The 221,017-nt window shown below is 69.7% G+C and carries 171 protein-coding genes and 1 riboswitch (1 of these 172 cut by a window edge); of the genes, 95 read left to right on the top strand and 76 right to left on the bottom strand.

What is annotated here, in order from left to right; genetic code table 11:
* Positions 1-19 precede the first annotated feature (19 nt).
* The 5 genes from HUA78_RS25555 to HUA78_RS25535 form a co-directional block, all read right to left on the bottom strand.
* On the bottom strand, positions 20-1,639 hold the full coding sequence (locus tag HUA78_RS25555) for an MXAN_6577-like cysteine-rich protein (RefSeq protein WP_174477349.1): 1,620 nt from the start codon (positions 1,637-1,639) through the stop codon (positions 20-22).
* Entirely contained in the window at positions 1,636-3,582 is a 1,947-nt protein-coding gene (locus HUA78_RS25550; RefSeq protein WP_254623882.1) for a TonB-dependent siderophore receptor, read from the bottom strand. The genes HUA78_RS25555 and HUA78_RS25550 overlap by 4 nt, the downstream gene beginning before the upstream one ends.
* A gap of 23 nt (positions 3,583-3,605) precedes the next feature.
* Positions 3,606-5,726 carry a carbamoyltransferase C-terminal domain-containing protein gene (locus HUA78_RS25545; RefSeq protein ID WP_174477348.1) on the bottom strand — a complete coding sequence of 707 codons (2,121 nt, stop codon included), beginning with the start codon at positions 5,724-5,726 and terminating at the stop codon, positions 3,606-3,608.
* A 9-nt stretch (positions 5,727-5,735) separates the two neighbouring features.
* Positions 5,736-7,004, bottom strand: a complete 1,269-nt coding sequence (locus tag HUA78_RS25540) for a hypothetical protein (RefSeq protein WP_174477347.1) — start codon at positions 7,002-7,004, stop codon at positions 5,736-5,738.
* Positions 7,005-7,069: 65 nt separating this feature from the next.
* Positions 7,070-8,542 carry a cobyric acid synthase gene (locus tag HUA78_RS25535; protein ID WP_174459795.1) on the bottom strand — a complete coding sequence of 491 codons (1,473 nt, stop codon included), beginning with the start codon at positions 8,540-8,542 and terminating at the stop codon, positions 7,070-7,072.
* A 62-nt stretch (positions 8,543-8,604) separates the two neighbouring features.
* Here HUA78_RS25535 and HUA78_RS25530 point away from each other — a divergent pair, with 62 nt between their 5' ends.
* The 3 genes from HUA78_RS25530 to HUA78_RS25520 are packed head-to-tail and all read left to right on the top strand — an operon-like array spanning position 8,605 to position 11,200.
* On the top strand, positions 8,605-9,471 hold the full coding sequence (locus tag HUA78_RS25530; RefSeq protein ID WP_174454469.1) for an ABC transporter substrate-binding protein: 867 nt from the start codon (positions 8,605-8,607) through the stop codon (positions 9,469-9,471).
* Positions 9,468-10,262: an ABC transporter ATP-binding protein gene (locus HUA78_RS25525; RefSeq protein ID WP_174454470.1), complete on the top strand. Its 795-nt coding sequence runs from the start codon at positions 9,468-9,470 to the stop codon at positions 10,260-10,262. Before HUA78_RS25530 ends, HUA78_RS25525 begins: the two co-directional genes overlap by 4 nt.
* Positions 10,259-11,200 (top strand): iron ABC transporter permease, encoded by a 942-nt coding sequence (locus HUA78_RS25520; protein ID WP_141643463.1) that lies wholly within the window; start codon positions 10,259-10,261, stop codon positions 11,198-11,200. Before HUA78_RS25525 ends, HUA78_RS25520 begins: the two co-directional genes overlap by 4 nt.
* Before the next feature lie 5 nt (positions 11,201-11,205).
* Here HUA78_RS25520 and HUA78_RS25515 read toward each other — a convergent pair whose 3' ends face one another.
* The 4 genes from HUA78_RS25515 to cobT form a co-directional block, all read right to left on the bottom strand.
* A complete protein-coding gene (locus tag HUA78_RS25515; protein ID WP_174477346.1) occupies positions 11,206-12,465 on the bottom strand; it encodes a cytochrome P450 in 1,260 nt (419 codons plus the stop codon).
* Positions 12,466-12,597: 132 nt separating this feature from the next.
* Positions 12,598-13,185: a histidine phosphatase family protein gene (locus tag HUA78_RS25510; protein WP_254623893.1), complete on the bottom strand. Its 588-nt coding sequence runs from the start codon at positions 13,183-13,185 to the stop codon at positions 12,598-12,600.
* Positions 13,186-13,248: 63 nt separating this feature from the next.
* Positions 13,249-13,989: an adenosylcobinamide-GDP ribazoletransferase gene (gene cobS / locus HUA78_RS25505; RefSeq protein WP_174454473.1), complete on the bottom strand. Its 741-nt coding sequence runs from the start codon at positions 13,987-13,989 to the stop codon at positions 13,249-13,251.
* Positions 13,990-14,040: 51 nt separating this feature from the next.
* Entirely contained in the window at positions 14,041-15,102 is a 1,062-nt protein-coding gene (gene cobT / locus HUA78_RS25500) for a nicotinate-nucleotide--dimethylbenzimidazole phosphoribosyltransferase (RefSeq protein ID WP_174454474.1), read from the bottom strand.
* Between the two features lie 346 nt (positions 15,103-15,448).
* On the opposite strand from cobT, the gene HUA78_RS25495 reads away from it, so the two are divergent.
* Both HUA78_RS25495 and HUA78_RS25490 read left to right on the top strand, forming a co-directional pair.
* The gene (locus HUA78_RS25495; protein ID WP_174454475.1) at positions 15,449-16,642 is read left to right on the top strand and encodes a D-Ala-D-Ala carboxypeptidase family metallohydrolase; all 1,194 of its coding nucleotides are present in this window, start codon (positions 15,449-15,451) and stop codon (positions 16,640-16,642) included.
* A gap of 12 nt (positions 16,643-16,654) precedes the next feature.
* Positions 16,655-17,749 (top strand): lipopolysaccharide assembly protein LapB, encoded by a 1,095-nt coding sequence (locus tag HUA78_RS25490; protein WP_174477345.1) that lies wholly within the window; start codon positions 16,655-16,657, stop codon positions 17,747-17,749.
* Here the strand turns inward: HUA78_RS25490 and HUA78_RS25485 are convergent.
* Together HUA78_RS25485 and HUA78_RS25480 are read right to left on the bottom strand one after the other, a co-directional pair.
* Positions 17,740-18,306 (bottom strand): metal-dependent hydrolase, encoded by a 567-nt coding sequence (locus tag HUA78_RS25485; RefSeq protein ID WP_174477344.1) that lies wholly within the window; start codon positions 18,304-18,306, stop codon positions 17,740-17,742. The two genes, HUA78_RS25490 and HUA78_RS25485, sit on opposite strands and share 10 nt — an antisense overlap.
* Before the next feature lie 38 nt (positions 18,307-18,344).
* The gene (locus HUA78_RS25480) at positions 18,345-18,578 is read right to left on the bottom strand and encodes a hypothetical protein (RefSeq protein ID WP_174454476.1); all 234 of its coding nucleotides are present in this window, start codon (positions 18,576-18,578) and stop codon (positions 18,345-18,347) included.
* A gap of 165 nt (positions 18,579-18,743) precedes the next feature.
* Between HUA78_RS25480 and HUA78_RS25475 the strand changes: the two genes are divergently transcribed.
* From HUA78_RS25475 to HUA78_RS25465, 3 genes are all read left to right on the top strand, one after another.
* The gene (locus HUA78_RS25475) at positions 18,744-19,268 is read left to right on the top strand and encodes a MarR family winged helix-turn-helix transcriptional regulator (protein ID WP_141643472.1); all 525 of its coding nucleotides are present in this window, start codon (positions 18,744-18,746) and stop codon (positions 19,266-19,268) included.
* 107 nt (positions 19,269-19,375) lie between these two features.
* The gene (locus HUA78_RS25470; protein ID WP_174459790.1) at positions 19,376-20,623 is read left to right on the top strand and encodes an HlyD family secretion protein; all 1,248 of its coding nucleotides are present in this window, start codon (positions 19,376-19,378) and stop codon (positions 20,621-20,623) included.
* Positions 20,624-20,625: 2 nt separating this feature from the next.
* Positions 20,626-22,167, top strand: a complete 1,542-nt coding sequence (locus tag HUA78_RS25465) for a DHA2 family efflux MFS transporter permease subunit (RefSeq protein WP_141643474.1) — start codon at positions 20,626-20,628, stop codon at positions 22,165-22,167.
* 114 nt (positions 22,168-22,281) lie between these two features.
* Here the strand turns inward: HUA78_RS25465 and HUA78_RS25460 are convergent, their stop codons facing one another.
* Positions 22,282-23,316, bottom strand: a complete 1,035-nt coding sequence (locus HUA78_RS25460) for a polysaccharide lyase (RefSeq protein ID WP_174477343.1) — start codon at positions 23,314-23,316, stop codon at positions 22,282-22,284.
* 489 nt (positions 23,317-23,805) lie between these two features.
* Between HUA78_RS25460 and HUA78_RS25455 the strand changes: the two genes are divergently transcribed.
* Positions 23,806-26,553 (top strand): CHAT domain-containing protein, encoded by a 2,748-nt coding sequence (locus HUA78_RS25455; protein WP_174477342.1) that lies wholly within the window; start codon positions 23,806-23,808, stop codon positions 26,551-26,553.
* A 103-nt stretch (positions 26,554-26,656) separates the two neighbouring features.
* Here the strand turns inward: HUA78_RS25455 and HUA78_RS25450 are convergent, their stop codons facing one another.
* Positions 26,657-27,667, bottom strand: coding sequence for a cupin-like domain-containing protein (locus HUA78_RS25450; protein WP_174454480.1), 1,011 nt, complete (start codon positions 27,665-27,667; stop codon positions 26,657-26,659).
* A gap of 147 nt (positions 27,668-27,814) precedes the next feature.
* On the opposite strand from HUA78_RS25450, the gene HUA78_RS25445 reads away from it, so the two are divergent.
* The 4 genes from HUA78_RS25445 (at position 27,815) to HUA78_RS25430 (ending at position 31,949) form a co-directional block, all read left to right on the top strand.
* Positions 27,815-27,991 carry a hypothetical protein gene (locus tag HUA78_RS25445; protein ID WP_174454481.1) on the top strand — a complete coding sequence of 59 codons (177 nt, stop codon included), beginning with the start codon at positions 27,815-27,817 and terminating at the stop codon, positions 27,989-27,991.
* A 171-nt stretch (positions 27,992-28,162) separates the two neighbouring features.
* Complete coding sequence (locus HUA78_RS25440) at positions 28,163-28,720, top strand: RNA polymerase sigma factor (RefSeq protein WP_141643478.1); 558 nt, start codon at positions 28,163-28,165, stop codon at positions 28,718-28,720.
* Positions 28,717-30,150: a tetratricopeptide repeat protein gene (locus HUA78_RS25435; protein ID WP_141643479.1), complete on the top strand. Its 1,434-nt coding sequence runs from the start codon at positions 28,717-28,719 to the stop codon at positions 30,148-30,150. The genes HUA78_RS25440 and HUA78_RS25435 overlap by 4 nt, the downstream gene beginning before the upstream one ends.
* 152 nt (positions 30,151-30,302) lie before the next feature.
* The gene (locus HUA78_RS25430) at positions 30,303-31,949 is read left to right on the top strand and encodes an acyl-CoA synthetase (RefSeq protein WP_174477341.1); all 1,647 of its coding nucleotides are present in this window, start codon (positions 30,303-30,305) and stop codon (positions 31,947-31,949) included.
* Positions 31,950-31,976: 27 nt separating this feature from the next.
* Here the strand turns inward: HUA78_RS25430 and gndA are convergent, their stop codons facing one another.
* The 4 genes from gndA to HUA78_RS47555 form a co-directional block, all read right to left on the bottom strand.
* The gene (gndA, locus tag HUA78_RS25425; protein WP_141643481.1) at positions 31,977-33,413 is read right to left on the bottom strand and encodes an NADP-dependent phosphogluconate dehydrogenase; all 1,437 of its coding nucleotides are present in this window, start codon (positions 33,411-33,413) and stop codon (positions 31,977-31,979) included.
* 21 nt (positions 33,414-33,434) lie between these two features.
* Positions 33,435-34,106 carry a 6-phosphogluconolactonase gene (gene pgl / locus HUA78_RS25420; protein WP_141643482.1) on the bottom strand — a complete coding sequence of 224 codons (672 nt, stop codon included), beginning with the start codon at positions 34,104-34,106 and terminating at the stop codon, positions 33,435-33,437.
* Entirely contained in the window at positions 34,103-35,644 is a 1,542-nt protein-coding gene (gene zwf, locus HUA78_RS25415; protein ID WP_174454484.1) for a glucose-6-phosphate dehydrogenase, read from the bottom strand. Before zwf ends, pgl begins: the two co-directional genes overlap by 4 nt.
* A 204-nt stretch (positions 35,645-35,848) precedes the next feature.
* The gene (locus HUA78_RS47555; protein WP_174477340.1) at positions 35,849-36,844 is read right to left on the bottom strand and encodes a collagen-like protein; all 996 of its coding nucleotides are present in this window, start codon (positions 36,842-36,844) and stop codon (positions 35,849-35,851) included.
* A gap of 286 nt (positions 36,845-37,130) precedes the next feature.
* Between HUA78_RS47555 and HUA78_RS47755 the strand changes: the two genes are divergently transcribed.
* From HUA78_RS47755 to HUA78_RS25390, 4 genes are all read left to right on the top strand, one after another.
* Complete coding sequence (locus HUA78_RS47755) at positions 37,131-39,098, top strand: PAN domain-containing protein (RefSeq protein ID WP_174477339.1); 1,968 nt, start codon at positions 37,131-37,133, stop codon at positions 39,096-39,098.
* 125 nt (positions 39,099-39,223) lie between these two features.
* Positions 39,224-39,949 carry a 1-acyl-sn-glycerol-3-phosphate acyltransferase gene (locus HUA78_RS25400; RefSeq protein WP_141643486.1) on the top strand — a complete coding sequence of 242 codons (726 nt, stop codon included), beginning with the start codon at positions 39,224-39,226 and terminating at the stop codon, positions 39,947-39,949.
* Positions 39,950-39,958: 9 nt separating this feature from the next.
* Positions 39,959-41,842, top strand: coding sequence for a hypothetical protein (locus HUA78_RS25395; RefSeq protein ID WP_174477338.1), 1,884 nt, complete (start codon positions 39,959-39,961; stop codon positions 41,840-41,842).
* Between the two features lie 152 nt (positions 41,843-41,994).
* Positions 41,995-44,760, top strand: a complete 2,766-nt coding sequence (locus tag HUA78_RS25390; RefSeq protein ID WP_174477337.1) for a PQQ-dependent sugar dehydrogenase — start codon at positions 41,995-41,997, stop codon at positions 44,758-44,760.
* Here the strand turns inward: HUA78_RS25390 and HUA78_RS25385 are convergent.
* On the bottom strand, positions 44,751-45,386 hold the full coding sequence (locus HUA78_RS25385) for a hypothetical protein (protein WP_174466831.1): 636 nt from the start codon (positions 45,384-45,386) through the stop codon (positions 44,751-44,753). The two genes, HUA78_RS25390 and HUA78_RS25385, sit on opposite strands and share 10 nt — an antisense overlap.
* Positions 45,387-45,622: 236 nt before the next feature.
* On the opposite strand from HUA78_RS25385, the gene HUA78_RS25380 reads away from it, so the two are divergent.
* Together HUA78_RS25380 and HUA78_RS25375 are read left to right on the top strand one after the other, a co-directional pair.
* Entirely contained in the window at positions 45,623-46,867 is a 1,245-nt protein-coding gene (locus HUA78_RS25380) for an exonuclease SbcCD subunit D C-terminal domain-containing protein (RefSeq protein WP_174454490.1), read from the top strand.
* Complete coding sequence (locus tag HUA78_RS25375) at positions 46,864-50,790, top strand: AAA family ATPase (RefSeq protein WP_174477336.1); 3,927 nt, start codon at positions 46,864-46,866, stop codon at positions 50,788-50,790. Before HUA78_RS25380 ends, HUA78_RS25375 begins: the two co-directional genes overlap by 4 nt.
* 10 nt (positions 50,791-50,800) lie before the next feature.
* On the opposite strand, the gene HUA78_RS25370 is transcribed toward HUA78_RS25375, so the two are convergent.
* Positions 50,801-51,730: a serine/threonine-protein kinase gene (locus HUA78_RS25370; protein ID WP_141644692.1), complete on the bottom strand. Its 930-nt coding sequence runs from the start codon at positions 51,728-51,730 to the stop codon at positions 50,801-50,803.
* A 3-nt stretch (positions 51,731-51,733) separates the two neighbouring features.
* The gene (locus tag HUA78_RS25365) at positions 51,734-52,522 is read right to left on the bottom strand and encodes a TIGR02266 family protein (protein WP_174477335.1); all 789 of its coding nucleotides are present in this window, start codon (positions 52,520-52,522) and stop codon (positions 51,734-51,736) included.
* A gap of 218 nt (positions 52,523-52,740) precedes the next feature.
* Here HUA78_RS25365 and cglD point away from each other — a divergent pair, with 218 nt between their 5' ends.
* A complete protein-coding gene (cglD, locus tag HUA78_RS25360) occupies positions 52,741-56,118 on the top strand; it encodes an adventurous gliding motility lipoprotein CglD (protein WP_174460431.1) in 3,378 nt (1,125 codons plus the stop codon).
* 203 nt (positions 56,119-56,321) lie between these two features.
* Here the strand turns inward: cglD and HUA78_RS25355 are convergent, their stop codons facing one another.
* Together HUA78_RS25355 and HUA78_RS25350 are read right to left on the bottom strand one after the other, a co-directional pair.
* A complete protein-coding gene (locus HUA78_RS25355) occupies positions 56,322-58,085 on the bottom strand; it encodes a M14 family zinc carboxypeptidase (protein WP_174477334.1) in 1,764 nt (587 codons plus the stop codon).
* 31 nt (positions 58,086-58,116) lie between these two features.
* On the bottom strand, positions 58,117-59,052 hold the full coding sequence (locus HUA78_RS25350; protein ID WP_174454494.1) for an MBL fold metallo-hydrolase: 936 nt from the start codon (positions 59,050-59,052) through the stop codon (positions 58,117-58,119).
* Positions 59,053-59,148: 96 nt separating this feature from the next.
* On the opposite strand from HUA78_RS25350, the gene HUA78_RS25345 reads away from it, so the two are divergent.
* Positions 59,149-60,108 (top strand): alpha/beta fold hydrolase, encoded by a 960-nt coding sequence (locus HUA78_RS25345; protein WP_174459778.1) that lies wholly within the window; start codon positions 59,149-59,151, stop codon positions 60,106-60,108.
* Between the two features lie 896 nt (positions 60,109-61,004).
* Here the strand turns inward: HUA78_RS25345 and HUA78_RS25340 are convergent.
* Positions 61,005-61,211, bottom strand: coding sequence for a hypothetical protein (locus HUA78_RS25340; protein WP_174459777.1), 207 nt, complete (start codon positions 61,209-61,211; stop codon positions 61,005-61,007).
* Positions 61,212-61,369: 158 nt separating this feature from the next.
* On the opposite strand from HUA78_RS25340, the gene HUA78_RS25335 reads away from it, so the two are divergent.
* On the top strand, positions 61,370-62,830 hold the full coding sequence (locus tag HUA78_RS25335; RefSeq protein WP_141644698.1) for an ATP-binding protein: 1,461 nt from the start codon (positions 61,370-61,372) through the stop codon (positions 62,828-62,830).
* A complete protein-coding gene (locus HUA78_RS25330) occupies positions 62,827-64,251 on the top strand; it encodes a sigma-54 dependent transcriptional regulator (protein WP_174477332.1) in 1,425 nt (474 codons plus the stop codon). Before HUA78_RS25335 ends, HUA78_RS25330 begins: the two co-directional genes overlap by 4 nt.
* Positions 64,252-64,341: 90 nt before the next feature.
* Here the strand turns inward: HUA78_RS25330 and HUA78_RS25325 are convergent, their stop codons facing one another.
* The 7 genes from HUA78_RS25325 to thrA all read right to left on the bottom strand — a co-directional run bounded on the left by HUA78_RS25325 (position 64,342) and on the right by thrA (position 72,870).
* Positions 64,342-65,190, bottom strand: coding sequence for a MetQ/NlpA family ABC transporter substrate-binding protein (locus HUA78_RS25325; RefSeq protein WP_174465832.1), 849 nt, complete (start codon positions 65,188-65,190; stop codon positions 64,342-64,344).
* A 55-nt stretch (positions 65,191-65,245) separates the two neighbouring features.
* Positions 65,246-65,926, bottom strand: coding sequence for a methionine ABC transporter permease (locus tag HUA78_RS25320; RefSeq protein WP_174454500.1), 681 nt, complete (start codon positions 65,924-65,926; stop codon positions 65,246-65,248).
* Complete coding sequence (locus HUA78_RS25315; RefSeq protein ID WP_174465831.1) at positions 65,916-66,917, bottom strand: methionine ABC transporter ATP-binding protein; 1,002 nt, start codon at positions 66,915-66,917, stop codon at positions 65,916-65,918. The genes HUA78_RS25320 and HUA78_RS25315 overlap by 11 nt, the downstream gene beginning before the upstream one ends.
* The gene (cysK, locus tag HUA78_RS25310) at positions 66,914-67,882 is read right to left on the bottom strand and encodes a cysteine synthase A (RefSeq protein WP_163869456.1); all 969 of its coding nucleotides are present in this window, start codon (positions 67,880-67,882) and stop codon (positions 66,914-66,916) included. The genes HUA78_RS25315 and cysK overlap by 4 nt, the downstream gene beginning before the upstream one ends.
* Positions 67,883-68,140: 258 nt before the next feature.
* The gene (locus HUA78_RS25305) at positions 68,141-69,298 is read right to left on the bottom strand and encodes a PLP-dependent aspartate aminotransferase family protein (protein WP_174477331.1); all 1,158 of its coding nucleotides are present in this window, start codon (positions 69,296-69,298) and stop codon (positions 68,141-68,143) included.
* Positions 69,210-70,337: a PLP-dependent aspartate aminotransferase family protein gene (locus HUA78_RS25300; RefSeq protein WP_174465830.1), complete on the bottom strand. Its 1,128-nt coding sequence runs from the start codon at positions 70,335-70,337 to the stop codon at positions 69,210-69,212. Before HUA78_RS25300 ends, HUA78_RS25305 begins: the two co-directional genes overlap by 89 nt.
* Positions 70,338-70,368: 31 nt before the next feature.
* Positions 70,369-72,870 (bottom strand): bifunctional aspartate kinase/homoserine dehydrogenase I, encoded by a 2,502-nt coding sequence (thrA, locus tag HUA78_RS25295; protein WP_174477330.1) that lies wholly within the window; start codon positions 72,868-72,870, stop codon positions 70,369-70,371.
* 303 nt (positions 72,871-73,173) lie between these two features.
* Positions 73,174-73,294, bottom strand: a riboswitch (SAM-I-IV-variant riboswitch).
* A gap of 68 nt (positions 73,295-73,362) precedes the next feature.
* Between thrA and HUA78_RS25290 the strand changes: the two genes are divergently transcribed.
* The 11 genes from HUA78_RS25290 (at position 73,363) to HUA78_RS25240 (ending at position 88,094) form a co-directional block, all read left to right on the top strand.
* Complete coding sequence (locus tag HUA78_RS25290; protein WP_174465828.1) at positions 73,363-74,034, top strand: TIGR02269 family lipoprotein; 672 nt, start codon at positions 73,363-73,365, stop codon at positions 74,032-74,034.
* Positions 74,031-74,753 carry a double-CXXCG motif protein gene (locus HUA78_RS25285; RefSeq protein WP_371745660.1) on the top strand — a complete coding sequence of 241 codons (723 nt, stop codon included), beginning with the start codon at positions 74,031-74,033 and terminating at the stop codon, positions 74,751-74,753. The genes HUA78_RS25290 and HUA78_RS25285 overlap by 4 nt, the downstream gene beginning before the upstream one ends.
* 146 nt (positions 74,754-74,899) lie before the next feature.
* Entirely contained in the window at positions 74,900-76,144 is a 1,245-nt protein-coding gene (locus HUA78_RS25280; RefSeq protein WP_217442585.1) for a TolC family protein, read from the top strand.
* Positions 76,145-76,227: 83 nt separating this feature from the next.
* The gene (locus HUA78_RS25275) at positions 76,228-76,779 is read left to right on the top strand and encodes a hypothetical protein (protein ID WP_217442584.1); all 552 of its coding nucleotides are present in this window, start codon (positions 76,228-76,230) and stop codon (positions 76,777-76,779) included.
* Positions 76,776-77,963, top strand: coding sequence for an efflux RND transporter periplasmic adaptor subunit (locus tag HUA78_RS25270; protein ID WP_174465825.1), 1,188 nt, complete (start codon positions 76,776-76,778; stop codon positions 77,961-77,963). Before HUA78_RS25275 ends, HUA78_RS25270 begins: the two co-directional genes overlap by 4 nt.
* Positions 77,963-81,136, top strand: coding sequence for an efflux RND transporter permease subunit (locus HUA78_RS25265; protein ID WP_174477326.1), 3,174 nt, complete (start codon positions 77,963-77,965; stop codon positions 81,134-81,136). The genes HUA78_RS25270 and HUA78_RS25265 overlap by 1 nt, the downstream gene beginning before the upstream one ends.
* Before the next feature lie 47 nt (positions 81,137-81,183).
* Positions 81,184-82,491 (top strand): cupredoxin domain-containing protein, encoded by a 1,308-nt coding sequence (locus tag HUA78_RS25260; RefSeq protein ID WP_174477325.1) that lies wholly within the window; start codon positions 81,184-81,186, stop codon positions 82,489-82,491.
* Positions 82,488-83,069 carry an RNA polymerase sigma factor gene (locus tag HUA78_RS25255; RefSeq protein ID WP_174454512.1) on the top strand — a complete coding sequence of 194 codons (582 nt, stop codon included), beginning with the start codon at positions 82,488-82,490 and terminating at the stop codon, positions 83,067-83,069. Before HUA78_RS25260 ends, HUA78_RS25255 begins: the two co-directional genes overlap by 4 nt.
* A gap of 203 nt (positions 83,070-83,272) precedes the next feature.
* Entirely contained in the window at positions 83,273-84,256 is a 984-nt protein-coding gene (locus tag HUA78_RS25250; RefSeq protein ID WP_174477324.1) for a GIY-YIG nuclease family protein, read from the top strand.
* Positions 84,257-84,403: 147 nt separating this feature from the next.
* Positions 84,404-86,893 (top strand): heavy metal translocating P-type ATPase, encoded by a 2,490-nt coding sequence (locus HUA78_RS25245; protein ID WP_174454514.1) that lies wholly within the window; start codon positions 84,404-84,406, stop codon positions 86,891-86,893.
* Between the two features lie 109 nt (positions 86,894-87,002).
* On the top strand, positions 87,003-88,094 hold the full coding sequence (locus HUA78_RS25240) for an aromatic ring-hydroxylating dioxygenase subunit alpha (RefSeq protein ID WP_141641733.1): 1,092 nt from the start codon (positions 87,003-87,005) through the stop codon (positions 88,092-88,094).
* Between the two features lie 272 nt (positions 88,095-88,366).
* Here HUA78_RS25240 and HUA78_RS25235 read toward each other — a convergent pair whose 3' ends face one another.
* The 9 genes from HUA78_RS25235 to HUA78_RS25195 all read right to left on the bottom strand — a co-directional run bounded on the left by HUA78_RS25235 (position 88,367) and on the right by HUA78_RS25195 (position 99,998).
* Complete coding sequence (locus tag HUA78_RS25235; protein WP_254623881.1) at positions 88,367-89,815, bottom strand: multicopper oxidase family protein; 1,449 nt, start codon at positions 89,813-89,815, stop codon at positions 88,367-88,369.
* Entirely contained in the window at positions 89,812-91,308 is a 1,497-nt protein-coding gene (locus tag HUA78_RS25230; RefSeq protein WP_174477323.1) for a TolC family protein, read from the bottom strand. The genes HUA78_RS25235 and HUA78_RS25230 overlap by 4 nt, the downstream gene beginning before the upstream one ends.
* Positions 91,305-91,673, bottom strand: a complete 369-nt coding sequence (locus HUA78_RS25225) for a heavy metal-binding domain-containing protein (protein WP_174477282.1) — start codon at positions 91,671-91,673, stop codon at positions 91,305-91,307. Before HUA78_RS25225 ends, HUA78_RS25230 begins: the two co-directional genes overlap by 4 nt.
* A 326-nt stretch (positions 91,674-91,999) precedes the next feature.
* A complete protein-coding gene (locus HUA78_RS25220) occupies positions 92,000-92,827 on the bottom strand; it encodes an N-acetylmuramoyl-L-alanine amidase (protein ID WP_174454517.1) in 828 nt (275 codons plus the stop codon).
* Positions 92,828-92,925: 98 nt separating this feature from the next.
* The gene (locus HUA78_RS25215; protein ID WP_174477322.1) at positions 92,926-96,057 is read right to left on the bottom strand and encodes an efflux RND transporter permease subunit; all 3,132 of its coding nucleotides are present in this window, start codon (positions 96,055-96,057) and stop codon (positions 92,926-92,928) included.
* Positions 96,047-97,240, bottom strand: coding sequence for an efflux RND transporter periplasmic adaptor subunit (locus tag HUA78_RS25210; RefSeq protein ID WP_141641738.1), 1,194 nt, complete (start codon positions 97,238-97,240; stop codon positions 96,047-96,049). The genes HUA78_RS25215 and HUA78_RS25210 overlap by 11 nt, the downstream gene beginning before the upstream one ends.
* Positions 97,237-98,466, bottom strand: coding sequence for a TolC family protein (locus tag HUA78_RS25205; protein WP_174464999.1), 1,230 nt, complete (start codon positions 98,464-98,466; stop codon positions 97,237-97,239). The genes HUA78_RS25210 and HUA78_RS25205 overlap by 4 nt, the downstream gene beginning before the upstream one ends.
* Before the next feature lie 107 nt (positions 98,467-98,573).
* Entirely contained in the window at positions 98,574-98,891 is a 318-nt protein-coding gene (locus tag HUA78_RS25200; RefSeq protein WP_141641740.1) for a hypothetical protein, read from the bottom strand.
* A 141-nt stretch (positions 98,892-99,032) separates the two neighbouring features.
* Positions 99,033-99,998: a PLP-dependent cysteine synthase family protein gene (locus HUA78_RS25195; RefSeq protein ID WP_141641741.1), complete on the bottom strand. Its 966-nt coding sequence runs from the start codon at positions 99,996-99,998 to the stop codon at positions 99,033-99,035.
* A gap of 174 nt (positions 99,999-100,172) precedes the next feature.
* Here HUA78_RS25195 and HUA78_RS25190 point away from each other — a divergent pair, with 174 nt between their 5' ends.
* Entirely contained in the window at positions 100,173-101,636 is a 1,464-nt protein-coding gene (locus HUA78_RS25190) for an ATP-binding protein (protein ID WP_174477321.1), read from the top strand.
* Between the two features lie 69 nt (positions 101,637-101,705).
* Positions 101,706-102,302 carry a DUF2378 family protein gene (locus HUA78_RS25185; protein WP_174454522.1) on the top strand — a complete coding sequence of 199 codons (597 nt, stop codon included), beginning with the start codon at positions 101,706-101,708 and terminating at the stop codon, positions 102,300-102,302.
* Positions 102,303-102,314: 12 nt separating this feature from the next.
* Here the strand turns inward: HUA78_RS25185 and HUA78_RS25180 are convergent, their stop codons facing one another.
* Entirely contained in the window at positions 102,315-103,592 is a 1,278-nt protein-coding gene (locus tag HUA78_RS25180; RefSeq protein WP_254613958.1) for a M48 family metallopeptidase, read from the bottom strand.
* Positions 103,593-103,726: 134 nt separating this feature from the next.
* Between HUA78_RS25180 and HUA78_RS25175 the strand changes: the two genes are divergently transcribed.
* Together HUA78_RS25175 and HUA78_RS25170 are read left to right on the top strand one after the other, a co-directional pair.
* Positions 103,727-108,082, top strand: coding sequence for a DEAD/DEAH box helicase (locus HUA78_RS25175; RefSeq protein WP_174459766.1), 4,356 nt, complete (start codon positions 103,727-103,729; stop codon positions 108,080-108,082).
* Between the two features lie 69 nt (positions 108,083-108,151).
* Entirely contained in the window at positions 108,152-110,722 is a 2,571-nt protein-coding gene (locus tag HUA78_RS25170; RefSeq protein WP_174477320.1) for a S8 family serine peptidase, read from the top strand.
* 66 nt (positions 110,723-110,788) lie between these two features.
* On the opposite strand, the gene HUA78_RS25165 is transcribed toward HUA78_RS25170, so the two are convergent.
* Positions 110,789-111,529, bottom strand: a complete 741-nt coding sequence (locus HUA78_RS25165; RefSeq protein ID WP_371745659.1) for a metallophosphoesterase — start codon at positions 111,527-111,529, stop codon at positions 110,789-110,791.
* A gap of 189 nt (positions 111,530-111,718) precedes the next feature.
* On the opposite strand from HUA78_RS25165, the gene HUA78_RS25160 reads away from it, so the two are divergent.
* The gene (locus tag HUA78_RS25160) at positions 111,719-112,309 is read left to right on the top strand and encodes a biliverdin-producing heme oxygenase (protein WP_371745658.1); all 591 of its coding nucleotides are present in this window, start codon (positions 111,719-111,721) and stop codon (positions 112,307-112,309) included.
* A 6-nt stretch (positions 112,310-112,315) separates the two neighbouring features.
* On the opposite strand, the gene HUA78_RS25155 is transcribed toward HUA78_RS25160, so the two are convergent.
* Complete coding sequence (locus HUA78_RS25155) at positions 112,316-112,873, bottom strand: DUF420 domain-containing protein (RefSeq protein ID WP_174454526.1); 558 nt, start codon at positions 112,871-112,873, stop codon at positions 112,316-112,318.
* 171 nt (positions 112,874-113,044) lie between these two features.
* Here HUA78_RS25155 and HUA78_RS25150 point away from each other — a divergent pair, with 171 nt between their 5' ends.
* The 6 genes from HUA78_RS25150 (at position 113,045) to HUA78_RS25125 (ending at position 123,006) form a co-directional block, all read left to right on the top strand.
* Positions 113,045-115,081 (top strand): DUF1585 domain-containing protein, encoded by a 2,037-nt coding sequence (locus HUA78_RS25150; RefSeq protein ID WP_174477319.1) that lies wholly within the window; start codon positions 113,045-113,047, stop codon positions 115,079-115,081.
* Positions 115,081-115,758: a hypothetical protein gene (locus tag HUA78_RS25145; protein WP_141641750.1), complete on the top strand. Its 678-nt coding sequence runs from the start codon at positions 115,081-115,083 to the stop codon at positions 115,756-115,758. Before HUA78_RS25150 ends, HUA78_RS25145 begins: the two co-directional genes overlap by 1 nt.
* Positions 115,759-115,775: 17 nt before the next feature.
* Positions 115,776-117,173 carry a DUF1501 domain-containing protein gene (locus tag HUA78_RS25140; RefSeq protein WP_174454529.1) on the top strand — a complete coding sequence of 466 codons (1,398 nt, stop codon included), beginning with the start codon at positions 115,776-115,778 and terminating at the stop codon, positions 117,171-117,173.
* 5 nt (positions 117,174-117,178) lie between these two features.
* Entirely contained in the window at positions 117,179-118,744 is a 1,566-nt protein-coding gene (locus tag HUA78_RS25135) for a hypothetical protein (RefSeq protein ID WP_174454530.1), read from the top strand.
* Between the two features lie 40 nt (positions 118,745-118,784).
* Positions 118,785-122,525 carry an FG-GAP-like repeat-containing protein gene (locus HUA78_RS25130; RefSeq protein ID WP_174477318.1) on the top strand — a complete coding sequence of 1,247 codons (3,741 nt, stop codon included), beginning with the start codon at positions 118,785-118,787 and terminating at the stop codon, positions 122,523-122,525.
* Positions 122,526-122,592: 67 nt separating this feature from the next.
* Complete coding sequence (locus tag HUA78_RS25125) at positions 122,593-123,006, top strand: hypothetical protein (RefSeq protein ID WP_174477317.1); 414 nt, start codon at positions 122,593-122,595, stop codon at positions 123,004-123,006.
* A 10-nt stretch (positions 123,007-123,016) separates the two neighbouring features.
* On the opposite strand, the gene HUA78_RS25120 is transcribed toward HUA78_RS25125, so the two are convergent.
* Positions 123,017-123,964, bottom strand: coding sequence for a DMT family transporter (locus HUA78_RS25120; protein WP_174454532.1), 948 nt, complete (start codon positions 123,962-123,964; stop codon positions 123,017-123,019).
* Positions 123,965-124,041: 77 nt separating this feature from the next.
* Complete coding sequence (gene ligD, locus HUA78_RS25115; protein WP_371745657.1) at positions 124,042-124,992, bottom strand: non-homologous end-joining DNA ligase; 951 nt, start codon at positions 124,990-124,992, stop codon at positions 124,042-124,044.
* A gap of 209 nt (positions 124,993-125,201) precedes the next feature.
* Here ligD and HUA78_RS25110 point away from each other — a divergent pair, with 209 nt between their 5' ends.
* The 9 genes from HUA78_RS25110 (at position 125,202) to HUA78_RS25070 (ending at position 135,519) form a co-directional block, all read left to right on the top strand.
* On the top strand, positions 125,202-125,507 hold the full coding sequence (locus tag HUA78_RS25110) for a hypothetical protein (RefSeq protein ID WP_141641757.1): 306 nt from the start codon (positions 125,202-125,204) through the stop codon (positions 125,505-125,507).
* A 115-nt stretch (positions 125,508-125,622) separates the two neighbouring features.
* On the top strand, positions 125,623-126,108 hold the full coding sequence (locus tag HUA78_RS25105; protein WP_174459759.1) for a ferritin-like domain-containing protein: 486 nt from the start codon (positions 125,623-125,625) through the stop codon (positions 126,106-126,108).
* 90 nt (positions 126,109-126,198) lie between these two features.
* Positions 126,199-127,665, top strand: a complete 1,467-nt coding sequence (locus HUA78_RS25100) for a hypothetical protein (protein WP_174464991.1) — start codon at positions 126,199-126,201, stop codon at positions 127,663-127,665.
* A gap of 64 nt (positions 127,666-127,729) precedes the next feature.
* Entirely contained in the window at positions 127,730-129,235 is a 1,506-nt protein-coding gene (locus HUA78_RS25095; protein ID WP_246137070.1) for a hypothetical protein, read from the top strand.
* 64 nt (positions 129,236-129,299) lie between these two features.
* The gene (locus tag HUA78_RS25090; protein ID WP_174454534.1) at positions 129,300-130,820 is read left to right on the top strand and encodes a hypothetical protein; all 1,521 of its coding nucleotides are present in this window, start codon (positions 129,300-129,302) and stop codon (positions 130,818-130,820) included.
* A 65-nt stretch (positions 130,821-130,885) separates the two neighbouring features.
* A complete protein-coding gene (gene hutF / locus HUA78_RS25085) occupies positions 130,886-132,268 on the top strand; it encodes a formimidoylglutamate deiminase (protein ID WP_174477316.1) in 1,383 nt (460 codons plus the stop codon).
* 84 nt (positions 132,269-132,352) lie between these two features.
* Positions 132,353-133,489, top strand: coding sequence for an acetylornithine deacetylase (argE, locus tag HUA78_RS25080; protein WP_174477315.1), 1,137 nt, complete (start codon positions 132,353-132,355; stop codon positions 133,487-133,489).
* A gap of 348 nt (positions 133,490-133,837) precedes the next feature.
* Positions 133,838-134,443 (top strand): flavodoxin family protein, encoded by a 606-nt coding sequence (locus tag HUA78_RS25075; protein WP_174477314.1) that lies wholly within the window; start codon positions 133,838-133,840, stop codon positions 134,441-134,443.
* 176 nt (positions 134,444-134,619) lie between these two features.
* The gene (locus HUA78_RS25070; RefSeq protein ID WP_174454538.1) at positions 134,620-135,519 is read left to right on the top strand and encodes a DUF2167 domain-containing protein; all 900 of its coding nucleotides are present in this window, start codon (positions 134,620-134,622) and stop codon (positions 135,517-135,519) included.
* A gap of 74 nt (positions 135,520-135,593) precedes the next feature.
* On the opposite strand, the gene mfd is transcribed toward HUA78_RS25070, so the two are convergent.
* Entirely contained in the window at positions 135,594-139,187 is a 3,594-nt protein-coding gene (gene mfd, locus HUA78_RS25065) for a transcription-repair coupling factor (protein WP_174477313.1), read from the bottom strand.
* Between the two features lie 208 nt (positions 139,188-139,395).
* Between mfd and HUA78_RS25060 the strand changes: the two genes are divergently transcribed.
* Positions 139,396-140,898 (top strand): PAS domain-containing sensor histidine kinase, encoded by a 1,503-nt coding sequence (locus HUA78_RS25060; protein WP_174459753.1) that lies wholly within the window; start codon positions 139,396-139,398, stop codon positions 140,896-140,898.
* Between the two features lie 21 nt (positions 140,899-140,919).
* On the opposite strand, the gene HUA78_RS25055 is transcribed toward HUA78_RS25060, so the two are convergent.
* The 4 genes from HUA78_RS25055 to HUA78_RS25040 form a co-directional block, all read right to left on the bottom strand.
* Entirely contained in the window at positions 140,920-141,249 is a 330-nt protein-coding gene (locus HUA78_RS25055) for a hypothetical protein (RefSeq protein ID WP_141641766.1), read from the bottom strand.
* Between the two features lie 66 nt (positions 141,250-141,315).
* Positions 141,316-141,639 carry a c-type cytochrome gene (locus HUA78_RS25050; RefSeq protein ID WP_174454541.1) on the bottom strand — a complete coding sequence of 108 codons (324 nt, stop codon included), beginning with the start codon at positions 141,637-141,639 and terminating at the stop codon, positions 141,316-141,318.
* Positions 141,640-141,771: 132 nt separating this feature from the next.
* A complete protein-coding gene (locus tag HUA78_RS25045) occupies positions 141,772-143,472 on the bottom strand; it encodes a hypothetical protein (protein ID WP_174459752.1) in 1,701 nt (566 codons plus the stop codon).
* Positions 143,473-143,521: 49 nt separating this feature from the next.
* Complete coding sequence (locus tag HUA78_RS25040) at positions 143,522-144,871, bottom strand: bifunctional glycosyltransferase/class I SAM-dependent methyltransferase (RefSeq protein WP_174454543.1); 1,350 nt, start codon at positions 144,869-144,871, stop codon at positions 143,522-143,524.
* 192 nt (positions 144,872-145,063) lie between these two features.
* On the opposite strand from HUA78_RS25040, the gene HUA78_RS25035 reads away from it, so the two are divergent.
* Genes HUA78_RS25035 through HUA78_RS25015 form a run of 5 tightly spaced genes read left to right on the top strand, consistent with a single transcriptional unit; the run spans position 145,064 to position 152,210 of the window.
* Positions 145,064-147,256 carry a polysaccharide biosynthesis tyrosine autokinase gene (locus HUA78_RS25035; RefSeq protein WP_174454544.1) on the top strand — a complete coding sequence of 731 codons (2,193 nt, stop codon included), beginning with the start codon at positions 145,064-145,066 and terminating at the stop codon, positions 147,254-147,256.
* Positions 147,253-148,509, top strand: a complete 1,257-nt coding sequence (locus HUA78_RS25030; RefSeq protein WP_174454545.1) for a glycosyltransferase — start codon at positions 147,253-147,255, stop codon at positions 148,507-148,509. The genes HUA78_RS25035 and HUA78_RS25030 overlap by 4 nt, the downstream gene beginning before the upstream one ends.
* 8 nt (positions 148,510-148,517) lie before the next feature.
* A complete protein-coding gene (locus tag HUA78_RS25025) occupies positions 148,518-149,648 on the top strand; it encodes a glycosyltransferase (protein ID WP_174454546.1) in 1,131 nt (376 codons plus the stop codon).
* Positions 149,645-151,099, top strand: coding sequence for a hypothetical protein (locus tag HUA78_RS25020; protein WP_371745656.1), 1,455 nt, complete (start codon positions 149,645-149,647; stop codon positions 151,097-151,099). The genes HUA78_RS25025 and HUA78_RS25020 overlap by 4 nt, the downstream gene beginning before the upstream one ends.
* The gene (locus tag HUA78_RS25015) at positions 151,068-152,210 is read left to right on the top strand and encodes a glycosyltransferase family 4 protein (RefSeq protein WP_254623880.1); all 1,143 of its coding nucleotides are present in this window, start codon (positions 151,068-151,070) and stop codon (positions 152,208-152,210) included. Before HUA78_RS25020 ends, HUA78_RS25015 begins: the two co-directional genes overlap by 32 nt.
* 6 nt (positions 152,211-152,216) lie before the next feature.
* On the opposite strand, the gene HUA78_RS25010 is transcribed toward HUA78_RS25015, so the two are convergent.
* Positions 152,217-153,365, bottom strand: coding sequence for a glycosyltransferase family 4 protein (locus HUA78_RS25010; protein WP_174459750.1), 1,149 nt, complete (start codon positions 153,363-153,365; stop codon positions 152,217-152,219).
* A gap of 75 nt (positions 153,366-153,440) precedes the next feature.
* Positions 153,441-154,658, bottom strand: coding sequence for a glycosyltransferase family 4 protein (locus tag HUA78_RS25005; RefSeq protein WP_174459749.1), 1,218 nt, complete (start codon positions 154,656-154,658; stop codon positions 153,441-153,443).
* 302 nt (positions 154,659-154,960) lie between these two features.
* Between HUA78_RS25005 and HUA78_RS25000 the strand changes: the two genes are divergently transcribed.
* Positions 154,961-156,541, top strand: coding sequence for a serine/threonine-protein kinase (locus HUA78_RS25000; RefSeq protein WP_217442583.1), 1,581 nt, complete (start codon positions 154,961-154,963; stop codon positions 156,539-156,541).
* 1 nt (position 156,542) lies between these two features.
* On the opposite strand, the gene HUA78_RS24995 is transcribed toward HUA78_RS25000, so the two are convergent.
* From HUA78_RS24995 to HUA78_RS24985, 3 genes are read right to left on the bottom strand one after another with little or no spacing between them, the layout of a single operon-like run.
* Complete coding sequence (locus HUA78_RS24995; RefSeq protein ID WP_174477351.1) at positions 156,543-157,652, bottom strand: glycosyltransferase; 1,110 nt, start codon at positions 157,650-157,652, stop codon at positions 156,543-156,545.
* A gap of 32 nt (positions 157,653-157,684) precedes the next feature.
* Positions 157,685-158,860, bottom strand: a complete 1,176-nt coding sequence (locus HUA78_RS24990) for a glycosyltransferase (protein ID WP_174477311.1) — start codon at positions 158,858-158,860, stop codon at positions 157,685-157,687.
* A 3-nt stretch (positions 158,861-158,863) separates the two neighbouring features.
* The gene (locus HUA78_RS24985; protein ID WP_174454551.1) at positions 158,864-159,532 is read right to left on the bottom strand and encodes a bifunctional 2-polyprenyl-6-hydroxyphenol methylase/3-demethylubiquinol 3-O-methyltransferase UbiG; all 669 of its coding nucleotides are present in this window, start codon (positions 159,530-159,532) and stop codon (positions 158,864-158,866) included.
* 198 nt (positions 159,533-159,730) lie between these two features.
* Between HUA78_RS24985 and HUA78_RS24980 the strand changes: the two genes are divergently transcribed.
* The 4 genes from HUA78_RS24980 (at position 159,731) to HUA78_RS24965 (ending at position 164,342) form a co-directional block, all read left to right on the top strand.
* The gene (locus HUA78_RS24980) at positions 159,731-161,248 is read left to right on the top strand and encodes an oligosaccharide flippase family protein (protein WP_174459746.1); all 1,518 of its coding nucleotides are present in this window, start codon (positions 159,731-159,733) and stop codon (positions 161,246-161,248) included.
* A 19-nt stretch (positions 161,249-161,267) separates the two neighbouring features.
* Entirely contained in the window at positions 161,268-162,218 is a 951-nt protein-coding gene (locus HUA78_RS24975; protein ID WP_174454552.1) for a glycosyltransferase family 2 protein, read from the top strand.
* Position 162,219: 1 nt separating this feature from the next.
* Positions 162,220-163,137, top strand: coding sequence for a glycosyltransferase family A protein (locus HUA78_RS24970; RefSeq protein WP_174454553.1), 918 nt, complete (start codon positions 162,220-162,222; stop codon positions 163,135-163,137).
* 176 nt (positions 163,138-163,313) lie between these two features.
* Positions 163,314-164,342, top strand: a complete 1,029-nt coding sequence (locus HUA78_RS24965) for an ROK family protein (RefSeq protein ID WP_174459745.1) — start codon at positions 163,314-163,316, stop codon at positions 164,340-164,342.
* Positions 164,343-164,418: 76 nt separating this feature from the next.
* On the opposite strand, the gene HUA78_RS24960 is transcribed toward HUA78_RS24965, so the two are convergent.
* The 4 genes from HUA78_RS24960 to HUA78_RS24945 are packed head-to-tail and all read right to left on the bottom strand — an operon-like array spanning position 164,419 to position 167,872.
* Positions 164,419-165,519: an acyltransferase gene (locus tag HUA78_RS24960; protein WP_174477310.1), complete on the bottom strand. Its 1,101-nt coding sequence runs from the start codon at positions 165,517-165,519 to the stop codon at positions 164,419-164,421.
* 13 nt (positions 165,520-165,532) lie between these two features.
* Positions 165,533-166,495 (bottom strand): glycosyltransferase, encoded by a 963-nt coding sequence (locus HUA78_RS24955; RefSeq protein ID WP_174459743.1) that lies wholly within the window; start codon positions 166,493-166,495, stop codon positions 165,533-165,535.
* Complete coding sequence (locus HUA78_RS24950; RefSeq protein ID WP_174459742.1) at positions 166,492-166,767, bottom strand: hypothetical protein; 276 nt, start codon at positions 166,765-166,767, stop codon at positions 166,492-166,494. Before HUA78_RS24950 ends, HUA78_RS24955 begins: the two co-directional genes overlap by 4 nt.
* Before the next feature lie 7 nt (positions 166,768-166,774).
* Entirely contained in the window at positions 166,775-167,872 is a 1,098-nt protein-coding gene (locus tag HUA78_RS24945; protein ID WP_254613956.1) for an acyltransferase, read from the bottom strand.
* Positions 167,873-168,171: 299 nt separating this feature from the next.
* Between HUA78_RS24945 and HUA78_RS24940 the strand changes: the two genes are divergently transcribed.
* The 5 genes from HUA78_RS24940 (at position 168,172) to HUA78_RS24920 (ending at position 174,362) form a co-directional block, all read left to right on the top strand.
* The gene (locus tag HUA78_RS24940; RefSeq protein ID WP_174459741.1) at positions 168,172-169,656 is read left to right on the top strand and encodes an MraY family glycosyltransferase; all 1,485 of its coding nucleotides are present in this window, start codon (positions 168,172-168,174) and stop codon (positions 169,654-169,656) included.
* An 8-nt stretch (positions 169,657-169,664) separates the two neighbouring features.
* Positions 169,665-170,690: a nucleotidyltransferase family protein gene (locus HUA78_RS24935; RefSeq protein WP_371745655.1), complete on the top strand. Its 1,026-nt coding sequence runs from the start codon at positions 169,665-169,667 to the stop codon at positions 170,688-170,690.
* A gap of 109 nt (positions 170,691-170,799) precedes the next feature.
* Entirely contained in the window at positions 170,800-171,771 is a 972-nt protein-coding gene (locus tag HUA78_RS24930) for a nucleotidyltransferase family protein (protein WP_174454560.1), read from the top strand.
* A gap of 102 nt (positions 171,772-171,873) precedes the next feature.
* Complete coding sequence (locus tag HUA78_RS24925) at positions 171,874-173,175, top strand: UDP-glucose/GDP-mannose dehydrogenase family protein (protein ID WP_174454561.1); 1,302 nt, start codon at positions 171,874-171,876, stop codon at positions 173,173-173,175.
* Entirely contained in the window at positions 173,172-174,362 is a 1,191-nt protein-coding gene (locus tag HUA78_RS24920; protein WP_174477308.1) for an acyltransferase, read from the top strand. Before HUA78_RS24925 ends, HUA78_RS24920 begins: the two co-directional genes overlap by 4 nt.
* 10 nt (positions 174,363-174,372) lie before the next feature.
* On the opposite strand, the gene HUA78_RS24915 is transcribed toward HUA78_RS24920, so the two are convergent.
* A complete protein-coding gene (locus HUA78_RS24915; protein ID WP_141645546.1) occupies positions 174,373-174,678 on the bottom strand; it encodes a hypothetical protein in 306 nt (101 codons plus the stop codon).
* A 379-nt stretch (positions 174,679-175,057) separates the two neighbouring features.
* Here HUA78_RS24915 and HUA78_RS24910 point away from each other — a divergent pair, with 379 nt between their 5' ends.
* On the top strand, positions 175,058-177,664 hold the full coding sequence (locus HUA78_RS24910) for an O-antigen ligase family protein (RefSeq protein WP_174477307.1): 2,607 nt from the start codon (positions 175,058-175,060) through the stop codon (positions 177,662-177,664).
* A gap of 17 nt (positions 177,665-177,681) precedes the next feature.
* Here HUA78_RS24910 and HUA78_RS24905 read toward each other — a convergent pair whose 3' ends face one another.
* The gene (locus HUA78_RS24905) at positions 177,682-178,221 is read right to left on the bottom strand and encodes a YbaK/EbsC family protein (RefSeq protein WP_174454564.1); all 540 of its coding nucleotides are present in this window, start codon (positions 178,219-178,221) and stop codon (positions 177,682-177,684) included.
* A 135-nt stretch (positions 178,222-178,356) separates the two neighbouring features.
* Positions 178,357-179,679: an N-succinylarginine dihydrolase gene (astB, locus tag HUA78_RS24900; protein ID WP_174477306.1), complete on the bottom strand. Its 1,323-nt coding sequence runs from the start codon at positions 179,677-179,679 to the stop codon at positions 178,357-178,359.
* A gap of 16 nt (positions 179,680-179,695) precedes the next feature.
* Here astB and HUA78_RS24895 point away from each other — a divergent pair, with 16 nt between their 5' ends.
* The 8 genes from HUA78_RS24895 to hpf all read left to right on the top strand — a co-directional run bounded on the left by HUA78_RS24895 (position 179,696) and on the right by hpf (position 186,799).
* The gene (locus tag HUA78_RS24895) at positions 179,696-180,652 is read left to right on the top strand and encodes a lysophospholipid acyltransferase family protein (RefSeq protein ID WP_174454566.1); all 957 of its coding nucleotides are present in this window, start codon (positions 179,696-179,698) and stop codon (positions 180,650-180,652) included.
* Positions 180,653-180,673: 21 nt separating this feature from the next.
* Positions 180,674-181,222, top strand: coding sequence for a hypothetical protein (locus tag HUA78_RS24890; RefSeq protein ID WP_174460427.1), 549 nt, complete (start codon positions 180,674-180,676; stop codon positions 181,220-181,222).
* Positions 181,215-181,805 (top strand): LptA/OstA family protein, encoded by a 591-nt coding sequence (locus HUA78_RS24885; RefSeq protein WP_141645551.1) that lies wholly within the window; start codon positions 181,215-181,217, stop codon positions 181,803-181,805. Before HUA78_RS24890 ends, HUA78_RS24885 begins: the two co-directional genes overlap by 8 nt.
* Positions 181,802-182,545, top strand: coding sequence for an LPS export ABC transporter ATP-binding protein (lptB, locus tag HUA78_RS24880; RefSeq protein WP_141645552.1), 744 nt, complete (start codon positions 181,802-181,804; stop codon positions 182,543-182,545). The genes HUA78_RS24885 and lptB overlap by 4 nt, the downstream gene beginning before the upstream one ends.
* A gap of 247 nt (positions 182,546-182,792) precedes the next feature.
* A complete protein-coding gene (gene rpoN, locus HUA78_RS24875) occupies positions 182,793-184,310 on the top strand; it encodes an RNA polymerase factor sigma-54 (protein WP_141645553.1) in 1,518 nt (505 codons plus the stop codon).
* Between the two features lie 57 nt (positions 184,311-184,367).
* Positions 184,368-185,015 (top strand): GNAT family N-acetyltransferase, encoded by a 648-nt coding sequence (locus HUA78_RS24870; RefSeq protein ID WP_174477305.1) that lies wholly within the window; start codon positions 184,368-184,370, stop codon positions 185,013-185,015.
* Between the two features lie 95 nt (positions 185,016-185,110).
* The gene (locus HUA78_RS24865) at positions 185,111-185,878 is read left to right on the top strand and encodes a hypothetical protein (protein WP_174459733.1); all 768 of its coding nucleotides are present in this window, start codon (positions 185,111-185,113) and stop codon (positions 185,876-185,878) included.
* 249 nt (positions 185,879-186,127) lie between these two features.
* On the top strand, positions 186,128-186,799 hold the full coding sequence (gene hpf / locus HUA78_RS24860; protein ID WP_174454571.1) for a ribosome hibernation-promoting factor, HPF/YfiA family: 672 nt from the start codon (positions 186,128-186,130) through the stop codon (positions 186,797-186,799).
* A gap of 310 nt (positions 186,800-187,109) precedes the next feature.
* On the opposite strand, the gene HUA78_RS24855 is transcribed toward hpf, so the two are convergent.
* On the bottom strand, positions 187,110-187,727 hold the full coding sequence (locus HUA78_RS24855) for a hypothetical protein (RefSeq protein WP_174454572.1): 618 nt from the start codon (positions 187,725-187,727) through the stop codon (positions 187,110-187,112).
* 241 nt (positions 187,728-187,968) lie between these two features.
* On the opposite strand from HUA78_RS24855, the gene HUA78_RS24850 reads away from it, so the two are divergent.
* Positions 187,969-188,430 carry a PTS sugar transporter subunit IIA gene (locus HUA78_RS24850; protein ID WP_174454573.1) on the top strand — a complete coding sequence of 154 codons (462 nt, stop codon included), beginning with the start codon at positions 187,969-187,971 and terminating at the stop codon, positions 188,428-188,430.
* Positions 188,431-188,457: 27 nt separating this feature from the next.
* A complete protein-coding gene (locus HUA78_RS24845) occupies positions 188,458-189,303 on the top strand; it encodes a hypothetical protein (RefSeq protein WP_141645559.1) in 846 nt (281 codons plus the stop codon).
* Here the strand turns inward: HUA78_RS24845 and dtd are convergent.
* The gene (gene dtd, locus HUA78_RS24840) at positions 189,300-189,767 is read right to left on the bottom strand and encodes a D-aminoacyl-tRNA deacylase (protein WP_141645560.1); all 468 of its coding nucleotides are present in this window, start codon (positions 189,765-189,767) and stop codon (positions 189,300-189,302) included. The genes HUA78_RS24845 and dtd overlap by 4 nt on opposite strands.
* Positions 189,768-189,993: 226 nt before the next feature.
* Between dtd and dacB the strand changes: the two genes are divergently transcribed.
* Complete coding sequence (gene dacB / locus HUA78_RS24835) at positions 189,994-192,279, top strand: D-alanyl-D-alanine carboxypeptidase/D-alanyl-D-alanine-endopeptidase (protein ID WP_141645561.1); 2,286 nt, start codon at positions 189,994-189,996, stop codon at positions 192,277-192,279.
* A gap of 231 nt (positions 192,280-192,510) precedes the next feature.
* On the top strand, positions 192,511-193,017 hold the full coding sequence (locus HUA78_RS24830) for a single-stranded DNA-binding protein (protein ID WP_141645562.1): 507 nt from the start codon (positions 192,511-192,513) through the stop codon (positions 193,015-193,017).
* 135 nt (positions 193,018-193,152) lie between these two features.
* Here HUA78_RS24830 and HUA78_RS24825 read toward each other — a convergent pair whose 3' ends face one another.
* A complete protein-coding gene (locus tag HUA78_RS24825) occupies positions 193,153-193,830 on the bottom strand; it encodes a succinate dehydrogenase (RefSeq protein WP_141645563.1) in 678 nt (225 codons plus the stop codon).
* A gap of 262 nt (positions 193,831-194,092) precedes the next feature.
* Between HUA78_RS24825 and HUA78_RS24820 the strand changes: the two genes are divergently transcribed.
* From HUA78_RS24820 to HUA78_RS24790, 7 genes are all read left to right on the top strand, one after another.
* Positions 194,093-194,986 (top strand): Hsp33 family molecular chaperone HslO, encoded by an 894-nt coding sequence (locus tag HUA78_RS24820; RefSeq protein ID WP_174477304.1) that lies wholly within the window; start codon positions 194,093-194,095, stop codon positions 194,984-194,986.
* Positions 194,987-195,020: 34 nt separating this feature from the next.
* The gene (locus tag HUA78_RS24815; RefSeq protein WP_141648593.1) at positions 195,021-196,052 is read left to right on the top strand and encodes a Glu/Leu/Phe/Val dehydrogenase dimerization domain-containing protein; all 1,032 of its coding nucleotides are present in this window, start codon (positions 195,021-195,023) and stop codon (positions 196,050-196,052) included.
* A gap of 119 nt (positions 196,053-196,171) precedes the next feature.
* Positions 196,172-196,915, top strand: a complete 744-nt coding sequence (locus tag HUA78_RS24810; protein ID WP_141648592.1) for a phosphoribosyltransferase — start codon at positions 196,172-196,174, stop codon at positions 196,913-196,915.
* 19 nt (positions 196,916-196,934) lie between these two features.
* Complete coding sequence (gene selB, locus HUA78_RS24805; protein ID WP_174477303.1) at positions 196,935-198,851, top strand: selenocysteine-specific translation elongation factor; 1,917 nt, start codon at positions 196,935-196,937, stop codon at positions 198,849-198,851.
* Entirely contained in the window at positions 198,848-201,364 is a 2,517-nt protein-coding gene (locus tag HUA78_RS24800; protein ID WP_174459729.1) for an ATP-binding protein, read from the top strand. Before selB ends, HUA78_RS24800 begins: the two co-directional genes overlap by 4 nt.
* Positions 201,361-202,806 carry a sigma-54 dependent transcriptional regulator gene (locus HUA78_RS24795; protein ID WP_174454577.1) on the top strand — a complete coding sequence of 482 codons (1,446 nt, stop codon included), beginning with the start codon at positions 201,361-201,363 and terminating at the stop codon, positions 202,804-202,806. The genes HUA78_RS24800 and HUA78_RS24795 overlap by 4 nt, the downstream gene beginning before the upstream one ends.
* Before the next feature lie 426 nt (positions 202,807-203,232).
* Positions 203,233-204,078, top strand: coding sequence for a GNAT family N-acetyltransferase (locus tag HUA78_RS24790; protein ID WP_174459728.1), 846 nt, complete (start codon positions 203,233-203,235; stop codon positions 204,076-204,078).
* A 99-nt stretch (positions 204,079-204,177) separates the two neighbouring features.
* Here HUA78_RS24790 and HUA78_RS24785 read toward each other — a convergent pair whose 3' ends face one another.
* From HUA78_RS24785 to nuoE, 7 genes are all read right to left on the bottom strand, one after another.
* Positions 204,178-205,737: an NADH-quinone oxidoreductase subunit N gene (locus HUA78_RS24785; RefSeq protein WP_141648587.1), complete on the bottom strand. Its 1,560-nt coding sequence runs from the start codon at positions 205,735-205,737 to the stop codon at positions 204,178-204,180.
* 18 nt (positions 205,738-205,755) lie between these two features.
* Positions 205,756-207,486 (bottom strand): NuoM family protein, encoded by a 1,731-nt coding sequence (locus HUA78_RS24780; protein ID WP_174454579.1) that lies wholly within the window; start codon positions 207,484-207,486, stop codon positions 205,756-205,758.
* Entirely contained in the window at positions 207,483-209,711 is a 2,229-nt protein-coding gene (gene nuoL / locus HUA78_RS24775) for an NADH-quinone oxidoreductase subunit L (RefSeq protein WP_174477302.1), read from the bottom strand. The genes HUA78_RS24780 and nuoL overlap by 4 nt, the downstream gene beginning before the upstream one ends.
* Before the next feature lie 22 nt (positions 209,712-209,733).
* Positions 209,734-210,036: an NADH-quinone oxidoreductase subunit NuoK gene (nuoK, locus tag HUA78_RS24770; RefSeq protein ID WP_141643162.1), complete on the bottom strand. Its 303-nt coding sequence runs from the start codon at positions 210,034-210,036 to the stop codon at positions 209,734-209,736.
* Between the two features lie 75 nt (positions 210,037-210,111).
* Complete coding sequence (locus HUA78_RS24765; RefSeq protein WP_141643158.1) at positions 210,112-210,621, bottom strand: NADH-quinone oxidoreductase subunit J; 510 nt, start codon at positions 210,619-210,621, stop codon at positions 210,112-210,114.
* Positions 210,618-211,958: an NADH-quinone oxidoreductase subunit NuoF gene (nuoF, locus tag HUA78_RS24760; RefSeq protein WP_174454580.1), complete on the bottom strand. Its 1,341-nt coding sequence runs from the start codon at positions 211,956-211,958 to the stop codon at positions 210,618-210,620. The genes HUA78_RS24765 and nuoF overlap by 4 nt, the downstream gene beginning before the upstream one ends.
* A gap of 34 nt (positions 211,959-211,992) precedes the next feature.
* Positions 211,993-212,481, bottom strand: coding sequence for an NAD(P)H-dependent oxidoreductase subunit E (gene nuoE / locus HUA78_RS24755; protein WP_141643156.1), 489 nt, complete (start codon positions 212,479-212,481; stop codon positions 211,993-211,995).
* Positions 212,482-212,586: 105 nt separating this feature from the next.
* On the opposite strand from nuoE, the gene HUA78_RS24750 reads away from it, so the two are divergent.
* The 3 genes from HUA78_RS24750 (at position 212,587) to serB (ending at position 216,244) form a co-directional block, all read left to right on the top strand.
* Entirely contained in the window at positions 212,587-213,336 is a 750-nt protein-coding gene (locus HUA78_RS24750; protein WP_141643155.1) for a TIGR02266 family protein, read from the top strand.
* 67 nt (positions 213,337-213,403) lie between these two features.
* Positions 213,404-214,975, top strand: a complete 1,572-nt coding sequence (locus HUA78_RS24745; protein WP_174477301.1) for a serine/threonine-protein kinase — start codon at positions 213,404-213,406, stop codon at positions 214,973-214,975.
* 69 nt (positions 214,976-215,044) lie between these two features.
* Positions 215,045-216,244 carry a phosphoserine phosphatase SerB gene (serB, locus tag HUA78_RS24740; protein ID WP_174477300.1) on the top strand — a complete coding sequence of 400 codons (1,200 nt, stop codon included), beginning with the start codon at positions 215,045-215,047 and terminating at the stop codon, positions 216,242-216,244.
* Between the two features lie 3 nt (positions 216,245-216,247).
* Here the strand turns inward: serB and HUA78_RS24735 are convergent, their stop codons facing one another.
* Positions 216,248-217,120: a general secretion pathway protein GspE gene (locus HUA78_RS24735; protein ID WP_174477299.1), complete on the bottom strand. Its 873-nt coding sequence runs from the start codon at positions 217,118-217,120 to the stop codon at positions 216,248-216,250.
* 81 nt (positions 217,121-217,201) lie between these two features.
* On the opposite strand from HUA78_RS24735, the gene HUA78_RS24730 reads away from it, so the two are divergent.
* Together HUA78_RS24730 and HUA78_RS24725 are read left to right on the top strand one after the other, a co-directional pair.
* Positions 217,202-217,396 carry a CPXCG motif-containing cysteine-rich protein gene (locus HUA78_RS24730; RefSeq protein WP_141643151.1) on the top strand — a complete coding sequence of 65 codons (195 nt, stop codon included), beginning with the start codon at positions 217,202-217,204 and terminating at the stop codon, positions 217,394-217,396.
* A gap of 249 nt (positions 217,397-217,645) precedes the next feature.
* The gene (locus tag HUA78_RS24725; RefSeq protein ID WP_141643150.1) at positions 217,646-218,098 is read left to right on the top strand and encodes an Hsp20/alpha crystallin family protein; all 453 of its coding nucleotides are present in this window, start codon (positions 217,646-217,648) and stop codon (positions 218,096-218,098) included.
* Positions 218,099-218,212: 114 nt separating this feature from the next.
* Here the strand turns inward: HUA78_RS24725 and HUA78_RS24720 are convergent, their stop codons facing one another.
* The 4 genes in view from HUA78_RS24720 to HUA78_RS24705 are tightly spaced (at most 35 nt apart) and all read right to left on the bottom strand, a layout consistent with a single transcriptional unit that may run on beyond the window.
* On the bottom strand, positions 218,213-218,833 hold the full coding sequence (locus HUA78_RS24720) for a response regulator (RefSeq protein WP_015346747.1): 621 nt from the start codon (positions 218,831-218,833) through the stop codon (positions 218,213-218,215).
* Between the two features lie 35 nt (positions 218,834-218,868).
* Positions 218,869-219,450: an HAD family hydrolase gene (locus tag HUA78_RS24715; protein ID WP_141643149.1), complete on the bottom strand. Its 582-nt coding sequence runs from the start codon at positions 219,448-219,450 to the stop codon at positions 218,869-218,871.
* Positions 219,451-219,482: 32 nt separating this feature from the next.
* Entirely contained in the window at positions 219,483-220,322 is an 840-nt protein-coding gene (gene kdsA, locus HUA78_RS24710; protein WP_141643148.1) for a 3-deoxy-8-phosphooctulonate synthase, read from the bottom strand.
* On the bottom strand, positions 220,319-221,017 hold the 3' end of the coding sequence (locus HUA78_RS24705) for a CTP synthase (protein ID WP_141643147.1). Its footprint extends 936 nt past the window's final position; 699 of the gene's 1,635 nt are visible here — the last part of the coding sequence; the start codon falls outside the window, past its right edge — the gene reads right to left on this strand; the stop codon is at positions 220,319-220,321. The genes kdsA and HUA78_RS24705 overlap by 4 nt, the downstream gene beginning before the upstream one ends.

The following is a 221,017-nucleotide window of genomic DNA, read 5'->3' as shown; positions in this document are numbered from 1 at the left end:
GGGGCGAAGTGCCCCCGCCTCAGAACCCCTTGGGCAGGGCCACCACGTCGCTGACCAGCGAGAAGCCACTCGCGGGGCAGGCGGCGATGGCGGGCTCCGACGTGTCCAGGAGTCCCCTGCGCTCGACGAGCGTGCTGCCCACGACCTCGTGGACGAAGATGCGCCCGCCGTTGGTGTCCCCCAGGTAGGTGCGATTGCCGACCACGGCGAAGCGGCCGGCGGCCGGAATCGGACAGGAGCCGATGCCCGGCGAGCACTGGATGGGCGCGGTGGACACCACGAGGTCCTGCGCGTCGAGGAGCACCAGCGCCGAGCGCTCCACGGACAGCAGCTTGAAGTTGGTGTCATAGACGGCCTTGCCGCCGCAGCTCACGAGGAGTTGCTCGCCCACGGGAGCCACGGAGCCCGGGTTGAGGCAGCCGTCGCCCAGGTCGATGAGGTCCACCGCGCGGCTCGTCGGGTCGATGCGTGCGAGCAGGCCAGGCCCGCCGGGGCTGTACGTGACGGGGTTCAGGTTGTTGAGGGTGACGTACAGCTTGCCGTGGTGTTCGGTGATGCCGGTGGGCGTGGACAGCGTCGTGTTGTCGGGGAAGGGCTTCAGCGCGGCCCCCGAGGGCAGCACGATGGTGTCCACCACGGCGGGTTCGTTGTTGGCCAGCGAGACGCGCACCACACGGCCCCCGGCGGACGGGTCTCCCAACAGGTTGCCGTAGAGCGTGACCCAGAGGTCGTGGGTGCCCGTCCTCGTCATGGCGAAGGGATTGGTGTTGGCGCCGAAGCTCACGCTCGCGACGTTGGTGAAGGTGATGCCGTTGGGGAAGCGGGAGCCCGGGGGGCCGGGAGGCAGGGGGTCTCCTTCGCGACGGAGCACCTGGAGCGTGTTGTCGGACGAGTTGAGGATGTAGACGTACGGGTCCTGGACCAGGACCTGGTTGGGAGCGCGGCCCGTGTCGTTGCTCGCGGGCAACACGCCGTAGTCGCTCAGTCGCGCCTGGACGAGCTTGCGCGTGGAGTCGAGCACCAGCAGCACGTCCAGCATCCGCGCCGCGCTCTGCGGAGACGAGGCCACCAGGGTGTTCGGGCCCTTGAAGTCCGAGCCGGACTGGATGCCCACCACCTGCCCGGTGTTGAAGCACGTGGCCACCACGTCATAGGTGCACACGCTGCCCCGGCAACTGCGGGCGTCTCCGCAGACGTTGCCGCAGGCGCCACAGTTGTTGGGGTCGGCCTCCCCGTTGATGCACGCGTTGCCGCACTGAAGCATGCCCCCGGCGCAGCTCCCCTGGCAGTCGCCGTTCATGCACACCTCGAAGGGTTGGCAAACCTTGCCGCCTTCACCCGCGCAGCCGCCGCAATGCTGGGGCGAGGACTGGGTATCGACACAGGCGCCGCCGCAGGCCGTGGCGCCCTGCTGACAGCGGCACGCGCTCTGCGCGCAGAGCTGTCCGGTGCCGCAGGTGTTGCCACACTCGCCGCAGTTCGCGGACTCGCTGGTGAGGTCCACGCAGGTGTCCCCGCAGCGGGAGAGTCCCTCGCTACAGACGACGCCTTCGTCGGGGCAGCCCGTCAGCAGCAGGCACGACAACAATGAGACCAGGGCAGCGAGGTGTCGCCCGGGAGGAAGTGACGCGGCATTCATGGGGTGTCCGCCTTTCGATGCGAAGAGGGAGAAACGTCGAGTGCCATCGCCACGGAGGCGAGCACGGCGCGGCCCGGCAGGGGATAGCCGTCGAAGTCCTCGACGAAGGTGTCGAAGACGTTCTTGAAGTCGAGGGAGAACGTCAGCGCGGGCCGGCGCCCCACCGTGCTGGACACCCCCGCATGCAGCAGCGCACGCGCTGGCAGCAGCAGCTCTCCGGTGCGGTTGCGCAGTTGCGAGGACTGGGCCCGCAGCTCCACGCGTCCCGTCAGCCACGAGGGGCCCGCGGCCACGCGCGCGGACAGCGTGTGGCGCGGGCGGAGCGGTATCTCCTTGAGGTAGTAGCGCGGGTCATCCCGGAGGTTGCGGGAGACGAGCAGCGTGTACGCCAGGGAGCCGGACAGGAACGACGTGGGCCGCGCCTCCGCGTCCACTTCCAGTCCCGAGACTCGCGCCGAGGCGAAGTTGAAGGGCTTGGCGGCGAACGGGGGATACGCCTCGTAGGCGATGAGGTCTTCGTAGAGGCTGTGGAACCCTCCCACGGACACGAGTGAGCGCTCCGTGCGGTGCGCCAGGGCCACGTCCGCGGACACGGCCCGCTCGGCGCGCAGGTCCGCGTTGGGCAGCAGTGTGCCCTGGCGCACGTACAGCTCCAGCAACGAAGGCGCGCGGTGGGCCTGGCCCACGTTGGCGCGCAGCTCCAGGCGCGCGGGCAGGGACACCCGGGCACCCAACTTGGGTGACCACAGCGTGTACGGGCCCACGCGCTCCAGTCGCAGCGAGGGAGTCACGTGAAGGCGCCCCGAGAGGAGTGCGACGTCATCCATCGCCATGACGCTGGCGCGCAGCCAGGAGGTCCGCTCTTCCGTCGGCGTGGCGACACCGTTCGTGGACAGGCCCTCTCCGCCCACGCTCGCCAGCGCGGAAACGACGTGCCAGTCACCCAGGGGCAGCCGTCCCTCGAACTCACCTCCGCCGGCTCGCAGCACCTGCACGCCCTGTTGTGACACCGGGCCGCCCGTCAGCTCCAGGCGCTCCTGCCGGAAGTGCGCGCGCGCCGACACATCGACGCGGTTCGCGAGTGAGCCGAGCACGCGCAGGCTCAGCACGCCCCGGCGGCTGGACTGCCGCGCATCCGCGACGGGGTTCTGCGCCGTGCCCGCGAGCCCGCGTCCTTCCAGCGAGCCCTCGCCCATCGCGTCCACCACCACGCCCGGGGCCAGTCGGTGCCGCACGCGCAGCAATGCCCCCGCGCCGCGTGCATCGTTGTTGTCACGTCGCCGCGTCTCGGGCGCGTCTCCCGGCAACGTGGGCGTGGTGTCGAAGGGGTAGGAGAAGCCGCCGGAGGAGGTGCCTCCGTGCACGAGCAGGAGCAGCTCACTGTCCAGCAGCGGGCCGGTGGCGGCGAGCCAGCCCGTCGCGGTGTCCCAGCTCCCATAGCTCACTTCGCCGGACAGGCTCAGCGTGTCGCCGGGACTTCGGGTGACGATGTTCACCACGCCGCCGAGTCCACCGCTGCCGTAGCGCGCGCCCGCGCTTCCGCGCAGCACCTCGAACTCGCGTGCGAGCGCCAGGGGGATGCGCGACAGGTCCGCGCTGCCCCCCGCGCCATTGAGGGGAATGCCGTCGAGCAGCACCAGCGTCCCGTTCGACGAGGCTCCCCGGACGACCAGGCTCTTGCTCTGTCCGTACCCGCCAGACTCCTGGATGGCGACACCCGGTGAGGTGGCGAGCACCTCGGCGGTGTCGCGGGCCGTGCCGCCGCGCTCCTCCACGGAGATGACGGTGACGACGCTGCTGGGGTCTCGTTGCGACGCGCGGTCCATCGGCTCGGGGTCGGGCACCTTGCCCACCACGTCGATGACCTCGGACATGGGAGGTGTTCCCGCGTCCTCGGTGGACTGGGCCCATGCCGGCGCGCACGCCAGCAGCGCCAGACTCAAGAGACACCTCGTGAGTGCCGTCTTCACGCTCCTGTACCGGGAGCGAGTCCCGGACCGAAGCCGAGGATGGAGGCGCGGCGCAACGAGCCGAGCATCCGCAGCAGTCGCGCTTCGTCCAGCGTGGAGTCCTCGCGAGAGGCGCGCTCCAGCAACTTCCAGCCCGTCATTCCGGGCTCGACCTTCGTCACCAGCTCCGAGAGCGTGAGGGAGACGAGCTGGAGCACCGTGCCCCACGGTGTCCGCACGCGGAACGCGCCACAATGTCTCCACCCGCCGGTCATCTGGCGCGCATCCTCCAGGGCGCGACCTTCCGCGTCCAGAGCGAAGCCCAGGGGCTCCTTCAACAGGTGCCGCAGGTCCGTTTCACCCGTGAATCCGGAGGGCTCGGGCGCCAGTCGCTCTCCGAGCACGAGCAACTCCAGGTCCAGCAGTGAAGCGTAGGCCGCCTGCTTCAGCACCAGGTGCTCACCGAGCACGCAGCCGTCGAGCCCCGTGGACAGCAGACACCAGAGGGCGTCCTCGGGTGTCTCGACGATGGGCTCTCCCGCGACGTTGAAGGAGGTGTTGAGCAGGACGGGCACGCCGGTGCGCGCGTGGAACGCCGAGAGCAGCGCGTGCAACAGCGGGATGTGCTCCGCGCGGACCGTCTGGACGCGGCCCGTGCCGTTGACGTGGGCGACGGCGGGGACGCGATGACGCTGGGCCTCGCGAAAGCGCCACACCCGGAGCATGAAGGGACTGTCGTCGGAGGCTGTGTCGTCGAGGTCGAACCACTCGCGTGCATGCTCCGCGAGGATGGCGGGCGCGAAGGGACGGAAGGCCTCGCGGAACTTCACCCGGCTGTTGAGGACGTCCTTCATGTCGCCGGGACGTGGGTCGCAGAGAATGCTCCGCTGCCCGAGCGCGCGAGGGCCCAGCTCCGAGCCTCCCTGGAACCACCCGAGCATCTTTCCTTCCACCAGCAGGTCGGCAACGGCGGGCACCACCGAGGGCAACCGACGTGACACGACAGCGGGCGTCGCCTGGATGGCGCGGTCCACCCAGGAGGAGGGATACGTCCTGCCCACGCTGTCCTGCTGGAGCCGTCGAGTCGACTGTCGCCCTGTCAGGTGCCAGAGCCCGTGATACGCCGCGCCCAGGGCCGTGCCGCTGTCCTCGGCGGCGGGCATGACGTAGACGTCGCGGAAGCCCGCCTCCGTGAAGAGTCGCTCGTTCGCCACGCTGTTGAGCGCGACACCGCCCGCGTAGCAGAGCCTGTCGCACGACGTGCTCGCGCGAAGGCGTCGGACGATTTGCAGCAGCCCTGCTTCCAGCGCCGCCTGGGCGGAGGCCGCCAGGTTCCGGTACTCCTCCTGGCGCGCGGGCCATCGCTCGTTGTGTGAGAAGCGCCGAGGCACGGCGTCGGAGAAGACGAACCGTCCATCGACGATGTCGAAGAAGTCGGTGATGGGGATGTCGGGCACGCCGTAGGGCGCCAGCCCCATGACCTTGCCCGGACCTTCGAGCACGTCGGAGAAGAGCTGTCGCCCGACGGCGGAGTACAAGCCGCCGAGGCTGCCGAAGCGCGGCATCCCATGGAAGCGCTCCAGTTCCGCGGAGGCGGTGACCTCCAGGAAGGTCCCCAGGTGCTTCTCCAGCGGGACGAAGCCGTCGCGCGACGCGCGGTAGACGGAGAGCGTCTCTTCTCCTCGCCGCTCCGAAACGACCGCCGCCAGCTCCGTTTCGGACAGGTCCTGGACGTTGGAACCGAAGCCGTCGGCGACGAGCACGAGGGCCTCATCGAAGCCGGACGTGGCGAAGGCGCCGACGGCGTGTCCCAGGTGATGCGAGAGGGTGAGCGTGGGCACCCCCGTCCTGGCGAGGGCGAGGTCGGGGTTGGCCCGCACGTCGAAGAGGGGCCCGCGAGGCCCCATCAGCGAGCAGCACGCGACGAGGCTCAAGTCCTCGGGTTGGATTCCCGCGTGCTCCAGGCAGTAGCGCACCGACAGTGACGCGAGGCCGCCAGGAATCCACGCCCGCTTGCGTCGCAGCAGGCGCTCTTCCTGGATGGCCACGACCAGCTCGTCGCCGCGCAGCAGACACGCGGCGCCGTTGTGGTTCGATGCGCCAATGCCCAGCACCCACGGAGCGCTGTGGCCTGACATGGCGGTACCTCAGTTCGCCGGGGCGGGCTCGGGCCTCAAGGAAGGAGCCTGGGGCGGAGCCACCTTGGGGGCCGCCTGCTTGCGAGGCGCGGGAGCGGCGGGCGCGGGCGCGGCGACGTTGAAGAGGTTGACGAGCACGCCCACGGCCGCGAGCTGGGACGTGGTCGGGTTGTAGTCAATGGCCTCGCCGATGGGGAAGTCCACGGAGCTGGAGGCCTGGACCTGGAGCTGGCCGTCGGGGGTGACGAGGACGGTCCACAAGAGGCCCTCCTGCGTGGTGGCGAAGACATACGGCTGGCCGCCGACGCGGGCCATGGCGGCGCGGAACGCGAAGGACTGGGGCAGGGCCAGGTTCTGCTTCAGGTCCACGGAGCCCTGGGATTGGAACTCGGCGGGGCGGACGCGGAAGAGCCACGTGTTCTTGTCCGCCGGGCCCACGGAGCAGGCCACGGCGACCAGGTGGTCATCGAGGATGGCCAGGCCGTTGATGCCGCGCTGGGCGGCCGGGTTGTAGCGCTTGCGGGCGAGCACGTTGCCCTGGGGGAGCTGGAGCATCACCAGGTCTCCGTCCTCGGCGCCGGTGATGACGATGCCGTCGCGCCACGCGACGATGTCGCGCACGTTCCAGAGCTGGAAGGGACTGGGGATGGGGTCGGGAGAGCGGACGTTGAGCTTCTTCAGCACCGCGAGCTGGCGGCCGTTGCGCGAGACGTTCCAGATGAGGACGAAGCCATTCTCATGGCCCGTCACCAGATACTCGCGATTCGCGTGGACGACGAAGACGCCGCTGTTGGCGGTGCCCACGTCCGCGTCATAGGCGAAGTTCTCGAAGCGGAACGCGCGAGGAAGCCTGTCCAGGTGAGTGGGCTCCGCGTCCTCTTGCAGCGCGGTATCCCGCTCGCGCCAGAGGGTGATGGTGGTGCTGTCATTGGAGGTGACGAAGGTCCGCTCGTCGCGGACGGCCATCATCTCCACGCCCCGGTTGGCGGGGGTGCGCAGCACATCGGTGAGCATGGGTCCCCACTCGGTGGGGCCCGGAGGGCGGAAGAACGTCATGGAGCCATCCAGACGTCCGACGATGAATCGGCCCGAGTCCAACCATTGCAACTGCTGCGTGTAGGGATACGTGGTGCCCACGGGTGTGAGCACCTGGGCGGCGAGGTTGCTGTCGGCGGTGCCGGCCTGGGCCTGTTCCTGGGCATGGGCGTCGTGCTGACAGGCCATGACAAAGAGCAGCACCAGTCGTGGCAGGACGCGAACGAATCCATCGAGCTTCATGTTGAGCCTCCTCCTACATGCGCTTCAGTCGGGAATCCCCAAGCGCCCCCCTCGGCAGGATGGAGTCAGGCAAACGTTGTCATGTGCTCGGCCAAGGCGGCTGCGAGGCGATTATAACTTTCCTCCCGACGGGTGTCATGGTTGCACAGGGGCGCTGTCAGGACTGGCAATCCCTTGCGCTGGCGCAACGTGTTGATGAATGCCCGACTGAGTCGGGGATTCTTGAACAGGTCATGGATGAACGTGCCAAAGATGGGCAGTCGCTCATGCACGGCGCCATCGACTCCGCCCGCATGGGCGTACAGCGGCCTCGCGCTCGCATACCTGACGAGTCCGGAGTGAATCTCATACCCTGACACCTCGCCCGCGCTCGCGAAGGGATTGTCGGGCGTCGGCGTGTAGTGACGATTGAAGACCGTCTTGCCAGGGAGGAACTCCACGTCGATGTCCAACAACCCCAGCCCCGTGGTGCTGCCGTGCTCGGACTCGCGGCGGCCCTCGTCGAGCAACTCGCGCCCCAGCATCTGGAAGCCCCCGCAGATGCCGACGATGGGCGTGGTGGTGCTCAAGTCCTGGAGCACCCGCTCGAAGCCGATGCGCCGCAGGTGGAGCAGGTCTCCCACCGTGTTCTTGGTGCCGGGAACGATGATGGCGTCCGGCGCACCGAGCTGGTCCACGGAGCGCACGAAGCGCACGCGCACGTGGGGCTCCTCCTGGAGATAGTCGAAGTCGGTGCTGTTGGAGATGTGCGGCAGGTAGAGCACCGCCACGTCGATTTCAGGCGCCCCGTGCATCCGGGGCTGGACGCGGTCCTCTTCCTCCAGCGCCAGGGACAGATAGGGCATCACCCCGACGACGGGCCGCTTCGCGTGGTGCTCGATGAAGTCGACGGCGGGCTGGAGGACCTGCCGGTCTCCTCGGAACTTGTTGATGATGAACCCGGCGATGCGCTCGCAGTCCTCGGGCGCCACCAGCTCCAGCACCCGCAACGTGCCGAGCAGCTCCGCCGCGATGCCGCCCTTGTCGATGTCCACCGCCAGGTACACGCGCGCGTCCAGCCGATGGGCCACCTCCATGTTCACCACGTCGAACGGACGCAGGTTGGGCTCCGCGCAGCTCCCCGCGCCTTCCGCGATGACCAGGTCGTAGTGCCGCGTCAGGTGGTCGATGGACTCCTGGATGGCGGACAGCTTGAGCGCGCGGTGCGTGTCGGAGAGGAAGTACTCGCGCGCGTCGACGTCCTGGTGCGGCCGGCCGTGGATGATGAGCTGGCTGACGCTGTCCGACTTGGGCTTGAGCAGCAGCGGGTTCATGTGGACGATGGGCCGCTGCCTCGCCGCGAAGGACTGCACCGCCGTGGCCCGGGCGATTTCCTCGTTCTCCTCCGTGACGAAGGAGTTGAGGGACATGTTCTGCGACTTGAAGGGGGCCACGCGCAGCCCTTTGTTTGCGTACAGACGGCACAGGCCGGCGACCAGCGTGGTCTTCCCCACGTGGGAGCCCGTGCCTTGAATCATGAGGTGAGGGTGCTTCGGCATGGCGGGCCTCCTGGCGCGCGTGCACTATAAGGCGTCAACCTCTCACGGGTTCCCTGCTGCTCATGTCCGTCGCGCGCTCCCTCTCCCTGCTCGTCGTCTCCCTCACGCTCCTCGTCGGCTGCCAGCGCTCCGCGCCGGCTCCGGAGGCGGGGACGCGGCGAATCGTCTCGCTGTCTCCCGGAATCACGGAGACGCTCTACGCGCTGGGTGCGGGTGAGCAGGTGGTGGGCCTCTCCGACTGGGCCTCCTGGCCCTCCGAGACGGCATCCGTGCCCAAGGTGGGCTCCACGCTGTCGCCCAACTACGAGGCCATTGCCCGCCTCAAGCCCACCCTCATCATCGATGAGCAGGTGAAGCAGGCCCCCGCGGGCTCTCTGTCCGCGCTCGCCCCGGTGAAGGTGCTGCCCTGGCTCTCCGTCGACGATGTGGCGAACGGGATTCGCGAGCTGGGCCGCCAGACGGGGCGCGAGGACGCGGCCACGAAGCTCGCCCAGAAGGTGGAGACGACGCTGAAGCGCAAGCCCCCGCCGGACGCGCCCCGGGTGCTCCTGGTGATTGGCGACCCGGAGGCCGCGCTCACCAGCATCTGGTACATCCGCAAGGGCTCGCTTCACGGTGCGGCCCTGGAAGCGGCGGGCGCGCGCAACGCCGTCGCCGAGGACCCCGCGGGCCCGCCCAACGTCTCCGTCGAGCAGCTCATGACGTTGGACCCGGACATCATCCTGGTGCTGGTGGAGGGCCCCCGCCTGACGCCGGAAGAGGAGGCGCGACAGCTCGCCCCGTGGAAGCAACTGACGGTGCTGCGCGCGGTGAAGCAGGGGCGGGTGAAGCTGGTCGCGGGCCCGGGCGTACAGTCCACCGGCCCTCGCATCCTGGACGTGGTGGAGCAACTCCAGGCCGCGCTGCGCTTCGACACGAAGACCCCATGACGTCTCTTCTGGAGGTCTCCGGGGCGACGGTGCGCAAGGGCGAGCGGGCGTTGCTGGAGGATGTGTCCCTCCGCGTCGCACCGGGAGATTTCGTCGCCGTGGTGGGACCCAATGGCGCGGGCAAGACGACGCTGATGCGCGTGGCGCTCGGCCTTCAGCGCCCCGACGCGGGCCGCGTCACCGTGAATGGCCTCGACGTGGGAGCCCTCTCCCCCCGGGAGCGCGCCGCGTTCCTCGCGTGGCTGCCCCAGCGCGTCCAGGTGTCCGAGCCCATCACCGCGCTGGAGCACGTGGCCGCCGCGCGCTACCGCTTCAAGGAGTCCCACCGTCGCTCGGAGGAATCCGCGCTCGTGGCGCTCGCCCGCGTGCAGGCGGAAGCCCTCGCCTCGCGGCCCATCACCGAGCTGTCCGGCGGAGAGCAGCAGCGCGTCGCGGTGGCGGCGCTGCTCGCGCAGGAAGCGCCCCTGGTGTTGCTGGACGAACCCGCCAACTTCCTGGACCCGGCCCAGCAGTTGGAGCTGTATGCGCTCGTGGGGCAGATGTGGCGCTCGGGGCTGGGCGTGCTGTGCATCACTCACGACATCAACGTGCTCGCCCATGCGATGCGCGCGGGCAGCGAGGGACGGATTCGGGTGCTGGGCTTGTCGAAGGGCCGCGTCGCCTTCGAATCGCACTACGACGCTCCGGACCTGGGTGAACACCTGGGCCGGGTGTTCTCCGTGCGGATGCGAGGCGTCGAAGTCGAGAACCGCCGGGTCTTCGTGGGCATGTCCCTGGAGCGTGGGGAATGAGGACGCGACTGGTGGTGATGCTGGCGGTGTGCGCGCTCGTGGTCGCCGTGGCGCCCTTCGTCGGGCCGCCCATGCCTCCGGACGCGCGCGACTTCATCCTCTGGCAGTTGCGCATCCCCCGGACGTTGATGGCGCTGGTGGTGGGAGGCACGCTGTCGCTGGTGGGCGCGGTGTATCAGTCCCTCTTCTCCAACCCGCTCGCCGCGCCGAGCACCATTGGCACCACGGCCGGCGCCACGCTGGGCGCGCTGGTGGCCATCGTCCTGGGCGCGCGCACCGCGCTGTGGGGCCTGCCGCTCATCACCGGCGCTGCCTTCGCGGGCGCGCTGGGGGTCAGCCTGCTGGTGGCCGCCATCGCGGCGGGGCGCAACGTGCGGATGAATGACCTGGTCCTCGCGGGCATCGCCTTCTCCATGGCGGCGGGCGCCATCTCCACGGGCGTGCAGTTCTCCGCGGACTCCGCCGAACTGCTCACGGCCATGCGGTGGACCATGGGCCACCTGCCGCAGGTGGGCTATCAGAACATCGTGATGTTGTTGCCCATTGCCGCGGTGTCGGTGGTGGGCCTGCTGACGCTCACGCGGGCGCTGGAGGTGTTCATCTCCGGTGAGGAGCACGCCGAATCGCAGGGCGTCAACGTGCGCGCGGTCCGCATGGCCTCCATCGGCCTGGGGGCGCTGGGCGTGGCGGGCTGTGTCGCGTGGTGCGGTCCCATCGCCTTCGTGGAACTCATCGTCCCCCACATCGTCCGGCGGGTGCTGGGGGTGAGTCGGCGCGTGCTGCTTCCGTGCTCGGTGGTGGTGGGCGCCAGCTTCCTCGTGCTCTGCGACGCGGTGGCCCGCATCATCCTTCCAGGCAGGGAGACTCCCGTGGGCCTGGTGACGGCGGCCCTGGGCACGCCGCTCCTCATCTACCTGGTGGCGCGCAAGTCGTCCTGAGTCGCTCAGCCCTGGCAGGGCAGTGAGGTGAGGCCTCGGAACACGGCGGTGTCGCGCCGCTTCCACGCGCCGGGTACCAGTCGCAGTCCAGGCAGGTCCCTGGCCAGCATGCCCAGCGCGCCCTGGGCCTCCATGCGCGCGAGCGCCGCACCGATGCACTGGTGGATGCCGTGGCCGAAGGCGATGTGCTGGAGGTCCGGGCGTTGGATGTCGAGCGTGTCGGGTTTCTCGAAGCGCCTCGGGTCCCGATTCGCCGCGCCCAGCAACACCCAGGCCCACTCGCCCGCGCGCACGGCGGCGCCGCCCACCTCCACGTCCTCCTGGGCCATGCGCGAGCAGAGCTGCAACGGCGTGTCGAAGCGCAACAGCTCCTCCACCGTCCCCTTGAGGCGCGAGGGCTGGGCACACAGCGCCTCCCACTGCGCGCGGTGCTCCATCAGCGCGAGCACCCCGTTGCCGATGAGGTTGACGGAGGTGTCGTAGCCCCCGAAGAGCAGGAGCATGCAGGTGGGCAGCAGCTCCTCCTCGCTCAGCGCCTGCTCGTCCTCCTGTGCGGCCACCAGCAGCCCGAGGATATCGCCGCGACGCGATTGCCTGCGCCGGGTGACGGAGGCCTGGAGGCTCTGGCTCACCTCGCGAGTGGCGGCGCTGGCGGCCTCTCTCACGGCCAGCGGCGCGGAGGCGTCTCCACAGCGTGCGAGCGCGAGCGCCCAGCGCTGGTACAGGTCCGAGTCCAGCTCGTCGGCGCCCACGAGCCAGCGCAGCGTCGTCCGGGCCAGCGGCGCGGCCAGGTCCGCGATGATGTCCAGCTCTCCTTTCTGGCGCGCCCGGAAGAGGAGCGCCTCCACCGTGGCCTGGACGTGCAGGGACAGCTCCTTCATGCGAGGACCCAGCGCGCGCTTCGTCACGGCGCGCAGGCGTGTGTGGTCCGGCGGGTCCATCAACAGGAACCACTGACGGTGCATGGCGGACAGCGCCGCGAGCGCCTCCGGAGGCGAAGGGAAGTCCTCGGGGCGGCTCTCCCTGGCGCCCGTGATGTTCCGGCTGAAGCGCGGATGGGAGAGCACCTCCACGCAGTCCGCGTGGCGGGAGAACAGCCACAACCGGAGCTCGGGGTTCCAGCAGGCGGGCCGCTGGAGGAGTTGCTCATAGACGACGTAGGGATTGCCCCGTGACTCGGGTGAGAAGGGATTGAGGCAGTGCGTCTCACGGGCCCCGGGGGCGCTGGGAGGCCTGTCGGCTTCGCCTCGCGGGTCGCTCTCCATGGGACGGGTCCCCCGTGCGGCGGATGGACGATGTGAGAAAGACAGACACAGCGCCGCGCCGTGAATCGCAAAGGCTACGCCTCGCGGACAAAACCGGTCAAGCCGAGGGCCCCGGGGGGCTGGCCCGCTGTGTCACGGCGCCGCGTTCGTCAACTTCACCACGGGCTCATCGCCATAGAAGTCGATGACATTCACGGCGGCGTGGACCTGGTCCAGGCGGAACAGATGTTTGTCCGCCATGCCCAGCGACTCGGCGAGGAGGGTGCGGTTGACGCCTCCATGCGACACCAGGGCGAAGCACTGTCCGACATGTCGCGCGCGCAGGGCTCGGCCCCCCGCACGGACGCGCTCGCGCATCTCCGAGAAGGTCTCTCCCTCTGGAAACCGCACCCGTTCGGGGTGCGCCATCCATTCGGCGTACACCTCCGGAAACTGGCGCTCGGCCTCCTCGTAGGTGAGGCCCTCGAAGAGTCCGAAGTCGATTTCGCGGAAGGCCTCCTCCACGCGGATGTCCAGGCCGCGTCCCTCCGCCACGCGCTTCGCCGTATCGAGGGCTCGGCGGCGAGGACTCGAGTAGAGGCCCTGGAGGTCCGCGCTGGCCAGCAGGGTCGCGGCACGCTCCGCCTGGGCATGCCCCTCCGGCGCGAGGCCCACGTCGAGCCGTCCGTAGCAACGGCCCTTCATCTCCTCGGAGGGCTTGCCGTGCCGCAGCAGAATCATGCGCGTCACGCCGCTCGGTATTCGCCAGTCCATGCCGCGTCCGTTCCCTATGCTCGCTTCACTTCAACCGAGTGCCAGCGCGAGCACGAGCACCAGGGCCTCGCAGACCTCGGTGTTGGCTCCCATGGTATCGCCGGTGATGCCATCGATTTTCTTCCGGCACCAGAGGCCCTGGAGCGCGGATACGACGGCCACCATCACCAGGGCCACGCCCCCTCGCCAGCCCATCAGGCCCAGCGCGAAGCCGAGCGCCAGCACCGTGGCGCCGATGACTTCGACGCGGCCCACATAGTCGGTGATGGCCATGCCGATGCCCCCGCTTCGCCGCGCATAGGGAAGCAGCCAGCCTTGAGGGACGGAGCCCCAGCGGCCCAGCGCCAGCGCCACGACCAGCGCGGCGTCCGCCTGCCCGCGCTCCAGCAGCGCCGCCAGGGCGGTGGCCTTGAGTCCCACGGTCAGCAACAGCGCGACACCTCCATAGGCGCCAATGACGTGGTCTCTCATGATGCGCAGCACGTCCTCCTTGGTGCGCCCGCCGCCGAAGCCGTCCGCCATGTCCGCCAGCCCGTCCAGGTGCAGAGCGCCGGTGAGCAGCGCGTAGACGGCGAGCAGCAGATACGCCGTCACCATCGACGGCAGCAGGGGGTAGAGCGCGAAGCGCACGCCGACGAGCAGGGCGGCGAGCAGGGCGCCCACCAGGGGGAAGCACAGCGTCGCGCGGCCCACGTCGGCGGCATCGAAGGTGGCCGCCCCGGGGACGGGGATGCGACTGAGGAAGGCGATGCCGGCGAGGAGTCGCTTCATGGGGGCTCGGGTGTCGCGACTCCTGCCACGTTTCGGCCGGAGGAGCGAGCCTCAGCGCCGGCTCTTCTCCGCGACGCCCGCCGAGGCGAACGTCGCCATCTCGTGCAGGATGTGCATGCTGCTGTCCATCAGCCCCATCGCGAGCACGGCGCCCGTGCCCTCGCCCAGGCGCAGGCCCAGGTCGAGCAGGGGCCGCAGGCGCAGGGCCTCCAGCACCCGGCGGTGGCCCGCCTCGCGCGACATGTGACTGGCGAGCAGGAAGGGCATCACCTTGGGACACAGTCGTGCGGCCACCAGCCCGGCGACCGAGGAGATGAAACCATCCAGCATGACGGGCACTCGCCGCGAGGCCGCGCCCAGCGCCGCGCCGGCCAGGCCCGCGATTTCAAAGCCGCCCACCTTGGCGAGCACGTCCAGCGGGTCCGCCGCGTCCGGCTTGTTCACCGCGAGCGCCCGGCGCACCACCTCCACCTTGCGCGTGAGGCCCGCGTCGTCCACGCCCGTGCCTCGCCCGGTGGCCATGTCCGGTGACACGCCCGCGAGCACGCACGTGAGCGCCGCCGACGCGGTGGTGTTGCCAATGCCCATGTCGCCCAGGCCCAGCAGCGTCACGCCCGAGTCCGCCAGCTCCAACGCCAGGAGCGCGCCCACGCTCAGGGCCTCCTCGGCCGTCTTGCGCGACATGGCCGGCCCTCGGGCCAGGTTGGCCGTACCGGGGCCCTGGCTGTGCATGCGCACGCCCTCCAGTCCCTCCACGGGAACGCGCACGCCCATGTCGACGACCTCCACGCGCACGCCGTGCTGTCGGGCCAGCACGTTGATGGCGGCGCCGCCTCGGGCGAAGTTGGCCACCATCTGCGCGGTGACCTCCGCGGGGTAGGCGCTCACGCCTTCCTCCGTCACGCCGTGGTCCGCCGCCATCACCACCAGCCCCTTGCGCGGCATCGCGGGCGCGGGCTCACCGCGCAGCGTGGCCCACTGACACGCCAGCTCCTCCAGGCGGCCCAGGCTGCCCTGGGGCTTCGTCTTCATGTCCAGCAGGCCCTGGCACTGGCTCCCTGCCTCGGCGTCAGGTTCGGGAATCCTGGCGAGCACGTCACGGTACGCAGGCATGGGGCCCCCTTCGAGGGAAACCCCTTCAAGCTAGGCGTGCGCGGTGCCGCGAGGCAATGGCCGCGGGCCGGTCCGAGGGCGCGGTGCTGCATGGTGGTGGACACAACCCCGCACGCGCGTCCTGTCGTGGAGGCCACGGGCGGTGTGCCTTCGAGGGCTGGGAGTCCATGCGACGAGGGTTGCCCTTCGAGGCGGCGCATCGTCGAGCAGTGAGGGATTGGGTTCCGGCGCGTCGGGTCAGTGACAGCGCTGAGGCGTGTGTCCCTGGCACGCGGCGCGGCGCGGGTGAAAGTGCGCGGGCCGCTGTACGGCTGTCCCGAGATCAGGGCGGCGGGGGGAGGCGCTCATGAACAGGAAGGCACGGTGGTGGGGGCTGGCGCTGGTGGCGCTCGTCGCGAGCTGCAAGTGCGGGAGCGAGTCGGACCCGACGGGCACGGGGGGCAGTGGAGCGCCTCCGCCCCTGGTGGAAGTCACCACGCCGGAAGGGGGTGAGCCGGTGTCGCTGGCCATCATCGAGGCCTTCACGCGCCGCGAGGAAACGCCTCCACGCACGTCGTTCGTGACGAGCGAGGAGCTGGTGGTCCGCGCGCGCGTCACGGGCGGCGAGGCGGGGTTGGTGGACCGCATCAAGTGGACGGTGACGCCGGTGGGCACGCGCACCGGGCCCGCGGAGCCCGCCACGGCGACAGGTGCCGAGCTGACGTTCCGAGGCAAGTCCGCACAGTCGGTGGCAGGCAGTCGGGACCCCAACCCTCCGCTCGAGTACGAGGTGTTGGGCGTGCTCGACCTGGAGGATGGCCGCGGGCTGGAGGTGAAGCTGCCTCCGTCCTCGTTCCTCCGCCAGGACGAGACGGACACGCTGAGACAGGAGTACGTGGATTACGACACGGACTTCCAGCCGACGCTGGCCAACATCCGCGTGCCGGGCAACACGACGCTCAACCGGGGCAACTACACGCTCGTCGCCGAGGAGACGCCGGGCGACCTGGACAAGCTGCTCCAGGACGTGGACACCGAGCTGAACAAGCTCCTCAAGGATGATGTGCAGGTGGTGCCGGTGGGCACGGTGACGAGGAGCCCCGCGACGGTGGTCGTATCGTCCGGGGGGTCGGTGCTGATGCTCGGGCCCCTGGGAGACACCACGCCGAGCGGCGATGACGTGTGCGCGGGACTCCGGGTGGGCGGCCTGTGCGCGGGGCCCATCCTCGCCGGGCCGAACCGGCGGGCCGACACCACCGCGAACAACCGCGTCGCGACGGTGAGCGTGGAGCCCTTCATCACCAGCGCGTTCCGCAATCCGCAGCGCAACCGGTTCATCGGCTCGGGCTCCATCAACAGCCGTCACACCCGGGGACGCGCGCTCGACATCGACCCGCGCTCCATGGTGGTGCCCGGCAGGGATGCGCGGCAGCTCATGTGTCTGGTGGAACTCGCGGGCATCCGGGTGGTGGGCGAGGAAGACAGCTTCACGGAGAACGGGCCGGTGACGTTCCTCGACTGCAATGACCCGGCGGCGGACCACGTCCACATCCAGCGGTAGCAAGGAGGGCAGATGAGCGCGAAGGTTCTACTCGTCGCGGTGTGGGGGGTGCTCACGCCCGTGCTGGCACAAGTCCCGTCGTCCGCGGCGCCCAAGCCCTCGGTGGCGACGCCCGCCACGCTGTCACCCACGGCGAAGGAGGGCGTCCGGTTGGCGCAGCGGGACTGTCCCTCGGATGGCTTCGACAAGGCGCGCTGCGCGAGGGCCATCGCCCTGCTGGAGGAAGCGGCGAACGAGAACCCGAACCAGCAGGACGTGCAGCTCGCGTTGGCGCAGGCGTACTGGAACACGTCGTTTCGCGAGTCACCGCAGGGGCGCTCCCGGGGGGACTTGCGGCAGCGCTCGCTGGACATCTACCAGCGGCAGGTGGAGCTGGGCTCGAAGGATGCCAGGCCCTACTGGGAGCTGAGCCTTCGACAGAAGGACGAGGCGCAGCGACTGCCGCTGTTGCGACGCACGGTGGAGCTCAACCCGGTCCATCCGCAGGCCAACCGGGAGCTGGCGCGCACGGAGCTGTCGGTGGGGGAGGTGGACGCGGCGGTGCTCAGCTACCAGAAGCACCTGGAGGTGAGCCCCTATCGCGACTCGAGTGATGCGCTCGCGCACCTGGACTTCGCGAAGCAGTTGGAGGGCGCGGGACGCCCGAAGGACGCGGCCCAGGTGACCGAGCGGGTGTCGACGCTCATGCAAGGCGAGCGTCGTGCCACGCGCTGCGAGGTCTGGCGGTCCGCGGACCCGAAGCTGTACGCGCAGAAGGCGGAGCTGTCGAAGAAGGTGAAGGAGCTGCTCCCCTACTGCACGGAGACCGCGTCACTCGAGCAGGCGGCGGAGCTGGAGCGCCAGGGGCGGGTCGACGAGGCGATTGTCGCCGCGAAGCGACAACTGGAAGAGAACCCGAAGCCCGAGGCGACACACGTCATGCTGGAGCGCCTCTATCAGAGCAAGGGCGAGCCGGCGCAGGCCGCGCAGGTGGCCACGCAGACCCTGGAGCAGGAGCCCGATGCGAAGGAGAAGTGCGAGCGCTTCCGCGAGCTCGCGCCCACCACCGTGCGGGCCATGCCGCAGGACCAGGTGGAGGCGCTGCGGCGCGACTGCCATCAGCCGTGAGGGCCACTTTGCTCGGCGCTCCCGGGTGCGGGCGCCTCGCGCTCCCCGAGGAAGCGCCGCCTCAAGGTCTTCGTCACCTCCGCGTCCCAGCGCGGGGACAGCAGCTCGACGAAGGTCCGCCGCCAGCGCAGCGCGCACGCGAAACACGCCAGCGTGGTGATGAGGCCGATGACGGCGTTCTGCCACGAGGAGAGGTTCCACTGCCCCTGCCAGAACCACTCCCGGAAGCTGGTGGGCCAGTAGTAGTAGATGGGCCACCCCGGTCCGCTGCCCGCGAGGTCGCAGAGCAGGTGCAGGTGGAAGGTCCCCAACGCGAGCAGCCCCACGCGCAGCCGTTGTCGCGCCAGCCCCATGCACACCGCGGCGGTGAGGAGCGCCCCCACGTAGCCGTGGAACAGCACGTGGTGATAGCGCACGTACAGCTCCTCGCCCCCCAGTAGCGTGAGCCCATCCAGGTCCGGTGCCAGGCCCGCGCAGGTGACCAGGATGCGGTCTCTTCGCTCGCGCAGCCCCTGCGCCGCCAGCCACGAGAACTCCGCATGGACGAGGGGATTCATGATGCCCCGGAGCCTACGTCAGCGGCGCGTCCCCGCGCTCACGTGGGCACGGGCGAGCGACGGGGTGTGCCCAACAGCTCCAGCGTCCGCACCGCCACGTCCGCCAGCGTGGCCGAGCACGGCTGGCAGCCTCCACCGCAGCAGGGGGACCAGTCCCCCTCCGGGTCCCTGAGCAGGCCATACACGCAGCTGCGCAGGGAGTCCGGCAGCCCGGCCTCCTCGGAAGCACGGCGCAGCGCCTCCTGCACGGTGGGGTCCTTCACGTCGAGCACACCCCTTCATAACGGTGCGCGTGGCCCTTGGGGATTCGCCTTCACTCCCCGGGCAGGCGAGCAGCCCTGCCTGTCTCTTTCTGGCGCCCTCCCGCAGATTTCTATTGCGCCCACTAGTTAGGGGCCTTACGAGTTGGGGGCGGCATCTTTTCGCCGCGCATCGAGATGAGCGTGAGTCCTCCTCCCATCACCCGCTTCGAGCGGTTGCAGCGACTGGCGCGGCGCTTCCCGCAGCTCGACACGAGCGGCCTGGAGACGTGCATCACCCTGCTGCGCCTGTCGAACGATTTATCCGACGCCTACGACGCCAGCCTGGCGCGACACGGGCTGTCGAAGGGGCGCTTCACCGTGCTCGTCCGGCTGTTCTCCACCAGCGAGGCGGAGGACGGCCGAGGGCTCACGCCGGCGGAGCTGGCGGAGAACTCGTGTGTGAGCCGCGCCACCATGACGGGCCTGCTCGACACGCTGGAGAAGGACGGCCTCATCTCCCGGGAGGACCACCCGGAAGACCGCCGCATGTACACCGTGCACCTCACGCCGAAGGCCCGGCAACTGCTCGAAGGGATGCTCCCCGAGCACTACCGCCGCGTCGCCGCGCTCATGTCTCCGTTGAACGAGCAGGAACGCGTCACCCTGCGCGAGCTGCTGGCCAAGGTCTCCACCGGCATCCCGGCCTTCCGGGAGCCGTGAGCCACCCCCTGAACCCTTGATTCCCCTTTGCCGATTCGGCGGATGAGCCGCTGCGTCCAGATGGTTAGCCACCAAATCATCGACCCGCTGAACCTTTGAGAACCACCATGAGCACTGCTTCCCCCTCCCTGGATGTGCAGGACAACGATGTTCCAAAGAACCTCCCCACCGTCGTGAAGGAGCCCGCCGCGCCGCGCTCGCGAGCGAAGAAGGTGTTGCCCGCCCTCGTCGCGCTGGCGCTGGTGGGAGGTGGCGCCCGCTGGGTGCTGACGCGTGGTCACGAGTCCACGGATGACGCGCAGGTGGAGGGCCGCATCGCCAACGTGTCGCCGCGCGTCTCCGGCATGGTCGCCAAGGTGCGGGTGAGCGACAACCAGGCGGTGAAGGCCGGCGACGTCCTCGTCGAACTGGACTCCACGGACCTGGACGCGAAGCTGGAGGTGGCCCGCGCGGACGTGCTGAGCGCGGAGGCCCAGGCGTCCAACGCCCAGTCGCAGCTGGCGCTCACGGAGGTCAACGCCGGCGCCAACCTGCGCCAGGCGCGCGGCGGCGTGGTGCAGGCGAACAGCGGCATCAGCTCGTCCAAGGCGGCGCTGGACCAGTCGCACGCGGACGTGGCGGCGGCCGAGGCCCGCTTCAAGCTGGCGGACGCGGACATGACGCGCGTGAAGACGCTGAAGGCGGAGGGCGCGGTGACGCAGGCGGACCTGGACGCGCGGCAGTCCGCGTATGACCAGGCGAAGGCGTTGCTGGACGTGGCGCGCGCGCGGCTGACCTCCACGCAGGCGGGGGTGCAGGGCTCCTCCGGTGGGCTGGAGACGGCGCAGGGGAAGCTGGCCGCCGCGGAGACGGGGCCGGTGCAGGTGCAGGCGGCGCAGGCGGCGGTGAAGCTGTCCGACGCGAAGCTCAAGCAGGCCCAGGCGGCGCTGCACCTGGCGGAGCTGGCCGTCTCCTACACGAAGGTGCGCGCGCCGGTGGACGGCGTGGTGAGCCGTCGCACGGTGGAGGTGGGGCAGATGGTGGGCCCGGAGCGTCCGCTGATGGCGGTGGTGCCGCAGGACGACGTGTGGGTGGTGGCCAACTTCAAGGAGGACCAGGTGGGCGAGATGAAGGCGGGCCAGCCGGTGGAGGTGGAGGTGGATGCCTTTGGGAGCCACGCCTTCAAGGGCCATGTGGACAGCCTGGCCGGCGCCAGCGGCGCGCGCTTCGCGCTGCTGCCTCCGGACAACGCGTCCGGCAACTTCGTGAAGGTGGTGCAGCGCATCCCCGTGCTCATCCGCTTCGACGGTGAGTCGCAGGTGGCGCTCAAGCCGGGCATGAGCGCCGTCGTCACCGTGGACACGAGGAGCAACTAGTCGTGAAGGGCGACGTCATCACCGGCTCCAAGGCCGGCATCACCATCGCCGCCATGGCCGCGGCGCTGATGTCCGTGCTGGACATCTCCATCGTCAACGTCGCGCTCAGCGACATCCGCGCGAGCTTCGGCACGCCGTTGGACCAGATTGCCTGGGTGTCCACCGGCTACATGATGGCGAACGTGGTGGTCATCCCGATGACGGGCTGGCTCCAGCGGCGCTTTGGTTTCCGGCGCTACTTCACCGCGTCCATCCTCATCTTCACCGCGGCCAGCGTGCTGTGTGGCCTCGCGTGGGACCTGCCTTCGCTGGTGGCCTTCCGCATCCTCCAGGGCATGGGGGGTGGCGCCATCATCCCCACGTCGCAGGCCATCCTCTTCGCGCGCTATCCACAGAAGGAGCACGGCATGGCCGGCGCGCTCTTCGGCCTGGGCGCGGTGACGGGGCCGCTCCTGGGGCCCACGGTGGGCGGCATGCTCATCGAGGTGGCGAGCTGGCACTGGATATTCCTCATCAACCTGCCGGTGGGCCTGTTCGCCGCGTTCATGGCGTGGCGTCACATCAAGCAGGAGGACTTCGCGCCCTCCACGGCCCGCGTGGACCGGTGGGGAATCGCCCTGCTCGCGGTGGGCATGGCGGCGCTCCAGTTCGTGCTGGAGGAGGGCACGCGCGAGGACTGGTTCGACAGCATGAAAATCACCGTGCTCGCCGTGGTGGCGGGCGTGGCGCTCATCACCTTCATCGTCCACCAGTTGGAGACCCCCGAGCCGGTGGTGGATTTGAGGGTGTTCGCCAACCGCTCCTATGCGGCGGCCACGGGGGTGAACTTCCTCGTCGGGACGGCGCTGTTCGGAGGCTCGTTCCTCTTCAGCCTCTTCTGCGGCACGGTGATGCACTACTCGGCGCTCGACATCGGCCTGGTGTTCCTCAAGGGCAGCTTCATCCAGGTGCTGTTGATGCCGCTCATCGGCAAGTTCGGCGGCAAGCTGGACGGGCGGTGGCTGGTGGGCCTGGGCATCGTCGGCATGTGCTTCTCGCTGTGGACCAATGGCCACTTGAGCAGCACGGCGGACGAGGCGGCGCTGATTACACCCGTCTTCATCCGCGCCTGCTCCATGGGCTTCATCTTCGTGCCGCTGTCGGTGATGGCGCTCAGCAACCTGCGGCCGGACCAGCGCGGCAACGCGGCGGGGCTCTTCAACCTGACGCGCGAATTGGGAGGCTCTATCGGCACCGCGTGGATGAGCAGCGCGCTCAACCGGCTGACGAAGGTGAACACCACGGCGCTCGCGTCGCACGTGGACCCGTACAGCCAGGTGACCCAGGAGCAGCTCGCCGCCCTCAAGGCCACGGTGGCCGCGCGGGTGACGGACCCCCTGGCCGCCGCCTATGGCCTGTTCAGCCAGCGCATCAACATGCAGGCGCTGGTGCGGGCCTTCAACGCCAACTTCACCGTGCTCACCGCCATCTTCGCGTGCTCACTGGTGCTGGTGTTCCTCCTCCAGCGCGCCAATCCCGGCGTGAAGGTGGAGGGCGCTCACTGACGTCCGGGCGGCTCGCGCCGCGCACGCGCTGAAAACACAAAAGCGGGTCCGCTCTCGAGGAACGGACCCGCTTTCGTGTTTCCAGGCGGCGGAGAAGAGGTCCGCCGGTTCATCTCAGCGCCGGGGGGCGCGGACTTGCGCGGGCTTGCGACGACGGCTCAGCAGCGTGGCCATGGCCAAGAGCGCGGTGGCGGCGACGAACGGAGCGCCGCCCGTGGCCGACGCGCCACAGCCCTGCGCGCCGCTGTCGGACATCGGGTTGTTGGTGCCATCGCCAGGATTGTTCACCACGCCGACGTTCGGCGTGCCGGTGCCAGGCAGCGTGGGCACGGTGATGACCGGAGGAGGAGTGGGCGTCGGGGTGGGGGTGGGCGTCGGCGTGGGAGTCGGCTCCGGAACGGGCGTCGGCGTGGGAGTCGGCTCCGGCACGGGCACCGGCGCGGGGGGAATCACGTCCTCGAGCGCGGTGCTCATGGTGAAACCATCGTGGTACACGCTCGCCTCGGGCTGGATGGTGTCCTCGCGGTACAGGCCGAGCTTCAGGTAGTTCATCTCGCTGCCGAACTGCGTGGCGCCCATCGTCTTCGGCAGCGCCAGCTTGCCGTTGTGCCAGAGCTGCACGAAGCCGACCTTCGCGTTGGAAGACCACTTCACCTGGAGCACGAAGTCGTGCCACGAGCCCCGGGAGAGCGGGCCCTGCCAGGGGATGGGACCTTCGGAGCCGCCCACGCGCAGGAACATCTGGTCGCCCTTCACGAAGAACTCCAGCGGGGGCGAGCCACAGCAGCCCTCCTGGTGCCACTGCGCGAAGACCTGCCACCCGTCCGACAGGGGGTAGTCCTTCGGGAACAGCGTGCTCCACTTGTAGAAGTACGTGGAGCCCGCCTTCTCCTCACTGATGTAGAGCAACTCGTTGCGATTGCCGCTGGCGCCGATGGGGTCATCGCCCTGGCGCACGGTGGCCTTCAGGGCATAGCGGCCTTCGCGCACCATGTCCGTCACCACTTGAAGACGGCTGTTGGAGACGCTCTGCGAGCGCGTCCACTGCGAAATGTTTCCGGTCTCGAAGTCGCCCTTCCACACCACCTCCGCGGAGGCGAGTGAGGGAACCAGCAACACCAGGGCGGCGAGTCGAAGGAATGCGGTCAAACGAGGTCCTTTCATTCCGGGTTGGCGCATGGGGACACCCGGCCGGGCGTGCTACTTCCCGCTCATGACTGGCTGCCAACCCCCAGGGGTGCGCGCCCTCGTCCGTTCGCCCGGTGGGGAGTGAAGCGGCACGGCGCTTTCGTGCTCGCTCGCCGGTTGCCGCATCGCGCAGTGATTCTGGGGGGATGGAGCGTCGCGTCGCGGGTGGGTGCGCGGGCCACCTCGCGTCATGTCGTGCTCGCATGCTCCACGGCCTGGGGACGCGCCGTCGTCCCGCACGTCCGCCGTTGCATGGGAAATCCGGACCTGCGTCACCGGTGCCGAGGATTCGGCGGCATGTCCGTTCGTACGAGACGGACGTGGACTCCCGAACGTCCGCACCCTGGGGGAGGGGTGTCTGCTTTCCGTCGAAAGTCGGCGGAGGCAGGAGGGTTGGTGTAGAACCCAACGCGTGGGCGGCTGCTTGGGGGAGGCGCCCGAGGGGGCAGCATGTTGAAGTCGACGTACGACAAGGCCCTGGTCCTGGCGTTGGCCGCGCCCGTGCTCGTTGTCACCTTCCTGCTCGCGCGCACACCGTCCGGGGGGAGCGGAGTGGAGACGCGATTCTGGGCCGAGCGCCGGGCGTCCGCGCGCATCGAGGCCCGCCTCACCTACCCGGAAGCCGACCGTTACCGTCCGCGAGTCTCCGCGGGTGGCTGTCTCATTCCTCCCGAGCCCATTCCGTTGAAAGAGCTGGCCCGGCTGGAGGAGGAGGGCGACTGGGCGGGCATCGCCGCCGCGTACGGCCTGCAGGGCGAGTGGAACCAGTCCGGCTCCTTCCTGGAGCGGATGACGTCATCCCCGGACCGCGACAGCGATCTGGCCGCCGTGCACCTGGCGAAGGGAGCCCACGAGCAGGCGCTGAGGTTGCTGGATGGCGTGCTGGCGACGAAGCCCCAGCACCCGCAGGCGCTGTGGAACCGCGCGCTGGTGCTCCGCGACATGGGGCTCACCATGAAGGCGGCGGAGACCTTCGAGAAGGTGGCCGCGCTCGGTGAGCAGGGGTGGAGCCGCGAGGCGAAGGCGCACGCGCTGACGCTGCGCGAGGAGACGCTGGAGCGGGCGAGGAAGTGGCGCGGCGCGCGCGACGCGACGCTGGCGCTGATGGACGACGCGAAGGCGCCGCTGCCCCTCCAGGAAGCGCGGCAGAGTCCGGGGGTCGTCCGGCAGCACTTCTACGATGTGGTCCGCGCGGCGCCGTCGAAGGAGCGCGTGCTGGCGCTGATGCCGCTGGCGCGGGAGCTGGACCGCATCCAGGGCGGCTCCTCGCTCGGGGACTATGTGACGCGCGTGTCGTCCCGCGACTTCGCCCGCCGGGGTGAGCTGTCGCGGAGTTACGCGGAGGCGGTGCGCAAGCGCGCCGCCGCGCCGGAGTCGCTGGTGGAGATGGTGCGCGCCTCCAGTGAGGACGACCTCTTCGTCGGACTGGCGCTGCACAACAAGGCCGCGCTGCGCTACCTGCCGGACCTGGAGTCGCGAACCCAGCGCGACCAGGACTCCTGGTTCAGCCTCTATCTGGAGCGCGAGCGGGCCCGCAAGGAGGTGGCGGACGGGGAGTGGTGGAAGGCCGAGCAGCGCCTGTTCAACGCGCTCCAGCGCTGCCGCGAGGGCGCCTTCTCCGTGCGCTGCGTGGAGCTGGAGGGCCGTCTGGGCATCCTCTACGCGGACCTGCGGCGGCTGACCGAGGCCGAGCAGCACACGCGCACCGCCTGGTCCTGGGCGCGCCAGCTCCAGGAGTGGGACCTGGAGCTGACAGCGCTGGAGAACCTCAACCACATCGCGAGGGACCGCGGCGATTTCTCCAGCGCGCTCGCCTATGTGGAGGAGTGGTCCGCGCGTGGCGGTCGCATCGACCCCTGCTACTGGCCGAACATCAATCGGGCCCACACGTCCTACCTGGCGCTGCGTCCGGAGGCCGCGCGTGACGCGCTGGCCGCCGCCGCCGCGTGCCCCCAGGCGCCGTTGGACCTGATGTTCGGCGCGACGTTCGCGGAGATGGCGCGCGCGCGTCCGGACCCGAAGGACGCGGAGCGGCTGCGCCACGTGTTCGACGTCGCGCGGGTCAACAACCCGATACCCGGCGACGCCGTGTACGCGCGCTACATCGAGGGCCGCTTCGCGCTGGACCGGGAGCATGAGCGGGGCGTGGAGTTGCTCACGCGCGCCATCGAGGACGCGCGGAAGCTGCCGTCCACCGACGTGCTGGCGCGCGAGTCGTGGACGCTGAGCTACTCCTCGCTCGTCACCGATGCGGGGCGCACCGGCGACTGGGCGCGGGTGCTGGAGTTGATGGCCGCGCAGTTGGAGACGCAGGTGCCCGCGAAGTGCGCGCTGGCCGCCGCCGTGCACAGCGAGCGCTCCGTGGCCGTCGCGCGCGGACCGGACGGCGAACTGGTGGGCGACTACCAGGGAGACCGCAAGGCGCCCTTCGCCGAGAGCTCCAGCGCGCAGCTCATTCCCGAGCGGGTGCGGCAGGCGCTGCGAGGCTGCCCCCAGGTGGACGTGCTGGCCTGGGCCCCTGTCTTCGGGCGCACAGACCTGCTGCCCTCGGACCAGCCCTGGAGCTTCCGCATGGGCCGCACCGTCCCGCCTCCCGGTGGCACGCCCTCGTCCCGGCGGCTGGTGGTCTCCAGCGTGGAGGCGCCCGCGCTCCTGCAACTGCCCCGGCTGCCCCCGTGGACGCCGTCGACCGAGACGGAGTCCACGGCGCTGGAGCTGCTGTCGGGTCCGGACGCCACGCCCTCGCGCGTGCTCTCGGGCATGACGGACGCGACGGAAATCGAGATTCACGCGCACGGCATCAGCGACCCGGTCCTCTCCGACGCCGCGTTGGTGGTGCTGACGCCCGAGGGCAACGGCCGCTATGCGCTGACGGCGGACATCGTCCGGCAGCAGAAGCTGGCGGGCGCGCCGCTCGTCTTCCTCGCGGCGTGCAGCGCGGGGCGGCTGGCCTCCACCACCACCCATGAGCCCTTCAGCCTGCCGGCCGCGTTCATCGAGGCGGGCGCGCGCGCGGTGCTCGCCTCCACCGTCGACATCCCCGACGCCGCGGGCCGCTTCTTCGACGGCGTGCGCCAGCGCATCCGCGGCGGCACCGCGCCCGCCGTGGCCTTGCGCGACGAGCGGCAGAAGTGGCTCGCGCGCGATGCCCGCAACGGCTGGACGCACCACGTGCTGCTGGTGGAGACGTCCGACTGAGCACGCGCCGCTAACCCGCTTCAGCATAGTCCGTTAAGGCAGCCCCCTCGGAGAGGTCATTCGCCCCACTCCGAGCGCGGTTAACTGACATACCTGAAGCGGGTTAGAGCGGCGTGGGCAGGTACGTGTTCCCCTGGGGCACGAGGAAGTGGTGGAACGTGACGGACGCGCTCACGTCGAGCGCGTGCACCCAGTGCCACCAGCCCACGGGGATGAAGACCAGCTCCCCGGGCTCCAGCACGGCCTCCACCACGTGCGCTTCCGAGAACAGCGGGAAGCGCTCGGCGTCCGGGCGCGCCGCGTCCACGTGGCTGAACGTCCCATAGCGCGGGTACATCAGGTGGCGCTGGAAGGAGGGAATGAGCTTGATGTGCTTGCGCCCCATCACCTGCGCCAGCATCACGTTCATGTTGTCGTGGTGCAGCGGGGTGACGGTGCCCGCCGGGCCCAAGAGCAGCGTCATCATGTCCGGCCGGAGCTCCGCGTCGATGATGCCCTGGGGCGCGCGCACGTCGTCGCGCAGGGGCTTGAAGCCGTCGCGCTGCCAGTTCTCGTTGCGCGGCACCATGTAGTAGTCGTTCGTCGTGCCCCCCGTCGCCACGCGGTGCACGTAGTCGCGAAAGCGCATCGCCTCGCGGTGCTTCTCCGGCTCGGGCGCGTGGTCCGGGTTCGACTCCCGCCGCGTCATCACCTCCACCTCCGCGTCGCCCACGCGCTCCGCCAGGTACGGCAGCGTCCAGCGCTCCAGCGCGGGCCAGTCCTTCATCAACCCCGTCAGCACCACCGGCCGGTGGCCGAAGTAGTAGCGCGTGAAGAACTCGTCCGCGGACAGTCCCTCCCGCCGCTCCAGCGCCGCGTGCCCGCCCGACTGCCGGTGCAGCGTGCTGTAGACATCCATGACGGACTCCAGCCAGCCGTAGCGGCGCCCCAACCGCTGACACGCCTGGAAGAAGGGATGCGCCTCCACGCGCGCCACTTCCTCCCGCGCCACGTCCTCACCCACCCCAACACCCATCAACGCGCGACAGGCCTCCTCCCGCGTCACCCCCAGCGCGAGGTTCTCCACCAGCCAGACCTGCCACTCCAATGCCAACCGGGACGTATCCGCGCTCATTTGGAAATCCTTGGATTTCACGACTCAATCCACCCCCCTGCCTCTCACGGAACCGCACCGGAGCATGGTAAGGACGGCGACAGTTTCAAAGTTTCATCCACCAGCAACTTGTACGTGCTGCCTGTATCCCAGCACGAGGAGCGAGGCATGACGCCCGGTTCCAAGCAGTCCCCGAGTGCGAAGGTCGTCGAGTCGAGTGCCGCGGACGCCCACGTGAAGAACAACTACGTGGACTGCGCCACCGAGGTGGGGGTGCAGCGCGAGCGCAAGCCCCTACCGATGCCGTCCACCCCCGCCCTGGCCTCCGCTCCGGAGCTCCGCTAGGCCGCTTCCCCGACCAGCGGCGGGCCCGCACCCCCGCTGAGATCCAATGCCCGGACGGGAATGACCCCCCTCCGGGCATTTCCTTGTCTGTGCCCTTGCACTTTTTTCTCAAGGAACAGGCGCCTTCGCGTCTTTGACTGGGAAACCTGCCGCGCGAGCATGTAGGACAACATGGCAAACCTCTTCAACCGGGAGCGGAGGCGCTTTGAGGCGTTCATCCGACAGCACCGGCCCAGTCTTCTGGGCCTGGCGCGCCGGTTGTCCGCCCGTTCGAGCCTGGAGGCGGAGGACCTGGTCCAGGAGGCCTTCGAGCGGGCGATGCAGGACTTCGAGGCGTTGAAGGACCGGACGGACGCGGCGGCGGCGGCGTGGTTGTGTACGACGATGACCAACCGCTTCCTGGATTACTGCCGCAGGCAGCGCACGGAGTCGCGGGGGATGCCACACCTTGCCCTGGTGCAGGAGGGGGTGGCGCAGGGGGAGGCCCAGGAGAACTGGGAGCTGGTGAGCACCGAGGAGTTCCAGAAAGCGGTGGAGCGGCTGAAGCCGCACCTGCGCGACGCCTACCGGCTGCATGCGGAGGGCAAGCGCTACAACGCCATCGCCGAGCATTTCAACGTTCCCGTGGGCACGGTGGGCAGTTGGCTCACCCTGGCACGCAGGGACCTGAAGGACTTGCTGCTGCCACAGGTAGCGGTGGCCCGGGAGCGGGGGGCAACGAGCTCATGACGACGCCATGCACCAACAACCGACTGCACCTCTTCGTCGACGGAGAGCTTTCCGCCACGGAGGGTGAGGCCTTCCGGCAGCACCTGACGCGGTGCGCTGAGTGCGAATCGGGACTGAGGGACTTGCTGCAACTGGAGCTGCTCGCGGCGCGGGCGCTGGGGGGCGCTGCTCCGGTGGCCGAGCCGGTGGAGGTGGCCGAGCCGGTGTCCGCGAAGGTGGTGCCGCTGCGGGCCAGGCTCCAGAAGGTCTACCGCACCGCGGTGCCGCTGGCGCTGGCGGCGGGCCTGGCCGCGGTGGGAGTGTTCCGCTTTCAGGAGCCGCCCCAGATTCCGGACGCGGTATGGCTGGCGAGCGCGGATTCCCGCACGTTCGAGGCGCGGCTGAGCCATCCGAAGGCGGACCGCTTCCTTCCCTACAGCCCGATGCGCGGCACCAGTCACGCGTCGGAGATGTTGCCGCTTCGGCCTCTGGCGGAGCTGGAGGAGCGGCACGACTTCCGGGGCATCGCCGCGGCGTATGCGCTGCGCGGAGACTGGCAACAGGCGGAGGCGTTCCTCGGGCGCGAGCCGGAGTCGGCGGACAAGGCGAACGACCAGGCGGTCGTGGCGCTGAGCCGGCAGCGGTACGAGGAGGCGCTGGGGCTGTTGACGAGCGCGCTTCGCCAGAACCCGAACCATGCGCAGGCGCTGTGGAACCGCGCGCTGGTGCTGCGGGAGCGCGACTTGCTGGACCGCGCGGCGGCGTCGTTCGACACCGTGGCCTCGCTGGGTGAGGAGGGCTGGAGCGCGGAGGCGCGTCGGATGGCGGCGGAGCTGCGCACGCAGCTGGCGGAGGAGCGGGTGCGGTGGCGGCGGCAGGTGACGGACGCGTGGCTGACGCTGACGGGGGAGGCGCCCTGGGACGCGAAGCAGCTGGCGCAGCGCCCGGTGGTGGCGCGCGCGGCCCTGTATGAGGCGGTCCGCACGGTGACTTCGAAGGAGGGCGTGGAGGCGCTGTTTCCGCTCGCGAAGGAGCTGGACACGCTGGGGGGCGGCTCGGTGCTGCAGGACTACGTGCGGCAGGTGGCGACGCGGGACTTCGCCGCGAGGGCGCCGCTGGCGCAGGGGTATGCGGGGCTCCTGAGGGAGCGCGAGACGAAGAAGGACGCCACGGCGCTGTTGGAGTCGCTGCGCCGCTCGGGGGAGCGGGACATCTACTTCGGGGCGCTGGTGCATACGGGGAGCGCGGTGGTGGACGGCACGGCGCTGAGCGCGCTGCGCGGCTTCGCCGAGGGCACGCCGGACCCGTGGCTGCACCTGCTGGCCGAGCGCGAGAGCATCCGCCGCGAACTGGCCGCCGGCCACACGGCGCTGGCGGAGAAGCAGCTGATGGACGCGATGCTGACGTGCAACGGGCTGGGCAACATCGTCCCGTGCATGGAGCTGAACTGAGGACGACGCGGCGTCCGCGCTGAGGTGTCGAGGGGTCGGTCCATCAGGGCCGGCCCCTTCGTCTTTGTAGGGCGCGTCGCGCTGTTGTCCACCGTGCGAACGCCGCACGGTGTGAGCGCGGTGTCCTTGGGGTGCGTGGCAGGCTCGCCCGCATGCCTGAGTTCGCGCCCCGCAACATGAGCGATTACGCGGCCACCCACCGTGACTTCCGATGGGAGCGGCCCGAGCACTTCAACTTCTCCACCGACGTGGTGGACCGGCACGCCACCGAGCGTCCGGAGTCGCTGGCGCTCCTGTGGTCCGACGAGTCCGGCCGCGAGCAGCGCTTCACGTGGCAGGGCGTGCGGCAGCGCTCGATTCACGCCGCGCAGTTCCTCGCGGGACTGGGGCTGAAGAAGGGCGACCGGGTCTTCATCATGATGCCCCGGGTGCCGGAGTGGTGGTTCCTGGTGCTGGGCTGCATCCGCGTGGGCATCGTCTTCATGCCCGGCACGCCCATGCTCACCGTCAAGGACATCCGCTACCGACTGGTGGCGGCGGACGCCAACGCGGTCATCGCCGACGTGAGCTGTCTGGACCGCTTCGAGGGACTCGCGGGCACCGGCCGCGTGGAGACCTGGGTGGCGGTGGGCGACGGCGCCCCCGAGCCATGGGTCTCCTACAAGGCGGGCACGGTGGGCACCGGTGCGCATGGCCAGTCCTTCGCGCCCACGCGGGCGGAGGACCCGTTGCTCATCTACTTCACGTCCGGCACCACCGGCATGCCGAAGCTGGTGTTGCACACGCACGCAAGCTACGGCCTGGGCCACGTGATTACCGGGCGGTACTGGCTGGATTTGACGCCGGAGGACCGCCACCTGACGCTGAGTGACACGGGCTGGGCCAAGTGTGCCTGGGGCAAGCTCTTCGGCCCGTGGAGTCAGGGCGCGTGCAACGTCGTCTACGACTTCCGGGGCCGCTTCGACGCGGGGAGGATTCTCAAGCTGCTGGAGTCCCAGCGCGTCACCACCTTCTGCGCGCCGCCCACCGCGTGGCGCTCGTTGGTGCTCCAGGACCTGAAGGCCTTCGACTTGTCGTCGCTGCGCCACACGGTGAGCGCGGGCGAGCCGCTGAACCCGGAGGTCATCGACTCGTGGAAGGCGGCCACGGGGCTGCACATCCGCGAGGGTTACGGGCAGACGGAGACGGTGGTGGTGGTGGGCATGTTCCCCTCGGTGGAGCCGCGCGTGGGCTCCATGGGCAAGCCGTCCCCGGGCTTCACCGTGGGCGTCATCGACGACACGGGGCAGGAAGTGAAGGACGGACAGGAGGGCGACATCGCGGTGCGCGTGGCTCCGGAGCGGCCGGTGGGGTTGTTCCAGGAGTACGTGGGGGACGACTCGGCCAACGCGGCCTGCCGCCGGGGGGACTGGTACGTCACCGGGGACAGGGCGGTGCGGGACGCGGAGGGCTACTTCTGGTTCGTGGGCCGCGCGGACGACGTCATCAAGACGTCCGGCTACCGCGTGGGCCCGTTCGAGGTGGAGTCCGCGCTGCTGGAGCACGCGGCGGTGGCGGAGTCGGCGGTGATTGGCGTGCCGGACGAGAAGATTGGCCAGCGCGTGAAGGCGTACGTGGTGCTGGCACCGGGCTTCACGCCGTCACAGGAGCTGGCGAAGGAGCTCCAGGAGCACGTGAAGCGGACGACGGCGCCGTACAAATACCCGCGCGAGGTGGAGTTCGTCTCCGAGCTGCCCAAGACGGTGAGCGGCAAGATTCGCCGCGCGGAGCTGCGCGCCACGCCGCCGAAACCGGGGTGAGGACGTCACCCCGGCTCCGAAGCGCTGTCAGCTGTTCCAGTCCGAGTGCACGAAGCCGGCGTCGGGCTTGTCCCGGCGCTGGTACGTGTGCGCGCCGAAGGCGTCACGCTGGGCCTGGGTGAGGTTCTGCGGCAGCTCCGGGCTGCGGTAGCTGTCCAGGTACGCCAGTGACGAGCTGAACACGGGCACGGGGATGCCCAGCTTCGTCGCCGCGCCCACCAGCTTGCGCCAGGACGGCGACAGCTTCTCGAGCACCGGCGCGAAGGCGTCCGAGACGAGGAGGTTGGGCAGCTCCGGCTGGCGCGTGAAGGCCTCCCGCAGCGGGGTGAGCAGCTTCGCGCGGATGATGCAGCCGCCTCGCCAGATGCGCGCCATCTCCGCCAGGGAGATGTTCCACTTGTACTCGTCTGACGCCGCCTGGATGAGCCGCATGCCCTGCGCGTACGTCACCACCCGCGCCGCATACAGCGCGTCATGGGCCCACGCCGCCAGCTGCGCCTTCTCCTCGGAGGACAGCGCCTCCGAGGGGCCCTTGAGCTTGTGGCTCGCCGCCACGCGCTGGTCCTTCATCGACGACAGGTTGCGCGCATCCAGCGCGGAGGCGATGGAGGGCACCGGCACGCCCAAATCCAGCGCCACCTGCACCGTCCACTTGCCCGTGCCCTTCTGCCCGGCCTTGTCCAGCACCAGGTCCACCAGCGGCTTGCCCGTCTCCGCGTCCTTCTTGCGCAGCACCTTGATGCTGGTCTCCAAGAGGAAGGACTCGGCGATGCCCTGGTTCCACTGCGCGAAGAGGTCCGCCACGCCCTCCGCCGACAGGCCCAGGCCCCGGCGCAGCACGTCGTACGTCTCCGCGAGCAGCTGCATGTCCGCGTATTCGATGCCGTTGTGCACCATCTTCACGAAGTGGCCCGCGCCATCCGGCCCCACGTGCGTGACACACAGGCCCTCATCGGTGCGCGCGGCGATGGCCTCCAGCACCGGACGCACCAGCGCGTACGCCTCCGTCGGGCCGCCGGGCATGATGGACGGGCCGTGACGCGCGCCCTCCTCGCCGCCGGACACGCCCACGCCCAGGAAGTGCAGTCCCTTGGACTTGCACAGCTCCTCGCGCCGGCGCGTGTCCAGGAACCAGGAGTTGCCCGCGTCCATGATGACGTCGCCTGGCGACAGGAGCGGGAAGAGCCGCTCCAGCATCTGGTCCACCGCCGCGCCCGCCGTCACCATCAGCAGGATGCGCCGGGGGCGCTCCAGCCGCGAGACGAACTCCTCCATCGACGCGGTGCCCTTCAGCTCCGGATGCCCGTGCTTCTGGTGCATCTCGTCGATGCGCTCCGGATGCCGGTCCCACGCCGTCACCCGGAAGCCGTGGTCCGCGATGTTCAGGGCCAGGGCCGCGCCCATGACGCCCATTCCCGCCACGCCGAACTGCGCGCCCGCCTGGGCGCTCGCTGCCGCACTCATGCATCCTCCGAGAAGGCCCGCTCACCGTCCCGCGGCGGCGGAGTCCAACATCCACTGCGCATTCGTCACCCGGGCCGCCGGAAGCGCCGGGTCGCCCGCGAGCGCCCGGTGCACCGTCTCCCGCTTGCCCGCGCCCGCCACCAGCATCAGCACCGCGCTCGCTGACAGCAGCGTCGGCATCGTGAGCGTCATCCGCCAGGGAGGCGGCTTGGGGCCCACCACGGACAGCACGCGCCGGCTCTGCTCCTCCAGCGCCGGGTGGCCAGGGAAGAGGCTGGCCGTATGCCCGTCCTCTCCCATCCCCAGCAACACCACGTTCAGCACCGGCGGCAGCTTCGCCTCGTACTCGCGCGCGGCGACTTCGCGGTCCCCGCGCTCGCCCTCCATGCGGAACACCTGCGACGGCGACAGCCGCAGCGGAGCCACCAGCGTCTCCTCCACCATGCGGTAGTTGCTGTCCGGGTGGTCCGGCGGAACGAAGCGCTCGTCCACGAAGTAGAGGTCCACCCGCTCCCACGGCAGCGTCAGCCGGGACAGCTCCCGGTACGCGGGGCCCGGCGTGCCTCCACCCGACAGGGCCAGGCTCACCCGCCGGTTCATCGCGAGCGACGTCTGGAGCGACCGCGCCATCCACTCGGCGGCCGCGCGCGCCAGGTTCTCCGGCGGGACGATGCGTGGAGGCAGCGCGCTCATAGCTGCGTCCACCGCCGCCCGTCGCGGGCCAGCAGCGCGGAGGCGGCCTGGGGACCGGTGCTGCCGACCGTGTAGGGGTGCACCGTGCCTCCCTCGCCGGACTCCAGGGCCTGGAGGATGGGCGTCACGTAGGCCCACGCCTGCTCCACGCTGTCCTGCCGCGCGAAGAGGGTGGCGTTGCCGCGCATGCAGTCCAGGAGCAGCCGCTCGTACGCCTCCGGCACCGGCTTCTGGAAGCTCTCCTCGTAGTTGAAGTCCATGGTGACGCCCGCGATGTTGACGTCCTCTCCGGGCACCTTGGACTCGAAGGAGAGGGCGATGCCCTCCTGGGGTTGAATCCGCAGCGTGAGCACGTTGGGCTGCAGCCGCTGGCAGGTGGCGCCCTCGCCGGAGAACAGGCCGATGGGCACCGACTTGAAGTGGATGGACACCTCCGTCATCCGCTTCTTCAGGCCCTTGCCCGCGCGCAGGTAGAAGGGCACGCCCTCCCAGCGCCACGAGTCCACGCTGAGCTTCATGGCCACGTACGTGGGCGTGCGCGAGTCGGGCTTGACGCCCTTCTCCTTGAGGTAGCCCTCGTACTGACCGGCCACCACGGCGCGCGCCACCTCCTTGCCCTCCACGGGGCGCAGCGCGCGGAACACCTTGTTCTTCTCGTCGCGGATGTCCTCCGCGCCGAAGGACACCGGTGGCTCCATGGCGCACAGCGCGAGCACCTGGAGCAGGTGGTTCTGCACCATGTCCCGGATGACGCCCGTCTCGTCGTAGAAGCCGCCGCGGCCCTCCACGCCAATCGCCTCCGCCGCCGTGATTTCCACATGGTCGATGTGGTTGCGGTTCCACAGCGGCTCGAAGATGGCGTTGGCGAAGCGGAAGACCAGGATGTTCTGGACGGTCTCCTTGCCCAGGTAGTGGTCGATGCGGAAGATCTGCTTCTCGTCCAGCACCGCCGCCAGCTCGCGGTTCAGCTCGCGGGCGCTCTCCAGGTCGTGACCGAAGGGCTTCTCGATGACGAGCCGCCGCCAGGGCTTCGCCTGCGGATGCTCCTCGCGCTTGAGCAGCCCGGCGCCGGCCAGGCTGTGCAGAATCTGGGGGAAGGTGGAGGCGGGCGTGGCCAGATAGTAGAGCTGGTTGCCCTCGGTGCCCTGGCGCTTGGCGACCTGCTCCAGCCGCTCGCGCAGGCGCTTGAAGGACTCCGCGTCGTCATAGCCGCCGGAGATGCCCTCCAGGCGCGGGGCGAACTTCTGCCACGTCGCCTCGTCGAGCGGCTGCGTGCGCGCGAACTTCCGCAGCCCTTCCTTCACGTGGTCGCGGAAGGCTTCGTCGTCGAGCTGCGAGCGACTGAAGGCGACGACGGAGAAGTGGTCCGGCAGGAGGTTGGCGCGCGCCAGCTCGAAGAGGGCGGGGAACAGCTTGCGCTGCGCCAGGTCTCCCGTCGCGCCGAAGAGCACCACCGTGCATGGGTCCGGGCGCGTGGCGCGCAGCAGCGGGTCTCCCTCTCGGGGATGCGTCTCGATGTGCAGGCCCTGCGCGTCCATTCCGCTGCCTCCTCCGAGTGCCTTCGTGCGGGGCCACCTTACGCCGCTCCCGTTGCCTCGCGGCAAGCCAGAGTGCGCGCAGTGATGTGCGCGTGACGTCTGGAGCGTCCGAAAGAGCGCCTCGCGGGCCTGCTCTAACGGCGGGCCTCCGGAGTCGCCACGCTCAGTCGAGGGAGGACCGTGCGTGGCGACCCTGGCACGGACTCAGCGGTCGCCGCCGAAGGTGCCCACGAGCCGGATGTGGCTCTTGCCCGTCTCCGAGCACGTGAGGTCGAGGCTCACGCTCCAGGTGGGGACCTCGGAGTTCCAGGTGAGGCGCCCCGTCCAGGAGCCGCACGCGGAGGTGGGCAGCTGGCTGTTGAGTCTCGTGCTGGTCACCCGGGAGTCCGGCAGCGTGTAGACGGTTCCCGGCGCCGGCAGGGGACGCTTGATGCGGAAGCTCACCCCGGTGAAGGCGACTCCGCACGTCGGAGCCCGGGAGGTGAAGTGGGTGAGGCTCACGTCGAAGCCGTCGTCCGTGGCGCAGTACGTCGGCGGCGAGCAGAACCACTCACCGGTGGTGGGCGTCGTGGAGTAGGTGCTGGCTTCGTAGAACACGCCCGTGGAGCTGGGGCTGGTCAGGTTCCAGTGGCAGGTGGGCTTCACCGTGCGACAGCACGCGGCGGCGTTCCCGTTGCAGCCCGTCGTGAAGCAGCCCATGGGATTGGTGGCCGTGCCATCTCCCTCGCACTTCATGCCCAGCACCGCATCCGTGCCGGTGCGCGTACAGGCCCACAGCGAGGTCCCTTCGCAGAAGGACTCGCCCGGCGTGCAGAGCTGGGGCGCCTGGCCCACGGGCCCCATCGGTCCCTGCGCCCCTGTGTCGCCCTTGGGGCCCTGGACTCCCTGGGGACCCACCACGCCGCGAGGCCCTTCCACTCCCTGCGGACCCTGTGCCCCCGTGGAGCCTGTCTCGCCGCGCACGCCCTGCATGCCCTGAACGCCCTGCGGCCCGCGCTCACCGGTGTCGCCCTTGGGCCCCTGGGCGCCCTGGAGCCCCTGCTCTCCCTGAGGACCCGGCGGACCGCCCTCGGGACCTCGGGGGCCCTGGGGACCTTGCGGACCCTGGGTTCCGGTGGGGCCCTCGGTGGTGCAGGCGGCGGTGGTGAACAGGCAGCACAGCAGCAATGGCGCGAGTGCGCGCCAGGGGGTCTTCGTCATAGGGCGCGCCCGGTACCAGCTTGCCCTGGCGGGGGCAATACCTCGCATGCGCCGAGACACGGCGAGTGCGTGCCCTCGAATCCCTCTCATCCACCGGGGATTCCTGTTGGACTCCGGGTGACGCGATCCTGATAGCTTTCCAGGAATGAACAGATTGAGAAGTGTTCTGGTTTGTGGCGGGAGCGCGTTGGTGCTGTGGGCTTGCGGTGGGGGGGAGGGCGCGGAAGCGCCAGCAGGTGACCTCGCATCACAAACTCGTCCCATTGTCGCCGAGCAGTCAGGGGGCGTGGCCGAGGCCGTGTGGCGCTGGTACGACGACCCGGACATCGCGAAGTCCAGCTACGCGAGCCCCGTCTGGTTCCACCTGGGCTCCGGGAGCATCCAGTGCTCCGCGTCGATGATTGGTCCCAACCTGATGATCAGCGCCGCCCACTGTGGCCCGCCCGCGAACCTGACGCTGAGCTTCCTGACCTATGCGCAGGACAGCAACACGGCCAAGCGCTTCGAGGACTTCACCTGCCAGTTCCTCTACAGCACCTGGCACAGCTCCGACCTGATGCTCTACTACTGTCCACCGAACTCGGCGGGCGTCAGCCCGGGTGACAAGTACGGCTACCTCGACTTCGACACGAGCCCGTTGTCGGTGGGGAACGCCCTTTACAGCGTCTGGGGCAATCCGCTCGATACGCCGACCCCCGCCCTGCCCGACGTCCGCTTCCTCTCCAAGGGCGTTGTCACCTCGACGACCGGCCTCGGCTCGTTCACGACGGACCCCGCCCTGGTCCAGGTCAACCCCTCGACGGGCCTGCCGGACTACACGACGAGCACCGAGCGTCCCATCGCCATCCGCACGAGCCTCTGGAGCAACTACGGCGCCAGCGGCTCGGGGCAGCTCAGAGCCACCTCCCACAAGCTGGCCGTGGGCCCGCTGTCCACCGCCATCGTTGATGGTGCTGGGCGCAACGCCCTGTCCATCGCACGGTACCTGCTGGACGGCACCGTCGACAGTCGGGACCCCGCGTCCATTCACACCTCCCACATCACCGCACTGGGATTGACCCCCGCGACCTATGGGGGCCTGCTGGACAAGAACGGGGACAAGCTCTTCGACCTGCAGACGGACCTGGAGCGCCTCCGGGGCGAGAATGCCCGTGCGTGGTACGCGCTCGACTTCGACAGTGAGCGTCGCAACGCCCTGTGGACGCTCGGCACGGACCCGGGCATCACCGTGACGTTCAACACCACGGACCGCACGGCCCACATCCTCAAGACGCTGTCCGGCTCCTATACGCAACCCATCCTGACACACCAGCGGCTCAACCTCGCGGCGGGCACTTATCGCCTCTCGCTCCAACTGGACACGGCGACCGCAGACTATCCGGACGCCCTATGGTTCGGCATCCGCTGGGTGGACCCGGTGACGAGCGCGATGCATGTCCAGGGCAACTGGCTGTGGAGCACGCCGGGCGCTGGCTGGGCCATGTATGCCATGGAGGTGACGCTGCCCACGGCGAACGGCGCCGAGCTGATGCTGGGCACGGACACGAGGGTCAACGCGCGGGTGGCGGCCATCAACGTGGTGCGCTCGGGCGCGGTGATGAATCTGGACACCGCGGACCTGCGCTTCCACTGGCGCAACGACGTCACCGGCGGTCGGGGGCGCGTCGTCCCGCGAGGCGTCAACTCAGGCACGCAGACAGACTGGGCGCTGCGCGTGAAATACGACTCTACCTCGCCCACGGGCTGGCCCATCCGCAACCGGCAATTCGCGCTGGTGGGCGCCAACCGCTACCGCCTCTGCTTCGACCACCGTCAGGAGACGTCGGGCATGGGCGGCGTCATGCGCGTGCTCTCCACCGGCGAGGAGCGGGTGCGGCAGACCTTCACCCCTGGCGCGTCCTGGGCGTCGGCGTGCACGCCCAGCTTCCGGGCGAAGACCGACGACAACAACGTCCAGTTTGGCGTCACGTCGGGAACAGGCTCATACTTGGTGGACAACATCGCCATCCAGGACCAGCCGCGCTTCACCGTCGAGCCAGGCATCGACCGGCCGGGCTCGGACATCCGCTTCTTCAACATGCCCGTAGCGGACCCGGTTCTCTGCGAGGACGCCTGCGCGAATGAGGCCGGCTGCCTTGCCTACACCTATGTGGCGCCAGGCATCCAGGCGGTGCAGGCCCGGTGCTACCTCAAGAACGCGGTGCCGATGACCTATACGAACAGCGGGTGCCATTCAGGGTATCGTTTGCCCTGAGTCGCCCGCCCCCCGGGCAGGCGTCTGCGCGTGCCCGGGCGGTGGTGGCTGTCTCACCCCCTCCGGGCACGCTATGTCCGGTGACCCATGATGACCCCCAGCCTCGAGCCTTCCGGCCCACCGCGATGAAGTACCTCGTCACCGTCTGGTTCTGGCTCGTCTTCCTGCTCACGGCGCCCGTGCTCTTCACGCTGGGGGCGCTGCTGCTGCTCGTCACGTTCCCCGTCGACCGGGACCGCCGGATGTTGCACTGGCTGGTATGTGGCTGGTGCCACTGGCTGTGGCTGCACCTGTCCCCGGGCTGGCGCACGCGCTTCGAGGGCCGTGAGCACCTGCCCCAAGGCCCGTGTGTCATCGTGGTCAACCACCAGTCCGCCATGGACATCCTCGCCGTCATGGGGCTGAACCACCCGTACAAGTTCGTGGCGAAGGCCTCGCTGTTCAACCTGCCGCTGGTGGGTTGGATGATGACGCTCCTGGCCTACGTGCCCATCGTCCGGGGCTCGTCCAGCGCCATGCACCAGTTGCTGGACCCGTGTCGCAAGTGGCTGCGTCGGGGCATGCCCGTCCTCATCTTCCCGGAGGGCACCTATGCGACGGGTGGACAGCGGCTGCCCTTCAAGCGCGGCGCCTTCCAGCTCGCGTTGGAGGAACACGTCCCGGTGGTGCCCATCGTCGTGGAGGGCACGACGCAACTGCTCGACGGAGACGGACCCTGGATGAACGCGCGGGCGTCCATGCGCGTGCGAGTCCTGCCGGCCCTGCCGCCGGAGTCACTGGGCGAGGACGCGGTGGAGCTGGCGGAGCGGGTGCGTGCGTTGTACGAGCGCACCCTCGCCGTCGGCGGCTGAGTCACGCGCATGGGCTGGCTACTCTGGACCTTGGAGACCTTGCTGGCGGTGGCCGCCGCGTGGGCGCTGTCCGCCGCGCTCCTGCGTGAGCGCTCCACGCTGGAGCGCTGGATGGCCGCGCTCCTGTTCGGCGCCGCGAGCATCCTCACCTGCGTCCAGGGGCTGGGCCTCTCGGGGCAGTTGGGCCGAGTGCAACTCGCCGTCGCGGGGCTCGTGCTCCACGGGGCCATGCTCGCGGTGGCCGTGCTGCGCGTCGGCGGCGCGGAGCTGCTCGCCCGACTGCGCGCGGACCTGGGCGCCCCGGTGCGACTGTTGCGCGACATCCATCGGCGCCAGGAGCTGGCCGCCTGGGCGCTGCTGCCAGCGGTGTGCGCGCTCGTGCTCTCCTGCGTCGTCGCCTGGTACTACCCGAACTGGGCCTGGGACGTCGTCTGGTACCACGTCCCCAAGACGAACTACGCGGTGCAGACGGGCAGCATCACCTGGGTGGACACCTCCGTCTGGTACGTCAACGGCTACCCCGAGCTCACCGAGCTGCTCTCCGTCTGGAACGTGCTGCTGCCCCGGCACACGCGGCTGGATGACCTGTCGCAGATTCCCTTCGGCCTGCTCGGGGCGCTCGCGGTGGCCGCGCTCTGTCGCCGGGCGAGCGCGAGCCCCGCGCTGGCCGCCTCGCTGGGCGCGATGTGGCTCACCCTGCCGGCGGTGTTCCTCCAACTGCACACCTCGCACGCCGACGTGGTGGCCGGCGCGCTGTTCATCACCGCCTTCTACTTCCTCACCGAGCGGGACTGGAGCCCCGTCGCGCGCACGCTGACGCTGCTGGCGCTGGGCCTGTACGCGGGCACCAAGGTGACGGGCCTCTTCCACCTCGCGCTCCTGTCGCCGCTGCTGCTGGTGCGAGGCGTGCTCGTCCTGCGACGCGCGAAGGGTGCGCGGTGGCGGACGCTGGGACAGGCGGGGCTCGCGGTCCTGCTGCTGCTCTGGCTGGGCGCACCCACGTACGTGGAGAACGCGGCGCGCACCGGCAACCCGTTCTGGCCCGCGCGCATGCGGGTGCTGGGGCGTGAGCTGGCGGGCCCCATCGGCGCGGAGGAAATCGCCGGGCCGCCGGCGTTCTTCGGCGCGCCCGGGGCCTTCGCGCGCATGGTGGACAACTGGAGCGCGCGCGAGGGGATGTACTGGCCCGACGTGCGCGAGCGCGCCTTTGGCTGGCTCTTTCCGTACCTGCTCCTGCCCGTGCTGTTGTGGGTGAGCGCGTCGGCCCTCTTCAGTCGCGAGCGCTGGTTCCGGTTGTCGCTGCCGCTGCTCGCGGGCCTGGCGGTGCTGGTTCCCGCGGCGTGGTGGGGCCGCTTCACGCTGGGGCTTCCCGCCGCGGGGCTGGTTGCGTTCGCCGTGCTGCACCGACAGGTGGGCACGCGCTATCTCCAGGCGCCGCTGTCCGCCCTCGCGGCCTTTCTCTGCGTGGCGTCCTTCGCGAAGGCCTCCGTGGGTTATCGGGTGTTGCCCACGCTGGGGCCGCGCGCCACCCCGGACGTGCGAGACGAGGACCGCCTCCGGTTGCAGATTGGCTGGCTGTGGCCACTGGAGGCGATGCACCTGCGCGAGCAGGAGCTGCGCCCCGGTGACGTGGTGGCGTACGACAGCGCGACGTCCTTCCTTGGCGAGTACTGGACGGACGACCTGCGCAATCGCGTCGAGTACGTCAACCACGAGGGCAATGACGGCGTGTACCTCGACAAGCTCCGCGCCCTCCGGCCGCGCTGGGTGAGCGTGCGTCGAGAGAGTCCCGCCGAGCATCTGCTGCGCGCACGGAGTCATGCCTTCGAGCGGCTCTTCGATTGTCCCCTCAGCTCCGCCGTCATGTATCGAGTCACCCGCGCGGACTGGTAGGTGTCTCGGCGGAAAGCTCCGTGTCGTGGCGCCACCTGGGAGTGAAGGCCACAGCCTCGCTGAAAGAAATCGGTGAGCGTGCGAACTCGCACGACGCATTCGGTTCAGTTGACGGACGGGGTGCGCGTGCCCGGTGCTGTATCTTCCGGGCCATGCGCCAACTCTTGATTCTGCTTCTATTGCTCGCAGCGCCAGTCTGGGCCGCCGTACCCACCGGCTTCACCGAGACCGTCTTCCAGTCGAGCACCCTGAATCAGGCCACGGGCATGGCGTGGGCCCCTGATGGCTCGGGGCGCCTGTTCATCACCATCAAGTCGGGGGCCATCCGGGTGGTCTCGACGGAGAACGGCCTGCCGCAGACGACGACACCGGGAGGCACCGCGCTGGTGACGAGCCTGTTCGCGACGGAGCCGGTCGTTCACACCAACAGTGAGTGTGGCGTCATCGGCATTGCGTTCGACCCGAACTTCACGGTCAACCGCTACGTCTACATCTTCGTCACCGTCTCCGCGTCGGAGCAGCAGATTGTCCGCTACACGGACTCCAACGGCACGGGCACGGCGCGCACGGTGATTGTCTCGCGGCTGCCCACTCGCGGAGAGAATCACGACGGCGGTGGCATCGGCTTCGGGCCGGACGGCAAGCTGTACTTCGCCGTGGGCGACCTGGGCAACGGCACGGGTGTGGATGCGGACCTGACGTCGATGGCGGCGAAGGTCAGCCGGGCAAACCGCGACGGCACGCCCGCCAACGACAACCCGTTCAACGACGGCGTGGGGCCGAACAACGAGTACATCTGGGCCCGAGGCGTCCGCAATCCGTTCACGCTGACCTTCCAGCCGAGCACCGGCCTGCTCTGGGTCAACGTGGTGGGCGACGGCTACGAGCAGACCTTCGTGGTGAACCGGCGCAACCACGCGGGCTACAACGACTATGAGAACAACCAGCCGGCCGGCAACGACTACATCACCCCCGTCATCAAGTACCGCACCAACAACATCGACACGCGCACCCTCACCGCGACGGGCGCCGCGCGCGCGGGCGGTATCGCCACCTTCACCACCAGCGGCAACCACGGCTTCCGCAAGGGCGAGAAGCTCACCATCGAGGGCGTGTCGGATGCCTCGTTCAACGGGGACTTCTACGTCGCCAGCGTCCCCAGCGCGACGACCTTCACGCTGACGCAGACGGGCTTGCCCGATGTCGGCAGCGGCGGTGGCACCGCGAAGACCCAGGCCCTGGGGGCCTGCCTGAACGGCGGCGTCTTCTACGACTCCACGCTCTTCCCAGCCGAGTACCGCGGCAACTACTTCTTCGGTGACTATGTCTCCGGCAAGTTCGCGCGCGCCACGCTGGCGCAGGACAACACCGTGGCGACGGTGGACCTGTGGGGGACGGAGTTCAGCTCGTATGTCGACGCGACGGTGGGACCCGACGGCGCGCTGTACACCATCGGCGTCACCAACGGGCGTCTGCGCCGCATCGTGCCCAACGCTCCCGGACAGCGCCTGGTGGTGACCGGACTCTACCCGCGCGTCGTGGAGGGCGGCCGGGCCACCTTCACCGTGCGGCTGGCGGAGGCTCCCACGGCCTCTGTCGTGGTGGATGCCTTCAGGGCGGCGGGCGGCAGCACTGACCTGCGCCTGTCAGGTGTCTCCACCTTCACCTTCACGCCGGGGAACTGGAACGTTCCGCGCGTCGTGGCGATTGAGGCGCTGGAGGACGCGGACGCCGTCGTGGACACGGCCACCTTCACCGTGGCGTCCAGCGGGCTGACCTCCGAGTCCGTGCTCGCGACCACCATCGAGGACAACTCCGCGCAGTTCGTGCTCTCGTCCAGCAACGTGAGCATCAACGAGGGCGGGACGGCGACGTTCGACGTGTCGATGAACCGCGCGCCCGCGAGCAACGTGAGCGTCACGGTGGCGCGCACCGCGGGCGACACGGACCTCACCGTGCAGTCCGGGGCCGCGCTCACCTTCACGACGACCAACTGGAGCACGCCGCAGACCGTCACGCTGAGCGCCGCCTCGGACGCCGACAACGCGGATGGCGTCGCCACCTTCACCGTGTCGGCGACGGGCCTGGATTCGCGCGCCGTGACGGTGACCGAGGCGGATGACGAGCCGCTGGCGCCCGTCATCACCTCCACGGCTCCCCTCACCGCGGTGGTGGGCAACCCGTATCGCTACGATGTGGAGGCGCGCGCGAGGCCGGTGCCCACGTACACGCTCACCACCTCGCCGCCGGGGATGTCCATCGACGCGGCCACGGGCCTCATCTCCTGGACGCCCACCACGGTCATGACGGTGCCCGTCGAGGTGCGCGTGGCCAACACCGTGTCCCCGGATGCGACGCAGACCTTCTCCATCACCGTGAAGGAGGACGAGGCGCCCCGCGCGGTCCTCACGCGTCCCACGGCGGAGGAGCGCGTGTCCGGTGCGTTCTCGGAGTTCTACGGCGACTGCATCGACGACTACGGCTGCACGCGCGCGGAGTTCTTCGTCGACGGAGTGCGGCGGTACGCCGACGAGCGCACGGACAATCACTTCCACTTCGGCGGCGAGCACAACCGCTGGGACACGACGGACCTGGCGCCCGGTGGCCACCTGGTGAAGTTCGCGGTGGTGGACACCTCGGGGAAGCGGCACGAGGTCGAGGTGAAGGTGTGCGCCGGTGACGGTGACTGCACGCTGGTGCCGCAGGGGCCTCCGGATGCCGGCTCGGAGCCGGACGCTGGCGTGTCACCTGACGCGGGTTCGCAGCCCGACGCGGGTTCGCAGCCCGACGCTGGCCCCAGCCCTCAGTCGCCGGGGGAGGATGACGGCTGCGGCTGTGGCGCCGCCCCGGTGGGCTCGCTCGCGTGGGTGGCCCTGGCCGCGCTGGCGATGTCGCGCCGACGTCGCCGTCAGGCCTGACGGCTGCGTGCCTTGAGCACCGGTGCTCGCCCGGCGGCCTGAATCAGGGTGTCGGCCAGGGCGAGCGCCGGAGCGATGTGGGCCTCCAGCGCCGAGGTGGATGCGGGGACGCCCCGGTGCTCCGCCTCCAGCAGTCCCGCGACGATGGAGAATCGCTGGTAGTGACGGTGGGCGCGCAGCAGGTGCTCGCCCACCTGGGGCGTGGTGAGCAGGGCGTGCGATTCCGGCGACAGGCCCTTCAGGTTGAGCGCCGAATCCAGCGCCACGTCACCCAGTTCCTCGTCGCGCACGCTGAACAGCTTCAGGAACTTGTCGCCCAGCCCCTCGGTTTCCAGGTGCAGCTCCTGGGGCACCACGTCGCTCACGTCCAGGCGCAGCACCATCACGTGGTACGAGCCCTGGTTCTGGCCGCGGACCTCGGTGAGCAGGGAGAGCTGCCGGTCCTGGTGGAGCCCCTGCACTTCCATGAAGTCCTTGGACTGGGTGAAGCTCCAGCCTCTCCGCGTCGCGAAGACGAGCCACGCCTTGCGCTGCCGACGCTTGTCCCTGGCGGCGAGGGCGAGCACGAGCACGACGAAGAGCACCATGCCCAGGAGCGCGAGCAATGGGACGAGCGTGGATTCCATGCGGGAAAGCATCCCCCCGAGAGGACGGGCTCGGCCAGTCTCCCTGTCGGGTTCACCGCGCCCCCAGGACGCGTGGGGCCGGGTGGGGCCGCAAAGGCGCGAAATTCCAGGGGCTTGCCCGCATGTCAGAGGGAGCGTGTAAGGGAGCAGGCGCCCGGCGCTTGGAGCAGGCGGCTTCCCCGGAGGAGGCTGCCGGGCGGCCTGAGTGCCGTGGGGTGAGGGAGGGTGAACGCGGGATGCGCTTGCTGCACACGTCGGACTGGCACCTGGGACACACGCTGTACGACGTCTCGCGGGAGGCGGAGCACGGCGCGTTCCTGGAGTGGCTGCTGGACACGCTGGAGGCCCAGGCGGTGGACGCGCTGCTGGTGGCCGGCGACATCTTCGACACCTCCAACCCGAGCGCGGAGGCCCAGGCGGCCTGGTACCAGTTCGTCGCCAAGGCCCGGCGGCGGCTGCCCCGGCTGGACGTGGTCGTCATCGGTGGCAACCACGACTCCGCCGCGCGGCTGGATGCGCCGGACCCGTTGTTCGCGGCGCTGGGGGTGAAGGTGGTGGGCGGGCTGCCACGTGCGGGGGGCTCGCTGGAGTTGGAGCGACTGCTGGTGCCGGTGCACGACGCGAAGGGACACGTGGGCGCGTGGGTGGCGGCGGTGCCCTACCTGCGGCCCGCGGACCTGCCGCCGGTGCGGGAGGAGGCGGGGGACCGGTTGGTGGAGGGGGTTCGCGCGGTGTACTCGGAGGTGCTGGACGCCGCGCGGCACCGACGTCAGCCCGGTCAGGCGCTGGTGGCCATGGGCCACTGCTACATGACGGGCTCGGAGCTCTCGGTGCTCAGCGAGCGGAAGATTCTGGGCGGCAACCAGCACGCGCTTCCCGTGGAGCTGTTCTCGGACGATGTCGCGTACGCGGCGCTGGGGCACCTGCACAAGGCGCAGCGCGTGGGTGGGCGCGAGGGCGTGCGCTACAGCGGCTCGCCCCTGCCGCTGTCGCTGTCGGAGGCGGGATATCGGCACCAGGTGTTGCTGGTGGATTTGAAGGGGGACGCACTGGAGGCCGTGCAGTCCCTGCCCGTGCCGCGTCGCGCGGAGATGGTGCGCGTGCCGGCGCGGGACGCCGCGACGCTGGAGGAGGTGCTGGCGTTGCTGGAGGCATTGCCGGCGCTGGAGGAGGACGCGGTGGAGTGGCGGCGTCCCTACCTGGAGGTCTGTGTGTCGCTGCCCCGACCGGAGCCGTCGCTGCGGCAGAAGGTAGAGAAGGCGCTGGAGGGGCGCGCGGCGCGGCTGGTGAAGCTGACGCCCGCGTACACAGGCACGGGCGGCGCGCTGGCGGAGGTCCAGCCAGGGCTGTCGCTGCGTGAGCGCACGCCCGAGGACGTCTTCCGGGCGAGGTATGCGCGTGACTACGAGGAGCCGCCCTCGGAGGTGTTGCTGGAGGCGTTCCACACGCTGCTGACCCAGGTGCAGGAGGACGCGTCATGAAGGTCCTCTGCATCCGGGGCAACAACCTGACGAGCTTCGCGGGGACGTTCGCGCTGGAGCTGGACCGGCCGCCGCTCGACAGGCTGGGACTGTTCGCGATTACGGGTGCGACGGGCGCGGGCAAGAGCACGCTGCTGGACGCGCTGTGCCTGGCGCTGTTCGACCGGACGCCGAGGTTGGGCGGGCGGGGTGGTGTCCCGGTGGGGCGCGCGGACGAGGAGGAGGAGGCGCGGCTGTCCGCGTATGACGTGCGCGGCATGCTGCGGCGGGGCGCGGGCGAGGGCTTCGCGGAGGTGGACTTCCAGGGGAAGGATGGGAAGCGCTACCGGGCCCGCTGGTCGGTGTGGCGGGCGCGCAGTCGCGCGGAGGGGCGCTTCCGGCCCCAGGAGATGACGCTCACGGAGGTGGCTACGGGACAGCAGTTCGGCCGCACCAAGGGCGAGGTGCTGGTGGCCATCCAGGAGCGGCTGGGGTTGTCGTTCGACCAGTTCCGCCGCTCGGCGTTGCTGGCGCAGGGGGAGTTCGCGGCCTTCTTGAAGGCGGATGCGAGCGAGCGCGCGGAGCTGCTGGAGCGGATGACCGGCACGGAGGTGTACAGCCGGCTGTCCATGGCCGCCCACGAGAAGAACAAGGGCGAGCAGGAGGAGCTGGCGCGCCGGGAACTCGGGCTGGCGGCGATTTCGCTCATGGAGGCCGGGGAGCGCGGAGCGGCGGAGGGGCGGCTCGTCGAGGAGGCCGAGGCGCGCAAGAGCGTGGAGGCGCAACTGGGGGAGGCGGAGGGCGCGGCGGCGTGGCACGCGGACCTAGCGGCGCTGGTGGGGGCGCAGCGAGACGCGGAGGAGAAGGAGTCGCGAGCGGCGGAGGCACTGGCGGCGGCGGCGCCTCGGGCGAAGAAGCTGGAGGAGGTCCGCGCGGCGGAGTCGTTCCGAGGGGCGGTGACGGCGGCGGAGGGGGCGGAGCGTCGGTGCGAGGAAGCGGACGCCACGGGTCGGGTTCGTGGCGCGGAGGTGGCGGAGGCGAAGGCTCGCGCGGCCCAACTGCTGGGTGCGTTGCGGGTGGCGGAGGAGGGGCGGCAGGAGGCGCGGTCGGCGCAAGAGGTCGCGGCGCCGGCGCTGGAGGCCGCGGCGGAGTTGGATGCGCGGAGTGCGACGGCCGCGCGTGACGCGGAGGAAGCGCGGGCGCGGGCGCGGGTGTCGGAGGACGAAGCGGTGAAGGCTCGGGCGGTGCTCGAGGAAGTCGTGGTCCGCGAGGAGGCCGCGCGGGTGGCGGGAGAGGGGGCTCGGGTCTGGTTGTTGGAGAAGGCCCACTGGGAGGCGCTCGCAAGGGAGTGGCCTCGCTGGCAGCGCGAGCTGGAGCGCTACGAGGTGGCGCTGGGCGAGGGGAAGACGGCGCGGGCGGCCGTGGAGAAGCTGCGCGGGGACGTGGATTTGCTGAAGGACGCGGAGCGTCTGAGGCGTCAGGAGCGGGACTCGGCGGCGGAGGCCGAGGCGCGGGCGCAGGCGGCGGCGACGCATGCGGAGACCTCGCTGGGGGAGGGGACGGGCGTGGAGCGGCGGGTGCTGCGGGAGTCACTGCTCGCGAGGCAGGAGACGCTGCGCGCACTGGAGCTGGCCCGGCAGGGCCTGTGTTCGGGAGAGGCCGAGGCGCGAGAGGCCGCGCGTGAATCGGCGGTGGCGCGGGAGGAATCGGAGTCCGCGTCGGTCGCGGTGCGGGACTCGGCGGTGCGTCGGTTGGAGCGTGAAGCGGCGCTGAAGGAAGCGCGCCGTGCGCTGTCCGTGGCGGAGGCGACACAGGGGCATGCGGCGCAGCGGGCGCTGCTTCGCGAGGGCGAGGCGTGCCCGCTCTGTGGTGCCACGGAGCATCCGTATCGGCATGAGGTGCCGGCCCTGGCGGGGTTGGTGGCGGAGTCCGCCGCGCGGGTGGAGACGCTGGAGTCCGAGCGGAATGAGTGCTCTCGCGAAGAAGTGGACGCGAGCGCGAGGCAGGCGGCGGCGCGAGCGCGAGTCACCCAGGCGGAGTCGCGGCGAGAGGGCGCGGCGGCCCGCTGTGGAGAGCACCGTGACGCGTGGGCGCGGGGCCGCGAGCAGTGGCGGCGGGTGCGGACTCAGGGCTCGGCGTCTTCGGGAGGTGGACCGGGACTGAGTGCGCGAAAGGGTGTTGTCGGGGCCCATGACTCCGAGTCGCCGGGTGGCGAAGAGGGTGCGGGAGTTCGTGACGCCACATCAGCCCCGGGAGTCGCCAGCGCGCGTGACGCCGCGTTTGCTCCCGAAGAGGGCTCGGGCCCGGAGGCGAGCGTCTGGCTGGAGGCAATGGTCGCCGAGGTCCAGGCACGGCTGTCCGCGCTGAAGTCCGAGGAAGAGGCGGCGGAGGGACTGGCCCGGACGGCGCGCGAGGCGCGAGCGGCGCTGGAGGCGCAGCGCACCCGACGTGAGGTGGCGGCCGATGCGCTCCGGCGCGCGGAAGAGTCCTTCACGCGAGTGGAGGGCGCGCTGAAGGAGGGGCTGGCCCGGGTGGAAGCGGCGGACGCGACGGTGCGACAGGTCCTGGCGGACGTGTCCCCCATCTTCGCCGCGGACGCGGGATGGGAGGCCAAGCTGGAGGCCGCTCCGGCGGACTTCCGCCAGAAGTGCGGCAAGCGCGTCTCCATGTGGAAGGAGCGCGAGGACATCGTCCAGAAGGCGAAGTCTCGGGAGGACGAGGAACAACGACACCGCGCTCACGCGCAGGGCTTGCTGGAGGTGAGCGCTCGCCGTGCCGAGGAGGACGCCGCTCAGGCGACGCTCAAGGGCCAGGCTCGGGACGCAGCGGTGCGGGCCCGCGCCGCGCTGCTGGAGGGCCGCCCCACGGAAGAGGTCCGCGCGGAGCTGCGCGCGAAGCTGGAGACGGCGCTGGCGGCCTACGAAAAGGCGCGCGTGTCAGCCGAAGCGGCACGACAAGCCGAAGGGGTGGCGCTGGCCCGCGCGGAGGATGCGGCACGCGACTTCATCCGTGCGCGGGAGGCCCGCGAGTCGGCCCGGAAGGAGCTGGAGCAACGGCTGGGGGCCCAGGGTGTGTCGCTGGACGTGGTGAAGGCGCTGCTGGCGAACGACGCCGCGTGGTGCGAGGCGGAGGCTCGGGCGCTGGCCGTGCTGCGCGAGGCCCAGGCCCAGGCGCGCGCGGTGCGCGACGAGCGACGTGAGCGGCGCACGGGCCACGAGTCGAGCGGACCGCCCCGCTTGTCGGAGGAGGAGGCGACCGCCGCCCGCGAGCACCTGCGAGGGGACGTGGAGGTGCGGCGCCGAGCCGAGGCGATGCTGCGCGCGAAGCTGGAGGCGGACGACGCGGCCCGTGCCCGTCACGGCAGCGAGGCCCAGTCGCTGGCGGAGCGCAGGCGCGCGGGCGAGGTGTGGAAGGCGCTGGGTGACCTCATCGGCTCGCATGATGGCAAGCGCTTCAAGGTCTTCGCCCAGAGCCTCACGCTGGACGCGTTGTTGCTGCACGCCAACGCGCACTTGCAGGAGCTGGCGCGGCGCTACCGCCTGATGCGCGTGCCCGGGCATGACCTGGACCTCCAGGTGGTCGACGGGGACATGGGGGACGAGGTGCGTGGCGTGGCCAGCCTGTCGGGTGGCGAGAGCTTCCTGGTGTCGCTGGCGCTCGCGTTGGGGTTGGCCTCGTTGTCGTCGGAGACGACGCAGGTGGAGACGCTCTTCATCGACGAGGGCTTCGGGACGTTGGACCCGGAGACGCTGGAGGTGGCGCTGGCGACGCTGGACGCACTCCAGGCCACGGGTCGACAGGTGGGCATCATCTCCCACGTCTCGGGGCTCGCCGAGCGCATCGGTGTGCAGGTGCGCGTGGTGAAGCAGGGCGGTGGCCGCAGCCGGCTGGTGGTGGAGGGCGACCTGGGCCTGCCGTACGTCGCGGTTCAGCAGCTCGCGTGAGGTCCAGGCCTCACACGCCCGTGCCCATCAACCCGCGCACCACGGCGGCCACGGCCAGCGGCGTGGCCACGCGGTCATCGGAGAGGGCGGCGAGGGCCCGCGCGAACTGCTCCGCGGAGCCGAAGCGCTGCGAGGGGTGAGGCGCCAGCGCGCGGTCCAGCACCAGCGCGAGCGCGTCCGACACCTCCGGCACCTGCATCCGCACGGGCTTCACCCGGCCCCCCCGGATGGCGGACTCCACCTCTTCACCAGGGCCGGAGGGGAAGGGCGACTCCAGCGACAGCAGCTCGTACAGCAGCACCGCGGTGGCCCACAGGTCCACCGCCACGGACACCTCGCCCGCCAGCAGCTCCGGCGAGCGGTAGTGCTGCTTGCCCAGGCGTCGCGCGTCGAGCGCCATGCCCGCCCGTGAGCGAGCCACGCCGAAGTCCGCCAGCTTCACCTCTCCAGTTCGCGACAGCAGCACGTTGTGCGGGGACACGTCGCAGTGCACGACACCCAGCGGACGGCCCGTGGTGCTCGTGGCCTGATGCGCGTGCGCGAGGGCCTCCAGCACCTGCCGGACGATGAGCACGGAGATGTCGATGGGCAGCTCGATGCGCCGCCGTCGGCACTGCGCCAGCACTCGCCCCAGGTCCGGTCCCTCCACCAGCTCCAGCGCGAGGTAGCCCCCGTCGGGCAGCTCTCCATACTCGACGAAGCCGACGATGTGCGGATGCCGCAGACACCGGGCCAGCTCCGCTTCATGCAGGAGCTGCTCGTGCGCCTCGTCGTCGTGCGCGCGCTCGGGGCGCACGCGCTTGAGCGCCACGTGCTCTCCGGCCCGCGCGCCGTGCTTCACGCGCGCGAGGAACACCTCCGCCATGCCGCCGCGCCCCAGGCGGGACAGCAACTCGAAGCGGCCACAGTCCCTCGGCCAGGTCTCCTCCACCACGTCCATGACTCAGCTCACCCCACCCACCAGGCTCGCCAGGTAGCCGTCGAGCGTCCGGGAGAAGGTGACGTCGTCACTGAGGAACGCAAGCCCCACGCCGCCGCTGTAAGGGTCATCCAACACGTGCACCACCACCGCCTCGCCCTGCAGATGCTCCCCGTTGGGCAGCTTCACGTCCACGGTGACGACGCTGTCGGGCGGAGGCCGGTGCGCGGTGCGCACGAAGAGGCCGCCGTTGGAGATGTTCAGCGCGTGCTCCCGCACGAAGTCCAGCTCGGTGCGGAACTCCAGCTCCAGCCGCACCGCGAACCGGCGCCCCCGGCGCTGGGGACCGCCCGTTGGCGCGGAGGGCACGCGGCGTGGATCATCCTCCGACGTGGGCACGGCGGTGGGACTCGGTGGCGCCGAGGGAGCAGGAGCCGCGGGTCGCGAGGCCAGCGCGCTCACGTGCTGCTCCAGCGCCCGTGCCGCGGCGGTGCGCTCCTCGCCCCCATAGGCCTTTCCTCCCGCGAAGATGCTGTTGCGAAGCGCGTCGCGCTCCGGCTTAGGCAGACGCCACAGCTCCACGAAGGTGCCGCCGCTGCGCTTCACCTCGTCGGCGAGCCGCTCCACCGCGGCACGCGGATAGCCCGGGGCCTCCACCTTGAGCTCGATACCGGCCTGCTCGGCCTGCACGGAGACGACGAGCTGCATCGATTGCGCGGAGGGCAGCAGCTCGCCAAGCCCCTCCACCACCGCCGCGGCGCGTTCTGGTGAAGCCCCTCTATTCCACAATGCCGCGAGACCGAAGACAGGCACGAAAGAGACGATAACCGACGCTTCCCACCCCGCGAACAGTGTTCGCCAACAGTCATGCCGCAATCCGTCCATGAGGTTGGACAGAGAGCATACGAAGAGCGACGAAGAACTCGTACCGAGGGGAATAGTCACTGACCAAAAGGCGCAGGTCTTCATAGACTTCAGGTTCCCCCTGACTCATCCCAACCCCCCCGGAGTCAGGGAAATGGAGTCGAATGATGCGTACGTCCTTCACCCGGCTCATCGCCTGCGTGCTCGTGTCAGCTTCGTTGCTGGCTGGCTGCGGCGGGTCGGACCCCGAAGACCCCACTCCGCCCGGCAATGAAGATGCGGGTACGACCCCAGACAGTGGAACACCGCCCCCGGAGGATGCGGGCGTCGAGCCTGACCCGGACCCGGATCCAGGTCCGGTGCCCACGGATGTCGACGACAGCAAGAACCCCACCAAGGACTCCGACTGCGACGGCCTCACGGACGCGGAAGAGTTCGCCAATGTCTATGCCGGCGGGTTGAAGACGGACCCGGGTCGGCGTGACACCGACGGTGACGGCATTCGTGACGGCGTCGAAGTGGGCCGCACCTCGAGCATCAACACCACCTGTTCGTTCCGCGCGGACCTGGACCCGGACTCGCGCACCTCGCCGGTGAAGGCGGACACGGACGGCGACGGCATCCCCGACGGCCTGGAGGACACCAACCGCAACGGCGCGAGGGACCCGGGTGAGACGGACCCCAACGCCCTCGACTCGGATGGTGACGGGCTGAAGGACGGCGAAGAGGACGTCAACCACAGCGGCACGGTGAGCCCCGGCGAGACGGACCCGCGCAAGCGCGACACGGACGGCGACGGCCTGTCGGATGGTCAGGAGCGGACCATGGGCACGGACCCGCTCAAGCCCGACACGGACGGCGACTCGTGCAGCGACGGCGAGGAGGACCGCAACCGCAACGGCGTGCGCGACAGCGGCGAGACGGACCCGAAGGTGGCTGACTGCGCCGCCTCCATCCCCGACGCGGACTTCGACGGCATCCCGGACGCGGTGGAAGTGGCCACCGGCACGAACAAGGACAAGGCGGACACGGACGGCGACGGCCTCGACGACGGCGTCGAGGACGAGAACAAGAACGGCAAGGTGGAGGCGAACGAGTCGGACCCGCGCTTGACGGACACCGACTGTGACGGCCTGCAGGACGGCGCGGGCCGCGATGGCTTCCTGGGTGAGGACGGCAACGGCAACGGCAAGGTGGACGCCAACGAGACGGACCCCACCAACCCGGACACGGACGGCGACGGCCTGCGCGACGGCCTGGAGCGCGGTGTGACGACCGCCGCGGCGCCGCGCAAGGACTGCGGCTACGCGGGCGACGCGCACCCGAGCAGCACCACGAGCCCCACGACGGCGGACTCGGACGGTGACGGCATCGCGGACGGCGCGGAGGACGCGAACCAGAACGGCCAGGTGGACGCGAACGAGCTGGACCCGAAGAACCCGGCGGACGGCGCGCCCAACACGCCGGCGGGCCAGGCCTGCCGCGCGAACAACCTGCGGCCCGTCACGTTCAAGGAGGACAATGGCGCGGACGTGCGGCTCGCGCTGCCGGCCACCTTCAAGGACGCGAACATCACCAACATCACGGTGGCTGGCGCCACGGTGGGCGTCATCGGCTGGGACGACACGAAGCAGGTGACGCTGATTGCGTACAAGCGTGGCGCGGTGGGCGGCTCCATCACCCCCGCGGGCGACGAGGCGGGCATCCGCGGTGCCTCGTTCAACACCGCGACGAGTGACTACGCGCAGACCTTCAACACCTGGGACGGATACGCCGCGCTCGCGGCTCGCTACTCGCTGGCGGGCGGCGAAGACCTGAAGGCTCGCACCAACTCGCTGGTGCGGTCGCTGGTGCCCAGCAGCGCCGGTTCGCTCGCGGGTTCGGCGGGAATCACCGGTCCGTTCACCATCCAGGCGCAGTACGTCCACCGCTCCAACGACAGCGTGCTGGTGGTCATCGCCATCACCCCTACGTCCCGCTACAACGAGGCGGGCAGCCTCTTCTCGCTGGCGGACACGGCGGGCGGCTCGGCGCTGGCGCAGTTCGGTGACGCGGACGCGGTGCAGTGCGAGCTGTTCACCTCGCGCCAGGCAGTGGTGGACTTCATCTTCGTGGTGGACGACAGCGGCTCCATGGCCAGCTCGCAGCAGTCGCTGGCGGACGCGGCCACGGCCGTGGCGAACAAGCTGGGCAACTCCACGCTGGACTGGCGTGTGGCGATGGTGACCACGAGCTACACCTCCACCAACACCAACCATGCCAACCGCAACGTGGTGCGTGGCTTCACGCGGAACATCAACCAGTTCCGTGCGTGGCTGACGCAGAACAGCACCTGCGCCAGCGGCCAGTGCAATACCGTCACCATCCCCGCGGGGACGACGCCCACCACCTGTACGAACAACCAGTCGTGCTGGGTGGGTTTGAGCGGCTGGGGTGACGAGAAGCCCATGGAAGCGGTGCGAGCGGCCATCAACACCACGCTCGTGCCGAATGGCACGTCCTCGGACTCGCGCATCCGCGACGGCGCCAAGGTGGTGGTCGTCATCCTCACGGACACGCATGACTACTCGGCGGATTCCATCCAGACCTTCGAGCAGTACTTCAAGAGCACCGGCAACACGCCCGCGACGAAGAACCCGCTGAACCAGGTCATCCAGGTCCACGGCATCATCTGCCCGCCGGAGTTCGCCACCAGCAACACGGCGACGTGGTGTCACAACCAGGAGGACCCCCGCGACCCGAAGCACCTGGACATCATCCAGGCGACGGGCGGCGTGGTGGGCAGCATCCGCAACTCCACCTCCATCACCACGACCATCAACGGCATCATCGACAGCGTCATCGCGTCGGTGGGCTACCGCACGCAGCAGCCGCCCATCGGCGCGTCGGTGAAGGTGTCGGTGGCGACGGTGGCGGACGCGGTGTCGTGCCCCACGGCGGCGGACCTGCCGCGCAGCCGCACCAACGGCTTCGACGTGGATGGTATCAACCGCACGCTGTCGTTCTTCGGCGGCTGCCGGCCGCAGGCGGACAACACGCAGGCGGCGGTGTCCTACCGCTACTGGAGCGACCGGACGACGAACGCCAACGGCGTGCCGCCTCCTTGCAAGACGGACCCGTATTACGACGCGACGGAGGCGGACTACTGCGACGGCAAGCTCTCCTGCAACCGCACCACGGACAAGTGCGAGTGCCCGTCGGACTGCGGTGGTGTCGGCGCTCCGGGCCAGGTCTGCAACACGGACCCGGCGGTGTGCGCCTACACGTGCGCTTCGGATTGCGGTGGCACGTGCGGCACGTATGAGTCGTGCAACTCGGCGACCTGCGCGTGCTCGTGCGTCCAGACGGCCACGTGCGCGGCGGGCTACAAGTTCGACCCGAGCGTGTGCGCCTGTGCGTGTGACACCGCGTCGCTGAGCTGCGGCTCCACGACGCAGCCGGACGCGGCCTCGTGCTCCTGCGCTTGCAAGGCGGACTGCGGTGGCTGCCCGTCGAACACGGCGTGCAACCCGAGCACCTGCGCCTGCGAAGGCGTCATCGGCTGACGGTGACGTGAAGCGCCGGCCTTCACTCGAGGGCCGGCGTGGCGGAGTGCTTCCTCGGAAGCTGTCTGGGTCCGAGGAAGCCAGGGGCCTGGTGACGAAACGTCGCCGGGCGTCTGGGACCCGGCTCAGGACATGAAGAAGGCCCCGGTGGCGACGTGCCTCCGGGGCCTTCGTGTTTCTGGGGACTCAGCGGTGGTGACGCGCTACCGGCCCGCGGTGAGGCCCGTGGGCGCGGTGGCCGTGCGGAGGATGGGGTAGACGCGGTGCTGGGTGTCGCGAGCGGGGTGGCGCTCGTAGAAGAACCGCAGACGCGCGCGCGGGTCCTTGGCGAAGGCGGGGTCCTTGAGCTTCGCGTCCCACTCGGCCTTCACGGTGGCGTCCCTGGCGAGCAGCTCCCGCGCGAAGGGCTCCAGCACGTAGTCCTCGATGTATTCCTTCTGCTCGAAGTGGGCGTTGAAGAAGCCCCACGCCAGGAGCGAGTCCGGCGCGGAGGGCTCCAGCAGGTGGGCCACCATCTCCACACCCGGCTGCGCGGTGGGGACGTACAGCGCGCCGGCGGAAAGTGACTGCGTCTGCTTCTCCCACGCGCCCTTCACAGACAGCGTCTGACGGCCCTCGTTGGACTGGGGACTCCACTTCGCCTCGGTGGCGCGGAACACCTCCACGTCGGTGGCGGGCGTCGGGCGGGACAGGCGCTGGAAGCGCAGGCCGTGGGTGGTGAGCTTCTGGGCCACCCAGGCGGCATGGGACGGCGGCACCAGGTAGCCGCCAGAAGGGATGGAGACGGTGAGGGCGGGCTCCACCTTGTCGAAGTACGGCACGGTCCACACCTGCGGCTTGGAGTCGTCGTAGCGAATCCACGTCTGCCCGGAGACGTCGGAGGCGCCGCGCTCGTAGGCGTAGCCCCGGAAGGCGATGGGGTGGCTCTCCGGCGTGTTCTTCCACGCGACGACGACGTCGCGCACCTTGCCGGCCTGGGCCTCCGCGTCGGCCGCCTTCACGGCGTTCATCAGCCCGGCGCCATCGCGGGCGACGAGGCGCAGGAGGCCGGCGACGACATCGCGCGTGGCCTTCACGCGCTCGGCATAGGGCTTCCACGAGTGCGTCTCCACGAGCACTCCGAACCGGTGGTACGCGGCGGCGTAGGCGTGGCTGAAGCGCGGAGGCGGCACGCCGTAGGCAAAGCCGGACGTCGGGTCATCGTCCTGGATGAACGAAGGGTAGAACTCCAGGGGCTGGTGGCCTTGCGTCTCCAGTTCCTGGAACAGCTCCTGGCGCAGCTTCACGCCGAGGGGGCGCAGGCTCTCCGGGCCGGACTTCTGCGGCTCGATGCCGACGGCGACGTCGGGCTCGAACTTGGCGCCGTCGGTGACGTGCAGGTCCGCGTAGACGAGCGCGTCCCAGGAGTGGAGGTAGCGCAGCAGGGCCACCATCTCCGGGCTCTCCGCCTTGGCGTAGTCGCGGTTGAGGTTGAGGTTCTGCGAGGTGACGCGCCAGCCCATCTCCTCGGGGCCCACCTGGTTGGGGCGGTTGTTGTGACCGAAGCGCTCGTGGCCGTCGACGTTGAAGACGGGGACGAAGACGGCGGTGACGCCCTTGAGGACACCCGGCAGCGTCTTGCCGGAGAGGATGTCTCGCAAGAGCGCGAAGCCGGCGTCCTTGCCGTCGATTTCGCCGGCGTGGATGCCGCCCTGGAAGAAGACGACGGGGCGATTCTTCTTCGAGTTGGCGGCGGGGGTGAGCGTGCCGTCGGCGCTGGCGACGAGGGCGAGCATGGGCCGGCCCTCGGGCGTGGTGCCGAACGTGTCGCAGCGCACCTTGCCGGGGTAGGCCTTGGGGAAGGCGCGGCAGAGCGACTCCACCTCGGGGTAGCGGCCGGTGCGTGTCCAGCCGCTCTGCTCGGACACGGTGGTGAGAGGCGGTGGAGCCTGGGCGAGCGCCAGGGAGAGGGCGGTGGCGAGGAGCATGGCCAACCCACAACACAGGCTCCCGTGGGTTTCAACCGCCTCGCACGGTGAGCGTTCCACCCACCGGTAGGACGTGGACGTGCTCGTGCGGCCAGCCTCGGCGGTTCCACTCGGCGTCCAGGCGGCGGGGCGGTTCGTCGAGCGGCTCGTCGGTGAGTTTGAACGTGCCCCAGTGCATGGCGAGGAACTCCCGGGCTCCGAGTGCCTCGAAGGCGCGGACGGCCTCTTCGGGGTTCATGTGCTGGCGGCTCATGAACCACTCCGGGTCATACGCGCCAATGGGGAGCAGGGCGGCGTCGAGCTTGGGAAAGCGGCGGCCGATTTCCTGGAAGCCATCGAACCAGGCGGTGTCACCGGAGTGGTAGACGCGGGCGCTGGAGCCCTCGACGACGAAGCCGCCCCAGAGCATCTCGTTGGCGTCGTTGAGGCCGCGTCGGCTCCAGTGTTGCGAGGGGACGTAGTGGACGGTGACGGGGCCCACCTGGGTGGATTGCCACCAGTCCAGTTCGGTGACGGCGAGCTTGCCGCCCCGGAACACGGGGGACTGTCCCAGGCCCGTGACGATGGGAGCGCCCACGTCGGTGAGCGTGGGCAGGTCCAGGTGGTCGTAATGGTTGTGGGAGACGAGGCTCGCGGCGATGGGAGGCAGCTTGTCGACGGGGACGCCGGGCGGGACGTTGCGGCGGATGACGACGTTGATGGCGTCGCGCAGCACGGGGTCGATGAGAAGGGAGAGGCCGTCGAGCTGGACGAGCCAGCTTGCGTGGCCCAGCCATGTGAGGCGCGCGCCCTCGCCGGGGGCGGGCGGTGTGGCGAGCAGGGCGAGGTCCGGCTCCACGCGAGGGACGGGTGCATGGTCGGGCGACTTGCGGCGGCGGCCGGAGAGCTTGTCGGCCACTGCCCATTTGAAGACGCTGCTGAACGGCTGAGGGCCGCTGCCGTCCAGGTTCTTGAAGCGCAAGGCCATGATGCGTGCTCCTCGAAGGACACCGGAGCGCGGAGCTCCGAGCGTCTGTCATGCTCGCGGGACGGTGCGGTTCGCAAGGGGAATGGAGCCCCTACCATGGTCGACATCACACATCGCATGCTCGAGACGAACGGGATTCGCCTTCATGTCGCGGAGGCGGGGAAGGGGCCACTCGTGCTGTTGCTCCATGGGTGGCCGGAGTCCTGGTACTCGTGGCGGCATCAGCTTCCGGTGCTCGCCGCCGCCGGCTACCACGTCGTCGCGCCGGACGTTCGAGGTTATGGGCGCAGTGACAAGCCGGGGCCCGTCGAGGCGTACAGCATGCGGAGCCTGGTGGCGGACTTCGTGGGGCTGCTGGATGCGCTCGGGGAGAAGACGGCGGTGGTGGTGGGGCACGACTGGGGCGCGGCGATGGCGTGGACCTGTGCCGCGCTTCATCCGGACCGCTTCAGGGCCGTTGTCGGCATGAGTGTTCCGCATCTGGGGCGTACGCCGATGCCGCCCACGCAGCTCTTCAAGGCCGTGTTCGGTGAGAAGTGGTTCTACATCCAGTACTTCCAGCAGCCGGGTGTCGCGGAGGCGGAGCTGGAGGCGGATGTGCCGCGGACGGTGCGCACTGTTCTGGCGGGCTCCGTCGCGGGCTTCGACACGAAGTCGGAGTTGGTGCGCGCGAGGAAGCAGGGGGACGGGTTTCTCACGGGCATCGAGACGCCCGCGACCTTGCCCGCCTGGCTCACGGAGGAGGATGTCGCGTACTTCGTGAAGGAGTTCGAGGGCAGTGGGTTCCGGGGTGGGTTGAACCGCTATCGCAACATGGACCGGGACTGGGAGGAGCTGCCCGAGCTGGCGACGGTGCGAATCGAGCAGCCCGCGTTGTTCATCACGGGAGAGAAGGACCCGGGGCGCGCGCTGGCGCCGGTGGAGGTGATGAAGCCGCTGGTGCCGAATCTGAAGGACGTGCTCGTTGTTCCTGGAGCGGGGCACTGGGTTCAGCAGGAGCGTCCCGCGGAGGTCAACGCCGCGTTGTTGTCGTTCTTGAAGTCGCTGCCCGCGTGACGTCGCGGTGGGGCGGGTCTGTCACCAGTCGGGGTGACAGACCCAGGGACTGGAGGGACGGCGCTGGAAGCAGCGGTATCCGTCGTCACAGGTGTTGGGGCCCTTGGGGTCGCAGGGCTGCTCGCAGGCCCATCCGTCACAGACGCGGCCGTCGGGGCAGGGTGGGAAGTCCTTGCCACAGCGCAGCTCGCACTCGGACCAGATGCGGTCGGGTAGATGGGACGCGTGGATGAACTCGCACGTCTGGCCCGAAGGGCAGGGGGTTTGTTGGCACTGTGGGCCGAACACCCTGGCGCAGGTGGAGGCGCCTTCTTCGTGGCGGATACAGTGCTGTCCCTCGGGACAGCCGCTCTTCTCGCAGGTGGGGAGGCAGAGCGGTTCGGGTTGGGTGTTCGCGCAGAAGAAAGTCGGAGTGCAACTTCCCGGCTCCGTCAGTGAGCAGGGGCGCGCGCAAAAACCGCCTTGGCTCCCGCATATCAATCCAGGTGCACAGGCTTCTTCCCGAGAGGCGGGAACCTTGATGCACCGCTCTCCTTCCGTGCGCACGCCGAGCAGCAAGCAGTAGCGCACCATGGGGCCGTGGCCTTCGGTTGCGAGGAGCTGACAGTGCTGTCCATCCTCGCATTGCGCATCCGTGAGGCACTGGCTGTCGGCGCAGTACTGGGCATGAGCTCGCGCATCCATGAGGCAGCCCAGCGGTGCCTCACAGTCGGAGCTTCGGGCGCAGTTCCGGTGATAGGTCCGCAGTGGGCCGCGTTCCTTTTTGGAGAGGAGGGGGCTGATGGGGCGCCCTCGAAAGTGCTCCGGTCGCTCGGATTGAAGTGTGCCGCCGAGGATGAGGACCAACGGCAGAGGAAGAAGCAGAGCGATTCCAACCCCCATGGGCGTTCGCCAGTTCATTCCGCTTCACCACAGCGTCGGATGCATTCCGGGTCCTTCGACGCTTCTCCGCTGCAGTATTGCTCGCGCTCCACGCTGGAGCAGCGTGTAGGGATGTTCTCCAGCGCATCCTGATGCGCGGCCCGGTCCACGAGGCCGTCACGCCGGTGCACCTCGGGGCAGCCCATGACGGCGCAGGACAGCGCACAGACCCAGAAGGTCATCCACGGCATCGCTGTGTCCCCCCGACAGAGGAAACGACACAGGCATTCTACCGAAGGTAGGAAGTCGCGGAGACAACCTGGTTGATGGGGCGAGTGAGACTGTGCACGCGCCGACATCGCTCACCCACACGGCCCCGCACTCCCTTATATAGAGCGCGATGCTTCCCACCTCCGGCTCCACGACTCGCAAGCTGCTGCTCGCCTTCGGTGCGCTGGTGGCGCTGTTCACCGCCGCATCGGGCTTCGCGCTTGCTCGGCTGGCGGACATCCACGACGCCTCGCACGAGCTGCGTGAGGCCGGCGGCCGGGTCCGCGAGGCACTCGAGCTGGCCACCGCCGTACGAGACCAGTACGCGCATCTGGCCCACACCATCATCCTCGGCAACGCCAGCCACGTTCACTTCCACGAGGAGTCGCGAGCACGCGTCGAGACGCTCACCCGCCGGCTCCGAGAGCAGGCTCAGGACGCCGAGGAGCGCGCCTGGGTGGCGGACATCCAGGAGAACGGTGACGCGCTGGACCGGCTGTATCGCGAGACACTCCTGCCCGCCGTGCTGGCGAAGGACCACGCCGCCGTCACCACCGCCCACGGCCGCGCCCTGGAGCGCGTCTCCCTCATCCAGGCCCGCGCCGAGGCCCTGGCGCGCCGCTTCGACACTTCCATCGGCTCGTTCGAGGAACACGTCGCCGCCGTCGAGCACACCAGCTTCCGCTGGGCCCTGCTCTTCCTCGGAGGCGCGACGCTGTTCGCCGTGGGCGTGGGCATCTACATCGGCAACTCCGTGGCCCGCCCCGTGGCTCGACTGTCCGAAGGCGCTGCTCGACTCGCCCAGGGCGACCTGGACACGCGCATCCCCGAGGACGACCCGGGAGAACTCGGCCGACTCGCCGCGCAGTTCAACCGGATGACCGATGCCCTGCGCACGCACCAGGCCCAGCTCGTTCAACACGAGAAGCTCGCCAGCGTCGGCCGACTGGCGGCGGGCGTCGCCCACGAAATCAACAACCCGCTCGGCGTCATCCTCGGCTATGTGCGCATCCTCCAACGCAAGGCGGAGGGTGCCCTGGCGGAAGACCTGAAAGTGGTGGAGGAGGAGGCCGTGCGCTGCCAGCAGATTGTCGAAGGGCTCCTCGACCTCTCCCGCCCGGGCCAGGGCCCGGTGGAAATAGTCCCCCTGCGCGAGACGTGTGAGGACGTGGTGGCGAGGCTGCGCGAAGCAGAGAGACTCGGACAAGTGGACGTGCGCGTGGAGGGCTCGGCGAGCGCGTGGGCCCAGCCGTCGCGGCTGCGCCAGATTCTCCTCAACCTGGTGAAGAACGCCGCCGAGGCCGCCGGAACCGGTGGCACCGTCGAGGTCCGAATCGCGCCCGCGAAGGACGGCGGCGCGAGCGTCTCCGTCTCCGACTCCGGCCCCGGTGTGAAGCCCGAGGACCGCCGCCGCCTCTTCGAGCCCTTCTTCACCACCAAGTCCACGGGCACGGGCCTGGGGCTCGCCGTGAGTCAGGCCATCGCGGAGGCACACGGCGGACGCATCGAGGCGGACACGGGCCCGCTGGGAGGCGCGCGCTTCACACTGCGACTGCCCCCCGCGTCGGCGGAGCGGGAGGCCATGGCATGAGCACTCCAACCCAACCCGGCGTCCTGGTGGTCGACGACAAGGAGAACATGCGCAAGCTGTTCTCCCGCATCCTCGGAGACGCCTACTCCGTGACGGAGGCCGCCGATGGCGAGCAGGCCATGTCGCTGCTGGCCTCGCGCGACTTCGACGTGGTGGTGACGGACATCCAGATGCCCGGCGCTGACGGCTTCGCGGTGCTGCGCGAAGTGAAGCGCCGCGCGCCCGACACGGAGGTGATTCTCGTCACCGCGTTCGCCAGCATCCCCAAGGCGGTCGAGGCCATCAAGGAAGGCGCCTACGACTACCTCTCCAAGCCGTTCGACCCCGACGAGGTCGCGCTCGTCGTGGCACGTGCGTTGGAGAAGCGACGCCAGGGCCGAGAGGCCGCGGGACTGAAAGCCCGGCTCGCGTCGGCCCCCGAGCTCCACGGGTTGCTGGGCGGAAGCGCGGCGATGCACGCCCTGCACGGCCTGCTCTCCCAGGTCGCGGCGAGAGACCTCACCGTCCTGCTCACAGGCGAGACAGGCACGGGCAAGGAGCTGGCCGCGAGGGCCGTCCACAAGGAGAGCCCTCGCGCCGCGAAGCCCTTCGTGGCGGTGAACTGTGGCGCGCTCCCCGCGGAGTTGGTGGAGAGCGAGCTGTTCGGTCACGCGAAGGGCGCCTTCACGGGCGCCACGGTGGCGAAGCCCGGACTCTTCGAGGAGGCCCACGGCGGCACGCTCTTCCTCGACGAGATTGGAGATCTGCCGCTGCCCGTGCAGGTGAAGCTCAACCGGGCCCTGCAGGAGAAGGAAGTCCGGCGCGTGGGCACCACCGTGCCGGTGAAGGTGGACGTCCGCGTGGTGGCCGCCACGCACCGTGACTTGTCCGCCGAGGTGGCCGCCGGTCGCTTCCGCGAGGACCTCTACTACCGCCTCAACGTGGTGACGGTGCGACTGCCAGCACTGCGAGAGCGACGTGAGGACGTCCCGCTGCTCGCGATGCATTTCCTGTCCGGCCCGGGACGGTCTGAAGTGGAGAGCTTCACCGCCGAGGCCCTGCGCGCACTCGCGTCCTACGACTGGCCGGGCAACGTGCGACAGCTCGAGAACGCCGTGGCGCGAGCCGTGGCCGTGGCCCGAGGTACACGCATCACCCCAGAGGACCTCCCTCCCGAGGTGGCCACGTCACGCGGTGTCACCTCGGGCGCCACGGCTCCGGGAGTGAGGGCCACCGCTGAATCCCTGGCGAAGCTGCCCTACCGCGAAGCAGTGGACGGCGCCCGCGACACGGTGTCCCGCGAGTACCTCACCGCGTTGATGCAGGAGTTCAGCGGCAACGTCACCCACGCCGCCGAACGTGCCGGCATGGAGCGCGAGAGCCTCCACCGGTTGCTCAAGCGCTACGGAGTGCGCTCGGAGGACTTCAAGCGCTCCGAGTGACGCGCGTCTCAGAACGCCAGCACCATCAGGCCGCCGAGGGATGCGGCACCGCTCTCCGCCTGGATCGCCCTGCGCAGCGAACCGCGCGACTCAGAACGCCGGCACCACCGCGCCGCCGTACTGGGACTCGATGAAGCGGCGCACCTCTCCGGACTGGAGCGCCTTGAGCAGCACCCGGACCTCGGGGCGGGACTCGTCGCCCTTCCGGACGACGAGCACATTCGCGTACGGATTGCGCGTGGAGGACTCGCGAGCCAGCACCTTCGCGTCCAGCTTCAGGTGCTTCTGCGCCTCCAGGAAGTAGTTGCCGTTGATGACGGCGGCGGCCACGTCCTCCAGCGTGCGCGGTTGCTGCTCGGCGTCGATCTCCCGCAGCTCCAACTTGCGAGGATTGCCCACCACGTCTTGCACCGTGGCGACGGCGCCCGCGCCCTCCTTCAGCCGCAACAGGCCCTGGTCCGCGAGCAGATGCAGCGCGCGAGACGCGTTGCTCGGGTCGGACGGAATCGTCACCTGCGCGCCCTCGGGCAGCTCCGCGAGCTGACGGAACTTCGTCGAGTACAGCGCCAGCGGCTCCAGGTGCACCGCGCCCGCGCTGCGCAGGGCGAGCTGACGGTCCGCGGAGAAGCGCTCCAGATACGGCACGTGCTGGAAGTAGTTGGCGTCGAGCTGTCCATCCGCCAGGGCCACGTTGGGCTGCACGTAGTCGGTGAACTCCACCACCTCGATGCGCACGCCGTCACGCAGGGCCACGGGTACCGCGGCGCGAAGAATCTCGCCATGCGGCACCGGGTTGACGCCGATTCTCAGCGTGGGCACTCCGGGCGCCTCGCCGATGGCGGGAGCCTCCGACTTCTTGCAGCCCGTTCCCACGAGCAGCGCAATGGAGACGGCGGCGAAGGCCAGGGGGATGATGAAAAATGATGCAGGTGGCTTCATGGGGTGTGGATTCCGGAGGAGAGGCCGCGGGCAACAGCGTGACCGGGGGGATATTTCAGTCGTGCGCGCGGCGGGAGTGGGGCGAGGTGTGGTCGAAGCGCGAAGCCACGCCATCCCCAAGCCACTGCACGAGCTGCACCAGCGCCAGCAACACGGCGAGGCAGCCCAGCATGACGTCGGTCCGGAAGCGCATGTACCCGTACTTCACCGCGAGGTCTCCCAGCCCACCTCCGCCCACGGCTCCCGCCATGGCGCTGTAGCCGAGCAGGCTGATAACCACGAGCGCGGTACCGCGCACGAGAGATGGCAGGGCCTCGGGAATCAGGACGCGGAAGATGACGCGCCGGTGGGTGGAGCCCATGGCGATGGCGGCCTCCACCAAGCCGGAGTCCACCTCGCGCAGCCCCTGCTCCACCACGCGCCCCATGAAGGGAATCGCCGCGACGACCAGCGGAACGATGGCGGCGGTGGTGCCAATCGTGGTGCCCACCAGCAGGCGAGTCAGGGGGACGATGGCCACCATCAAGATGATGAAGGGCACCGAGCGCCCCACGTTGACGAGCGTGCCCAGCACGCGGTGCAGCGCCGGGCGCTCCCACAGTCCGCCCCGGTCCGTCAGCACCAGCAGCACTCCCAGGGGCAGCCCCGCGAGCACCACCAACACCGTGGCCACCGACGTCATGTAGAGCGTCTCCAGCGTGGCCACCCACAGCGAATGCGTCAGCTCACCAGGCATGGGCCGCCTCCTCCGACGTCAAACCCTGCTCGCGCAGGAACGCCAGGGCCTGGCTCACCGCGTCCGGAGCACCCGTGAGCTCGAAGAGCAGCCGCCCCACGCGCGCCTCGCCCACGCGCTCCAGCGAGCCCTCCAGCAGATGCGCGTCCACGTCGAAGCGACGCGCCAGGGTGGAGAGGATGGGACGCGTGGAGTGCTCGCCCGACAGTGACAGCTCCACGCGCTGACCGCCCCGAAGGACGGCGCTCTCGCCCGTCGTGAAGGGTGGGTAGCACAGCCCATGCAGATGCGAGCCCGGACGGGAGAGCAGCTCCACCACCTTGCCCTGCTCCACGAGCCGTCCCTGCTCCAGCACGGCCACCGAGTCGCAGATGGCCTTCACCACCTCCATCTGATGCGTGATGAGCAGGATGGTGAGGCCAAGCTGTCGGTTCAAATCCCGGAGCAACGCCAGCACCGAGCGCGTCGTCTCCGGGTCCAACGACGACGTCGCCTCGTCGGACAGCAAGATGCGAGGTCGCGGCGCCAGGGCGCGGGCAATGCCCACCCGCTGCTTCTGCCCACCCGACAACCGCGCCGGGTAGGTGTCCGCCTTGTCCGACAGGCCCACCAGCGAGAGCAGCTCCGCGACGCGCGCGCGAATCTGCTCGCGCGGCAGCCCCGCCACCTCCAGCGGATACGCGACGTTGGCCGCCACCGTCTGCGAGGAGAACAGGTTGAAGTGCTGGAAGATCATCCCGATGCCCTGCCGCGCCAGGCGCAGCTCATCGGGACTCAGCGACAGCAACTCCTTCCCATTCACCCGCACGCGGCCCTGGGTGGGACGCTCCAGGAGGTTGACGCAGCGGATGAGCGTGGACTTGCCGGCGCCGCTCTGCCCGAGCACGCCGAACACTTCTCCTGGGTCCACCCGCAGCGACACGTCCTGGAGCGCCGACACCTCGCGCCCGCCCTGCCTGTACACCTTGCTGATACCGCGCAGCTCAATCATCCACCGACTCCCTGCGGTGTGTTCGCCAGCTCTTCGGCGAACGCCGCGAACGAACTCCAGTACCGCTCACCGGTATCGGGCAGCACGGTGAGCACCGTCTTGCCGGGACCCAGTCGCCGCGCCACCTGCCGGGCCGCGTGCAGCGCCGCGCCACTGGAGATGCCCACGAGCAGACCCTCCCGGCTCGCCAGCTCCCGCGCGGCGAGGTACGCGTCGACATCCGCGACGTCGATGACCTCGTCATAGACGGAGCGGTCCAGCACCTCCGGCACGAAGTTGGCGCCAATGCCCTGGATGCGATGCGGCCCCGCCTTGCCCTGGGTGAGCAGGGGCGAGCGCAGCGGCTCCACGGCGATGACCTGCAGGGACGGGTTCTCCTTCTTGAGCACGCTGCCCGCGCCCGTAATCGTGCCGCCCGTGCCGATGCCCGCCACGAAGGCGTCGAGCTTGCGCACGTCCAGGTCTCCGAGAATCTCCTTCGCCGTGGTGCGCCGGTGAATCTCCGGGTTGGACGGGTTGCGGAACTGCTGCGGCATGAAGCCCTTGTCGCCCAGCTCCTTGATGAGCTCGTCGGCCGCCTCGACGGCGCCGTTCATTCCCTTGGCCGCGGGCGTCAGCACCAGCTCCGCGCCATAGGCCTCCAGGATGCGGCGGCGCTCCACGCTCATGCTCTCAGGCATGGTGAGGATGATGCGGTAGCCCTTCACCGCGGCGACCATGGCCAGGGCCACGCCGGTGTTGCCGCTGGTGGGCTCGACAATCGTCATGCCCGGACGCAGGCGGCCCTTGTTCTCCGCGTCCTCAATCATCGCCAGACCGATGCGGTCCTTCACGCTGCCACCGGGATTGAAGGACTCGACTTTCGCCAGCAGCGTGGCCGCGTCAGGGCCTCCGACGCGCGACAGGCGGATGATGGGCGTGCGGCCAATGAGCTGCGTCACGTCGGGGTAGATGTTGTTGGGCATCCGCGTCTCGGGGTTGGGGCCGGGACTTCGATGCAGCGCCCCGGCGTGTGGGGAAAATGGAACGGCCCGTCTCCAGGTTTCTGGGAGGACGGGCCGGACACGCCTGCGCGCGAAAGACGCTCAGTACGCTCGAACGGACGGACCCGTCGTGACGCGGCAACACATGCCGCGACAACAGGACCCGAACGGAGCGACGAAGCAGAGCATCGGCTTCAGGACGTAACCAATCCGCCGGAGACTGTCAACCCGACCTCCCTTTCACGCGGCCTCCTTCAAGGCCCGGCCCAGCGCGAGCGCGAGGTCCGCTTGCAGGTCCTCCAGGTCCTCCAGACCCACGGAGAAGCGGATGAGGCTGTCGGTGATTCCCCGTCGCTCGCGCTCGGCGGCGGGCACGGAGGCATGCGAGTGCCTCGCCGGCACGGTGATGATGCTCTCCACCGCGCCCAGCGACACGCCGAGCAGCGGCAGCCGAAGCGAGTCCACGAAGGTCGCCGCCATCGAGTCGTGGGCGAGTCGGAAGGACACCACCGCGCCGGTGCCTGGATAGAAGACCTCTCGAATCTCCGGCCTGCCTCCGAGCCAGCGAGCGAGCGCCCCCGCCGTGCGCACCTGCCGCTCCATGCGGACCTGCAGCGTCTTGATGCCGCGCTGGAGCAGGAAGCAGTCCTGCGGGCCCAACACCGCGCCCACCGCGTTCTGGAGGAAGTAGACCTCCTTCGCCAGCTCCGGCGTCCGCACCGCCACGGTGCCCGCGATGATGTCGCTGTGTCCGCCCAGGTACTTGGTGGCGGAGTGGATGACGATGTCCGCGCCCTCGGTGAGCGGACGCGAGAGGTAGGGGGACAGGAAGGTGTTGTCCACGATGAGCAGCGCGCCATACGTCCGCGCGAGGATGGACATGGCGGTGACGTCGGTGCGGCGCAGGAAGGGATTGCTCACCGTCTCGACGAGGAGCCCCTTGGTGCTGGGGCGGAACGCGGCGCGCACCGCGTCCGTGTCCGAGGTGTCCACGAAGGTGGCCTTGAGTCCAAAGCGGCTGAACACCCGGGTGAGCACGCGGTACGTGCCGCCGTAACAGTCGTCGGTGACGACCAGGTGGTCCCCCGCGCTGAAGAGCATCAGCACCGTGGACAGCGCGGCCATGCCGGAGCCGAAGGCGAACGCCCCGGCGCCCTCGTCCAGACTCGCGAGCACGCCCTCCAGCGCCTTGCGCGTGGGGTTGCCGGAGCGCGCGTAGTCGAACTCGCCGGAGTGCTCCAGACCCGGCTGGTCGAACATGGAGACCTGGTAGATGGGCACCGCGGCGGCGCCCGTCACCGGGTCGACTTCATGACCCGTGTGCAGCAGTCGCGTGGCGAAGTTCGACGGGCTGGGAGCGCCCTTCGAGCGCCTGGGCCAAATCGGAGATGATGTCATGGCAGTCCTCGATACCCACGGAGAGGCGAAGCAGTCGGTCGGTGATGCCAAGCTGTTCCCTGCGCGCGACGGGGATGTCGGCGTGGGTCTGCGTGGCGGGGAAGGTGATGAGCGTCTCGACGCCGCCCAGGGACTCGGCGAAGAGGCAGATGCGCACGGCGGCGAGCACCTGGGGCACCAGGGCCGCGTCGGTGACGTCGAAGGAGAGCATCCCGCCCGTGCCGGGGTAGTAGACGCGCTCGACCTGGGGGTGGCTCGACAGGAAGGCGGCCACCTCGCGAGCGTTGGACTGGTGGCGCTCCATGCGCAGCGCGAGCGTCTTGAGCCCGCGAATCACGAGGTAGGAGTCCTGCGGCCCGAGGATGGCGCCGATGCCGTTCTGGACGAAGGCGAGCCGTTCGCCCACCGCCGCGTCCTTCACCACGAGCGCTCCGGCGACGACGTCGTTGTGTCCGGCCAGATACTTCGTCGCGCTGTGGACGACGATGTCCGCGCCCAGCTCCAGCGGGCGCTGGAGGAACGGTGTGTTGAAGGTGTTGTCCACGATGAGGAGCGCGCCCGCCTTCCGGGCGATGTCCGCGAGCGCGGACAGGTCCGCCGTCTTCATCAGCGGGTTGGTGGGCGACTCCACCAGCAGGGCCTTGGTGTTGGGACGCAGCGCCGCGCGCACCGCGTCCAGCCGCGTGGTGTCCACGAAGGTGTGGGGGATGTGGAGCAGCTTGTCCACCAGCCGGAACGTTCCGCCGTAGAGGTCCTCGGTGAGGACCAGGTGGTCCTCGGGGCCGAGGAGCTGGAGCGCGCAGTGCAGCGCGGCCATGCCGGAGGAGAAGGCGAGGCCCCGGTTGCCGCCTTCGAGGCCCGCGAGCGCGTCTTCGAGCGCGGCGCGGGTGGGGTTCTTCGTGCGCGAGTAGTCGTACCCGGTGGACTGCCCGAGCGCGGGGTGTTGGTAGGTGGCGGAATGGTAGATGGGCACCGCGACCGCGCCGGTGGTCGGGTCTCTGCGCGTGCCGGCGTGGACGAGGGCTGTGGCGAGTTTCATGAGGTGGCTCCTGTTTCCGGGTGGACGAGGCTCAGCGGCCTCGAAGCGTCTGGGAGACGCGGAGAATATCCGCGAGCACACCCGACGCCGTGACAGCGCCGCCCGCGCCCGCGCCGCGCACGGTGAGGGGGAACTCGCTGTGTCGCGTGGTGGTGAAGGAGACGAAGGACTCGGAGCCGCGCAGGTCCGCGGCGGGCTGGCCCGCTTCGACGGCGGTGAGTCCCACGCGGATGACGGGCGCGTCGGTGCCCAGCCGCGTCGGGTCGATGCGCGCCAGGTAGCGCAGCACCGTGCCGGACTGTCGGCAGCGCTCCACCTTCTGTGTGTACTCCGCGTCGAGTGCGCGGAGGCTTCGCAGATAGGACTCGGGGGAATCGCCCGCGTCCGAGGGCTCCGGGACGAAGGGCTCCAGGGCGACGTCGGAGAGTGACAGCGACAGGCCCAGCTCCCTGGCGAGGATGAGCGCCTTGCGTGCCACGTCCGCGCCGGACAGGTCCTCGCGCGGGTCCGACTCGGTGAAGCCGCGCTCGCGGGCCGTGCGGACGGCCGTGGACAGAGGGACGCCGGCAGTCAGCTCGTTGCAGATGAAGCCCACGCTGCCGGAGAGGGACGCGGTGATGAGGCGCACGGTGTCGCCGGTGCGCACCAGGTTGGCGAGCGTGTCGATGACGGGGAGGCTGGAGGCCACCGTCGTCTCGTAGTGGTACGCGACGTGGTGACGGCGCGCCTCGGCGAGCAGGGCCTCGCGCTCGTTCCAGGGCAGGGCGAGCGGTTTCTTGTTGGCGGCCACGACGTGGATGCTCCGACGGAACGCCTCCGTGTAGAGCGAGGCCACGTCGCCGTCCGCCGTGCAGTCGACGAGGATGGGCACGGGCAGCCGGCGCAGCTCGTCCAGCAGCGGCGCCAGTGCGCGCGTGCCAGGCTCACCTCGGACGACGCGAGCGAGCTGCTCCTCGATTCCGTCCAGGGCGAGGCCGGCCGGGTCGAACAGGGTGTGTCGGCTGTCGGCGATTCCGACGACGCGCAGCGCGATGCCGTGACGCTGGCGGAGCTGTTCCTGCTGGGCGCGAAGCTGTGCGAGGAGCTGACCTCCCACGGTGCCCTTGCCGAGCAGGAAGAGGCTGACCTGTTGATGGGCGAGGTTGAAGGCGGCGTGGGTCGTACGCACCGCGATGGCGGTGTCCTCCGCGTCCACCACGCAGGAGATGGAGCGCGAGCTGGCGCCTTGTGCGCTGGCTCGCACGCCGACGCCCACCGCGCCCAGGGCGCTGAAGAAGCGGCCGGCCACGTTGACGCCGTGGCCCATCGCCTCGGCCACCAGGGTGACGAGTGTCACCGGCTCGCGGACGCCGAGCGGCTCCACCTCACGGCGGGCCAGCTCCTGCGCGAGCTCTGCTTCCAGGGCGTTGCGGGCGCGCTGCGCATCGGGTCGGGGGACGACGAGGGCGATGGACTGGCCGTTGGCGGACTGGGCGGTCATCCACACCGTGACGCGGGCGGCGCGCAGCGCGGAGAGGGCGCGCTCGCCGAGCTGGAACTGGTCGGAGAGCTTGCGCACCTCGATTCCCAGCAGGGCCAGGTCCTCGCGCGTGGCGATGCACGTGGGGCGCTGCCCGTCGCGCGAGCCGATGGCGTCGATGAGCGTGCCCGGGTGGTCCGGGTGCATGGTGTTGCGGATGCGCAGGGAGATGCCGGCCTCGATGAGGGGAATCATCGTGCGCGGGTGCAGCATGCGGACGCCGACGGCGGCCAGCTCCAGGCCCTCGCCATGGGTGAGGTGCGCCACGGGGTACGCGTCGCTGACGAGGTCCGGGTCGGCGGTGTGCAGCCCGAGCACGTCGGTCCACACGGTGACTTCAGAGGCTCCCAGCCCCTGCGCCACCAGGGCCGCCGTGTAGTCGGAGCCGTTGCGGCCCAGCGTGGTGGTGCGTCCGTCCAGCGTCGCGGCGATGAAGCCGGGGATGACGGGGACGGTGGTGCCCCACTCGGCGGTGGCTGACTGGAGTCGCTCGCGGGTCCGGGCCACATCCACGCGCGCGGTGCCGAAGGTGTCGTCCGTCACGAGCAGCAGGCGGGCGTCGCGAAAGTGAGCTTCGGTGCCCGCGGCCCTTAGCAGCTCGGCGAGGAGGGTGGCGGAGATGAGCTCACCGAAGGAGAGGACCTTGTCCTTGGAAGGCGGGGAGCACTCGCGGGTGAGGGAGATGCCCTGGAGGAGTTGCTGGAGTGGGGCGAGGAGCTGGTCGACGCGCGCGGCGAGCGTGGTGGACTGCGCGGGGTGGAGCGCGGCGGCGTTCGTCTTGGCGAGGTGGGCGATGCGGGCCACCACGGTGAGTGAGCCCTCCAGCTCGCCTCGGGTGGCGAGGTCCGCGGCCTCCAGGAGCCAGTCGGTGGTGTCGCCCATCGCGGAGACGACGACGGCGAGCGGGCCCGTGCGGGAGTGTTTGCCAATCAGCTCGATGACCTGGCGCAGCCGGCGGGGTGAGCCCACGGAGGAGCCGCCGAACTTCATCACCCGAAAGGAGTTGCTGCTCATCTGCGAACCTCGAACGAGGGCCGTGGCCCTGAAGACATGAGAGGGCGCGAGGCCGCGCTGTCGACACACGTCGAGCGAGCGCGGCGCCTGGGCGCCGACGGACGAAGGAAGGAAAGGGAATGGGAGCGGAGTGGGAGCGCTAGCCGGCGTGTAGCGGCCCGCGCATTCGCGGGACGGTGACGTGGCGGGCGCGGCGCATTCGAGCGCTCTCGCGGCGGGGGCGCTGCGTGGCGCGAGGGGATGCGGCGGAGGTGGATGGAACCACGGAGGTCCTCTCTCACCGAAGCTGAGGAGTTGCCTCGCTTCGGACGCTTGGTTTGCCCGTGGAGCACCTGCTCCCTGAGCCGCATCGTTTGGACACCTTGGAGGTCCGTCTCCAGGTTGTCGGGCCACCGCCGAAGCGGTACCGCTCTTGATGCTGCACGCGAGATAAACGGGATGCGGGGCCTTGTCAATCCCTCACACCGCGACTGCGGCTAGGTTTCGCCAGATATGCCGCTCATTCGCGACTCATTGTGGTTGCTGGTTGCCGCGCACTTGCTGGCTTGCTCCACCGCGCAGCACGTTCCTGACCCTCATGAGGTGGGTGGGACGGAAGTGGAGTGTTCCGCTCCGAGTTTGGACCGGTGTGTCACGCTCCTGTGCCTGGGGGACATGTGCGGTTTCTATCGGTGTGAGGATGTGGCCAGCGACGTCGAACTCGCGCGCTTTCCTCCGTCACGTCCGCCAGCGGCGGCAGCGGCTCCCGGGATGGGGCCTCGACGGAACTGGGGCGGTGCCCAGCAACTCCCCAAGGGCGCCGTCATGGTCTTCCCGAATTGGAATGGTGCCCCCGAACGCGTCATCCCACCGTCCCATCAGCTCCCTCGGGGCCGGTTCGAGAAACACCACATATTCCCCCAGGCGGAAGATCTGGCGCGGTGGTTCGAGCGCCAGGGTCTCAAGATTCACGACTACACCATGCCCATTCCTCGAGACCTCCACAGAAGGATTCACGAAGGAGGACCCTCGGGAGGAGCTTGGAACAACGCCTGGCGGGAGTTCATCCGGAGCAACGACGATGCGCGGCCCGAGGAGATCTTCAAGCACGCAGGGGAGCTCATCTATCGATTCCAGCTCATGGGAGGTCCCATTCAGCCCTACCATTCCAGGCCGGGAGCGTGATGCGCGTCTTCGAACTCAGGTGGGACAAGTCACTCTGGCCTCGCTTTAACGGAGGCCTCAACGCCGCGCACAGGTGGGGGCTTCCTGGCGCGCACTGCACGATGTGTGGTGCGACCTGGAGTTCCTCGGGACACCAGTATCCGGCGGTCGACCTGTCCGGACTGCCAGACCAGGACGAGTTCTTGAAGGCCCGGCCCGAACCCTTCCCTGAGTTCGCACGTCTCCGAGAACGAGTGAGGCCGCTGGCACCGTCGACCGCGACGTTGCCTCCTGGAACGGCATTCGGCCCGCTGGTGGGGACTGCTTCCGGCAGGTTCGCAGCCTTCGCCTGGTTGGGCGACAGCTTGCTGCTGGTTCGTAGTGAAGTGCTGGAGCAGCTTCAAGCGGAGGGCGTGCGCGGACTCGTGGACTGCCGAACAGAGCTTCGCTTCCGTCAACAAGAACCCCTAGCGTTGCTGGAGCTTCAGATCGAACCACGCGGACGGCTGCACCCGGATTGTCTTCCTCCGGATTTGCCTCCGCCGTGTTCGACTTGCGGACGGGTCGGGCTCCGGCTGCCAGAGGAGCCCATCCTCGACGCCGCGACCTTGCCCCTGGACCGTGACCTCTTCAGGGTGGGCGACTTCGCCACGGTGATTGTGGGAACCGAGCGGTTCATGGAGGCGGTGCATCGGTTGGCCTTGGAAGGAATCTCCTTTCGCGAGCTGCCGACGCGCTGAGCAGGTCGCCCCACTGGGAGCGCTGGTCGCTCGGGCCCATCACAGTGTGATGGACATGGTCACACTTGGTGCGGCCTCACTTGTGCCCAACTTGTTGGAATCCTTGGCCTTCGGGTTGGGTACGCGACTTGCGTTGGGACGTGGACATGTTGCTCGTGCCCGCTGCCCTGTCGCTCGTGCTGGCTGCCTCGCCCCTGGAGGCGTGGCCGCTGGCGCGCGTGGCGTCGGAGGCCGTGGCTCGAAGTCCCGAGGTCGCGGCGGCACGCGCCGAGGAAGAAGGTGCCGAGGGAACTCGCGCGGCGGACGGCCGCTGGCTTCGAAACAATCCCTCCCTCGAGGTCGCGGTCGTCAGTGATGCCCTCACGGGCGCACAAGGTGAGCAGCGCACGGAAGTCGTGCTGAGCCAGATGCTGGAGGTCGCCGGACAGCGCGGCCTGAGACTGGACCGCGCGAGGTCTGCTCAAGAGGCGGCGCGTGCGCGGCGTCAGGCCGCGATGCTGAGTGCTTCGTCGGGCGCGGTGGATGCGGCGGTGGAGTTGGAGCGGCGCGAAGCTCGCTCCTCGCTGGCTCGCGAGGCGCTGGAGCTGACCCGGGAGATGGAGACCGCCACGGTGCGCCGCTTCGCCGCGGGTGACGTGTCGGAGCTGGAACGCAATGCCGCGACCTTGGAGCGAGCCCGCGCGGAGGCTCGGGTCGCACAGGCCCACGCGGAGGCGCAGGCGGCTCGCGTCGAGCTGAATCGGAGACTGGGACGTCCGGCGGACGCGCCGCTCGCGGTCTCCCTCCTTGGCTCGGCGACGGATGCCTTGCCGTCGGAGCTGACGGGCGAACAGCCGACCCTGGTGGCCGCGCGCGCGGAGGTGACGGCGGCGGGCTCCGAGGTGGACCTGCTGCGCCGCGAGCGCATCCCCAATCCCACGCTGTCCCTGGGCTACGAGCGTGAGCGTCGGCCGGAAGCCCACGGTGCCCTCACGGACCTGCACACCGAACACCTGCTCATCGCCCGACTGTCGGTGCCGCTGCCGTTGTGGGACCGCAACCAGGGCGAGCTGGCGCAGGCTCGGGCTCGACACAAGGTGCGTGAGTCGGAGCGCATCGCGCGAACGCGTGAGGTGGAGTCAGAGCAGGCCGTGGCACGCACGACGTTCGAGTCCGCGCGAGCCGCGCACACGGCCTTGATGTCGGTACGTCCTTCGGTGGACCGAAATCTGGAATTGGTGCGTCGAGCCTACGAGGCGGGGCAACTGGGACTGGACGCGTTGTTGCTCGCCAGGGACAGGTCCTTCGCCGCCTCGGCGGACGCGGTGGATGCGGCGGCGGCGCTGGCACGTGCGCGCACGGCCTTGCTGCGCTCGGTGGGACGGATGCCTACGGGCGAGGTGCCGGAATGAGGACCGATGAACGGCTCGGGTTCGCGACCCAGATGCGGCGAGAAGCAGGGACGAGCCTCTCTGCTTCCGCACGAGGTGTCGCGATGAGGGCAACGCGGTGGTGGGTGTTGATGGCCTGCATGTCGCTGCCAGCCCTGGCGCATGAGGGCGCGGCCCACGGAGACACCGCCACCGCGTCCGTGCCGGGTGAGGCCTGGCATGTCCTCTCCGCCACGGGAGAGGTGTTCGAGGTGGTGCTGAAGCACCCGGAGTATTCAGAAGCCGCGAAGACGCCCGTGCGCCTGTGGGTCGCGGACGTGGAGACGAACGCGCCGGTGAGCAGCGCCCATCTGGAACTCACCCTCACCGGGTCGACCGTGCAGACGCTGGCGCCGAAGCTGGAGTCCCCCGGCGTCTACGTGGCCGACGCGGAGCTTCTGCCCGGAGCGGAGCTGGCGGCGGTGGTCACCGTGACTCGTGGCAACGACCTGGACGTGCTGGCGCTGGGGACGGTGCATCTGTCCTCGGAACACGACGCCACCGATGCCGGCCCTGGCTTGCGCAGGCCCCTGGGCTGGAGTGCCACGGGTGGCATCGTCCTGTTGCTGGTGGCGGGTGCGTGGTGGATGAACCGACACAAGAAGGTGCGGCCATGAGCGGGTCTGCTGTCTCCCTCACTGCTCGTGGGATGCTGTCGCTCACGCTGCTGCTCACCAGTCCCCTCGTCCTGGCGCACGCCGGTGAGCAACACGGGAAGCCCGCGGCGGCTCAGCAGCCCATCGTCGCTGGCACCGCCTTCACCGTGCCGAAGGAAACACAGTTCCTGCTGGAAGTCCGGACGCAGCGAGCGGCGGTGCGCTCCCTGGAGTCGCGGCTGGTGACCCCGGGGAAAGTGGTGCCGCGCACGGACCGCTTCGCTCAGGTGTCCGCGCCCGTGTCGGGAAGGGTGCTCGCCGCGAATGGCACCGTGCCGCTCGTGGGCCAGCGCGTGAAGCGCGGTGAGGTGCTCGCGCTGGTGCAGCAGAGCCTGTCCACATCGGAGTCCACGGGGCTGTCGACCAGTCACTTCCAGGCCGAAGCGGAGGCCGTACGCGCGCAGGCGGCCCTGGAGCAGGCCCGTCGGGATTTGACGCGCCTGGAGTCCCTTCAGGGCGTGGTGGCGGAGAAGGAAGTCCAACAGGCGCGGCTCGCGGTGAACACCGCCGAACAGGAGTGGAGCCGAGCGAAGTCCGCGCGAGACGTGCTCGCGGGCGCACGACAGGGGCAGGGCACCGCGCGCTTCTCGCTCGTCTCGCCCATCGACGGAGTGCTGGTGGAGGCCCGTGCATCCGTGGGCGAGCAGGTGGACCCGTCCCGCGCCCTCTTCGCGGTGTTGGACTCTTCCGTCCTCTGGGTGGAGGCGCGGGTGTTCGAAGGAGACGTGGCGCGCGCGGAGGGCACCACGGGCGCGCTGGTGACCACGCCCGCCTACGCGGGCCAGCACTTCCCCGCGCGGCCCTACCACGTGGGGCAGATGGTGGACGAGTCGACGCGCAGCGTGCGCGTGCTGTTCGAGGTCGACAACCGCGACGGTCGATTGCGGCCGGGCATGTTCGTGGATGTGGCCCTCGGAGAAGGGGGCCAGAAGGACGCGCTGGCGGTGCCGAAGGACGCGGTGGTGGAGGAGGAAGGGCGGACCTTCGTCTTCGTCCACACCGCGCCAGAGGCCTTCGAGCTGAGGCCCGTGGTGCTGGGTGGCAGTGACGGTGCGTGGCGCGCCGTGCTCAAGGGCTTGCAGGCCGGTGAGCGGGTCGTGGTGACCGGGGTGGCGGCGTTGAGGTTGGCCAGGGGAGGGCGGTAGTGCTCGACCACGTCATCCTGTTCTCGCTGCGCCACCGCCTGTTCGTCGTGCTGGCGGCCGTGGCGGTGCTGCTCTATGGCGGCTGGGCCGTCACGCGTCTGCCCGTGGACGTGTTCCCGGACCTCAACCGTCCCACCGTGACGGTGATGACCGAAGCGGGCGGCCTGTCTCCCGAAGAGGTGGAGACCCTCATCACCACGCCCATCGAGACGGCGATGAACGGCGCGCCGGGCGTGCAGCGCGTGCGCTCGTCCTCGGGCGTGGGTCTGTCCATCGTCTACGTGGAGTTTGATTGGGGCACGGACATCTACCTGGACCGACAGCTCGTCTCCGAGCGCCTCCAGGTGGCGAGCGAGCGACTGCCGCGCGACGTGGCGCCCCACCTGACGCCCGTGTCCTCCATCATGGGAGAAATCCTGCTGCTCGGCGTGCAGAGCGAGGAAGGCCGCACGTCACCGCTGGAGCTGCGCTCCCTGGCGGACTGGGTGCTGCGTCAGCGGCTCCTCACCATTCCGGGCATCGCGCAGGTGACGGTGCTGGGCGGCGGGGTGAAGCAGTTCCAGGTGCGCGTGGCACCGGAGAAGCTGCTGGCATTCGGTCTCACCTTCGAGGACGTGGAGCGCGCGGCGGGACTCTCGCAGGGCAACACCACGGGCGGCTTCGTGGACCAGGGTGGGCGTGAGTACCTGGTCCGCAACCTCGCGCGCAGCGCCTCCGTGGAGGACCTGCGCGGGACGGTGGTGGCGGTGCGCGAGGGCGTGCCCGTGCGACTCTCCCAGGTCGCGGAAGTGGACGTGGGCCCCGCGGTGAAACGCGGTGATGGCGGAATGAATGGGCGGCCCGCGGTCATCCTCGCCGTGCAGAAGCAGCCCGGCGCGAGCACCCTGGCGCTCACGGAGCAGGTGGACGCGGCGGTGAAGGACCTCCGGCTCACGCTGCCCGACGACGTGCGGGTGGAGACTCTCTTCCGACAGGCGGACTTCATTCAAGCCGCTGTCGGCAACGTGGTGGAGGCGCTGCGAGACGGCGCGCTCCTCGTCGTAGTCGTTCTGTTCCTCTTCCTCGTCAACCTGCGCACCACGGCGATAACGCTCACCGCGATTCCGCTGTCGTTCGTCATCACCGCGCTGGTGATGAAGGCCTTTGGCCTGTCCATCAACACGCTGACGCTCGGCGGACTGGCCGTGGCCGTGGGCGAGCTGGTGGACGACGCCATCGTCGACGTGGAGAACGTCTATCGACGCCTGCGGGAGAACCGCGCGAAGGACACGCCGGAGCCCGCGCTCCGGGTCATCTACCGCGCCTCCGCCGAGGTGCGAGGCTCCATCGTCTTCGCCACCCTCATCGTGGTCCTGGTGTTCCTCCCGTTGTTCGCCCTGGGTGGCATCGAGGGACGACTCTTCGCGCCGCTCGGCGTGGCCTATGTGGTGTCCATCCTGGCCTCGCTGCTCGTGTCGCTCACCGTGACACCGGCGATGTGCGCGTACCTGTTGCCCCGTGGCCGCTTGCTGGAGCATGGCGACGGCGCGCTGGTGCGGTGGTTGAAGGCGCGGGCGCGGCGAGTGCTCGACGTGGCCCTGGGCCACCCGAAGCCCGTGCTGGTGGGCGCGACGCTGCTGGTGCTCGCCGCCGTGGCGGTGGTGCCCTTCCTGGGCCGCTCCTTCCTGCCGCCGTTCAACGAGGGCACCGCGACGGTGAATGTCCTGGCGCCTCCGGGCACCTCGTTGGAGGAGTCCAACCGCTTCGGGTTGCTCGCCGAGCGGCTCATCGCCTCCGTGCCGGAAGTGAAGACGGTGGGGCGACGCACGGGCCGCGCCGAGCAGGACGAGCACGCGGAGGGCGTGCACTACTCGGAGCTGGATGTGGACTTCAAGGAAGGGGGCCGGCCTCGCGACGTGGTGCTGGCCGACCTCCGCGAGCGACTGGCGGTGCTGCCCGGCCTCTCCGTGTCCGTGGGGCAGCCCATCTCCCACCGCCTGGACCATCTGCTGTCGGGCATCCGCGCGCAGGTGGCGGTGAAGCTCTTCGGCCAGGACCTGGATGCGCTGCGGAGCAAGGCGGAAGAGGTCCGCGCGGTCATGGCCCAGGTGCCCGGCGTCGTGGACCTTCAGGTGGAACAGCAGACGTTGATTCCCCAGCTCCAGGTGCGCCTGAAGCGCGAGGAGTCGGCGCGGCTGGGCGTGCAGCCGGGGGCCATGGCGGAGCAGCTCGAGAAGGCGTTCAACGGCGTGGTGGTGGGGCAGGTGCTGGAGGGACAGCGCACCTTCAACGTGCTGGTGCGGTACGAGGAACGCGCGCGCGTGGACGCGGAGGCTTTTCGCCGGGCGCTGGTCGACACGCCGTCCGGCGCGCGCGTGCCCGTGGCCGCGATCGCCGACGTGGTGGAGTCACGGGGCCCCAATGTCATCCACCATGACCACCTCCAGCGGCGCGTGGTCATCATGGCCAACGTGGCCGGGCGTGATTTGGGCAGCGCCGTGGAAGAGGTCCGCGAGCGCGTGGCCGCGAGTGTGACGCTTCCGACCGGGACCTTCCTCTCCTACGAGGGGCAGTTCGAGAGCCAGCAGTCCGCCACGCGGCTCATCGCCTTGCTGTCGCTGCTGTCGCTCGCGGGCATGTTCCTGGTGCTGTACGCCCACTTCCGCTCGGTGCGACTGGTGGCGCAGGTGATGCTCAACATCCCGCTCGCGTTGGTGGGCAGCGTGACGGCGGTGGTGCTCACCGGCCAACCGCTGTCGGTGGCGACGCTGGTGGGCTTCGTCACCCTGTGCGGCATCGCCAGTCGGAACACCATCATGCTCATCTCGCACTACCTCCACCTCGTGGAGCAGGAGGGCGAGGTGTTCAGTCGCGAGCTGGTGCTGCGCGGTTCGCTGGAGCGACTGGTGCCGGTGTTGATGACGGCGCTCACGGCGGGACTGGCCCTGGTGCCGTTGGCGCTCGCCTCGGGGGCGCCGGGCAAGGAAATCCTGCACCCGGTGGCGACCGTCATCCTCGGCGGGCTCATCAGCTCCACGCTGCTGGACCTGCTCGTCACCCCGGCTGTGTTCTACCGCTTCGGGCGTCCGGCCCTGGAGCGTTACCTGGCGCGCAAGGCCGCGGCGCGCGCCGAAGATGACCTGACGCTCCCCGGGCCGAAGCCCGAGGGAGAGCGACTCGCGAGCACGGGCTGATGACCGGGCCTCGCGTGGCATTGGATTGAGGAGACAGGGTGCGTTCGATGGGACAGAGAATCATCGCGGTGTTCGCGGCGGCGGGGCTGGTGGTCGGATGCAGCAAGAAGGAAGCGCCCGCGCCCGAGCCCACGCCGACCGAGGTGGCCCACTCCGCGCGGCAGCCCCACGCCCACGCGGCGCCTCACGGTGGGCAGGTGGAGTCCACGCCCCGAGGGCACCTGGAGCTGGTGACCACGCGTGGCGGTGGCTATCGCGTGTACCTGCTGGACGACGCGCTGGTACTTCGTCCGGTGGCGGGTGCCACGGGCTCCGTGAAGGTGGCGAAGGGGGGCTATCCGAATGTCGTGCTGACGCCTTCGGGAGACCACCTGTCGGGCCAGGGGCCGGAGCACGCCGATGACCACCTGGCCATGGTGGTGACGGTGGTGCGGGACGGGAAGCCGGAGGTGGCTCGCTTCGCCGCGCACCTGGAGGCCCAGGGGCATGGCGGTGGAATCGTGGGGACGCTCCGCCTGGCTCCGTGCCCGACGCCACCCGCCGAGGGACTGAGCGCCGAGGCCTGCGCGAAGCAGGGCGGCGTGTACTCGCTGGAGAAGGAGGGGGGCGCCACGGCCCTCGTACTCGCCTCGCCGGGACAGGACGTGAAGACCTTGCTGGGGGCTCGCGTGGGCCAGCGCGTCCACGTGAAGGGCACGGAGGCCGAGGGACGCGTGGTGGCCGAGGCCGTGGCCCTGGAGCATGACCACACTCCGTTCCATGGCGGTGTCGTGGCCATGAGCGGAGACACGCATCTGGAAGTGGTGTCCCTGCGGTCCGGCGAGGTGCGGGTGTGGGTGACGGATGCCTTCCGCCAGCCGCTCCCCCTGGCGGGCCGCAAGGGAACGGTGGAGGTGGGCGGTGTGTCCGCGCCGCTCGTGCCCGAGGGGGGAGGGACCTTCCTGACGGGAACGCTCCCCGCGGCGGACGCCGAGCGCGAAGTGACGGTGCGCCTGCCCCTGCCCGAAGACCCCGAGTACTTCATCGGCTTCCTGCTGACGCCCATGGACGCGCCGAAGCCGTCCTCGAAGTCCCCGGAGTCGAAGGGCGACGCGGTGCAGGAGGTGACGATTACCGTGCAGGGTGGCTACCAGCCGAGCGAGGTCACGCTGAAGCAGGGTGTGCCCGCGCGGCTGCGCTTCGTGCGCAAGGACTCCGGTGGGTGCGGTGACGAGCTGCTCATCCCCGACCTCGGCATCCAGCGTCCCCTGCCTGGTTTGTCGGAGACCGTGGTGAGCTTCACGCCGGACAAGGTCGGCGCGTTCCCTTTCACCTGCGGCATGCAGATGATGAAGGGCATGCTGGTGGTTCAATGAGTGAGACCGGACATACGGGCGTCGAGGCGACACGGGAGGACGGCGACGCGGTGACACGCGCGCTGGTGGAGAACCATCGCCAGTTCCTGGCCTTCGTGGAGCGCCGCGTGGGCAATCGCGCGACGGCCGAGGAAATTCTCCAGGCCGCCTTCGTGAAGTCACTGGAGAAGGGCGAGACGTTGCCGGAGCCCGAGGGCGCGGTGACGTGGTTCTACCGGCTCCTGCGCAACGCCCTGGTGGACCACCGCCGTCATCAGCAGGTGGAAGGGCGTGCCCTGGCGCGCGAGGCCCGCGAAGCCGAGGAGCCCTCCGAAGACCCCGAGCTGAAGCAGACCGTCTGTGCCTGTGTGGGAGCGCTCCTGCCCACCCTCAAGCCGGAGTACGCGGAGCTGGTGCGCAAGGTAGACCTGGAGGAGCGCGCCGTGCCCGACGTGGCGCGCGAGGCCGGCATCACTCCGAACAACGCGGGCGTGCGACTGCATCGGGCGAGGCAGGCCCTCAAGAAGCAACTGGAGCGGAGCTGCGGCTCCTGCGCGGCGCATGGCTGCCTGGACTGTTCGTGCAAGGCACGCTCCTGAGCAGGCGGTGGGCGGGGCGCTCGCGGCGCGAGAGAAAGCCCTTGCCGAAGTTCCGCCCCCGCCGTTAACTCTTCACAGAGGTGCCGAGGGGCGCCTTCCCGAAAAGACGACGTCACCCTCGTTTCTCCCGGCAGGCCCACAGTTTCCGATGAGTTCCTTCCACGGCCCGTGACACGGGTGGGGCCGCCAACGAGGGACTTTTCATGGGAACCGTCTCACCCGCCGCCGAGCTCCTCTCCCTCCACGAGTGCAAGGTCCGCGCTTCGCTCCTGCTCAAGGAGCTGGGCTCGACAGACTCGGCGCGAGCGACGCGGGCCGCCGAGCGACTGCGGGCGCTGCCTGTCTTCGCGGGACTGCCGCTGGGCGAGGTGCTCGCGCGTCGGGAGTCGGTGCAGCGCAAGCACGTGCTTGCCGTCATCGCTCGGGAGCAGGGGTACGCCACCTGGAGCGAGCTGAAGCACGCGCTGGAGGCTCGGGACGCGCCTCGGGTCGACTTCGAGCGGCTCCTGGAGCGCGTGGGCCCCCACTTCCTCAACCACTGGTTCGCCACGTACGAAGACGCCGTCGCCTCGCTGCGTGTCTCGGGAGGTCATCTCTTCCCCTTCCGTGAGCAGTTCTTCATCTGCCAGTCCGCGGTGTTGACCGCGCTGGGCCTGGACCCTTCCGACGTCGACTGGAAGCTGGCGGGGCCCAACTGGCTGGAGCCGCTGGATGCGCAGGCGCATGCGCGACTGGAGCAACGCCTGCTGAAGCTGTGCGGCGATGACGCCGCCGAAACACTGTCCCCCCCTCACCCAAGGAAGTCCGCCATGTCGTCCACGGATTCGAGCCGAGCGCGACGCTCGGACCTGAAGCGCGAGTACAAGGAGAAGCCCCCACCGATGGGCGTGTATGCGGTCCGCAATCGCGCCAACGGGAGGGTGCTGGTGGGCTCGAGCCTCAATGTCACCGGCATGCTCAATCGCATCCGCTTCGAGCTGACCAGCGGGATGCCTCGCATCCCCGCGCTCCTGGAGGATTGGAGGCGCGACGGCGCGGACAGCTTCTCCTTCGAGGTGCTCGACGTGCTGGAGCCTCCCAAGGAGCCCGGCGTGGACCTGAAGGCGGAGCTCCAGGTGCTGGAGAACCTCTGGCTGGAGCGCCTGAAGCCCTACGGGGACGCGGGCTACAACGAGCCTCCGAAGTGAGCCAGGGAGCGCTCGGCGGCCCCCTGGCCCGGCGCTGATTCGCCGTCGGTGGACACCTGGGCCACTCGGGGTGCGCATTCTTTCGAAAAGTCACCTGTAAGAGCTGGCCGGGTATCTCGTTGGCCTGGGTGAAAGGAGAGACGCACCATGAACCGCCACTCCCACCCGGGCTCGCATCATCACTCGCATCCGACGCCCCCTCTGCCTCCAGGCGAGGGGACTCACGTGGTCGACCCTGTCTGCGGGATGAAGGTGGACCCCCTGGCTCCCAAGGGCGGCAGCCTGGAGCACGAGGGGCACACCTTCTCCTTCTGCAATCCGAAGTGCCGGGAGCGTTTCCGCGCGGACCCGGCGCGTTTCCTCGCGCCTCCCGCCGAGAAGCAGGAGGAGCCGCCCGCCGCGCCGGGGACGATGTACGTGTGCCCGATGGACCCGGAGGTGCGTCAGGACCACCCGGGGGCCTGCCCGAAGTGCGGCATGGCGTTGGAGCCGGAGACGCTCTCCGTCCCGGAGACGCGCGTCGAATACGTGTGCCCCATGCACCCGGAGGTGGTGCGAGACGGGCCGGGGAGCTGCCCCATCTGCGGCATGGCGCTGGAGCCTCGCACCGTGCTGCCCGAGGACGTTCCGGACCCTGAGCTGAAGTCCATGTGGCTGCGCTTCCGTGTCGGCATGGGCCTCACGGTGCCGCTGCTGGTGCTGGCGATGTCGGACATGATTCCGGGCCAGCCCGTGCAGCACGCGGTGCCGGCCTCGGTGCTGGCCTGGGCGCAGCTCGTGCTGGCCACGCCCGTGGTGCTGTGGGGCGGCTGGCCCTTCTTCCAGCGCGGCTGGACGTCGGTGCGCAACCGGCACCTCAACATGTTCACGCTCATCGCCCTGGGGACGGGCGCGGCGTATGCCTTCAGCGTCTTCGCCACGCTCTTCCCGCATGTGTTGCCGGAAGGGCTGCGCACGGGACATGGCGGCACGGCGCCCCTCTACTTCGAGGCCGCCGCCGTCATCATCACCCTGGTGGCCCTGGGGCAGGTGTTGGAGCTGCGGGCGCGCCACGCGACGTCGGGTGCGCTGCGCTCGCTCCTGAGCCTCGCGCCGCCGGTGGCTCGGCGGATGCGTGACGACGGGCATGAAGAAGACGTGCCGCTGGCGCACGTGCATCCAGGGGACCGGCTGCGGGTGCGGCCGGGCGAGAAGGTGCCCGTGGATGGTGAGGTGCTCGAGGGCGCCAGCGCGGTGGACGAGTCGATGGTGACGGGCGAGTCGCTCCCGGTGGAGAAGTCCTCGGGCGCGAAGGTGACGGGCGGCACCGTGAATGGGACGGGCTCGCTGGTGATGCGGGCCGAGCGGGTGGGGAAGGACACGCTGCTGTCGCGCATCGTCCAGCGGGTGAGCGAGGCGCAGCGCACCCGCGCGCCGATTCAGCGACTGGCGGACAAGGTGGCCGCGGTCTTCGTGCCGGTGGTCATCGTGGTGGCGGTGGTGACGGCGGTGGTGTGGGGCGTGTGGGGGCCGGAGCCTCGGCTGGCGCATGCGCTGGTCAACGCGGTGGCGGTGCTCATCATCGCGTGCCCGTGCGCGCTGGGTCTGGCCACGCCCATGTCCATCATGGTGGCCACGGGGCGGGGCGCGCAGGCGGGGGTGCTCATCCGTGACGCCGCCGCGCTGGAGCGTCTGGAGGCGGTGGACACGCTGGTGGTGGACAAGACGGGAACGCTCACCGAGGGCAAGCCGCGCCTCGTGTCCGTGATTCCCTCGGAGGGCTTCGACGAGGCGACGCTGTTGCGGTTGGCCGCCAGCCTGGAGCGTGGCAGCGAGCACCCGCTGGCGGAGGCGATTGTGTCCGGCGCGAAGGAGCGCGGCGCGGTGCTGACGGCGGTGGAGGACTTCCGCTCGGACACCGGTAAGGGCGTGGTGGGGCGGGTGGATGGCGTGGAGGTGGCGCTGGGCAATGCGGCGTTGATGACGGCGCGCGGGGTGGAGGCCACGGACCTGACGGCCCGCGCGGAGGCGCTGCGAGGGGAGGGCCAGACGGTGGTGCTGGTGGCGGTGTCGGGGCGCGTGGCGGGGCTGCTCGGCGTGGAGGACCCGGTGAAGGAGTCGACGCCGGAGGCGCTGGCGCTGCTGCGTCAGGAGGGGCTGCGGGTGGTGATGTTGACGGGGGACAGCCGCACCACGGCGGAGGCGGTGGCTCGCCGGCTGGGAATCTCCGAGGTCATCGCGGGGGTGTTGCCGGAGGGGAAGGGGGACGTGGTGAAGCGGCTTCAGAAGGAGGGCCGCGTGGTGGGCATGGCGGGGGACGGGGTCAACGATGCGCCGGCGTTGGCCCAGGCGGATGTGGGCATCGCCATGGGGACGGGCACGGACATCGCGATGGAGAGCGCGGGTGTCACCCTGGTGAAGGGAGACTTGAGGGGCATCGTCCGGGCGCGGCGGCTGAGCCAGGGCTCACTGCGCAACATCCGGCAGAACCTCTTCTTCGCCTTCATCTACAACCTGCTGGGGGTGCCCCTGGCGGCGGGGGTGCTGTACCCCTTCTTCGGTCTGCTCCTGAGCCCCATCTTCGCCAGCGCGGCGATGAGCCTGTCCTCGGTGTCCGTCATCGTCAACGCCCTCCGGCTGCGGCGGCTGAAGCTGTAGGCGGAAGGGGGGCCTCCCGTGTGGGTGCCGACTGCTCGGCCCCTGGCGGGAGGCCCGGGCGCTCACGGGAAGGCGTGCACTGGCCGTGCGCGCCATTAGACTGCGTCTCATGAGCTCCCGCGAGGAGGCGCGCACCCCAGGTGCGGCCGCCGGTCACGTCTCCGTCGTTCACCTGCCGAATGCCTGGTTCATCCTCTGTGCGTCGCGAGAGCTGGGCGACAAGCCGCTGGCGCGCACGCTTCAGGGTACGCCGCTCGTCCTGTTCCGGGGCGAGGGCGGCAAGCCCGGCGCGTTGATGGACCGCTGCCCTCACCGCAACGTGCCCCTGTCGCTGGGGCGGGTGAAGGAGGGGCAGCTCCAGTGCGGCTACCACGGCTGGCGCTTCGACACGGGTGGGCAGTGCCGCGCCATTCCGGGCTTCCTCGGCGAGCCCGAGGCCCGTACTCGCTGCGCGACGTCCTATGCGACGCGTGAGCAGGATGGCTTCGTCTGGGTGTACTCCACGCCGGGCGTGGAGCCGACGACGGAGCCGTTCCGTTTCCCACTGCTGGACGCGCGCGACTACACCACGGTGAGGCGCGTGCTGCGTGCGCCGGGCTCGCTGCATGCGACGCTGGAGAACACGCTCGACGTGCCGCACACGGCCTACCTGCACGGGGGCCTGTTCCGCACGGAGGAGAAGCGCAACGAGATTGACGTGGTGGTGCGCCGGAGCGCGGACCGGGTGGAGGCCGAGTACATCGGTGAGCCTCGTCCCAGTGGAGTCGTGGGTCGGCTGTTGGCCCCGGGTGGCGGCGTGGTGCAGCACTTCGACCGCTTCCTGATGCCGTCCATCGCGCAGGTGGAGTACCGCATCGGCGAGGGCAGCCACATCATCGTGACCTCGGCGATGACGCCCGTGGCGGACTGGGACACGCTGGTCTACGCGGTGGTGACGTTCCGACTGCCGCTGCCGCGCTGGCTGCTTCGCGCGGTGCTGCCGGTGGCCATGCCCGTGGCGCTCCACATCTTCAGCCAGGACGCGCGCATCCTCCGGACGCAGACAGAGAGCATCCGCCGCTTCGGCACGGAGACGTATGCGTCCACCGAGATTGACGTGCTCGGGCCCGGCATCCTCCGATTGCTGCGCGCCGCGGAGCGCGAGAAGCCCGGCGCGGTCGGTGATGCCGTGCATGAGACCCGACTGAAGATGCGGACTTGAGGCTGGGCGTCAGCGGGAGGCTTGGCGCGGTGCACGAGTCTCGGCTGAGGATGCGGACCTGTGCGACTGCCCGTCGCCAACCGTGAGAAGCCCGGTACGATCCGCGACGCCGTGCATGGGACGCGACTGAAGCTGCGGAAGTGCGTGGCTTCATGCGGGCCAGGCCCGAACTCGCGGCCAGGCTCAGGTGTGTCGTCAGTCTGATAGGCGCTTTGGTGCGAGGGTTCGCCCAGCCAGTACGAGCCTCGAGCTGGGCGAACCACTGTTGTTGCTCAGCCCTGCCCGAGTCCCGCCGGTGACGCGGGCAGGGCCTTGGGTGGCGCATTCACGTCGATGCCGTCCTGGCGCAGTTCCTCCGTGTTCGCCGCCACCGCCAGCGTGCCGGGCGGGTTGTCGTACCAACCCGGGTCTCCATCGCCGGCAAGCCGCTCGCGCACCTTGAGCACGGTGAACATGCCTCCCATGGTGATGACGTCGTGCTTGCCCCGCGCTCCGCTCATGGGGATGGAGTTGGCGGGCACCGGCATGCCCATCTCCGCCATGTCGCCCATGCCCGTCTGCCCCATGGTCATGTAGCCCGGCAGCAACGTGCGCACCTTCGCGTCGAGCCCACCCGGCTTCACGCCGATGAGGTTGGGCAGGTCATGGCCCATCTGGTTCATCAGGTGGTGTGTCATGTGGCAATGCATAGCCCAGTCGCCGGGCGCATCGGCCACGAACTCGACGGTGCGCGTGCTGCCCACCGGGACGAGCACCGTGGTCTCCGGCCACTGCGCGGACTCGGGGATGCGTCCCGCGTCCGTCTCCGTGATTCGGAAGTGGTAGCCGTGCAGGTGGATGGGGTGATGGTCCATCGCGCTCAGGTTGCCCAGGCGGATGCGCACCCGCTCGCCCTGTCGCACCACCAGCGGCTCCGTGCCGGGGAACGCCTTCGCGTTGAACGTGAGCAGGTTGAAGTCCGTCATCTCGTTCGGGTCCGGCCGGCTCGCACCCGGGTCCACGCGCCACTCGTGCAGCATGAGCGCGAAGTCGCGGTCCACGCGCGGGCCCACGGGCCGACGCGGGTGCATGATGAACAACCCCACCATGCCGAGCGCCATCTGCGTCATCTCGTCATGGTGCGAGTGATACATGCCCGTGCCGGACTGGCGGATGGTGAACTCGTAGCGGAACGTCTCTCCCGGGGCGATGGACTTCTGGTTGAGCCCACCCACGCCGTCCATGCCGTTGGGCAACAGCAGGCCATGCCAGTGCACGGTGGTGGGCGCGGGCAGTCGGTTGGTGACGTAGAAGCGGACGCGGTCGCCTTCCACGACTTCGATGGTGGGCCCGTGCACCTGGCCGTTGTAGCCCCAGCAGTGGACCTTCAGCCCGGGAGCCAGCTCGTGTTCGACCTCCTCGGCCACCATGTGGAAGACCTTCACGCCGTCCACGACCTTCCACGGCAACTTCGAGCCGTTCGGCACGATGACGGGGCGATAGTCCCGGTTCGGCATTCCCGGAGCCAGCCAGTCCCGCCGGCCCGCGCGCGGAGCGGGGGGACGTGGCGCGACTTGCGCCTGCGCGACACCGCCTCGGAGCAGCAACGCACCACCCGCGAGCGTTGCGCCGGCCGTCGCCAGCATGCCTCGTCGGGTCATCGCGCCCGGAGCGGTCGTCGCCTCCGTCGTGTCCTCCGCATCCTGCGCGCGGAGAGAGGAATCAGGGGAGAGGGGATTCATGGAGTCGCTCCGTGGCCGTGTGCGGGGGGATGACCGTTTCCAGAAGGGGGTTCAGTGGGAGGCGAGGACTCAGGAGGGGTCGCCGCCGGCGGACGCTCGGATGCCGGGGGCGTGGCGTCGCTCGGTGCTCCCTGCCGCGAGGCCGTGCCGGGCAGACTGCCGCCGACGAGTTGCTCCAGCTCCGCGCGGGCCATCCAATAGTCGCGGACGGTCTCGATGAAGGTGCGGTACGCCTCGACCTGGGACTGCTTCGCGTCGAGCAACGCATACAGGCCAATCTGCATCGCGTTGTATTGGAGCTGGGACTGCTCGACGACCTTCTCGCGCAGGGGCAGGACGACGCGCTGGTAGCGCTCGGTGACGCCTCGGAGCGTGAGCAGGCGGGCCCTCGCGGCGCGAACTTCCGAGCGCGCGTTGATGGACAGCTCCGCGAGACGACGCTCGCCCTGGCGATGCTGTGCCTCCAGCCGGGCGATGAGTGCCTGTCGCTGGTCGAAGATGGGCAGCTCCAGCGTGAGCGTGGGCCCGAAGAGTCGCGGACCGTTCGCGTCCCGGTGCGTGTGGAGACCCACGTCGACGCGGCCGAAGAAGCGCGTGCTGCGCGCCAGCTCCAGCGCGTTCCACAGGAGCTCCGACTGCTTGCGCGCGGCGTCGATGTCGAGCCGCTGCCGGATGGCGAGCGACTCCAACCGCTCCAACGATGCCTCCTCCGGGGGCGGTGCGGGGAGCTTCTCGGAGATGGCCCACTGGGTGCGCGGCCCCCACAGACCCAAGAGGCGGTTGAGCCGCTCCCGGTCTTCCACCAGGGTCAGCTCCTCGCGCGCCAGCTCCAGGCGGGCCTCCTCGGAGGCGGCCTGCTCCGTGACCAGCTCCAGGTCGGTGATGTTGCCCGCGCCGTGTTGGAGCGTGGCCAGCTCGGCGGCGGCCTCGGTGGCCTGGAGGACCATGCGGCGCAGCTCCACGAGCTGCTGCCGCGCCTGGACCTCGCTGAACAGCTTGCGCACCTCCGCGGCGGTGGAGAGCGCTTCGTGCGCGACGCGCAGCGTGTCCGCCATGAACTGCTCCTGGGCCACGCGCTTGCGCAGCGGCAGGGTGAACAGCTCCACGAAGCCCTGCACCAGCGAGAACTCCGTCTCGCTGACACCGTCGTTGGAGAGCGGGAAGCCGATGCTCGCATCGAACGTCGGGTTGCTGAGCAGGCCCGCCTGCACCATGTCGGCCTGGGAGATGCCCAGGTCTTCATAGGTGGATTGCAGGGCGGGATTGTTGAGGAGGGCCACCTCCACCGCGTGGTCGGAGGTGAGGTCGCCCTTCAACAGTCCGTCGAGGTGCCGCGACACTTCCGCGTCCTCGGGCGTGCCCTGGTTCCACCGCGTCTTGCGGCCGATGCGCTCCTCGACGAGCGTGGCGACCTCCGCGTGGCCTTTCTCCTTCTGGATGGAAGCGCAGCCGCCCGCGAACAGCAGCGCGCAGGCGAGGGTGAGCAGTCTCACGGATGGGCTCCGTGTCCTTCATGACCGGGCGCGGGCTTCTTGGCCGGCGCGGTGTCGTCGGGCTTCACGGGCGTCAGCTTCATTCCGCACTTGGGGCAGGTGCCGCCCGGCTTGTCGGACTGGACCTCGGGGTGCATCGGGCACGCGTAGACGGTGGTGCCTGCGTCCTCCTTGGCGGGCTTGGACGCGTCGGAGTGCTGCGGTCGGGAAGGTGGCGTCGCGGCGAGCGCGGTGGGCAGCGAGGCGAGCGGGGACTCGGGCGCATCGGGGCTCGACGGGTCCACGGCGGGAGCGAGCCTCTTGGGCTCGGAAGCACAGGCGGCGAGCGTGATGAGGCTCGCGAGGACACAGAGGAAGGAACGCATGGAAGACCTCGAAGTGGCGCGACGCGGCGGCGCCAGGAATCGCAGCGGTGTTGAGCAAGCTCCAGGCCACGAGGACCGGAGACACAACTCCGCGGACTGACGACGCACGAGAGGCCAGGGAACGCAGGTCCGCGCGGTCCCGGTGTAACCGGGGTCATCACACTGTGATGGCCGCAACCGTGCCTGGTTGTTCACCGGCGCACTTCATGCGGCGCGCGCTTCCGGGGAACAGGCGGGACACCTGCCCGTTTCAAACACGAAGCGCGGGGAGCGTCCCGAAAGGACCCTCGACCCGCGCCTCACCACACCTGCTTCACCGCGTCAGCTCAGGAGATGCCCTTGCGCAGCCGCGACCAGTCGAAGTTGGGGGCCGGGTCGTTCTTGCGGCCCTTGGGCACCGCCACGTCCGCGTGGCCGACGATGTTCTTCATCGGCACGTCGTACTTCTCCTTCAGGTGGCTGGTCAGCTGGGTGAGCGCCTTGTACTGCGCCTCCGTGAAGGGCGTCTTGCCGCTGCCGTCGTTGACGATTTCGATGCCGATGGAGCGCGCGTTGACGTCCGTGGGAACGCCATGCAGCTCGCTCTTGCCCGCGTGCCACGCGCGCTTGTCGTCACCCACGAGCTGATAAATCTTCCCGTCGCGGTCCACCATGTAGTGCGCGGACACGCCACTCTTCGGGTTGCGCATCCACGACAGGTCCGCCTTGCCGTCGTTGGACGCGGTGTGGTGCATGACGATGGTGTCGATGTCCGCGCCGTTGCGGCTGTCGGAGTTGGGCGAGGGCGCGCTGATGACCGCCGGCTTGGTGCCCGGCGTCGTGGGCGTCGTCGGAGTCGTGGGCGTGCCCGCCAGCGCCTTCTTCAGCGCCGCCTGCGTCTGCTCGCCGTAGTAGCCGGTGGTGGGCAGCTTCTTGTCGCCCTGGAACTTCTTCACCGCCGCTTCGGTCTGCGCGCCAAAGGTCCCCGGGCCCGTGTTCACCTGGGCCTTGGTCAGGTAGCCCAGCTTCAACAGCGCGTCCTGGAGCTGTTTTACCTTCGGGCCTGAGTCACCCTTGCGAAGTCCCGCCGGAGGCGCGGTGACGGTCGTCGCCGCCGCTGAAGCCTTGGTGGAGGTGGTACGGGTCGCGGTGGCGGAAGGAAGGCGAACGCTCATGAGAGGCCCCGACGTGTGGAATAGGGGAAAAACACGGGATTGTCGGTGTTCCGGGCCGAAAGTTGCCGGTCCAAGGCCCGGAACACCTTCCCTGTCTCTCAGGACACAGTTGACCTGCGATCGGCCACACGCCGGCTGATGCGCTCTCTCACGCCATGAACAAATGCGTAGAAAGTGGGAAGAACCAGCAGGGTGAAGAGGGTCGAGGTCACCAGTCCGCCCACCATGACGACGGCCAGGGGCCGCTCGATTTCCGTCCCGTGCAGGGGCAGCACGAGCAGGGGAAGCAGGCCGAGGATGGCGGTGGCGGCGGTCATCAGCTTGGGGCGGACGCGACCGAGGCTCGCCTGACGGATGGCCTCGTCGAAGGGCATGCCGCGTGAGAGCAGGTCCTTGGTCTGAGAGACCAGCACGAGGCCGTTCTGCACGGCGATGCCGAACAGGCCGATGAGGCCCACGAGGCTGGAGACGTTCCACGTCTCTCCGGCGATGAGCAGCGCGAGGATTCCGCCGACGAAGGCATCCGGGAGCGTGGCGAGGATGACGAGCGCCTCCGCCACCGAGTCCAGCGCGAGGTACAGCAGGATGAACACCGCGAGGATGGCGACGGCGATGGCCATGGCCAGCGACTGCGCGGCGCGCTGCTGACTCTCCACGCGTCCTCCCACGTCGAGGAAGTACCCGGTGGGGAGCTTCAGCTCCACGGCCAGCCGCTCGCGCACCTCGGCCGCGGTGCTGCCCAAGTCCCTGCCGGACACGCTGGCCTCCACCGCGAGCCGACGGCTGCCGGCCTCGCGCCGCACGCTGCCCGCGCCGAAGGTCTCCTCGATGGTGGCGAGCTGACTCAGGGGAATTCGCGTGCCGTCATGTCCATCCACCAGGAGGTTGCGCAGCGCCTGGAGGTCTCCCCGCTTGTGGTCCGCCAGCCGCAGCACCAGGTCGTGCCGCCGCTGGCCCTTCCACACCTGGGAGGACTCCTCGCCCACCAGGCCCACGCGCACCGCGCGGATGACGTCGCCGGGCGTCAGCCCCACCCGCGCCACCGCGGCGCGATTCACGGTGATGCGAAGCTGCGGCAGACCGCTGAGCTTCTCGACGCGCAGGTCCTCCACGCCGTCCACCTTCGCGAGGATGGCGCGGGCCCGCTCTCCCAACGTGGCGAGCGTCTCCAGCTCCGGCCCGAAGATGCGCACGGACAGGTCCGCGGGGCTGCCGCCCAGGCCCTCGTCGATGCGCATGCCCAGCGGCGTGGTGAACAGCGTGGTGACGCCGGGCACCCGCGCCACGGCGACGCGCAGGTCCGCCTCCAGCTTCTCCAGGTTTCTGCCCCGGTCCTTCTTGAGCACGACGAGCACGTCCGACACCGTGTGAGGCATCGGGTCCTCGGTGCGCTCGGCGCGGCCGGTGCGCCGAACGACGTCCTCCACCTCCGGGAAGCCGAGCAGCACGTCCTCCACCAGGTGGTTGAGCCGGTCCACCTCCTCCAGTGACGCCTCGGGCGGCAGCACCGTCTGGAGGAGGAAGGCGCCTTCATCCAGTCGAGGCATGAAGTCGCTGCCCACCGCGAAGGCGAGCCCCAGCGCCGGCACGGTGATGGCGAGCGCCACCAGTCGCACCAGTCCCGCCCTGCGCATGCACGCGTCCAGCATGGGCGCGTACACCGTCTTGATTTTGCGGATGAGCCACACGTCCTCGGGTTGTCCCGGACGCGGGGCCTTGAGCAGCAGCGAGGAGGCCACCGGCACCAGGGTGAGCGCGAGCGCCAGCGACGCGGCGAGGCACGCCACCACGGCGGCGGCGAGGGGTTGGTACATGCGCCCCTCGATGCCCGTCATGGCGAACAGCGGGATGAAGACGGACACGACGATGAGGGTGGCGAAGGCGATGGGACGCCCCACCTCCAGCGACGCGGCCAGCGCTTCCTCTCGCACGGACTTGCGCCCCGCGCCTTCGCGCAGGTCATGGATGATGTTCTCGGTGACGATGATGGCCGCGTCCACCAGCAGACCCACGGCGATGGCCAGGCCACCCAGCGTCATGGTGTTGATGCCGATGCCGGCGAGCTTCAGGAGGATTCCCGCCAGCGCCAGCGACAGGGGCAGGGTGAGGGTGACGATGAGCGCGGCGCGCCAGTCCCCCAGCAGCGCGAACAGCACCAGCACCACCAGCAGCGCGCCCAGGAGGATGGCTCGGCTGACACCCCCCAGCGCCTCGTCCACCAGCACGGACTGGTCATAGACGACGCGCAACTGCACGCCCTTGGGCATCGACTGTTCCAGCTCCTTGATGGCCTCACGCACGCCCGCCGCCACCCGCTGCGTGTCCGCGCCGAACTGCTTGATGACGCGGCAGCTCACCACCTCGCCCTTGAGGCGGTGCGCGATTCCCCGGCGCAGCGCGGGGCCTTCGCGCACGTCGGCCACGTCCGCCAGCAACACGGGCGTGCCCGCGCGCAGCGCCACCACCGTGCTGTTCAGGTCCTCCACCGTCTGCGCGCGTCCAATCGCTCGCACCGTCCACTCCATGGGGCCCTGCACCACGAAGCCGCCGGATGCGTTGAGGTTGGCGCCCTCCAGCGCATGCTCCACCTCGTTGAGGCTGATGCCGCGCGCCACCATCTGGTCGGGGTCCAGCAGCACCTGGAACTGCCGCAGGTAGCCGCCCAGTCGCTCCACGCCCGCGACGCCGGGCACGGCGAGCAGCCGGTTCTTCACCTCGAACTCGGCCAAATCCCTCAGCGCCATGAGGTCCGCCGCGCCGGGCTCCGCTTCGAGGGTGAACTCGAAGACTTCATTGAGCCGGCCGGTGAGGCTGGAGACGAGGGGCGCGTCCGTGCCAGGGGGCAATTCTCCCTGGGCCTGGGCCACGCGCTCGGCGACGTACTGCCGGCTGCGGAAGTAGTCCGCGTCCGGCTCGAACTCCACCGTGACCTGGGTGACGCCCAGCTGCGAGGTGGAGCGGATGCGGCGCACGTCGGGCAGGCCCGCGAGCGCGACCTCCATGGGAATGGCCACCGCCGTCTCCAGCTCCTCCGCGCCCATGGCGGCGTTCTGGACGATGACGTTGAAGATGGGCGCCGACAGGTCCGGGAAGACGTCGCGGCGAAGCCCATGCAGCGCCACCGCGCCGAAGGCGGACAACGCCAGGGCCAGCACCACGGTGAGGCCGGGCCGCGCGAAGGACGTGCGCAGCACGCGCCCCACCAGGGACGACGTGGGCTCAGTGGCCATGTTCGGCACCTCCGCCGGCGGACTTCTCGACCTCCGCCTTGAGGAGGAAGGCGCCGTCCACCACCACCTGCTCACCGACCTTCAGGCCGGAGAGCACCTCCACGTGGTCTCCCAGCGTGCGGCCTCGCCCCACCTCTCGCCGCTCGAAGGAGCCGCGCTCTCCGGTGGGCAGGAAGGCGACCCAGCCATTCTCCAGTCGCTGGAGCGAGGCGGCCGGCACGGTGGTGATGGTTCCATCCGGGCTGCCAAGCGGAATGGATGCGGTGGCGGACATGCCCGGCTTGAGCAGGCCCTCGCGGTTCTCCAGCACCAGCCTCACGGGGATGGTGCGCGAGGAGGCGTCCACGCGCTGCCCCACGTGGCCCACCTTCGCGGTGTGCTCCTTGCCCGGGAAGGCGGCGAAGGTGACGCGCGCCTCGGCGCCCTTCTGGATGCGCACCGCGTCGCGCTCGAAGGCGTGGACGATGAGCCACAGCGAGCCCAGGTCACCGATGCGGAAGAGGGGATGTTCGGCGTCCGCCATCTGTCCCATCCTCGCGTCACGCTCGATGACGGTGCCCTGGATGGGCGAGCGCAGGATGAAGCCCGGCGTGCCCGCGCCCTGACGAAGGTCCCCTTCGCTCGCGCCCAGCGCCGCCAATTCCGCGAGGGCCGCGGCGACCTCCGCATCGGCGCCCGCCGCGTCCACGTCCGCGGCCTGCACGTCCTTCTGCGCGACGATGCGCTCGGCGGCGAGCGCGCGCTTGCGCTCGGCGGTCTGTCTGGCGGAGGCGGCGCGGGCCTTCGCGGACTGGAGGGCGGCGCGGGCCTTGCCCAGCTCGGGGCTGCGCAGCTCGGCCAGCTTCTCGCCTTCCTTCACCTCCTGGCCGGTGGTGACGAAGACGGTGCCCACCCGGGCGGAGATGGGGGAGGCCACCTCCGCGTAGGCGTCCTCGCTGAACATCAGCTCGCCCAGCGCGGTGACGCTCTCTCCTCCGGGCCGCGCCGACGCGGGCGCGGTGGTGACGCGCAAGTCGCGGAGCATCTCCGGCGCGATGTGGACGTGGGACTCATCGTGTCCCTCGTCATGTCCCTTGGGTTCGGCGCCTTCTTCGTGTGCGTGGTCGTCTTCATGCTCGGGCTTGTCGGACTTGCAGGCGGACAGCACGACGAGGGCGGACAGGAGGAAATGGGAGGGCTTCATGGCAGGGCTCCTGTCTCGACGGCGAGCTGCACGCGGGCGAGCGCGGCCTGGAGGTGACTGTCGAGCAGCGCCACGCGCGTCTCGAGCGTTTCACGGCGGACGAGGAGGAACCCCGCGAGGTCCATCTCCCCGGCTTCATAGGACTTGCGGGCGAGCGACTCGTTCTCGTCCAGCAGTGGCAGGGCATCGCGCGTCAGCACCTCCAGCGCTTGCTGGCGCCGGGTGTCGCGGATGCGGGCGGCTTCCACCTGGACATCGCGCGTGCGGCGCGCGGCCTCCAGCAGGGTGCGCAGCCGTCGCACGCGGGCCTCTCCCGTCACCTTCTCTTCCTGACCTCGGGAGAACACGGGCAAGGGCACGCTGAGGGTGCCGAGCCACGCGGACTCGTCCACCTCCTTCTCGTAGCGCACGCCCACGCTCAGGTCCGGCAGCGCCTGGCTGCGTCCCAGCCGAAGCTCCGCCTCGGCCTGGGCGAGCGCCGACTCCAGGGCGCGGATGTCCGCGCGCTCGGAGGAACCCGTGGGCTTCTCCACCGGGAGCGAGGAGAGTTCCTTGAGCGCGCCGCGCACCGCGAGCGGCTCCTGGAGGGGCAACCCGAGCTGTGCGCGCAGCTCGCTCACGAGTGCCTCCTCCTCGCCCTCGGCCACGACCACGGCCGCATGGGCCCGGGCCTGCGCCACGCGCGCCACGTTGACGTCCACCACGGGCACGTCGCCCGCATCGAAGCGCTTGCTCGCGGAGCTGGCCAGGTTTCGCGCGGCCTCCTCCGTCTCGCGCATCAGCCGCGAGAACTCGCCGGCGTAGAGGGCGCGCAGGAACGACGCGGCCACTTCACCGAGCACGCGTCGCTCGGCGTCCTGCTGCTCGGCGCCCTCGCGGGCGAGCCCCGCGCGAGCGGACTCCCGACGCGCGCCCTGCTTGCCACCCAGCTCGAAGGGCTGCGCGAGCCCGAGTGAGAGTTGGAGGCCCCGGGTGCCGTCGTCGAGCCTGCGAGGGCCCACCTCGGCGCTCAGGGTCGGGTTGTCACGCAGCCAGGGCGCGGAGCCCGCGACGGCCCCCTGTGCCTCCGCGACGCGGCCCGCTGCATCCAACAGGGAAGGAGCGCGCTGGCGGGCCAGGGCCAGCGCGTCTTGGAAGGACAACTCGGAAGGTGAAGCGGTGCTGGCGCAGGGCCAGACCAGGGCGGCGGCGAGCCCAAGGGCCGCCGTCGCGGAAGGATTGAACACGGAAGTAGACCTCGCGAAAGGGAAGCGAGCGTCAGGCGCGAGGTGTCCTGGTACCGCCGTGGACGCACCTCACCTGGAATCGCTCGCGCGAAGAGACGGACACTGCCTCAGGCGAGGAGGGCTTTGGGGACGTGGAGGATGTCGTCCAGGTCCGCGGAGGCGGGCGCATCCTCATCCTGAAGGACGAGACGCGGCCGAGGTGCTTCCAGGAGCAACGAGGGAGGGGAGACGGGCGCGGCGATGGAGCGCACATGGCCGCAGCAGGTGCAGTCCGCGCAGTCCGGCGCGCATTGACCGCTCGCATCGTCATCCGGGCAACGCTGCGCGCACACGGTATCCGTCACGTCGGCGATGACCTTCCACAGGCCACCTTCCGTCGGGGCGAACAGCAACAGGCTGAGGCACAGCCAGATGCGTGTGAGCACGGGTTTGGCTTCTAGCATGACCCCGGACGGTGCGCACGCGGATGCATGCTCAGCGTGAACCAGGTATCGGAAGAGGGCGTGCCTGCTCGCCCGTGAGGGCCGGCGGAGTGTTGTCGCGCCGGCCCTTTGCGTGAGTGTGCGTCAGGCCACGACGCGCGGCGGCGCGGGCCGGTGCTGAATCAGCTCGGTGGAGAAGTAGCGCTCCATCCGGTCCGGGAACACCGTCACCACCTGCGCGCCGGGACCCAGTCGCCGCGAGGCTTCCACGGCCGCCACATAGTTGAGGCCGGAGGACGGGCCCACCGGGAAGCCCCGGCGGATGAGGGCGCGCGCGGTGCACATGGCCTCTTCGTCCGACACGTCCAGCTCCACGCGCCCTGGCATGTCCGAGTCGCGGTACAGCTTGGACATGCCGTCCACGACACCGGGCACGCGCGGACTGAAGCTGCAACACTCGATGTCGCAGCCCAGCCCCGCGATGGGACGCGCGATGAAGGCCGTCACCGGACAGCCCGCTTCCGCGAACGCCTGGTACAGGCCCACCACCGTGCCGCCCGTGCCCACGCCGCTCACCACGCCATGCACCAGGCCGCCCGGAATCTGGGAGAGGATCTCCTGCCCCGTCCACACGCGGTGCGCCTCGGCGTTGTCCGGGTTCTCGAACTGGCGGGGCGCGAAGGCCTTGCGCTCCCGGGCAATCTGCTCCGCCTTGGCGATGGCGCCACGCACGCCTTCCGCCCTCGGCACCAGCACCACGTCGCCGCCGTAGGCGCGGATGGTGAGCACACGCTCGTCGGTGACACCCTCGGGCATCACCGCGGTGAAGCGCACGCCCATCTGCGCGCTCGCCAGCGCGAGCGCGATGCTCGTCGAGCCGCTGGACGCCTCCACCACCTCGCCGCCGGGCTGCAACTCGCCCAGGCGCCAGGCCTTCTCCAACATGTAGCGCGCGATGCGGTCCTTCGTGGAGCCACTGGGGTTGAGGAACTCCAGCTTGCACCAGATGGTGGGGCCCTCCGGGTCCAGTCGGACGGGGACAAGGGGCGTGGGAGCGATGGCCTGAAGAAAGCGGCCATCCGCGGGCAGCGGGCGACAGGGAGGACGCATGATGTCCTCCCTATCGCGAATCGACCCGGCCCGTTAGCGTCCTGAGCGTCTTCCCGACGGACGGGGATTCCATGGGCTGTCCGCCCGGCCTGTCAGGAAGCACCCGTGGGCGGCGATGGATGTGGCGCGACCAGAGTCCGGCGGGTACGAAGGAGTACCTCTGCCCCGCACGTCATGAGTCCTCCATCTCCGGTCATTCTCAACGTCAATGATGATGAGGCCAGTCGCTACGTCACCAGCCGCGTGCTGGGGCTCGCGGGCTTCCAGGTGGTGGACGCGGGCTCGGGCAGCGAGGCCCTGGCCCTCGCGGATGAGCACACCGACCTGGCCATCCTGGACGTCCGGTTGCCGGACATCAGCGGACTGGAGGTCTGCCGGCGCCTGAAGCAGGCCCCTCGCACCCGGGGCATGCTCGTCCTGCACCTGTCCGCACAGGCGGTGGGGCCGGGCGACCGGGCGCACGGCCTGGAGCACGGCGCGGACGGCTATCTGGTGGCCCCGGTGGACCCCGAGGAGCTGGTCGCCCAGGTGCACGCCCTGCTGCGCCTGCGCCGCGCCGAGCGCGAGGTGCACGCGCTGTCGCGGGAAGTGGAGCGCCAGCGTCGACTGCTGGACATGGCCATGGCCTCCGCCGCGGACCCCATCGCGCTGTTCGACGCGTCGGGACGTCTGCTGTTCGCCAACCAGGCGGCGCATGCGGCGCGAGGCAGCCACGAGGTCCTCGTCTCGGGTGAGTCGCTGAGCGCGCGGGAGGAGAAGGACCCGTCGCTCGCGCCCTTCATCCGGTTGATGGAGGTGGCGCTGAGCACCGGACAGGTCCAGCGCGGCGCAATCACGCTGTCGACGGACCAGGGGCCCCGTCACTTCGACTACACGCTGTCACCCACGCTGGATGGTGACGGCCAGGTGGCCGCGTTGATGGCCACGTCGCGGGACGTCACCGAGGAGCGCAGCGAAGAGGAGTTCCGCGAGCAGTTCATCGGGATGCTCGGGCATGACCTGCGCAATCCCCTCAATGCGCTGTCCATGTCCGCGCAGCAGCTCAAGCGCAAGGGCAACCTGGACGAGCGCCAGTCCTCGCTCACCGAGCGCATCCTCACCAGCGCGGACCGCATGGACCGGATGATTCGCCAGCTCCTGGACTTCGCGCGCTCGCGCCTGGGGGGTGGTGTCCCGGTGGTGGCCTCGGACTGCGACGTCTTCGACGTGGCGCGTCGCACGCTGGAGGAGATGCGCGCCAGTCACCCCGGGCGGATGCTGATGCTGGAGGTGGTGGGGGACGGGCGCGGCGCGTGGGATTTGGACCGGCTGGAGCAGGCGTTCAGCAACCTGCTGGCGAATGCGCTGAAGTACAGCCCCGTGGACAGTCCCGTGCGGATGTGGGGCCAGGCGAGTGCGCGGGAAGTGGTGCTGCGCGTCCACAATGGCGGACCGCCGATTCCTTCGGAGGAGCTTCCACACATCTTCGCCGCATGGCGTCGAGGCTCGCGAGCCGTCCAGCACGAGGCGGCGGCGTCCTCGGGGCTGGGGTTGGGGCTCTACATCACCCGGCAGATTCTGCTCGCCCATGGAGGCGAGGTGACGGTGGAGTCCAGTGCGTCGGGTGGGACGACCTTCACGGTGCGGCTGCCCCGGTGATGATGACCATCTGACGTTTGACATGCGGAATGGCTCGCCGTTGCGGGGGGCCATTGCCACTTATCCGTCATGTCGCCCGAGAAGCTCATCTTCGCGCAGTCCGTGGAAGCCCTCTTCGTGAGGGCCCTGGGCCCCTATCTGACGCGGGAGGGGCGCCAGCGCCTGAAGGGAGTGGGCCTGGATTTGTCGGAGCGGCTGCGGCCGGCCTACTCGCTGGAGCAGTGGCGAGGCTTCCTGCGGGTGGCCGTGCAGGACATCTTCCCGTCGCTGCCGGCGAAGGAGGCCTGGCTGGCGTTGGGTGCGCGCTATCTCCAGGGCTTCCGGCAGACGCCGGTGGGGCGGGCCAGCCTGTCGCTCGTCACCCGCCTGGGGCCCATGAGGACCCTGGAGCGGGTGCCCTACAACGTGAGGGCCGGCAACAACTTCAACGAGGTGCGGGTGGAGGAGTCCGGCGAGGGCGCTGCCACGCTGTGGATGAAGGACGTAGCGGCGGACAACCCGTACTTCTCCGCGGGCTTCCTGGCGGAGTCGCTGCGCGTGGCGGGCGCCGGGCACGTGGAGGTGGAGCCCATCGCCTTCGATGGCACGGCGGCGACGTACCGCATCGTCTGGAACAGGACCGCGGCGGCTCCAGTGGGGGAGGCCGCGCCCGCGCCGGGGGCGTAAGGCCCTCCGCGCTCACTTCATGAGGAAGGCCCGCAGGTGCTCCCGCTCGTTCTCCAGCGATGCGGTGAGCCATGCCCGTTGGAGTGAGGGCAGGGGCCACAGGTCCATGCGCTGGGGCTGGGTCACGCGCGCGAGCTTGAAGGCATGGCACTGTGCCGCGCCGACTTCTTCCCGTCGCTTCGGGTCGTTGAGCATCTCCACGCCCTGAATCACCATGCGCAGGCCTACCAGATACTCCACGAGCGTGGTCTCTTCGACGATGCGCTCGCCAATGGAGGACAACACGTGGCCCAGTCGCTCACGGTCCCCGGCCGTGAGCGTGTCCGAGACGAGTGCTCGCTGGGTGAGGCGGTAGGGACCGGTGAGCGCCAGCTCTCCCACGAAGGCTGAGAAGGCACTGGCTTGAAGGCGGGAGACCTTCGCCAGCGTCAGGAGCCGCATGGCCTCGGTGTACATCGAGAGGGTGGAGGCGGTCCGGTAGTCAGGGAGGTCGGCGATGCGCTCCAGCTCGGCGAGCTCTTCTGGAGTGAAGGGCGCTTTCGGGTCGGTGTCCCCCAGCAGCACGAGCAACCGGAGTTGAATCTCCTGGGGCGATGTTGCGGCGAGTTGTTGAAGGCGGGGCTTGAGCGTGGTGCGCGCCTTCGCGAGCGCCTCGGGATGTTGGGGGGCCGCGGTCAGGAAGTGCTCGAAGGCGGCGCGCAGGAGGACGGGGTCCTTCACCTTGTCGAGGTGCGTGGCGAGCCACTCCAGGTCAGGGCTGCCGAGCATGTTTCCCGAGAGCGCGAGGATGAGGCGGACGTCCGCTGCTTCGGTGCGTTCCCAGGCGGCGTCGAACTCAGGCTTGCCATCGCTGGATGAGGTGGGTGGTTCCAGCAAGAAGCGGCTCTCCGCGAAGAGGGGGCGCTCTGCCTGGGCCCACGCGTGAAGGAAGGCCTCACGCCAATCGAACTTCGGTTGACGGGTGCGTTGCTCCACCAGGGACGAGAGGATGACGACCTCCGGCTCCTTCGCGGCGACCGCGCGAAGCCGCTTCAGGGTCTGCTCCGCCTTGGGCAACGCGCCCTGCTCCAGGAAGACGCACGTCTGGACGAAGAGGGCGCTCGCGTCTTGGGGCGCTTCCTTGAGCGCTACCGTGAGTTCCTTCTGGGCTTCCGCGCCATTGCCGGACCGGGCGTACTCGGAAGCGCGTTGGATGCGCGCGACGAGCGGTTCCGACGCGGCCGTCTCCGGAGGGGCCGCTCCGAGGCTGAGGGCCGCGATGATGAGCCAGGGGACGATGGGTGTGCGCATGTCCCCAGCCTAACGGCGCGGTCGCCTGCTCTGGGAGTACCCGAGCGGAGGGTGTGGGCGAGGCCGTTCCCCACGCCGCGTGCGCGTTGACGCCCGCCTGTACCTGTGTTCAGGCTCCGGGTGGAGAGGTGCGCATGCCCCCGCAGATCAGTCTCGACTTCGCCGCCGAGTGCGCGGCGCACCCGGCACTGGCGAGTTTCCACCCGGTGGTCCGCCGCTGGTTCGCCGAACGACTGGGCGAGCCCACGCGTCCCCAGGTGGAGGGCTGGCCGCTCATCCAGGCCGGGCATGACGTCCTCATCGCCGCGCCCACGGGCAGCGGCAAGACGCTCACCGCGTTCCTCGCCGCGCTCGACTCGCTGTTCCGGCTCGCGCTGGAGCGGAACCTGGAAGACCGCACCCAGGTGCTCTACGTCTCGCCCTTGAAGGCGCTGGGCAACGACGTGCAGAAGAACCTGCTCCAGCCGCTGGAGGAGTTGCTCACTCGAGCCCGCGCGGAGGGCTACACGCCGGGCGAGCTGCGCGTGCAGGTGCGCAGCGGTGACACGTCCGCTTCCGAGCGCGCGCAGATGGTGCGCCGTCCTCCGCACATCCTCATCACCACGCCGGAGTCGCTCTACCTCTACCTCACCGCCGAGCGTGCCCGCGCCACCCTGCGCGGCGTGCGCACCGTCATCGTCGACGAGATTCACGCGCTCGCGCGCGACAAGCGGGGCAGTCACTTCACGCTGTCCATGGAGCGGCTCAAGGCGCTCACGGAGATGCGCCCCCAGCTCATCGGCCTGTCCGCGACGCAGAAACCGCTGGATGCGATTGCCGGCTTCCTCACCGGCGCGTCCCACCGCGAGTGCCGCAAGGTAGAGGTGGGCCACCTGCGCCCGTGGGACTTGAAGCTGGAGATTCCCGACGCGGAGCTGTCCTCGCTGGCGAGCCACGAGATGTGGGGCCAGGTCTACGACCGCCTCGTGGCACTGGCGGGCGAACACCGCACCACGCTCATCTTCGTCAACACGCGGAAGATGGCGGAGCGCGTGGCCCATGATTTGGGCGAGCGATTGGGCGAAGGTCTGGTGGCGGCCCACCACGGCAGCATGTCGCGGGAAATCCGGCTGGCCGCGGAGGAGAAGCTCAAGGACGGCCGGTTGCGCGTCATGGTGGCCACCGCGTCCCTGGAACTCGGTATCGACGTGGGCAACGTGGACCTCGTCGTCCAGTTGGGCACCACGAAGGCCATCTCCGTGTTGCTCCAGCGCGTGGGCCGCGCGGGCCACCACAAGGCGGCCATCTCCAAGGGCATCGTGTTCGCGATGACTCGCGACGAGTTGATGGAGTGCGCCGCGCTCCTCAACGCCGTGCGCGAGGGTGACCTGGACGCGGTGATCATCCCGCAGAAGCCGCTGGACGTGCTCGCGCAGCAAGTGGTGGCCGCGTGCGCGTGCGAGGAGTGGGACGAGCGCGCCCTCTTCAGCCTCTTCCAGCGCGCGTACCCGTACCGCGAGCTGACGTGGGAGGAGTACCAGGGCGTGCTGGAGGTGCTGTCGGAGGGCATCGCCGACCGGCGTGGACGCGCGGGCATCCACCTGCACAGAGACCGCGTGAATCAGCGCCTCAAGGGCCGGCGCGGCGTGCGCATCACCGCGCTCACCAACGGCGGAGCCATCCCGGACACCTTCACCTTCAGCGTCACCGCCGAACCTGAGGGCAAGGTGGTGGGTACGTTGGACGAGGACTTCGCGGTGGAGTCGTCGCCCGGAGACGTCTTCCTCCTGGGCAGCACCGCCTGGAGAATCCAGCGGGTGATGGGCAGCACGGTGATGGTGGAGGATGCACGCGGCGCGGCGCCCAACGTGCCCTTCTGGCGTGGTGAGGCCCCAGGACGCACGGACGAGCTGTCGCTCCAGGTTGGCCGGCTGCGCGACGAACTCCTCAACCGCGACGACGCGGCCAGCTTCCTGGAGAAGGAGCTGCGCATGCCGCCGCCCGCGGTGGATGCGCTGCTGGGCTACCTGCGGTTGGGCAAGAAGATGCTGGACGCGGTGCCCAGCAATCAGCTCGTGGTGGCCGAGCGCTTCTTCGACGAAGCAGGCGGCATGCAGCTCATCATCCACGCGCCCTTCGGCAGTCGCATCAACCGGGCCTGGGGAATGGCGCTGCGCAAGCGCTTCTGCCGCTCGTTCGACTTCGAGCTCCAGGCGGCGGCGACGGAGGACGGCATCCTCCTGTCGCTGGGCGAGCAGCACTCCTTTCCGCTGGCGGACATCTTCGACTTCCTTCACCCGGACCAGGTGGAAGAGGTGCTGGTGCAGGCGGTGCTCCAGTCGCCGCTGTTCGGCACGCGCTTCCGCTGGGTGGCCACGCGAGCCCTGGCGCTCAACCGGATGATGGGGGGCAAGCGCGTGGCGCCCAACCTCCAGCGCGCGCGCAGCGAGGACCTGCTGGCCGCCGTCTTCCCGGCGCAGGTGGGCTGTCAGGACAACCACGGTGGCGGCGACGTCGAGCTGCCGGACCATCCGCTGGTGAAGCAGACGATGGACGACTGTCTGCATGAGGCCATGGACGTGGAGGGCCTGCGCGAGGTGCTCCGTCGCATGAAGGACGGCCGCATCCGCCTGGAGGCGCGCGACGTACCGGAGCCGAGCGTCTTCGCGCACGCGATGATTCACAGCCAGCCGTACACGTTCCTGGATGACGCTCCGGCGGAGGAGCGCCGCGTGCGCAACGTGGCCCTGCGCCGCGCGCTGCCGGCCGAGGACGCGGCGGCCTTCGGCGCGCTGGACGCGACGGCCATCGCCACGGTGGTGGAGGACGCCGCGCCGCCAATGCGCGACGAGGACGAGCTGCACGACATGCTCCTCCAGTGGGTGCTGGTGCGGGACGCGGAGGTGCCGAAGGGACTGGCGACGCCGCTGTTCGAGCAGGGCCGGGTGGCGTGGTTGGACCTGCCCGCCGGACGTTTCCTCGTCGCGGCGGAGCGGGGCAGCGCGGTGCGAGCGCTGTTCCCCGACGGGGTGACGCAGCCTCCGTTGCCGGTGCTGGCGCATGACCGGCCGGTGGAGCGGGAGGCCGCGGTGCTCCAGGTGGTGCGCGGGCGGATGGAGAACGTGGGCCCCACCACGGTGGCGGAACTGTCTCGCCTCTGCGTGCTGAGCGAGGACGAGGTCAACGCGGCGATGCATCAACTGGAGATGCAGGGCACCGTGCTGCGGGGCCGCTTCCGTCCGTTGGAGACACCGCTCGCGCCGGGAGAGACGCCGCCGCTGGAGTGGTGCGATCGCCGTCTGCTCCAGCGCATCCACCGGATGACGGTGGGGCGGCTGCGCCGGGAAATCGAGCCGCTGAGCGGGCGCGACTTCATGCGCTTCCTCTTCCGGTGGCACCACATGGAGGACGTGGACGCGCTGCGCGGCTCCACGGGACTCATGAAGGCGGTGCGGCTGCTCCAGGGTTACGAGGCGCCTGCCTCCGCGTGGGAGCGCTTCCTGTTGCCCGCGCGCATGAGGGGCTACACGCCGGACATGCTGGAGCGCGCCTGCTACGCGGGTGAGGTGGCCTGGGGCCGGCTGACGATGAAGGACCAGCCGAAGCCCGTGCCGGGACCTCGTCGCGGCGCGCCCGTGACGCCGCCGGAGCCGGAAGTTCCAGCACCCACGCGCTCGCGAGCCTCGCCCACTCGCAACGCGCCGCTGACCTTCACGCTGCGCGAGGACCTGGAGTGGATGCTCGCGGCGGCGCGGCCTCACGCGGTGCTCGCGGATGGGGACGTGTGGACGCCGCCGGACCTCAGCGTGGCCGCCAAGGATGTGGTGTCGGTGTTGGAGCGCCGGGGCGCGTGCTTCTTCCAGGACCTGGTGTCCCGCGCGCGACGACTGCCCGCTGAAATCGAGGACGCGCTGTGGGAGCTGGTGGCGCGCGGCCTGGTGACGGCGGATGCGGTGCAGAACCTGCGCGTGCTCCAGAGCCCCGCGCATCGCAAGCGGCAGAAGCTGTTGCAGCGCGGTGGACCCGGACGCTGGAGCCTGCTGGCGCCCGCGGAGCCGAAGACGTCGGACGAGGTGATGGACTCGCTGGCGCGCCTGTTCCTCCAACGCTACGGCATCGTCTGGCGAGACCTGGTGATGCGAGAGGCGCTGGCGCCCACGTGGCGTGAGTTGCTGTTCGTCTACCGACGCATGGAGGCGCGAGGCGAGGTGCGCGGTGGTCGCTTCGTCGCGGGCTTCGTTGGAGAACAGTTCGCGCTGCCGGAGGCGGTGGACATGGCGCGCGCGGTGCGACGGCAGCCTCCTTCCGGGGTGCGCGTGCAGCTCTCCGGCGTGGACCCGCTCAACCTCACGGGTGTGGTGACTCCAGGGCCGCGCGTGCCCGCGATGCCGGGCAACGTCGTCACCTACGTGGATGGCGTGCCGGGCGGCGTGGATGCGCTGGAGGACGATTCCGAGGAGAACGTTGGCGAGGACACGGAGAGCGGCGGCGGGGTGGCGCAGGCCAGCTGAGAATCCCCGTTCGTCTGGACACGCGGTGTTAGGGTCCCCCCCACTGTTTCCTGGAGGGGGTTCTCTCGAATGCGTCGTCTATTGCTCGTCGGAATGTTGCTGCTCTCCGCCACGTCGTGTGACGAGGACGGCGGGGGCGGGCCTGATGCGAACTCCGGCACCGTCGCGGGGACGCTGACGCCGTTCCGCAGCAACGAGCAGTCCTCCGAGGGTGGAGTCTCCCGAGCCACCCACCTTCCCTTCGGCAAGGGCGTGCTGGCGCGGCTGAAGGACTCGATGCGCGGCGCGAAGGCACAACGCGTGCGCCGCTCGGCGGTGGACCAGACGGACCCGGGCCTGCCCATCATCCCCGCGCCGCTGGGGCCGCCGCCCCTGGCACGCATCCCCCAGGAGGACCCGACCATCGCTGGTGACGTCGTGGTCCGCTTCGAGGAAGCGGGCGTGTCTCCCGAGCACGTGTTGTCCGCCACGGCGCTCCCGGGCTACCGCGTGGTGCACAAGGGCCATGCGAGCGAGTACCTGCACCTGGTGGGCTTCGAGGCGGAGGACGGCCACGCGGTGACGACGGACGAGACGCGAGAGCTGGTGTCGAAGCTCGCGGCGGTGCCGGGCGTGCGCTACACGGACCGCAACCTGCGCATGTACAAGACGGCCGTTCCCGACGACAAGGGCTACGGCCTCCAGTGGCACTACCCCACCATCAACCTGCCGGCCGCATGGGACATCGAGTTCGGCGCGGACGGCGTGGTGGTGGCGGTCATCGACACCGGCATCGTCTCGCACCCGGACCTCAACACCCACGTGGTGCAGGGCTACGACATGATTGCCGACCCGACCAACGCGGGTGACGGCAATGGCCGCGACCCGAATCCCCTGGACGAAGGGGGCGATGAGCCGCAGGGCGGCTCGTCGTGGCATGGCTCGCACGTGGCGGGCACCGTGGCCGCGGTGACGAACAACGGCGTCGGCGTCGCGGGCGTGGCCTGGAACGCGCAGCTTCTTCCGGTGCGCGTGCTGGGCAACAAGGGCGGCAACAGCTTCGACATCGCGGCGGCCATCGCCTGGGCCACCGGGGGTGATGTGCCCGGCATCACCCAGCGCCCGGCCAAGGCCGCCAAGGTGGTGAACATGAGCCTGGGTGGCAGCGCGCCGCCGCAGCCGCTCTACCAGGACGCCATCGACGCCGCCGTCCGTCGCGGCGCCATCATCGTCGTCGCCGCCGGCAACGAGAACGTGGACGCCTCCAACAGCACGCCGTGCAACCAGGAGAACGTCATCTGCGTGGGCTCCACGGGCCTGTCGGGCCGGCGCAGCAGCTTCTCCAACTACGGTGCGCGCGTGGACGTGGTGGCCTCCGGCGGTGAAATGGTGGAGGACATCAACGGCGACGGCTACGCGGACGGCGTGTTGTCCACGGTGCTGGATGACAACCGGCAGCCCGCGTATGCCTTCTCCCAGGGCACCAGCATGGCGGCGCCGCACGTGGCCGGCGTGGTGGCGCTGCTGGCGGCGACCGCGGCCAAGCTGAGCGCGGACCTCACGTCGAGCCAGGCGGAGAGCGCGCTGAAGACCACCGCGACGCTGATTCCCTCCCCGCTGTGCGCCGGAGGTTGTGGCGCGGGACTCATCAACGCGCAGGCGGCGCTGCGGCGCATCCAGAGCACCGACCCGGCGTTGGAGCCGCCGAAGCTGAGCGTGTCGACGAGCACGCTCTTCTTTCGGCAGAGCGTCACGCAGCAGCTCACGCTGAGCAACGTGGGCGGCCGACAGGGCGGCGACCTGGTGGTGACGGCCACTGTTTCGGGCGCGCAGCAGTCGGCGGTGTCCTTCCCCGGGGGAAGCACCAAGACGGTACCCGCCTACGGCTCGACGACGCTGGACGTGGCGGTGAACACGGCGGGCCTCGCGGATGGCGACTACGTGGTGAACCTCAACCTCGCGGGCTCCGGAGCGGCCGGCTCGGCGACGGTGGCGCTGAAGATTGGCGTGGGCACGTCGGACGACCTGGATGCCATTGTGGCCTTCGTCTGGCAGAACGCGCTGACGGGCGAGTGGGAGGCGGCCCAGGAGGCCATCACCGTGGCTCGCGCGTCGCGCGGTTACGACTACTCCCTAGCGCTGGAGCCCCGGACCTACTACGCGCTGGCGACCATCGACGACGACGAGGACGGCGAGCTGTTCGAGGACGGGGAGCGCACGGGCTTCTGGCGCAACGTCGACTCCTTCGAGCCGCTCGACGTGGAGGCCGGTGACTCCACGCCCGGTATCAGCTTCGACCTGCTCCCGCTGGCGCCCATCGACGATGACCCGACGCTGGACGTGGGCGCATCGTGCACGGATGACTCCGACTGCGCGGAGGGGTTCTGCAACACGAACTTCCCTGGAGGCTACTGCTCCCTCGTGTGCAACACGACGGCGTGTCCCGCGGGCTCGAAGTGCTACACGGTCAGTTCGTCGGGGCTGAAGAACTGTCTGGACAGTTGCTCCCGCGAGGTGGGAACCGGTCAGGGTGACTGCCGTTCGAGCTACGTCTGCTACAGCGACGGCACTGGCATTGGCGCGTGTCAGCCGAGCTGCATCGGCTCCGGCCTCAACTGCTTGCCTCCGGCCACGTGTCGGAGCGACGGCTTCTGTCGCTGAGTCGCCGTCCGTGGCGAAGCGGGTTCCCGGTGAGGTCGACCGGGGACCGCGCGGCGCCTCACGTCTTCACGCGGACGGCTTCGCGCGTTCGAGCAGCACCGCGCGACTGTCCACGTTGAGCACCTGGGTGCCGCCAGGAAGGGTGGCGAGCGGCGTCTCCCAGTGGGCATGGCCGCAGACCACCAACAGGTTTGCGCGCCTCTGCACGGACTCCCGGATGACGGGGCTGCCGCGCAGCCGCGTGCCCTCGACGTCCGGCCCCTGATGCAGCACCAGCACGTCCGGTGTCTCGCGCAGCGTCGCATCGAGCTGTCGCAGGAAGTCCGTCTCCCCGCGTCGGCCGGCCTTGTCCGGGTTGCCGATGATGCCACCCACGCCGCCCACGCGAAGGCCCTCCAGGTCCACCACCTCGCCGTCGAGCAGGTGGATGCCGGGGCGCTGCTGGAAGCGTACTTGCTCGCGCGCACCGCCGAACGTGTCGTGGTTGCCGGCCACGCCCACCACCCAGCGGAAGTGCTCGGCGAAGGCCTGCCAGACGGCGCGCACGTCACCGGAGGCGCCGCGCACATTCGCATTCGCTTCCGAGTACAGGTCTCCCGCGAGCACCACGCCGACGGTTCCCGGCTGGGGCAGCGTGCCCAGCTCACCAAGAATCGCCAGCTCATCGGCGAGCACTTCTCCGAGCAGCGCCACCGCACCGTCCTGGAGTGCATGGGGAGCCACGCCCTGGAGGTCGGAGAGCACCAGCAGCGCGGCGACTTCGTCCGGGAGCGCATCCACCGTGCCGCGCAGCAGGGGGAACAACACGGTCTCGCACCCACCCCGTGGCGCGGCGGCTTGGTAGGGCAAGCTGTAACAAGGCACTTCGTCGAGCGTCAGGATTCGCATGGCGCCCCGGTCGGCCGCCTCCCCGCGTTCCTGACAGGGAGCCCCGGCGGCGTTGGTTGGGATTTAGCCATTCCCTCCGAGCCCGGGTGGGGCCATCTTGGTTGGACCGTGTCCCTGCTGCCGCGACTCAAGACGGAAACCCGCCCCCACCACGAGCGCACCGAGTCCGCCGTGCGCTTGCTGGAGCCTGGACTGACGCTCCAGGGCTATCGCCGCCACCTGGAGGCGCTCCACGGCTTCCATCTCCCGGTGGAGGACCAACTCACCACACTGCTGGGAGCCGCGCTGCCCGGGCTGCGCCTTCAGGAGCGGGTCAAGGTGCCGTGGCTGGAAGCGGACCTGCGCGCGCTCGGCCATGACACGCCGTCGCTCGCGCGGCTGCCAGGGTGCCCGGAGCCACCGCCGCTGCTCGGTCTGCCCGAGGCGCTCGGGAGTTGCTACGTGCTGGAGGGCGCCACGCTCGGAGGCCAGCTCATCCTCCGACACCTGCGCCGCCACTTCGAGGGAACCCCCGCGGGCGACTTCGTCTTCTTCCGCGCCTACGGTGACGACGTGGGCCCCCGGTGGCGCGCCTTTGGCGAAGTGCTCACGCGCGCATCCGTGGACGCGGCCGACCCTGCCTTCGATGACCGCGTGGTGAAGGGTGCCCAGGACACTTTCGACGCCTTCGAGCGCTGGCTCCGACGCGCGCTGCCCTGAGCGTCGCTACAGGGACGTCAGGCCGCCGCGCAGCATGAAGTACACCACCACGCCCGTCACCGACACGTACACCCAGATGGGCGCCAGCCACCGCGTCACCTTGCGGTGCCGGGGGAACTCTTTGCGCCACGCGAAGTAGAAGGCCACCAGCGCCAGGGGCACGACACCCATGGACAGCAGCACATGGCTGGCCAGGATGCACAGGTACAGCCCTCGCCAGTCGCCCACGTAGCGCGTGTCTCCGTGCACGTAGTGGTAGGTGAGGTAGCAGACCAGGAACAGCGCCGACGCCGCGAAGGCCGCCACCATCAGGTACTGGTGCACGCGCCGCGCGCCGCGCTTGATGGCCACCCATCCGGCGATGAGCAGCGCCGCCGCTGTCGCGTTCAGGCTCGCGTTGACGGCCGGAAGGAAGCGCAAATCCACACCCTCCACGCCGTCGCGACGGCCCATCAGAATCCACGCGATGAAGGCGAGCGCGAGCGCGGAGACAACACCGGTGAAGACATAAAAAGCCCGGTCGCTCACTCGGGGCTGAAGCGGAGCAGAGGTGGCGTTCGACATGCGCCCTATCTCTCGCGACACGTCCGCCGATGCAACCAATGCAGTAGCGATACACCGTTGTGCCGACATGTCGGATGAAGCGTTCTGTTAGGCCGACTGGATCTTCTCCCTGTAATTCTTGCATACTCAGTCACGGTCGCCCCCGACTCCCCCCCTCCACGGAGGTTCCCCGTGCTCCGCGAGCGTTGCCTTGCCATCCTGGCTGGCGCCGCCTTGTTCCTGGCTCTGCCAGCCTCCGCCGATGAGGCCGCTGTTTGCGCGCCCGTCGCGAAGGTCCCTCCTGAAAGACATCTGCGGCAGCTGACGCTCGACCTGCTCGGTCGGCCGCCCACTTGGGAGGAGTACAAGGCAGTCCAGGCGAAGGGCTCGGTGTCTGAAGAAGACATCCGCGCCATGATGAATGACGAGTTGTTCTACACGCGCGTGCGCAACTTCCACCGCGCCCTCCTGCGCTCGAACATCAGCGCGAGTGTCTTCGACAACGGCAACTCGCGCCTGGGTGGCAACGGCACCAGCGCCGCCTTCGGCTTCGCGAACAATCCGTCCACGGCGCTGCGAGGCGTCAACGGCCAGTCCTGCAACTCCGACATCGAGCAGAGCTCCTGCTTGACGACGACGCAGGACGGGCACGCCGTGGCGCCGCGCACCAGCTGCACGGATGCCATGGGCGTGCCCATGCCGGTCAGCTACGACTACGACACCAACTTCTTCGAATGCACGGAGTTGGCCGTCAAGACGGCCAACGTGGTGACGACCTGTGCCCAACTGGCCGCCCTGCCCGCGACCGACGAATGGGGGAAGTACCGCTACTTCTGCGACAACCGCGGCGCTGCGGCGACCGTGAAGTCGTACCTGTGCCTGCCCGACCCGAAGAAGAACACGACCTCCGTGCTGAAGGAGAAGACGGATGCGGCGACCGGCGGCTCGGGCCTGGTGGTGTCCTTCGACCATCCCAATCCAGAGACCAAGCCGAGCCTCCTGACGCTCACTCGCTGCACGCTGGACCTCGCCATCAACAACAACATCAAGGGGGCCTACTCGACCACTCGCGGCTGCATCCAGCGCGAGGGCTTCGTGATGAAGCCCGCACCCTACTGGGCCCCTGCGGGCTCGCCAGCGACGGTGAAGGTGTGCGCCATCGAGGCCCAGGAGCGCGACCACAACCCCTGGACGCGTGAGTCCTGTGAGACGGGCCGCTTCGCCAATGACCGCAGCTGCGGCTGCGGCGTGGGCATGCGCCGCTGCGGCGTGTCGAACATCGGCCAGACCACGGACCCGCTCTTCGTGCGCAACGTTCACGACATGCGCGTGGCCGCCTTCAACGAGGAACCGCTGCGCATCGCCGAGTCCGTCGTCCGCCGCGACGAGCCCTACTACAACATCCTCACCACGCGCCGCTCGTTCGTGAACGGCACCCTGTCGGAGTTCTACCGGCAGCGGCAGGGCGTGGGTGTCTTCAGCGCCACCGCGCCCGCGCCGTTGGAGTCGATTCCCGCCATCGCCTACACCGACGCCGCGAACTGGAAGGAATACACCCGGGATGAGTCGCACTCCGGCGTGCTGACGACGCCCGGGTTCCTCTACCGGTTCCCCACGCACCGGGCCCGCGTCTCCGAGTTCTACGAGGCGTTCCTCTGCAAGACCTTCGTGCCTGGCTCGGAAACGTCCCTGCCCGACCCCGAGGATTCCTGCAACCGGGAGAACAACCTGGCCAAGCGCTGTGGCTGCAACTACTGCCACGCCACCATCGAGCCCACCGGCGCCCACTGGGGCCGCTACGCCGAGCGCGCGGCGCAGTTCCTGCCGGCCAACCAGTTCCCGCGCTTCGACCCGAAGTGCCGCGACTGCGCCATCAACGGCGACACCAACTGTGGCGGCGAGTGCTCCCAGTACGTCATGCAGGCGTACGACGGTGACGGCGCCAGCAGCCTCGGCCTGCTCAAGACGTACCTGTACCGCACGGCCGACGAGGAGCAGAACATCGAGGCGGGTCCGCGACTGCTCGTGGAGCGCATGTACCAGTCGGGTGAGCTGGAGCGCTGCACGGTGAAGCGGGTCTGGAACGAGTTCCTGGGCCGCCCGATGACGGCGGAGGAGCAGCGGATGTACCTGGCGCCGCTCGCCAGCGACTTCGCCAAGAGTGGCCACCGCTTCAAGTCGCTCATCGAGCGCGTGGTGACGACCGACGCCTACCGGAGGATTGACTGATGCGCCGCTCGCTCCTGATCGCCGCGTTGCTCACGCTGAGCGCCGGCTGCAACAAGTCCACCGAGGAGAAGCCCGGCCCCACCCTGGACGGGCAGCTCGAACCGGTCGCCAACCCCCACCAGCCCGGGGACTTCGACCCGCTGCCGGACCCGGAAGCGCAGGGCGGTAGCGTGGGCCGCGCCCCGCGCCGGCTCACCGTCGCCCAGCTCGACGCCGCCATCCTGGAGGCCGTCGGCCGCCGCTGGGTGAATGGTGGCGACGGCATCGACGCGCGCGCCTCGTCCCTGGGCCGCGCCGACTTCGCCCTCGTCTCCAGCGAGAACACCGAGCCCAACCTGGTGTTCGCCAAGTTCCTGGAGGATGGCGCGCGCTTCGTGTGCATCGCCCAGGCGGGTGATGAAGTGAAGCAGGCGGATGCCTCCAAGCGCACGCTGTCGCGCACGCTGCCGGGCACCTGGGATGACCTGCGCAAGCTGACGGACGCCCAGGTGCGAGAGTTCCTCGTCTACAACTCCCTGCGCTTCTGGGGTGCGCCCCTGGAAGGCGAGGAGCTGACGAAGTGGGTCGGTTTCTTCACCCAGGCCGCGGCCCGGGCGGAGACGGCCAAGCGGCGCTCGGACGCGCTGGCGGTGATGTGCATCGCCATGCTGACCGACGCGCGGTTCATCACCTACTGAAGCTCGGAGTGACTTCGATGAAGAAGAATCGACTCGACGAGAACCACCGTCCCGAGCGCCGCACCTTCCTCAAGGCCGCGGCCGGCTTCATGGGCTCCACGCTGCTGGGCGGGCTGCCCTTCCGCTCCTTCGCGCAGGCGGCCTCGCTGGCCCCGGCCGACCGCTGCTTCGTCTTCGTGTACTTCAACGGTGGCTGGGACCAGTTGCTCGCCTTCGACCCGAAGGACCCGGACGAGTTCACCCCGGACCGCGCGGCGGAGACGCGCATCCTGCCGGGCTACAACCTCATCAATGACGCGCGCTTCTCCGCCATCCCCCTGCGCCCGGAGAAGTCGGGCGTGGGCCGGTCCAACATCGACTTCGGTCCCGCGGTGGGTGACCTGTCGAAGCACTTCGACCGGATGACGGTGGTGCGCGGCATCAACATGAACACGCTGGGCCACGAGGTGGGCTATCGCTACTTCCTCACCGGGAAGATGCCCATCGGTAGCGCGGCGCGTGGCTCCTCCACGGCGACGGAAATCGTGGGGCAGATGAAGCCCCGCGTGCCCATCTCCAACATCGCGTTCAACGTGGAGTCGTACAACGACCGGTACCCGGGCTACGCCAACGCGCTGCGCGTCAGCCGCAAGGACGACCTGCTGCTCACGCTCAAGCCCAGCTCGCAGCTGCTGGACAGCGAAATCGAGAAGCAGTTGGTCGACTTCCGGGGCCAGCCCATCACCTGCGAGGAGGCCGCCTACGGCGCTCGCGGCGTGGGCACCACGTACCAGAACAGCCGGGACCAGATGCAGCAGGTGATGGCCCAGAAGCTGGAAGCGTCGTTCAAGTTCGACGCTCAGACCCCGGAGATGGCGGCGGTCCGGGAACGCTATAGCCTGCCAGAGAGTGGCAACTACGACACCGAGGCGGGACGTGCCGCCATGGTGGCCACCGCGCTCAAGAAGGGCATCGCCCAGTGCCTCACCATCAACCTCACGGGCGGCCTGGACACGCACTTCGGCACGCAGCTCACCCACGCCAACAACCAGCGCCGGGGCTTCGACGCGCTGTCCGACCTGGTGGATGACCTGATCGACACCCCCCACCCGGCGGGCGATAGCTTCATGGACCACACCACCATCATGGTGTTCTCCGAGTTCTCCCGCACGCCGCTCATCAACAGCGCGGGCGGCCGGGACCACCACATCTCCAACTCCTGCATGCTCATGGGCGCGGGCGTGAAGCACAACCATGTCTTCGGGAAGAGTGGAGACATTGGCATGTCGCCCGGCACGTTCGACCTGCGCACCGGCGCCATCGACCCTCGGGGTGAGAACATCTTCCCCGAGCACATCATCGCCACGGTGCTGGCGTCGGCGGGCCTGGACTACAGCATCACCCGCGTGGAGCCCCTTCGTAGCATCCTCGCCTGAACCGCATGCGCACCCATCCCCGAGCCCCCCGGGAGATGGACGAGGGGCGGTCCGCCGCCCCCGTTCTTCTTCGTCTCCTTCCCCTCTGCGCCGCCGTCCTCCTCACCGCGTGCGGCGACGACTCCCTCCCGTTGGACAGGCCCCGGCCCGTCTCCTTCCGGCCCACCGAGGTCCGGTCGAAGACGGCGCTGGCGTCGGCTCCGGGCTTCGCGGACCAGGCCGGTGGCGGCATCTTCGCCAACACCACCGGCACCGTCGTCCGCATCCGGTTGGATGGCTCGCTGGGGGCCCTGGCGCCCCACCCGGGCAACAGCGCCGAGCTGGGCACGGTCAACGCCGTGTTCCGCATGGGGCCGCACAGCGCGCTGGTGGAGGCGCGGAACGGCCTCTTCCTCGCCGAGTCGGGGTGGCTCATCTCCCCGCCGTGGCGTGACGCGCTGGGCCTGGGCATCACCGCGACCACGCAGTCCTCGGATGGCGCGGTGTGGCTGGCGCATCCCACGGGCCTGTTCCAGCTGCGCGACGGCACACTGTCCGCGCTGAAGGTGAAGGGCGAGGCGCTCACCGGCATCACCGCGCTGGCCGCGGCGCCGACGGGCGAGGGCTCCGCGGGCGTGTGGTTCCTGCGCGACGGCAAGCTGCACGTCGCGGTGGCCACCAGCCTGGTGCACTTCGACGTGCGCGAGGCGGGCGCTCCCCTGGAGGAGGGCGAGGTGGTGGAGTCGCTGGCCGGCCTGGGCCCGGGCCTGGGCACCTCCGGAGAGCTGTGGCTGCTCACCAACCAGGGCCTGCTGCGTCGGCCAAGGGAAGGCTGGCGGCGGGTGACCCTGCCGCAGCGGCCGGTGCAACTGCTCGCGTCGGGCCGCTTCCTGTGGGTGAAGTCGAGCGACGCGCTGCTCCTGTACGACGCGGACGCGAACGAGTGGGGCCTGGCGCAGGGAATCGACACGCGTGAGTTCCGCTTCCTGTCCGCGGACGAGAGTGGCTGCGCGTGGGTGCAGCTGGGCGGCGAGACGGTGGCGGTGAGTCGCTCGCCGGCGCCTCGCGTGACGGGCCTGCACCAGGGCATGCAGGTGGTGGAGGACGGGCTCGTGGTGCGCGCGGTGATGCCCACGGGCGTGGAGCCGGATTCCGTCGTCTTCCAACTGGGCGGCGTGGAGGTCCCCGCCACGGGTGAAGGGCCTGTGTACAGCCTGGGGGGCCAGGAGGCGGACGGCACCCCGAAGCCGTACTCCTTCGCGGGCCTGGAGGCGGGACGCCAGGCGCTCGGCGTGGTGGCGCGCTTCCTGGATGGCACCGAAGCCAAACGCCTGGTGCCGTTCGACTACCAGCCCGTGAGCACCGTGGCGCTGAGCTGGGCGACGGACATCCAGCCCATCCATGTGTCGCGCTGCGAGAAGTGCCACGCCACCGGCCCCGGCCGGGCGCTCAACACGTACGAGTTGTGGAAGGAGAACGCGGCGCTCATCACCGCCGCGGTGAGAGACCAGCGCATGCCCGCGGATGGGCCGTTGGACCCTCAGCTCATCTCCCTCATCCAGCGCTGGGCCGCGTCCGGCGCGAAGCCCTGAAGCCCCCGTCGCACCCGCCTGACTCCCCTCGAGGCACACCATGATTCGATTCCCTCGCGTGGCCCCCCTCCTCGCGCTCCTCGTCACGGCCTGCTCCGATGACCTGGACCCCGCGCGTGAGAACGAGCCACCTCCGGAGGTGGACCAGTGCACGGGCCTGCCCCCGCTGGCCTTGCGCGCCGAGCCCGCCCGGGTTCGCGTGGGCAGCCCGGTGTCGCTGGTGGCCAGCGGTGGCAGCGGCCAGTACCGCTACACGCTGGAGGACGGGGGCTCGTCCGGCGAGTTGCGCGCGTCGCGCTTCATCGCGGGGCACACCCCGGGCACCGACACGCTGGTGGTGGAGGACGCCCGCTGCCCGGGTGATGCCCGCACCACGCTGGAGGTGCTGGCCCTCTTCGACATCGCGCCGGCGCGGGCGCAACTGCGGCCGGGCACGTCCTTCCAGGTGTCGACGAAGGGCCTGCTGGGCACGGCCACGTACAACCTGACGCAGAACCTCTCTGGCGGCACGCTCACCGCCGAAGGGCGCTACACGGCGGGCCCCACCGAGGGGCTGGACCTCATCACCGTGCGCGACTCGCAGACGGGTGACGAGGCCATCCTCCAGTACGACGTGAGCAAGGCGGCCCGGCTCGGTGGCGCGCCCGCGTTCCTCGCGGTGCCCTCGGGCTCGTCCGTGCCGCTGGCCACGCGCGGTGGCAGCGACACGGTGGTGTGGACGAAGGTGTCGGGCCCCGGGACGATTGCCGCGGGGCGCATCGGCTTCCTTGCGGGCGACACGGGCGCGGCGGTGCTGGAGGCGTCGGACCCCTTCACTGGAGACAAGGCGTCGGTGACGGTGGTGGTGCTGGACGAGCTGACGCGGCCGGGTCTGGCGCATGGCCGGCTCACGGATGCCGCCACGATGGTGACGGCGGACTTCGACGGTGACGGCACGCTGGACCTCGCGGTGGGCCAGCGCGAGAGCGACATGGGCCGGCCCACGGGCGGCGCCGTGTTCATCTACAAGGGAGGCACGGGCGGGTTGGAAGCGCAGCCGCTGTGGGTGCTCACGGGCGACACGGACACCGCGCAGTTCGGCGACGCACTGGCCGCGGGCGACTTGGACGGTGACGGGCGCGCGGAACTGGTGGTGTCCTCGCCGGGCGCGGACGTGGCGACGAGCAACGCGGGCGCCGTGTACCTCTACACCTTCAAGGGAGGCGCCCCCGCGCCGCTGCGCCTGCAGCTCGCCGGCCTGCTGCGGGATGCCGCGTTCGGCGCGGGCCTGTCCGTGGCGGACATCGATGGCGACGGCAAGGTGGACCTGGTGGTGGGCTCGCCAGCGGGAGACCTGGCGCCCAGCAACAACATCCGCGCGCGCGGCACCGTGGACATCTACCTGGCCACGGCCAGCGCCCCCGTTCCGGATTTGCCGACCCTCCGCCTGGGTGGCTCGGACCTGACGAAGGACGGCGTGCCCATGGCTCGCACGGGCTCGGACCTGGGCCGCGCGCTGGTGACGGCGGACTTCAACAAGGATGGGCGGCTGGACATCGCCGCGCTCAGCCGCGTGTCCCGCTACACCGCGGAAGGCGCCGTCTCCGGTACTCAGGTGGCCATCTCCGTCTTCTTCGCGCGCTCCGAGGGGATTCGCTTCCGGGCGAGCCCGGACGTGTATGTGCTGCCCGCGAACCTCGCGGACTCCAATGAGGGCACGTGGCGGCTGGCCGCCATCGCGGGTGACGGCACGCGTCCGCCGTTGTTGATGGCGGTGGCGGACCGCGCGGACTCGCCGGACCTGAGCGCCAGCGGGGGTGTGCGCTCGGGAGCGGACGCGGGCGGCGCGCTGCTGTTCGACCTGAGCGCCCATGCGCCCACCGGCGACCCGGCGACCACGCCGCCGCAGGTGAAGCGCGAGGAGGCCTTCGCGCGCATCTACGGTGACGCGGCCGGTGTCGTCGCGGGCCGCAGCTTCGCGGTGCTCGACGTGGACGGCACGCCGGGGCCGGAGCTGGTGCTGGGCGCGCCGTATGCCGCGCCGCCCGGGCCGAACAACACCACGCTGCGCTTCGGCGGCAAGGTGCTGGTGTATCCGTTGTCGACGCTGACGAAGGGCGCCGTCATCAACAAGTCGCTGACCGCGCTCAATGGCACGGCGAAGTCGGACACCCTGGGCTCGGGCCTGGCGGTGTGGCGCCTGCCGGACGGTGAATCGCTGGCGGCCTTCTCCGGCCGAGCCTCGTCGGACCAGGGGGCCTTCACCGGCCGCGTGGAGCTGTTCCGCCGAGGCGGCGCCTCGCTGGTGGAGTGGGCACGCACCAGCGCCAATGTGCCGGCGAAGCCCAGCGTGGAGCGCGTGGGCGAGCAGGTGGCGGTGGCCGTGGGGCCCAAGGGCGCGGTGGCGCTGCTGGGCGCGCCGGGCTGGTCGGGTCCGGGCGCCAACGGCGACGGCGATGCCATGTCCATTGGCCGGGCGTACGTGCGCGAGGTGGCGCGGACCGCCCCGGCCGTGGTGGCCGAGGAGGGCGCGCCTTCCCCGCACGCCGCGGGACGCACGGTGGGCGCGGACGTGGCATTCTCGGACTTCAACGGCGATGGGCGACCGGACCTGCTGGTGGGCGCCCCGGGCTTCGTCGTGCCGGCGAGCACCAGCGCGGAGCTGGCTTCGACCTACCAGACGGTTCGACCCGAGTGCGTCACCACGGCCAACCAGTCGGTGGGCGGCGTGCTGGTGTCGCTGGGGCAGGCGGACGGCTCGTTCAAGCCCGCCTATCGCTTGTGGGCGCCCCTGCAGATCGCTACCTGCGTGCCGGAGACGGACGCGAAGTGCAAGCGCTCGGCGCTGGGCCGCGGGTTGGTGGGCGGCTTTGACTTCAATGACGATGGCAAGGAGGACGTGGGCGTGCTGCGGGACAGGGGCATGGAGGTGTTCCTGGGCCGGCCTCCGGAAGATTCGTCGCCGACGAAGCTCACCATGAGGTGTGACCCCGTCTACTCGTGGCCCTCCGAGGCCATCCAGACGAGCGCGCCGACGTCGCTGGGGGATATCAATGGGGACGACTGCGACGACCTCGCGTGGCGGTACGCGGAGGGCAGCCGCTCGGGCGTGGCCATCCTCTTCGGCTACGACGCGGGCGGTGTGCGCTGCGACGGTCGCACCACGCCGACCGTGTGGCGCATCGCGGGCGACAGCGAGGTGCAGCTCAACAACATCGGCCTGGGACTGGCCATCACCCGCGCGGGCAAGGTCATGCGCAACGCGGGCGGCACGGCGGGAGACGGGCGGGACTTCCTGGCCATCAGCGCCACCGCGGTGCCGTTCAACGGCGTCACGCAGCCCGTGGTGCTGCTCTTCGACATCGCGCAGCTCACCACGGCGATGGCGACGCTCCCCTCGCAGAGCGGGCCGTTCGTGCTGGGCGCCTTCGGCGATAAACTGACTCCAGTGGTGGTGGTCCACAAGTCGCGCGCGGTGGGCTTCGGCACGGCGCTGGCGGGCAACGTGGACCTGTCGGGCGACAACGTCCATGACCTGGTGGTGAGCGCGCCGGGCTCCTCCGAGGCCTCGGATGGTGGTGGCGCCGTGTTCGTCTACGCGGGTGCGCCCAACCTGGGCGGCGCGCTCTCGCCGTACTTCACCATCGTGGGTGATGGCGCCGAGCGAGCTCAACTGGGGCAGGACCTCGCGCTCGTGCCGGGCTCGGGCGGAACCCCGCCAACGATGGTTATCGGTGCTCCCCGGAGCTTCCGGACAGGCACGCAGAACGGGACAGCGTTCGCGCTGCCGCTGCGCTTCTAGCTCGGGGGCCATTGGGAACCGCGGGCAGCCGGGCCTATCCTGGGCCCGGCCTCATCGCGGGAGTCTCATGGCAAGGGATTGGGAGCAGGAATGGAGCCACGGCGAGCAACGCGCGTGGCTGGAAGCGCCGGACATCCTCTGGGCGCGCTTCCGGGGCGCCATCACCGAGGACACGTCGCGCTGGTCCTGTGGCCTCTACAAGGCGCTGTCAGCCGAGGGGCGCTTCTACCTGGCGGCGGACATCACCGACTCGCAGCTCAGTCCAGAGTCCCGCCGCTATCTGGTGGACCACGCGAAGGCGGACTGGTTCCTGGGCATCGTCTACATCGGCGCGGCGCTGGAGCAGAAGGCCACCACCAAGAGCCTGATGGTGGGCTCCATGCTCAGCGGTGGGCGTCCGCTGGACGTGCGCTACGTGGACACGCTCGACGAGGCCCGCGCGTGGGTTCAGGAGCACCGCGCGCTGAACGCCTCGCGGTGACGCCCGCGCTTCAGCTCGGAGTGCCCTCGTCGGTGGGACGTGGCGCGGCTTCCTTCGGCAGCACGTTGGCCAGCGCGGCGCCTCCGAGGATGAGGGCGCCGCCCACGACGAGTGACAGGGTGAAGGGCTCGCCGAGGAAGGCGACGCCCAGCACCACCGCCACCAGCGTGTCGAGCAGGGCCATGGCGCCCAGCGCGGTGAGGGAGATTCGCGGCAAGAGCCAGTAGAGGCACAGGTACGTGAAGGCCGTACCGAACACCGCCAGATAGAAGACGGCGCCCATCGCGCGCGGCGTCCAGTTCCCCGGCGAGTCCGCCTCCAGCAGGAAGGAGAGCGCGAGCAGGGGCACCGCGCTGCTGAGCGTCTGGCCGAAGACGAGCACCTGCGCGGGGACGTGCGACATGTAGCGCCGGGCCAGCACGTTGGCCACGGCGATGATCGCCACGGCCACCAGCGTCATCACGACGCCGAGCAGCACCTTGCCGGACAGCGCGAGGCCCTCGACGCCCGAGGAGTGGAGCACCACCACGCCCACCGCGCCCAGGCTCGCCGCGAGCAGCTTGCCCGGCGTCAGGGGCTGGTCCGGCATCAGCACTCGGCCGATGAGCAGCAGCCACAGCGGGAAGGTGGAGAACAGCAGCGCGGCCCAACTGGAGGGAATCCACTGCTGCGCGAAGAAGAGCAGTCCGAAGGGCACGGCGAGCTGGAGCAGTCCCAGCGCGGCGATGCGACCTCCGGTGCGCGCGTCCACCCGTCCGCGCGAGCGCGCGAAGGGCAGGAGGAAGAGGCCCGCCACCAACATGCGGGTGCCGAGGAAGCGCAGCGGCGGCAGGTCTTCCAGCCCCACCTTCACCACGGACCAGGTCGAGCCCCACAGGATGAAACACGTGCAGTAGGCGAGGGCGACCTTCAGCGAGCCAGCCGGCTTCACGGTGCCGGATGCGGTGGCGGAGTCCATGGTGGCGTCGCCATAGCACCCGTTCCGGGCACATGCACTGAGCGCATCATGCGCGCGGGAGAGCAGGCGACCGGGCGTCAGTCCGGCAACTTCTGCGAGTGCTTCAGCGCCGGGGCGAACAGGTCTCCCACCGCATCCAGGCGTTTCTTCAGCGTGCGGAGGTTGAAGCGCGCGGGGTCCAGTCTCCGCGTCACCTCGCTCCACTTCAGGGGCGCGGAGAAGGGAGCGGCCTCGCGTGCGCGCAGCGAGTAGGGCGCCACCACCGTCTTGCCGCGCGCGTTCTGTCCCGCGTCCAGATAGAGCCGTCCCTTGCGCGCGCTGATGCCGCGTGTGGTGGTGGCCAGGTCCCCCAGCCGTGCCGCCAGCGCGTGGGCCAGTTGGTTCGCATGGGCCTGGACCTTCGCGTAGGTGTGCCCAGGGCCCAGCGGTATCAGGACATGCAGGCCGCGTTTGCCGGAGGTCTTCGGGTAGCTCTCCAGGCCCTGGTCCTCCAGCAGCTCACGAAGCGCGAGCGCCGTCGTCACCACGTCCGACCAGCCGCCCTTGCCCGGGTCCAGGTCCATCACCAGGAAGTCCGGCTGCGAGAGCTGGGGTGCATGGCTCAGCCACATGTGGAGCGTGAGCGCGGACTGGTTGGCGAGCCAGAGCAGGGGCTCCTCGCCGTTCACATTCACGTGGCGCAGCGTCTTGTCCACGTGGCGGACGCGCAGCGTGGGCACCCATTCAGGGGTGCCGGACAGCTCGTGTCGGAAGAAGCCGGGGGCCTCGATGCCAGCGGGCCACTGCTGCACGGAGATGGGTCGGTCCGTGAGGATGGGGACCAGCAGCGGCGCCACCTCGCGGTAGTAGGCGAAGACGTCCGCCTTCGTCAGCCCGCTGCGCGCGAAGAGGACACGGTCGCCATGGGAGAGCTTCGCGCGCCCGGACTCCGGGGCCTCGCGACGTTCGGGCGCGGAGGTCCGCGCCGCCTGCGCTCTGGGCGCACGGAGCGCTCCCGTGGTGCGGGGGCGTGCATTGGGGCGGTTCACGTCCCAACGGTTGGCATCCGGGGAACCTGTCGCAATGTCGTGCGCGCTTGGGGGGCGTGCTCTTCCGCCCAGAGTCGCCAGGCAACCGAGCCCCGTCCGGCCCGCTGACTCATCCAGCGCCTCCCGAAGCCTCACGGTGTCAGGAGCAAAGCGCGGACACCCTGGCTGACAGCGAGCGAGCGCATGCGCATCTGTATTCGGGAGGATGCATGGGCACCGAGGCCGTGGGCTGGTTCAGTTCCTTCGTCTTGTTGATGACCTTGGGAACGCAGATCCACAAACAGTGGAAGTCGGGCTCCAGTCAGGATGTCTCCAAGTGGCTCTTCGTGGGGCAGATGACGGCCTCGCTGGGCTTCACCGTCTACAGCGTGCTGGTGGGCAACTGGGTCTTCGTGGTGACGAACGCGCTGCTGCTGGTGAGCGCCGTGCTCGGGGAACTCATCGTCCTCAAGCACCGTCGGGTTGCTCGCCGTGACGACGCGCTCCCCTTGAGGCCCGCGCACCCGCGCCCCTGAGCTGCTGCCCGCTCGCCCGGCGCGAGGGCGGTCGGACCCGGGACTTGAGGGACGGGTTGGCCTTCGGGAAGAGACTTCTCACATTGCACACGTCCCTGGCGCGGAGGAAGTCGACATGGCCGAGAAGTCCGAAGTGGCACGGCTGCGAAGCCTGGCCCAGCTCGACGCGGATGCGGTGGGCGCGTACGACGCGGCGCTCGCCCGAATCCCGGAGCCGCTGGTCCGTGAGCGGCTCGGCGAGTTCCGCGCCGACCACCTGCGCCACGTGCGGGAACTCAATGGCTTCATCCACCACTTCGGCGGCGCGCCGGTGGACCTGCGTCCGGACCTGAAGGGCGCGGCGATGAAGGGGCTGACCGCGATGTCCAGCATGATGGGCACCGAGGCGGCGCTGGTGGCCATGCTCGGCAACGAGGAGTTCTCCAACCGGGCCTATGACCTGGCGCTGCGCTTCGACTGGAGCCCCGACGTGCGCGTCCTCATCGAGCGCCACCGCGAGGACGAGCGGCGTCACATCCTGTGGATTCGTGAGGCCGTCCGGACCCGTCCCTGGGAACGGGAGCGGGCCTCCGCCCACGATGGCTCCGAGGTCCAGGCCTGACCCTGTCTCTCCGGAGGCAGGGCTCCTGGCCGATATGCGAGACACATGCCGTCGTTCTAGTCTCCCGGAGACGGGTTCCTTGGAGGCGGCATGATGCGCTTGGCCACTGTATTGGCGTGTGTGTTCATGGTGACGGGCTGCGCGGCCCATCGCGGTGAGCTGGACTACCCGGACCGTGAGGCCGTCTACGACCGGCCGCTCGCCGAGATGTGGCCCGAGGTCCGGGGGTTCTTCACCCGCAACGAGCTGTCCTTCCGCGAGGACAAGGGCAGCATGGTGCTGGAGACGGAGTGGCGGCAGGAGTTCGGCGGCTCGAGGATTTCGGGCTTCTTCCACCGGTACATGGTGGTGGGCCGGCGCGAGACGCCCACGTCGAGCAAGCTGCAGATCTTCCGCATCACCAAGAGCGTGAACAAGACGCTGTCGCCGCCGGGTAACCAGATTGACTGGGGTGTCAACCGCAACATGGGTGGGCCCAACCAGGAGGACAAGGGGCAGAGCGTGGAGGACTTCGAGGACCGGCTGGCCCTTCCGCGAGGGGAGAACGGCTTCTTCGCGGAGTCGGGTCAGGGCCAGCGCGACATGGTGATGGAGTGGCGGGTGTTCCGCGAGGTGGCGCCGCTGCTGGCGAAGGAGGAGAACGCGCCCCAGCCGGTGCGGGTGGCGAAGGCGCCGGACGCGAAGGAAGCCCCTTCGCAATTCGCGGTGGAGTGCGGGCTGCCCATCATCGGTCTGGGCAAGCAGGCGAAGCCGGGCGCGGTGTTGCTGCTGGGAGAGATGCACGGCACGCAGGAGGTGCCGCGCTTCGTGGCGCAGGCGTCCTGTCAGGCGACCGTGGCGGGCATCCCGGTGACGGTGGGCCTGGAGCTCCCGCTGGAGAACCAGGGCCGCGTGGACGCGTTCCTGGAGAGCCAGGGTGGGGAAGAGGACTGGCTGAAGCTGATGGAGGCCCCTTTCTGGCGCAGCCCGTATCCGGACGGCCGAGGCAGCGCGGCGATGGCGAACATGCTGGAGCACCTGCGCCAGCTGCGCGCGCAGGGCCTGGATGTGGACGTCTTCGTCTTCGACCACCCGAAGGCCAACGGGCAGCAGCGCGAGGACGCGATGGCGGGCACGGTGGCGTTCCAGGTGGAGTCGAGCCCGCGGCGCTTCCACATGGTGTTGTCGGGGAACATCCACGCGCGCACGAAGCAGGGCCTGCCGTGGGACAAGAAGCACCGGCCCATGGGTCTGCTGTTGAAGCAGCGGCTCGACAGCGTGGTGTCGCTCGACATGGCCTACGACACCGGCACGACGTGGATCTGCTCGGTGGACTCGAAGGGCGTGCGGGACAGGCTGGACTGCGGCGTGCGCGAGGCGAAGGGCAAGGACAACGGCGAGCGTTACTTCGTGCACACCTGGGACTCCACGAACGCGGAGGGCTACCACGGGGTGTTCTATGTGGGCGCGGTGAACGCGTCCGCGCCGGCCATCCGACTGGGTGAGCAGGGACCGGGCAAGGAGGGCAGCAAGAGCCCCTTCGCGCGGGAGGAAGGGAAGCTCGCGTCCTCGCACTGAGCCGTGGCGATATGGTGCCCTCCTGGCTCCGTTCCATTTCGGGAACGTGATGCCCGGAGGGTGGATGCGCTCGGTACTCTACGCGGTGGTGTTGTTGGCCTGGGGCTTGGGGGGCTGTGCGGCTCACCGAAGCGACCTGGAAATCCCGGACCGTGAAGCCATCTACGACCGGCCGCTCGCGGAGATGTGGCCGGAGGTCCGAGGCTACTTCACGCGCAACGAGCTGCCCTTCCGCGAGGACAAGGGCAGCATGGTGCTCCAGACGGAGTGGCGGCAGGAGTTCGGCGGCTCGAGGATTTCGGGTTTCTTCCACCGATACATGGTGGTGGGCCGGCGCGAGACGCCCACGTCGAGCAAGCTGCAGATCTTCCGCATCACCAAGAGCTCCAACAAGACGCTGTCACAAGGCGGCAGGGAGCTGGACTGGGGCGTCTCGCGCGGTGTCGGACTGGGGCCCACCGGTCAGGAGGGCAGCGCAACGCATTCGATTTCGGAAGGTGATCAACCCCTGACCAGTGCCGAGGACTGGGAGGAGGTCATGGACACTCCGCGGGGCGAGAACCTCTTCATCGAATCGGCGCAGGCCCAGCGAGACCTGTTGATGGAGTGGCGGGTGTTCCGCGAGGTGGCACCACTGCTGGCGAAGGAGGAGAACGCGCCCAAGCCGGTGCAGGTGGCCAAGGCCCCGAACGCGAAGGAGGCGCCGTCGCAAATCTCCATGGAGTGCGGGCTGCCCATCATCGGCCTGGGCAAGCAGGCGAAGCCGGGCGCGGTGCTGATGTTGGGCGAGCTGCACGGCACGCGCGAGGTGCCGCGCTTCGTGGCGCAGACCTCCTGTCAGGCGACCGTGGCGGGCATCCCGGTGACGGTGGGTCTGGAGCTGCCGCTGGAGAACCAGGGCCGCGTGGACGCGTTCCTGGAGAGCCAGGGTGGGGAAGAGGACTGGTTGAAGCTGATGGAGTCGCCGTTCTGGCGCAGCCCGTACCCGGATGGCCGTGGGAGCGAGGCGATGGCGAACATGCTGGAGCAGCTGCGCCAGTTGCGCTCGCGGGGCCTGGACGTGGACGTCGTCGTGTTCGACCACCCGAAGGCGAATGGTCAGCAGCGCGAGGACGCGATGGCGGCCACGCTCATCCACCAGGTGGAGTCCGCGCCGCAGCGCTTCTATGTGGTGCTGTCGGGCAACATCCACTCGCGCACGAAGAAGGGCCTTCCGTGGAACAAGCAGCACCGGCCCATGGGCCTGATGCTGAAGGAGAAGCTCGACAGTGTGGTGTCGCTCGACATGGCCTACGACACTGGCACCGCATGGATCTGCTCGGTGGACTCGAAGGGCGTGCGGGACAGGCTGGACTGCGGCGTGCGCGAGGCGAAGGGCAAGGACAACGGCGAGCGCTACTTCGTGCACACGTGGGACTCGGTGAACTCGGAGGGCTACCACGGGGTGTTCTACGTGGGCGCGGTGAATGCGTCCGCGCCGGCCATCCGCGTGGGTGAGCGAGGGCCCGGCAAGGAGGGCAGCAAGAAGCCCTTCGCGCCCGAAGCGGAGTCTGTCGTCTCCGCGCGCTGAGCCGTGGCGATATGCCACCCTCCCGCTCCCGTTCCATTCCCGGTACGCGATGCTCGGAGGGTGGATGCGCTCAGCTGTGTATACGGTGTTGCTGTTGTCCTTGGGTTTGTCGGGCTGCGCGGCCCATCGCGGCGCGCTGGAGTACCCGGACCGGGAGGCCATCTACGACCGGCCGCTCGCGGAGATGTGGCCGCAGGTTCGGGAGTTCTTCACGCGCAACGAGCTGCCCTTCCGTGAGGACAAGGACAGCATGGTGCTGGAGACGGAGTGGCGGCAGGAGTTCGGCGGCTCGAAGATTTCGGGCTTCTTCCACCGGTACATGGTGGTGGGCCGGCGAGAGACGCCCACGTCGAGCAAGCTGCAAATCTTCCGCATCACCAAGAGCCTGAACAAGACCCTGGCCAACTCGGGCAATCAGGTGGACTGGAGTCCGACCCGGGCCTGGGGCATGGGGGCGACGATTGAGGGCCCGGCCGAGGATTACAAGGCCGAGCCGATTCAGCCAGCGAGCGCGCCGCTGTCGTCGGCCGAGGACTGGGAGGAGGTCATCGCCACGCCTCGGGGAGAGACCTCGTTCTTCGCGGAGTCGGGCCAGGGGCAGCGAGACCTGGTGATGGAGTGGCGGGTGTTCCGCGAGGTGGCGCCGCTGCTGGCGAAGGAGGAGAACGCGCCTAAGCCGGTGCAGGTGGCCAAGGCGCCGAACGCGAAGGAAGCACCGTCGCAGTTCGCGGTGGAGTGTGGCCTGCCCATCATCGGCCTGGGCAAGCAGGTGAAGGAGGGTGGGGTGCTGCTGCTGGGTGAGGTGCACGGAACGCGCGAGGTGCCGCGCTTCGTCGCGCAGGCCGCCTGTCAGGCGGTGGTGGCGGGCATCCCGGTGACGGTGGGCCTGGAGCTGCCGCTGGAGAACCAGGGGCGCGTGGACGCGTTCCTGGAGAGCGCGGGTGAAGAGGCGGACTGGCTGAAGCTGATGGAGGCTCCCTTCTGGCGCAGCCCGTATCCGGACGGCCGTGGCAGCGAGGCGATGGCGAACATGTTGGAGCACCTGCGCCAACTGCGCTCACAGGGCCTGGACGTGGACGTCTTCGTCTTCGACCACCCGAAGGCCAACGGTCAGCAGCGCGAGGACGCGATGGCGGGCACGGTGGCGTTCCAGGTGGAGTCGAGCCCCCAGCGCTTCCACATGGTGTTGTCGGGGAACATCCACTCGCGCACGAAGCAGGGCCTGCCGTGGGACCAGAAGCACCGGCCCATGGGGTACTTGCTGGAGCAGCGGCTGGAGCATGTGGTGGCGCTGGACATGGCGTACGCCAGCGGCTCGGCGTGGATCTGCTCGGTGGACCAGAAGGGCGTGAAGAGCGCGCTCGACTGCGGTGTGCGTGAGGCGAAGGGCAAGGACAACGGCACCCGCTTCTTCGTGCACACCTGGGACTCCACGAACTCGGAGGGCTACCACGGGGTCTTCTACGTGGGCGCGGTGAACGCATCCGCACCGGCGGTGCAGCGCGGCCTGGGGCGTCCGGGCGCGGATGACAACACCGTCCACCCGGCCCCGGACGAGGGCTCGAAGATGGCGTTCGCGCGCTGACAGCCTCGCTGGCGGACCGTGTCGTGGCTGCTGCGGGGCGCGGTCCGCTGGCATACGCTGTCGGGGTGAGCGACATCACTGTCTACCAGCCGGACTTCCTGTACGTGGGAGGCCGGCTCATCGAGGGACGTGCCCTGGCCGTGGGTGCCGGGGGCCGCGTCGTCGAGGCGTCGTCCGTGTCCGCCGGGGCGAGCGTCGTACGGCTCCCGGGCCGCGCGCTGCTGCCGGGGCTGGTCAACGGCCACTCCCATGCCTTCCAGCGCCTGATTCGCGGACGCACGGAGTACGTCGTCTCCGGACGCGAGGCGGATGACTTCTGGAGCTGGCGAGAGGCCATGTATCGCGCCGCCGAGGCCCTGGGCCCCGAGGACGTGTACGTGGCCTCGCGGCAGGTCTTCGTGGAGATGGCGCTGGCGGGCATCACCACCGTGGGCGAGTTCCACTACATCCATCACCAACAGGACGGCACGCCGTACGCGGACCGGAACGCGCTGGCCCACGCCGTCATCCGCGCCGCGCGGGACGCGGGGCTGCGCATCTGTCTGTTGCGCGTGGGGTATGCGCGCGCGGGCTACCAGGTCGCGGCGAATCCGCGGCAGCGTCGCTTCATCGACCCGGACGTGGACACCTTCCTCGCGTCGGCGGAGTCGCTGGCTCGCGAGGTGCGGGGCGACGCGGAGGTCAGCGTGGGACTGGCGCCGCACAGCGTGCGAGCGGTGACGAAGGACTGGCTGTCCGCCGTCTCGAAGGCGTCTGGTTTCCCCGTACACATGCATGTGGCGGAGCAGCCGAAGGAAATCGAGGCGTGCCTCGCCGAGCATGGGCGGCGGCCGGTGGAGCTGCTGTCGGACCTGGGGCTGTTGAGCGCGGGCTTCACCGCCGTGCATGGCGTGCACCTGACGGACGAGGAGGTGGCCATGCTGGGCACCGCCCGGGCGACGGTGTGCGCGTGTCCTTCCACGGAGCGCAACCTGGGTGATGGCATTGTGCCAGCGGATGCGCTGGTGAAGGCGGGGGCGAGCATCAGCCTGGGCTCGGACAGTCAGGCGCTGGTGGACCTGCTGGACGAGGCGCGTCAGCTCGAAGGCCACCTGCGGCTCGCGAGGCTGCGGCGCGCGGTGCTGGACCCGGGAGGCGGCGAGGTGTCGGGCCTGGCGGCGCGGCTGTTGGGCATGGCCACGGTGGAGGGGGCGCGCAGTCTGGGCTTGTCCACGGGGACGCTGGAGGCGGGGGCGCTCGCGGACTTCTTCACGGTGGACGTGGGGCACCCGTCGCTGGTGGGCGCGGGGCCTTCGTCGTTGCTGGCATCCATCGTCCTGGGCGCCGACAAGGCGGCGGTGCGCGAGGTGGCGGTGGCCGGACGGCTGGTGGTGAGGGAGGGCCGGCATCCGCTCGCGGAGGAGAGTGGACGCGCCTTCCAGGCGCTCGCGCGCACGCTGTACCCCTGACGGGGCGTGGGAGACAGGAGTCCCTCCGGGGGCTGGCGCCAGACGCCAGGGGGTGGCATGACGCGGCCACCGGAGGTTGTCTTCATGAGCGACACGCTGCCCGCGCTGCGGGCCACCCTGACGGAGTTGGTGGCGATGGACACCACGTCCGCGCGACCCAATGCCCCGCTCATCGACTATGCGCAGGCGCGCCTGGAGAAGGCGGGCTTCAGCGCCGAGCGTCAGCGGTACACCGACGACGCGGGCGTGGAGAAGGTGAACCTGGTCGCCGTGAAGGGCGGCTCCGGACGCGCGGCGCTCGCGCTGGTGGGGCACTCCGACTGCGTGCCGTTCGATGCGGCGTGGACGGATGCGCTGAAGCTGACGGAGAAGGAGGGCAAGCTCTACGCGCGCGGCGCCTGCGACACGAAGGGCTTCATCGCCTGTGCGCTGCATGCCGCCGAGCGGGCCACGAAGCTCCAGGCCCCGCTGATGGTGGTGCTCACCGCCGACGAGGAAGTGGGGCTGGTGGGCGCCAAGAAGTTGGTGGCGGCGGGCCTGGGCCGCGCGCGCCACGCCATCGTCGGAGAGCCCACGAAGCTCACGCCGGTGCGCGCCAACAAGGGCTATTGCCTGGCGGAGGTGGAGGTGCTCGGCAAGGAGGGCCACAGCGCGTATCCGGATACGGGCGCGTCCGCCATCTTCCGCGCGGGACGCTTCCTGAACCGGCTGGAGCAGCTCGCCACGACGGTGCTGCGCGAGGAGCTGGACGAGGGCTTCCAGCCGCCCTTCACCACGGTGAACGTGGGCGTCATCCAGGGGGGCAAGGCGAAGAACATCCTGCCGGGCTCGTGCCGCTTCACAGTGGAGTGGCGGCCCATTCCGGGACAGCCGGTGCAGCGGGTGGCCGAGCTGCTGGAGTCCATCCGTCAGGAGTTGGTGCGCGACGAGCCCGCCTACGAGGCCCACATCCGCGTGCTGCGCACGGACCGAGGTGTGAATACGCGCGCGGATGCGGAGGTGGTGCGCTTCCTCGCGGAGGCCAGTGGCAACGCGTCCACCACGGTGCCTTTCGGCACGGAGGCTCCGCAGATGACGGAGCTGGGAGCGGAGGCCGTGGTGTTCGGCCCCGGCGACATCCGCGTGGCGCATCAGACGGGCGAGTACGTGCCCACCGAGGACCTGGTGCGCTGCGAGGCCGTGCTGTCGCGCGCCGTCGCACACTTCTGCGGCGAGCAGTGAGGCAGGCCGGGGCGGCGCTCGTCGGAGTGCGCCGCCCGGTTCTCCAGGCCGGAAGTCACCGGTGTGAGGTCACCCACGTGAGTGGCGCTCGCATGAAGTCGTCGCCGGAGCACGTTGGCGGCGGCAGAGGAACCTGAGGGCGCGCGCTTCGTGCGTCGCGAGGCTCCCATCGTTGGTGGGTTCGCTCACGTGGGCGCCGCTCGTGTTTGTCGTCGCCGGAGCGCAGGGGTGGGGACAGAGGCGCCTGAAGGTGCGCGCGCCTCGTGCGTCGCGAAGTTCCCGGCGTTATGAAGATGCCGCCGGTGCACACTCCGTGCTTTCTCTCCGGCTCCTTTCTGGACCGACGACATGAGTTCCTCCTCCGCGACGCCGCGCAACGTCCTCTTCCTGCTCGCCAGCGCCCGTGAGAACGGCAACGCGGAGCAGCTCGCTCGCAAGGCGGCCGAGTCGCTGCCTTCCGGCACGGTGACGGACTGGCTCCGGCTGGACGCCTACCAGCACGATGCTTTTCGAGACCTGCGTCATGCTCCCGGCGGCTACGCGGCACGGCCCGCGAGCCCGGAGATGCTGGCGCTCGCCGAGCGGACCCTCGCCGCCGACGAACTGGTCATCGTCGCCCCCGTGTACTGGTACAGCCTTCCCGCCAGCGCGCAGTCCTACCTGGAGCACTGGTCCTGGTGGTTCCGGCTGCCGGAGCTGCGTTTCCGCGAGCGCATGCGCGGCAAGGTGCTGTCGCTCGTGACGACCCACTCCTCCGACGAGGATGACGGCGTGGCGCAGCCGCTGCTCATGAGCCTCCAGCTCAGCGCGGATTACATGGAGATGGGGTGGAGAGGCGCCCTCATCGGCCATGGCAATCAGCCCGGAGAGGTGCTCCAGGACCCTCGCGCCATGGCCAACGCTCGTGAGTTTCTCCGGCGTCCCGTGACTGTCGCGAAAGTCGAAGCTGCCTGAACTTTTGGGAGTGCGGGGCACTGAATTGACGCGTGCTCCCGTGCGCCGCTAGGTTGCCGCGCCTTCGGACCCGGGGGGCTTGCGAGCGCATTGCGCCGCACGCTGTGTCGTCAGTGATTCTGACGTGTCACGTCCCTCCGGCCATCCGTGTCTGAATTCCCTGGAGGGGGAGTCACATGCAGCGTGGCAGGTGGTTGTTCGCGGTGATGTCGCTGGTGGCGGTGAGCGCGTGGGCCCAGGTGCCCGAGCAGGCGGGTGACTCGGAGGAGGTGGAGGCCCCGGCGCTTCCCGAACTCCACCCGCGGACCGGTGAGGTCGTGCTGGGAGGCGGCCTGGCGAAGATGGTGGTGCCGGAGAGCTTCGGCTACCTCTCGCCCGAGGAAGCGGAGAAGGTGCTCGTGGAGGTCTGGGGCAACCCGCCCGGCTCCAAGACGCTGGGCATGGTGATTCCGTCGGACGTGAGCGTGGACTCGCCCGAGGGCTGGGGCGTCGTCATCCAGTACGACGACGATGGCCACGTGGAGGACGAGGACGCGGCGGGCATCGACTACGCGGACCTGCTCGAGGAAATGCAGGGGAACACCCGCGATGAGAACGCCGAGCGCGTCAAGGCGGGCTACGGGGCGGTGGAGCTGGTGGGTTGGGCCGCGACTCCGCGCTACGACGCGAGCACGCGCAAGCTGTACTGGGCGCAGGAGCTGGGCTTCGGTGACTCGAAGGAGCACACGCTGAACTACAACGTCCGCGTGCTGGGCAAGGAGGGCGTGCTGGTGCTCAACGCCGTCGCCAGCATGGTGGCGCTGCCCCAGGTGGAGAAGGACATGCAGCAGGTGCTGGCCTTCACCCACTTCCAGCCCGGCCACCGCTACGAGGACTTCGACCCGAGCACCGGCCGCGTGGCCGCGTACGGTGTCGCGGGTCTGGTCGCCGGCAAGGTGGCCGCGAAGGCGGGGCTCTTCAAGGGGCTGATCGCGGTGCTGGTGGCCGGCAAGAAGGTCATCTTCGCCGGCCTCGCGCTGCTGGTCGTCGCGCTGGGCAAGCTGTTCAAGCGTGGCGGCAACGACGGCACGCCGTAATCATCAGCGCGCTGGAGTGCGAGACAGAGGCTCGGGACCCCGCGGTCCCGGGCCTCTTCTCGTTTCGGGACGGCTCAGCTCCGGGGCAGCGAGCAGTGGTCCAGGTCCCTCAGCACCTTGCGTGCCTCGGCGATGAGGTCATGGCCCTGGAGGCCCTGCGCCACGCGGGCGATGAGCTTCATGTCTGGCGTGAGGCGGTAGTAGCCCTTCGAGCGCTGCACCAGCCCGGCGACCTTCGGCCCGTCCAGGAGCGCGTCCGCGCCCAGCGTCACCACCAACCGCTGGGTGCCGACCTCCAGGCCCCGCAGTCGCAAATCACGCATGTCGATTTTCAGCAGCGTCAGCTCGGACAGGTGGTCCACCTCGTCCGGCGCCTCGCCGTAGCGGTCCACCAGCTCCGCGCGCAGGTCCGTCACTTCGTCGGGGTGGCCGGCCTGGCTGAAGCGCTTGTAGAAGACGAGCCGCTGGTGCACGTCGCTGACGTAGTCGTCCGGGATGAGCGCGGGCATGGGCAGCGTGACGTCCGGCTCGATTTGCACCTTGGGCGGCTGGCCCTGCAGCTCCGCGACGGCTTCCTCCAGGAGCTGCGCGTACATGTCGAAGCCAATCTCGGCGATGGCGCCGGACTGCTTCTCGCCCAGCAGGTTGCCCGCGCCGCGAATCTCCAGGTCATGGCTGGCGATGGAGAAGCCCGCGCCCAGCTCGGTGAAGTTCTGGAGCACCTCCAGCCGCCGCTGCGCATCGCGCGTCACCGCCCGACGCGTGGGCACCAGCAGGTACGCATACGCGCGCTCCTTGGAGCGGCCCACGCGGCCTCGGAGCTGGTAGAGCTGCGCGAGGCCGAACTGGTCCGCCCGGTTCACAATCATCGTGTTGGCGCTGGAGATGTCGATGCCGCTCTCGATGATGGCGGTGCACAGGAGCACCTGGTGCTTGCGCTCGGTGAACTCCAACATCACCTTCTCGAGCTGCCCTTCACCCATCTGTCCGTGCGCCACGCCGACGGACAGCTGCGGCACCAGCTCGCGCAACTGCTGCTCCATGGACGGCAGGGACTCCACGCGGTTGTGCACGAAGAAGACCTGCCCGCCGCGAGCGACCTCCCGCTCAATCGCCTCCTTCACCACCATGGCGTCGTACTTCATGACGAAGGTGCGGATGGCGCGCCTGTCCTGCGGCGGCGTGGCGATGATGCTCATGTCGCGCACACCCGACATGCTCATGTGCAGCGTGCGGGGAATGGGTGTCGCCGTCAGCGTCAGCACGTCAATCTGGGAGCGCCACTTCTTCAGCGACTCCTTCTGCTTCACGCCGAAGCGCTGCTCCTCGTCGACAATCATCAGCCCCAGGTCCTTGAAGGCCACCTCGCCGCCCAACAGCTTGTGCGTGCCGATGAGGATGTCGACCTTGCCCTCCTTGGCGCGCTTGAGGATGTCCCGCACCTCCGGCGGCTTCTTCAGTCCGGAGATGACCTCCACCGTGACGGGGTAGTCGTTGAAGCGCTTCCTGAAGGAGAGGAAGTGCTGCTGCGCCAGCACCGTGGTGGGCACCAGCACCGCCACCTGCTTGCGGTCCAGCGTCGCCTTGAAGGCCGCGCGCATGGCGACCTCCGTCTTGCCGTAGCCCACGTCGCCGCAGACGAGCCGGTCCATGGGCTCCGGCTTCTGCATGTCCGCCAGCACGTCCTCAATCGCCTTCGCCTGGTCCGGCGTCTCCTCGAACTCGAAGTCCGCCTCGAACTGGGCGAAGTAGCGGTCCGGCGCGCTGAAGGAGTGGCCCGGGTGGGCGCGGCGCGAGGCGGCGATTTGCAGCAGCTCCGCCGCCATCTTGAGGAGCTGTTCCTTGACGCGCTTCTTCGTCTTCTCCCAGCTCGTCGTCCCCAGCTTGTCGAGCTGGATGGTGTCCGGGTTGCCGCCGGTGAACTTCTGGATGAGCCGCATGCGGCCCACCGGCAGGTAGATTTTGTCCCGGCCCGCGTACTCCAGGACGAGGAAGTCCCCGGGCACGCCGTTCACCTGCATCTTCGTCAGGCCCGAGTAGCGGCCGATGCCGAAGTCGGTGTGGACGATGAGGTCGCCTTCCTTCAGGTCCTTGAAGCCCGCGGCGAAGGCATCCAGCTTCTTGCCGCGCTTGACGCGCCGACGCGCGCGGACGCCGAAAATCTCCTCGTCCGACAGCACGGCCAGCCCGCCCGAGCCGTCCACGAAGCCCTGGCTCACCTCCCCCGTGAAGAGGTGCGCCCACACCGACGGCTCGTACAGCACCGACGCGTCCGTCATGGGCTCGGTGTGCACCTTCACCATGACGTCGCGGTCCAGCAAGAGCCGCTTGAGCCGGTCCGCCTGGCTCAGCGTGCCGCACGCCACCGCGCACGCGACGCCCGAGTCCCGCCAGCGCTGGAGCCGGTCCACCAGCGGCGAGAGCGCGCCCTCCTCGCCATGGTGCGCGAGAATCGCCTCCCGCAGGTCCTGCGTGCCGCCGAACTGGAAGAGCACCGGCGGCTTCTCGGACTGCGTGAGCGACAGGCCTCCACCCTCGACGACGCGATAGCCGCCCAGCAGCTCCGCGACGGCCTCGCGCGAAAGGAAGTGCTCGGCCGGCGGGCGCACCAGGTCCTTGCGCTCCTCGGCCGCGACGAAGGTGCGCTCCAACTCGTCCCACAGCGCGTCCGCGGCGCGCCCCAGCTCCAGCGGGTCGTCCAGGTAGAAGACGGGCGCCTCCGGGCTCCACGTGCGCAGGAAGTCGAACACCGTGGCCAGTCCGCCCTCGAACAGCGCGGGCAGCAGGCCCTCGAGTCCGAAGCCGGGCATCCCCTCTCGCAACGCGTCCAGCCGCTCGCGCAGCTGGATGGTGGGCAGGTTGATGTGCTCGGCCACTTCGCGGGCGGCGGCCTCGGCGCGCGGGCGGGTGTCCTCGGTGAGCAGCAGCTCCCGCGCGGGCACCAGGTCCACTTCCTTCAGCGCGTCCACCGTGCGCTGCGACTCCGGGTCGAAGGCGCGGATGGAGTCGATGGTGTCCCCGAAGAACTCCAGGCGCACCGGCTTGTCGTAGAGCGGGCTGAAGACGTCCAGCAGACCGCCGCGCACGGAGAACGTCCCCACGTCCTCCACCATCGGGCTGTTCTGGTAGCCCATCCGGGAGAGCTTCCGCGCCAGCGCGTCCCGGTCGTACTCCTGGCCCACCACCACCCGGTCCGTGAGCGCGGCCATGACGTCCGGGCGCAGCACGCGGCGGTGCAGCGCGCGCAGGGATAGCACCAGCACCGGGAAGCGCGTGCCTTGAGACAAGTGAAACAACGCGCCCAGCCGCTCGGTGACGGCGATCGCCTCCGGGGACAGCTCGTCGTAGGGCAGCACCTCGTCGGCGGGCAGGCGCAGCACGCTCGGCCGCAGCAGCGTGCCGGTGCCACCCAGGAAGAAGGCGAGGTCGGCGGCCAGGGCATCGGCTGCTTCCTCGTCCGCCGCCACGCAGACGAGCGGCGCGCGTGCTTCACGGTGCAGGCGAGCCAGCACGTGGCCCCGGGCGGAGCCCTTCAGTCCCTGCGTCCGCGCGCGGTGTCCCGGGCGCAGCTCCGCCAGCAACCGGGCGAAGGTGTCACCCGCCACGAGCGGCACGCCGCCAGGCTGCGCCGCCTCGTCATCCCGCCTCTGTGTGAAAGGAGTGTCCATGAGTGGACCCCTGAGGGCCGCAGGGTAATTAGGGGCATGCCCCTGACAGGTCAACGACAGAGCGCATTGCGTGTCGTGTGTCGGAGCCGACGCGGCCACGAATGCTGTGTCCGCCACGAATCAGCCGTACCTGGGGTGGGTTGGCCGCATGCCCGGGGCAGGAACTACTCTCCTGCAAGGCATCGCTGGGGGGTGCCACACGCCAGCCATGCAATCCGGCCGTTGGAGCAACAGGTTGATGAGCGGGGCGGGCGCACCCCCCTCCGAAGCAGTGATGGTGCTGCGCAGCGTCCGCTCCGCTGGGCACGGCATCCTGGACTTCGAGTGCGTCTCCGCGAATGTCCACGCGGAGCGCTGGCTGGGGCGCGATGAGCGTCCGCTCGTGCGCCAGCGCCTCCTCGAGGAAGCGCCGTGGGTGGGCGAATGTGGCCTGTTCGCCGCGTGTGTCCGAGTGGCGGTGCGCCGCGAGCCGGAGGTGGTGCGTGTCTCCCGCCAGTCCTCCGTGGGGCTCGTCTGGCTGCTGGCGCGGGTGTCGCCCTGGGAGGACGGCGTTGTCGTCTTCCTGGAGGACCTGACGGAGCGGATGGCCGCCGAGGAGACGCTGCGCAGGGACCATGACCTGCTGCACGCCGTCATCGAGAGCGCCACCGACGCCATCTACGTGAAGGACGTGGATGCGCGCTACGTGCTCATCAATCCCGCCACCGCGCGGGCGTTCAATCGGGCGCCGCAGGACATCCTCGGGCGCACGGACCTGGAGTTGCTGGGCGAGGACGTCGCCGGGCCCACGCTGGCGCATGACCGCGCGGTGATGGAGTCCGGCGTCACCGCCACCTACGAGGACTCAGAGGGCGGGCCGGGAAGCGACCGCATCTGGCAGACGACCAAGGGCGTGCTCCGTCGGGGCGACAGCACCGTCTACGGCCTGTTCGGCATCAGCCGGGATGTCACCGCGCGCCGCCGCCAGGAGCTGGAGCGGGACGAGGAGGCGCGCTTCCAGGAGCGCTTCATCGGCGTGCTGGGGCACGATTTGGGCAACCCGCTGGCGGCGGTGCGGCTGTCCGCAGCGGCCCTGCTGGCCCAGGCCACGCTGACGCCGGAGGCGCGGCGCGTGGCGCAGCGCATCGACGGGAGCGCCGAGCGTATGGCGCGGCTGGTGAAACAGTTGCTCGACTTCACCCGCGCGCGCATGGCGGGAGGCATTCCCCTGCGTCCGCGCGAGGTGTGCATGGAGTCGGTGTGCCGTCGCATCATCTCCGAGCTGGAGCCGGCCCATCCCCAGCATCAGGTGGACCTGGAGGTGGACGGCGAGTCGCGCGGCATCTGGGACGAGGAGCGGCTGGGACAGGTGCTCTCCAACCTGGTCGGCAACGCGCTGCAACACAGCCCCAGTGGCACGTCGGTGCGCGTGCGGCTGGCGGCGAGTGACCCGCTCTTCCAGCGCGTGGAGGTCCACAACCTCGGGCCGCCCATTCCGGACTCGCTGCGCCCGCGCCTGTTCGCGCCCTTCCACCGCGCCACGCCCGAGCCGGGCATGCCCCGGCCCCACCGTCACGGGCTGGGCCTGGGGCTCTACATCGTCTCGCAAATCGTCACGGCCCACGGCGGGTGGGTGGATGTCGCGTCCTCACTGGAGGCCGGGACGTGTTTCTCGGTGACGCTGCCCCGCGTGGTCCAGGCCCAGGACGAGACCCAGACGCGCTGGGCCTGAGCCGAGGGCACGCCTGCCTGCTCAGTAGCGGCCGTACCGGGCCGCGGCGCGCAGGCGCATCAAGTCGTTGAGGACACCGGGGTCCACCAGCTCCAGCGCCGCGGCTCCGGAGACACCGGCGTAGCGGGAGCGGTAGTCCTCCTCGTCCTCCTCGTCGTCGCCACCCTTGTCGTCGCCGCCCTTGTCATCCCCGTCCCCACCTCCCTTGCCGTCGCCAGGACGCAGCGAGAGGGGCTCGGGCCGGGACACTCCCGGCTCGATTCGCGGGGAGGTCAGGGCATCGGCGCGAACTGAGGCGAACAGACCGGCCATGGACAGGCAGAACACGAGGGCGGTGGAGAGGGTCTTCATGGTCGGCTCCGTTTCTCTGTCCGGCTGACGCGCACCCCGGAGGGATATTCAGCGAGCCGCGGGGCCCTACTTCGCCTTCATGGTGCGGATGTATCCCACCAGCGCGTCAATCTGCGCGGCGGTGAGCTTGTCCTTGAAGGCTTTCATCTTCGTGTTGCGAGGGGAGCCGTCGGCAATCGCCTGACGGATGTCCGCGTCCGACTCGGCCGCCTGCCAGGCAGCCTGGCTCATGTCGACGATGGACTCCTTCTTGCCCATCTTGGTCTGCGCCTTGCCGTCGTCGCCGTGACACGACTTGCACTTGGCCTTCCACACGTCCGCGACTTCATCCTCCGCGTAGACGCTTGGGGCCAGACAGAGGCTCATCACCAGGGCAACCCGCTTCATCATCGTCACTGCCTCCTTGGGAGGAGACAACTGTGGCACGGAACGTCGTGCCCGGGGAGTGCCGCTGGCGGCGAGGAGGTCGTCGCCATGGAGCCCGCCCAGGGAGTTGGACGCGCCTCCGGTTACTCAGGCGTCTCAGTGAGGCTGACGGGGCCAGAACGACACGTGGCCCTGGGGAGGCGCGAGCCACACGGACTCCAGGAACCGCACGGCATTGCGGTCCGCGTCGTCATGTTCGGTGGTCTGGTAATGCAGGGTGGTCACCAGCAGCAGCGTCGCGAGACCGGCGGCCACGGAGGGCAGGGCGGGCCAGCGCCGCCCGGGGGGCGTGGAGAGAGTGGCGAGGACCCAACCCGTCACGGCCACCAGGAGGACGAGCAGCAGCACGCCCGCGATGGATTGGGGCACACCGAGGAAGGACAGCACGGAGGGAGGGAAGAAGCCGGCGTGCAGCAGCGGCAACGTCAGACCTCCCAGGGCGTTGGAGACGTCGTCTGGGATGTAATTGACGAAGGTGGCCAGCCCCGTGGTGAGGATGGCGGCTCCGCACAGCATGGCGCCCGCGCCCAGGGCGGTGAGGCTTTGACGCTCGCGCAGGCGCTCCAGCCACAGGCCCGCGGGCAGCAGGAGGAAGGGCACCAGGCCGGTGAGGTGGCGCGGCCCCGTCGTCCAGCCCCAGGAGTCATAGGAGAAGGAGGACGTGAAGTAGAGGTAGCCCGCGAGGAGCGCCGCCGTCATCCACGCCAGGGCGCGCTGCTCGGCGGAGACGTCGGCGCCGCGCCGGAAACGCAGCCGCGAAAGGCCGGGCACGGCCAGCAGCAGGAAGGGGGCGAGCGTGAACAGCCCCCGCAGCGGAGAGACGAGCGACAGGGTGAAGGCGCGCGGGTCCGGCGTGCGGATGCCCAGGAATCCGCCCAGGTGCCACGGCTGGTAGCCGGAGTCGTTGAGGTACTTGTACCCGCTCGTCAGCGGATGTCCGAAGGTGGCCTGGTGGTACGCCATCAGCGCGAGCACGAAGGGCAGCGCGCCCAGCGTGGCGAGCCCGGCGGCGCGGCCCAGGCCCCGCAAGCGCTCGCGGGCCGGGACGTCGCGGAAGAGGAAGGTGAGCGCGGCGTACAGCACCAGCCCGAGCACCCCCAGGGCGCCGGTGTACTCGGCCGCCACGGTGGCTCCCGCGCACGCCCCCGCGAGGACATAGCCCCGCTCGCGCCACTCCCCGCGCGCGCAGCGCCACAGCGCATAGAAGCCGGCGAAGAGCAGCACCGCCGTCGTCTGGTGGCTCATGAACAACAGGGAGTAGCTGAACGCCAGCGAGCCCAGTCCGTACGTCACGGTGAGGGCGTCGGCGACGGGCGCAGTGAGGGTGGCACGCAGGTAGCGCCGCACCAGCCACAGCAGGCCCAGCGTGGGCAGCACGGTGAGCCACAGGCGCGAGAAGAAGACGAGGGGGACCTCGGGCACCGGCTCCGGACCCGAGGCGGCGCGCAGCGCGGCGTACACCGGCGCGGCGGCGAACGAGAGCAGCGGCGCCTTGCTGGGGTAGTACTTCCCATCCTTCACGGACAGGTCGCCCACGTAGCCCCGGTCGCGCAGCACCTGGTTGATGTCGAGCGTGCCGTGCTCCACCAGCGCGATGCTCTGCCAGAGCCGACACAGCTCATTGGGTGAGCGCAGCTTCGGGTGGTACGGAAACAACAACACATACAGCGCCGCCAGGGCGGCCCAGACCGCGCGAGGCGCGCCCCGGGAGGCCATGACGGGCTTCCCGGTGGGGCCGGGCGCCGAGGACTCCGAAGGGGTCTGCGAGTCGGTGGCCGGCCCTGGCGCCAGACTCACGGCGTGGTGCTCCCCGCGGTGTGGTGCGTCGTCGCCGGGAGGCGCATCCTCAAGCGTCGCCTCCGGTGACGCGGGCCACGGCGAAGAGGCTCATGCCCACCGGCAGCTTCACGTTCGCCTCGGCGCGGGCGAACAGCGGGGCCAGCGTGTCGTACAGCTTGAGCTGGAGCTTGGGCACGGAGCGGCGGCGCAACAGCCGGCTGTTGACGAACCAGCCGGGCATGCCCACCAGGTTCATCCACTCCAGCTTCTCCACCTCGAAGCCATTCTCCTCCAGCACGGCGCGCAGGCTGGCGGGGGTGTAGCGGCGGTAGTGGCCCACGGCCTCGTCGATGCTGCCGAACAGCTGCTCCAGCGCGGGGACGAGGATGAGCACCCGTCCGCCGGGCGCCAGAATCTGACGGAAGCGGCGCACCGCGGACCCGTCGTCGGGGATGTGCTCCAGCACGTTGGAGAGGACAATGGTGTCCAGGCGCTCCTGCTTGAGCGACTCCCAGTCCGCCAGGGCCACGTCGGACAGGTACGGGCGGACGTGGGGCCGGCCGCGGAAGAGGTTCTTCAGGCGGTCGACGTAGAAGCGGTCGACCTCCAGCGCGATGAGCAGCTCCGCGCCGGACTCCAGCTCGCGGGTAATCGTGCCGATGCCGGCGCCAATCTCCAGCACGCGGCGGCCCAGGTGCGCGCGGAAGCGGCGGCCCAGCCACTGGTTGTAGTGGGTGGCGCCGTCCATGCGCTCCAGCGTGGTGTAGCCCTCGTGCTGGTTGTCTGCGTCGTCGCGCACGGTGGCGTAGCGCATCAGCGTGCGCAGCTGCGACAGGCGCGCGGCGCGCGGGCGGCGGGGCACGGCCTGCATGGGCGGCAGCGACACTTCCGTGAGGCGGTAGAGTTGCGCGGCCAGCTTCACGACGAGCTCGGCGTCCACCGCGTCGTCATCGCTGGTGAGGGTGACGGAGCGCAGGGCTTCCGTGCGAAACGCGCGCACGCCGCTGAGCGGGTCCTTCACCGGCACGTCCGTGACGAAGCGGGCAACATGGCCCATCGCGCGCTCGGCCCACAGCTCCGGCGTCAGGCCGGGGGTGCCACGGCGGCCGAAGACGGCGTCCGCGGTGTCCGCCTGGAGCGGGCCCATGAGGGCCTCATAGGCGTCCGGTGCATAGGCCGCATCCGGGTCCTGGAGCACCGTCACGGCGCTCGTCACGTGGGACAGCGCCGCGCGGATGGACGCGCCCTTGCCTCCCTGGACGCTGAGCACATGGAGGCCGGGTCTTGATGCCACATCAGGCTGGCCGTCTCCGGCGAGCACCACTTCCGCGCGGCCCGCCAGGGCGCGGGCGAAATGGGCGGCGGCATCTACAGTGGACGAGTCGAAAGGGATGATGACGGAGTGCGGAAAGCTCACGTCGCGCTCCCTAGCACAGGCGGCCCGAATGCGCGCGTTCCTCCCTCGAAGAAGGGTGGAAGGGGGGCGTCCAGGCGACGGCGGAACGATGGACAACCCGGGGCGGACACGGCACGCTCGACGACGGTGTCCATGGGTGTGGGTGAAGGTCGGCCCCGGCCCAGGCGCTCCAGGCTCCAGGAGAGACAAGACGTGGAAGGAACCGTGTTCGACCCGGCCGGTGGCAACAACGGCCCGACGCCCGCGGGATTGATGCTCCGCGCGCGGGCGCTCTGGCGACGCAAGTGGGTCGTGCTCGGCGTGGCGGTGGTGGTGGCGGCGCTCGCGGCCGTCTACACGCTGCGCCAGCCCAAGGTCTTCTCCGCCAGCACCTCGCTCATCATCGACGTGATGGCGCCTCGCTTCCTGGACGGCGAGGTGAAGGAGGTCATGGGCGAGGAGCGCAGCAACTACTGGTTCAACAAGGAGTACTACGCCACGCAGAGCGAAATCATCACCTCGCGCGCGGTGGCCAGCCGGGTGGTGGACAAGCTCGGGCTGTCGACGGACCCAGGCTTCCTGGGGCTCGCGGGCCTGCAGGACGAGAAGGCCCGCGTCCAGGCCATGCAGGGCTCGGACGCGGTGGGGCTGCTCCAGTCGCGCATCCGCGTGCTGCCCGCGAAGGACTCGCGGGTGATGAACATCGCGGTGGATGACCTGGATGCCCAGCGCGCCGCGCTGCTCGCCAACGAAGTGGCGGGCGCGTACATGGCGGAGAACCTGGCGCTCAAGCTGCGCATGACGGAGGACGCGCAAAGCTGGCTGGAGGGGCGGCTGGAGGACCTGGAGAACCAGTCCAAGGCGAGCGAGATGGCCGTCTACGATTTCAAGAAGGACGCGGACATGTTGTCCACGTCGCTGGAGTCGCGGATGAGCATCGTCAGCGACCGCATCAACAGCTACAACCTGAACCTCACCGAGGTGAGCACCCGCATCGCCGCGCTGCAGGCGCGCGTGGAGGCCATCCAGAAGCTGCGCAAGGCCTCGCCCGACGACGAGCTGTGGGCGGAGGCGCTGCCGGGGGCCAAGGATGGCTCCATCCAGGACCTCAAGAAGGCCTACACGGACGTGCGCGTGGCGTGCGCGGAGTTGACCGAGCGCTACCTGCCCGAGCACCCGAAGCTCCTGGAGTGCCAGGGCAAGCTGGCGGTGATTCAGGCCGACTTCCTCAAGAGCCTGCGCAACCTGGTTCGCTCGGCGGAGACGGAGCTGTCCGAGGCGGAGGCGCAGCGCAAGAACCTGGTGCGGCTGCTGGACGACGCCAAGGCCGAGGCGTTCCAGGTGAACAAGAAGTCCATCGAGTACGACCGGCTCAAGCGCGAGTCGGACAACAACCAGCGGCTCTACGAACTGGTGCTCAAGCGGCTCAAGGACATCGAGCTGTCGGGCCTCTTGCGCACCAGCAACGTGCGCGTGTTGGACTCGGCCCGGCCGCAGTACATCCCGGTGAAGCCGAACGTGAATCGCAACCTGCTGGTGGGGTTGGTGATGGGGGTGCTCGCGGGGCTGGGCGTGGCGCTGCTCCTGGACCTGCTGGAGAACAGCGTGGCCACGCAGGCGGACGTGGAGGAGCGGCTGGGGCTGGCGTTCCTGGGCGTGATGCCGCGCATCGAGGGGCACCACCCGCCGAAGGACCGGGACCTCTACGTGCACCGCGAGCCGAAGTCGTCGGTGGCGGAGTGCTGCCGGGCCATCCGGACCAACCTCCTGTTCATGTCTCCGGACACACCCTTCAAGACGCTGGTGGTGACGTCCAGTGGTCCTCAGGAAGGCAAGTCCACCACCAGCATCAACCTGGGCGTGGCCATGGCCCAGAGCGGCAACCGGGTGTTGCTGCTGGACACGGACATGCGCAGGCCCCGGCTGCACCGGGCCTTCGGCGTGCCGAACGAACTGGGCATCTCCTCGTTGGTGGTGGGCGAGGGCACGCTGGACGCGGCGGTGAAGAGCACGGAAGTGCCCGGCCTGTTCGTGTTGCCGTGCGGCCCCATCCCACCCAACCCGGCGGAGCTGTTGCACACGCGGGCCTTCACGGAGCTGTTGAAGGCGGCGGCGGGGAAGTTCGACCGCGTCATCCTGGACAGCCCGCCCCTCAACGCGGTGGCGGACGCGGCGGTGCTGGCGACGCAGTGTGACGGCGTGGTGCTGGTGCTCAAGGCGGGCAAGACGAACCGCGAGTCGGCCCGGCGCGCGCTGCGCTCGCTGGCGGACGTGCAGGCGCGCATGTACGGCGCCATCCTCAACGACGTGGACTTGAAGGCGCCGCGCTACGGGGACTCGTACCTGGCCTACCAGGGTTATGGGCAGTACGCGGAGGAGTCCAAGGACGGGGTGACGCAGTCGTGAGCACGCCCCCGGCGGGAGCGGGTCTGCGGGTGTTGCACCTGGGCAAGTTCTATCCGCCCGCGTCGGGTGGAATGGAAGCACATGTCCGGACGCTGGCGCTCGAGCAGGCCGCGCTGGGCGCGCGGGTGGAGGTGATTTGCGCCAACCACTCAGCGGATGGGACAGGGACGAGCCACGAGTTCCTGGGGCGAAGTCCCACGCGCGAGGACTGGGACGGTCCGGTGCGCGTGGTGAGGCTGGGCCGTCGCGCCTCCGTGGCGCGGATGGACCTGCTGACGGACCTGCCCGGGGCGCTGTGGCGCGCGCTCGGACGGGGCGTGGACGTGGTGCACGTTCACACGCCCAACCCCACCATGGTGTTGGCGCTGGACGCCGTGCCCCGACTGCCGCCCGTCTTCATCACCCACCACAGTGACGTCATCCGTCAGAGGGTGGCGGGTGCGCTCTTTCGTCCCTTCGAGGCGCTCCTGTATGCGCGGGCGTGCCGGGTGCTGGCCACCAGCGACGCCTATGTCCCCGGCTCCGCGCTGCTGCGCGCGTTCCGCTCCAAGGTGCGGGCGCTGCCCCTGGGCATCGACGTGTCGCCCTTCCTCCATCCGTCCGCCTCCGCTCGGACGGAAGAGGCCCGGTGGCGTGAGGTGGCCGCGGGCGAGCCGCTGTGGCTGATGGTGGGGCGGCTCGTCTACTACAAGGGATTGTTCACCGCGCTGGAGGCCCTGACGCGGGTGCCGGGGCGACTGGTGGTGGTGGGCGAGGGGCCGGTGGAGGCGGAGGCGCGGCGCCAGGCGAAGGCGCTGGGCGTGGAGGCGCGCGTGATATGGGCGGGCTACCTGTCGCCCGACGCGCTCGCTGGAGCCTATCGCGCGGCGACGGCGCTGTGGTTTCCCAGCAACGCCCGGAGCGAGGCGTATGGCTTGTCTCAAGTCGAGGCCATGGCCAGCGGGCTGCCCGTGTTGAACACGGCGATTCCTCACTCGGGCGTACCCTGGGTGAGCCGCCACGAGGAGACGGGGCTGACGGTGCCGGTGGGTGACGCGGTGGCGCTGGCACGCGCGGCGCGCAGGCTGCTGGACGAGCCGGAGTTGGTGCGGCAGCTGGGACGTGGAGGGCGTGAACGCGCGATGGGGGCGCTGCGGCACGACGTCATGGCGGCCCGCAGTCTGGGGCTGTACGCCGAGGCGCTGGGGCGCCCCATGTCGGTGGCGGAGGCTCCGTCCGAAGTGCCAGCTCGCGCCGCGTCGGGGAGGTCTTGAGGCCCACCATGCGCGCGCTGCACGTCTACAGTGGCAATCTCTACGGCGGCATCGAATCCCTCCTCGTCTCGCTGGCGCGCGTGGCGGCGCGCCACCCGGAGGGCACCGTGCACGAGTATGCGCTGTGCTTCGAGGGACGCCTGGCCGACGAGCTGCGCGCCGCGGGCGCGACGGTGCATCTGTTGGGGCCAGCGAAGGTGAGCCATCCCTGGACGGTGTGGCGCGCGCGGCGGGCCCTGGGCGCGGTGTTGAAGCAGGGCGCGTACTCGGCGGCGGTGTGTCACTCGGTCTGGCCCCAGGCGCTGTTCGGTCCGGTGGTGCGCGCGGCCGGCGTCCCGCTGGTGTTCTTCCAGCACGAACCGTTGGCCGGCGCGCATTGGCTGGAGCGCTGGGCGAGCGTCACCCCCCCGGACCTGGTGCTGTCCAACAGCGCCTTCGCGGCGCGCTCGCTGGGGTCCGTCTATCCCCGGGCGGCCTATCGGGTGCGGCACCCGCTGGTCGCCGAGGCAGCGCGTGAGCTGGAGGCGGCGGAGCGGGCCTTGCTGCGTGCCGACCTGGGCGCGAGCGAGGACGACGTGGTCATCATCCATGTCAGTCGCATGCAGGCATTGAAGGGGCATCGGCTGCTGCTCGAGGCCCTGGGCCGCATGCGCGAGGCGCGAGGGTGGCGACTGTGGGTGGTGGGGGGCGCTCAACGCGAGGAGGAGACGCGCTACGTGGACGGGCTGCTCGCGCAGTCGAAGGCGCTCGGGCTGCAGGGGCGGGTGCGGTTCCTCGGGCAACGCTCGGATGTGCCCCGGTTGCTGCGCGCGGCGGACCTGCACTGTCAGCCCAACACGTCGCCGGACTCTTTCGGGCTGGCCTTCGTCGAGGCGCTCCAGGCAGGACTTCCCGTGGTGACGACCGCGTTGGGTGGCCCCCTGGAAATCGTGGACGAGACGTGTGGCAGGCTCGTCGCGCCCGAGGCCGGCGCGCTGGCCTCGGCGCTCCTCCGCCTGGTGGTCGACGCGGAGGCCCGGCGCAGGCTGGGGGAGGGCGGGCCCGCTCGCGCGGCGAGGCTCTGCGCGCCCGAGGTCTTCCTCGCGAGCCTGGACGAGGACCTGCGCTCCGTCAGGTCCGTTTCCCGAGTGGCCGCGTGAGTGCTCCGCGCCCACCGCTCGGGGTGAGACCGGGGCTGCAGGGGCCGGGCGTGCTCGGGCGCAAGTTCGTGCGCCGCGCTCCGGATGTGCCGCTGGAGGTGGTGACGCGGAGGGCCGAGCCCAGGAGGGGCCTGCTGTCGTCGGGCAAGCTGGTGCCGCTGTTCATCGGCCTGCTCATCTTCTGTCAGCTCGCCTTGCTGGTGGACGCCATCGGTCCGCTGCGCCTGGTGGTGCGCATCCTGGCCTTCGGCATGAGCCTGGCGTTGCTGGTGTGCGTGCCAGGACGGGGCCTGAGGCATCCGGCCCTGCCCTTCGTGCTGGGCTCACTGGGCATCACCGCGCTCAACTTCTTCAACCCGGGCACCGTCAGTCCACTGGGCGCGGCGGCGCAGCTCGGCATCCAGCTCTCCATCATCGCTCCGCTGCTCTGGGTGACGCGGCTGTCCATCGACCCGAAGGTGTTCCGCCTCACGCTCGCGCTGCTGTTCTTCTTCAACGTGGCGAGCGCGGCGGTGGGTGTGCTCCAGGTCTACTTCCCGGGCCGCTTCCAGCCCGCCGTCTCCTCCGCCGTGCAGTCGCAGGGTGACTCCTACCTGCGCAGCCTGGAGTTCGAGACGGCGAGCGGCGAGCGCGTCTACCGTCCCATGGGGCTGACGGACATGCCGGGTGGCGCGGCGACGGGCGCGTTCTACGCGGTGTTGCTCGGCAGCGGTTTCCTGCTGTCGTCGCGTCGCGGGCTGACGCGCGGGCTGAGCGGCGGTGGCATCCTGATAGGGCTGCTCAGCCTCTACCTGTGCCAGGTTCGCGCGATTGCGCTGATGCTCGTCGTGTGTCTAGCGGCCATGGCCTTCGTGCTCACGCTCACGGGCCGGGTGGGGCGGCTGGCGAAGCTGTTCGCCGTGGTGGGCGGGGCGGCTGTGTTCGCCTTCGGCTGGGCCGTCGCGGTCGGGGGCGACGCGGTGCAGTCGCGCTGGGACTCCTTGTTCGAGGCGAAGCCCGAGGAGGTCTACCGCAGCAACCGGGGGCGCTTCCTGGAGGGGACCTTCGAGCACCTGCTGCCGGAGTATCCGCTGGGCGCGGGCCTGGGACGCTACGGAATGCCCAACGCGTACTTCGGGGACAACTCCGACCCGGCCTACCCGGGCCTGTGGGCGGAAATCCAGTGGACGGCGTGGGTCTACGACGGTGGGGCCCTGGTGATGGTGCTCTATCCGCTGGGCCTGCTTGCAACGATGGCCTGGGTGCTGCGCATCGCGCGGCGGCGCGAGGACCTGGGTGAGGAGTTCTGGCTGTGGGGGAGCGTCATCTTCGCGTACAACCTGGGCGCGCTGGCGCTGACCTTCAGCTATCCGTTCTTCATGAGCCAGGTGGGCATGGAGTTCTGGTTGCTCAACGCGGCGCTCCTGGGCGCCTGGACTCATGCGAAGACCCTACACGCTCATCGCCGGTGACTTCGTGGCCACCGGTGGGATGGACCGGGCGAACCTCGCGCTGGCGCTCTGGCTGGCGAAGCAAGGCGGCCCCGTGCGGCTGGTGGCGCACCGCGTGGCGGACGAACTGCTCGGCTTCCCCAACGTGCGCTTCGTGCACGTGCCCAAGCCCGCGAACTCCTATCTGCTGGGCGAGCCGTTGCTGGATGCCATGGGACGCGCCTGGGCCCTGCGCACGCGCGCCGAGGGTGGCCGCGTCCTGGCCAATGGTGGCAACTGCGTCGTCCCGGGCGCCAACTGGGTGCACTACGTCCACGGCGCCTACGTCTCGGAGCCGGTGGGCGGTGCGCTTCGCCGGCTCAAGGGGCGGGTGAGTCACCAGCGCTACAAGAACGATGAGCGCAAGGCGCTGTGGCGCTCGAACGTCATCATCGCCAACTCCGAGCGGACTCGAGCCGACCTGGTGGCGGCGACGGGCGTCCCCGAGGCGCGGGTGCACGTCGTCTACTACGGCAGCGAGCCGGAGCGCTTCCACCCTGTCTCGCTGGAGACGAGGAGTGCGACGCGCGCGGCGCTGGGCTGGCCGACGGACCGGCGGGTGGCGCTCTTCATCGGAGCGCTGGGCGACAGGCGCAAGGGCTTCGACACGCTCTTCGAGGCGTGGTCCCGACTTCATGCCCGAGGCGATTGGGACACGGACCTCAAGGTGGTGGGCGCGGGCGCGCAGCGCGAGGCCTGGGAGCATGAAGCGCGGGTGCGTGGCCTGTCGGAGCGCATCCAGTTCCTCGGGTTCCGAAGTGATGTGCCGGTGCTGCTGTCCGCCGCGGACCTGCTCGTGGCGCCGACGCGCTACGAGGCCTATGGGCTGGGGGTTCAGGAGGCCCTGTGCGCGGGGCTGCCCGCGCTGGTGAGTCGCGCCGCGGGCGTAGCGGAGCGCTATCCCGCCGCGCTGCGGGACTTGTTGCTGGACGACCCGGACGACGTGGCGGGGCTCGTGGGCGCGCTGGAGTCCTGGCGGATGAATGCGAGCGCCTGGGCCGCGCCGCTGGCCTCGCTGTCGGAGTCGCTGCGCTCCAGGACGTGGGACGACATGGCGTCCACGCTCGTCGAGGTGATGGAGCGCGAGGGCTGAACGCGGTCAGCGGCTCGCCAGGACTTCTTCAAAGAAGTCCAGGTGGGCCCGTGCCACGACAGGCCATGCGAAGCGAGTGACGGCGCGCTCCCGTCCGCGCGCGGCGAGCTCCCGGCGTTGCTCGGGGCTCTCCAGGAGTCGGGCCAGCGCGGCGGTCCACGCTGGGACATCCGCTTCGGGGAGCACGAGGCCGGCGTCGCCCACGGTGCGAGGTACCTCGCCCGAGTCACTGCCCAGCACGGGCACCCCGCAGGCGAAGCCCTCCGCGAGCATGCGCCCGAACTGCTCCTTCCACCGAGGCGTCGTCTGGCTGGGCGCGCACAGCAGGTCCATGGCGTTGAGCGCGCGTGGCACGTCGCCGTGGGGAACGCCGGTGACGATGCGCACGCGGCCCTCATGGTGTGAGGCCCATGCTCGCAGGGCGCCGTCCAGGGGGCCTCCTCCCACGAACAGGGCGCGCCACGGCGTCTGGAGTCGGTCCAGGGCCGCCATCAGCAGGGGGACCCCCTTCTCTTGAACGAAGCGTCCCAGGTAGCCGACCACGGGAGGGCCCGGCGCATCCCAGCCTTGCTCGCGCAGGAAGGCCTCGCCCGCGGCGCGGTGTGGACGGAACAGCTCCACGTCCACGCCCATGGGGATGGCGCGCGCGGGCCTCGCGGCATAGCCGGGACGGGTGGTGAGGAGCTCCTTCACCGTCTCGCCCCAGGCCACCCAGCCCGAGGCGCGCTGGATGACGAAACGCTCGGCCTGCGCGAAGGGCGGCGGGTAGCGCTTGAAGAGGTTCTGCGCCGAGCAGAAGACGAGGGGCGTGCGGCGAGGAGTGAGCAGGGCCACCTCCAATCCGGCGAGCACGTAGGGCTCCTCCCAGGAATGGACGAGGTCCACGTCGCCCGCGAGACAGCCGCGCAGCTCCGGCCCGTACACGAAGGCATGCAGGGAGCGACTGAAGAAGGCCCGCACGGCTTCCAGCGTCGCGGCCTCACCGTCGTCGCGCTTCAAGAGGAGAGGGCTCAGGTCTCCCTGGAAGGAGCGGGGCGCCACGGCCTTCACCTCCCACGTCCCCGCTCCCACGCGCGCCAGCTCGTTGGCGAGGCGCCGGTTCAGGGAGACGACATAGGAGTGCGAGACGGTGACGAGTCTGCGAGGCCGCTTCACGGAGGCTCCCGGTCCACCGAGGACCGAACCAGACCCGCTCCACCGGGTCAAGGCACCAGAATGGACGGCGGCCCGTCAGGTGGACAGCAGCGCCTGGTACACGGCGAGCACCTCACGCGCGTAACGCTCGCGAGAGAAGCACGCCACCGCGCTCTTCCGGCCCGCCTCGCCCAGTCGCGCGCGCTCTCTCGCCTCCGACAGCAGGGGGCGAAGTGCCGTGGCGAGGAGGCGGGCATCACCCGGCTCGATGAGCCGGGCATCCACTCCGTCCGTGAGCGCCTCCGCCGCGCCGCTCGCGCGCGAGACGACGGCGGGCGTCCCGCAGGCCAGGGCCTCCGCGATGGTGAGACCAAAGGGCTCGCGGCGTATGCTGGCGTGCACGAAGACATCCAGGGCGCGGTAGACGGCGGCCGGGTTGGCCTGGAAGGGCACCAGCCCGACCCGGCCGGTGAGCTGGTGGTGGTCGATGTACCGCCGCAGCTCATCCTCGGTGAACTGGGAGCCCGGGGTCCGGTACAGCGGCGCGCCCACCAGGTAGAAGCGCACCGCGAGCGTCGGCGCCTGACGCGACAGCAACGCGGCGGCTTCCAGGAAGACGTCATGACCCTTCCAGCGCGCGTAGGTGGCCACCAGCCCCACGCGCAGCGTGCCCTCCGGAGCAGGGGGCAATCCCGCGAGCGCGTCCAGGTCCGCCGGGGCGCCCGGTGCGAAGCGCTCCGTGTCCACGCCGTTGTAGACGACGTGGACGGGGACTCGGCCAAGCACCGAGCGCGTGTCCTCGCCCACTGCGCGGGAGTTGGCGATGGCCGCCGAGGCCAGCGGCGCCAGCGTGCCCAGCGCGCGTCGCACCAGGGGGCGCTCGCTCAAGAAGTCGTGGATGTGCCAGACGCGCTTGAGCGGCAGGCCCGCCGTGACGGGGCTCAGCAGGTGGGTCTTGATTCCATTGGAGTGCAGCAGGTCCGGCCGCAGCCTCGCGACTTCGTGACGCAGCGCACGGCCGTAACCGGCGAGGAGCGCGGGCGCGGGCAGCAGGCTTCGCGCGAAGCGCCACGCCTCCCCAGGCCCCTGCCCACGCAGTGCGCTGTCGCCCAGGCCGGACAGCCCCGCTGGAAGCGGAAGGAGGCGGGTGTCGACGCCCACGGCCCTGGCCGCGTCCAGCAACGGGCCCTCGGAGCCCGCGAGCAGGTGCAGGGACAGCCCCGCGTCCAACTGGCGCAGGCAGGCCATCAGGTCCAGCAGCGCGCGCTCGGCGCCACCCAGGATGCCCACGGGATTGAGGAAGAGGACGCGCACGCGCCTGGGACCGAAGCAGACCCCTCCGAACCCGTCAATCGCGCCCGTGCGTCGTTTCCGACCGCGTTCTGCTTGGGCGCGGGGGGGCTGAGATGGGTTTGGATGAAGTCAAGCCAGGCAAGTGAATCCAGGAAAGCCGCGTGTTACGGCGTTGCGATTGCCCTCGGTGAGATGGATTCCACCCAGTGGGCCGAGCGATAGTCCGAGAGACGATGAGCCCCTCTCGAAAATGCCCGCGCTGCGGAGCGGACCATCGACCGGGTGTCACGGTGTGCCCGCAGGAGGTGTTTCGCGTCGGAGTCGTGGCGCCGGCCGGTGCGTATCGCCCGGACGCGGAAGAGGACACGGACGAGGCCACGTTCAAGCGCGAGCGGAACATGTTGCCGGAGCCCGTGCGTCCCCTGGTGTCGGGGGTTCCCCCGGCGTACTCGGCGCGGGCGATGAAGTGGGAGGAGTCCGTCACCCGCGACGCGCTGGTGGGCACGAAGGTGGGCGACTACCTCATCAAGCGCCGCATCGGCCGCGGTGGCATGGGCATCGTCTACGAGGGAGAGCACTCGGTCATCGGGCGCAGGGTGGCCGTGAAGGTCATCCGCCCGGACTTCGTCGAAGGTGGCCGCGCGAGAGACCTGGCCACGGAGGCGCGTTCGGCGGCGGCCATCCGTCATCGCGGCATCATCGACATCTTCGGCTTCGGAACCATCCCCGACGTGGGGCAGTACCTGGTGATGGAGTACCTGGAGGGCGCACCGCTGGACGAGGTCATCCACCAGCGCGCCCCCATGTTGGAAGTGGAGGTCATCAGAATCCTCGATGCGCTCTTGAGCGCGCTGGCCGCGGCGCATGGGGTGGGCGTCATCCACCGCGACCTCAAGCCGGGCAACGTCTTCATGGTGCGCGAGGGTGATGGCAGCGAGTCCGTCAAGGTGCTCGACTTCGGCATCGCCAAGCGCAGCGAGGCGCCTTACGGCAGCACGCCCCAGACACACGCCAACGCCCTGGTGGGCACTCCCGAATACATCGCTCCGGAGCAGGCGTGTGGTCATCAAGTCAGCCCGCAGACGGACCTGTATGCCGTGGGGGTCATCGCCTACGAACTCCTGACGCGGCGACTGCCCTTCGAGGGTGAGTCGGCCATGGCCATCATCGTCCACCACGTCCGCACGCCACCTCCGCCGCTCTCCAAGTACCGGGAGGTGAACTCCGCGCTGGAGGCGCTGGTGATGCGGCTGCTGGCGAAGGAACCCACCGAGCGCCCCGCCTCCGCGGAGTCCGTGCGTCGCGAGCTGAAGCACGTCCTCGCGGGGTTCTCCGAGGGCGCCACCCGGCTCTCCGCACCGCCCCCGGAGACGCGCGCGACGGAGTTGCTCCAGGCGATTCCCCAGGTGAAGGGGAAGAAGGGTGGACGGCGAGAGCCTCGCCGCCGGGGGCCCATCTCCGACTCCGAGCGTCCGACGAGCATCATGGTGACGCCCACCATGCTGCTGGAGGCGACGTCGCTGGACCACAAGCCGCTGCGCCCGCTGCGTTCGCGCAAGCTGCTGGTGGGCGGCGCGCTGGCCCTGGTGGTCGTGGTGGGCGGCTGGGCGTTCCTGGCGCAAGCCCGGACGCGCTCACCCCGTCGCGACACGACGCGTGCGCGAGTCCAGAAGACCGCGCCTCGAGGAATGGGCACGGTGGTGCTCAAGGTGAACGGGCCTCCGCTCCAGGACGTGCTCGTGGATGGGAAGAGCCACGGCGAGAAGTACGTGCTGGAGCTGCCCGAGGGCATTCACCAACTGGAGGTGCGGGGCCGCGACCTGGGAAGGCCGCACAGCAGCTCTGTCGACATCCGGGCGGGTGCGTTCATCGAGCACCACGTGACGTTGCCCTCCCTCTTGTGATTCAGCGCGCGAGTCGCTGATACGCATCCAGGATGGCGCGCGTGTGCGCGGTCCAGGTGAAACACGCCGCGCGGGCGAGGCGACGGGTGAGCGGCGGCGGTGACACGCGTCCGGTGAGGAGGGCGTCGACGGTCTCCGTCCACGCGGAGAGGTCTCCGACGGGGCAGTAGAGACAGGTGGATTCGCCCACTTCACGCAGCACGGGCAGGTCGCTGGCCACCACGGGGACGCCGCAGGCCAGGGCTTCGATGAGCGGGAGCCCGAAGCCCTCCGCCTCGCTGGTGATGAGCACGGCCTTCGCGTTGCGGTACAGGCCCGCGAGCGTGGACCGCTGCTGAAAGGGGGGTTGGAACAGGGCGTCGCCGATGCCAAGTCGAGCGACGTGCTCCCGCTGCGCCGAGTTCAACGCGCCCCCCTGCTGGACGAGGCGCAGGTCCGGGTGGCGGGCGCGCAGCGCGGCGAACACGTCGAAGAGCACGTCCAGACGCTTGCGCGGAATCGCGCTGCCGACATGCAGGAGGTAGGGCCGGCCCTCGAGGGGCGCGAGCACTTGCTGGCTCTGGTCTCCCGGGACGGCTTCGACGCGGTACTCGGGAGAGGTGCCCAGCGGGGCCCAGACGAGACGGGCGGGGTCGACCACGCCATGCGTGAGCAACTCGTCCCGGATTGTCTGGGTGTTGTGGAAGACGATGGCGGCGCGCTCGAGCCCTCGAAGCTGGGTCCTGGCCATGAGTCGGAACCACGCGGGCCGGGCTTCGCGGTGAGGTTCCACGACGGAGCGGAACGCATCGAGGTCGTAACAGAAGACGCCGGTGCGCGAGGCCGGGAGCGCGTGGACGAGCTGCGCGTAGCTGTGGTCGACGATGTGGAAGGCGTCGAACCGGGAGCGCGCGAGCAGCGCACGCGCCGGGTAGAGGCCGAAGCGGGTGAGGATGCGGTCGACGTTGAACGCCGCGCGCCGCGAGCCCAGGCGTGGCAGCCGACGGGCCACGGCCGGCAGGGGTGGCCGCAGGCCTTGGGCGGAGACTTCGCCAGGGAAGGCCTCCAGTCCATCGACGAGTGCCTCGCCCACGAGGTCCATGCTGGGCCAGCCCTCTTCGAGAGGGTCCATCAACACCGCGAGTCGGAGGGGCGTCGAGGACGTCACCGAGTGCTCCCTGGCGGGTGCAGGAGTGCTTCCACCGTGCGTTCCAGGGTGAATCGCTCTCGATACAGCCGGGCCGCGCGCGCACCCATTGCGGCGCGTTCCTCCGCGTGGGCCAGGAAGTATTCGGCGCACTCGAGCAGCGCCCCGGCAGTGGTGTCCTCCGCGAGGGCGACGGCCCGCGACTCGCGCCAGAAGGGTTCCGTGAGATGCCCGGTCTGGGTCACCAGGGGACATCCCAGTGCCAGCCCGGCCATGGAGGTCGTCCGGCGCGTGCTCACGCCATCCAGATAGGGCTGTATCAACAGGTCCACGGCCGACAGGTGTGCCGACAGTTCGGCGGGCGCCAGGTCATCCCGCGAGGTGATTCGTGGGGCGAGCTCTGGATGTCGCAGGCCCAGTTCCTGGACGAAGCGTCGGCTGCCCCGTCCCAGCAGCAGGCCCTTGCGGTGTTCGTCCGCGCGCAGCAGTGGGACGAGGACCGTCGACAGGAGCTCGCTGATGGCGGGGTCGTACGTGCCGAAGTGGCCCAGCCAGGGCCCCGTCCCCAGTGACAGCCGTACTGCTTCACGCGTCTGTTCCGGAACTTCTGTTGGAAGCGTGCTGGGAATGGGGCGCCATTCCGCGCGATGTCGGACTCTCGCGGGCAGGTGCTCCGCCCATGACGGGATGGACACGAAGAGTCGCTCCGCCGCGCCGCCCACCATCCCTGCCATCACCCGTGTGACTCCCGCGAGCACTTGATGGCGCAGCGGAGACGTTGGCTTCCACGGGTAGACGATTTCGTGGAAGAAGACCCAGCGCTCGTCCTGGCGACGCGCGGCGAACCAGGCGCAGAACGGAACGTTCATCGCTTTCATGCCCAGGGCGTGCGGGACGTACTGGAGCAGCAGCCGCCTGGGCGTGGGACAGTGATTCAGCTCGCGCGTCAGGTGGCGCAGCCCCATCGGCGTGAAGAGTCCGGGAACGCGGTGCACCGTGACGCCGAGCTCCTCGCGTGCGCCTGACTCTCCCGGTGCCCAGACATGCACCTGCTGCCCTGCGTGGACGAGCGCCTGAGCCACCAGCCGGGTGTAGTCACTGACGCCGCCAGGCTGCGGTGGATACTCCCCGGTGAGCAGGTGCCACGAGACGGGCCTGTCACCGTCCCGTGGTTCGCCGGAGGAGGAGGTCACGGCTCAGGAGGCTTCCAGGTCGCGGACGGCGAGGAGTTGGAAGGCGTGTTGGGGAAAGCGCGTGGCGAAGGGCTCGGTGAGGATGGACAGCCGGCTGCCCAGTCGTGCGGGGCGGAGGCGGGGCAGCGCGAAGTCACCTCGCAGCGGCTTCCAGCCGCTCATGCCGGTGACGCGATAACCCCGCAGCTCGAAGTCATAGACCTCCCAGCCCGAGCGGTGGACCTGATGGACGTTGTTGTCCCATTCATCCTGGGGAAGAAACCCGTTGGGCGTGAAGATGACGACGCGCTTGCGCGCGAGTGACTCCATCATCTCCAGCAGTCGATATCCCTCGGGCTTCTCGAAGTGCTCGATGACGTCCAGCGCGATGACCGCGTCGAAGCTCTTGGGCGCGAAGTGCTTGCCGACCTCGAGCAGGTCCATGCAGTGGTACTCCTGATGGATGTCCGCGGCGCGACTGCGCTCGATGCTCGCCGGGTAGCCATCCACGCCCACGGTGCGCGAGAACAGGTGCGAGATTTTCTTCAGGGGTGAGCCCGAGCCGCAGCCGATATCGAGCACGCTGTCGCACGAGCCCACCAGCGTGTCCCGCAGCGTACGGTGGAAGACCTCGTGCTCGCTGACGAGCACCTCGCGCTTGAGGAACTGGAAGAGGGAGTGGCTCGGTGACATGCCCGGCGGACCGTAGCCCCGGGGCTTCCTGGGTGGCAACCACGCGTCGGGCACCCAAGCAGTCAAGCCGCTGACCCACTGTCCCGACGCCCTCGCATTGCTTGTGAGGGTGGGACGGCCCCGGTAGCATCGAGTGGGCGCCGTCCACCTGGGGCGGCCCTCGTCTTTGCTGCCCGGGAGCGGGCTGTCCCCCTTGCGATGACCGCGACCGCCGCACCCGACGTGGACACTGGCGACGTCAAGGCCCGTGCCCTGAAGGGCATGGTCGTGCTGATAGCGCGGACCGTGGCCTCGCAAGGCTTGCGAGTGGTGAGCGCCCTGGTGCTCTCCCGGCTGCTGTTCCCCGCTGACTACGGTCTGTTTGGCATCGTCGCCTATGCGGCCTCCCTGGGGGTGTTCCTGGGGGACCTGGGGTTGAGCGCGGCGCTGGTGCGTCAGCCCCATGAGCCCACGCGGGATGAGACCTTCACCATCTTCTGGTGCCACCAGGCGCTCACCGCCGTCATCGTCGCCGTCGTCTGCGCGTTGGCCCCCCAGCTCGCGGAGGGCTATGCCCTGGGCGAAGGGGCGGTGCCCATGGTGTGGGTCATGGCCCTGGGGCTGTTCTTGTCCTCGCTGCGCGTGATTCCGCTGATGGCGCTGGAGCGGCGGCTGGCCTTTCCGGCCATCGCGCGGGCGGAGCTGGCGGAGAACATCGCCCAGGTGGCCAGTACGTTGGCCCTGGCGGCGGCGGGCCTGGGGGCGTGGGCGCTGGCGCTAGGGTCCCTGGTTCGCGGCGTGGTGGGGTTGGTGTGCATCGGCTGGGCTTCGCCGTGGCGCCCGCGCGGGACGTTCCGGGTGGACGTGCTGCGGCGGCTCCTGGGCTTCGGACTGGCCTTCCAACTCCCCCCGCTCGTGGCGGCCGTGGTTGCGGGCTGGGTGCCGCTGGTGGTGGGGAGGGTGCTCGGCAAGGATGCCGTGGGGCTGGTGAACTGGGCCGTGGCGCTGGCCTCCACTCCGATGATGCTCAGTGTCGTCCTCAACCGCGTGGCCTTCCCGGCCTATTGCCGGATGCAGGATGACCCGGAGGGCTTCGCGGAGTACCTGCGCACCTCGCTGCGGCGGCTGGCCGTGGTGCTGTTGCTGACGCTCCCCGTGGCGGTGCTCGGGATGCCCGTGCTGGTGCCGCTGTTCTTCGGGCAGCGGTGGGTCGCCGCGGTGCCGTTGGTGCAGTGGTTCAGCCTGGAGTGTCTGCTCATCGTGTTGACGGGCCTGCTCGCCACCGCGCAGAACGCGGGAGGCCGCCCCTGGGAGCGGCTGGCCGTCGTCGTGGGCGTGGGCGTGGTGAAGTGGAGTGTCGGTACGTGGGCCATCCACCGCTTCGGCCTGGCGAGCGTGGGGCCCATCGGGCTGGCGGTGTCGCTGGGGGAGGTCTGGGTGACGGCGTGGCGGGTGTCGCGGCTCAACCCGGCGCTGCGCGGGCTGGTGCTCCAGGTGGTGGAGCCGCTGGTGACCGTGGGGATGGTCGTGGCCGCGGCCTTCCTGGTGGTGCGCCTGTGGATTCGAGACGGTGGCTTGTCGGGCTGGGCGGTGGGGACGGTGGTGTTCGCGCTGCTCATCCTCGTGCGCGAGCGCCTGCCGGGGACGCTCTCGCTCCTGGGCGAGGTGCGGGACATCCTCGCGTTCATCCGGGCGCGGCGGGCCGCTCGGACTGTCCCGGTGAGCCCGGTGTCATGAGAGGGACGTGAGGCATCCGATGACGAAGCCGGACCTGGTCATCTCCATCGTCAACCACAGCAACCCGGAGCTGCTGCACGACTGTCTGCGGACGCTGTACGCGACGACGCGGGAGTGCACCTTCGAGGTGTGGGTGGTGGACAACGCCACGGATGGGCGAGGCGTGGAGGCCATGCGGCGCGACTTCCCCCAGGTGCGCTGGCTCTTCAACTCCGCTCGAAAGGGCTTCTCCGCCAATCACAACCAGGTGTTGCGACAGGCGCGCGGGCGCCACTTCTGCATCTTCAATGACGACACCATCGTCCACGAGGATGCGTTCGATTCGCTCGTCCGTTTCATGGATGAAAATCCGCGAGTGGGCATGGCGGGTGCACGGCTGTTGAACGCGGATGGCACCATCCAGAACTGCACCTTCCGGCCCATGTCGCTGTCCGGGCAATTGTTCGACCTGCTCTTCCTTCCGAGCCCGCTGCACTTCCTGAAGCGCAAGGACATCGACCCCGCGCAGTACGGACACGAGGATGCCCGGGTGAGCTGGGTGCTGGGGGCCTGCATCGTCGTGCGGGAGGAGACGCTGGCGGAGGTGGGGTTGCTCGACGAGGAGCTGTCGCCCCTGGGCAACACGGAGGACACGGACTGGTGTGTCCGGGCGTGGAAGGCGGGCTGGGAGGTGGCGTTCTGTCCGGAGGCGGTGATTACGCACCTGACGAGCCGCTCATTCCGTCCCTCCGCCACGGGGCCTGACAAGGTGCGCATCGAGCTGTGGCGCACACGGGTGGCCTACTTCCGAAAGCACCACGGCCGGCTGCGGGAGTGGATGCTGCGCGCCATCCTGGTGGGGACGCTTCCGTACAACTCGCTGGTGTTGACGCAGACGCTGCTGCGCGGACGCATGGCGCTTCCGGAGTACCGGCGGCAGCTCGCCACCTTCCTGCGCATCTCCGAGATGGGGCTGCGGACGCGACTCTGACATGCCCTTCTTCTCCGTCGTCATCCCCACCTACAACCGGGCGCGGCTGCTGGAGCGGACGCTGGCCTCCGTGTTCGCGCAGGAGGAGCGGGACTTCGAGGTGCTCGTCGTGGACGACGGCTCCCAGGACGACACGCTGGAGGTCCTCGCGCGGCTGGGTGAGCAGGTAAGGGTGCTCCAGCAGTCCAACGCGGGCCCCGGCGCCGCGCGCAACCTGGGCATCCAGGCGGCCCGTGGCGAGTACGTGGTGTTCCTGGACAGCGACGACCTGTGGTTCCCATGGACGCTGGCGTCGTACCGGCAGGTGCTGGAGGAGCACGGTGCGCCGACGGTGGTGATGGGCACGTCGGTGTCTTTCAGTGGCGAGGAAGAGCTGGCCCGGGTGGCTCGGGAGCCCGTGCGGGCCTCGCTGTTCACGGACTACCTGGCGAGCGCCCTGGACCGGACGCCGCGCACGGCGTGTGTGCTGGCGGTGCGGACGGAGGCGCTCAGGCGGGTGGAGGGTTTCACGCCGCTGCGCATCGTCGCGGAGGATTATGACCTCCTGTTCCGGTTGGGGACCGAGCCGGGCTTCGCCTGGGTGAGGACGCCCGTCATGGTGGGCTACCGAAGGCACGACGGGTCCGAGTCGACGATGCTGGAGTCGAGCCACCAAGGCATGGCGTATCAGCTGATGCAGGAGCGACTGGGGCGCTATCCCGGCGGGGGCGAGCGGAGGCGCGAGCGACTGGAGATGTTGCTCTATGCCACGCGGCACGTCTCGCACGTGCTCGTCGAGCACAGGCGGATGGACCTCGCCGTTGACTTGTATCTGCGCGGCCTGCCGTTCCACCTGGAGGTGCCGCGCTGGCGGTACCTGCTGGGCTTCCTTCCGAAGGTGGCGGTGACACAGGTGTTCCGGCGCCTCAGGGGGCGTTGATCGAGGCCGCGCGGGCCCGCCCTCCCGAGCGACTTCCGTGTCGCCGCACGGTCGCACGCTCGCCCTGACCTACCGCTGCGCCAACGACCTGTCAGGCGAGCGGGTCGCGGAGGTCGAGCCGAGACTGCGCATCTTCCATGGGACGTGCGCATGCGCGTGGTTGCCGGAGGCACGACATGGATGAGGTTCGGTCGGTGGGAACGGGGAAGGCTCGCGGAGGGCCGACCCCTGGCACGGCGAAGGCTTGGGGTGGCATCGACCTGGGCGGAACCAAAATCGAGGCGGTCATCATCGATGAGACAGGCAAGCCGATAGGCCATGCGCGCCATCCGACGCCGGTGCAAGGCAAGCCGGAGGAGGTGGTGCGGGAGATGTATGGGACGCTGGAGGAAGCGGCGGTGACGGCGGGGTTGTCCTCTCGGCGCCTCGAGGGTGTGGGAGTGGGGGCGCCCGGCGCGGTGGATGCGAGGGCGGGGACGCTGGCCCGGGTGAGCAACGTGGGGCGTGGATGGACGGAGCCCTACCCCATGGCGAGCGACCTCTCGAATCTGGTGCACGGCCGGGTGGTGTTGGGCAACGACGTCCAGGTTGCGGTTGTCGCGGAGTATCGCCTGGGGGCTGGGAGGCCCTATCGATCGGTGCTGGGGGTGTGGTGGGGCACGGGCGTGGGCGGGGGGCTTGTGTTGAACGGGGTGCCCTGGCGAGGCCGTGGAGCGGCGGGCGAAGTCGGCCACATGGTGGTGAAACAGGGTGGGGCTCGCTGTGGTTGCGGACGGTACGGGTGCCTGGAGGCGTATGCGGGGCGCGCGAGGATGGAACGCGAGGCGCGAAAGGCCGAGGAGGAGGGCAAGAAGACGGTCCTCTTCGAGATGATGAAGAAGAAGCAGCGCACGCGCCTGACGAGCAGCATCTGGAAGAAGGCGCTGAAGGAGAAGGACCCCCTGGCCACGAAGCTCATTGAGCGGGCGCTGCGGATGATGGGCGTGGGGATTGCCTCGGCCATCAATCTGACGGACGTGGACGCGGTCATCCTGGGAGGTGGCCTGGGCACGAGGCTGGGCGAGGAATACGCGGACCGACTGCATGAGGCCATGCGTCCCCACATCTTCATGCCCGGGCGTCAGCCCCCCGTGCTGGCGGCGGAGCTGGGAGAGCTGGCGGGAGCCATTGGTGCGGCCCTGCTCACGGAACCGCCGATGAAATAGCGATTGCCTGCTGTGCTTGCGAGTTGAATCGCACGCAGTGCAGTCTGGAGTTGCGAAAAACGCCAGGCGCTCGATGCTACTGCCCGTACCACGTCCGGCCAGGAGTCGAGGCTTTGGAGTTCAAGGGCTGTGATGGTCGTGTTTGTTGTTTGCCGAGCGCGATGGCTGGCTGCTCGATGTATCTCCAGGACATCATCGCAAGCAGGAGCGTGACAGGGAGGGACAACGCCGCGTTCCACCACCACGGCATGGGGCCTCCCAGCATGGCCGTGACGGTTTGCTGCACGGGAAAGGCGTAGATGTAGAGGCCATACGAGAAGTCCCCGTGGCGTCCGAAGTGCGCGAGCCTGCTCGGGAGGAACGCGAGGTACAGCACGAGGTACGCGCCACAGGAGCCGATGGCGACAGGGAGGCCCTTGCCCGCCATCGACGTGGCGGTGAGCACCAGGACACAGGCCACCGCGAGCCATGGACTCATCCTCACGCGCTCTCTCCAGAGATAGAGCACCAGGCCCCCTCCGAAGTAGAGCCCGAGGACCGGCCAGAAACCCAGGCGTCCGATGTGCAGGAAGGACAGCACCGCCGTGACACACCACCCGGCCAGCGCCAGTTCCTTGCGCAGCAGTCCCGTGACTCCCAATCCCAGCACGAGCAGGTAGAAGCCGACTTCGTACTTCAGCGTCCACAGCGAGCCATTGACGGCGCTGGGATACACGTTCCCTTCGAACACCCCGGGCAGGTTCCACTGCGGATTGATGAGGGTGAAGTTGCGCAGCAGGAAGCGGTACGTGTCGGGCGCCGTGAAGTACTCACCCAGCGGGTAGGTGGTGAACGCGGCGCCGAGCACGAGCGTCGTCAGCAGGAGCGACACCGCCAGCCCCGGGAAGATTCGCAGCGTGCGCGCCAGGACGAAGCTTCGGACGTCGCGCGTCCGCTCCCAGCTTCGGGTGATGAGGACCCCACTGATGACCAGGAACACCGCCACGCAAACCAACCCGAGCGAGACCTGGCCGTGGGTGAAGACGGTCAGCGGCTCGGGGCTCCCCTGAGGGCCCTCGCCCAGCGGAAAGGAGTGGCTGAGGATGACGCCCGTGGCCGCGGCGAAGCGCAGGAAGTCCAGGTTGTTTCCCCGGCCTTCGAGACACTCACTCAACGTGGGACGTGGCCGGGGCGCCATGGGGGAGGGCTGCTCAACGCGTCTCGTGGAGTTGGGGATACGGCCCCTGCACCTGCGCCCAGCGACTCGCCAGCACGAACAGAATCTCTCGCACGGAGTCTCCCCGGAACGCGAGCACGGGACTGGCGAGCCCGGCACCGAGCAGCCGCGCAAACGCCTTCCAACGCGCCATGCCTCCGGAGCGCCGTCCCAGATAACGCGCCTGGAGGGTCTGCTCGCTGCGCACCACGCCCACGATGAGTCGGAAGAAATAGCGCGTCTCGAAGCGCGAGCGCGGAATGACGTGCCACACCTTCAGCGCGGGAGCGTAGAGCCGACGATGGCCTGCCTTGCCGAGCAGGAAGCCCAGCTCGATGTCTCCTCCACTCAGGAGTTGGTTGCCGAGCCGATCCGGCATGAGCTGCTCCGGCGTTCGCCACGGCACGGCCTCCAGGACGGCCGCGCGCCGCAGCCACAGCCCGGCTCCAATCGTGGGTGCGAGCGTGGCTCCCGCCCCGAAGTCGACGAGGTCATCCCCCATCCGGTGATTGATGGCGAGAAGATGCTCGCGCCGGGAGATGCTGGGCGGAGGCGGCGTCTCGTACTGGGGATAGATCCGGGAGACCACCACGCCGACTGCCGCGTCCTCGAAGTGCGCCAGCCCGTCGGCGAGGAAGTTCGGCTCGGGGATGTTGTCGTCGTCCAGGAAGCAGATGACCTCGCGCCGCGCGCTGTGGATTCCGCACAGGCGCGCGAAGAGCAGCCCCTGGCGGGCTTCATGGACCACGCGCACGTCCACGCCTCGGCGACGCAGTCCCGCGACGGCCGGGCTGTCTTCCACCACGCGCGCCGTCCCGTCCGCCGAGTTGTTGTCCACCACCACCACCTCGAAGCACGCGCTCGGCGCCTGCTGCGCGAGCAGGGCTTGAAGCGGCGCTTCCACGCGCCTTGCTCCGTTGTAGGTGGGGATGACCACTGTGACGCCCGCTGAACTCATCGACGTGCCTCGGACTCACGAGGACGCGCCCAGAGCAGCCCGTTCACCTCGCCACTCCAGAGGCCAGGAGTGACTTCATGGCCCAGCGCTTCGAGGGTCTGCTCGCACCAGGCCTTGCCGTCCGGCCTCTCCCGGGTTCGATGCCACTCCATGACGAGCGTGCGAATCCGCAGGCGCGCGAAACGTAGGTCGCGGCGACCCAGCGGCAGCGCCCTCCAGGCGAGGTACCGCGGCTGGCTCAGCGACGTCAGTCGGTCCCTCAGTCGTGCCATGGTGTTCCTACGGGGACAAGACGCCCGGCGGGAGCGCCCCACGCGTCAACAGCCAGTCTCGCAGCTTGAGGCAGGGTTTCTCCACCGTGACATAGGTCACCCAGGCCACGCCCAACGTCAAGGCGAGGTACGCGAAAAGGTCCAGCCCCCAGGCGCCCAGGCTGGTGCCCAGCCGCTCCACCACTCGGACCAGGAGCCCATGCCAGAGGTAGGCGCCGTAGGAGAGCAGCGCGGTCTGATAGACGCCCCAGCGCAGGCCGCGTGGGAGCTGGAGCGACTCGATGCCCACGAGCACCGCGCCGAAACCCACCGCCAGCCCGGCGAAGATCCAGACATGGCTCGACGTCGTCACGATGGCGCCGTAACGCCCCACCGTCAGCGCCAGCACCCCCACTCCCGCGAGGGCACACGCTGTTCGCCGGTGCCGAGACCAACTCCTCCACGTGGGCGCGGTCCGGGCCAGGAACACCCCGATGCCGAGCCCGTCCAGGTGCAGCTCGGTGGACCAGGGCGCGAACGTGGAGAGGCCCGTCACGGGCAGGTCCGCCGGCAGGTTCCTCGAGAAGAGCCAGCGCGCCACGACGCTCACCACCATGGGTGCCAGCCACGCCCAGGCGGGCCAGCGTCGCCCCCCCAGCGCGAAGGCGAGCAGCGGCAGCACGACGTAGAAGTGCTCCTCCACGCACAGCGACCAGCTCTGCACGAAGTCGCGCGGCATCGTGAAGTTCTGGAGGAAGAGCGCGTAGTGCCAGCCTCCGCCCACGAAGGGTGTGCCCACCGTCCAGGGCTTGAGCGCGTAGAACGCGAGCACGACGAAATACAGCGGCAGGGTGCGCATCCAGCGCTTCAGCCAGAAGGTGCGCAGCCGGGAGCCCAGGGGAGGTTCGCCATCCTCGGCGAAGACCTGCCGGCCGACGAGGTATCCCGAGAGGACGAAGAAGAGGTCCACGCCCATCCACCCATGCGCGAAGGCGAAGCGCACCGGGAGCGGCACGGCGTCATGGATGACCGCGGGCGCGTGGAAGACCAGCACTCCGAGGATGGCGAAGGCCCTCAGGACATCCAGCCCATCCATGCGCCGCGCGGAAGCAGTGTCGGCGCTCAACGCGTGACTCCGCGCGGTTGACGCTCGCGGGCTCGTGGGAAGGGGGAAGACCTGGTGGGGCACATGCGGGTGGTGGGTGCATTGTGTCCCCCGTCCCCGGGGCGTCAACAACGGACCGCGAAGGGCCTGGCCGCAGGGCAGGCGTGGCACTGAGGTCAGCCATGACACTTCCAGGCCGCGCCAAAGCCCGCATGGTCGCTCGCTGGGGGACGACTCGGGCGACATCGGGGTGTCGGACAGGAACGCTCATTGACGCGCCGTGACGCTCACCGTCAGCATGGTGGGAGCGGCCCTTCTCGATGATCACCTTCTTCGTCGCGTTCCTTGTCTCGTTGATGGTGGCCCTGGGCCTCACGTATGTCGTGCGCAACCAGGCGCTGGCGTGGGGTTGGCTGGACCAGGCCAACTCGAGTCGCAAGGTCCACGTCCGGCCCATCCCTCGGCTGGGTGGAATCGGCATCGTGGCGGGGTTCTTCGCCCCCCTGTGCGCGCTGTTCCTGGTGGACTCCGGCGTGGGACACCACTTCCGGCTCCACACCGAGCTGATTTCGGGCCTGTTCATGGGGGGCGCGGCCATCGCCGCGCTCGGGCTGTATGACGACCTGCGAGGCGCGGGCGCACGGCTCAAGTTCAGCGTGCAGCTCATCGTGGCGCTCGGGCTCTACCACCTGGGCTTTCGCATCGAGGTCATCGCCAATCCGTTCGGCCCCGAGCTGACACTGGGCGCGCTGAGCCTGCCGTTCACCGTGCTGTGGATGGTGGGCGTCATCAACGCGCTCAACCTGATTGATGGCCTCGACGGGCTCGCGGGCGGCGTGGCGTTCTTCGGCGTGAGCACCAACTTCATCCTCGCGCTGTCGCGAGGAGACGTGCTGCTGTGCCTGCTGATGGCGGCGCTCGCGGGCGCCATCCTCGGGTTCCTCGTCTTCAACTTCAACCCGGCCTCCATCTTCATGGGGGACACCGGCAGCATGTTCCTCGGCTTCGTGCTGGCGGCGGTGGCCATCAAGACGAGCACCAAGAGCGGCACGGCCGTGGCCATGCTCGTGCCGGTGATGGCGCTGGGCCTGCCCCTCATGGACACGCTGCTCGCGGTGGTGCGCCGCTCGCTCCTCGGGCGACCGCTGTTCAGCGCCGACAAGGAGCACATCCATCACCGGGTGATGAGCCGCATGGTGCTCAGCCACCGCTCCGCCGTGCTGGTGCTGTACGGCCTGTGCGGCCTCTTCATGTTGACGGCCCTGGGCCTCAACTTCGCCAACAGCGCGCAGAGCGCCTTGCTGTTGTGTGGCATGGGCGTGGTCATCGCGGTGATGATGCGCAAGCTGGGCTATCTGGACCTGGGTCGCGCGGGCGACATGCAGCAGCGCCGCCAGAGAAACATCCGGCTGCGCTCGCTGGTGAAGGAGGTCATTGGCGCCGTGCGCGAGGCGAGGTCCCTTCAAGAGGTCTGGGGCGCCGTGCGGCTCCTATCGGAGGTGCTGGACGTGTCGCGGCAGGAGCTGCGCTTCCAGCACCTGCGCGACGGACTCCTGGACGGCGTTGTCTTCGAGACCCAGCGTGCCGCGGGCCTGTCGATGCCCTTCGAGCTGCGCCTGGAAGTGAAGGACGAAGAAGTGGTGCTCGGCTCGCTGCTGCTCGTCTGGCGCGATGGCCGCACTGCCATCGACCGGGACGAGGAGCTGGCGCTGGAGCTGGTGGCGGACGCCGTCGCCGAACGCGCCGCGAGGCTCCTGGCGGTGGCGGATGCCGACCCCGCGCGCGTCGTCGTCCTGAGAAGATGACCACGACGGTGGGTTCAAGCGCTCTCGTCGCGCTGCTGCGCTCCTGGCCCCTGCCCCCCGCGAGAGGGGCTCCCGAAGGCGACGAGGCCACTGCCTTCGTGCGCGGGGCCGTCCGCCACGGGCTCGCCGGGTTCGTGGCTCACGCGGTGGGGCAGGTGGGTTGGGAGCTGCCCGCCGATTCGGGCGCACTGTTGCGCCGCGAGTCCCTGACGGGCGCGGCCCGCTCGCTCCAGGTGAAGGCCCTGCTGCTCAAAAGCCTGGAGGCCCTGGCCTCCGAGGGCATCGTCCCCGTGTCGCTCAAGGGGTACGGACTGGCGCTGCGGCTGTATCCGGACCCGCTCCAGCGCGCCACCCGCGACGTGGACCTGCTGGTGTCTCGGAGCGAGGTCGAGACCGCCGTGCGCATCCTCACCGGGCTGGGACTGACGGCGCGTCCGACGCGCGATGGGCGCCACGCGGACATGGACTCGCACCACCTGGAGCTGGAGGGAAAGGCGGGGCTCGTGGAGCTGCACTTCCGTGCCCTCGCGGGCTGGGGACGGACGCTGGAAGGTGATGCGCTGGTGTCGCGCGCGGTGGAGGGCGCACTGGAGGGCCAGCGGGTGCGGTGGCTCTGTCCCGAGGACGAGGCGGTGTACCTGGCCCTTCACGCGAGCCACCACTTGTTGCAGCGCCTGGCGTGGCTGTTCGACCTGAAGCTCCTGGCGGCGCGGGGACTGGACTGGGACCGCGTCGTCGAGGGGGCTCGTGGAACGGGCCTGCCACAGCTCGTGTTTCACGGCTGGGAGGTCGCGAGGAGGCTCCTGGGCGCACCGGTGCCGGAGGCCGCGCTGGAAGCCCTGGCGCCTCCCTGGTGGCAGCGGCGGCTCGCGCGAAGGTTCTTCACGGAAGAACGACTGGTGGAAACGGAGCTGGTGCGCAGCCGGCCGCGCTGGATGGCGGCGAAGCTGCTGCTGGCGCCCGAGCCGGGGGCGATGCTCCGCTATGCGCTGCGGCGCCTGGACACCGCGATTCGCCCCCCTTCGGACAGATGAACCGTCGCCCCCAGGGGCGGGCCTTTGTCCTGTGTCCACCACGCCGTCATCCCGTGGGGCTCAGGCAGTGATTGCAGGCGATGCGGTGGGCCCGTTAAAGGGGGCCACCATGCCGCTCAGCCTGCTCGACACCTTCCGCGTCCTCGCCTCGTTCGAACCACCGCGAGGAGCCCTCAAGGGCGCGCCCTGGGAGGAATACGTCGACTGGGCCATCGCCCAGGGCCTGGCCCCGCTGGCGGCCTACAACCTGGAGTACCGCCTGGGCGCCAGCGCCGCGCCCGAGTGGGCCCGAGACAGGCTGCTCGCCATCTACCAGGGCTCCGTCAACGACAACGTGATGAAGCTCGTCAACTTCAAGCAGGTGGTGGACGAGCTGCAAGGCCGCAAGCTGGTGCTCATCGGCTCCGCCGCCTTCGCCGAGGCCCTCTACCCGCACATCGGCTTCCGCCCCGTGCTGGACCTCCAGCTCCTCATGCGCCGCATGGACGTGGACGGCTTCGCGGGCTTCCTCTCCAACCACGAGTTCAAGCCGGAGACGGACACCTCCCACAGCGGCGCCACGAAGCTCGTCTCCGACGGGCGCACCGCCATCTACCTCTACTCCGACATCCTGGGTCCCCAGCGCCGCGAGCAGACCGCCGGCATCATCGAGCGCGCCAAACCCATGAAGGTCTACGGCCCGTCCATGTTCCGGGCCGACCTGGAGGATTCGGTCCTCCTCGTGTGCCTGGAGCACGCGCGTCAGGGGTATGACGTACCCTGGCTGTCCTTCATCGACCTGCGAGAGCTCGTCACCGGCGCCAAGTGGATGGGCGGCGTGTACTCCCGGCCGCTCGACATCCCCGCGCTGCTCGCCCGGGCCGCGGAGTGGCGCCTGGAGCGCGCCCTCTACACGTCGCTGTCCATCGTCGCCCGGCTCTTCCCGGAGGCCGCCGCGGAGGCCACCGCCGCCTTGCCGCCGCTGCGTCGGGCGACTCGGGAGCTGCTGGACCGGACGGTGGTGGGTCCAGTCAGCACCCCCGGGCGCACTTCGGCTCTCAGAGGGTTGGAAAGAGTGCGCCGTCTGCTCACGGGGCAGTGAGGCTGCCCGGCCGCTGTGCGGGCCCCTGGGACGGGCTTTCTTTCCGAGCGCGTCCCGGCGTATGAGTTCTGGTCAAGACACCTCCCCACTGGGACTCTTTCAATGCGTATCGCCATCATCGGAACGGGCTACGTCGGCCTGGTCGCGGGCACCTGCTTCGCGGACTCGGGCAACGACGTCACGTGCGTGGACATCGACGAGCGGAAGATCCGGATGCTCCAGGCGGGCGAGGTGCCCATCTACGAGCCCGGCCTCGAGGAGCTCATCAAGAAGAACGTCCGCGAGAAGCGCCTGTCCTTCACGCGCGACCTGCCGGAGGCGGTCTCCAACGCGCACGTCGTCTTCATCGCCGTGGGCACGCCCGAGGGTGAGAGCGGCGACGCCGACCTCCAGTACGTGCTGGCCGCCGCCGAGCAGATTGGCAAGGCGATGAAGCAGTACACCGTCGTCGTGGACAAGAGCACCGTGCCGGTGGGCACCGCGGACAAGGTGCGCGACGCCATCCGCAAGGTGACGAGCGTCGAGTTCGACGTCGTCTCCAACCCGGAGTTCCTCAAGGAAGGCGCCGCGCTGGACGACTTCCTCAAGCCGGACCGCGTCGTCATCGGCGTGGACTCCGAGCGCGGCCGCAAGGTCATGGGCGAGCTGTACGCGCCCTTCGTGCGCACCGAGAACCCCGTGCTGTTCATGGACACGCGCTCGGCGGAGCTGACCAAGTACGCCGCCAACGCGATGCTCGCCACGCGCATCTCGTTCATGAACGACATCTCCGCGCTGTGCGAGAAGGTCGGCGCGGACGTGGACTTCGTGCGCAAGGGCCTGGGCTCCGACAAGCGCATCGGCTACCCGTTCCTCTTCCCGGGCGTGGGTTACGGCGGCTCGTGCTTCCCCAAGGACGTGAAGGCGCTGGGTGCCACCGCGCGTGAGTTCGGCCTGGAGCTGGACCTGCTGCGCGCCGTGGAGCGCACCAACGAGCGGCAGAAGAAGCTCCTGGTGAACAAGGCGACCAAGCACTTCGGCGGCTCGCTGGAGGGCAAGAAGTTCGGCGTGTGGGGCCTGGCCTTCAAGCCGAAGACGGACGACATGCGCGAGGCGCCGTCCATCGACGTCATCGAGGGCCTCATCGGCAAGGGCGCGTCGGTGGTGGCGCACGACCCGGTGTCCACGCACACCGCGAAGCGCGTCTTCGGTGACCGCATCCGCTACGCCAGCGTGCCGTACGAGGCGCTGGAGGGCGTGGACGCGCTCTTCGTCGTCACGGAGTGGAACGAGTTCCGCCACCCGGACTTCGAGCGCATGAAGTCGCTGATGAAGGCGCCGGTCATCTTCGACGGCCGCAACGTGTTCGACCCGGTGCGCATCCGCGAGCTGGGCTTCACGTACTACGGCATCGGCCGCCGGTGAGCCGAGGCGGTTCGCTCGATGCCCTGACGGGGCTGCGTTTCTTCGCGGCCCTGCATGTCGTGTTGTTCCACTTCGCGCGCCCGGCCCTGGAGCCGGCGCCGGAGTGGCTGCGGAACTTCGTGGGCGCGGGCTACTCCGCCGTGGGCGTCTTCTTCGTCCTGTCCGGCTTCGTCCTCGCCTGGAACTACCTGGACGTCGACGGGCGGATGGAGACCGGGACGCGCGCCTTCCTCGTCGCCCGTGCCGCCCGCGTCTATCCCGTCTATCTGCTGACCTTCCTGCTGTCCGCGCCGCCCACCGTCCTCGCGTCGGTGGCGGACAACGGCTGGAAGCTCGCCTGCGTGAAGCTCGCGGTGGGCGCGGTGGCGACGCTGGCGCTGGTGCAGGCCTGGGTGCCCCGGCTGACGCTGTACTGGAATCCCCCGGGCTGGTCCGTGGCGGTGGAGGGGTTCTTCTATGCCCTCTTCCCCCGGCTCGCGCGGTGGCTGCCCACGCTGCGTCCCTCGCGGCTGCCCATGTTGATGGGCGCGGTCTGGGTGCTGGGGCTGACGCCGCCGGTGCTCTACCTCGCGCTGCGGCCGGACGGGCCGGGGGCGCTGGACGCGCACTCGGGAGGCGTGTGGCTGTCGGTGGTGAAGTTCACCCCGCTGGCGCGGCTGCCGGAGTTCCTCTTCGGGGTGCTGCTGGGCTGGTGCTTCGTGCGCGAGCGCGCGGCGGGTGGGACGAAGGGCTCGGGCGCGGTGCTGGCTTCAATCGGCGCGGCGCTGCTGGTGGCGGCCGGCGCGGCGGGGGAGTGGATTCCCTATCCGCTGATGCACAACGCGCTGCTGGCGCCCGCGTCGGGGCTGCTGGTGTACGGGCTGGCGCGCGGGGGAGGGTGGCTCGGCTGGGGGCTGTCGCGCCCGCTGGTGGTGCACCTGGGGGCGGCGAGCTACGCGCTGTACCTGCTGCAGTACCCCGCGGGCGAGGCGGCCATGAAGCTGGAGCGCGTGCTGTCGCCCTGGGTGGACCTCAACACGCCGCTGGGGTGGTTGGGCTCGGTGCTGCTCTTGGCGGTCCCGACGTCCGTGCTGGTGCACCGGTACGTCGAGACGCCGCTTCGCTCCCGGGTGCGCAAGGCGCTTCAGCCCTGGGTGGACGCGGAGGGTGCTGCTGGCGCGGCCCGGACTGGGGTGTCGGGGGCCTGAGCCAGCCACGTCAGTCGACGCCGCCCGGACGGGCGATGCCGCACTCGCGCTTGCCTTCGGGGGTTTCAATCTTCTTGCAGTCGCAGCCCTCGAGCTTCGCCTCGCAGACGACCTCGTCCTCGGGCGTGGGCTCCACGCGGCTCTCGTCGAGCGAGGCGTTCTGGAGGCACAGCTCCTTCTCCACGGAGTTGATGGAGCAGTCGCACAGCTTCTCGGACAGCTCGCGGCAGGCCCCCTTGCAGCCGGTGAGACCGGACAGGGTGGAGCAGAGGAGGGCGGCGGTGAGGAGGAAGCGGCGCATGGGTGCGGCGAACATGCCAGAAGGTCTTCCGGATGCAAGCCAACTCCGGGCCCGGGCGTGCATGAACGGATGCCGGACAGGCCCGCTCGCTCGTCCTGACTCCCGGGCCTGGGAGGGCCGGCGAGCCGAGGGGCCCCTGCGTCCCGAGGGCAGCGCGGATTTCAACGCCTGACAGAGGGGGCTGGTTCTCCCCCTGGTGCCACCTGACGCCCGCGCCGGTCCTCGACAGCGCCCGAGATGCGGGCCTCGACCGGTGGACCCGCGAGCCCTGTGAGGAATGTGGCCGGGGGCCCACGGGCTTCGAGCTTGCCGGCTCTGTCAGCCGCCGAGCGGGAACCCGGGACGGAAAGAAGAGGCCTCCGAGGCTCGTGTCATACTCTCCGCCCCGCTCCGAATGGCCCCCTCGCATCGCAGCTGCTCCCGGTACACCCGGCTCGCCGAAGTGGCCCTGGCCACTCTTGTCGTGGTGTGTCCGCTGGCGCTCGGCGGCGCGGCGCGGTGGGTGGCCTGGCCGCTGATGGGGCTCGCGGGCGCGGCGGCGCTGCTCGCGGGAATCGGGGCCCGGCGCCAGGGCCAGTCGCTGCGTGTTCCCCTACTGGCCGTGCCCCTGGCGGCGAGCGTGGTGCTGTGCGCGGTGCAACTCGTCCCCCTGCCGGAGGGGGTGCTGCGCGTGCTGAGTCCGGAGGCCGCCGCGCTGCGCGAGTTCGCGCTGGAGCCGCTGGGCCTCACGGGCGCGCGGCCAGTGTCGTTGGACTCCTCGGCCACGTGGCGCGAGCTGTCCAAGCACCTCGCATATCTCATGACCTTCCTCGCCGCGGTCCAGGTGTGTCGGGCCCGGGACAGCCGTCGGCGCCTGCTCGCGGTGGTGGCCTTCAGTGGCGCGGCGGTGGTTGTCGTCGGCCTGGGACATGCGCTGCTCGGCATGCACTCCCTCTTCGGGATGATGCCCTGGGTGCATGCGCGGCCCCCGCTGGTGACGTTCTTCGCCAACCCCAACCACCTCGCGGGCTTCCTCGGGCTCGCGGCCTCGGTGGGCGTGGGGCTGGCCCTCACCACGCGGCCTCGCTCGAAAGCGCTGCCCTTCGCGCTGGCGGCGGGCGCCAGTGGCCTGGGGGTGCTGCTGTCGCTCTCGCGCGGGGGCATCGCCTTCTTCCTCTTCGGACAGGCGCTGTTGATGCTGTGGCTGGTGCGTCAGCGCCGCGAGGGCGGCGCGCCCCGGTGGGCCCGGAGCACCGCCGCCCTGCTGGGTCTGCTGGCGGTGCTGGCGGTGGGCGCCTACGTCGCGGCGGACTCGCTGTGGGCCGAGGCACGCTCCGCGAACAGCATCGAGAAGCTGAGTCAGTCCAAGGTGGCGCTGTGGCCGATGATGGCGCAAGCCGCGCGAGCCTTCCCCGTGCTGGGCATGGGGCGCGGCGCGTTCGAGGCGGTCTTCCCTCGCTACCAGTCCGAGCCCAACCCGAACACGCTCACGCATCCGGAGAACGCGGTGCTCCAGGCTGCGACGGAGCTGGGCCTCCCAGGGCTGTTGCTGCTGGCCGTGGCGCTCTGGGGCTTCGTGCGGCTGGTGCGCCGCGAGGACCTGGATGCGCTGGAGCTGGCGGTGCTTTCGGGCGTGGCGGCGCTGGGGCTGCATAACCTCTTCGACTTCAGTTGGGAGCTGCCGGCCTGCGCGGTGGCCACGCTGCTCGTGCTGGGCGCGGTGGCCCGGCCTCGGGAGCGCGGCAGGGCAACGGAGGGAGCGCGGCAGGGACTGACGCCATCGCCGGTGTTGCTGGGCGCAAGCGTCGCGCTGACGGTTTTGGGGTTGCTGGCGCTCGTGCCGGGGGCGCACCGTCTGGCGGACGCGGAGGCGGAGCTGGCGGCGCTCGTCAGTGCCCGAGCGCCCGTGGACGTGGTGCACGCCAAGGGCCTGGAGCTCATCGCCCGGCACCCCTCGGACTATCTGCTGTATCGGCTGGTGGCTTCGGCCCATGCCTCGCGCGGAGGTGAAGGCGCGGGGGACACGCTGGCCTTCGTCAATCGCGCGCTGTACCTGGCCCCTCGGGATGCCGTGTCCCATCGAGTCGCTGGGCGCGCGTTGCTGGCCCTGGGCCGCCGCTCGCAAGGCTTCCTGGAGTACCGGCTGGCGCACGAGGCGGGTGATGCCGGTGCGCTCCTGGGAGAAGCGGTGCGCCGGGCGCATTCGGTGGAAGAGCTGGCGACGATGACGCCGGACTCGCCGGAGGTGGCGGGCCGACTCATGGACGCGCTGAGCAACACGCCCGGGCGTCAGGAACTGGCGCTGGCCTACGGGGCCTGGGCCCGGGAGCACTTCGAGGGACGGCACGGCGTGACGGAGCTGTGGACGCGCGAGGCGCGGCTGCGCCTGCTGCGCAAGGAGCTGCTGGAAGCGGAGGCCGCCTGCGCGCAGGTCGAGCGTCGTGAGCCGGAGCGACTGGACACCGCGCTGTTGCGCGCGGAGGTGCTCAAGGGCCGGGGCGAACTCGACGCCTCGCTCGGGGTCGTGGAGGCGCTGCGGGCCCGTCACCCGGGAAACGTGGAGCTGGCCTTCACCCTGGCCTCCTGGCAGTTGGAGGCGGGGCTGACGCGGCGCGCTCGCGAGACGCTCCAGTCGGTGGGCGGCCTCATCTCGGACTACCGCCAGCGGGCGCGGATGCTGTCGATGGAGGCGGACGGCCTGGAGCGTGAGGGGCTGCTGTCTCGCGCGGTGGAGCGACGACAGACGGCGGCGCGGCTGGTGCCGAGCGCGGAGGGGTACTTCGCGGTGGCGCGGTTGCAGGAGTCACTGCGTCGCTATGACGCCGCGGCGCGCTCCGTGCGCGAGGGGCTGGGATTGCTACCGCCCGACTCCCGCGAGGCCGCGCGGGCGTGGATGACGCGCCTGGAGTCCGCCGAGCGCACCCGGGTGGACACCCGTCGCAAGGAGTTGATGGACGACCCGAGGGCCCAGGAGCTGGAGCACCTGTTGGGAGGGCCGAGAGAGCCGCCCGTGGAGCCCTAGCGTCCACGGACGGCGCGTCATGCGGGCATCGGTGCTTCCTGCTCCATCAGCAGCGGAGTGATGGGAGTCACCGACGGGACGGGTTGCTGCAGTCCCTCGTGGATGAAGGAGGCCACCAGCGGCCACTCCAGCGTGGCGAAGTCCTGGAAGCGCATCTCCAGGGCCTCTTCGTGAGAGCCCGCGCGGATGAGCAGGTGCTCCGTCAGGCTGAGCGTCTCGTCCACCGCGACCGGGAGCCCATACAGCTCGCCGAAGGGCGGCTCGGCCCCCAGCTCGCAGTCCGGGAAGTGCTCGGAGAACTCCCGCTCCGTGGCGAGCCTCGCCGTGCGACAGCCCAGAAGCTCCTGGACGCGCGCCAGGTCCACGGTGCCCGCGGCGGGCACGACGAAAATCCAGGGCTGTCGGTCCGCCATGACGATGACGGACTTGGCCACGCGCCAACCCGAGACATGGAGCGCCTGGGCCAGCTCCTGCGCGGTGACCGCACGCGGGTGCCAGTAGCGCTCATAGAGGACACGGTTGTGTTGCAGATAGTGCTGGATGGATGCCGGAATCACGAAGCGTCACCTCCTTGATGGAAAGGTGCTCACCCCGACGGTTCCGACCACCACACCCCACGCCCCTCGGCACCATGGCCGTCCGAGGGGCGCCCGCCGACTCGTCGCTGGAGCAGGCGAGCGGGCTTCCGCCCCTCACTGCTGGAAGTCGTAGACGCTTCCCAGCTTGAGGATGCGCGTGAGCTCATCCAGCGCGGTCATCGTCTCGCGCGCCAGCTGCGGGTCCTGCAGGTCGCGCGGGCGCAGCACCTCGCGGTAGTGGCGGCGCACCCATGCGGCCAGGGACTCGTGCAGGGCGGGCGTGTAGAAGACGTCGGCGTCGATGGCCCGGCGCTCGGTGTCCGTCAGCCACACGCGCTGGCGCAGGCACGCGGGGCCTCCGCCGTTGTTCATGGACTGGCGCACGTCCAGGTAGTGCACGGCCTTCACCGGGGTGTCCTCGGCGAGGATGCGCTCCAGGAAGCCGCGCGCGGCGGGCGTCTCGCGGCTCTCCACCGGGGCCACAATCGCCATCGTCCCATCCGGCAGCGTCAGCACCTGCGAGTTGAACGGGTACGCCTTCACCGCGTCCTTGGGCGGCAGCTCCGCGCTGCTGGCCACCACCGCGCGGAAGTCCGACCCCAGCTTCTCGCGCAGCACCTGGAGCAGGCCCGGGTAATCCACGAACGCCAGCTCGTGCAGCATGAGGAAGCGCTCGTTGCCCACCGCGAGCACGTCCGTGTGGAAGGCGCCCGCGTCGATGCCATCCGGGTGTTGCTGCGGGAAGAGCACGCAGCGCGCGTCCAACTGGTGCAGCCGCGCCAGCGCCTGGCTCGACTCCAGCGTCTGCCGGGCGGGGAAGCGCTTGGGGCCGGGGACGTCCTGCCACGCGCTGCGCCCCCAGGCGAGCAGGTGCACGCCCGCGTGTCCCGGAGTGGCCAGCCGTGTGTGGTTGGCCGCGCCCTCGTCCGCGAAGTGGCTGCCGGGCGGCAGCGGCGCATGCACCGCGAAGTGCTTCTCGTTGGCGAAGATGGCGCGCAGCACCGAGTGCGTCGTCTCCGCCTCCAGCGCGCGGTGGAACATCTGCGACAGGTTGGCGGGCGTCAGGTGGACGCGCCCGTCGGCCGTGTCCGTGCTCGGCGCCACGGTGGCGGCGTTGGCCGTCCACATGGAGGAAGCGCTGGAGGTGAGCCGCAGCAGGTGCTCGCCCTCGCGCGCGGCGCGGGTGATGACCTCCTCGTCCGTGCCGGTGAAGCCCAGGGCGCGCAGGGCGCGCAGCGAGGGGCGCGGCTGGGGAGGCAGCACCGCCTGGCCCACCCCCAGGCTGGAGACGAAGCGCATCTTCTCCAGGCCTTGGAGCGCGGCTTCGCGGGGATGGCTCGGCTCTCCGACATGGCTCTGCGACGCCAGGTTACCGGGCGACAGGCCAGCGTAGTTGTGAGTAGGACCGACGAGCCCGTCGAAGTTGTATTCGCGCATGGGGTATGGAGCGACTGTGGAGCATCCCCCCTTAGCAAAGCGCCTGAAACGTTTCCTCCGGTACCTGCTCATCCGCAGCGTCCTGTTGTGCCTTCAACCCCTCCCCCTGGGTTGGGCCCGGGCCCTGGGCTTCCGCCTGGGCGGACTTGCCTACACGCTGGCCGGTGGGGAGCGTCGCAAGGCCTTGAAGTCCCTGACCGTGGCCTTCCCGGAAAAGTCCGACGCGGAGCGGCAGGCCCTGGGCCGCGCCTCCTTCCGGCACCTGGGCGCCGCGGCGCTGGAGGTGGCCTGTACGGGCGCCCTGGACCGGGGGCTGGAAGAGCTGGTGGCCTGGCCGGACGCAGACCGGGCCGTGCTGGACGCGGCCCTGGCGAAGGGCAAGGGCGTGGTCTTCATCACCGGCCACGTGGGCAACTGGGAGCTGCTCGCCCGCCGGGTGGCCCGCGCGGGCTACCCCAGCCAGAGCATCGCGAAGGAGACCACCGACCCCCGGCTCACCGTGTTGGTGGAGCGCTTCCGGGCGCGGGGCGGGGTGCGCAGCATCTGGCGCGGCCAGGACGGGGCGGCGCGGGCCATGCTGCGCGCGCTGCGTGCCGGGGAAATCCTGGGCCTGCTCATCGACCAGGACACGAAGGTGCAGTCGCTCTTCGTGCCCTTCTTCGGGGAGCTGGCGGCCACGCCCCGCGCGCCGGCGGACCTGGCGGTGCGCACGGGCGCGGCGGTGGTGACGGGCTTCTGCCACCGCGTGGAGGGTGGGGGCTACCGGCTGTCGATGGAGGAGGTGCCCGTGCCCGTGAGCGAGGACCGCGAAGTCGCGGCGCTGGAGCTCACCCAGGCCCTGTCCGCGCGCATCGAAGCGGCCATCCGGCGCACCCCCGAGCAGTGGGTGTGGATGCACCAGCGCTGGAAGACGCGCCCTCCGGTGGCCCCCCAACCCGTGCTCGCCGAGGCGGCGCACGCCACCGCCCGGTGATAGAAGGCACCCGTGCCGCGCCTGTCCGTCCGACTCCTCGCCGCCTGCCTGCTCGTCGCCGCGTGCTCTCCGCGCCGCCCGGCGGAGGCGCCCCCACAGCAGCCTCCGCCCCAGGTGGTGCTCCATGGGGCCCGCCTGATGTCCTACGAGGGCGAGCGCCTCACGCTGTCGGGTGAGGCCGAGCAGTTGACGTACCAGCGCGCGGGGGGCGACGTGCAGGCCTCCAACGCGACGCTGCGCATCCCCCCGGGCAGCGCCGAGGAGGGCATGTCGGTGGGCACCGCCGCGGGCATGGACATCAGCGCCCCGAATATGGAGGGCAGCCTCGCGTCCAAGCAGCTGGTGGCCTCCGGAGGCGTGGTGGTGCGCACGGGTGAAGGCATGGTGGTGAACACGCCCCGGTTGACCTACGACGCCATCCAGAAGGGCGCGCATGGCAACGAGGGCGTGCAGGTGCGAGGGCCGGCGTACCGGTTGCGGGCGGACCGTTTCTCACTGTCCTTCCCGGATGAGACATTCAACTTCGAAGGCTCGGTGGAGACCGTGCTGGGAGCGGCTGAGCGTGATTGAGTTCCTCGTGATGGCCTTCTTCGTGGCGCAGCCCCTGCCCGCGGCCGCGGCCACGCCCGTCGATGGCGGGACGCCTCCGGTGGCCGATGCCGGCACCGCGAGTCCAAGCCCGAACCCGCTGGGCCCGGTGGACCTGAAGGAGCCGGTTCAAATCAACGCCGACCTCATCGAGGGCGGCAAGTCGCAGGCGACGCTCACCGGCAACGTGAAGGTGAAGCACCGCACCCTGGATTTGAAGTGCGACCGGATGATTGCCTACTTCGCGGAGACACGCGTGGTGACGCGCGTGGTGTGTACGGGCGGAGTGCATGCGGTGGATGGCGACCGCATGGCCCGGGGTGAGCGCGCCGAGTACGACGTGGCCAGCGGAGTCCTGGTCGTCACGGGCACGCCCGAGGCGCGCCAGGGGACGACGTACATGCGCGGGACGAAGGTGCGCCTCACGTTGGGGAGCGAGCGGCTCGACGTGGAGAACGCCGTCATCATCTTCGAGTCCCCGCCGTCGGCCCCCGCGCCCGCCCGGCGGAAGGCCGCGCCCGCTCGCACGACGCCCGCGCAGCCGCAGGAGGCGAAGCCGCGATGAGCGACGGGAAGCTGCACGCCGATGGCCTGAAGAAGGCCTATCGCGGGCGCCAGGTCGTCAACGGCGTCTCCTTCACCGTGGCCCCGGGCGAAGTGGTGGGCCTCTTGGGCCCCAACGGCGCCGGCAAGACGACGAGCTTCAACATGGTGGTGGGCCTGGTGACGCCCGACGCGGGCCGCGTGCGCGTGGGCGACGAGGACCTCACGCACCTGCCCATGCACCGCCGCGCCCGCCGGGGCGTGGGCTATCTGCCCCAGGAAGCCTCCGTCTTCCGCAAGCTCACCGTGCGCGACAACTTCCTGTCCGTGCTGGAGCTCCAGAAGGGCCTGGACAAGCGCGCCCGCGAGACACGCGCCAACGCCATCCTGGAGGAGTTCGGCCTCACCCACGTCTCCGAGTCCCTGGGCGGCACCCTTTCCGGTGGCGAGCGCCGCCGCGCGGAGATTGCCCGGAGCCTGTTGCCCGAGCCCCGCTTCATCCTCTTCGACGAGCCCTTCGCCGGCGTGGACCCCATCAACGTCGGTGATTTGCAGCGGCAGATATTCCTGCTCCGGGAGCGCGGACTGGGCGTCCTCATCACCGACCACAACGTCCAGGACACCCTGGGCATCTGCGATCGCGCCTACATCATCACACAGGGGCAGATCCTCGAAGAGGGGACACCCGCCGAGATTGCCGCCTCTCCCCGGGCCCGAGCCGTCTACCTGGGAGAACGGTTCCGTCTCCAGCAGCCCTTGTGAGGACGACTGGCCTTCGGCCAACCGAATGCATAGACTGCGTTGGCCCCGCTTTTGCGTCGACAGGTCAACACGGCCGAGTCACGCCCAGTGCGTGTAAGCTCTTGGTTTCCTTGTGGAATTTTGAATATGCAAGCAAGGGACCACGATTGCGCCACTAGACGTCGTCAGGGTGCCTTGTTACGTTGGCACGGTCTTTGATTGGTCCCGTGTTGTGTAGGGACTGAATCACTCGGGGAGACCCTGTCTCATGGCGATGGAACTCAAACAAAGCCTGAAGCTTGCGCAGCAGCTGGTGATGACGCCCCAGCTGCAGCAGGCCATCAAGCTGCTTCAGCTCTCCCGCATGGAGCTGTTGGAGCAGGTCCGCGAGGAGATGGATCAGAATCCACTCCTGGAGCAGCCGGACGAGCAGGCACCGGGCGACGTGGGGGACAAGGAGCCCGGGGAAGCGTCGCTGGAGGCGGACAACGTCGAGATGCCGCGCGACGGGGACATGCCGGCGGCCACGAGCGACACGGCCACGGAGTTCAAGGCGGACGGCGACGGCCCCCCGGAAATCGACTGGGAGGCGTACCTCAACAGCTACCAGTTCAACGAGCAGACCACCGCCTCCAACAAGGGGAACGTGGCCACGGACGACCTGCCGTCGTTCGAGGCCAACCTCGTCAAGAAGGAGGACCTGGTCGACCAGCTCCAGGAGCAGCTCGGCACGCTGCGCCTGAACGACGCCGAGCGCCGCGTCGCCATGCTCATCCTCGGCAACCTGGATGACGACGGCTACCTGAAGCTGCCGGACGTGGAGGGCGACCCGCTCATCCGCCTGTGCAACGAGGCGGACGTGCCCATGCACGTGGCCGAGCGCACCCTGCGGCGCATCCAGATGCTGGAGCCCCGGGGCTGCGGCGCGCGTGATTTGCAGGAGTGCCTGCTTATCCAGCTGCAGGGGATGAAGGAGCCGCACGCGCCGCTCCTGGGCCTCATCATCAAGCGGCACATGAAGTACCTGGAGAGCAAGAACCTGCCGGCCATCGCCAAGGACCTGAAGGTCACCTTGGAAGAGGTGGTGGAGGCGGTGAAGCTGCTCCCCAAGCTGGACCCCAAGCCGGGCCGCAACTTCAGCGGCGACGACGCGCAGTACATCACCCCCGACGTGTTCGTTTACAAGATGGGGGAAGAGTACACGGTGGTGCTCAACGATGACGGCCTGTCCAAGCTGCGCATCTCCGGCACCTATCGGAACGCGCTGAAGACGGGCGCGGTGGGCCCTGGCCAGACGAAGGACTTCATCCAGGACAAGCTGCGCAGCGCGGTGTGGCTCATCCGCTCCATCCACCAGCGGCAGCGGACCATCTACAAAGTCACCGAGAGCATCGTGAAGTTCCAGAAGGACTTCCTGGACAAGGGCATCGCGCACTTGAAGCCGCTCATCCTCCGGGACGTGGCCGAGGACATCGGCATGCACGAGTCCACGGTGAGCCGCGTGACGACGAGCAAGTACGTGCACACGCCGCAGGGCATCTTCGAGCTGAAGTACTTCTTCAACTCGTCCATCTCCCGCGTGTCCGGCGAGGACACCGCGAGCGAGGCGGTGAAGCACCACATCAAGCAGCTCGTGTCGCAAGAGGACGCGCGCAACCCGTACTCGGACCAGAAGATCGTGGAGCTCCTGCGCTCGCAGGGCACCGAAATCGCGCGCCGCACGGTGGCCAAGTACCGCGAGGTGCTGGGCATCCTCCCGAGCAGCAAGCGCAAGCGGTACTACTGAGCCCGCGACAAGTGGCTCTTTCCCCCGGCTCTCCGGGGGATGAGATTCAGGGGCGCCATGAGCGCCCCTTTTTCTTTCCCCTCCGATGCCGCCGCCCCTCGCCGGGCGCTTCTGCCCCTCGTCGTGCCGCCCGTCGTCCTGGAGGGGCGCACGGTGCGCCTGGAGCCCATGGCGCTCGAGCACGCCCCGGCCCTGGCCGCGCTGTGCGAGGACGACATCTTCACCCACTTCTCGGTGGTGCTGCGCACCCAGGAGGACGTGGAGCGCTACATCACCCGGGCGCTCGGGGCGGCGGAGCGGGGCACGGAACGCCCGTTCGTCATCGTGGAGCGCGAGACGGGGGAGGTCCTGGGCACCACCAGCTACCTGGACATCCAGCGAGAGCACCGGACGCTGGAGATTGGCTGGACGTGGCTGGGCCGCCGGGCGTGGCGCACGCGCGTGAATACCGAGTGCAAGTACCTGCTGCTGTGCCTGGCCTTCGAGACGCTCGGAGTCATGCGCGTGCAGCTCAAGACGGACCGGCGCAACGCGCGCTCTCGCGCGGCGATTGAGCGGATGGGCGCGAAGTTCGAGGGCATCCTCCGCAACCACGTCCTGGTGCGCGGCGGGGTGGTGCGCGACAGCGCGTACTACGGCGTCATCGACACGGAGTGGCCGGAAGTGAAAGCTCGGCTGGAGGGCTTCCTCCAGCAAGCGGGCTAGCGGACAGGCGGGCGTGCGCGGGGGTGGGAAAGGTGACGGCCCGGCGCCGTTCTGCTCCCAGTCCTCAGGGGTGGCGGGTATAGGGTGCGGCCTGTATGCACTCTTCCTCTCGTTTCCCTGGTGGCGCGGTATCGGGAGTCCTTGTCGCGCTCGGACTGCTGGCGGGCTGTGGTGACTCCCTCACCACCGAGTCGGTGGACCTCGTGGCGCTCGCGGACCGCACGCTGACGTACTCGCACGCGGACGTGGACCTGTTCGAAGTGGAGCAGGCCCCGGGCTCCCACCGCGTCACCGTGACATTTTCCCAGGCGGGTGGAGACCGCTGCACCCGCCTGAATGACGGCGCCACCGCGACGTTCAACGGCCAGGCCATGCTCCTGGAGCAGGGCGGCGTCGATGCCACGGCGGGCCGCGACGTGTGCCTGCCCACGCGGGTCTTCTACGAGTTCGACCCCGATGCCTGGGCGGCGATGGGCCCGACGGACGCGCGCGTCGTCATCCAGGATGCGAGCCACACCGTCGTCCTCACGATGAAGGAGGGCCAGGCGAAGCGCTCCTTCACGGGGCCGACGATGCGACTGCTGCGGGGACAGACGTACTCGTTCCAGTGGAACCCGACGACCGAGTCGCTCAACGCCGCCGCCGCCACGCTCCTGCCCGAGGGCGGCACCGTCACCGCGGGGATGGCCGTCACGCGCGAGGGGGGAAAAATCACCTTCACCGTGCCCGGCCAGCTGGGCGCGGCCACGCATCTCTTGACCTTGAGCGGCACCGTCCAGGGCGAGGTGGTGGAGTGCCAGGGAGTGGCTGCCTGCAGGGGCACCTACTTCCACTCGCAGGAGCAGGTGGTTTCGGTGCAGTGAGCAGGCTGCTCGCCTGAGCCCGTGTCTCACGATACCCGGCTTGAGACACACGGCGTGGCGCAGCGCGTGATTCCGAGGGGTTGAAGAGTCTGGTGCCCCGCATGAATGCGGGCCAGCGACGCCGGGTTGTCAGCCCCCGGACGCGTGGTGCGCTCGGGAAGAGGCAACGTGGGGAGACGGGTTGCTTTCCCGAGGTCAGAAGTTTCTGATCTGTCACGCAGCTCCCCTCACCCTAGGAGGCAGCCACGCATGCAGTTCAACATCACCTTCCGTCAGTTCGGGGCGTCGGATTCCCTTAAAGAATACGCACGCGAGAAGGTCGAGCGGGTGAACAAGCTGTTGGACAGAGCAGGAGAGGCACACGTCGTCTTGTCACTGGAGCGTTACCTCCACCACGCGGACATCACCATCCAATCCGGCGCCTGGGTGCTGCGCGGGCGGGAGAAGAGCGATGACATGTACGCGTCCATCGACCTGGCGATGGACAAAATCGAGCGCCAGCTGCGCCGCTACCGCGACAAGCTGAAGATGCATCACGGTCGAGATCGCGTCCATCACCGCCAGGACCTGGTGAACAGCCTGAAGGTGCGTCACGCCGTCTTCGAGGTGCCAGAAGCGGAGGAGCTGGCCGTCATCGCCGCGACGTCCACGTCGGAGCCGTCCACGACGACGAAGGCCGCGGACCCCGTGGACACGGCCGCCAGCGCCGCGACGCGCGTGGTGCGCGCCACCCAGCTCACCGTCAAGCAGCTGTCGGTGGATGAGGCGGTGATGCAGATGAACCTCATGGACAACGACTTCTACGTCTTCCACAACGTGGAGTCGGACGCGCTGGGCATCGTCTACCGGCGCAAGGATGGCCAGTACGGCCTCATTGAACCCCACGAGCCGCCGGCCCTGGCCGTCGCCGCGGGGACCTGAGCCCGCCCGCCGTCACAGTCCGGTCTGGAAGAGTCGCGCTCCGCCACCCCCCTCGAGGAGGCGGAGCGCGAACACCCCCGTCCGGTGTGGGACGGGGGCGTTGCCGTTCCTTCATGGATGCCGCATCCAGTGCCCGTGGTCGGCCACGTGCACCAGTGTCCCCCCAGCCACCCGGAATGGCGGCTGGCGCATCCATCGCCAGGAACGACGGCGCGCTCGGCGCATATCGGTCCGAAAAAAGACGGCGCGCTCCACCTCTCCCCCGAAAGGTGGACCGCGCCCGGTGGGGCCTGCTGGGCCGAGGCCCCCTTCAGTAGAACTTCTTGCAGGAGTCGGCCTTCTGCTCGTTGCGCGCGTCGCCGCCCGACAGGCTGGAGATGGTCATCGAGGTCGTGACGAGGGGCGCCCGGGTGTTGACGAGCGCCAGCGTCATCAGCGCGGCCCGCTCGCCCAGGGGGCGCTGGTGGAGCGTCGCGGGGAAGGCCAGGGTGACGTCCTTCTCCAGCGCGCTGCCGCACTCGCGCACCCCCGTCAGGGTGTCACCCTCGCGCTTCAGGACGTAGGCGCAGGGCCCCACGCGTCCGTGCAGGTACGTGCCGTCCTCCGTGAGGTCCACCGTCATTCCGCCGAAGGTGCCCCAGACGCGGGTGTCATCCCCCTCCGCCAGCTCCAGCCGAGTCGCCCGGTAGCCCACCGAGCCCGTCATCTTCTGGTAGTCCCATTCGAGCGACACGGGGTCGCGACGGTAGCGGCCGTGCATGGCGTTCTCGGTGATGCTCAGCGTGGAGCTGGGCCCGGTGATGGCGCCGCCTTCCAGGCGCAGGGACTCCTCGGCGGCGTCTCCCAGGGCCACGCCCCGCGCGGTGGTGGCGCAGCCGGTGGTCAGCGCCGAGATGAGGACAAGGCTCGAGCACAGCGTTCGCTTCATGGCGGTCGCTCTCTTCCTGATTCAGTTTCAGTGTGGAGGGTTCACGACGGAAAACGGTCGCCTGGGCGGCGCATATCGCCCCAGGGGACGACCGGGGAGGGTGGCCTGGGGGCGACCCAAGGCCCCCAGGGCCCTGATGCGCAGTGAGCGGCCGTGGGGCCAGGACGACAGGCGACCCTTGCGCGAATCGAGGGTGAGGAGTAATTGCCGCCATCTCAGGAGCGCCAGCGCGGGAGCGTCAGTGAGAATCGCCGAGTTCCTCAGCCCCCAAGCCGTCATCGCGGACATGCAGTCGCGGACGAAGCCGGAGGTGTTGCGCGAGCTGAGCGCCACGTTGGTGCGAGCCCACCCCCTGCTTCAGGAAGACCGGCTGGTGGAGGTGCTGCGCGAGCGCGAGAAGCTGGGCAGCACCGGCATCGGCGAGGGCGTGGCCATCCCCCACGGCAAGCTGCCGGGCATGACGCAGCTCCAGGCGGCCTTCGGCGTGTCCCGGGCGGGCGTGGACTTCGAGGCCATCGACGGGAAGGCCACCCACCTGTTCTTCGCGCTGGTGGCCCCCGAGAACAGCGCGGGCGTGCACCTCAAGGCGCTGGCCCGCATCTCCCGCCTCTTCAAGAATCCCCGCTTCCGGGCCTCCATCCTGGAAGCGCCCACGGCCGCGGACATCCACGCGCTCATCATCCAGGAAGACGCACGGCCCTGAAGTGCCGTGTCCCAACGGGGGGACCCCATGGACGTGGTGTTGCGGCCCATCAACGACCGGTTCTTCCACGAGCAGGTGCTCCCGTTCCTCTCGCGCGCCATGGGCGACGCGAGCGGGGCCCTGGAGTCGCTGCTGGAGACGCTGGGGGACGGGCAGGCGCGGATGCTGTGCGAGCGGATGCTGGCCACGGCGGTGCCCGGGGGCCTGGGCTCCGTGGACGCCGACCCCTGGTCGGACCTGGTGGACCGGCTCGCCTTCCTTCCCTGGAAGGAGGGCCCCACGGGCTGGGAGGTGGGCGCGCAGCACGCCGGCTACGCGGACGCCTGGGACGAGGCGCTGCACCTGTCGCTGATGCTGGAGGAGCCCAACTACCCGTATTGGGACTCGAAGGGCGCCCGCGAGGTGCGCGACGGCTTCCGCTTCAGGCCCCTGGCGGACATGGGGCTGGCCTCGCTCCTGGCGGGACACTGGGACCCGTTCCCGGAGTTCCCTCCGGACCGCGTCTTCGTCACCCAGGGCCGGGGCGAGTATTTCCCCACCGAGCGCTTCGCCTTCGCCGACTGGGCCTGGCGCCCGGCCCGCGCGGTGGCGCACTGGCAGGTGAACCTGCCGCGCAAGCTGGAGCGGCTCATCGCCCGCGAGCAGGAGCGCATGAGGCTGCCGTCGCTGCCGGAGAAGGACGAGGTGCTCGGCTACTGGCTGGGCAAGCTGCCTCAGCCTCCGCCGCTGACCGTCGCCTTCTCCGGGCTGGGGCCGCGCGCGGCCAGCTGGATTCGGGAGCTGGGCGCGCTCACCACGCACATCCGCCAGGCGGCGATGGCCAGGCAGGGCCTGGCCGCGCTTGTCACCAAGGGCAGCACCGTCCGCGTCTAGGGTCTGGGTGGCGCCGGAGCCGGAACCGGGCTGTCCAGGATGAGGGTGACAGGCCCGTCGTTGACGAGCGCGACCTTCATGTCGGCCGCGAAGATGCCGGTGCCCACGGTGAGGCCGCGCTGGCGGAGGCCCTCGCAGGCGCGCTCGTACAGGGCCTTGGCGACGGCGGGCTCCATGGCGTCGATGAAGCTGGGGCGCCGGCCCTTGCGCGCGTCTCCGTAGAGGGTGAACTGGCTGACGACGATGAGCTGACGGGAGGTGTCCTCCAGGGACAGGTTCATCTTCCCGGCGGCGTCCTCGAAGATTCGCAAGCTGGCGAGTTTCTCCACCATCCACGCGACGTCCGCTTCCGTATCGCCCTTGCCCACGCCCAGGAGCACCAGCAGGCCGGGGCCCATGTCACTCACCCGTTGCCCGTCCACCGTCACCGAGGCCTCCAGCACCCGCTGCACCACCGCTCTCATCGAAGTTTCCTCCAGGGCTGTCAGGGGCACCCCTCATGATGCGCCCAGGCTTTATCGGCATCTTGGGCGCTGAGAGGACCGCAGTGAAAAGAAGTCCACATGTGAGGGGTGCCAATTTCCACTTGGCGGTAGAGCGAGCGCCCAACCGTGGACTCCCGCACCCCCTCTCCCTTGCCGTGCTTTCGCGCCCTTCCCCATAATGGCCGCCGACTTCCCCGGAGCGTGCGTGCAGGTTCTTCGAGCCAGACACCTCTTGGCCGCGACGGCCATCGTTTCCCTGCTGCTTCCATACGGCGCCGTCGCGGCGCCGCCTTCCTCCGCCGAGAAGCGCGCGGACCGCGAAGCCCTGCGGACCGCCTTGCTCGAAGTGCTCCAACGCGCCCCGCTCAAGGTGAGCCGGGTGGGCGTGCACATGCAGAGCCTTGATGACGGCACGGTGGTGTTCACCCACAACGCGGACGAGCTGCTCAACCCGGCGTCGAACGTGAAGCTCGTCACGTCCGCGGCGGCGCTGGCGACGCTCGGGCCGGAGTTCCGCTACGACACGGAGTTCCTCGTCGAGCCGGAGCTGCCCGCGGACGGCAAGGTGAAGACGCTCTACGTGCGCGGCAAGGGTGATCCGTCCATCACGACCGAGCGCCTGTGGGGCGTGGTGTCGGAGCTGTGGCACTCGGGTCTGCGCGAGGTGGGGGACATCGTCGTGGACGACTCCTGGTTCGACGCCGAGCGCACGCCGCCCGGGTATGACCAGGAGGACTCGGACCGGGCCTATATGGCGCCCACCGGCGCGCTGAGCCTCAACTGGAACGCGGTGGCCATCTTCCTGCGCCCTGGCGCGAGCCCCGGCGCCAAGGGCACCGTGGAGATGGAGCCGCCGAGCGACTACTTCATCGTGGACAACCAGCTGTCCACCGGCGCGCGGCGCGCGCGGCGCGTCTCCGTGACGTCGGACCCGTCCGGCGCCCAGCAGAAAATCGTCGTGCGCGGGCAGGTGCCGGCCGAGCGCGGCGGGGCCGTCAGCGTCTGGAAGAAGATCGACAACCCTCCCATGTACTTCGGCCAGACGCTCAAGCAGCTGTTGAGCACGCGGGGCATGAAGGTGAAGGGCCGGGTGAAGGTGGGCCTGACGCCGTCCAAGGCGCGCACGGTGCACGTGGCCCAGTCGGACACGTTCGACGTGCTGCTCAAGCGCCTCAACAAGCTCTCCAGCAACTTCGTCGCCGAGCAGCTGCTCAAGACGATGGGCGCGGAAGGGCGAGGCCAGCCGGGCTCCTTCACCAAGGGCGTGGAGGTGGTGGAGCAGTTCCTGGAGCGCGACGTGGGCATCTCCCGCGGCACATACGTGATGAAGAACGGCAGCGGCCTGAACGACGCGAACCGCTTCTCCGCAGCCCAGCTCAACAAGCTGCTCCGTCACATGTCCATCCGCTTCCCCTTCGCGCCGGAGTACCTGTCCTCGGTGCCCATCGCCGGCAAGGACGGCACGTTGAAGTACCGCTTCGAGGGCAGCGACGCGGTGGGCAAGCTGCGCGCGAAGACAGGCACGCTGGAGGGCGTCTCCGCGCTGAGCGGCTACGTGACGAGCGCGGGCGGTGAGCGCTTCTCCTTCTCCATGATGGTGAACGACTTCGCCGGCCGTGCCGGGCCCATCGTCGCGGGCCTGGATGCGCTGGGCGCGGCGGTGGCGGCCACTGGCTCCAGCCTGGGGCCTTCCAGCGCGGTGGCTTCCCTGGCGGACGGGGGCAAGCCGTCGGGCGCCATCGACGACGTGGCCGCCCGCATCAAGACGTACCTGGACCTGGGCCGGCAGAGGGACCAGCGCAACCTGGGCTTCCTGCGCACGGCGTGGCGCAGCGAGAGAGACCCGGCGGTGCGCGCGGTGCTGGCGGAGAGCCTCTACCAGTCCAACCCGCATGACTACCTGGGCGCGCGCACGCTCCTGGACAGCTACTCGGCGGGCAACGACGTGTATGGCCGGCTGAGGGAAGTGGCGCGGGTGTTGTCCGTGGAGGTGCCCGGCGTCACCAGCATGGTGGAGCTGGCGGCGGGCGGTAACACGGAGGCGCTGGCCCGGGTGCTGGAGCTCGCGGGCGCCACGGGTGTGGATGCCCAGGCGCAGGCGGAGATGTCCGTCGCGCTGGGCGAGGTGGCTCGCACGGCGCCGGAGGAGCTGGTGGTGGCGCTGCGCGCGTCTTCGCCGGCGGACCGTGAGGCGGCCTCGACGCTGCTGGCCCGCGCGCTGGTGCAGGCGGGGCAGGCGGACCATCCCTTCTGGAAGTCGCTGCGCCGGCTGCAGGGCGCGGCGGACCCCCAGGTGGCCGCCTTCTCCAAGGGGCTGGACTCCACGCTGTCGCAGAAGGTGGCGGAGGCCAAGGCGCCCCGTCCGTCCGAGGGCGGCGCTCCGGTGCAGGTGGTGGCGCCGGCGGGAGGCGCCTCGTCTCCTACGCCCCCTCGTTCCACGGGCAGTGCCCCTGATGCGTCGCGCACCGCGGAGACGCGTCCGGGCGGGTAGCACCCGGTGGGCGGGTGCCACCTCCCAGGTGGTGCCCTCCCGCACCTTTCCACCGTCGCCTCCCTGCCTGCGGGGCCGCCGTCCGGGCGGGCCCGGGGCCCGGGGTCCGCCTTCTGGAAATGTCAGGCCGCACTGCTATACGTCGGAGGCAACCTGCCAGGGCTGATGCTCGGCGGGCAGTTTCCCCGCCGTGGTGGTGGGGAACTCGACGGAAAGACAGAGGGAGCAGTCATGGCTGGAGGCGTGAACAAGGTCATCCTCATCGGCAACCTGGGTGCGGACCCCGAAGTGCGGTTCACCCCGGGCGGTCAGGCGGTCGCGAACTTCCGCATCGCCACCAGCGAGAGCTGGCAGGACAAGAACGGCCAGAAGCAGGAGCGGACCGAGTGGCACCGCATCGTCGTCTGGGGAAAGCTCGCGGAGCTCTGCGGCGAGTACTTGAAGAAGGGACGGCAGTGCTACGTCGAGGGCCGCCTGCAGACTCGCGAGTGGATGGATAAGGAGAACCGGAAGAACTACACCACGGAAGTCGTGGCCAACGCGGTGACGTTCCTGGGCGGTCGTGACGCCGGGGAAGGCGCGGGTGGCGGTGGTGGGGGTCGCCGGCAGTCTGGTGGTGGCGGGCAGCCGCGCGGCATGGACAACAACGACTACGGCCAGCCGCCTCCGATGGATGACGGCATGGGCGGTCCCTCCGGCGGTGGCGGCGGCAACAACGAGGACGACATCCCGTTCTGAGCGCCGCCCGTCGCGCGGCACTCCAGAAACGAACCGGCCGCTCCCCAGAAAGACTTGGGGGCGGCCGGTGTGCTTTTCAGGGCTGGAACGACGGGAGCGGGTGCGCCCGCGCGAGGGGCTTCCCGCTCCGGAGCTTTACGAGCCCGAGGGGCCGAAGGCGGCGCCCGCGGTGTAGAGCGCGTAGATGACGCTCCAGCTCATCGCCGTCAGCAGCAGGAAGAGGATGATGGAGACGGGCTCGAAGCGGCGCATGGCGCGCTCGCTGCCCAAGAGGCCCCAGCCCATGGCGAAGCCCTGGAGGCCGTTGGCCAGGTGGTACGCGGTGCCCAGCGTGCCCAGCAGGTAGACGATGAGCGTGGGGCCGTGGAAGCGCATCTCCCGGGCGATGTCGGAGAACGCCTCCGGGTGTCCCGCCACCAGCCGGGGCTGCAGGAAGGCCAGCCAGATGTGCGCGCCGAGGAAGGCGAGCACGCCCAGGGCGCTCACGCGCTGGAGGATGAACTTGAAGTTGCCGTAGTTGTTGTACCGGTTGTTGTTCGGCCGGAAGCTGAAGAGCCGGACCAGGCCCCAGCCGGTGTGGAACAGCAGCGGCAGCATGACGATGATGAACGTCAGGGCCTGCGAGTACGGGTTGGCGTACGTGGTGACGGACTTCTCCCACGCGGCCGCGCCGTTGAACGCGGAGAGGTTGTCCCACAGGTGGTTGACGACCCAGAACGTCAGGGGCACCACCGCGAGGAACGAGCCCAGGCGGGACTTGAGGAGCGGAGTCTTCGTTGAAACGGCGTCGGCTGTGGCGGCCTGGGTGCTCATCGGGTCTCCAGCGATGGCGCGCGGGCAAGTGGCCGCGCCCCAAGTCAAAGTCGGGTGACTGTCGGAGGGCGGTTTATAACCGTTCCGGCCAGGACGCTGGATTTCTTCCGCCTCCCCGCATGGCAGCCGTCGCGCATGGAGGCATAAGCCTGGCCTTATGCGTCACCCTGGGTGGCCCTGCTGCCGGGCCGGCATGCGACGGGGCGTCCGCCTTCCGACGTTGGCGGGCACGAAGGGCTCGGGCACGCTAAGTCGCTCTGCCATGTCCGATGAGCTCGTCAGTGGATTGCTGAAGAAGTCCGATGTGCGCGTGGTGCTGGCGCTCACCACGGACCTGTCCCGCCAGGCCCGCGCCACCCACCACACCGCCCCCGCCGCCGCGGCGCTGCTGTCCCAGGCGCTCACCGCCGCCGCCCTCCTGGGCGCGCTCCAGAAGGGCGACTCCCGCGTCAACCTCCAGGTGGAGTGTGACGGGCCGCTGCGGGGCCTCTTCGTGGACGGCGACACGTCCGGCCTCGTGCGGGGCTACGTGAAGAACACCCTCGTGGAGTACGTGGGTGGTGGCGGCGACCAGTACCTCTGGCGCCCCGTGCTGGGGAACAAGGGCTTCCTGTCCGTGCTGCGGGATTTGGGCGGAGGCGAGCACTACCGCTCGTCGGTGGAGCTGGAGCACTTCGACCTCGCCGCCGACCTGGAGCGCTACTTCCATCAGTCGGATCAGCTCCCCTCGCGCCTGGTGCTGGCGCAGCTGCCGGCCCAGGTCGACGGCAAGACGGAGTCCCTGGGCGTGGTGGCCGGCCTGCTCATCCAGCCCCTGCCCGGCGCGGACCTGGAGGCCTTCCAGGCGCTCGGTGAGCGGCTGCGTCATGCCGCCCCGTCGGTGCTCCTGGCGCACGCGGCGTCGGGTGGGGCCGCCGTGTTGCGCGCACTGTTGCCGGAGGCGGACTTCGAGGTGATGTCCCGCTATCCGCTGCGCTTCGGCTGCTCGTGCAGCGAGGACCGCGTGAAGCGCGCGCTGCTCGCGATGGGACGCGAGGAGCTGCAGGACCTCCTGGAGAAAGAAGGGCAAGCGGAAGCAACGTGTCAATTCTGTACGACGCGCTATGTCATTCCAGGAGAGGAAATTCGAAGCATGCTGGCGAGCGGCACGGTTTGACTTGGGTGCGTGGCCTCGGTAGAGGCCGCGCGCCATGAGTTACTTCACGCAATTGCTCGAGGGCGGCTACGAAGCCGTCCATCTGCTCAGCGACTCCCGGACGGGCCTGAGGGCCATCGTCGGAATGCACAACACGCGGCTCGGTCCCGGGCTGGGGGGTACGCGCGCGTTGGCGACGTACACCAGCGAGGAGGAGGCCGTCGCGGACGCGCTCCGGCTGGCGCGAGGCATGACCTACAAGGCGGCGCTGGCGGGCCTGCCGCACGGCGGTGGCAAGGCCGTCATCATGCTGCCGCGCGGCAACTTCGACCGGGCGAAGCTGTTCGAGTCCTTTGGTCGCGCGGTGGAGTCGCTCGGCGGCCGCTACATCACCACCGAGGACAGCGGCACCAGCACGGACGACATGGAGCACGTGCGCAAGCACACGAAGAATGTCGTCGGCCTGAAGGAGCGCAGCGGAGACCCGTCGCCGGTGACGGCGTACGGCGTGGCGCGCGCGATGGAGGCCACGGCGAAGCACGTCTTCGGCCGGCCGGACCTCAAGGGGCTGCGCGTCACGGTGCTGGGCGTGGGCCACGTGGGCATGTACCTGGTGAAGGAGCTGCACGAGCGCGGCGCGAAGGTCTGGGTGAGCGACATCAACGCCCAGAGCGTGGCGCACGCGGTGAAGGAGTACGGCGCCACGGCGGTGGACGCGGACACCCTGCACCGCATGGAGGCGGACGTGTACGCGCCCTGCGCGCTGGGCGGCGCCATCAACGACGCCACGCTGCCGCTCTTGAAGGTGAAGGCGGTGTGTGGAGCGGCGAACAATCAGCTGCTCACCATGCGACACGGCGAGCAGCTCGCCAGCCGGGGCATCCTCTACGTGCCGGACTACGCGGCCAACGCCGGGGGCCTCATCAACGTGGCCCAGGAGTGGGCGGGGTATGACCGGGAGAAGGCGTATGCCCGGGCGGCGAACATCTTCGACACCATCGACACGGTGCTGCGGCGCGCGAAGGAGTCCGGTCTTCGTCCGGAGCAGGTCGCCGACCGGATGGTGGAGGAGAAGCTGGCGGCCTGAGCTGGGCCGGCGCCTCGACGTGTCTTCGGACGCGTCGAGGACGGGGACTTCAGCGGGATGTGGCCAGGGCGCGGTCCTCGGGGTATGACGGGGCCGCACCCCAGCCGGAGCTCACCGCCGTGGCCACCAAGCGGGCAGCGCCCGGGCCCAAGGCCCAGGGCAAGCGCAAGCCCACCGCGAAGTCCTCCTCGAAGAAGACTTCTCCGAAGTCTCGTGTCGCGCCGTCGTCGGCGTCGTTGTCCGCCGCGGAGCGCAAGCAGGCGCAGAAGCTCGTCTCCATTCCCGTGGACCTGGTGTTGGCGCCGCAGGTGGAAGCGCCGCGTCAGCCCACTGGCAAGGACCAGTCGCGCAAGCGCTCCGCGGGCGTGAAGGAGCTGACGTGGGCGGACTTCGACCGCGCCGTGCACCACCTGGCCGACGCCATCCGCAAGACGTTCAAGCCGGAGGCGGTGGTGGGTGTGGCCCACGGCGGCGTCTTCGTCGGGGGCGCGCTGTCCTCGGCGTTGGGCTGCGCGTTCTTCCCGGTGCGCATCAGCCGTCGCAGCCGGGACAGGGGTGACGAGGGGCGTCCGAAGGGCGGGCCCAAGACGAGCGGGGAGATGCCGCGCGAGCTGAAGGGCAAGCGCGTGCTCATCGTCGACGACGTGGCGTCCAGCGGCGACACGCTGTCGCTGGCCACGGCGCTGGCGCGTGAGGCGGGCGCCACCAAGGTGTCGACGGCGTGCCTCATCGCGAAGCCGGAGGGTTTCGCCCCGGACTTCGCCGGGCTGACCACGGGCTCGCTCGTCGTCTTCCCGTGGGACTACGCGCCTGGCGCGGGCGACGCGCGCTTCGAAGAGGACCCGGACAAGGCGGGGGCGTGAGCGGTGCCGTGGTGAGGCGATGATTGTCGGCACCGCGGGCCACATCGACCACGGCAAGACGTCGTTGGTGAAGGCCCTCACCGGCATCGACACGGACAGGCTCCAGGAAGAGAAGCGCCGGGGCATCACCCTGGAGCTGGGCTTCGCGCACCTGACGCTGGATGACGGCACGGTGGCGGGCGTGGTGGACGTGCCCGGCCACGAGCGCTTCGTGAAGGCGATGGCCGCGGGTGCTGGCGGCGTGGACCTGGCCGTGCTGGTGGTGGCGTCGGACGAGGGCGTGATGCCCCAGACGCGCGAGCACCTGGACATCTGCCGGCTCCTGGGCGTGCGCGCCGGTGTCGTCGCCCTCACCAAGTCGGACCTGTTGGCGGAGCCTGGGCCGGAGTGGCGCGCGCTGGTGGAGGCGGACCTCGCCGCGCTCACCACGGGCTCTTTCCTGGAGGGGGCGCCGGTGGTGCCCTGCTCGACGCGCACGGGGGAGGGACTGGACGCGCTGCGCACCGCGCTCAGCCGCGCCGCCGGGGCGCTGGCGAAGCGTCCCTCCGAGGGGCCGACGTTCCTCCCGGTGGACCGGGTCTTCACGCTGAAGGGCTTCGGCACGGTGGTGACGGGCACGTTGCTGTCGGGCACGGTGGCGGTGGACGACGCGGTGTCGCTGTTGCCGGGACAGCCGGGCCCGTTGCGCGTGCGCGGCGTGCAGGTGCACGGGCGGGCGGTGGAGAAGGTGGAGGCCGGGCAGCGCGCGGCGGTGAACCTGCCGGGCGTGGAGGCGGAGTCACTCCACCGAGGGCAGGTGCTGACGCGCGCGGGAGAGCTGCCCGAGACGCGCATGCTGGACGTGGAGTTGACGCTGCTGCCGACGGCGGAGTCACCGCTGCCGCGTCGCCGGAAGCTGCTGTTGCACCTGGGCACCTCCCAGGTGGAGGCCACGGTGGCGCTGCTGGACGTGGAGCGGCTGGAGCCTGGCGAGACGACGCTGGCGCAGCTCCGGTTGGAGGCTCCGGTGGCGGCGCTCGTGGGCCAGCGCTTCATCCTCCGGGGCTCGCGCGCGCTGCCGGGGCGGGGCGCGACGCTCGCGGGCGGACGCGTGCTGTCGATTGTGCCCCCCCGGCGCCGCAAGGGGGGCTCGGCGGTGGTGGCGCCGTTGCGAGAGGCGGACCCGGCGGGGCAGGTGGCCTGGTTGCTGCGGCAGGCGGGCTATCGCGGACTGACGCAGCAGGAGCTGTTCGGCCGCTCCGGGCTGGGGCCTCGGGTGCTGACGCGCGCGCTGGAGCTGTCGGGCACGCGGGGCTCGGCGTTGTTGGTGGACCGCGAGAAGCGGCTGTATCTGTCCGGCGAGGTGTTCGAGGGACTGCAGGGGCGAGCGCTCGCATTGCTGGCCGCATTCCATGAGCGCGAGCCCTTGCGCGAGGGCCTGTCCCGAGAGGAGCTGCGGCAGCGCCTGTCGTCCGAGCTGGACGCTCGCGCCTTCCAGCGGGTGTTGCAGGGACTGGGGGACACCGGGAAGCTGGAGGTGGACCGGGACCTCGTGCGTCTGAAGGGGCGCGGCCGTGCATTGTCGCTGGGGGACGAGGCGGCCCGGGCGCGGCTCGCCGCGGAGCTGTCCGCGACGGGACTGGCCCCGCCCACGGAGGGCGAGCTGTCCCAGAAGCTCCAGCTCCCGGTGCCCCGCCTGCGAGAGCTGATGAAGGTGCTGGTGGCCGAGGGGAGGGTGGTGAAGGTCAGCGAGGAGCTGTGCTTCGACGCGGCGGCGCTGGGCGCTCTTCGGGAGCGGCTGGTTGCCCACCTGCGCGAGAAGAAGGAAATTACCACCCAGGCCTTCAAGGAACTGGTGGGACAGAGCCGCAAGTTCGTCATCCCTCTGTCCGAGTACTTCGACCGGGAGAAGGTGACGCTCCGGGTGGGCGAGAAGCGGGTGCTGCGTCGCGGATGAGCACGAGGCATTACAGCGAGGCGTCGCTGCGCGCCTTCATCGAGCCCTTCGCCAACCCCGTGCTCGCGGTGGTGGACGGACGGGTGTTCGCCGCGAACGACGCGTACCTCGCGCTCCTGGGGCTTCCCCGGGAGCGAGTCGAGGGGCGCTCCATCATGGACTTCGTCCAGCCGGAGGACCGCAGCAGGCTGGTCGAGCGCTACCGCCTGCTGGAGTCCGGCGTGCCCATGGAGGCGGCGACGCAGCTGTACCAGGTTCCCTCGGCGGACGGCGTCACCCGCGAGGTGGCCCTCTACGCGTCCCATCTCTCGCTCGAGAGCGGGGGGCGGGCGCTGCTGCTCAACCTGCTTCCCATGGTGGACCGGCCCACCGAGCTGTCCGTGGCCGAGCGACTGGTGGAGACCTCCGCGGGCCTCGTGTCCGCGCACTCCGAGGACGCGGTGCGCCGCGTCGCGCTCAAGGGCCTGGAGGCCGCGGGCTTCCGGGTGCGGCTGTTGCGGTGGGACGGCATGCGGCTGCATGCGCTCGACGGGGGGCCTCCTCCGGTGGACGTGTACCTGGGGCTGGAGGCGCTGTCGGACGGGCGCCCTGTCTTCGGTGGCGCGGAGCGGGCCTCGCCCACGCACGTGTACCTGCCGGTGGGGGGGCCCCAGGTGGAGGTGCTGCGCGTGGAGGGCCCGTGGGTGGCGCCTCGCCACGGCTCGGTGCTGACGCTCTTCGCCAAGGTGGTGGGGGCGGCGCTGACGGACGCGCGTGTGCAGGCGGACAGCACCCGCAGCCGGTGGGAAGTGGGCGCCGTCGCGGAGATGGCGCGCTTCGTGGCGCGGCCGATTCCCCCCACGCCAGAGGACTTCCTGTCGCGCGTGTCGGAGCTGCTGCTGGCGGAGGCCGCCGTGCTGCACCTGACGAGCGGCGAGGAGGGGCCGCTGGAGCTGACCGCCCACTTCGGGCTGGCGGAGAGCGGTGTCTCCCCGGGGGCCGTGGACCGCCTGAGCCGGGTGATGGGGGCCTCGGTGCCGGACGCCCTGGATGGAGACCTCACCACGGAGGCCCAGGCGGCGGTGCTGCGCGAGGTCTCCGGCGGCGCGCTGGGCAGTGGCGCGGCGGTGCGGCTGGCTCGGGGCGGAGAAATCTGTGGGGTGCTCCAGGTCCTTCGTGCTCCGGACCGGCCCTTCGACGCGCGGGATGTGCGGCTGCTCGGGACGTTGTCGGAGTTGCTGGTGACGCTGCTGGAGCAGCGGCGGCTGCGCTCGGAGTCCGGGCGGCAGCTCACGGAGACGCGCCTGCTGTTGGACCTGGCCCGCACCACGTCGGGCGTGCTGGAGACCTCCAGCATCCTCGACGTGGCCTCGGACTTCCTGGTCCACCTGCTGGACGTGTCCAACTGCTACATCATGCTGTACGACGAGAGCGCCAAGGTGCTCCGGGGCGCCGCGGCCTCCGCGGCCCATCGCGACTTCTTCCGCACGGTGGTGTTGTCGCTGAGCAGTGACAGCGTGGCGGCCCGGGCCGCGCGCGAGCGGCGGCCGGTGGCCATCGAGGACGTGGAGGCCTCTGGCGGAGGCTTCAACCCGCAGCTCGTCCAGCGCTTCGGCGAGAAGGCGCTCCTGGCGTTGCCGCTCACCTCGCGCGAGGAGCTCATTGGCGTGGTGTTGGTGGACGACACGCGGCGCACCCGGGGCTTCAGCCCCCAGCTCGTCGAGCTGGCGGAGGCCACGTGTGGCCAGCTGGCGCTCTCCATCGCCAACGCGCGCCTGTACGAATCGCTGTGGGCCAGCTACGCGGAGCTGGCCGCCACGCGCGCGGAGATGGTGAAGCGCGAGCGACTGGCGGCGCTGGGCGAGCTGTCCGCGATTGTCGCGCACGAGGTGCGCAACCCGCTGGGCGTCATCTTCAACGCGGTGGCGTCGCTGCGCCGGCTGCTGGAGCCCGCGGGTGACGCGGGCATGCTGCTGGACATCCTGGGCGAGGAGAGCGACCGCCTCAACCGCATCGTCGGCGACCTGCTGGACTACACGCGCCCCAGGAACCCGGTGCTCCAGCACGAGGACCTGGGCCGCGTGCTCCAGGACTCACTGGAGGCGGCGCGCGTGCAGGGCGGTGGCACGGACCGGCCCGTGCAAATCGATTCGGAGGTGGAGCCCGGCTTGCCGCCGGTGCCCATGGACCGCAGGCTCATCCGCCAGGCGCTCGTCAACGTGGCCGTCAACGCGATTCAGTCCATGCCGCAGGGCGGGAGGGTGCAGGTGCGGGCTCGACGGGAGGCGCATGGTGGGCGTGAGCAGCTGCGCATCGACGTGGCGGACCAGGGGCTGGGCATTCCCGCCGAGCTGCTCCACCGCGTCTTCGAGCCCTTCTTCACCACCAAGGCGCAGGGCACGGGCCTGGGCCTGGCTGTCGTCAAACGTATCCTCGAGGAACATCGAGGCGAAATCGCCGTGGACAGCGTCCCCGGTCGCGGTACCACCTTCACTTTCCGCCTTCCCCTCTCGCAGCCCCCGTCCTTCCCATGACTGACGCGAACACCCCGCCGTCCCGTGGACGCATCCTCGTCGTGGACGACCAGCGCAACATGCGCGCGACCACCGCGTTGCTTCTGCGCGCCGAGCACTACACCGTCTTCGAGGCGGGCACGGGTGAGGAGGCCCTGGCCCACCTGTCGGGCGGCAGCATGGACCTGCTGCTGACGGACTTGAAGATGGAGCCCATGGACGGGCTGACGCTGCTCAGGCGCGCGCTGGAGGTGGCCCCCCGTCTCCAGGTCATCATGATGACGGCCTTCGGCTCCATCGAGAGCGCGGTGGAGGCGATGCGGCTGGGCGCCTACGACTACGTCACCAAGCCCTTCAAGGAGAGCGAGCTGCGCTACCGCGTGGAGCGCGCCCTGGAGCGCGCGCGCCTCCTGCGCGACGTGGACAACCTCGCCACCGACTTCAACCAGCGCCACGGCCTGTCCGCGCTGGTGGGACGCAGCGCGGCCATGAGGGACCTCACCTCGCGGCTGATGCGCGTGGCGCAGAGCGACGCCACCGTGCTCATCCAGGGCGAAAGCGGCACCGGCAAGGAGCTGGTGGCCCGGGCGCTCCACGCGCACAGCCGTCGCAAGAGCCGCTCCTTCGTGCCCGTCAACTGCGCCGCCATCAGCGAGTCCCTGCTGGAGAGCGAGCTGTTCGGCCATGCGAAGGGCGCCTTCACGGGCGCGGTGAAGGCGCGCCGCGGCCTCTTCGAGGAGGCCGATGGCGGCACGCTCTTCATCGACGAGGTGACGGAGACGAGCCCCACCTTCCAGTCCAAGCTGCTGCGCGCCCTCCAGGAGGGTGAAGTCCGCCGCGTGGGCGAATCCACCGCGCTGCGCGTGGACGTGCGCACCGTCGCCGCCACCAACCGAGATATCGAAGTGGAGGTGCGCGAGAAGCGCTTCCGCCAGGACCTCTACTACCGCCTCAACGTGGTGACGCTGCGCGTGCCCCCCCTGCGCGAGCGTCTGGAGGACGTGCCCGCGCTCGCCGAGCACTTCCTGGAGCGCGCCAACGCCCGCAGCCCCAACCCCCGGCGCCTGTCCGCCTCCGCCGTGACGCACCTGATGGGCTACGACTTCCCTGGCAACGTGCGCGAGCTGGAGAACCTGGTGGAGCAGGCCGCCGCGCTCGCCGAAAGCGACGAGCTGCTGCCCGAGGACTTCCCGCTGCGCCAGGCCCGCCTGCCGCCCGCGCACGGCTCATCTGGCCTCAGTTCCCTGGACGGGCAACTGGGCCTGGGCTCGGGCACGAGCGGAGGCCCCACGCTGGCCCAGGTGGTGGAAGAGGCCGAGCGCCGCGCCATCGCCCAATCCCTGGAGCGCCATGGCGTGGACCTTGCCCGTGTCGCGGACGAGCTGGGCGTCTCCTCCACCACGCTGTGGCGGAAGATGAAGCGCCTCAACCTCCGCCCGCCCAGCGAGGCGGTCCGGGAGTAGGGTGGAGTTGGACGTGTAACTTTTGCGCACCTGTGGATTCAGATCCGAAATGAACGAGGTTCATCGGTGAAAAACACAGGCGCTTGAAATCATTGAGAATTTTCAGTTCTGCAAGTCGATTTCAGGGCTGCAATGCAATCGCCGAGGTTGGCCAGTGTCGGGTGGACCTCTAAGTGCCTGAGAAAACTGGAGTTTGTCTCAAAACGACTCTTGGCACGACGACTGCTATAGCTCCACGCGGGACACATCGAAGCGAGGCTGAAGGCGGTTCCCCCCCACCCCTTCAGCACTTCCGGTGAGTCACCTTCAGAAGACCCGCGGCCCGACCCTCCCCTGTGGAGTGTCGGGCCGCCTTCTTTTGTGCTGTTGGCCGTTGAAATCCGCCCGCGTCGGTGTTCGCTCCATCCTTCTGCGGAGGAATGCCTGATGGCGGTGGAAGCGCGACGGCAGCCGAGTGCGTGGGCCCTGAGGCCTGGCCGGGCCTCTGACTACGAAACCTACGTGAGGTTGTTCGCGGAGCTGGGGGTGGACGAACCACCTCCGTCCGCCTCCATGTGGGCCCATGAGGTGGCCCCCCGCACCCTGCTGGTCGACGGGCCGGGTGGGGTGGAGGGGTACACGTCGACGGACGCGCTGGGAGAGCTGGGCTACGTGGGGCAGTTGGTGGTGGCGCCCTCCGCGCGTCGGCGGGGGTTGGGGCGCTGGTTGATGGAGCGGGTGGCGGAGCGCTTCCGGGAGCAGGGCTGTCGGAGCTGGGCCCTCAACGTGAAGCGGGACAACGTCGCGGCCCTGGGGCTGTACACCTCGCTGGGCATGAGGCGCGCGCGCCAGGGCATCAACCTGAAGGTGACGCGAGCCCAGGTGGCCGCGCTTCCGCCCGTGCCTGGCGGGCTGGTGGTGGTGCCCCTGGAGGCAGGTGACTGGGCGCCGCTGACGGGGGCCTTCGGGATGATGCCGGGCAAGCTGGCGCGCTACGCGACGCTGGCCTCGCACCGACTGCTGCGGCTGGCGCGCGAGGATGGTGTGGAGGAGGCGCCGCTCGGGATGATGGACGTGCGCTCGGGTGGCGCGGTGTTGTTTCCCTTCTTCGCGGCCTCACTGCCTCATGCGCGGGCGCTGCTGGAGGGCGCCTTCTCGCTGTTGGGGGCCTCTCGCGAGTCGATGGGCGTGGTGGTGACGGATGACGCGCCACTGGAGCGACTCCTGCGCGACGCGGGAGCCGCCGTGAGCCTGGAGACCTTCGAGCTGCGTGGAGCGCTTCCGGAGCCGTAGCGCGCGCTTCGTCGCGGGCCCCGGAAAAGACGACGCCCGCCCGAGCACGAGGCCGGGGCGGGCGTGGGAACAACCACGGGGCAGGCAGCCCCGCGAGGGCTACTGGCCGAAGATGCTGCTGGCCTGCTCCAGCCACGCGGTGATGGGGCCGGGGAGGATACCGAACACCACCACGGCGGCGGTGGAGAGGACCAGCGCCAGCTCCGTGGACCAGCTCCGCTCGAGCGGCTGGGCGCCCTCGGGCACGGGCCGCATGAACATGTAGACCACCACGCGCAGGTAGTAATAGGCGCCCGCCGCGCTGGCGAGCACGCCGACGATGGCCAGGCCGATGAGGCCCGAGTCCACCGCGCTCTGGAAGATGAGCAGCTTGCTCATGAAGCCGATGGTGGGAGGAATCCCGCCCAGCGACAGCATGAAGGTGGCCATGGCCACGGCCCAGCCCGGACGGCGCTGCGCCAGCCCGCTGAACCGCTCCAGGTCCCACGCGGTTCCCTTCTCCTCGTCCTCGCGGCGCTCCAGCACGGACACCAGGGTGAAGGCACCCACGGCGCTGAAGGTGTAGGCGAGCAGATAGAAGAGGATGCCGCGCAGCGCCTGCGAGCGGGCCAGCTCCACCGGCGAGCCACCCGTCAGCTCGGACGGGCCGAGCAGGCGGAACTGCTCGCCCGGCGCGGTGACGAACAAGGCCGCCACGCCCACCAGGAGGTATCCGGCGTGGGCGATGGACGAGTACGCCAGCATGCGCTTCACGTTGCGCTGCGGAATCGCCAGCAGGTTGCCCACCACCATGGTGAGGAAGGCGAGGGTGGAGAACAGCACCAGCGGCAGGTGCGGGTCGATTCCCTTGCCCAGCGTGAGGAACACGCGCACCAGCGCCGCGAAGGCCGCGGCCTTCACGCCCGCGCTCATCAGCGCGGTGACGGGGGTGGGGGCACCCTCGTACACGTCCGGCGTCCACATGTGGAAGGGCACCGCGGCGACCTTGAAGGCGAAGCCGGAGCCCAGGAGGATGAGGCCCGCGTAGACCAGCGCCGGCTGGGTGGCGAGCGCGCCGGACAGCGGGCCCACCATGGCCGTCAGCTTCGTGGTGCCGGTGGCGCCGTACAGGAGCGCCGCGCCGTACAGCAGCACTGCGGAGGAGAAGGCGCCGAGGATGAAGTACTTGAAGCCCGCCTCGCTCGGCCGCGTGCCACGTCGCAGGTACGACGTGAGCGCGTAGGTCGCGATGGAGAGGACCTCCAGGTTGACGAAGAGGGTGATGAGCTCGTTGGACATCGCCAGCAGGCTCATGCCCGCCGCGGCGAAGAGCATCAACGCGTAGAACTCACCGCGCTCCGCCCCGCGCTTGCGCAGGAAGCTCACCGAGCTCAGCGCCGCCAGGCCCAGGCCCACGCACACCACGAAGGTGAGGAAGCTGGAGAAGGGGTCCAGCACGCCGAAGCCGAGGAACGCCTCGTGCGCCGGCTCGAACATGGAGGCCACGGCCACGGCGCCCGCCGCCACCGCCGCCACCACGGTGAGCACGGCCTGGTAGGAGCGCGACGCGGTGGCGCTGAGGAACACCTCCGACAGGAGCAGGATGCAGGCTCCCACCACCAGGATGATGGCGGGAATCAGCGGGAGGAAGTCTGCCAGGGTGAGATTGGGCAGGATCATGTCGTGGGCTCAGGCGGCTTACGGCCGAGACGAGGGGACGGCCCGGGCGGCGAGCGGGGTGGGGGCGCTCGGAGCAGCCACGGTGGGGTGGGCCGGCAGCGCCATCACCTCCACGCGCACCTGGTCCTCCTGCACGGTGGCTCCCGGGGTGCCCACGCGAGCGCGGGCGAGGAAGCGGCCAGTGGACGGCTCGATGCGGTCGAGGAACGGCTGCGGCATCAGGCCCATCACTCCGACGAGGATGATGAAGGGCAGCACCGTGAGCATCTCCCGCAGGTTCATGTCGGTCAGGTGCTGGTTCTCGCGGTGCGTGAGGCCGCCGAAGAACACCTTCTGCACCATCCACAGCATGTACGCGGCGCCCAGGATGACGCCCAGGGTGGCGAACGCGCCGAACACCATCGTCAGGTGCGGGTTGCCCGCGGCCGCGCCCAGGTCCGACTTGAACGTGCCCAGCAGGACGAGGAACTCACCGATGAAGCCGTTGGTGCCCGGCACCGCCACCGACGAGAAGGTGATGATGACGAAGGCCACCGTGAACACCGGCATGACCTTGGCGATGCCGCCGAAGTCCGCCATCAGTCGCGTGTGGCGCCGCTCGTAGAGGAAGCCGAACAGGAGGAACAGCGCGCCCGTGGAGATGCCGTGGTTGAGCATCTGGTACGCGCTGCCCGTGGCGCCCTCCGCCGTCAGGGCGAAGATGCCCAGCATGCAGTAGCCCAGGTGGCTCACGGACGAGTAGGCAATCAGCTTCTTGATGTCCCGCTGCGCCAGACACATCAGCGCGCCGTACACGATGCCGATGACGGCCAGCGTCGCCAGGAAGGGCCGGGCGTTCTGCGCGGCCACCGGGAAGAACGGAATCGCGTACCGCCAGAAGCCGAACGTGCCCATCTTCAGCATGACGCCGGCCAGAATCATGGAGCCGGCCACCGGCGCCTGCACGTGCGCGTCCGGCAACCACGTGTGCACCGGCCACATGGGCACCTTGATGGCGAACGCCAGCGCGAAGGCGGCGAAGAGCCACGGGCCATAGGTGTGCAGCGTCGCGGCCAGTCCCGTGAGCGAGTCACACGCTCCGGGGGGTCCCGCGTTGCAGGCGGACAGCTGCCGGTTCGCGTCCAGCAGGCCGTTGTACAGGGTGGAGTAGTCGAACGAGCGCGCGCCCGCGGGCGAGCTGATGAAGTACACGGCGATGAGCGCCACCAGCATCAGCAGCGAGCCGACCAGCGTGTAGAGGAAGAACTTCACCGCCGCCATCTGGCGGTCCTCGGCGCCCCACACACCCACCAGGAGGTACATGGGGATGAGCATGGCCTCGAAGAAGATGTAGAAGAGCAGCACGTCCAGCGACACCAGCGCGCCCAGCATCGTCGTCTGGAGCACCAGCAGCGCCAGATGGAACTCCTTGATGCGGTGGCTGATGTACGTGGTGGAGGCCATCACCACCAGCGGGCCCAGGAACACCGTGAGCAGGAGCAGGCTCACCGCCAGGCCATCCACGCCCAGGTGGTAGCTGAGCCCGAACTCCTTGAACCAGGACACCCGGTACTCGAGCTGGAACTCCGGGCCGCCCGGCTCGAAGCGCATGTACGCCCACACGCCGAACACGAGGTCCACCAGCATGGCGATGAGCGTGACGGTGCGAATCTGTCCCGACTCGCCCGCCGGCAGCATCAACACCAGCACCGCGAAGATGAGGGGCAGGAAGACGACGAGGTTGAGCAGGTGGGTGTCGAAGAAGCTCATTGCAGCACCTGGATGAGGGCGTAGGCGACTCCGCCCAGCAGGGCGAGGGCCATCACTGCGGCGTAGGCCTGGGCGTCGCCCGACTGGACGTAGCGCAGCGCGCTGCCCACTCGCGCCGTCACCCACGCCGTGCCGCGGACCGCCACGGTGTCGATGAGGAGCGCGTCCACCACGCGGAAGAGGATGAAGCTCATGAACTTCACCGGCCGGATGATGGCCAGCTCGTACAGCTCATCCACGTAGAACTTGTTCTGCGCCGTGCGGCGCACCGCCCGGGCGAACGCGGGAACCGGCTGGCCCACGCGCGCCGGGAAGAAGCGCAGGTACAGGAAGCCCGCCAGCGCGCCGCCAGAGACGGCGACGAGCCACGCGAAGACGTAGTCGCCCATCGCGGGGACGCTGGTGTCCAGCGCCACCGTCTTGCCCGACGCCACGATGCGGTTCATCGCCGCGAACACCGGGCTCAGGAAGTTCTCGAACACCGGCTGAGGCCGGCCGTCGCCCGGCGCCTTCATCAGCGGCCACGCGTACACCGCGGACACCACGCTGAGCACCGCCAGCACCACCAGGGGCAGCGTCATCTGCCACGCGCTCTCGTGAGCGTGCGCCAGCTTCGCCTCCTTGGAGCGCTGACCCTCGAAGGTCAGCAGGTACACGCGCGTCATGTAGAACGCGGTGCAGGCGGCGATGAGCAGGCCCAGGTAGTAGACGACGCTGGACACCCAGTGCAGCCCTTCCAGGTGGTTGTGGTGCACGCCGTGGAAGATGGCGTCCTTCGAGAAGAAGCCGGACAGCGGGATGATGCCGGTGATGGCCAGCGTGGCGACGAAGAACGTGCCCCACGTCCACTTCATCTCGTGGCGCAGGCCGCCCAGCTTCTTGATGTCCGTCTCGTCCCCGTTGCCGTGCATCACGCTGCCGGCGCCCAGGAAGAGGCAGGCCTTGAAGAACGCGTGCGTGACGAGGTGGAGCACCGCCGCCCAGAACACGCCCATGCCCACGCCCATGAACATGATGCCCAGCTGGGACACCGTGGAGTAGGCGAGCACCTTCTTGATGTCGTCCTGCGCGAAGGCGATGAGCGCCGCGAGCAGCGAGGTCAGCGCGCCGATGATGGCCACCGTGGCCATGGCCGTGGGGCTGAGCACCAGCAGCGCGGACATGCGGCTGAACAGGTAGATGCCGGCGGTGACCATCGTCGCCGCGTGGATGAGGGCGGAGACGGGCGTCGGGCCCGCCATCGCGTCCGGCAGCCACACGTAGAGGGGCAACTGCGCGCTCTTGCCCGCGGCTCCCAGCAGGAACAGCAGCATCGCCGCCGTCATCACCCCGCCGAACGTGTAGCCCTCCAACGGGCCCGCGGCGATGGGGGTGGACAGCGTCACCTTGCCGCCGCCCTCGGGCAGCGCCTCGGCCATCTTCTGCAGGCCCAGGAAGGTGACGGGGCCCTTGTCCTGGAGCGCGGACGCGTAGCGCTGGCTGCTGCTGCCCGCCACCGTGTAGTCGCGCTCGTCGGCCTGCTTGTTGAAGGCGCCCACCAGGAGCACCATCAGGAACGTGGCGATGAGGAACGCGAAGTCACCGATGCGGTTGGTGACGAACGCCTTGCGGCCCGCCCACGCCTTGGCCGGGTCCGTGTACCAGAAGCCGATGAGCAGGTAGCTGGCCATGCCCACGCCTTCCCAGCCCACGAAGAGCAGGACCAGGTTGTCGGCCAGCACCAGCGTCAGCATCGCCGCGACGAACAGGTTCAGGTACGCGAAGTACCGCCAGTAGGACTCGTCGTGCTCCATGTAGCTGGTGGAGTACAGGTGGATGAGGAACCCGACGCCGGTGATGACCAGCAGCAGGGTGCCCGACAGGTGGTCCACCATCAGCCCGAAGTTCACCCGGAAGTCGCCCACGGCGAACCAGGTGCCGTAGTCGTGCGCCAGGGCGTAGCGCACGTAGTCGCGCTCGTTGCCGAACGGGTTCACGAGGAAGGACAGGAGCCGGCGGGTCTCCGGGTCCGTGGCGCTGGTGGCCCAGAAGGCCAGCACGCTGAGCACGAACGCGCCGCCCACCGCCGAGCAGGCGACCAGGTTCACGTTGGCCCGGCCCAGCATCTTGCCGAACACGCCGCAGATGAACGCGCCGAGCAGCGGCAGGGCGATGATGAGCCACAGGGAGGGCGCCATCACGTCGGGAGCGACGGGCGCCGTCGTCAGGAATTGCGAGAGGGTCATGACAGGGCTCCTGGCGGGTCCGTCAGTGCTTCATGGTCCGGATGTCTTCCACCAGGACGCTGCCTCGGCTCCGGAAGACGGCGATGACGATGGCGAGGCCAATGGCCGCTTCCGCCGCCGCGACGGCGATGACGAAGAAGGCGGAGACATGGCCAACGCTGTCTCCGTGCATTCGGGCGAACGCGAGGAAGGTCAGGTTCGCGGCGTTGAGCATCAGCTCCACGCACATGAAGATGACCAGCGCGTTGCGGCGCACCATCACGCCAAACATGCCCATGCAGAACAGGGCGGCGGCAAGCAGGAGGTAGTAGGAGATGGGGACCATGGGCCGATTCGGGGCCTCGCGGGCGACGACCTGCGCCGCCATCTAACACAGAAAGTTGGGGGGAGTCGGCAGCGATCAGATTCGCGACTTGGCCACCACCACGGCGCCCACCATGGCCACCAGCAGCAGCAAGCTCACCGCTTCGAAGGGAAGCAGCCACTGGGTGAAGATGACCTGACCCAGGGTCGCCATGGTGCCGAAGGTCGCCTGCCCCTCCAGGCCCAGCGAGGGAGGCGGCCCGGAAGGCAGCTTCGACAGGGCGATGCCCAGCACCACCAGCAGGCCCACAGTGGAGGCGCCACCCACGATTCGCGCCAGCGTGGGCCGGCCCCGCGTGGGGGACTCGCCCAGGTTGAGCAGCATGATGACGAAGAGGAAGAGCACCATGATGGCGCCCGCGTAGACGAGCACCTGGAGCACCGCCACCGTGTGCGCCCAGAGCAGGATGTACAGGCCCGCCAGGAAGAAGAAGGTGGAGACCAGGGCCATGGCGGAGTTGATGGGGCTCCGCGCGAAGATGACCGTCCCGGCCGACAGCAGCGTCAGGAGCGCGAACGCCCCGAAGAGGATGAGCTCGATGTTCAAGACCAGTCTCCGAACGAACCCCAGGGCTTGTCGCCGAACGGGCAGCGGTGCTCGCGGATGTGGGCCTCGAACTCGTCCTTGTACCGCATCAGGAACGAGTGCGTGGGCAGCGCCGCCGCGTCACCCAGCGCGCAGATGGTGTTGCCCAGGCCGATGGGCGGGTAGGGGGCAATCGAGGACGCCACGTTGGACAGCATCTCGATGTCGCCCGGCTCGCCGCGGCCCTCTTCAATCTTGCGCAGAAGCCGCGTCTGCCACGGCGTGCCCTCGCGGCACGGCGTGCACTGGCCGCAGGACTCCTCCGCGTAGAAGCGCGCCACGCGCCACAGGCTGCGCACCATGCAGGTGGAGTCGTCCATGACGATGACGCCGCCGGAGCCCGCCATGGTCTGCTTGACCTTGAGGGCCTCGAACTCCATGGCCACGTCCAGCTCGTCCGCGCCCAGCACCGGCGCCGAGGACCCGCCCGGAATCACGGCCTTCACCTTGCGACCCGCCGGCAGACCCCGGCCGAACTTGTCGTCGTAGATGAGCTCCGCGAGCGTGGTGAACATGGACACTTCGTAGACGCCGGGGCGGTTCACGGAGCCCGACAGGCAGACCAGGCGCGTGCCGCCCGACTTGTCCGTGCCCAGCTTCGCGTACCAGTCCGAGCCCCCCGTGAAGACGTGCGGCACGCTGGCGAGCGTCTCCACGTTGTTCACCACCGTGGGGCTGCCGAACAGGCCGACCACCGCGGGGAAGGGGGGCTTCAAGCGCGGCCAGCCCTTCTTGCCTTCCAGGCTCTCCAGGAGGGCCGTCTCCTCACCGCAGATGTAGGCGCCAGCGCCACGGACCAGGTAGCAGTTGAGCTCGAAGTCCTTGCCCAGCATCTTCTTGCCGAAGATGCCCGCCTTGTAGGCCTCGTCGATGGCCGCCTGGCAGCGCTCCGCGGGGAACTTGAACTCGCCGCGCAGGTACACGTAGCAGGTGTGCACGCCCAGCGCGTACGACGCGATGGCGATGCCCTCCAGCATCATGTGCGGGTCATCTTCCAGGATGTAGCGGTCCTTGAAGGTGCCCGGCTCGGACTCGTCGCCGTTGACGGCCAGGTACTTGGGCTTGGGGCTGTCCTTGGGGACGAAGCTCCACTTCAGGCCCGTGGGGAAGCCGGCGCCGCCGCGCCCTCGGAGGTTGGACTTCTTCACCTCGTCGATGATGGCCGCCGGCTGCATCTCCAGCGCCTTCTTGAGGCCCTCGTAGCCACCGCGCTTCTTGTAGCTGTCCAGGGTCCAGGACTGCGGCTTGCCCCAGGCCGCCGAGATGATCGGGTCGATCGTCTTTGCCGTAGCGGTCATGTGATGACGTCCTACCGGAGTAAAAGGGGTGGGCTCAGCTCAGCTTGGCCAGGATGGCGTCCAGCTTGGCGCGGGTGAGGCTCTCGTGATGATCCTCGTTGATCTGCAGGCACGGTGCGGTGCCGCAGGAGGCCAGGCACTCGGTCTCGCGCAAGGTGAACTTCTCGTTGGCTTCACCTGCCTTGAGGCCGAGCTTCTCCTCCAGGTAGGCGAGCATCTTCTCCGCTCCCCAGAGCGAGCAGGACAGGTTCGTGCAGACGTCGATGACGTACTTGCCCGGCTTCTTCAGGTGGTACATCACGTAGAAGCTGGCGACCTCGTAGGCGCGCTCCGGCGTGACTTCCAGGCTCTTGGCGACCAGCCGCAGTCCTTCGGGCGGCAACCAGCCCTTGATCTCCTGGAGCACGCGCAGCGCCGGGAGCATGCCCGCGCTTTTGCGATCAGGGGGGTAGTGGGAGATGATCTCCGCGATACCCGCGTCGAACTTCTTCTGCTCTTCAGGAGTGAACAGGGGCTCCGCCATGGCGGGGGGCTACGTATTGCTCCCATGGCCGCGTTGTCAACATAAACCCTCGACGGTACACTGGGCCGCCATCAGCAAATTGCCGAGCGATTTCAACCCCTTGTTATGACCCCGGGCCCAGAGAACAAGCGCCAGCACCCCCGGATCCCGGCCGTGCTGAAGGTGGAGTACGCGGACGGACGCCATGCGCGTGACGTCACGGAGAACCTGTCCCATGCGGGGCTCTTCGTGCAGACCGAGCAGGCCTTCACATTGGGGGAGGATGTCCGGCTCGCACTTTCTTTCCCGGGACTGCTGGATCCGGTAGAAGTCAGCGGCATCGTGGCCTGGGTCAGGCCGGCGAGCTTCGATCAGCCCGGAGGTGTCGGCGTCCGAGTGGAGCGCGCAGAAGACCGGCGGAGACTGGGTGACATCTTGAGTGCGGCAGGTCCAGACAGCCAGGAGTCCACCGGCGAGCACGAGGGGTACCGTGTGCTCATCGTCGAGGACAACCCGCACATCATCGAGATGTACAGCTACGTCCTGAAGAAGCTGGCCAGCGGGGAGCTGCACGGGAAGGTGCCCCTGGAGGTCCACTTCGCGCCGGACGGTCACCACGCGCTCCTGATGCTGCGCGAGGGCCGCTTCAGCCTCGTCATGACGGACCTGTACATGCCGGTGATGGACGGCTTCGCCCTGGTGGAGCGCATCCGCGAGGAAGAAGCGCTCCGGGCCATCCCCGTCATCGCCATCTCCGCGGGCGGCAAGGAAGCCCAGGACCGCGCCCTGCAGCTCGGCGTCGACATCTACCTGCGCAAGCCGGTGAAGTTCGTCGAGGTGCTGGAGACGGTGAAGCAGCTCTTGCGCATCAAGTAGCCGCCCCCCGGGTTCTGGCAGTCCCACGTTGAGTGAGGACGGGGGGACGTCGTAGAGTCGCCCACCCATGCCGAAGGCCGCCATCAACCGCGACGCCGTCAGTGGCGAGGCGCTGTTCATCCTCCGTAACCTGAGGGAGAACGGCCGACTTGGACGCTCGAACAAGCTGGCCGATGTGAAGGCCGCTCTCGAACCGTCCGTCTCGCTCGAGTTCGACAACTACTTCTTCTTCCTGCGCAAGTTCCACTACATCGCCATGGACCGCGAGGCCCAGCTCAAGCTCACCGACCAGGGTGAGCGCGTGGCGGGCGGGGAACTTGGGGACAAGTTCTCCACGGAGGTGGGCGAGTTCTTCGCCGAGCAGCTCGCCTCCGCCGAGGACGAGCCGCCGGTGGCCCAGGGCACCGAGGAGCCCATGCAGCTGCCGCCGCCCCCGCCAGAGCTGCTGCTGGACGAGGCGGAGGTGGTGCCCACCGGGGCCACGCAAATCGCGCCGCCTCCCTCGCCTCCGTCCATGGCGCCCATGCGGGCCGCGCGCTCGGCCATGCCCGCGCTGGAGTTGACGCCCCCGCCGGGGGCGGCGCAGGTGCCGTCGTCCGTCGGCTCGCCTTCGCCCGTGGCGCTCATCACCCCCGCGGTCCCCGAGCCTCGCCGGGAGACGTCCATCGGCCCCGCTCCCGTCGCTCCCGCGCCGCTGCCCTTCGCTCCTCCTGCGTCGTCCGTTTCCTCCATGCCCCCTCCCGCCGCCACTCCTGTCGCCGCCGCGCCCGTCGCTTCCAAGGGCACCGAGCTGGACCTGCGCTACCAGAAGTTCGACCCCATTGGCACGGGCCCCCTGGGCACCGTCTTCAAGGGTCGCTTCACGGCGCTCGGGCTGGACATCTGCCTGAAGGAGCTCAAGGACATCTTCGGCTACTTCTCCTTCCTGCAGCGCGGGGAGGTGCTCAAGCGGCTGAAGAAGGAGCTGTGCGCGCAGGCCCAGGTGCGCCACCCCGGCATCGTCCATGTGGTGGATCAGAACGTGGACGCGAGCCGGCCCTACTTCGTGCTGGAGTTGATGAACGGCAGCCTGAAGGAGCGGCTGGAGGCGGGCGGTGGCAGCGGCGTGCCGGTGCCCTTCGCGCTGCGCACCTTCCTGCAGATGGCCTACGGCCTGCGCGCCGCGCACGCCACGGGCCTGACGCACCACAACCTCAAGCCGGAGAACGTCCTCTTCGACGCGTACGGCAACGCGAAGCTCGCCGACTTCGGCCTGGGCCGCGTGGTGGAGGTGGACTCCACCAAGGGCATGCCCCAGGTCTTCGTGGGCACCGGCGGAATGCCCTACATGGCCCCGGAGCTGATGAACCGCGGCGCCAAGGAGCCGGGCCCGTCCGCGGACGTCTACGGGCTGGGCATCCTGCTCTACGAGATGCTCACCGGGCAGATTCCCGGCCGCCGCTCGCCCCTGCCCTCGGAGGTGAATCCCGAGGCGCCCAGCGGCCTGGACCAGCTCTTCGACAAGGCCACCCAGGACAAGCGCGAGCAGCGCTACCCGGACGTGGATGCGATGCTCGAGGACTTCTACAAGGCCTTCCCGGACAAGGAGTTCCTCGTCCGGGGCGACCTCGTCCTCTCCTCGGACGCGCCGCAGCCGTGATTCACCGGTGGGCGCGGGCCGCATGAGGCCCGCCCCGCCCGCGCGCGGTCGTGGCATCGTCCGGGGGACATGACCCCGACTTCTTCCGGCTGCGTGCTCGTCACCGTCACGGGCAAGGACCACCCTGGCATCACCGCCCGCCTCACCGGCCTGCTCGCGGAGGCGGGCGCGGAGCTGCTCGACGTGGAGCAGGTGGTGGTGCAGGGCCGCCTCACGCTCTGCCTGCTGGTGCGCCTGCCCGACGCGCGCGGCATCCCCAGCGCGCTGCTCTTCGCCGCCCGGGAGCTGGGCGTGGACCTGGACTTCCAGGCGGTGGAATCGCCGGACGCGAGCGCCCCCGCGAAGTCCTCGCCCGCGCGCTACGTCGTCACGGCGGTGGGCCGCGCGCTGGGCGCCCGCGAGCTGCATGCGTTGTCCTCGCACCTGGCGGGGCAGGGCGCGAACCTGGAGCGCATCGTCCGGCTGACACACACGCACCTGGGCTCGGTGGAGCTGCACGTCACCCTGCCTGACTCCGTGGAGCCGGAGGCGCTGAAGCGCTCCCTGCTGGCGCTGTCCATGCGCGACAACACCTTCGACGTGGCGCTGCAGCGCGAGAGCCTGTTTCGCCGCAGCAAGAGGATGGTGGTGATGGATATGGACTCCACGCTCATCCGCATCGAGGTCATCGACGAACTGGCGCGCGCGCACGGCGTGGGCGAGCAGGTGTCGCGCATCACCGAGCGCGCCATGCACGGGGAGATGGACTACGACGAGTCGCTGCGCCAGCGCGTGGCGCTGCTGGCGGGGCTGGACGTGGCCGTGCTGCACCAGCTCGCGGCGAACCTGCCGCTGACGGAGGGCGCACAGACGCTGGTGCGCGTGCTGCGGCGCCTGGGCTACCGCACCGCGGTCATCAGCGGAGGCTTCTCCGTGGCCGCCGAGGCGCTCAAGGCGCGCCTGGGCATCGACCATGCCTTCTCCAACGTGCTGGAGGAGGAGGGCGGGAAGCTCACCGGGCGCACCGTGGGGCCCATCGTCAACGCGCTCCGGAAGGCGGAGCTGCTGGAGCAGCTGGCGAAAGAGGAGGGCATCCTGCTCGAGCAGGTTATCGCGGTGGGCGATGGCGCCAATGACTTGCTGATGCTGGAGCGCGCGGGGCTGGGCATCGCCTTCCGCGCCAAGCCCCGGCTGCGCGAGGCGGCTGATACCTCCATCTCCGCAGGCGGCCTGGACGCCATCCTCTACCTCTTGGGGCTCACCGGTCGCGAGCTCGAGGAAGCCGGCTGACGACTACAGCCGCATCTTCGCGGCCAGCTCCCGCTGCTGCAGCTTGCCCTTCTCCAGCAGCAGCTCCAGCAGGGCGCGCAGAATCTTGGAGCTCTTCTCCTGGTTCTGCTGGAGCGTCTGCAGGCGCTGCAGGTCCTCGTCCGTCCACTCGGAGGCAGGGACGCCGCCGGCCAGGATTTCATCCAGGATGTCCGCCGCGCTGGAGGAGCCATTGGCCACGGGCGGTGCGGGCTTGTCCGCGGCACGGGGCGCCGCGGGCGCGGTGGCGGGAGAGCCCGGCGGGACGATGTCGGCGATTCGCTTCACCACCGTGTTGCCGCTCATGTCGACGACCTTGAATTCGTCCTCCTCATGCTGCTCCTCGTCGACGGTGGAGGGCGTGTTGGCGGACTGGCTGCGCGACGGCGCGAAGCGGCTGCTCGCCACCGGCTCCTGGTTCCGGTAGTGCCGCAGGATGGCGTGCTCGATTTCGCGCTCGCCCGCCACCATGGGCACCACGCGAGCGCGGCTGCGGGCCGCCACCTGGTCCAGCGTGGCCAGGTCCGTGGGGTCCGCCATCGCCAGCACCAGCGTCTTGCCGTTGTCCTTGAGCGACACGGGGAAGACCGCCTTCTGCTCGGCCAGGCCCACCTCCACGCGCGCCAGCGCGCTCGCGTCGCGGCTGATGTTGCCCAACTGCACCCGCTGCATCCCCAGACCCTGGCAGATGGCCTCCGTGACGATGTCCTCGCTGGCCAGCCCCAGGTCCGCCACCACGCGCGACAGCCGCCCGCCCCACTGGTCCAGGGTGGCCATGGCGCTGCGCAGCTGGAGGTCGTCGATGACGCGGGCCTTGACGAGGATGTCACCAATACGATTGCGGGAAGGAGAAGCCATGGCTCGGGAGTCTACCGTCTGAATGCGCGGACGCTCAGTCCGCGACGCAATCGCCCGCTTCGAGGGCGAGGAGGCACCACCATGCAGCCCTTCGCGGAAACCGCCATCCAGCAGTGCCCCTACTGCGGCGAGGAGGTAGAGGTCGACGTGGACCCCATCGGCGCCAGCGCGGAGCACTACATCGAGGACTGCCCCGTGTGCTGCCGTCCCTGGACGGTGCACGTCGCCCGTGACGAGGAAGCCGTCTCCGTGTCCCTGGGCCGCGAGGACGACTGACGCCGCGGTACCCGTCCTGGAAGGCGCCTTCCCGGTGCGCAGGAGGGCAGGCAGGCGGGCTTGTGGGGACGGGCGCGGCGGGGCCGGGGGCGTTGCTTGACACGTCCCGGAGCATGGTTCTCTTGAGTCTTGTGAGGCGGCGCTGGAGTGGAGCCCCGATGGGGCCCCCGAGGCGACCGCCGACTACGACAACGTCTGTGATTCACACACCGTGCACCCTGCCCAGGGTGGCACGCACAGGAGAAGACCATGCAAAGCCGAAACCCGTTCAACTCCGCCGTGGTGGTGAACCCCCTGATGCGCGACTTCGACGCGCTCTTCCGTGAGCTGGGGCAGCCGGGCTTGTTCCGTCAGTCCGCGCGGAGCACCGAGCGCGCTCCCGCGGCCGACATCCTCGAGTCCGAGGCCGGCGTCACGTTGCACCTCGACATCCCTGGCGTGGACGTGAAGGACATCCAGGTGACGGTGGAGCGCGACGTGCTCACCGTGAAGGCCGAACGCAAGGCGCAGCCGCTCGCCGAAGGCGTCAGCGTGCGTCGTCAGGAGCGCGGCCAGGGCAGCTTCACGCGCTCGTTCTCCCTTCCGGAGACCGTGGACGCCACCCAGGTGGAGGCGCGCTACGAGCAAGGCGTGCTGACGCTGACGCTGCCTCGGCGCGAGGAGTCCAAGCCCCGAGTCATCGAGGTCAAGGTCCAGAGCTGAACCGCGCGCACACCCCTCCTGGGAGGCCGCTGTCCGCCGAAAACGGCGCGGCTTCCTGCTGACTTCACCCCTGTCGAGGGCTTCCGCGAGGGGGTGGCGGAAGCCCTCCGCGCTTCAGCGCTTGGCGCTGAGCGAGATGGGCACGCGGAACAGCTCCAGCACCTGCTGTACATCCAGCGGCTTGGCGAGGCACGCGAGCGCGCCGGCCTGCTTCGACTGCTCCACCACATCGGCGGTGTGCACGGACGTCATCGTGATGAGACGCACGCCCTCCATCTGCTTGCGCTGACGAATACGACGGCACACCTCCAGGCCATCGATGTCCGGCATGTTGAGGTCGATGATCATGCCGTGCGGCTTCTGCTCGGACACCAGCAGCAACGCCTCCACGCCACTGGTCGTCGTCTGCAACTCCACCTGCGCCGCGAACGGCTTGAACGCGCGCTTGATGGCGTCCAGCACCGCGCGCTCGTCGTCCACCACCAACAGGCGCACCGTGCCGCTGCCCAACTCCTCCGGCACCGGCATCTGGTGGGTGATGAGGAACGTGCGCAGGTCCGCCGACCGCACCCGGCGGTGACCGCCCGGCGTCCTGAAAGCCATCAGGATGCCCCGGTCAATCCACTTGCTCACCGTGGACGGATCCACCTGAAGCAAGCGACTGATGTCGTGCGTCGTGTAGAGCTGGTCCGTCATCGCCGTACTCCCCTCTTGCTGCATCATTCCGCTGCCCATGGAATCAACCACCTACCTTGAATACGGGGTTTCCTTCAACCTCTCTGCGCACTGCGTCCATCAGTCCCCCTCATCAGACCCACGGCGTTCTCCCACCGTCCACTGGCCTTGAGGCACAGCTCGACGAGCTCTCGGGCGGCGCCACGGCCGCCCGGACTCTGGGTGATGAAGTGAACCTCCTGACGCACCTCGGGAACAGCATCCGCGGGACACGCGGACAAGCCCACCCTCGAAAGAGGGGCCAGGTCATTGTGGTCGTCACCCATGTAGGCACACGCCTCCAGGGGAACGGCCAGTTGCTGGAGCAGCTCGTCCAGTGCGGCACCCTTGTCGCGGCGGCCTTGAAACACAGCCGCCAGCCCGAGCTCCCTCCCGCGAGCCTCCACGATTCCTGAGGTGCGGGCGGTGAGGATGGCGGCGGGCAGGCCCGACAACCGGGCCATGACCAGGGCGTGGCCATCCTTCACATCGAAGCGCTTCATGAGCTCCCCGCCGTCGCCGTAATACAGGCCGCCGTCGGTGAGCACCCCGTCCACGTCGAAGACAAGCAGCCGCACGCGTGCCGCGCGAGACGTCAGCTCTTCCTTTCCAGGCTTGGAAGGTGCTTCCGTCGACATGACTCGCTCGGCTCCTCCCCTCGTCGTGTCCATCAACCGGGCTCGTGTCCCAACACCCGGCGGATGTTCAGCACATTTCGTACCACGTCCTCGAACATCTGTGGATTGAGGGAGCACGGACCGTCACACAGGGCACGATCAGGGTCCTCATGGACTTCCGTGAACAATGCATCAATCCCGGCCGCCGCGGCGGCATGGGCGAGCAGTGAGACGAACCTGCGCTCGCCCCCCGTCACTCCGTCGCCGGAGCTGGGCTGCTGCACGGAATGCGTGGCGTCGAAGCACACGGCCAGGCCCGCCTCGCGCATGTGGGCGAGCCCTCGCATGTCCACCACCAGGTTGTTGTAGCCGAACGTGGACCCCCGCTCCGTGACGAGCACGTTGGGGTTGCCCGACTCGAACGCCTTGCGCGCCGAGTGGACGATGTCCCTGGGGGCTACGAACTGTCCCTTCTTCAAGTTCACGCCCTTCCCCGTGCGAGCCACGGCCTCCACCAAGTCTGTCTGCCGGCACAGGAACGCCGGTATCTGGATGATATCCACAACTTCCGAGGCAGGACCTACGTGGCTGGTTTCATGGACGTCCGTGAGGACCGGGACGCCCACTTCATCCCTGATACGCGCTAGAATACGCAGCCCTTCCCGGAGGCCAGGACCTCGGAAGGACTTCCCGCTTGTCCGGTTGGCCTTGTCGTAGGAGCACTTGAACGCGTAGGGCACGCCCAGTCGGCTGGTGATGCCCTTGAGCAAGTGAGCATGTTTCAGCGCCATCTCCTCGGACTCGATGCTGTCCGGGCCGGCGATGACGAAGAGCTTCTGCCCGGGGCCGACCTTGTAACCACACAGGTTGATGGGGAGGCTGCTGGCGCTCATGCGCGCACCTGACCGGCCGTGGCGTCACGCTGCTCGAGCGCCGCCTTGATGAAGCCGGAGAAAAGGGGGTGAGGAGCAAAGGGCTTGCTCTTGAACTCGGGATGGAACTGGCAGCCGACGAAGTACGGGTGGTCCGACAATTCAATCATCTCCACGAGGTTCAGCTCCGGATTATGCCCGGAGATGACGAGTCCCGCCTCCTGAAGCCGGCCCCGGTAGGCGTTGTTCACCTCGAAGCGGTGGCGATGACGCTCCTGGATGGTGTCCTGGCCATACAGCTGGTGTGCCCGTGAGCCGGGCTTGAGCGCGCAGGCGTAGCTGCCCAGACGCATGGTGCCGCCCTTGTCCTGCACCGTGACCTGGCTCTCCATGAGCGTCACGACGGGGTGCGGGGTGTGCTCGTTGAACTCCAGGCTGTTGGCCGCGGGGAGGCCCAGCACGCTGCGGCTGAACTCCACGACGGCCATCTGCAGGCCCAGGCAGATGCCGAAGAAGGGGATTTTCTTTTCCCGCGCGTAGCGGACCGCGGCGATTTTGCCCTCGGTGCCACGCACGCCGAAGCCGCCGGGCACGAGGATGGCGTCCACGCCCGCCAGCAGCTTCTCCGGGCCTTGCGCCTCCACGTCCTGGCTGTCCACGAAGTGCAGGTTCACCTTCACGTCGTTGGCGATGCCGCCGTGCAAGAGCGCCTCGTT

This window comes from Myxococcus sp. CA033 (genome assembly GCF_013336625.1).
Taxonomy (GTDB): Bacteria; Myxococcota; Myxococcia; order Myxococcales; family Myxococcaceae; genus Myxococcus; species Myxococcus llanfairpwllgwyngyllgogerychwyrndrobwllllantysiliogogogochensis.
This window is presented reverse-complemented; position numbering and strand designations above follow the sequence as displayed.

Coding starts and splice junctions, on each gene's coding strand:
- HUA78_RS25555 (WP_174477349.1), bottom strand. CDS start 1,639: ATGAATGCCGCGTCACTTCCTCCCGGGCGACACCTCGCTGCCCTGGTC.
- HUA78_RS25545 (WP_174477348.1), bottom strand. CDS start 5,726: ATGTCAGGCCACAGCGCTCCGTGGGTGCTGGGCATTGGCGCATCGAAC.
- HUA78_RS25540 (WP_174477347.1), bottom strand. CDS start 7,004: ATGAAGCTCGATGGATTCGTTCGCGTCCTGCCACGACTGGTGCTGCTC.
- HUA78_RS25535 (WP_174459795.1), bottom strand. CDS start 8,542: ATGCCGAAGCACCCTCACCTCATGATTCAAGGCACGGGCTCCCACGTG.
- HUA78_RS25530 (WP_174454469.1), top strand. CDS start 8,605: ATGTCCGTCGCGCGCTCCCTCTCCCTGCTCGTCGTCTCCCTCACGCTC.
- HUA78_RS25525 (WP_174454470.1), top strand. CDS start 9,468: ATGACGTCTCTTCTGGAGGTCTCCGGGGCGACGGTGCGCAAGGGCGAG.
- HUA78_RS25520 (WP_141643463.1), top strand. CDS start 10,259: ATGAGGACGCGACTGGTGGTGATGCTGGCGGTGTGCGCGCTCGTGGTC.
- HUA78_RS25515 (WP_174477346.1), bottom strand. CDS start 12,465: ATGGAGAGCGACCCGCGAGGCGAAGCCGACAGGCCTCCCAGCGCCCCC.
- HUA78_RS25510 (WP_254623893.1), bottom strand. CDS start 13,185: ATGATTCTGCTGCGGCACGGCAAGCCCTCCGAGGAGATGAAGGGCCGT.
- cobS (WP_174454473.1), bottom strand. CDS start 13,989: ATGAAGCGACTCCTCGCCGGCATCGCCTTCCTCAGTCGCATCCCCGTC.
- cobT (WP_174454474.1), bottom strand. CDS start 15,102: ATGCCTGCGTACCGTGACGTGCTCGCCAGGATTCCCGAACCTGACGCC.
- HUA78_RS25495 (WP_174454475.1), top strand. CDS start 15,449: ATGAACAGGAAGGCACGGTGGTGGGGGCTGGCGCTGGTGGCGCTCGTC.
- HUA78_RS25490 (WP_174477345.1), top strand. CDS start 16,655: ATGAGCGCGAAGGTTCTACTCGTCGCGGTGTGGGGGGTGCTCACGCCC.
- HUA78_RS25485 (WP_174477344.1), bottom strand. CDS start 18,306: ATGAATCCCCTCGTCCATGCGGAGTTCTCGTGGCTGGCGGCGCAGGGG.
- HUA78_RS25475 (WP_141643472.1), top strand. CDS start 18,744: ATGAGCGTGAGTCCTCCTCCCATCACCCGCTTCGAGCGGTTGCAGCGA.
- HUA78_RS25470 (WP_174459790.1), top strand. CDS start 19,376: ATGAGCACTGCTTCCCCCTCCCTGGATGTGCAGGACAACGATGTTCCA.
- HUA78_RS25455 (WP_174477342.1), top strand. CDS start 23,806: ATGTTGAAGTCGACGTACGACAAGGCCCTGGTCCTGGCGTTGGCCGCG.
- HUA78_RS25450 (WP_174454480.1), bottom strand. CDS start 27,667: ATGAGCGCGGATACGTCCCGGTTGGCATTGGAGTGGCAGGTCTGGCTG.
- HUA78_RS25445 (WP_174454481.1), top strand. CDS start 27,815: ATGACGCCCGGTTCCAAGCAGTCCCCGAGTGCGAAGGTCGTCGAGTCG.
- HUA78_RS25440 (WP_141643478.1), top strand. CDS start 28,163: ATGGCAAACCTCTTCAACCGGGAGCGGAGGCGCTTTGAGGCGTTCATC.
- HUA78_RS25435 (WP_141643479.1), top strand. CDS start 28,717: ATGACGACGCCATGCACCAACAACCGACTGCACCTCTTCGTCGACGGA.
- HUA78_RS25430 (WP_174477341.1), top strand. CDS start 30,303: ATGCCTGAGTTCGCGCCCCGCAACATGAGCGATTACGCGGCCACCCAC.
- gndA (WP_141643481.1), bottom strand. CDS start 33,413: ATGAGTGCGGCAGCGAGCGCCCAGGCGGGCGCGCAGTTCGGCGTGGCG.
- pgl (WP_141643482.1), bottom strand. CDS start 34,106: ATGAGCGCGCTGCCTCCACGCATCGTCCCGCCGGAGAACCTGGCGCGC.
- zwf (WP_174454484.1), bottom strand. CDS start 35,644: ATGGACGCGCAGGGCCTGCACATCGAGACGCATCCCCGAGAGGGAGAC.
- HUA78_RS47555 (WP_174477340.1), bottom strand. CDS start 36,844: ATGACGAAGACCCCCTGGCGCGCACTCGCGCCATTGCTGCTGTGCTGC.
- HUA78_RS25400 (WP_141643486.1), top strand. CDS start 39,224: ATGAAGTACCTCGTCACCGTCTGGTTCTGGCTCGTCTTCCTGCTCACG.
- HUA78_RS25395 (WP_174477338.1), top strand. CDS start 39,959: ATGGGCTGGCTACTCTGGACCTTGGAGACCTTGCTGGCGGTGGCCGCC.
- HUA78_RS25390 (WP_174477337.1), top strand. CDS start 41,995: ATGCGCCAACTCTTGATTCTGCTTCTATTGCTCGCAGCGCCAGTCTGG.
- HUA78_RS25385 (WP_174466831.1), bottom strand. CDS start 45,386: ATGGAATCCACGCTCGTCCCATTGCTCGCGCTCCTGGGCATGGTGCTC.
- HUA78_RS25380 (WP_174454490.1), top strand. CDS start 45,623: ATGCGCTTGCTGCACACGTCGGACTGGCACCTGGGACACACGCTGTAC.
- HUA78_RS25375 (WP_174477336.1), top strand. CDS start 46,864: ATGAAGGTCCTCTGCATCCGGGGCAACAACCTGACGAGCTTCGCGGGG.
- HUA78_RS25370 (WP_141644692.1), bottom strand. CDS start 51,730: ATGGACGTGGTGGAGGAGACCTGGCCGAGGGACTGTGGCCGCTTCGAG.
- cglD (WP_174460431.1), top strand. CDS start 52,741: ATGCGTACGTCCTTCACCCGGCTCATCGCCTGCGTGCTCGTGTCAGCT.
- HUA78_RS25355 (WP_174477334.1), bottom strand. CDS start 58,085: ATGCTCCTCGCCACCGCCCTCTCCCTGGCGCTCGCCCAGGCTCCACCG.
- HUA78_RS25350 (WP_174454494.1), bottom strand. CDS start 59,052: ATGGCCTTGCGCTTCAAGAACCTGGACGGCAGCGGCCCTCAGCCGTTC.
- HUA78_RS25345 (WP_174459778.1), top strand. CDS start 59,149: ATGGTCGACATCACACATCGCATGCTCGAGACGAACGGGATTCGCCTT.
- HUA78_RS25340 (WP_174459777.1), bottom strand. CDS start 61,211: ATGACCTTCTGGGTCTGTGCGCTGTCCTGCGCCGTCATGGGCTGCCCC.
- HUA78_RS25335 (WP_141644698.1), top strand. CDS start 61,370: ATGCTTCCCACCTCCGGCTCCACGACTCGCAAGCTGCTGCTCGCCTTC.
- HUA78_RS25330 (WP_174477332.1), top strand. CDS start 62,827: ATGAGCACTCCAACCCAACCCGGCGTCCTGGTGGTCGACGACAAGGAG.
- HUA78_RS25325 (WP_174465832.1), bottom strand. CDS start 65,190: ATGAAGCCACCTGCATCATTTTTCATCATCCCCCTGGCCTTCGCCGCC.
- HUA78_RS25320 (WP_174454500.1), bottom strand. CDS start 65,926: ATGCCTGGTGAGCTGACGCATTCGCTGTGGGTGGCCACGCTGGAGACG.
- HUA78_RS25315 (WP_174465831.1), bottom strand. CDS start 66,917: ATGATTGAGCTGCGCGGTATCAGCAAGGTGTACAGGCAGGGCGGGCGC.
- cysK (WP_163869456.1), bottom strand. CDS start 67,882: ATGCCCAACAACATCTACCCCGACGTGACGCAGCTCATTGGCCGCACG.
- HUA78_RS25305 (WP_174477331.1), bottom strand. CDS start 69,298: ATGACATCATCTCCGATTTGGCCCAGGCGCTCGAAGGGCGCTCCCAGC.
- HUA78_RS25300 (WP_174465830.1), bottom strand. CDS start 70,337: ATGAAACTCGCCACAGCCCTCGTCCACGCCGGCACGCGCAGAGACCCG.
- thrA (WP_174477330.1), bottom strand. CDS start 72,870: ATGAGCAGCAACTCCTTTCGGGTGATGAAGTTCGGCGGCTCCTCCGTG.
- HUA78_RS25290 (WP_174465828.1), top strand. CDS start 73,363: ATGCCGCTCATTCGCGACTCATTGTGGTTGCTGGTTGCCGCGCACTTG.
- HUA78_RS25280 (WP_217442585.1), top strand. CDS start 74,900: ATGTTGCTCGTGCCCGCTGCCCTGTCGCTCGTGCTGGCTGCCTCGCCC.
- HUA78_RS25275 (WP_217442584.1), top strand. CDS start 76,228: ATGAGGGCAACGCGGTGGTGGGTGTTGATGGCCTGCATGTCGCTGCCA.
- HUA78_RS25270 (WP_174465825.1), top strand. CDS start 76,776: ATGAGCGGGTCTGCTGTCTCCCTCACTGCTCGTGGGATGCTGTCGCTC.
- HUA78_RS25260 (WP_174477325.1), top strand. CDS start 81,184: ATGGGACAGAGAATCATCGCGGTGTTCGCGGCGGCGGGGCTGGTGGTC.
- HUA78_RS25255 (WP_174454512.1), top strand. CDS start 82,488: ATGAGTGAGACCGGACATACGGGCGTCGAGGCGACACGGGAGGACGGC.
- HUA78_RS25250 (WP_174477324.1), top strand. CDS start 83,273: ATGGGAACCGTCTCACCCGCCGCCGAGCTCCTCTCCCTCCACGAGTGC.
- HUA78_RS25245 (WP_174454514.1), top strand. CDS start 84,404: ATGAACCGCCACTCCCACCCGGGCTCGCATCATCACTCGCATCCGACG.
- HUA78_RS25240 (WP_141641733.1), top strand. CDS start 87,003: ATGAGCTCCCGCGAGGAGGCGCGCACCCCAGGTGCGGCCGCCGGTCAC.
- HUA78_RS25235 (WP_254623881.1), bottom strand. CDS start 89,815: ATGAATCCCCTCTCCCCTGATTCCTCTCTCCGCGCGCAGGATGCGGAG.
- HUA78_RS25225 (WP_174477282.1), bottom strand. CDS start 91,673: ATGCGTTCCTTCCTCTGTGTCCTCGCGAGCCTCATCACGCTCGCCGCC.
- HUA78_RS25220 (WP_174454517.1), bottom strand. CDS start 92,827: ATGAGCGTTCGCCTTCCTTCCGCCACCGCGACCCGTACCACCTCCACC.
- HUA78_RS25215 (WP_174477322.1), bottom strand. CDS start 96,057: ATGGCCACTGAGCCCACGTCGTCCCTGGTGGGGCGCGTGCTGCGCACG.
- HUA78_RS25210 (WP_141641738.1), bottom strand. CDS start 97,240: ATGAAGCCCTCCCATTTCCTCCTGTCCGCCCTCGTCGTGCTGTCCGCC.
- HUA78_RS25195 (WP_141641741.1), bottom strand. CDS start 99,998: ATGCGTCCTCCCTGTCGCCCGCTGCCCGCGGATGGCCGCTTTCTTCAG.
- HUA78_RS25190 (WP_174477321.1), top strand. CDS start 100,173: ATGAGTCCTCCATCTCCGGTCATTCTCAACGTCAATGATGATGAGGCC.
- HUA78_RS25185 (WP_174454522.1), top strand. CDS start 101,706: ATGTCGCCCGAGAAGCTCATCTTCGCGCAGTCCGTGGAAGCCCTCTTC.
- HUA78_RS25180 (WP_254613958.1), bottom strand. CDS start 103,592: ATGCGCACACCCATCGTCCCCTGGCTCATCATCGCGGCCCTCAGCCTC.
- HUA78_RS25175 (WP_174459766.1), top strand. CDS start 103,727: ATGCCCCCGCAGATCAGTCTCGACTTCGCCGCCGAGTGCGCGGCGCAC.
- HUA78_RS25170 (WP_174477320.1), top strand. CDS start 108,152: ATGCGTCGTCTATTGCTCGTCGGAATGTTGCTGCTCTCCGCCACGTCG.
- HUA78_RS25155 (WP_174454526.1), bottom strand. CDS start 112,873: ATGTCGAACGCCACCTCTGCTCCGCTTCAGCCCCGAGTGAGCGACCGG.
- HUA78_RS25145 (WP_141641750.1), top strand. CDS start 115,081: ATGCGCCGCTCGCTCCTGATCGCCGCGTTGCTCACGCTGAGCGCCGGC.
- HUA78_RS25140 (WP_174454529.1), top strand. CDS start 115,776: ATGAAGAAGAATCGACTCGACGAGAACCACCGTCCCGAGCGCCGCACC.
- HUA78_RS25135 (WP_174454530.1), top strand. CDS start 117,179: ATGCGCACCCATCCCCGAGCCCCCCGGGAGATGGACGAGGGGCGGTCC.
- HUA78_RS25130 (WP_174477318.1), top strand. CDS start 118,785: ATGATTCGATTCCCTCGCGTGGCCCCCCTCCTCGCGCTCCTCGTCACG.
- HUA78_RS25125 (WP_174477317.1), top strand. CDS start 122,593: ATGGCAAGGGATTGGGAGCAGGAATGGAGCCACGGCGAGCAACGCGCG.
- HUA78_RS25120 (WP_174454532.1), bottom strand. CDS start 123,964: ATGGACTCCGCCACCGCATCCGGCACCGTGAAGCCGGCTGGCTCGCTG.
- HUA78_RS25110 (WP_141641757.1), top strand. CDS start 125,202: ATGGGCACCGAGGCCGTGGGCTGGTTCAGTTCCTTCGTCTTGTTGATG.
- HUA78_RS25105 (WP_174459759.1), top strand. CDS start 125,623: ATGGCCGAGAAGTCCGAAGTGGCACGGCTGCGAAGCCTGGCCCAGCTC.
- HUA78_RS25100 (WP_174464991.1), top strand. CDS start 126,199: ATGATGCGCTTGGCCACTGTATTGGCGTGTGTGTTCATGGTGACGGGC.
- HUA78_RS25095 (WP_246137070.1), top strand. CDS start 127,730: ATGCGCTCGGTACTCTACGCGGTGGTGTTGTTGGCCTGGGGCTTGGGG.
- HUA78_RS25090 (WP_174454534.1), top strand. CDS start 129,300: ATGCGCTCAGCTGTGTATACGGTGTTGCTGTTGTCCTTGGGTTTGTCG.
- argE (WP_174477315.1), top strand. CDS start 132,353: ATGAGCGACACGCTGCCCGCGCTGCGGGCCACCCTGACGGAGTTGGTG.
- HUA78_RS25075 (WP_174477314.1), top strand. CDS start 133,838: ATGAGTTCCTCCTCCGCGACGCCGCGCAACGTCCTCTTCCTGCTCGCC.
- HUA78_RS25070 (WP_174454538.1), top strand. CDS start 134,620: ATGCAGCGTGGCAGGTGGTTGTTCGCGGTGATGTCGCTGGTGGCGGTG.
- mfd (WP_174477313.1), bottom strand. CDS start 139,187: ATGGACACTCCTTTCACACAGAGGCGGGATGACGAGGCGGCGCAGCCT.
- HUA78_RS25060 (WP_174459753.1), top strand. CDS start 139,396: ATGCAATCCGGCCGTTGGAGCAACAGGTTGATGAGCGGGGCGGGCGCA.
- HUA78_RS25055 (WP_141641766.1), bottom strand. CDS start 141,249: ATGAAGACCCTCTCCACCGCCCTCGTGTTCTGCCTGTCCATGGCCGGT.
- HUA78_RS25050 (WP_174454541.1), bottom strand. CDS start 141,639: ATGATGAAGCGGGTTGCCCTGGTGATGAGCCTCTGTCTGGCCCCAAGC.
- HUA78_RS25025 (WP_174454546.1), top strand. CDS start 148,518: ATGCGCGCGCTGCACGTCTACAGTGGCAATCTCTACGGCGGCATCGAA.
- HUA78_RS25015 (WP_254623880.1), top strand. CDS start 151,068: ATGCGAAGACCCTACACGCTCATCGCCGGTGACTTCGTGGCCACCGGT.
- HUA78_RS24995 (WP_174477351.1), bottom strand. CDS start 157,652: ATGGACCCTCTCGAAGAGGGCTGGCCCAGCATGGACCTCGTGGGCGAG.
- HUA78_RS24985 (WP_174454551.1), bottom strand. CDS start 159,532: ATGTCACCGAGCCACTCCCTCTTCCAGTTCCTCAAGCGCGAGGTGCTC.
- HUA78_RS24980 (WP_174459746.1), top strand. CDS start 159,731: ATGACCGCGACCGCCGCACCCGACGTGGACACTGGCGACGTCAAGGCC.
- HUA78_RS24975 (WP_174454552.1), top strand. CDS start 161,268: ATGACGAAGCCGGACCTGGTCATCTCCATCGTCAACCACAGCAACCCG.
- HUA78_RS24970 (WP_174454553.1), top strand. CDS start 162,220: ATGCCCTTCTTCTCCGTCGTCATCCCCACCTACAACCGGGCGCGGCTG.
- HUA78_RS24965 (WP_174459745.1), top strand. CDS start 163,314: ATGGATGAGGTTCGGTCGGTGGGAACGGGGAAGGCTCGCGGAGGGCCG.
- HUA78_RS24960 (WP_174477310.1), bottom strand. CDS start 165,519: ATGGCGCCCCGGCCACGTCCCACGTTGAGTGAGTGTCTCGAAGGCCGG.
- HUA78_RS24955 (WP_174459743.1), bottom strand. CDS start 166,495: ATGAGTTCAGCGGGCGTCACAGTGGTCATCCCCACCTACAACGGAGCA.
- HUA78_RS24950 (WP_174459742.1), bottom strand. CDS start 166,767: ATGGCACGACTGAGGGACCGACTGACGTCGCTGAGCCAGCCGCGGTAC.
- HUA78_RS24940 (WP_174459741.1), top strand. CDS start 168,172: ATGATCACCTTCTTCGTCGCGTTCCTTGTCTCGTTGATGGTGGCCCTG.
- HUA78_RS24930 (WP_174454560.1), top strand. CDS start 170,800: ATGCCGCTCAGCCTGCTCGACACCTTCCGCGTCCTCGCCTCGTTCGAA.
- HUA78_RS24925 (WP_174454561.1), top strand. CDS start 171,874: ATGCGTATCGCCATCATCGGAACGGGCTACGTCGGCCTGGTCGCGGGC.
- HUA78_RS24915 (WP_141645546.1), bottom strand. CDS start 174,678: ATGTTCGCCGCACCCATGCGCCGCTTCCTCCTCACCGCCGCCCTCCTC.
- HUA78_RS24910 (WP_174477307.1), top strand. CDS start 175,058: ATGGCCCCCTCGCATCGCAGCTGCTCCCGGTACACCCGGCTCGCCGAA.
- astB (WP_174477306.1), bottom strand. CDS start 179,679: ATGCGCGAATACAACTTCGACGGGCTCGTCGGTCCTACTCACAACTAC.
- lptB (WP_141645552.1), top strand. CDS start 181,802: ATGAGCGACGGGAAGCTGCACGCCGATGGCCTGAAGAAGGCCTATCGC.
- rpoN (WP_141645553.1), top strand. CDS start 182,793: ATGGCGATGGAACTCAAACAAAGCCTGAAGCTTGCGCAGCAGCTGGTG.
- HUA78_RS24870 (WP_174477305.1), top strand. CDS start 184,368: ATGAGCGCCCCTTTTTCTTTCCCCTCCGATGCCGCCGCCCCTCGCCGG.
- HUA78_RS24865 (WP_174459733.1), top strand. CDS start 185,111: ATGCACTCTTCCTCTCGTTTCCCTGGTGGCGCGGTATCGGGAGTCCTT.
- hpf (WP_174454571.1), top strand. CDS start 186,128: ATGCAGTTCAACATCACCTTCCGTCAGTTCGGGGCGTCGGATTCCCTT.
- HUA78_RS24855 (WP_174454572.1), bottom strand. CDS start 187,727: ATGAAGCGAACGCTGTGCTCGAGCCTTGTCCTCATCTCGGCGCTGACC.
- HUA78_RS24845 (WP_141645559.1), top strand. CDS start 188,458: ATGGACGTGGTGTTGCGGCCCATCAACGACCGGTTCTTCCACGAGCAG.
- dtd (WP_141645560.1), bottom strand. CDS start 189,767: ATGAGAGCGGTGGTGCAGCGGGTGCTGGAGGCCTCGGTGACGGTGGAC.
- HUA78_RS24830 (WP_141645562.1), top strand. CDS start 192,511: ATGGCTGGAGGCGTGAACAAGGTCATCCTCATCGGCAACCTGGGTGCG.
- HUA78_RS24825 (WP_141645563.1), bottom strand. CDS start 193,830: ATGAGCACCCAGGCCGCCACAGCCGACGCCGTTTCAACGAAGACTCCG.
- HUA78_RS24820 (WP_174477304.1), top strand. CDS start 194,093: ATGTCCGATGAGCTCGTCAGTGGATTGCTGAAGAAGTCCGATGTGCGC.
- HUA78_RS24815 (WP_141648593.1), top strand. CDS start 195,021: ATGAGTTACTTCACGCAATTGCTCGAGGGCGGCTACGAAGCCGTCCAT.
- selB (WP_174477303.1), top strand. CDS start 196,935: ATGATTGTCGGCACCGCGGGCCACATCGACCACGGCAAGACGTCGTTG.
- HUA78_RS24800 (WP_174459729.1), top strand. CDS start 198,848: ATGAGCACGAGGCATTACAGCGAGGCGTCGCTGCGCGCCTTCATCGAG.
- HUA78_RS24795 (WP_174454577.1), top strand. CDS start 201,361: ATGACTGACGCGAACACCCCGCCGTCCCGTGGACGCATCCTCGTCGTG.
- HUA78_RS24790 (WP_174459728.1), top strand. CDS start 203,233: ATGGCGGTGGAAGCGCGACGGCAGCCGAGTGCGTGGGCCCTGAGGCCT.
- HUA78_RS24785 (WP_141648587.1), bottom strand. CDS start 205,737: ATGATCCTGCCCAATCTCACCCTGGCAGACTTCCTCCCGCTGATTCCC.
- HUA78_RS24780 (WP_174454579.1), bottom strand. CDS start 207,486: ATGAGCTTCTTCGACACCCACCTGCTCAACCTCGTCGTCTTCCTGCCC.
- nuoL (WP_174477302.1), bottom strand. CDS start 209,711: ATGACCCTCTCGCAATTCCTGACGACGGCGCCCGTCGCTCCCGACGTG.
- nuoK (WP_141643162.1), bottom strand. CDS start 210,036: ATGGTCCCCATCTCCTACTACCTCCTGCTTGCCGCCGCCCTGTTCTGC.
- nuoF (WP_174454580.1), bottom strand. CDS start 211,958: ATGACCGCTACGGCAAAGACGATCGACCCGATCATCTCGGCGGCCTGG.
- nuoE (WP_141643156.1), bottom strand. CDS start 212,481: ATGGCGGAGCCCCTGTTCACTCCTGAAGAGCAGAAGAAGTTCGACGCG.
- HUA78_RS24750 (WP_141643155.1), top strand. CDS start 212,587: ATGACCCCGGGCCCAGAGAACAAGCGCCAGCACCCCCGGATCCCGGCC.
- HUA78_RS24745 (WP_174477301.1), top strand. CDS start 213,404: ATGCCGAAGGCCGCCATCAACCGCGACGCCGTCAGTGGCGAGGCGCTG.
- serB (WP_174477300.1), top strand. CDS start 215,045: ATGACCCCGACTTCTTCCGGCTGCGTGCTCGTCACCGTCACGGGCAAG.
- HUA78_RS24735 (WP_174477299.1), bottom strand. CDS start 217,120: ATGGCTTCTCCTTCCCGCAATCGTATTGGTGACATCCTCGTCAAGGCC.
- HUA78_RS24730 (WP_141643151.1), top strand. CDS start 217,202: ATGCAGCCCTTCGCGGAAACCGCCATCCAGCAGTGCCCCTACTGCGGC.
- HUA78_RS24725 (WP_141643150.1), top strand. CDS start 217,646: ATGCAAAGCCGAAACCCGTTCAACTCCGCCGTGGTGGTGAACCCCCTG.
- HUA78_RS24720 (WP_015346747.1), bottom strand. CDS start 218,833: ATGGGCAGCGGAATGATGCAGCAAGAGGGGAGTACGGCGATGACGGAC.
- HUA78_RS24715 (WP_141643149.1), bottom strand. CDS start 219,450: ATGTCGACGGAAGCACCTTCCAAGCCTGGAAAGGAAGAGCTGACGTCT.
- kdsA (WP_141643148.1), bottom strand. CDS start 220,322: ATGAGCGCCAGCAGCCTCCCCATCAACCTGTGTGGTTACAAGGTCGGC.